Raw genomic sequence first — 230,686 nt, forward strand, 5'->3', positions numbered from 1 at the left:
CGGCGCGGCCGCACGGTCCGAGTCCGCACGCGACTCGGCCCTGACGGGCAGCTTCGGCGCGAACTGGTCGGTGACCTTCGGGTCGCGGAGCACCGCGGCGTGGGCGACCGTCACGTCCGCGACTTCCGTGCCGAGCACGCTCGCGTGGATGCCGTTGACGTAACCGCTGGTGGACTTCGGGTCGTACTTGTACGCGCCGTTCGGGCCCTTGGTCGGGTTGCCCTTGATGTCCGTCGTGACCTGCTCGTTGGTGGTGGCGAGGGCGAGCGGGGCCTGGGTGTAGTCCTCGGGGATGCGGACACCGAGGTTGACCGCCCAGATCGGCGGGATATCGATGATCCGGGCACCCGCCACCGAGATGTAGCCGCGCGCGGCGCCGCCCGTGAAGGCGACGGGCTTGGCGGGCTGCGAGTAGGCGGAGACCGTGATGCCCTCGACGTGCACACCGAACGGCGAGAGCTGCGTGCCGCCCGCCGGGTTGGCGATGTACGGCAGGCCGATGTCGACCGAGGCGCCGCCGGCGTCCGCGTACACCTCACCGCGCGCCGGGATGTCGTGTCCGCCGGAGGTCGACGCCGGGTGGGCGTGGCCCATCGCACGGGAGTAGAGCGCCGAGATCTTGCCGAGGCCGATACCCATCGGGGACAGGTTGACGAGCTCCTTGCCGCCGGCGTGCTGCTTGGGCGCCTGCGGGGTGATCGGGTAGTGGGACTGGAAGAGCTTGGCGTCGAGAATCTTGCCGAGACCCTTCACCCGCACCACCCAGGCGTCGGCCTGCACGCAGTCCTTGGTGTCCACGACGGTTCCCCAGTCGTCGACACCGCCGGGTGCGTGGGCGGCCTGAGCGGGGAGTGTGGCGGTGAGCACCGCGCTCAGGGCGACGCCCGCTGTCAGCAGGGCGCGGGACCCTGAAATGCGCCATGAGGCCATGGCCGACCCTCTCTTTCGGTGATTCTTCCGGGAGGTGGTCCCGGATGGTTCTTCGGGAGCTGAAGGAGGTCCCTCAGCGGTCCCCGAGGAGACCGCTGAGGGGGTGTTCGGGAGGAAAGCGACCGAGAAGATCGGCCACTGATAGTTAGAGACTCGCTACGCAGTGCGATATCCGCATGCCGAAGGGGCCATCCGGGGACGGATCGTCACTGTGCGTCGCCGCCGGGCCCGCGGTGCAGTACCGCCGCATGCCCGACCGTCATGTCGACCGCCTCGGGGAACAGCAGCGTGAGGTGGGCCGTGTTCGCGTAGCCGCTGGTGGACGCCGGCTCGGGCGCGTAGCGGCCGTCCTTGCCCGCCGTGGGGTGGCCCTGTGCGTCGGTGCTGATCTGCTCGTTGAGCGTGACCAGACCCCACGGCGGCAGCTTCTTGTCGGCGGGGATGCGCAGGCTCGTGTTCGGCTTGAGCGGGCCGTCGAACGCGAGCAGTTCACGCCCGAACGACTTCACGCCGCCGCCCTTGACCTCCGTACGGAACTCGGCCGCGCGGTCCGCGTGCCCGACCGCCGTCGTCACCGCGTCCCGCAGTTCGAGTTCCACCGGCAGTCGCTTGGTGTCCACGGGCTTGCCCGCGGCCTTCAGATACGGCAGGCCGAGCTCCACACGGCCGAGCTTGGCCTCGGCGTGCACGGAGCCGTCCTTCATCCACGTACGGGAGGAAAGGCGGTGCAGACTGCCGAACGAGTACGCCTTCCCCAGTTCGACCGGCTTGCCCGCACCTGTCACGGCGGCGGGCGCGTCGGGCAGCGGCGGCAGGTGCGCCTCGGCGAGGCGGGCGTCCCGGTTCCCGCCGCGCACGCGCAGGGCCCAGGCGTCGGCCTGCGCGGGAGTGTCGTCGTCGGCGACCGGGCCCCAGTTGGTGTTGGGCAGCGGGCGCAGCGGCGGCGGGGGCGGGGCATTGCGCGGGGCGGGCGGCTTGAAGAAGCCGAACCCGAGGTCGAGTGCGCCGTGCACGATGTCCGCGACACCGGAGAACGGGTTGTAGGAGTCCGTGGACTTCGGATAGTCCGGCAGCCGCGGCAGCTCCGGAGCCGTGGGCAGCTCGGGCTCGACCACCTCCGGGACCTCCGGCTCTTCGGGCACGGGTTCGGTCCCCTCGCCGATCGGGCGGCCCTCCGGGTCGAGCTCGATCCCGCCGGGCGGCGGGAAAGGAGGCGGCTGCAGACCGTCGGCGTAGGCGCCGGAGGCGAGGCAGGAGAGGGAGAGCGTCAGGGCGAAGGTGGCCGCAACCGCCTTGCGGCGACGGGACGTTCGGGTGCTGAGTGGCATGGTGGACCCCCTGGTCCTGGGGTTGTGTTCCTGGGGTTGTTCCTGCAGTGGCAGTGGCAGTGGCCGAGTACGCACGGAGACGGCCGCCACCGCCGTCGGCGACGGGCGGGCGGCGGCCGGTCTCGGCTGGTGTGGAGGCCTCAGTTCGTGGTGATCTCCGCGAGCTTGGCCATCGGGTCCGTGGGCAGCTTGTGGCTGGACGCGGTGACCATGTCGAGCAGGGTCGGCACCTTGGGCAGCTGCGCCTTGAGGTGGTCCGTCTTGGCCGCGTCGCGGATCACGGCGGCGTGGCCGATCGTCACGTCGGCGACGTTCGGGCCGAGCACGCTGGCGTGGATCGCGTTGACGTAGCCGCTCGTGGCGCGCGGGTCGTACTGGTACGAGCCGTTCTTGCCCTTGGTGGGCACGCCCTTGGCGTCCGTGGTGATCTGCTCGTTGGTCTGCGCGATGATCGGGGCGGCGTCGTCGCCGCCGCCCGGGATGGTCGCGCCGAGGTTCACGGCCCAGATCGGCGGAATCTCGACGATCTTCGTACCGAAGAGCGTGATCTCACCGCTGGCCGCGCCGCCCTGGAACTCCACCGGCCTGCCCGGCAGCGAGCGTGCGTGCACGTCGATCGCGTCGACCCTCACGCCGAGGCCCGACAGGGGCGTACCGCCGAAGGGGTTCTCGACGTAGGGCAGACCGATGTGGACGGAGCCGCCGCCCGCGTTGGCGTACGCGGCGCCCGGGACCGGGAAGGTCGACTTGCTCGACTTGTTCGCCGGCAGCTTGTTGGTGAGGGCCTTGGAGTACAGGGCCGACACCTTGCCGAGGCCGACGCCGCCCGGGGCGAGGTTGACCAGCTCGTTGCCGCCCTCCATCTCCCGGGGGGCCTTCGGGGTGCCCGGCGAAGCCGACTCGAACATCCGGGCGTTGATCAACCGGCCGATGCCCGTGACCCCGATGACCCAGGCGTTCGCCTGGACGCCGTCCTTCGTCTCGACGACCGTGCCCCAGTCGTACGAGGGCTCCTTCTCGTCGGCGTGCGCCGTACCCATGGCGGTGACCGCCACTGTCAGTGCGAGCCCGGCCGCGGTCGCGGCGCGCAGGCCCGTGGTGTGCCATGCAGACATAGCCACCGATTCCTTCCCTACGGATGAAGGTCGACAAATCGACCACTGTCCGTAAGCGCACCATCGCTCAGGGTGACTCGCACGTCATGCGAAGGCATCCGGGTCAGAGCCCGGCGGTCCTGGCCCGCGTCCGCTCAGTCCACGACCGAGCCCCGCTCAGTCCACGACCGAGCCCCGCTCCGTACGTGACCCCGCCCCCGCTCAGTCCACGACCCCGGGCTCGCGCTCCTTCTCGGCAAGCCGGATCACGCACACCGCGATCGCGATCATCAGCGAGGGATCGGCCTCCTCCCGAACGACATCGACGCCGTACGTGTCCCGCACCCGCAGCCACCGCCGCGAGATGTGCGCGAGCATCTCGCCCTCGTACTCGACGACGAACTCGCGGTCGAGGATCTTGCCGCTGACATCCAGCTCGGTGCCGTCGACCAGCTGTACCCGGTAGTGGTTGCGCAGCAGCGAGAACCGCTTCTTCTTGACCGTGGCCAGCGCCTCGCCGCCGCGCTCGATGGTCATCGCGTCCCGCAGGCTGAACATCTTGGCGCGGATGTCGATGAGCACCCGCCCCTCGGGATCCTTGAGCTCGAAGGTCTCCCTGAGCCGCATCGCCTTTCCGTCGACGAAGAAGGCCTTGCGGCCCTGCTCGTCCTCGATCCAGTAGTCGTCACCGATGCCGAGCAGCCGGTCGCGTACGAGATATTTCATGTGCCATCCGTACCCACTGACCGCCTGACGGGCATGCGCCGCCCGGGTGGCCGCGCGCCTCACTCGGCGACCTGAACCTCCACGCGATGCCGGATGTACTCATCCGGATGAGCCCGCGCCGGCGCCACCGCCGCTTCCACCAGGTCGTGCAGCGCCGCCGGACAGGCCGACTTCCGCAGCGGCAGGCCCGACCATTACCAGGCCCGCGCGGCGCCGGCCCGCTCGATATCCGCCGTCGGCAGCGCCATGAACTCCCGCGCGCTCCCACCCGCCTGCTGGTTCCCCTCCGTGTCCACCGGCCGCCCCCTCCGCGTCCGGGCACCCCCCGTACGCGCGTGATCCGATGTTCCTACCAGGGTGGCAAGCTTGAACCATGAACGATGCAGCCCCCGCTCCCCGCCGTGCCCGAGTCCGCGCCCCCGAACTGATCGGCAAGGGCGGCTGGCTGAACACCGGAGGCAAGGAGCTCACCCTTGCCGACCTGCGAGGACGGATCGTCGTCCTCGACTTCTGGACCTTCTGCTGTGTGAACTGCCTGCATGTGCTCGACGAGCTCCGCGAGCTGGAGCGGAAGCATGCGGACACCCTCGTGATCATCGGGGTGCACTCGCCGAAGTTCGTGCACGAGGCGGAGCACGCGGCCGTGGTCGACGCCGTCGAGCGGTACGAGGTGCACCACCCGGTGCTCGACGATCCGGAGCTCGCGACCTGGAAGCAGTACGCGGTGCGGGCCTGGCCGACGCTGGTCGTCATCGACCCCGAGGGCTATGTCGTCGCGCAGCACGCGGGCGAGGGCCATGCGCACGCGATCGGGAAGCTGGTCGAGGAGCTGGAGGCCGAGCACGAGGCGAAGGGGACGCTGCGGCGCGGGGACGGCCCCTATGTGGCGCCCGAGCCCGTCGCCACCGATCTGCGCTTCCCGGGCAAGGCGCTGCTCCTGCCCGGCGGCAATTTCCTGGTCTCGGACTCGACCCGGCACCAGCTGGTGGAGCTCGCGGCGGACGGCGAGACGGTCGTACGGCGGATCGGCAGCGGTGAACGCGGCTTCGGTGCGCGGGAGTTCAGCGAGCCGCAGGGTCTCGCGCTGCTGCCCGACGGGCGGGTGATCGTCGCCGATACGGTCAACCACGCGCTGCGGACGTACGACGTGGAGACGGGCGCCGTAGAGACGGTGGCCGGCACCGGGCGCCAGTGGTGGCAGGGCTCGCCCACCTCGGGCCCGGCGCTCGAAGTGGACCTCTCCTCGCCGTGGGACGTGGCGTGGTTCGACGGGCTCGTCTGGATCGCGATGGCCGGTGTGCACCAGCTGTGGACGTACGACCCTGCGAACGGGACGGTGGAGGTCGCGGCCGGTACGACCAACGAAGGCCTGGTGGACGGCCCCGCGGCCGAGGCCTGGTTCGCGCAGCCCTCCGGGCTCGCGGCCACCGAGGACCGGCTGTGGATCGCGGACTCGGAGACGTCGGCGTTGCGCTGGATCGACCGCGAGCGGGTCGTGCACACGGCCGTCGGCACGGGCCTCTTCGACTTCGGCCACCGCGATGGCGCGGCCGAACAGGCCCTGCTGCAGCACCCGTTGGGCGTCACTGCGCTGCCCGACGGCTCGGTCGCCGTCAGCGACACGTACAACCACGCGCTGCGCCGCTACGACCCGGCGACGGGTGAGGTGACGACGCTGGCGACGGATCTGCGCGAGCCGTCCGACGCCGTGCTCGTCGGCGAGGACATCGTCGTGGTCGAGTCCGCCCGCCACCGCCTGACGCGGCTGCGGCTGCCCGACGAGGCCGTACGCGTGGAGGCGGTCGCGCACCGCACGCAGCGCGCGGCGACGGAAGTCGCCCCGGGCAAGCTGCGGTTGGACGTGGTCTTCCAGGCCCCGACCGGCCAGAAGCTGGACACCCGCTACGGCCCTTCGACCCGCCTCCTCGTCTCCGCGACCCCGCCCGAGCTGCTGCTCTCCGGCGAGGGCGCGGGCACGGACCTGGCCCGCGAGCTGGAGCTGAACCCGGCCGTGACGGAGGGCGTCCTCCACGTCTCGGCCATGGCCGCCTCCTGCGACGACGACCCGGCCAACGAATACCCGGCCTGCCACGTCCACCAACAGGACTGGGGCGTCCCCCTCCGCCTCACCGAGGGCGCAACGGACCGGCTGCCGCTGGTCCTGGCGGGCATGGACGCGTAAGCCCCGTCGCTTCGTCTGGGGGCGCGCTACGGCTCTTGCTCTACGGAGGGGCCGCTCTCCGGCTGGGCACGCCACGGCTCTTGCTCTACGGAGAGGCCGCTCTCCGGCTGGGCCACGCCACCTCCCTACGGAGAGCGCGCTCTTCCGGGGTATCGGGGCGGAGCCCCGTGGTCCGTGGGCGGGCGGACAAGGAGGTTCTGGCTCGCCGCCGGCCCACCGCGGGGCCTCCGCCCCTGCACCCCTGATGCGGGGCCGACTTCCTGCGCCCCCGACGCGGGCCCCGCTCCCCGCGCCCCCGACGAGGGGCCGCCCTCTGTATCCGCGGCGAGGGGGCCGTCCCAGAGGACGGCCCCCTCGCCGCGAGTGCGAGGCCCCGCGGGTGGTGGCCGGGGGCAGAGGTGCTCCTAGCTCAGGGCCACGTCCAGATCCTGCTGCCAGTACGTCACCTTCGGCTCGTAGATGAACAGGTCGTTCACCGCGACCGTGTCCGGCTGGCCGAACTGGACTGTCGAGCCGTCGTTGCCGATCTGCTTGATGAGGTCGACGGAGACGGTCTTGGCGTGGGACTTCGTGCCGTCGTCCGCCTGGTCCGCCGGGCTCGTGTTGAGGCCGGCGTACGCGGAGGCGCCGGGCTTCAGCGTGACGACGGCCTGAGGCTTGGTGTCCTCGCGGCCCTCGGCCGTGCCGTCGAGGTCGGGGGCGAAGCTGACGGTCGGGTAGCCGAGGACCGTGCAGGTGCGCTTGCTCGTGTTGGTGAGCGTGAGCAGCTGGTAGTTGACCGGGCGCGGGGCTGCGGTCACGGTCAGCTTGGTCTCGGCGTTGGTGCAGGGGCCGCTCTTGCCCCCGCCGCCCGTACCCGGCTTGCCGGCGGGCTTGGTCTCGCCCCCGTCCTCGGACGGCGTGGCCTGCTTGTCCGAGCCCTTGTCCGAGCCCTTGGACGAGTCCTTCGAGGACCCTTGCGAGGACCCCTTCGACGAGCTGCTCCCGGACGACTTGCGCCCCGAGCCCGAGTCCGAACAGCCGGTCAGGGCCAGGCCGATGACGGCCGTCCCCGCGATGACGAGCGCGGTGCGCCGACGCAACGTACGCATGAATCAATCCCCCGTGCCGAAGTGCGGTCAGTGGGTACGGAGTTCGTACCGTCCCGCGCTCCAAGACGAGGAATGCCGCGCCTCAGTTCCCTCGGTTCACTCGTAGGTGCCTCACTCGTACGTACGCCGCGTCTGGCTCTCGTCGACCACCGTGGCGCCCGGTGCGATGACCCGCCTGCGCTTGGCCGCCGAGCTGAAGGCCACGACGCCGATGATGCCGACGAGCATCAGGATGATGCCGACGATGTCGAGGTTGACTCCGCGCATCTCCCAGTCGGTTGCGAACGTGAGGATGGCGCCCCCCGCGATCAGCAGGATGCATCCGCCCATGCCCATTGCTTTCGCCTCCCTGTACATGACTGTTCCGGCACCCGAGTACCCGGGGCCGGAACAGCCATGCGAAAGCCGGGAGTTCAGGACTCCGAGCTCAGGAATCCGGGCTCAGGACTCCAGGAACGCCGCGAGCGCGCTCGCGAGCAGATGCGGGTCGTCTGAGCCGCACAGCTCGCGCGCGCTGTGCATCGACAGGATCGCGATGCCGATGTCGACGGTCTTGATGCCGTGCCGCGCCGCTGTGATCGGACCGATCGTGGTGCCGCAGGGCATCGCGTTGTTCGAGACGAAGTGCTGGTACGGAACCCCGGCGCGCTCGCACGCGTCGACGAACACCGCACGGCCCGAACCGTCCGTCGCATAGCGGTTGTTGACGTTGACCTTCAGGATCGGCCCGCCGTTGGCACGCGGGTGGTGCGTCGGGTCGTGGCGCTCGGCGTAGTTCGGGTGGATCGCGTGCCCGGTGTCGGAGGACAGGCAGACCGTCCCGGCGAAAGCGCGGGCCTTGTCCTCGTACGTACCGCCGCGGGCGAACACCGAACGCTCGAGGACCGAGCCGAGCAGCGGACCGTCGGCACCGGTGTCGGACTGGGACCCGTTCTCCTCGTGGTCGAAGGCGGCGAGCACCGGGATGTGGTTCAGGCCGTCCGAGGCCGCGGCGGCGGTGAGCGCGGCCGTCGCGGCGTGCACGGACGCGAGGTTGTCCATCCGCGGTCCCGCGAGCAGCTCCTCGTCGCGGCCGAGGTAGGCGGGCGGCTCGATGGAGTGCACCATCAGGTCCCAGCCGGTCACGTCGCCGGCCGTGATCCCGTTCTCTTCCTCCAGGAAGGAGATCAGATCGCCCTCGTGCGCATCGCCGAGGCCCCAGATGGGCTGCATGTGCTTCTGCTTGTCGAGCTGCAGCCCCTTCTCGTAGATGGAGCGGTCCATGTGGATCGCCAGCTGCGGGATACGGAGCAGCGGCCGGCCGACGTTCACGAGCCGGGTGCTGCCGTCGCGCAGCGAGAGGCGTCCCGCCAGGCCCAGGTCGCGGTCGAGCCAGGAGTTGAGCAGCGGCCCGCCGTAGATCTCGACGGCGACCTGCCGCCAGCCGAACGCACCGGAGTCCGGCAGCGGCTTCACCCGCAGGTTGGGGGAGTCGGTGTGGGCGCCGGCGATACGGAACGGGGTGTGCGGCTCCGCGCCCTTCGGCACGTACCAGGCGATGATCGAGCCACCGCGCAGGACGTACTTGCCGCCGGACGTGCCGTCCCACTGGGCCGCCTCGTCGACCTGCCGGAACCCGGCCTTCTCCAGGCGCTCCGCCGCGCTCGCCACTGCGTGGTACGGAGTGGGGCTCGCGGAGAGAAAGGCGATCAGTTCGTCGGTGTGGCTTCTGTCGAAGCGCGGAGAGCTGCTCATGGCTTCAACCTTAACGACGGTCCCTGTCACGCTCCCGGGGAGCCGAGAGGTCGCTCCAGGCCGCCCATACGGACGATCAGTCCGGCCGGGCACACGGACGGCCCGTCCCGCCGGATACACGGACGGCCCGTCCCGCCGGGCATACGGACGGTCTACCTCCGGGCATACGGACGGCCCGTCCCCCGACCGGGACGGGCCGTCACGTACGTCAGGACGTCAGAGCGCTCAGAAAGCGGCCTCGTCCAGGTCCATCAGGTCGAGCGAGACACCCTCGGCGAGCTTGCGCGCGCCCGTGACGCCCGGCAGGACGTTGGCGGCGAAGAACTTCGCGGCCGCGATCTTGCCCTGGTAGAAGGCCTTGTCCTTGGCGGAGGCGTTCGGCAGCTTCTCGGCGGCCACCGCGGCGGCCTTGAGCAGCAGGTAGCCGACGACCACGTCACCGGAGGCGAGCAGCAGACGGGTCGTGTTGAGACCCACCTTGTAGATCTCGCGCACGTCCTGCTCGGTGGCCGCGAGGTCCGTCAGCATGAGGCCGACGATGGCCTCGAGCTCGACGGCCGCCTTGGCCAGCTGCTCACGGGCGACGGACAGCTCCTCGCCGCCCGTACCGACCGCGAGGAACTTCTTGATCTCCTCGGCGAGCGAGTTCAGGGCGGCGCCCTGGTTGCGGACGATCTTCCGGAAGAAGTAGTCCTGGCCCTGGATCGCGGTCGTGCCCTCGTACAGGGTGTCGATCTTCGCGTCCCGGATGTACTGCTCGATCGGGTACTCCTGCAGATAGCCGGAGCCGCCGAAGGTCTGCAGGGACTGCGCGAGCTGCTCGTACGCCTTCTCCGAGCCGTAGCCCTTCACGATCGGCAGGAGCAGGTCGTTGAGGGCCTCCAGCTGAGCGGTGTCCTCGCCGGCGGCCTCCTTCACCATGATCTCGTCCTGCACGGCGGCCGTGTGGAGCACGAGCGCGCGCATGCCCTCCGCGTACGCCTTCTGCGTCATCAGCGAGCGGCGCACGTCGGGGTGGTGCGTGATGGTGACCTTGGGCGCGGTCTTGTCCATGAACTGCGCGAGGTCGGGGCCCTGGACGCGCTCCTTGGCGTACTCGAGGGCGTTCAGGTAGCCCGTCGACAGCGTGGAGATCGCCTTCGTGCCGACCATCATGCGGGCGAACTCGATGATGCGGAACATCTGGCGGATGCCGTCGTGCTTGTCACCGATGAGCCAGCCGACGGCGGGGTGCTTGTCGCCGAAGGTCATCTCGCAGGTGTTGGAGGCCTTGAGGCCCATCTTGTGCTCGACGTTCGTCGCGTAGACGCCGTTGCGCTCGCCCAGCTCGCCGGTCTCGAAGTCGAAGTGGAACTTCGGCACGAGGAAGAGGGACAGGCCCTTGGTGCCGGGGCCGTGGCCCTCGGGGCGCGCGAGGACGTAGTGGAGGATGTTCTCCTCCATGTCGTGCTCACCGGACGTGATGAAGCGCTTCACGCCCTCGATGTGCCAGGAGCCGTCGGCCTGCTGCACGGCCTTGGTGCGGCCGGCGCCCACGTCCGAGCCCGCGTCCGGCTCGGTGAGGACCATCGTCGAGCCCCAGAGCTTGTCGACGGCGATCTTCGCCCACTTCTTCTGCTCCTCGGTGCCCTCCTCGAAGAGGATCCGGGCGAACGCCGGACCGGAGGAGTACATCCAGATCGCCGGGTTGGCACCCAGGATCAGCTCCGCGTACGACCAGATCAGGGACGGCGGGGCGGTGGTGCCGCCGATCTCCTCGGGCAGGCCCAGACGCCAGTACTCCGAGTCCATGAAGGCCTTGTACGACTTCTTGAAGGAGGCCGGGACCGGGGCCGTGTTGGTCTCCGGGTCGAAGACCGGCGGGTTGCGGTCGGCGTCGGTGAAGGACTCGGCCAGCTCGTTCTCCGCGAGGCGGGTGAGCTCGGCGAGTACGTCCTTGGCGGTCTCGGTGTCCATCTCCGCGAACGGGCCGGTGCCGTACAGCTTGTCGCGCCCGAGCACCTCGAAGAGGTTGAACTCGATGTCGCGGAGATTCGACTTGTAGTGCCCCATGGCGACGGCTCCGTATAAGTCCGGGAGGAGGTGGATCCATCGGATCGCCCGACAGGATCCTCGTATGCGTACCAGCTAGTAGCCACGATGATGCTACCCGTCGGTAATAAGATGCAACCCCAAACCGGCCATCTGTGACACCCGCCATCTGTGACCCAGTACGCTCGACCCCATGTACGGCTACGACCAGAGCCCCGGTGGGCAGCAGCAGTACGCGCCTGGCATGCCCCCGCCGCAGCAGCAGATGCCCGGCGGCTATGGCCAGCAGCCCCCGCTCTACCCCGAGCCGTCCCCGCCCTCGCTCGCCGACGCGGTGCGCGCGTTCACGACCGGCTCGATGGCGGCCGAGGACTTCCAGCAGATCTTCGCGACCTCCAAGGTCTACTGCCCGCGCGGCGACACCCCGGGCTTCCTCGCGCTGCACAACACCCAGCAGCCGGTCATCCCGATGTTCACCTCGCTCAAGGAGCTGCGGCGGTACGCGGGCAAGGAGTCCAAGTACTTCGTCATCACCGGCGCCGAGGTCATCGACCTCCTTCCGACGGGCTACGGCTTCGTGCTCGACATGGAGGGCGAGCACCGCATGGTCTTCGACGCGAAGGCCGTGGAGCAGATGGTCGACTTCGCGATGCGGCGGATGTACGGCTAGAGCGCGGCGTGCGGACGGCCTGGGAGCCCTGGAGGAATTCCTCCGGGGCTCTTCGCGTTCCAGGTGGCAGAAAGTTCGAGATTCAACTACTCTCGGATCAGAAGGAGGTACCGACCATGCCTGCAGTAACCGTCGAGAACCCGCTGACCCTGCCCAAGGTGGCCGCTCCCGCCGACGCGGTGGCCCGCAAGGTCCTTGCCGTACAGACCGCGCCGTCCGGCTTCGAGGGCGAGGGTTTCCCGGTGCGCCGCGCGTTCGCGGGCATCAACTACAAGTACCTCGACCCGTTCATCATGATGGATCAGATGGGCGAGGTGGAGTACGCGCCGGGAGAGCCCAAGGATTCTCTCGGTTAGGGGGGTGCTCCCGCCACCCCTGCGCGTACCTGAGCTCCATTACTACGCCTGCTCCCGCTGAACTGCGGAAACACCCCGCCCACACACCTCGCTGAAGGAGTCGTCATGCCTGCCGTGACGGTTGAGAACCCGCTCGTACTTCCCCGCGTCTCTGCCCCCGCCGGCGCTGCCGCGCGTCGCGTCCTGCACGTGGGCACCGCGCCCACCGGCTTCGAAGGAGAAGGCTTCCCGGTCCGCCGTGCCTTCGCCGGGATCAACTACAAGTACCTCGACCCCTTCATCATGATGGACCAGATGGGCGAGGTGGACTACGAAGCCGGCGAGCCGAAGGGGACCCCTTGGCACCCGCACCGCGGCTTCGAGACGGTCACCTACATCATCGACGGCACCTTCATCCACCGTGACTCCCACGGCGGCGGCGGAACCATCACCAACGGCGACACCCAGTGGATGACGGCGGGCTCGGGCCTCCTGCACATCGAGACGCCGCCCGAGGAACTGGTCATGTCCGGTGGCCTGTTCCACGGCTTGCAGCTGTGGGTCAACCTTCCAGCCGCCGACAAGATGCAGGACCCCCGCTACCAGGACATCCGCGGCGGCAGCGTCAAGCTGCTGACGTCGCCGGACGGCGGCGCGCTCCTGCGCGTCATCGCGGGCGAGCTCGACGGCCACGAGGGCCCCGGCATCACGCACACGCCCATCACGATGATCCACGCCTCGGTAAGCCCCGGCGCCGAGATCACGCTGCCGTGGCGCTCGGACTTCAACGCCCTCGCGTACGGCCTCGCGGGCCAGGGCTTCGCCGGCACGGAGAAGCGGCCCTTCGGCATGGGGCAGACGGTCGTCTTCGGCGACGGCGACTCGGTGACCATCCGTGCCGCCGAGACCCAGGACTCGCGCAGCACCAGCTTCGACGTCGTCCTCCTGGGCGGCCTGCCGATCCGCGAGCCGATGGCCCACTACGGCCCCTTCGTCATGAACAGCCACGCCGAACTGACCCAGGCGTTCGACGACTTCCAGGCGGGGCGGCTCGGGACCATCCCCGCCGACGAGTCCTGACGCTTGCAGCACCGTGGAGAAGAAGCGCCTACCTCCGCGGTGCTGTACAGGCCAACCTGCACCGGCCAACCAGAGAAGAGGGGGCGGTCCAACCCGAACGAGTGATTGCCTGTCTCGGCGGGGGAATGTGAGCTGGTGCCATGCATCGCTGGTCCCCTTTGAACGATCGGCAACGAGTACTCCTGGGTCGCTTGGACGCGGGCGAGGAGCTCGGCGCGCAGGAGCTGAGCGACAGGCGCTCTGCCTACGCGTTGAGGGACCGCGGACTGCTGGCGGTGCGGCGTCGCCAGGGAGTTCTCTCGGCTGAGGTGACCGAGGCCGGGAAGTTCTACCTCAAGCACGGTCACCACCCGGACCACCCAGGGCACACGGCTGAAGACAAGCAGACCACGGTGCCGACCCGTCAGCCGCAGAGTCGCTCTATGAGGGTGGATCGTCCGACCGAGCAGCGGGCTGCGGCGTCCACCCGCGGCACCGACAAGGACGCGAAGAAGTCGCCGAAGGGTCGTGCCTCGTACAGCGACAGGCCGATCCCCGTAGCGCGGAAGGCGAAGGCGACCCAGCTCATCGAGCAACTCGTCGCGGAGCGGCAGGTCATCGTCCACGAACCTGACGAAGCCCAGGTGGTGGAGTGGCGGCGTGTCATCGATTTCGCGAAGCGGCATGGACTCGTGCCGTCCGGCAAGCGCGTCGAGAAGTTCCGGATGTTCAACGGCACCCGGGACCTGCAGATCTCTCTCCTCGACGGCCCTCATCCCAACTCCGGTCGGCAGACACCGGAAGACGGGCCCCAGGTTCCGGTACCGGTTCAGTTGCGCTCGCTGCACCCGGTCGTGGCAGCGCTTCGTGATGACGAGGGTCGGCTCGTGATGCCGGCAGAATCGCGTCGCCGTGCTCTGCGGGTGTTCCAGGGACTTGCCGCTGAAGCCGTACGACGGGGACACAGAGTGGAGGAGCGACCTGTCCCTGATCGCTACCGCAGCCGCGGATACTCTTACAACGGGCGTTATACGCCACCGAGCTATTCGCGCCGCGAGGGCGAACTGGACTTGGTTGTCGACGGTTTCACGTACACCGTCACGATCAAGCAGGAGCACCCACAGGCTGAGGATCCGGAACGCAGCGAGAAGCTGATGCTCGAACTCGGCTACAGCCGTTCCGCTCGCCGGAGGCAGTGGGCCGACCGTAAGCGCTGGGTGCTTGAGGACGTCCTGGGAGCGGTACTCAAGGAAGCTGAGGACCGCGCGGTCGATGATGCGCAGCGGAGGGTAGACGAGGAACGCGCGAAGGAGCAGCGCAAGGCCCGCTGGGAAGAGGCCATGGCAGCGGCGAAACAGCAAGCCGTTCAGGCCCAGCTGGCTCGTGTGCTCGGTGAACAGGCTGCGCAGTGGAGGGAAGTCGTTGTCCTGCGCGAGTACTGCGAGGCGTTGGAAAGCCGCATCGCCGAGGCGGTGGAATCCGAGGTGCCGGAAGTCGCCTCGGCACGGAAGTGGCTGGCCTGGGCACGGAGCCACATAGAAGTGATCGATCCACTGCGCCGGCTTCCTGGGATGCCAACTCCACGTGAGCCAAAGCCCGATGACCTGAAACCGTACCTGACGGGGTGGAGCCCCTATGGGCCGGAGTCCCGCTCAGGCTGGGGGAACTTCTGACATGACCAACCATCCAGCCGGGGGCGACGACAGCCGCGATGCGATCTCTCGCCCGGCTCCCACGCCGGAATTGCGGTCATTGCCTGGGAGGGCAAGGCCGCGCAAGGAAGTCTTGCGCAAGGTCGAGGAGGCCAATGCTGAGCTGCGCGAGCGGCTTCCTTCGGCCTTGTGGCCGCTCATGGTGACGGAGGCGGAACAGTACTACCGGTGGCGAGTCCAGCTGGACTGCGGCTGTGTTGACGAGGTGCTGACACTCGGCGAAGAGCGTTTGCCGAGCGAACGGCAGTGGCGCGGTCCCGAGCACGAGTGGCTGCAGAAGGGGCAGATGGTCTGCGTCCACGATGACGCTCCGCCTGCGCCGTACCGGGACATCGCGGAGTGGGGCGAGCGCAGAGAAGTGACCTTCCCCGCAGACCCGGTGGAGCCCGACGATGGGATGGATCCTCAGACGTGGGCTGTGCTCCGCCATGACGAGCCGCACACCAGCGCGTTCTGGAAGGTAACGCTGGCCTGCGGGCACATCACTGACACCATCGCCCCTGACCTGGGGTGGAAACCCGAGGACGGGCCTCGTCTGTGCAGCGTCAAGCGCGTGGCGGAGATGACCAAGGAGTGGGAGGAGTACTGGGCATCGAACCCGACCGAACAGTCCCCTCGCGAACGGGAACATATGCGGCGGATGCTCTCGCAGCGCTGGCCGACCCCAGAACCCGAGTGCCGTTGCTACACCTGCTGCTTTGTCCACTGGATCGTGGCGTACCAGCGGGTCGGCTGGCTGGTCCCGCGCAAGGCCGCCCCGAAAAGACGGCAATCGCCGAAACCACCGTCCCGCGCTGCCCTCCAGCGCAGACTCCAGCAGGCGGAAGCCGAGGCCGAGCGGCTGCGGAGCCAACTCGCTGATCTTGATCAATAAAGCGCCCGTCAGTTGTACGAGTCCGGACGCCCACCTGCGGGGTACCGATGCCGGGTAACTGCGAGGTTAGCCATTGAAATTGATCAAAAACAGTCTTGGCCCGGGTGAGCGCTGCCTGTAAATAGTGGGGCGAGAGATCGTTTTCATCCGTGATGGGCCGCTCCGGAGGGGGAAACAATGGCGATCAAGGTGTTGCCTGTCTCGGCTTCACAGACCAACCTGCTCGCCTCGGCCGTGTCTTTGGGGGACCGGTACACGAAGACGCTCGGGTTGTTGACGCCTCCGGCCTATCGGAAGGCGGCCGAGGACGGTGGTCTGCTCGTTGCCACGGACGGCGCGGAGCTCGTGGGCTACGCACTCTTCGGTCTGCCGAAGCGCACCCCGCATGTCCGTCTGACCCATCTGTGCGTGGCGGAAGAGCACAGAGGGAAAGGCATCGCCCGTCGCCTGATCGAGGCGATCAAGGAACGTCACGCCCAGCGGTTGGGCATCAAGGCGAAATGCCGACGGGACTACGACCTCAGCGCGATGTGGACGAGCCTGGGCTTCGTACCGCGCGGCGAGATCCTGGGGCGCGGCCGCGACAGAGAGACGCTGGACAGCTGGTGGCTGGATCTGGGGCACGCGGATCTCTTCACCGATGTCGAGAGCGACGCTCTGCTCGTCGTCACCGTGGATCACGGGGTCTTCACCGACCTCCGAGGCAGGTCGGCTGAGACGGACGCCGTGGTGGAGGAGTCACGGACCCTCGAGGCCGGCTGGCTCGCGGACCTTGTCGAACTTGCCTACACGCCACAGCTATTGCGGGACGTCCGGGATGTCATAGACACGGAGGGCCGCCAGCAACAGAGGAATGCTCTGCCCAGTCTGCGCCAGCTCACTCCTGCCCCTGAAGCTGTGGCCCAGCGCCACGACGAGCTGGTGGCGGACGTCGCTCAGAGACTCGCGGCCCTTCGGGACGCACCGGGACTGCGACAGCGGCTGCAGTACGTGGCCGAGACAGCTTGTGCCGGGCTGCAGGTGCTGGCGACACGTGATCCCCTGCTGCACCAACTGGCAGATACTGCCTGGGAGGTGGCCGGCGTGAAGGTCGTACCCCCATCAGTGGTGACCCTGCATGTTGATGAGCTGAGGCAGGCGCAGGTCTACCGGCCGGCAGATCTGCTGGGCACCGAGTTCTCAACCGGCGAGGTCGCCCTTGGCGCCGAAGGGGAACTCATCGCGTTCTTCGACCAGGCCGGCGGAGATGACGGCTCGGCGTTCGCCACCCGTCTCAGGGCCCTGGCCACGGACTCAGTGCTGTGGCGCCGAGAACTGCTCCGAGACGGTGAAGGACGCCCTGTCGCCCTCTACGTCTGGTCAACGGACGGACGGATCCTGACGGTTCCGTTCCTACGCACCGCCTCCCATGTCCTGGAGCAGAGCCTCGCGAGGCAGTTGCTGTTCATGCTCAAGCGGCTTGGTCAGGAACGCGGCGTTCAAGTAGTACGCATCACCGACCCGAGCCCTTCACCTGCGGCACGGGCGGCAGCCGGTGACGACGGCTTCTTCGAGTACGACGGCGGACTTGCCGCACTGCTGGTGGATGTATGCGGCACGACCGACGAGGTGGTGGCTGTCGCCCAAGAGGCGGCAGAAAGAATGGAGTTGGAAGTTCCCCCGCTTACCCCGGGCCTGTCGGCCGAGGTAGCCGCTGTGGCCGAACGCGCCTGGTGGCCGGCAAAGGTCATCGACTCGTTGCTGCCATCCTTCCTGGTGCCGATCGAGCCCCGCTGGTCCGCGGAACTGTTCAACGTCCCGGCGATGCTCCTGCCGCGCAGCGAAGTGCTGGGTATCAGCAGAGAGCACGTCTACTACCGCTCCTCGGGGCACCGCAACGAAAGCGTTCCGGCACGCCTCCTCTGGTACGTCAGCAAGGGCACGTCAGGACCCCAGGGGCAAATGGTCATCGGCAGCTCACGGCTGGACGAGGTGCTCATCGACACACCGGATGCCTTGTTCTCGCAATTCGAACACCTGGGCGTATACGGTCGGGGTGAAGTGCGGGCGGCCGCTGATGCATCAGGGCGGGCCATGGCACTGAGGTTCTCGGACACCGAGATCTTTCCGAGGCCGGTGACGCTGGACCGATTGAACGCTCTGGCCCAGAATCTGGCGCTACCGTTGTCGCTGATGTCGTTGTCGAAGATCAATAACGCGCTGTTCCAGGCGGTCTACGAAGAGGGGCACCGAAAGACGTGAGCGATCTGGAACGCGCGATGCTGCTGTCCGTCCACCCACGCTTCGCGACGGCGATCCTCGCTGGGAGCAAGACGGTGGAGGTCCGCAGGCAGCGAGTCGCCGCTCCACCGGGAACCACGGTGTTCCTCTATGCGACTGCTCCCACGATGGCGATCGTCGGGATGGCCCGGATCGCCTCGGTTCACGTCGCTTCTCCGCGAGAAGTCTGGTCCGCCAGCCGCACCCGCACGGGGATCACTCGACGCGAGTACGACGCCTACATGAGCGGTGCGACGCAGGCCAGCGGAGTCTCCCTTGAGAACCCGGTTACGTTCGACGACCCGGTATCACTTGACGCGTTGCGCGCGGAAGGTACCTTCCACCCACCGCAGAGCTATCGGTACCTGAAGATCGAAGATCTGCCGCAGGTGGCCGAGGCCGCACGGGCTGCCGACCCGGCTGCGCAGAGATCGCTCAGCAGACTTGTGTCGGCGTAGCCATACCGCTGATGGCCTCGGGGAACTTGAAGCGGACCGTACCCGCGGTCGGAGATACTGGATTTTCCGTGACCTCCGCGGCCAGGTTGCAGCGCGACGTGCCGGGGTGATCACGCTCCGGCAATGACGGCGTTGGTGAAGGAGTCTGCCCAGGTGGCGACCGCGACGGAGTATCCGCAGGGATCAGCGAGCAGCACCCCGAACGCGGCGGCCCTTCCACCAGTCCCAGAGCCAGGGCAGGTCGTCAAGGTCCGGGGCTCCACCTGGGCCGTATCCGATATCCAGCAGCAGGGTCTTCCCCGTAGCCCCGCCGACGAGGGCGTGCCCGGTCTGACGCACGTGGTGAGCCTGCAGTCGCTGGACGAGGACCGGCTCGGGCAGGAGCTGACGGTGGTCTGGGAGCTGGAGGTTGGGCACACTGTCGCCCCGAACCAGGGCCTCCCGGAGACCGTGCGCCCGGAGGCGTTCGACGATCCGAATACGCTCGCCGCGTTCGTGGATGCGGTCCGCTGGGGCGCGGTGACCTCGGCGGACGCGAACTCCTATCAGGCTCCGTTTCGCAGCGGTGCGAACGTGGAGGCGTACCAGCTGGTGCCGCTCAGCCGGGCCCTGCAGTCGTCGCGTACGAACCTGCTGCTCGCGGACGACGTCGGTCTGGGCAAGACGATCGAGGCCGGCCTCGTCGTGCAGGAGCTGCTGCTGCGGCACCGGGCGCGGTCCGTGGTCATCGTGTGCCCGCCGAGCCTGTCGTTGAAGTGGCAGGACGAGATGCGGGAGAAGTTCGGCCTCGACTTCGTCATCGTCAACAGCGAGCTGATGGCGAAGGTGCGGCGGAGCCACGGGCTGAACGCCAACCCGTTCCGGCTCTTCCCGCGTGTGATCGTGAGCATGGCGTGGCTGCCGTCGCTGCGGGCGCAGCGTCTGCTGCGGGACGTGCTGGCCGATGTGCGCAGCTCGGGGACAGCCCGGAGGTACGCGTTCGACGTGCTGGTGGTCGACGAGGCGCATCATGTGGCGCCGGCCAGTCCGACGACGGCGCCGGGGCAGCGTGGCTACGCGGTGGACAGCAAGCGGACGACGGCAACGATGAAGCTCGCGGAGGCTTGCGAGCACCGGCTGTTTTTGAGCGCGACGCCGCACAACGGCTACTCGGAGTCGTTCACCGCCCTCCTGGAAATGATCGACGGCCGCCGGTTTACCCGCGGCGCGAGCATCGACGAGAAGGCTCTGAAGGAGGTGATGGTGCGGTGGCTGAAGACCGATCTGCCGGACAAGGGGTTCAAGGCCCGCAAGCTGGGGACCCTCCGGTTCACACCGTCTGAGGAGGAGCAGCAACAGTTCGCGCGGCTGGAGCGGCTGCTGGTCGAGAGCGCCCGAGCGAACGGCAAGGGCTCGGGCGGCGACATCGTCGCGATGCTGTTGAAGAAGCGTTTCCTGTCCAGCCCGTGGTCGTTCGCCCGCACCCTTGAGCTCTACGAGGTCGCGGACGGCGGAGACCGGCAGCTGCGGGTGGAGGACGAGGACGACTACTACACAGAGGTCCTCGGCAGCAGTCAGTCGGACGAGGAGGAGGGTGCGGCCGAGCACCCCGAGTTCACCGCGTTGCGTCACTCCAAGGGCTCGGACCCCCTGGTGACAGCCACAAGGAGTGAGATCGCCTCGCTCATCGAGTGGGGGCGCCGGTACGAGCACAAGCCGGACTCCCGGCTGGAAGAACTGCTGACCTTCCTTGGTGCCGTCTGCCGCCCGGACGGCACCCACTGGACCAACGAACGCGTCGTGGTGTTCACCGAGTACGCGGCCACCCTCGAATGGATCGAACGCATCCTGCGCCAGCGCGGCTACGACGACGTGCTGGAGGTGATCCAGGGCTCAACCCCGCACGAGGAACGGGAGAAGATCCGCGCCCGGTTCACCGAGAGCCCCGACAAGCACCCGGTCCGCGTCCTGCTCGCCACCGACTCCGCCGGCGAGGGCATCGACCTGCAGACTCACTGCCACCGCCTCATCAACTTCGACATCCCCTTCAACCCGTCCCGCCTGGAGCAGCGCATCGGCCGGATCGACCGGTACGGACAGACCAAGAACCCAGAGATCTTCCACTTCGTGCCGGTCTCCGGATCCACGACGTACGAAGCGGACATGAAGTTCATGGGGATCATCGCGACGAAGGTCGGGCAGGCTACCGAGGACCTCGGCAAGGTCAACCAGGTCATCGATGCCGAGGTACAGGAGCACTTCGCTCCCACCCGTACGACCCGTAAGGCCCGGCTGTCCGCGCCGGACGACGGCAACGAGGTAATCACCCGTGTTCTGGCCGGTGGGATGGAGCTGAACCGCCAGCTCACCAAGCTCTCCGAGACGTACGACGAGCGCAAGGCCGCCATGCATCTCACACCCGCCAATGCCCGCCGGGTCGTGGACACCGCGCTCACGCTGACCGCTCAACCCCCGCTTATCGAGATCGGTGACGACCGTACCGACGCGCAGGTCTTCGAGATCCCGAACCTCGGCCGCTCCTGGCAGCCGGCGCTGCGCGGCCTGGACACCCACCTTGAGCCGGGCGTGCCGCGCCCCGTCACCTTCGACGACCAGGCCGCCCAGCAGCGCACCGACCTGGTCCACATCCACCTTGGGCACGCCCTGATGCAGCGCGCCACCCGCACCCTGCGCTCCGCACTGTTCAGCACGGACTCACCGGTGAACCGGGTCACCGCCGTCGTCGCCCCTGACCTGCCCGAGTCCTGTGTCGCCGCCGTCTCCCGGCTCGTCCTGGTCGGGCGCGGCGGACTGCGGCTCCACGAGGAGGTGTTCCTCACCGGCGTCCGTCTGCGCGGTCAGGCACTTGCCGAGGCCAAGGTTGAGCAAGTCCTCGACGAAACCCTCGACTCCGAGGACCTGCTCCTCGCTGACGAGGCGGTACGCGGACACCTCGCCGAGCAGTGGAACGACGATGGCGGTCGGCTGCGCACACGCCTGCTGACCGCGATGGAACGCAAGAGCGCCAGCCGCCAGGAGAAGGTCACCGAAGAACTCACACAGCGCCGGGACTCCGACATCAAGCGCGCCCACGAGATCTTCGACGCCTTCCGGATCAACCTGCGCGAGTCCCGTGACCGCCTGGAGCAGGCCATCCGCGCCGAGGAAGAGCTGTTGTTCACCGACGACCAGCAGAAGCAGCGCCGCCGGGACCTGCACCACATGAACGAGCGCCTCGACAGCCTGGACGACGAGGAGGCACGCGAGATCGCGTCGATCCGGGAGCGCTACAGCGACATCAGGCCCTACGTGTCCGCCGCGGCGGTCGTGTTCGCCCTCACCCCCGCAGACGCGAAGAACGGAATGGTCAAGGCATGAGCCGCCGCTACCCCCCGACTGCCGCAGACCTGCACCGGGCCTGGCTCGAACTCGTCGATGCGGACGGCCCGTTCCTCGCCGTCCCCGCCCTGGAGCGCCTCTACCCGCAGGGCATTCCGCAGCCCGACGCCCGTGCGCTCGACGCCATCAAGGACGCCAAGCCCGCCTTCGAGAAGGCGTGGGAGAACTGGGACGAGCACCCGGGCGACGAAGCCGCCCTCGACCTGTACCGCGAGGTCCGCGACACCTGGGTCGACCTCGTCCTGCGCCAGGGCCTGCGCTGGAACACCTCCTACACCGTGCCGGCGCCGGCCACTGCCGAGATCCGCTCACCCGACTACGCCGTCACCGTGCGCGCCGACGGCGCCCTCATCCACGGCGACGCCGTCGGGGCGCTCGTCCTGGTCACCGACCCCACGGACTCCCTGCGCGACCCGCTCACCGACGGCTGGTCGGCCAGCCCCATCGACCGCATGGAAGAGCTCCTGCGCGCCAGCGATGTCCCCATCGGTGTCGTCACCGACGGCCGCTGGTGGGCCATCGTCAGCGCCCGCCCGCAGACCATGGTCGCCTCCGGCATCGTCGACGCCCAGACCTGGATCGAAGAGCCGCAGACCCGCAACGCCTTCATCGAGCTTCTCCAGCGCCGCCGCCTGGTCGGCGGCAAACAGCAGGACCGGCTGACCGAGCTGTTCGGCGAGTCCGTCACGGCCGCGGAGAAGATCACCGAAGCCCTCGGCACTCAGGTCCGTCGCGCCGTCGAACTCATCGTCCAGGCCCTGTCCGAAGGCGCCCTGGACGCCCGACGTGGAGGTGAGCCTGACCCGCTACCCACGCAGCGCGGCGAGGTGTACGAGGCGGCTGTCACCGTCATGATGCGCGTCGTCTTCCTCCTCTTCGCCGAAGAACGCGGACTGCTGCCGCAAAGTCGCCTCTTCGCGATGGGCTATGGCATCAGCGACGAGTTCGACGTCCTGGACGCGAGAGAGAGGGAAGAGGGCGAACTCTCCCTCGATGCCACTTTCTTGACCTGGCACCGCCTCCTCGCCACCTCCCAGGCCCTCTACCGAGGCGCGAGCTTCGAGGACCTGCGCCTGCCCGAATACGGCGGCTCCCTCTTCGATCCCGCCCGCTTCCCCTTCCTCACCGCCTGCGACTCCCAGGACACGCTGGCCATCACGGTCAGCGACCGCGTCATGCTCGAAGTCCTGCGCGCCGTCCAGTTCGCCAAACTGCCCGGTGGAGACCGCCGGATCTCCTTCCGCGACATCGACGTCGAGCAGATCGGCTACATCTACGAGGGCCTGCTCGGCTACTCCTGCGAACCCGCCGAGGAGATCGTCGTTGGCCTGACCGGCAGCGCAGGGTCCGAACCCGAGATTCCCCTCGCCACCCTCGAGGAGCTCGCCGAGACCAAGCGCACCGAGACCGCGCTGGCAGACGCAATCCTCGCCTGGGTCAAGCAGAACCAGCCGGCCGCGAAGCCATCCAGCAAGGCCGCGCTCACCAAGGCACTGAAGGCGGGCGAGACCCTCGACGACGCCGAGATCGCCCTTCGCGACGTCACCGACGACCCCGAACTCCGCGACCGGCTGCGCCCGTTCATCGGCATCATCCGCCGCGACCTGCGCAACCGGCCACTGGTGGTGGAGCCTGGTGGCGTTCTGCTGGTGGAGACCCCTTCGCGGGCCTCGGCGGGCGCGCACTACACGCCGCGGTCACTGGCGGAGGAGGTCGTACGGTACGCGCTGGAGCCGCTCGTCTACTCCCCCGGACCGCACCAGACCGCTGACCAGGACGCATGGCGGCCGATCGCCTCCGACCAGATCCTCGACCTGCGGATCGCCGACATCGCCTGCGGCTCGGGCGCCTTCCTGGTAGCTGCGGCGCGGTACCTCGCCGACCGGCTCGTCGAGGCGTGGCAGCGCGAGGGCGTGGCGTACGGACGGACGCCGCACGACCTGCTCATCCATGCCATAAGGACCGTCGTCGCGACCTGCCTGTACGGCGCCGATATCAACGGCATGGCCGTCGAGATGTGCAAGCTGTCGCTGTGGCTGGTGTCGCTGGACCCGAAGCTGCCGTTCTCCTTCGTCGACGACAAGGTGCTTCACGGCAACGCCCTGCTTGGTCTGACCGACGTCCGTCAGCTGCGCGACCTGCACATCAACCCTGCCGAGGCCGGCGACCAACTCAGCGTGTTCGGCCTCGACGTGGACGGGATCCTGGACCAAGCGGCCCGCCTACGCCGCCAGCTCGCAACCGAGGTTGACGACAGCGACCCGCAACGCTCAGCAGCTACCAAACGGCGGCAGTGGCGCCGATACCAGGAGCTGACCGCGCAGCTCGCCGACGTCGCGGACGGGGTGATCGCCGCCGGGCTGCGCTGGGGCGGCAAGCCTGGCAAGCAGCTCAAGGCGGCGTATGAGGATCTACGCATCGCGGTGGAGAGCGCGTACCCGGCCGGGGGCGGGGAGGCGGACCGGACAATGCTCGACAGCATCTTGAAAGCCGGGCTCACGCCGACGGTGCCAACAGACTACGACCGATGGAAGCCGCTCCACTGGATTCTTGCGGTCCCAGACGTAGTGGAGCGTGGAGGGTTTGATGCCACCATCGGTAACCCGCCATTCCTCGGCGAGTACAAGGTCCCCAAGGCAATGGGTTCGAACGTCCGATCCTGGCTGGTCGAGATCCTTGCCTTCGGAAGAAAGGGTAAGGCCGATCTTGTCGCCTATTTCTTCCTGAGGGCGATCTCGCTAGTTCAAGATCGGGGCACCCTCGGCCTCATCGCCACAAGCTCTGTCGGGGAAAACCAGACACGCGAAGTCGGCCTGGATCAAATGACGGACAATGGGTTCACGATCGCTCGCGCCATTCAGAGCGAGTCGTGGCCCACTGAAACTGCCGACCTCGAATATGCTGCAGTCTGGGGTACACGTGGCGACATCCCGGCCACAGTTCCACGAATCGCGGATTCTGTCCAAGCGAAGAGAATCTCCGCAACCCTTGAGCCTATGGGGCGTGCGGATGAATACCGTCTCAAGCTGTCCACTAACCGCGGCATCGCTTTCAAGGGTGTCGAGCCTTACGGTGGAGGGTTCGTCGTTTCTCCGGAACAAGCCGAGGAATGGATCGAGGCCAATGAGGAGAATTCGCAGGTACTGAAGCCATACCTGGGCGGAGAAGATCTTAATTCTCGCCCGGAGGGGAGCCCATCCCGGTGGGTTATCGACTTCACTGGCCTTTCCGAGGGTGAATCCCAAGAGTATGTACTGCCCTACGCCCATTTGCTCGAACGTGTGAAGCCAGAGCGGGCTAAGAAGGCCAAGGCGGTGCGAGAGGCGCCCTGGTGGCTGTTCCATCGCTCTCGCCCTGCGTTGCGCACGGCGATCTCCTCATTGAGTGAAATTTTGGTGATCACGCGTGTCAGTAAGACCATGATGCCTCTTCGCATCCCGACCGCCTGGCTGCCGAGTGATGCGACAATCGCTTTCGCTACAGATTCATTCGCGAAGCAGGCCGTACTTTCGTCAAGTCTGCATCAGGTATGGGCAATCAAGTTCGGCTCAGGAATGCGAAACGACCCTCGCTACACCCCGTCCTCGGTGTTCGAAACATTCCCATTTCCGACAGAGAGTGAGCTTTTGGCCGACGTCGGAAGAATGCTAGACATGGAGCGACGGGAAATCATGACGCGTCGCAGTACGGGTTTGACGGATCTCTATAGCCTGGTCAACAATCCCGCTATTCTCGACTCGGCTGATGCGGATGTGGCAAGGCTGCGGGAGATCCATATCGATCTCGACCGGACCGTGGTGGAAGCGTACGGATGGGGTGACATCCCACTTGAGCATGGATTCCACAGCTACCGCCAGATGGAACGCTGGACGGTGAGTCCCGCCGCCCGGGTGGAGATCCTCGACCGCCTCCTCGAAGAGAATCACCGCCGCGCCGCCGCGCAGGGCGCTGTCAGACCCACCGGCGACAATGAGGACACCGAGGACGAGGAGGGCGACGAGTGACCACCCCCCGGCGCGATGGCGCCCAGCCCGCGGTGGGACCCGGAGCTCCCCAGCCCCCGGCCTACCGCCTAGCCCTCGACCCCGACGACCGTTCCTGGACGGCCCGCGAGAACTTGGGCGACATCCTGGAGCGGGAACTCCTCGGCCCGGCCAACGGCCCGGACGAGATCCTCGAAGGCGCCCCCGATTCCGCATACATGATCGGCCGTATCGCCCCTACCCGGCTCACCGCCGGCCAGGACGACCCCGGCGAGGCAGGCTCAGACGACGCCGCGACAGACGTCGGTGATGCCGTGGACGCCTCCGAGAGCCGGGGCGTGCCCGTCACCGCCGTCGACGAGAGCAGTGCGGGGGCGGACGAGGACGAGGTCGAGGATCAGCCGCAGAAGCGCGGGCTGATGATTCCGGCATCGATGGGACTACGGTTCCAAATCCCTGGCGACCTGGATGAGTTCACCGTGACCGCTTCGTGGGGCACGTACGAGGTGATCAAGGAGAAGAAGGGCGAGGCAGGGGAGGTCGCCTCGCACCTGCGGCGCTATCAGCGCACGCCGCATGCCTTCACCATGGCGCTCAAGGTCGCGGATCTGGCGCCGGCCCGCACGACTGAGATCGCTCTGAAAGACAAGGTCATCCTGCGGGTCGATCGGTACGACGATGACGAGCGTGGCTGCCGCCTGATCGAGGTGGCGCTGTGCAACGACCAGGAGACCCCCCGCAAGATCCCGGTCGAGGCGTGGCTGTACCAGACCAAGCTGTTGGTGTCGGCGGGTGGCGCTGAGGCGTTCCTGCCAGTCAACGACGTACTCCTCGATACGCGTGAGGAGTTGGACGACGAGCTGCGCCGACTGCGGCTTCAGTACCGGAACCGGCTGGAGTTCGCCCACGGCCGGACCTGTTCGGTGGACTGGGCGGCATCCGAGGAGCCCCGCAGGGCCACCGAGGTCTGGACGACCTGGCTGCCGGTGAGCGAGACGCCGCAGACGGCCGCCGAGGAGATCGGCGCAGCCCTGCTGGACATGCGCAAGCTCCAAGCAGCATCAACAGATCAGCTGCGCACGGGACTTGAACCGATCGTCGCGGAGTACACCGCCTGGCTGGACGGTGAGGAGCAGCGGGCCAACGAGCTTCCTGCGCATCTGCGGCCCGAGGGACTGGACGCGGTGGCCGAGGCGCGGCGGGTGCAGCGGCAGCTCGCGGATGGTCTGGCGTTCCTACTCGGGGACGAAGAGGCGTTGCGTTGCTTCCGGTTCATGAACCGGGTGATGGCCGATCAGCGTGTGCAGTCGCAGGTCGCGGCACGGCGCGCGGGCAGGCCCGAGGAAGGTATCGACGAAGCCCGTGAGGCGATCCTCGAGGACGCGAAGGAGCGGGCGCACTCGTGGCGTACCTTCCAGCTCGCCTTTGTGCTGATGCAGTTGCCGTTGCTGTCTGATCCGGCTGCCGAGAAGCGGTCCGGGGATCTGGCCAAGGCGCAGCTGCTGTTCTTCCCGACCGGTGGTGGCAAGACAGAGGCGTATCTCGGTCTGGCCGCGTACACGTTCGCGATCCGCCGACGTCAGGGCGTCGTGGATGCCTTCGACGGTCCGCTGGACGGACGGTCCGGGGTGGCCGTGCTCATGCGTTACACACTGCGGCTGCTCACTGCCCAGCAGTTCCAGCGTGCCACCACCCTGGTGTGCGCTGCGGAGCTGGCGCGGCGCGAGGATGTGGCGACGTGGGGGGAGGAGCCGTTCCGGATCGGGCTGTGGGTCGGTACCGATGTGAGCCCGAAGCGGTACGACGAGGCCGCCGAGCAGTTGCAGAAGGCCCATGGGGGCCGTGGCTATCGGCTGACGGTGCTGCAGATTCAGCGCTGCCCGTGGTGCGGTACGCGGGTCGAGGCGCGGGATGTGCGTACGGAGCCCGCGTTGCGCCGGGTGTATGTGTATTGCGGTGACGAGCTGGCCGACTGCCCGTTCGCTGACGGTGGCGAGGTCCCGGACGGGCTGCCGGTGCTCACGGTCGACGAGGAGATCTACCGCCTCGCGCCGGCGTTCGTCATCGCCACCGTGGACAAGTTCGCCCGGCTGGCCCGTGAAGGTGAGGCGGCCTCGCTGTTCGGGCATGTCTCGCGGCGCTGTGAGCGGCACGGCTTCGTGCATCCCGACTATCAGCAGTGCGACATCAAGGACGGCAGTAAGCACCCCAAGAAGGACGGCTGGCCGGCGGCCCCCGTTCATCCGGCGACGCGGCTGCGGCCTCCGGATCTGGTCATCCAGGACGAGCTGCACCTGATCACCGGAGCGCTCGGCACGACGGTGGGCCTGTTCGAGGTGGCCATCGACGTAATGACCGACTGGCGCACGAAGGACGGTCACCCGGTGCGTCCGCTGCTCGTCGCCTCCACGGCGACCGCGCGCAACGCGTCCGACCAGGTGCGGGCACTGTACGGGCGCGACGTCACCATCTTCCCGCCGCAGGTCCTGGACGCTGGGAACACCTTCTTCTCCAAGGAGATCCCGGTCTCCGAGAAGAACCCGGGACGCCGGTACGTCGGGATCAGCACGACCGGGGTGCGCTTGACCACGGCGGAGATCCGCGTTGCCGAGGTTCTCCTGGCCGGCGGGCAACTGCTGATTGACCGCTCCGGCAGCGTGGCCGATCCGTACATGAGCCTGGTCGGCTACTTCAGCGCCACCCGTGAACTCGCGGGCATGGCACGGTACATGAGCGACGACATCCAGACCGCGCTCGCCAAGGGCCGCCCCTGGTCGAAACTGCCCCGCCGCACCGGCACCGACTACGGGTCCCTACACGTCGCCGAGCTGACCTCGCGCGTGGCCAGCGCGGACATCACCGCGACCCTTGACCAGATGGCCATGTCGTTCGACCCCGCCTATGACTCCGCTGCGGGCAAGCGCAACCAGCGTGTACTGCGGGAGGTGAACAAGGCGACGCCACGTGAAGTGAATCCGTACGACGTGGTCCTCGCCACCTCCATGCTCCAGGTGGGTGTTGACGTGACCCGGCTCGGCCTGATGCTCGTGGTCGGGCAGCCGAAGAACACCGCCGAGTACATCCAGGCGTCCTCACGTGTCGGCCGAGACGGAGACCGGCCGGGACTCGTGGTCGCGCTCGGAAACTGGGCACGGCCCCGGGACCTCGCCCACTTCGAGCAGTTCCGCCACTACCACGAGACCTTCTACGCACAGGTCGAGGCGCTGTCCGTTACCCCGTTCTCGGTGACCTCCTTGGAGCGCGGCCTGGACGGTGTCCTGGTCAGCGCGGCCCGCGTCCTGCAGGCCGCGAAGGCCGGCCACGGCCAGGGACTGTCCCCGGAGGACGGGGCGGCCCGCATCGAGGCCGAGCAGCACTTCGCCGGTGAACTCATCGACGCCCTCGTACGCAGGATCAAACGGGCCGGTGACGAGGACGCGGCAGGCCGCGCCCGCCTGCGCCTGGAGAACCGGCTCGACCAATGGGCCAAGCGGCGCAAGCACCTCGTAGAACTGCGGAAGTCCCTCGTGTACGAGAAGGTCCTGGACGACAGCCGGCACGACGCGCTGATGATGAGCGCGGAGAACGCCAAGGCGGGCATCGACACCCGGGACACGCCGCCGTTCATCGTGGCGAACTCGATGCGTGAGGTTCAGCCGGAGATCAACCTGCTGGTGAGCCCGATCAAGGAACGACTGGTGTACCGCGCACCTGACTATGCCCCGAAGTGGCAGATGCCGGAGGAGAGTTCGTGAGCGACGAGACACGCTTCGTCTACGACGTCGCTCACGCCGTTGACCCGCTGGGCGACTTGGAACAGGAGACGGAAAAGGCGGCCAAGCACAACCGCGCCAAGGTCGGCTCCGCCCGCCCTTCCTCCCTGCTCTACACATACGGCCCCGGCGCGATCATGGACTTGCCACAGTTCACGATCATGCCCACCGGCCTGGACGAATGGGACCGCATCTGGCAGCGGCGCGAATCCGCACCCCCACAAATCCACGCCCCACGGCTTCGCGACGTGGTCCGCATGATGCTGCGCTCCCCCGACGTACAACTGCGGCCCTATCCCTGGCAGCCCAAGAAGCACAGCCGGTCCGCCGAAGGCAACGACCTGGGAGTCCCGTCCCGGGTCTTCCCCCAGTGGCTTCGCTGCACGGGCTGCGACATGCTCGGACTGCTCACCCAGTTCGACTACCGCAATACCCACCCGTTCCGCACCGACCTGGCCGTCTTCGAGCACTCCAAGTGCACCGGGCGTACGGGAGCCGGCACACGCAAGGCGATGCGACGCACCGCCATCCCGGCGCGTTATCTGCTCGCCTGCGTTGACGGACACCTGGACGAATTCCCGTACGACCTGTGGGTGCATCGCGGGCGGCCGTGCAGCAAGGCGGAACTCCCTGCCCTGAAGATGGTTGACAGGACCGCAGGCAAGGGCGCCTCGGCCGTCATCCACTGCGCATCCTGCGAGATGCGGCGCCCGATGAACGAGGCCCAGGGCGAGGCCGGCAAGGCGAAGCTGCCCCGGTGCCGCGGACGCCACCCTCACCTGGACGCATTCGAGCCCAAGGGCTGCCGTAACGAAACCAAGTTGATGCTGGTCGGCGCCTCCAACCTGTGGTTCCCGGCCACTCAGTCGATCATCGTCATGCCCGAATCCCAGGAGGAGAAGGCCAGCGACCTGGCCGACCGGGTACGCACCGCACTGGGCGACAAGCTCGCCAAATACCGCGCCAACCTCGACCTGATCAGGGATCTCCTCGGCATGGACGGCGGCGTCGACGTCACCGGCCTGTCCGACCACGATCTGGAGCAAGTCCTTCAGGCAGCCTCCGCACCCACCGACACACCGGATGAGCAGGAAGAGAAGCTCCGCGACTGGGACCCGGTCGACCTCCTCGTCCCGGAATGGCGCTACCTGCTGCGCGACATCGTCGGTACCCGAGTCGAAGACCCTAGGAGCGGGCTCACCCTCGCCACCCGCGATCGGGGCGACAGCCTGAAGCCGGAAATCACCCGGGTCCTCGCGGTCGAACGCCTCCGCAAAGTGAACGCACTGGTTGGCTTCACCCGCATCGACGACATGGACCGCGTCGGCGACCTACCGCAGCGCCTGGCCCCGCTCACACGTACACCGCGACCGGCCTGGACCGTGGCCACCGAGGACCGCGGCGAAGGCATCTTTCTCCAGCTCGACGAGAATGCGGTCGCCGCGTGGGAAATGCGCGTCCTAGACACCAGCCTGTGGAAGTACCACCGCGAGGCACACCGCAGGAACTTCGAGCGCCGCTTCTCCGACACGGCAAGCCAGGTCGACCCTGACACTCGTCTGAAGCCCCCGCGCTACTGGCTCGTCCACACCTTCGCCCACATCCTCATCCGCGAACTCGCCCTCACCTGCGGCTACTCGGCCGCCAGCCTCAGCGAACGCCTCTACGCATGGCCCGCAGCCGAAGGTCGCGACCCCGCGGCCGGCCTGCTCATCTGCACCACCGCCTCCGACAGCGACGGCACCCTCGGCGGCCTCGTACAGCTCAGCGAGCCCTCGCGCCTCCAGCGTGTCGTCGACAGCGCACTGCGCAAGGCCGCGCGCTGCTCCTCCGACCCCATCTGCTCCAAGCGCACCCCACAGGACCCCGAGGACTTCCTCCACGGCGCCGCCTGCCACTGCTGCGTCATGGCCTCGGAGACTTCCTGCGAACGCGCTAATCGCTTTCTCGACCGCCGCTTCCTCCTTGACCTGCCAGGCAGCGCCCTCGGGTTCTTCCGGGCTCATGAGTGACGCGGACGCGCCACGGCAGCTGGGCCAGCTCCTGACGGGAACCGAGGCCAAAGGGGTAGCGGACCGCCTCGCCGACGGCGACACTCTGACAGCCGCGCTCAAAGTCGTCGCTGTCGGCCAGCGAGCAGAGGTTCGGCGGCTACTGGGGGAAGTGGCTCGCGATGCCGGAGCGACGTACCAACAGGTACTGGTCTTGCGGGCGATCGAGGGGGCGCGGGCGCTGCCGACCACGCTCTCCCCGCTGTGGACCATGCCTGGACACCTCGCCCAGAGTGGACCCCTCACGAGCTCAGTCACCCGCCTCGTGGGCAGTGCCCGGCACGCGATCACCTGCTCGACCTTCAACTTCCAGCGCAGCTCGGCGCTCTGGAAGTCACTGAGGGAGGCTGCGCAACGCGATGGTGTTGCCGTCCGCGTCTACATGGACACCCGGGCCGCCGACGGCAGCGGACAACACTGGTCCCCGTCGACCACAGAGGTAGCTGCGCACCTGGCCCCGGCCGAGGTATGGAGGACCAAGGAATTCGATGGCGGCTACGTCCGCAACCACGCCAAGTTCCTTGCCGTCGATCACCACCTCCTCCTGGTGACCAGCGCGAACTTCTCCTGGAGCGCCGAGAACAACAACATCGAATTCGGCGTCCTCATCGACAACCCGAACCTCACCGAAGCGGTCGAGCGCGAGCTCCGGGAAGCGGAGGGAACCGTGTACGAACAGATTTCCGCAGGCGATGGGTCATGATGGCCGTGTGCCGCAGGTGTAAGCACCGCTGGTGGGAGAGCAAGGGGGAGGGTGAGGATGCAGCCGATCGGACTCTATTACCCGTACGTCCACGTACAGAATGACGTCTGGTTGAAGACCGCCGCCCTCTACTGGCCCAAACTCGCCCGCGTGGTCGCCGACGGCTATCCGGTTCGTGACTCCGCGACAGCGACTGCCTTGGGTGATGGGCTCGGTTTCTGGGAGGACCTTGATCCCAAGAGCGCCGCGACCGCTATCAAGGCGCCCTTTCTGTCCGTCATCAGCGAGCACGCGGCGGCTCTCCGGCGTCTGTACGCGATCCGGCCCGAACAACTCCGAGGCGTTGGCAGCGCGGATCCCTCGCTGCGGCGAGGGCACCGCGTCAACCGGTATGCACCCCCACCGGCGCCGGGAGACACGGTCGGACCGAGAAGGGCTACTCGAGCTGCAGAACTGTTCTGGGACGAGGTCTCCCCAGATCTCCGCGAGGCCCTGATCAACGAGGGCCTGGCGCTGAACACCGATCGTCCCGACGCTCGCTCCGGGTACGTGGAGAGCCACTGGATATCCATGGACCCGATGCTGGCCTGGGTCTACAAATGCGCCCTCACGCACGAGATCGCCTCACGCAACCCCCTCCACCCGACGACCGACCAGATTGCCGCACACCAAGCGACCCAAGCCTGGGACCCTGAGCAGATCGCGGCTGTTCTGCTGGGGAGCCAGGCCAGGCCATCCGAAGAGCCGGCGGCCGGACTCCTCGGCCAGCTCGCTGTCCAGACGGTTCTCCCGGACAACATCGCGCAGATCCCAGTTCAGAAGATCGTCGAGCTGCGCAAGCGGCATGACTCCGAGTTCAGCGCCTTCATGGGCGCCGTCTCGCTGGCGGCGAAGGACGTACAGGAAGAACTCGTTGGCATCGAGAGCCCCAAGATCCTTGCGTCCTACCTCGATCACGTACGGCAGGAGCACTTCCAGAAGCCGCTGGATGACCTCAAAGCCGCGATGAAGAGCCTGAAGATCGACACCGCGTTCGGGGCGATGAACGTCCAGACCCAGCTGCCGGCGATCAGCGGGGCGCTAGGCGGACTGGCCATCGACAAGCCGTACGTCACCGCTCTTGGCGTCGCGTACGGACTCCTGGGGATTCGGCACTCCGCGGCGAAACAGCGCGACCAGTTGCTGGCCGACTCTCCTGTCTCGTACCTGCTCAGGGTCGAACAAGGGCTGGAGCCCAGCGGCCTGATTCGCCGAGTGACAGGTGCAAGGCTTCCCGGCGCGCGACGTGGGACTTGAGGCGGCGCGTCGCCTGCGGACGTCCCATCGGCCGCCGGTCCGTTAACTCTTAGCGACGGGCCTCCCTAGCGTGGTTCACAGTACGTACCCTGGCCACAATGCTCCGATCAGCGAGGGGATCTCGACGTGGGTGAGAGCTTGATGCTGGGAGACCGGCTCCGGGTGGCACGTAAGACGCGGGGGCTGTCTGCCGCGCAACTTGCCCAGCGGGTCGCGGTATCCCCCAGCCTGATTCAGAAGCTGGAGTCCGGCGCTCGCAAGGCGACGCCGAGCCTGATATCGGCCCTGGCGCGGGCACTGCACTTCGGCCCAGAGGTGCTGACCGGCCAGCCGTACTACGGGGACCCGGAGGCAGAAGACGGGGTGCACGCTGTCATTCCGGAACTGCGGCGCATCTTGCTGTGCTTCGACACTCCCGACGAGTTGGAGACCCGACCGCGCGCGCTGCCGGTCCTGGCCTCCGAGGTGGACCAGATCGCGGCTCTCCGGCGTGACGCTCGGTACGCGCCGATGGGGCCACTCCTGCCCGCAGTGATCACCGAGCTGACACACGTGGCGCTCGATGCGCGCAACGGCGAGCAGCAGAAGGCGTACTGGCACCTGGCCCGCGCCTACCGCGCCGTCAACAGCCTGGCGCACAAGATGGGGCACCACGACCTGGGCAACACGGCGTTGGAGCGGGTTCGGTGGGCCGCTGATCGATGCGGTGATCCGCTTATGCAGGTGACGGCGGGATACCTGGTGGCAGGTTCGATGTTGCGCCAGGGCGCCACCGGGTCGGCCCGTCGCAAGCTCAAGGGGCTGCGCGGGGAGCTGGAGAGGCTCCAGCCGGAGCACTCGTACTCGGACGATGCGCTGGCGGTCGACGGCGCGCTGCTGCTGAAGCTCGCGGTGGTCTCCTCACGGGAGAACAACCCTGACGGGGCCGAGGAGTTCCTGCGCGAGGCAGATCATGTCGCGCGCATGGCGGGCAACCGGGACAGCCTCGCGTACGAGATGAGCTTCGGGCCGACGAACATCAAGATTCACACGGTGCACGCGCTGATCGACACTGGGGACAGCGAGCAGGCACTGGCCCGGCTCGCCGAATGGGGCCAGGGCGGAGCCGAATGGGCGCCGCCGGCCGCGACGGTAGGCGAGCGATCCAGCCACCACCACATCGATGTCGCCTCCGCGCGCCTGGCGGAGGGTGACCGCGGTGGTGCCTTCGCTGACCTGAAGCGGGCGAGGAAGGTCGCACCGAACCACACCCGTTTCCACCCATCAGTACGCGAAACGGTCGGCTCGTTGGTGCGTATGGATGCGCACCCGTCCGCCGAGCTCTCCGCGTTCGGCACCTGGGCGGGCGTCGCATAGCACAACACGCGTAATTCCGAAGGGAGTTGACGCGAATCGGGTGCGGACAGTTTGTCCGCGCACACCCGCCTACAGAGTGGAATGGTCCTCTCACACCCAGTTGTGAGGGGGCCTTTCCTATGTCGGACGCACTTCCGACCGCGCGGTTGCCGAGGTGGATGCCCATCGGCAGCGAGCCGGAGCTGTGTCCCGCCGGTACGTGGTGGGATGCCGTACGTACGCCCGAGCACGTAGGGCGCCGGGCGGTGGAGCTCATCGAGGAGCAAGGGCTGGCGGTGGGGCCGGTCATTCTCGATGAAGGCGGCCGTGAGCCGCGGATGTACTTCCTGACGCCGGCCGGCACCTCGGCGCGCTGGGAGGAGGCGGAGACGGTCGCGCTGGGGCTGACCTGCCACGTAGTGGTCCCACCGGCGGAGCGTACCGCCAGCCCCGGACTCCACTGGTACCGGCTGCCCGCCAGGCCCCACACGCTGAACCTGCCCGATGGGCTGCACCATGCCCTGATCAAGGCGCGCAGGGAGCGCGAAGGCACCGTGTAGAACTTGCTCCGCGGCCCGGCCCCCCGTCGGCCGCAAGGCCGACTGCGGCGGAGCTGATAAGCGCCGCCCCCGCTCAACTCCCCGCGGGGGCGGTACCCCGCCAGACCCCGGCGGACGCAAGGGGTTGTTCCAGCACATCCAACGCACAGAGATGAGGATCAGCCATGCCTCAAGCCAGGCGAGAGAAGAAGGACCACTTAATCTACGCGGACGTTGTGGACTCCAAGTCCAAGGCGGGCGTGTGGATGGGCGAGCGCGCCTCCTTCCAGGAGAAGCAGGGCCGCATCATCGAGGCCCTCAAGGAGCAGACCGACTGGGTCGAGCTGAAAGACGCGATCATGGTCATCGGCACCGACCCGGCCGGCATCACGGTCATCGTGCCGAACCCGACGCTGCCCGGCGTGATTGTCCTCGCTGACGGCGGCACCCCGGCCACCTCGGCGAAGCTCCAGGCCGCTGCTGAGGAGAAGGTCCGAGCGGTCATGGGCGAGCTCGGTATCGCCGAAGAGGAATCGACGGCCTGACCACCATGGCCGTCCCCCGGATGCTGTGGGGGAAGTACTTCCAGTACGAGCGGGATGGGGAAGCAGTTCTCCTCGACCCGGTCGCGCTGGACAGTGTGTTCATCGACTCCGGCGAGGTCCACGACCTCGCCGGGGTCCCCCCGACCGTGACTCATGAAGCCCTCGCTGGGCTCGGCTTCACCCCTGGCGGCCCTGTGGCCGACCGGCGCGAAGCACTCCGTGACCGTCTTCAACTCCTCGGCCTCGACCGAACCCCCAGCCGCATCAGTGGTCTGCGCGTGGTCCTGACCGACCGCTGCAACATGGCCTGCACCTACTGCTTCGTCGACACGAACTCCGGCAAGCCGGACATGACGAAGGAGGAACTCTCGGAGGGGCTGGAGTTCCTGTTCGAGCAGAACGCCGGGCAGGAAGAGGTGTCGATCCAGTGGTTCGGCGGCGAGCCGACCATCCGCTTCGACCTCATGCGGTACGGCGATCAGCTCGCCGACACCCTCGCTGAGCGCTACGACGTGGCGAGGGTGCGGCGCACCGTCGTCACCAACGGCGCCCGCCTGACCGACGAGGCCCTCGACCACTTCGTCGCGTACGAGTACGGGGTCGGCATCTCCATCGACGGCCCTCCGGGCATCAACTCGGCGAACCGCCTGCTGCTCGGCGGCCAGCCCGCCGACGACCGCATCCGCCGTAACGTCGCCCGGTTCGTCGACGCCGAGGGGCTGCACGTGGGATGCAACCTCACGCCCACGGCCGCGAACATCGGACGCCTCGCCGAGACCGTCCGGTGGATCATCGACGACCTCGGGCTGAAGTTCATCTACGTCAACACGCCCATCCCGACGGCAGGCAGTTGGCAGGTCAACGGCACCGAGCTCGCACGGGAGCTGTACGAGGCCCGCGTGGCCGCGCTGGGGCGAGGCGGGATGCTGTTCTCCGTCCTGGACCGCGCCTTCCAGGCCCTCGACACCCGCCGGCCCATGCTGTTCGACCACATGCAGGGCGACCGCAGCCTGAACGCCGCCCTGCTGCCCGGCAACCGAGTCAGCCTGTGCGACATCAACTTCACCGAGCCGTCGTTCCTGCACACCCTCGACCAACTGCGCGCCGACGTCGGCCTCCTGGCCGGCGTAGCGAAGAAGGTCGCTCCGATCCCCGAGTGCGGGGATTGCCCGGCGCTCGCCATCTGCGGCGGGCCGTCGCGCAACGAGCAGGCCCTCGTCGGCGGCAGCACCCCGGACCCCGAGATGTGCGCGTTCTACACGAGCACCGTGGAGATCGCGGTGTGGGACAACACGGGGGTGCAATGAATACCCACGTCCGCACGGCGCTGATCTCGACGGCCGGGCACTGCAAGGTGGCCTGCGGGTTCTGCTTCCGAGCCGACCGCGCCCACGGCTTCCTCGACACCGCGACCTACACCCGCACCCTGTCGCGGCTCAAGGAGGCCGGCGTCGAGGGCGTCTGCCTGACCGGCGGCGAACCGACCCACCACCCGCAGCTGCGGCAACTTGTACGGCTGGCCCACCAGTTCGGCATGTCGGTGTCGATGGTGACCTCCGCACGCACCGTGGCCGAGGTCATCGCCCTCTCCCAGGTGGCCCATCTGCTGGCCAACGTGACCGTCTCCGCCGACTCGCAGGGCGCCATGCTGCTGGGGCGCACCACCCGCACCGCGGCTTCGGCCGTGGGCACCCTGCGCGCCATCAGCACCGAGACAAAGGTCCTTCACGTCACCTGCTGGGGCCTGAAAGACGAGGAGTGCCAGGACCTGGCCGACCTCGTCTCTGCGGCAGGGGTGGAGGTCCAGTTCAGCCCCGTCGTCCTCGACGAGCGCGCCCTGCGCCGCGAGGGCAAGTCGGTCCAGGACTACCTGGTGCAACACCACCTCGACGCCGATCGCCTCGACCGGTACTTCAGCCTGTCCGACCGGTATCGCGCCTACCTGGGCGAGCTCAAGGCCCTGCAGTTCCCCCCGAATGGGGGTGAGCGGTGGCCATGCCGATCGGCCGCCGCGTACGTATCTGCCGACGGCTCCGTACGCCGGTGCCCCTACGGTCGGGCATCCGTCAGCGTCGACGCTCCCCGTGCCGCGATCAGACACTTTCTGACCGCCCCGGCGCAGGACCGGGTGAGACCGGACTGCGCTGCCATCTGCCGCCCCTCCGCCGCCTGCGAAGACCGCAGTGCTTCATACACTGCGCCAGCGTGAAGCGGCTGGCGGGTACAACCCCCTGGACGACCCATGACGATCACGACGCCCGACGACTTCACCCAGCGGTGGCGGCAGCCGCCGAACTTCCCGCTGGACGTCCGCTTCGACTACACGTTCCTGCCCGCCATCGACGTCCTCGACCACGTCCGTAGAGACGAGGAGGTCCGGTTCACGGTCCTCGGGGACGACGACTGGCAGGTGCGCATGGACCGCACCGCAGCCTTCCGCACCGCACCGATCGAGGAGGTGGTCACCTGGCCGTTCCGGCTAGTGCACTTCAACCTCAGCCGGTTCTACGAAGACCTCCTGGACGGCTTCCAGGAAGAGGTCATGATCCCCTGGCGCACGCATCTGTCCGCCTGGGGCTTCACCTGGCAGCGCCTGGCGCCCATCCTGTTCCTCTCCACCGAGGGTGCCTCCTCGACGTACCACAACGACAACTCGCATGGCTTGGTCTGGCAGGTCCATGGCATCAAGACCTTTCACAGCTACCTGGACCCCGACCAGCACCTGCCGGCCGACGCGGCGGTCCTCGGCGAGACCACCGCCGAGGACCCTCCCGAGCACGACGCGACCGATCGCCAGTCCGTCACCATGCGGCCCGGCGACCAGCTCTGGAGCCACGCGCTGACACCCCACTGGGTCACCACCGAGTCGGCGCTCGCCATGAGCGTCACGCTCTCCCACGGCGCGCTATGTCACCACGGCGCCTTCTCTGAGCGGGAGTTGGCGCTGCGGTCCTACTGGGACAAGAACCCCGCCGAGGCGTGGACACATGACCTGCGCAATGTCCGCTACTGAGACCGCGTCCCACGACACGAGGCACTGGCCCGTGTCGTGGGACGCAGCCCGCGGCCGGTTACGGGGTGAGCCGGTTCGGCCCGCGGAAGAGGAACGTGGCCTCGCGGATCGAGTCCAGGCCGAGCATCACCATCAGCACCCGGCCAAGGCCCATGCCGAGCCCGCCATGCGGCGGGCACCCGAACCGGAAGGCGTTCAGGTAGTCCTGCAGCGGCTCGGTGCTCATGCCCTTCTCGGCGGCCTGCTTCAGCAGCACGTCGTAACGGTGCTCACGCTGCGCGCCGGTGGTGACCTCCAGCCCCTTCCACAGCAGGTCAAAGCTCAAGGTCACGCTCGGGTCGTCGGCCGGCCGCATGTGGTAGAAGGGCCGGATGCCGACCGGGTAGTGCGTGATGAACACGAACTCGTGCCCGGTGGCCTCTTTGATGTGAGCCGAGATGCTCCGCTCACCCTCCGGGTCCAGGTCCTCCTTGACGCCCTCCGGGTCCCAGCCGCCCTTGCGCAGGATCTCGTGCACCTCGGCCATGGTGATGCGGGGGAAGGGCGTCGTGGGTACGGCGACTTCGACGCCGAAGTGCTCGGCGATCGCCTCACCGTGCGCGTCGGCGACCTTGGCGATGGCGTGCGCGAGCATCTGCTCCTCGAACGCCATCACGTCCTCGACGCCGTCGATCCAGGCCAGCTCTACGTCGACGCCCGTGAACTCGGTGGCGTGCCGGGAAGTGAACGACGGCTCGGCACGGAAGACCGGGCCGATCTCGAAGACCTTGTCGATGCCGGCCGCGATCGCCATCTGCTTGTAGAACTGCGGCGACTGCGCCAGGTAGGCGCTGCGGTCGAAGTAGCCCAGCTTGAACACCTCCGCGCCGGACTCCGACGCGGTGCCCATGAGCTTGGGGGTGTGCATCTCCGTGGCGCCCTGCGCGTAGGCGTACTCGCGCATGCCCTGCTCCAGGGTGGTCTGCACGGCGAACATCAGTTGAGTGGCGGGACGGCGGCGAACGTCCAGGAAGCGCCAGTCGAGGCGTTGCTCCAGGCCGGTGTGCTCGTCGATGGGCAGCGGAGTGGCGGCCAGGTTCAGGACCTCGACCTGCTCCGGGACGAGCTCCAGGCCGCCGAGTTTCACCTGGGCGGCGTCGACGATGCGGCCGGTGATGCGGACGGCGGACTCGGTAGTGAGGGCTTCGAGCTGGGCTTCCAGGGGGCCGTCGTCGCGCTTGTGGGTCACCTGCACCATGCCGGTGCTGTCCCGCACGATGACGAACTGCATTTTGCGCTGCAGGCGGAGGGTGTTTACCCACCCGCAGACGGTGACGGTACGGCCAACGTGTTCTCGCAGGTCGGAGACGTGTACGCGGCTGTGGATCATTTCGGTCCTCCGAAGGACGTCGTCATGATCCCTTGGGAGTGCGGGCGAGAAGGGAACTCGCGGTACCACCGCACTTTCGCCGCCAAGAGCTGGCGGCCTCATTCGAGCCCGGTGACGGGGGCCGGCCGGCGGGGCATTGGACCACGGCGTGGTCGTTCCTCCCCGCGCTCGGGAGGGTCTTCGCCTCGGGATGCGAGACCGCCTTCTCAGCTACCGGCGGCTCTCTCGACTCGCGTGATCCGTGGCTACTCGTCTCCGTCTACGCGTTGCCCAGAAGGATACGGACCTCTCGGGCACCGCCGCAATCAAGAACGTGACTGTGATCGGGAGGATCTGTTGTGAGCGTGCTCGTGCGACGGGCGGTAGCCGCCGATGCCGGGGAGCTGGCCCGCCTGCGCCAGCTTTCGCTGACCTGCCCGGCTGTGCCGTGGACCAGGCCGAGGGCAGCACCCGACGGGCCATGGGTCAAGGAGTGCCAGGAGGCCATCGAGGCCATGCTCCGCGACCAGGAAACGGCCGCCGCGTTCGTGGTCGATGCCGAGCCGGGCCGCCTGGCGGCCTGTGCGATGGGGCTTCTCCTGCCCAGGCTTCCGGGCCCCGGTAGCGGCAAGCCGTTCAACGGCGACATCAGCACCGTCGCCACCGATCCGGAGTGCCGCAGGCGCGGCTACGCGCGGGCCGTGGTGACCGCGCTCATGGACTGGATGACCGTAAGCGGCTGCAAGCGCATCAGCCTTGCCTCCAGCCCGGAGGGTGAGCCGCTGTATGCGTCGCTCGGGTTCGCTTACGACGACCCGCGGATGTCCTGGCAGGCTCGTTGATGGCGCGACACGGCCACGGCCACGACCGCAGCCCGCCGCTCGACCAGCACCCGGCTCGCGACGACACGGCGCTACGGCCAGTGGTGGAGGACGCGGCGATGGGCCGGTGGGAGAGCGCTCGGGATCTGCTGGTCGAGACGGGACCGGACTGGGACCGGAGGATCTTCCGCCTCCAGATACTCGCTGAAGCCGGCGCACGTCTCCGGTTCGCCGACACCTGGGCGAAGGCCGAACCGCGCTCGCCACACGCTCTGGCTCTGCTCGCGAACGTGCAGGCCCTGCGCGCGATGATCGCCGGTCGTGAGAGCGGCCGGACGCTTATGGAGGAAGCCTGGGCCACCTGCCACAGCTCGTTGGATCTGTGGCCACAGGACGTGGCTCCGCTCGTCGTCATGCTGGCGCTGCTGCGCACCCATGCCCCCGACCGGGACACGCTCGGCCGTGTGTGGGAGGAGATCCAGCAGCGCGACCCGTGGAACCGCGAAGCGCACCACGAGATCCTCACCTACCTGCTGCCCCGTAACCACGGTGAGCCAGGGGAGGCCGCGTGGTGGGCCGAGGAGCAGGCATCCATCGCGCCCCAGGGCCTGCCGATCGCGGTTCTGCCGCTGGTCATGCTGGCGGAAGCACACCGTGTCCGCCAGGAGCAGGACCAACGAACGTACGGGCTGACGATCCACCCCTGGGTCGAGTGTCCGCAGATCGACCTGGTGCTGGAGCGGTGGTGGCGCTACCGCTCCCCGCGCCCGCACGCCTGCTTGGCCGATGACGCCAACTACCTCGCCCACGCGCTGGCGTTCGCGAACCGGCACCACGAGGCGCTGGAGGTCTTCGACTCCATCGGTCCGTACGCCACGCAAGTCCCGTGGTCCTACTGCGGCCAGGCCAGCGAACTGTTTCTGCGACATCGCGGCTGGGCCTACAGCCCTCCGCGCCGCCGACGCCACTGACCACTTGAACATCCCTCTCACCTGCGAAGGACGGAATCCCTGTGCCTCTCGATGTCTCCCGCGTCTCCGACGAGGAACGCCTCAAGCAGCTCGGCTACCAGCAGACGCTCTCTCGATCGATGTCCGGCCGCGCGAACTTCGGCGTCAGCTTCACGATCATCTCCATCCTGTCCGGCTGCATGACCCTCTACGGCTTCGGCATGAACACCGGCGGGCCTGCGGTCATCATGTGGGGCTGGCTGCTGGTCGGCGTCATGACGCTGTTCGTCGGCCTGTCCATGGCCGAGGTCTGCTCCTCGTATCCCACCAGCGCCGGCCTGTACTTCTGGGCCCACCGCATGGCCCCGCAGCGGTCGGCGGCAGCATGGGCATGGTTCACCGGCTGGTTCAACACCCTGGGGCAGATCGCGGTGACCGCGGGCATCGACTTCGGCGCCGCCACCTTCCTCAACGCCTTACTGGACTTGCAGTTCGGCTACACCGCCACCCCGGGCCACACCATCATCCTGTTCGGGATCATCCTGGCCCTGCACGGTGTGCTGAACACCTTCGGCGTGCGGATCGTCGCCCTCCTCAATGAGGTGTCGATCTGGTGGCACATCCTCGGCGTCTTCGTCATCTGCGGCGCCCTGGTCCTTGCTCCCGACCACCACCAGTCGACCGGCTTCGTGTTCGGCGAGTTCGTCAACAACACCGGCTTCTCGTCCAGCATCTACGTGGTGCTGCTGGGCCTGTTGATGGCGCAGTACACCTTCACCGGCTACGACGCCTCCGCCCACATGACCGAGGAAACCATCGACGCGGCCACCGCCGGCCCCAAGGGCATCGTCCGGTCGATCCTCGTCTCCCTCGCAGCCGGGTTCGTCCTCCTCTTCGGCTTCACCTACGCCATCCAGTCCTACGACGGCGCCCTCGAATCGAGCACCGGGGTGCCCCCGGCGCAGATCCTCATGGACGCCCTCGGCGTGGCGGCCGGCAAGTGGCTGCTCGTGGTCATCATCGTCGCCCAGCTCTTCTGCGGCATGGCGTCCGTGACCGCCAACTCCCGCATGATCTATGCCTTCTCCCGCGACGGCGCGCTGCCCTTCTCCCGCGTGTGGCACAAGCTCAACCCCGCCACCCGCACACCCGCCAACGCCGTCTGGCTCGCAGTGGGCGGCGCCTTCGTCCTCGGGCTGCCGTACTTGTGGAACATCACCGCGTACGCGGCCGTCACCTCGATCGCGACCATCGGCCTCTACATCGCCTACGTCATCCCCACGTTCCTGCGGCTACGCCTGGGGAGCCGGTTCGAGCGCGGCCCCTGGAACCTCGGCTCCTGGTCCACCATCGTCGGCACGATCGCCGTCGCGTGGGTCGCGGTAATCACGGTGCTGTTCATGCTGCCGCAGAGCTCGCCGGTCACCGCGAAGACCTTCAACTATGCGCCCATTGCGGTCGGCGTCGTCATCGCCTTCTGCAGCACCTGGTGGCTCGCCTCGGCCCGCAAGTGGTTCCTCAAGCCCACCCACCCTCGCAACTCGACTGCGGAGCACGCACGCCCGCAGGCAAGGGCTGCTGCCCGGCCGTAAGCGGCGGCACTATCCCCAGGGTGTGGAAACGGCTGAAAGCTGACCGGCCGCACAGGCAAACATGCAGGTCGCTCGACCAAGGGCCCTCCAGGGTGAGGGTCCTGCTGACCGAAACCCTATGGCCTTCGGTGACCATTCGGTGACGTTCTGTCAGTGACGCGTGCTCTCATACGACCTGCAGGGACAGTCCAACGACCTTGGAGCGAGGGGGCGTTCTTCCATGGCGATGCAGATGCCGGTGCACATACCAGGAGCCGGGTGGGGAGGGTTCGATGGTGACGCCGTAGCCTCGCCGCCGGGTTGCCTCCCTTCCGCCGGCCCGGATCCGTCGGGGTGGGCGCGGTGAGCCGCCGTCGCCCGGTGCGTCGGAGGCCCGTCCGTCGCCGTCCGGCCCGCCGTTCCAAGAAGCAGGACGAGCAGATCGCGCTGCTGGTCGGCGCTGTCGTAGCGGTCGCCCTGGTGGTCGCCGCCGTGCAGTGGCTGCTTGCTCATTGGTGGCTCCTCGCCCTTGCGGCCGTGATCGCCTCAGTCACGGGCGGCTTCTGGCTCCAGCAGGTACGGCAGCGGGCGGAGTGGGCACGCGTCCGCGCCCAGGCCCTGCGGATGCGCATCGCCGAGATCGACGCTCTGGATCACCGTGCATTCGAGTTCGCCGTACGGGACTTGATGCGCCGGGACGGCTGCACGGCCGAGCAGATCGGAGGCGCCGGCGACGACGCCTGCGACGTACGGGCCACCGACCCGGCGGGCCGCATCTGGGCCATCCAGTGCAAGCACCGCCGAGACGGGGATCGCGGCTCCGCTGTCGGCGTCGGCGTGCTGCAGCAGGTCAACGGCACCGCCCGACAAGTCCACGGAGCGGACGTTGCGGTCGTCCTCACCAACGGGCGCTTCTCCTCCAAGGCCATCCCCTGGGGCCGGGAGCACCGCATCCACCTCGTCGACCGGCGCGTACTGGGCGAGTGGGCCGCCGGATCACGGCCGCTGTGGGAGCTCCTCGACCGCATCCCACCGCCACGCCGCCCGACGGCACTGTCCTGACCAGAAGGGGGAGTTGGGCCAGTGATCCTGACACTCAACCTGGCGGTCGTGCTGGCCGTGATCATCTACTTCCGCATACGCCGCCGCGTCCAGGCCCGCAGCAGATCCGACCAGTGGCTGACCGTCTTCATCGTGCTGATATTCGGCGTACTGATCGCACCGACCGAATTCGGCCAGGGAATCCTCGACGTCCTGGGCGACGTCGTGAACAACATCTCCGCCTCTGGCAGCCCGTGAGATCCCCGGCAGCCCGGCCACCCGCCCGGCAGGCGGAGCGTGACGTGCGCGGCCACTTACTGGGCATATCTGCCCAGAATTCCACCAGTTCGCCGGGGGCAGACAGCAAAGATCGCGGAACGACTGGTGCACCCGCCGAACGGCATGCCAACGTACGACGCTCTGGACGACGACATACCCCCGAGCCGTGGAGGCGCCCCTGTACCCGCGCAACCCCAGCAATCCCTCCCACTCCGATACCCCGGACCCGGTGTACTGGGTCGTCCCGCGTCATCTGGCCGGCGACGACGGTGCTCTCGCCGAGCGGGTCGGTGACACCCTGGCCGGTCTGGACTGGCGAGTGTGGCCGACCGCGCGTGACACCCTGCTGTACGTCAGCCCGGACGGGCTGTGCGGCGCTGAATGGATTCTCGCGGCTTACCCATTCGAGCTGGGCGGCCTGCCCGTGGCCTGGCAGGTGAGTGCCCGGTCCCACACCGACTCGGTGATGACGCAGTGGAATGCCTACTTCACCGCCGGAGTGCCGCACGAGGCACTCACGGACCTCCTCATGGCGCTCGACGCCCGTATCGCGCCGGACACGGGATTCGACGGGCCGGAGGTCGTGCTCGAAGGGCTGGGCGTCCAGGGCTGGTTCCGCGATGCGGACCAACCTCACACCACCGCCTTCGCCCCCGACTTCTCCGCCACCATCTCCCTGGAGCTGCTGCCACCCCTCATCCGGGACGCCGACCCACGTACCGACCGCCTGGGCTGGCAGGCATGGGCAGAGCCTGGCCTCGATGATCTGCATCTGTGGTGCGCGAGCTTCAGCGCCAGCGCCCCGCACGATCTGGTCGCTGTGTTCGCCTCCTCGCTGGCCTCACCGGTCCCCGTACCGCGCCGCACGCTGCCTGGCGGCGTAGAGGACCGACTCAGCATCATCCGCCGCAGCTGACAACACGCCTCTGTAGAACGGCTGTTGCGCTGCTCGGCGCCGATGTCCCTGTGCTGCCCTTTCCCGTATCTGTCAGATGACTGAGATGGAGTCTTCATGTTCAAACGACGTGCCCGTGCCGACCGTGAGTGGCGTGAGGCCCAGCGTGCCGGCCAGGCGATGCTCGCCATGCACACCGAGTGGCCCGAGCCTCCCGTCCCGGTCTCTGCGCCGGCCCCGGCCACGCCGACAGACGCCGCGGTAGTGCCCGACTTCCTGCCGCCCGACTTCAGGGCGCCGTCGCGCCTGGATGTCTCCGGGCTCATGATGCGCTGGCTGCCGCCGCTCGTGATCGACGGCGAGGTCCGCCAGTGCCCCGAGTGCGGTACGTACCGGGACTGGATCATCTTCAACATGCGCGACGGTGCGGTTTGGCTGCGCTGCCAGGCCGGCCACCACGTCCAGGAGCCGCGTCTGGATTCAGCCTGGTACAACCGCAACTCCGGGCCGGTAGACAGCTACCACCCGAATCTCGAGGACGGGCTGCGCCACCTCGGCCACTGACTCCCGTGAAACCCCACCCCCTTTCTCCTCTGCGTATCGCCGGTGCCTGGAGAGCCAGCCCAGTCAGACCGTCTGATCCGCACCAACTCTGGGGTTTCACATGCGACTTCGCACCATGACCGTCCTCGGCCTGAGCGCCCTGACTCTCCTGGCCCTGGCGGGCTGCTCCGCCGGTAGTGCTCCCGCTCCTGGCCCAGCGTCTTCTTCCCCTGCTGCCGCACGCCAGACGGGCAGCAATGCCCCGACTCAAGAGCCGTTGCCCTCAGCTGTGTTGAGACAGCGGCTCCTGGGCGAGAGTGATCTGGGCGGGGGCTACATCCGCAAGCCGGAGCAGCCCGCCCGGCACAACGACGTCACGGTGACCGGATGCCCCGCGCTAGCCAAGCTCGGTGGCGACGGGGCGGCCGGTGGCAGCCTCGCCTTCCCCCACAGGGCGAAGATGTCCTTCACCTACGCGGGTGGCACAGGCTCGGAGGTGTCCGAGGAGCTCTACAGCGACACCGCGACCAAGCTCTCCGACGGCGTGGACCGGATCTTCGAAGCGATGACCGCCTGCTCGACGTACGACGTGCTAGCAGGCGGCACCCCGATCGTGGTCGCACCGCAGAGGGTGCCCGCCCCGCAGCTGGGCGACGAGCGGTGGAGCCATCTGCTGACCTTCACCGTCAGTGGGCGCACCAGCATCGTCAAACAAACGGCCGTTCGCATCGGGGCGGTAGTTGTGGTGATCTCCGGTACACCGGCACTGGTCGATGCCCATGTGGAGCGGGCGGTGGCCAAGGCCACGGGGCGATGAGGCGGGACCGGTCGGCAGGCGATGGGGTGCGGGGCTACGGGCCGTTGTTCTCGTCATCGTCCGAGATGAGGAAGCCCCGCATCGGCGACAGGGCGTCGCTCAGCACCTCGCCCACCGTGCGTGGCTGATCGGCTGGGTCTGGCTCGGGCACCGTGACGTCGGGCGTGCGCCTGACCAGTACGCCTTGATCCCTGATGACGTCGGTCTTCATGCCGCCGTGGGCGCGCAGGATCGCGGCGATCGTGTGGTGGAGACAGCGGCGGCCATCGCGGTGGAGGAGGACGGCCGGGCCCTCGGGGATCGCCTCGCGCTGTTCGGTTGCTGCGCTCTCGCGCAGGGTGCGGGAGGTGAACCACTCCACGTATACGGCGTCGCCTTCGGCGTCGTTGATGACGATGCCGTGGGCATGAGCCCTCTCGTCGGTATCCGATCCGGGCAGCCCGACACTGGCCAGAATGTGCCGTACTTCCTCGGCCAGGGGTTTGGGCCTTGGGGGCTTGCGGCGCAGGGGCCGGGTCTCGTCGGTCATGCGGTTGGACCCTACCGATCCGCGCTGGCAGCAGGGCCGTGATCCGGTCGAACTACGCCCCAGGGAGCATCGCTGCCGGTTGCTGGCGTGCCATGTGCGACCGGCAGCGATGGCGGAGCGTGGTTGGCTGAAATCTTTCACCTATGGGGTCAAAGGCGCCATAGGCTCCCGTGCTCATGACTCTCGAGATGTGCCCGTTCCATCACGTCGATGACACCTGCGTCCCCATGGCCCGCCTGCTCGAACAGGCAGGGCTCCTCACGTCCCGCCCCCGATGCCCCTGTGTTGGTTTCCGCACCGCCGGCCGAGGGACCCGACGGGGACCTGTTCTCTGTTCCCCCGCGGCGGGTGTCGCAGCGGCAGATCGCCGGCCGCGTCAACCAATGGGGGCGCACGACCATCGACCCCACGGTGCCTGAGCTCGACACGGCCGTCCCCGATGAGCGGTCGCTGCGCTACTCGCTCCAGGCACTGGGCGAGGCCGTACGCGAGCACGGTGGCCTGAACATCCCGTGGATCGAGGTGTCCTTCGCACTCGGCAAAGCCCATAGCGGCGTGGACACCACCCACGTCCTCGGCCGGCATCGCCAAGACGCGGCCACAATGGACCTGAACTGGTACATCGCAGCCCTGCACGTCGAGCGGGCCTACGGCGTGTGGTCGGAGCAGATCCGCGCCACACTCGGCGCGTAGCGGCAGAAGGCGTCCTCCATGACGTTCCTCGGCACCGGTGTGGCCGTGCCTCGAGACGCGGCCACACCGGATGCTGAGGTCGGCGGTCTACACGTCGCCGCCGATGGCTTCTCGCAGGATCTCGACGCTCTCGGGGTCCTTCGGTGCGGAGCGTCGGTACTGAGGGTGGCCAAGGTCCATCTGGAGCGCGGCATGGAGTGGGGCGGGGTATCGCGTGCGGTCTGACCAGGAGAGCGCCTGGTGGCTGAGCCGTGCCGCGGCGACTGCGAGCGTCTCCCGGTCGTAGCCCTCCCGCGTGTGCATGGGGGTGATCTCCCGTGTGGTCATGCTGTACCACGGGGAGTTGAGTTCGTTCTCCTTGCGTTCGTCGGCGTTCTTCGATGCCTTTCCGGGGTCGGCGCGCCAGCGGGTCTTCCACTGTCCGTGGCGCTTCTTGCCGTAGTTGCGGGGCTCGGTGAACAGGAACCAGGGGTGGCCTTCGGGCCGGTCCTCTGGGTAGTACAGGTCGCTGGAGGTCTTCACCGTGATCGTTTTGCCGTTCTTCTGCTTCTCGGTGACGGCAACCAGCCGGGGCATCTCTGCCTGCGCGCAGTTCATGCGGATGATGCTGATCGGGTTCCAGGACTGGGGCAGGCCGCTGGCAGGGAGCCAGAGGCGGGGGTCGTCCGGGTCTTCTCCGAGGCCCTGCTTGTTGTTATGGAGGCCCGGCCATACTCGGCGGCTGGCGTGGCCGTCGATCATCAGGGCGTAGGGCAGGCCGTCGAGTTCGTCGTGGAGCTCTTGGAGGGCAGTGCGGACGTCGTCGCCGGCCAGCGCCCAGCGCTGGATTTCCCCCTCCCCGTCTTGAGTGTGGAGAGGGTAGTTGGCGGCGTGGAAGTTGCTCTGCGCGAGGGTGTAGTGCTCCCACTGCGGGTGGATGTTGCTCCAGCCGATCATGCGCCAGGGGCCGTTGGGGTCGGCGGAGGGGATGATTGCGCTGGCGCAGATGATCCTCTTGGGCTGACCTTTGAATTTGTAGTCCGTGGCCTGCTTGCGGATGTGGATGCCGCAGAACGCGATGCGCGGCAGCGGGTAGGGATCGTCGTCTAGGTAGAGGGCACGCTCAAAGCGGTCGTCCACCACGCCGCAGGAGCGGTAGAGGTCCAGCAGGCCCATGTGGACGCGGTGGTCTTCGAAGGCTTTCGCGGGCTTCTTGACTGTGCTGAAGGTCTTGGTGAACGGGTCGTATTCGCGGCCCACGAGGAATTGAGACGGCACCACGGTCTTGGCGAATTCGCGTACGACTTGGTGCTTGGCGTCGTTCTCCGCGAGGGCGGCCTTCACCTCGGCGGACTTCATGCCCTCGTGTTCCTCACCCCGTACCGGGATTTCCGTTTCGCACCAGGCGGCAAGGAGAACGTCAGGGCCTGCGAACTTGCCGGTGATCTTCTGGGCGTCAGCAGCTCGCTGAGTGCCAGGGCCGTGTTCCAGAAGAGCTTCGGCGTTGCAGAACACGGCTTCGATGCCGTCCGCAAGCGGGTACGTGTCCTCGCCGTCGGGGCCGGGATCGATGTCGTGGGGATCGAGGCCGTACGTGTGAGCAAGCCCGTGGATCATCCGCGTGAGGGTTGCATCCTGATACCACAGGCAGAGGATGCGGAGCTTGTCGTATCCGGCCTCCTTGATGGATCGGCGGATACCCTCCGGGGAGGGCTTGCCGACGAGGTCGACGTACTCGCCATCCTTCTTCTTCTGCCGCTTCTCCTTCTCCTCGGCAGCGGTGGTGGGCTCATGGGCACGTTTGCCGAAGACATTGCCCTTGGACTTGAGGTCGAGCAGGGAGGCCGTGTCTCCGAAGGATCGCTCGACGTGTTCCCTGAGCAGCGAGAGGTGGTAGATGCCGGGGCCGGTGCCGACAGCGAAGGAGTCTGTCTTGGGCATGGTCGGCCTGATCGAGCCCGGTGGCGGCGTCAGGATGTCGATCCTTTTGCCGTTCTCGTCCTTGAGGTTCAGACGGTTGCGTTCATCGGTGACGCGTTCCTCGATGGCGTTGAGCGAGGACCGGTCGGCGTCCATCTTCGCGAGGATTTCCAGCGCGTGCTTGTTCGTCTGCCGCAGGCCGCGCCCGTCCAGGGACACGGACAGGAGGGGCCTGTCTGCGCCCTGGTCCACGAGGACCGTGCTGGCGTGGATCACCGTGTTGTTGACGCGCCGGATGTGGGCGTTCAGATTCAGTACGGGGTTCGGCTCGGCCGTGTAGGTGGCCATCTTCACCGACAGGCGGGACATGGCGTACTGGACCTGGCCTCGAGTGGGGTTCTCGGGACGGGCCTTGTCGGCTTCGCCGAGGTCGACCGGGTGGGCGAGGTTCGCGAAGATCGGGCCGATGGGCTGTTCCCAGGCAATCAGGTCACCGTTGCTGATCGGCCGGTACTGCACAGCAGCCACATTGTCGGAGGGCTTCCAGTCCACGGTCCTGAGTTGAGTCTTCCCGTTCGCGGCCTCGTACGGCTCACGGACGGGCTCGACTGCCCGGTCGAGGAAGGGCTTCGCAGCCAACTTCTTGGCGACGTGCCACTTCACCGCTTCGTAGGCCCAGCCGTCTGGGCTGGCGGGCTTGCCGTCCTCCGACTGCAGGATGTTCTCCGCGAGGCTGCGTTCCTGGGGGGCGACATCGGCGACCAGCCGGGCCAGGGTCGGCTGGTCCATGAAGGGGATCTCATCCAGGGGGACTCGGCGGACGATGCCTTCCAGGTAGGTGAAGACCGTTTTGAGGGTCTCCGGCTCCACGGGGTTGAGCGTCACCATGAAGGCCAGGTACTTGTCCAGGTAGACGTAGCCGTCGGTGATCTGCTGAAGCACGGTGACAGCGATGGAGTAGGGGACCAGGAACGGGTCAGCGTCCTGGACACCTTTGATCCACTTCTTGTTCTGTGCGGCCGTGCTGCCCAACTCCCGCCAGGCCCTGCGGATCGGCGAGTGGTAGTCACCGAAGTCCCAGACCAGAGCAGTCATGCCGTCCAGGAGTTCCGTGGTGCACCGGATCGATGTGGTGTGCGCGGTGAGATCCCGCTGCGTGCTGCTTCGCCCCATGAGCGGGGGTACCTCGTCTCTCGGTCTCTCCTCTTGGGAGAGGAGGGGTGGGGGTCTGTCTCCGCCACAGCAAGGCAGAGGCAGTTATGGGCAGTTCAAAGCGTCTCGCGGTCGAGCCCCGCGTAGGTCAGGAATGCCTGAAGCGCTTGACCGTAGAGCTCGTTCATGATTTCGCGCTGCTCCGGAGTCCAGTCGCGGTAGATCTGCTCGATGATCGAGGCCAGGTCGGAGCTGAACTTCTTGTCGTGGATGGAGTGGTCCACGATGTGGAGGGTCATGTCGGTCTCGCCCCGTCGGGCCCGGCCGGCGAGCTGGATAAGCAGGACGAGCATGCCTGCGACGAGTTCCTTGCGCAGGTCGTGATCCATGTTGGAGAACCGTGCCGGGGAGCGAAGAATCTTGGTGAGTTGCTTCCAGGAGGCTTCGCTCGCTGTGCGCAGGACGGTCAGGGGCTCGTCGCTGCCACCGACGGGAAGGGTGTTGAAGCCGGCAGCGTTGACGCTTGCGTGCAGCCAGTCGGTGTCCTCGATGCTCAGGACAGGCCGGACGCACAGGTAGATGTCGCGGACCGCCGAGCGGGTACCGACGACAATGTTCAGGCCCCGTCCGATAACGGCGAGAGGAGCGATAAGGATCTCCCCGCGGTCAGGGAACTCCTTGAGCTCTTCGCGCACCATCCGGTCCACGTGGGCGGGCAGGTGCTCCTCGTAGTTCTGCTTCTCCGGCTTCTTCACGAGCAGGCAGATCTGGTGGTTCAGTCCGTCAGCCTGCGCCACACCGGAGGCAAGGTAGGCGGCCTGCTCGTAGGAGTTGACTGCGAGGATGACACGGGCCCGCTCCGGTTCCTGCTTCTTCAAGCGGGCCAGGCGCTTGGCGAGTTGCTGTTCGTACAGACCGCGGCCAAGATCGCGCAGTGCGTTGGGCTTCAGCTCCGGCGGGAGTCCCCCGATCCTCATAGCGTCCCCGTTGGCGCCCCGCACCGGCGTGGCGAGCGTAACGATGGATTCCGGACGGGTGTCGGGAAGCCACCAGCGGACCGGGGCGTGGATGTGTTCCTGTACGGCTTGCGGCAGGTAGGCGGTGGCAGACAGCCCCATGACTGGACGCTGCACGCCGGCCGCCAACAGAGCGGTGAGGCCGCCGAGTTCGCTTACGAACGTATGAGGGTCACCGCCGAAGGAGCGTGACAAAAGCTCCGCTTCCTGTTCCTTCTTGTCCATGCCCTTGACCTGGTAGCCGTGGATGGAGCGGCCCAGCATGGCCAGGGGATAGAGCGTGGTGACCGTTCTGCTGCGCATCGTTTCGAGGATCTTGCGGACCGATCCCAGGTCGAGATAGCGCAGGGTCTGTGCCTGCATGCGCAACTCGTCCAGGGCGCCGTCGAGTTCCCGGAGCACAGTGCGGGTGACCAGCAGGTTCACTACGGCGGCCTGCTGATGAGCATCCGGCACGAGCTCGCGCAGGAGTGTGCGCATCGCGTCACGAGTGTCAGTCAGGTGGTCCTGGCCGCGCTGCGCCGTGAGGATCGTCAGGGCAGCTTGGACGGCGTCCCAGTCGGCGCCATCGGGTAGCTCGATGTCCTCATCCGGTTCGGTGCCATACCAGCGGGCGGGCATGATCTCGTCGAGGAAGGTGAACAGCTCGGGTGCAACATCCTCGGCCGCCGTCTGTTCAGGGAACAGGAGCTGCAGGATCTCGCGGTCCCTTGAGCGGGCCAGGCGCCAGCCAGTGTTGTCGCGGCTGGCGCCGTCGGGGCTGTCCGCCTCGTTGCCTGGGTTCATCTTCAGCCCGCTGCCGGAGCACAGCCACAGCAGCAGCATCTCGGCCATGAGTCGGGCGTGGCTGACCGGCGCCGCGAGGGCCATCTCGTGGGCCACGGGGAGGTTCTTGGCATCGGAGTCGATCTCCCGCAGCGCGGTCGTCCGCTTCCGGGAGGCCAGGGTGAGTTCCGAGGTGCAGCTGCCGATGGCGGACGTCTGGAAGGCGTCGATCTCATCGATGATCAACGCGTCGCAGGATCGGAGCGTCATCTCCAGAACGCTCATCCCCCTGGTGCCGCGCGCCTTGCCGCGGAACTCCTGCCCGTCCAGGACGACGCCGATACGCGTGCGGCCTTCCAGCAGGTTGGCGTGGTTGGTAACGATCACAGCCGCGTCGGTGGCGCGGTAGAACTGCTGGAACTTGCCGCACACCGGGGCGAAGGAGCAGGTGAGCCGGGTGGATCCGGTGGCCGCGGAGGTCAGCGAAGTGCAGTTCTCCTCCCCGTACGGATACAGGGTGGGCGGGTCCATCAGCGCCCGCTGCGCGCACCCGGTCGACAGGAGTCCGATGTCGGTCCTGGCGCGCCGGTCCCACTCGTCGATCTGGGTGGAGGCGCCAAGGGCGGCGTAGTCCATGGCCCGCCGGTGCATGCTCGACGGGGACATCAGCGGGGTGCAGTGCGCGGGTGCGGCGAGGCGATTGATCCGGTGCAGATAGGCCAGGTCATTGTTGATGTCCCAGGCCATGTCCAAGGTGGCGCGGACGTCGGTGACGGCGAGGGCGATCCGCCGGTCGTTGAGCGCCGCCCAAGACGCCATGACGCGTACGAGCACCGTCTTACCACTACCCGTGGGAGCGTTGAGGACCTGCAAGTCTCCAGACGTCAGGTCGAGTTCGGTCAACTCGCCATCGGTGGTCTTCATTGCCTTGAAGAAGCGCTTAAGCACGCTGTGCAGGTAGGCGACGCTCTTGTCCTGCCCGCTGAGGGTCTTGGCGACGTCCAGGAGCTGCTCCACGGTCGGCGCGACCCGGTCGCGCTGCGGGCGGGTGTGCACCTGAGGCAGCGCCTCGTGGCCGGGCGCTTCAAGGAAGCCGGGAGTTGCCTGGATATGGATCTCCCTGCTGGTTGTGCCATGCTCCTGGCCCAAGTAGGCGGTCCTTGTCTTGAGCGTGCCCGGCCCCGCGAACGCCTGCGCCTTGGGGCGCTTACCGAAGGTGAAGAACTGCCCCGTGACGCGCTGCGCGTAGCCGAGAAAGTCCCCTCCCATCCGGGGGATCACCGCGTCCGCCAGGTGCGGGTCCCCGGCCGGCAGCCGCAGCGAGCCCCCCGATCTGTCCGCGAGGTCGGGATCGGGGGCCAGGGTGCCGAGAAGCGCGAGGACCGCGGCCCTGAGCTTCCTCGCGTCCGTCCACTCCGGGGCCATCAAGGTCATCACCTGGCGAATCAGGCTCCGCTCGGCCACGGGCAAGCTCGCCCACTGCGACCACGCGTGGGGCTTGCGGTGGGCGAAGAACGTGGCCTCCTCGAAGCCGGCCAGGATGCGGCCCTCATCGTCCTTACGGGGAAAGTAGTGCGCGGCCAGCGCGAGCGCTCCCGCCAGGCCGGCTTCCTGCCCTGTCATCTCCCCGCTCATGCCCGGCCCCCCTTGATCTGCGCGATGACCAACTCCAGGTAGGCCGTCGCGGTCATCGCCGCCTTCATGTTGTGCATGCGGCATACCGCATCGAGCTGAGTTACCTGGTCGTGGCGGTGATCAGGCACCACCAGATAGTCCGCGCCGCCCTTATCACCGCCATCCATGTGGAGCTTGTTGACCAGGTGGTTCGTCCAGGTGTAGTCCTTGAAGTCGGCGGAAAACAACGGCTGTTCACTGTCCTCGCGGGTGACCCACAGGTCGCACTGGTCCCCGTTGGGCCACAGGTGCGATGTCCAGGCAGTTCCCTCCAAGGCCGCCATCGTGGCCCGGTGCAGGGCCAGTTCGGGCAGGCCGGGGATGACGGTGTAGCGCCACACCGGCCGTACAAGCGCCATGTACTCCGCGGCGGGCTTGGCCTGCGGTACGTGCGGCACGGCCCCGGTCCACAGCCGCGCGAATCGGCCGGACGGAACCCGGCATTCGAACGTCGGACTCAGGTCGGGGGCTGACTTCTTCCGAGCGGTCACGACGAACTCGTACGACGCGCCTGTCTCCTCGTGCCAGGGATACAAGCACCGCACCGTGCCCCGGGTGCGTGCGCCCGTGCGGGCGGCCGTAACCTTCATCGGCCACTTGCAGGCAGGGCAGGGCCACCACCAGCCGTTGTACTGCGCGTACTGGGGGATCGGCTTGTAAAAGTCGTTAGCCCGCGACGGCAGCTTGAGCTCCGCGAGACTGCCCGTCGGCACCGTCGGGTTCTCCACCAGCGTGGTGCGGTGCCTCTCGTAAAAGGGGCCCTTGATTGCGCTGAAGACGGCCTCCTGGCTGTACTCGTCATCCAGCTTCGGCTTCGTCACCTGCCCGCTGAACTTGCCGACCTTCTGCGCGGCCCGCATGACGCGCTGGGCTTCGTGCCTGAAGTCGAACCCGTCCTCGGTGGCTACGCCCTCGCTGTCCATGAGCCGTACCCCGGCGAGAGCCTCGCTGTCGATCCAGTCGGGCAGCAGCCCTTCCAGTGATCCGGCCTGGTCGCCGGTGAGCCTGCCCATCAGATCGTCGAACAGGATCAGGTGCCCTGGGCCGCATGCCGCCATCAGGATGCCGTGGGCCTCCATGAGGCGGTCGAGTCGCCTCGGTCCATCCAGTGCCTCGCCGGCCATCGCGTGCTCGCACACGGCGAACGCCTTGACGATTTCCAGCAGCGCGTGAGTCTGCTGAATGTCCGTTGTGTCGTCAGCTTGCTTCACGAGGCCGGACCCTACGGCAGGCCACTGACAATGGGCCCTGGAAACGGGTACGGGTACGAGGGTTCAGGCAGAGCTGTCGTCGATTCCCTCGGTGTTGACGCGGGGATACAGGGCCCGGTAGGCGTCGAGGTGGTCGGTGAGGTGGCGCCGCCCGGAGTCGGTGAGGAACCACCGGTACGGCCCATGGGTCACCCCGTCGGGGTGCCGCAACACGATGAAGCCCCGGCTCGGGGTCCGCCCGTCGGGGCTTTGCCCCACCGCCAAGTAGTGCGGCCCTCGCCCGGCGAGACTGCCGTCCACCCCCTGCTCCCCAGCGCGCGCGACACGAACCACGATCTTCCACAGCCACAGCGACAGCAGCGGCGCAGGCGGCCCTGCTTCACGGGGAACGCCGAGGGCCGCACGGGCCACCGCCCGGCCGCGCCGGGTCATCTCCACCCGGGTGCGAGGCATATCCCCTAGCCCGTCGACGTACACCCGGTCCCGGTACAGGGCGATCAGGCCGCGCCGCTCCAAAGCGGCCACCGAAGACCCCGCTCCTGGGTCGTGCACCCCAGCCCCGCGCAGCCGCTCCTGAATGCGGGTGTAGCCGACTGCAGCAGACGAGGCGGAGAGCGCTAACGTCATGCGCCGCCATTCGGCTGCCGGTCGTTGCTCCGCTCCCGCCAGACGGGCGTTTCGTTGTTCTTCCTCAACCTCCTGGTCCTGGTGGAAGATGCACGTCAGATAGGTGCGTTGCCGGTCGTTGAGGGAACTCCAGGCGGCCATCGAATCCCCAGACGGCTGGCGCGCACGACGGGCAGGAAGCACCGGAAGTGGGTCCTCGGGACGGCTACGGCGCCAGGCATCCATCACCACTCGGTCGGGGACCCGATAAATCTGGGCGAGTATGCGCGCAACCTGACCGAGGGTCTCAGGTGATGCCCACGTCCAGCCGCGCACACGTCTGCCGTGTTCCAGATCACGGAGCTTCTCCGCGCTGAAGTACAGGCTCTGTGCGCCCCGCTTGCGTCGTAGAACTGAGGCGGCTTCTTCCGTGCTCATACCCGCATCGCGACGCAAGTCGGCCAGGGTCTCGGTTCCCGGATCACGCCCTGTCAATTCCTGCGCACCGCATCGCAGCACCTTCAGCAACCGGCCGAAAGCCCGGTCACCCACAGCCCGTGTTCCCGCCTCCCAATGGCGTACGGCCCGCGGAGTGACTCCTACAGACTCGGCTAGCTCTTCCACGCTCATGTCTCTGAACAGTCGCTGGCGTTCCAGGGCCTGAGGACGAAGAGACTGGGCCATGCCAGAAGCAAAACGCAGTGAACAGTTCACTGCAACCGCCCTGGCGCCCGACTTCGGGCGAATAGCTTTGATCATGGAAACGGTCTCGTGAACAAGGTCATCCCCCTGGGACTATCGCGTGCCTTCGGCGCACCTGGCGACCGCCTTGTGCAGGCCGGGGAAGTCGGTCTCCACAGGGGCGAGGGACTGGAGGCTGGACAGCCTGATCGTCTTCTGGCTCGGGCAGCGCTCGTCCAGGACGCGGGTGGGCAGGACATAGAAGGTCCACTGGTCGAGGTCCAGGGGATCGAGGGTCTGCTTGTCCTGGTGGTGCAGCAGGCAGAACACGTACACGTCGGACCGGCGCAGCACGTCGGCCGAGGAGGTGCCGGTCTGTGCGTCCCAGCCGGAAGCCGACGCGATGGAGAACGAGATCTCCGACAGCTGGGACTGCGCCCACGACTGCAGGTACGCAGCCGACTTCACTTCCACACGCCACTGTTCGGGCGTACGGATGTCGACGGTGTCCCATTCCGTACGCGTTCCGGTGGCGGCGCCCAGGGCCATGGCCACGCGGTATTCGGCCAGGACGCCGCGCATGGTGTTGTTGGCCAGGTCGGAGCAGGCCCAGCTCCAGAACTCACTGAGCCTGCCCATGGTTTCGCCCTTGGCCCGTATCGGCTCGCTGCCGCTGCGGCGCGCGATGACCAGCGGACCAAGATCGGCGGTGCTCATACTGTCCTCCTGACGACGACCTGGGGCGCGAGTGATGCTAAGCCTGGCAGCTGCCACTGACAGCGGAGTTGCCCGTGCCTGCCCGCGCCTTGGCAACGAGTGGAAGAACCCGTAGCTCACCATCACCGCCGGCGGTCGCAGCAGCGTCGTCAAGTAGACGGCCATCCGCATCGGGACGGTGGTCGTGGTCGTCGCCAGCGGCCCAGCCCTGGTGGACGCCCCTCTGGGGAGGGCCGTCGGCAAGGCCGATCAGGCAAGCTGAGTCACCCGCCCACAAGGGCAGTTCGTGACGGCCGTCGTCGAGGCGTGTTCCTTTTCGGGACGCACAGCGTGTCCCGAAAAGGGACATGGCTGCCTGGTCCTGTCCGCTCCCTCTACACCAGGGTGGTCAGGTCCTGGGCGAGGGTGCGGGCTTCGGGGGTGAGGCCGTCGAGGATGTCCCGCGTGTAGGGGGTGTCGCCTCGCGCGGCGAGGTCTCGGATGATGGGCCAGCTCTCGGCGATGAGCTGGAGGGCCTGCCGTGCTTGGTGGATGGCGTCTTGCCGCTGGGTGAGGAATTCCTCGGCGCGCTGGTGCGCCTGGTGCCAGGTGATGCCTCCTTGCTCGGCGAGCTGGGCGAGGGGCGGGGCGGTGTCGCCGTCGGCGAGGCGGAGGGCGTCGGCCTCGCGCACAGGATGTTGGAGTCGTTCCTCTTCTTGGCGCTGGTCGAGGGTGGCGATGGCTTCGTCGAGGGTGAGGGCACCTTCGGTGACCTGTTCGGCGAGGTCGGGTGCGTGCTCACGCAGGCGGCCGTGCCGCTCCTGGAGAGTGGCCGAGCGGGCCTTGTTTTCGAGGGCGAGGCTGTGTGCGGCGTCGAGGCCCATCTCGCCAATGCGGACCTTTTCGGCAAGGTGGGGAGCGTGCTCGAGGACGACGTTGGCGGCGGACAGGCGGCTGCGGCTGAGGCCGTGGAGCTTGGCTTGCCGGCGCACGGAGTGTCCCGAAAGTGAACAGGCCATCGCTGTGATCATTGCCTTCTGGCCCTTGGTGATGTGCCGACGGCGCAGGTTGCCGCCGAGGATCACGTGCGCGATGTCGCCGCCCGTGTAGGTGGTGAAGCGGGGTTCGACGCCGGCGATTTCGCAGGCGGCAAGGCGATTGCGGCCGTCGAGAAGGGTGCCGTCGGCGTCGAGGATGATCGGGAGGTACTGGCCCTCGGCCTTGATGGACTCGGCGAGATCACGCAACTCGTCCGGGTCGAGCATCGGGAAGACGTCTGCGGCGGGGTGGATCTTCAAAAGGGGCTCCTTGTCTCGTAGCGGTGGGGATCAGCGGGTGCGGTGAGGCTGGGTGGCAGGGCTGGCTGGTGTGTGGGCCGGCGGGGCGGTCGGGGTGGGTTTTGACTGCTGGTCCGGGCTGCGGGGTGGTGGGGTGATGTAGCCGAGGTGGTGCAGTCGCCAGACGAGGACGTCGCTGGCCGAGTCGGCGCTGCCCAGTTCGCGTTGTGCCGCGGCCTTGGCGAGCAGAGCAGCGGTGTCGTACCCCGCCCGCTCGGCCTGGTCGAGCACCATCACCAAGGAGTTCCAGCCGGGTTCGGCCTGGAGGCGGTCGACGAGGTGGGGGACAGCGGCCCGGACTGCGGCGGCATGACGCCGCCGGGTGAGGGCGGGCAGGCGTTCGCCGTAGACGCGCAGTACGGCCAGCGGTTCGGCTGCGGCGGCCTGGTAGGCAGTGCGCAGGTGGTCGGCGGCCTGCTGAGCGGCCTGGGCCTGCTGAGCGTGCCCGCGGGCGGCGTGCCAGCGGGCAGCGGCGATGACGGCCAGGACTACGACGTCGAGGATCAACGCGGTGGCCGCGCCATCTGGACTACGGCCGGCAGTGGTGCCGGAATGGACGATCTGGCGGGCCGCGCGGCGCAGCGCGTACATCTCCTCGTCACGCGCGCGGATGTGGGATCGGGTGGCTCGCTCGAAGTGCCAGGCGGCTTCGCGCAGTTCGGCGCGGCTGGGCCCGGCGGTGGTCTGGGCGAGCGCATCGAGGACCTCGCCGATGCCGACCAGATGGGCGGCCGCGATGCCCTCGTCGCCAAAGGTGAGGGTGACGCGGGCGGAGTCGGCGGCCTGGGCGGCGGCGTAACGGGCGCGGGCCGGTGCCGAGGCGCCGCCGCGGTCCAGGGCCGTGAGCGGTGCGTCCGTGTCCATGGCGGCGGTGAACCGCTTGCGGATACGGGGCAGGGACAAGTCGGGAGCGAGGGTCGAACCCGCATACCAGACAGGTTCGTTGTCCTTGTTGCGGTCGCCGACGATGGCGACCTTGTAGCCGAGCACGTCGCCGGAGGGGGCGATGCGCTTGTCGATGCGTACGCCTTCGGCGGCGAGCCGGTCGAAGAACTCTGCCTCGTCGGCGACCCCGGCCAGGGCACGGCGGACGTGCTCGCGCAGCAGTTCCTGCGAGGCCGCTTCCTGGCCGAGGCGTTCGGCCTTGTGGCGTGCGGCGCGGGTGGGGCGCTTGGCGGCGGTCCCATCGCCCGGGGTGACCCGGCGCAGGCCGTAGTCGGCCTCGATGCGGCGGGCCTCGGCCTGGGCGCGGCGGGCTTCATTGTGCAGGCGGGGACGGCGACCGTCGTCACGGACCAGGGTGGCGATGATGTGGATGTGGTCATCCGCGTGACGCACGGCCGCCCACCGGCACGCTCGCTCGTCGCCGTCGGGCGCGATACCGGTAGCGGCGACGGTACGGCGGGCAATGGCAGCCCAGTCCTCATCGGACAGGACCGGGTCCTCGGGACTCGCCCGCACCGAGATGTGCCACACGTGCTTCGCCGGGCGCCGGCCCTTCGGGAGAGCGTTGACGGGCTGGTCGAGCAGGCGCTGCAGCTGCTGATAGGTGGCGCCCCGGTCACGGCCGGGGTCTGGGGTGAGCGGGTCGAAAGCGGCGACCAGATGCGGGTCGGTGTGCTCCTCCTTCGTGCCGGGGCCATACAGGTAGCCGATCAGGCCGGCAGCGTCGCTGCCCCGCTCGTGAATGCTGGGGATCACGATCCGGCACCACCCGCCGCGGCGTCGTTGCGGTGGGCGAGCAGGGCGTCGGCGGCATCCTCCATACGGGAAGCCGCACCGGCGACGATCCGGGCGGCAGCATCGAGGTGGGGTACGTCGGCGCCGGAGTTGAGGGCCTTGACCGCCTGGTTGAACAGGCCGTGGATGCGGCCCAGGTGCCGGCGGGCGGCGAAGAGTTCGTCGATGACTTCCCGCTCGGCCGCGATCTCGGCGGCTGTGCGGGTGAGGTCGCGGGCGGCCTTGTCGACGGCGTAAGCGAGGAACGCGGCGTTGCTCATCTCGCACGCCTCGGCGGCGGCAGAGAAGCGGGCGAGCTCAGCGTCGTTCATACGGCAGCTGGGCTGGTGCAGACGCTTGAGGTGCTGGGGCTGACGGGGACGCTGACGCTTGCGCGCGGGCTTCTCGGCAGCCCGCTCCCCTCCCTGCTGCGGTCCGCCCTCGGCCGCAGCCTGCCCGCCCGGCGCCCCCTGGTGCCGGGCATTCCCCGCCCCCTGCGGGGCGGGGACTCCGGGAGCATCGCTCCCGGGACAACTTGCTGGCGTTGAGGCAGGGGTTGTTGGCAATGAACTGGCGTGGGTGGTGGGGGTTTCGTGGTGCGGGTCGGGCATGGGGTTTCCGTTTCAGAGGGTGGTCGGGGAGTGCTGCGCTCCGGGCGGTCAGTGGTGGGGTTCGCCGCTCATGGCTCAGTGGGAATGGCTTTCGAATGGGCGGACGGCCGTCTCGTGCGTCGCCAGTGGAGCCGTAGTCGTTGAGGCTGACGGTGTCCTCCGGGTAGCGGCGGGAAGGTGAATGTGCGTACCGAGTGCAATTCCGGTACGCCCGTTCCGTGTTGGAGTCCGTGCCGTTAGTCGCTGCTGGTGTCGGCGAGACCCGGTGTACTGCTCTCACGCTCGGCTTCCAGCGCGTCGAGGGCCTGCGTGATCCGCTCGTTGGAGGCTTTGCGGTCGAGCTGGTCGAGCTCGGCGCGCATGGCCGTGTGAGTGGCCGATCCGGTGCGGCCTTCGAGATCGCGGGCGATAGCGATCAGCTCGTCGATGGAGGTGTTGGGCGGGCGCCCCGTGCGGCGAGGCTGAGATTGAGGCTTGACCCGTTCCGGAAGGGGGTCAGCTGGTTCCGGCTCCTTGGGCGGGTTCTGTTTCTCCTGCGGTGTGGACTTCTTCCGGCGGCGCTTGGGGGTGGGGACTTCCGGTACGTACTCGCGTGCGGGGTGCGGCCAGTCATGGGAACGCGGTGCCGTACCGGAAGTGGAGTTACCGGAAGTCGGCAGTCCCGATGGTGCGGATGCGGAGTGGTGGTGAGGGCTTGTCTCCCAGGGGAAGGTCAGGTCGGCATCGAGCAGGGCTGCGGCGTTCCGGCGGGCTGCGTATCGGGCCAGGAACTGCTCGCGCTGGTCCGGATCGGTGGCTACCTGGGCCTGGTCCATGGCGTCCGCCAGACGGCGCAGGGCGCGTCGGCCTCGCCGGGTGGTGCGGTATGCCTTGGGCTTCGCGTGGAGGCGCGTGGCCAGGGCGGCGGCCTTGGCCGTGGCGCGTTCGAGGGTGATCTCCTGGGCGTCGCGGCTGCGGTCAGGGATGCCCAGGCACGACAGGAGGCGTTCGCGGACCTCGCGCCCGATGCGGACGGCGAGGCTGTTTGAGGCGGCCTGTGAGATGCGGTGGCGCAGCTCGATGCCCATGGCGAGGTGCCACATCAGGGCGGCGGCGATCGGCCCGAGACTGGCTCGCACGGTGCCGCCAACCGGACCCGATTCGGCGTAGGCGGGGATGATCTGAACCGCGGTGAAGATCCAGACCAGGGTGCCTGGTAGGCCCGGTGTCCGCATGTCGCTGTGGAGGTTCTGCCTCGCCATCAGGGCGGAGGTGAACAGCACGAGCTCGCCGGCGGCGAACATCATGATCCGCTCTTTCACGCCGTACACGCCGAGGTAATGGGAGGCGAACCGCCAGCTGGTGTCGGCGCTGTAGACCGTGCACACGGTCGCGGTGAAGGCGGCCATCCTCAGCGCGAGGGTTCCTCGCCGCCTCTGCGGTTGCCCGGTGCCGCCGCTCCGGCTTCGCAGTGCCAGGTACGTGGCCGTTACCCCGACGGACACGGAGACCAGGGTCGTGAGGATCAGGGACGTGGTGTCCCATGTCGACCAGGGCACTATCAGACGTCACCGCCCCGAAGTCGTTCCTGGCTCGCGCCTGTTGCCCTCGGCTGAGGCACGCGTGCGGTGTGCTCGGCGGCCAGGACGTAGAGGTGGACGGCGCCCACTGGGATGAGGGGTGTGCAGGCCGCCATGACCAGGATGAGGAAGTCGGCCAGCGTCCAAGGGCCTCCGCCCTGCCGATCGGCGAGGGAGTGGAGTACGAAGACGAGGACGGCGCGCACAGCTATAGCGGTGGCCATCAGCCTCCACGCGTACTGCTCGTTGAGGAACGAGGCTGGGCGCAGTCGGACCATGGCGGCGATCGTCAGGGCGATGAACCCGTCGAGGATTGCGAGGAACACGTAGGGCCAAGGAGCGGAGGCATGGGTCGGGGCAGTGAGGTGATGCACGAGGTCGAGGGCGAGCAGGAAGCTCACTGTGGTCAGTACGACGGCCGTGACGCACCCCCGTGAGGCGGTCCAGGATGACGGGGGCGGAGGTGTCGGGGCAGGGGGAAGTGCGGTAGTGGGCATGTGAGGTCCAAAGTTGCCGTTCGGGCATGGGTGTTGGCGCCCAGGGCGGGCGGTGAAGGTGGGGGAAGAGCGAGTGGCCGCTGGTCAGGCGACGGCGCGGACGGTGCCGCGGCGGCGGTCATCGCCGGTGAGCGTGACGCGGTCGGTCATCTCCGCGAGGCGGGAGGCGACGCGGTCGCCGAGTTTGTCGCGCAGGTCGCGGATGGCGAGGTTGGTGGTGATCAGCGTGGGCCGCAGGTGCTCGTAGCGGGCGTTGATCAGCCGGTAGGTGAGTTCCTCGGTCCACTCCGACGCTTTGGCCGCGCCGAGGTCGTCCAGGAGCAGCAGCGGGCACTTCGCCAGGGTCTGGAGCTCGCGTTCGGGGTCGTGGCCCTGGCGGGGCCGGAGGTTGGCGTACATGTCGGCGACGGTGATGGCCTGCCAGCGCAGTCGGACGCCGGCGCCGAGCAGGGCGCGGATCGCGCCGTACGCCTGGAAGGTCTTGCCCGTCCCGGTGGGGCCGGCGATCAGCAGAGACGGGCCTTCCGCGATGCCCGGCGCCCCTCCTGGACCGGGTTTGCCGGCGCGGGCGACTGCATCGACCCAGGCCGTGATCCCGGGGTGTTCAGCGCGGGCCTCGCGGTAGCGGGCGGGGATGCGGGCGGCGGCCAGTTCCAGCGCGGTGACCGCTACGGGCTCCGGTTCGGCGGAGACGGCGGCATCCAGGGAGATACCGCGGCGGGTGAGGATCTGGGACATGCGGTCGGTGATGAGCCGGGGCTCGGCCAAGTCAGAGCTCCTCTTCGTAGGCGGCAGGGTCGATCGGGTTCCTCCAGGGGGTGTGCGGCGAGGGGACCAGAACTGTAGACCCCGATCCCCGGTTGATCTTCCTCGTGGCGTTCATCGCCTCGTGCACCACGCTCGGCAGCGTGCTCGGACTCAGGCCCTTGGCGCGGTGTAGGTCGAGCCCGGCCCGCAGATGCGCGACGTCGATGCCCTCGCCGAGCAGCTTGTTGACCTCACGGCCGAGGTGGCCGAGGAAGTCACGCGGCGGGCGGTGTACGCAGGCAGCGACGTATTCGCCGATCAACTCCCCAGCCGAGACGGTGTCCGGCGCGTGGGCGCTCGCGCCCCCCAACGGGGTAGATCCAAGGTCCATGGTCCTAGGTCCTAGATCCGGGACGTGAACCTTCACCGCATACTCCTGCGCTTGTGGTGAAGCCTCACTGAATCCGCCCTGACCTGCGGTTCTTTCATTCAGTGAGGGCTCCCGTCGATGCCCGGAGTCTTCACTGAACTCTTCCTGCACACTCATGCCGATGCCGTGAGCTCGCTCTGCAGGCCCGGCGGAACGTCCGCCCTCATGGCGCGGGCAGGCCGGGCAGCGGCTGCCGCTGGGCCGGTTGATCTTCTGGTGCCTGGACCAGGTGACGATGTGCAGGTACCGCCTGCCGTCCTCGCCCTCGTACCGGCAGATCAGCCCGGCCCCGTCGAGCTGGTTCAGGTCGTCCTCGACCTCCAGCGCGCCGTGCTCGGGGCGCAGTGACCACAAGGCGCCGGCGATGACGGCAGCTTGGTCACGGAAGCGACCATGGTCGTCCGCCTGGGTGAGCAGGCCGAAGAAGGTCCGCTCCGCGGGGACACTCACCGCAGCGAGTGACTCGGAGATGAAGGCTTCCGGCTTGATGGTGCGTATGCGTGCCAAGGGGCGTGTGTCCTCACTCGGTAGCTGGGGCGTGGCACCCGGGGCTCACCGTCGTTCAGGGGCAGGAGGCAGAGTTGGAGAGGGGGAGGGAAGTGGGGTTCGGCGCAGAGCAGGCCGCGGTCCCCACTCCGTTGTCAGGCGGGTCATCACACAGAGCCACACCCGGCGCGTACAAGTCCAGCCTCTCCTGGGCAGATCTCTGACGGCAGAAGGCCCGGAGCGCATCCTGGCCAACAAGCCAGCCTCAGAACCGAGTTGTTGAAGGTTGGGCCTATGCCGCGAGGCCGAGTGACCATGGCCCGCGCACTGTGGCCACCGGCTTGCAGTACGAGACCCGTCGCCCGTTCTTCGCGGTGAACTCGACGGACTCCACAGAGAGCTCGCACAGCGCCGGACCGTGCACCTTCGCGAGTTCCGCACGGAACGCGTCCACCGTCTCGGCGAAGCGCCACGAGGAGGAACGGAAGCGGAGCATGCCCAGCTCCCGTCCGTCAGCCAGCTGGAAGGGGACGGTCGTGACCGGCTGCGGCCCTTGGCCGAACCTGGCCCGCTCCTTGCGTTGCGCCATGAGCGGTGGGCAGCCACAAGGAGTTCCGGCCCTTCCCGTGGGTGTCAGGAAGACGGTGCCGTCACAGTGATGCGCGAGGCCCCGGGAATCCCACAACTTCATCTCCAGGCCGATGGCTTCCGGCGCGGCGACAACGATCGAAAGCGCGGAACGTTCCGAGACGACTTCCCATCGCTCGACGCCATCGACGGGGCGCGGTTCCGGACTGCCTCCAAAGACGCGTCCGAATTCCTCGGCGGCCGGCCGCGAACCAGTGATCAGACGCCATACAGGCAGAGGCAGCAACTTCGTGCCCACGACGTGGCCGAACTCGACCTCTCCCGCGATGTCGAGGGCCGTTGTGGCTTGCATGCGGGCACGGAGGGGTTCCAGCGCCGACGTGGTGACGGTTCGGGCAGCGCGCATTTTGGGCTCGCTGTGGGTGCGTGATGCGGACAAAGGGCGTCTCCGGACTGCTCGTTGCGGGGCGGTGTGATGCCGCCTTGGACCACCCAGGCTCCGGAGATTCCCCGGTTTCGCTAACCGGGGACTCGGGTGTAATCTCCCGCGAATTTTTGAGCCACCTTCAGCCAAGATGCGCCGTTATAGGGCTACCCCAAGTCAACTGGTGCGTGATCGACGTCACGCCGCTGCGCCTTCAGTAGCGGCCTCACCCAGTTCCTCCACTTCGCCTGCCTCCTGGGCAGGGCGTACGAACTCGATCCGCGTCCGCCGCTCGACCGGCGTCGACTTCCCCGCACCGGCCGCCTTGCTGACCGTGATGCGCCGCACGAACAGCTTCACGAAGTCCCGGCGCTCCTGTGTCGTCGCTGACGCCCACCACGACCCTTCGCTCACGGGATCTACGTCGCCGGCACCGACCGGCAGCCACAGGTGGATCGGCAGCGAGGGCGTCGACGCCTCCTCCAGTTCGGCGAGCCGGGCCTCGGCCCGCTCCATCCGGCCGAGCAGCCGCTCCCGGCGCTCACGGAATCGGCGCCGACCGACCGGATCGTCGTAGTCGCCGGCTTCCTCGCGGTCGTACAGCTCCTCCAATGCCTGCTTGGCATCTGCTCGTTCGGTGATGAGGCTCCGCCGCTCGCCCGCGATCTCCGGCTGCTCGGACTGTGCCGTGTACCGGCGAGCTGCCTCGGCCAGGATGACCGCCGTCTCGGGGTCGTCCTCGGCGGTCTGGATGAGAGCGAAGATCCGCCGGGCAACGTGCGTGTCCAGGGCCTTCATGCTGATGGTGCACTCACCCTCGTGCTGGCCCGGGAGAGCCTTCCTGCGCCGGCACCGGTACGCGCCCTTGTTGGGAGTGGTGGCACGGTGCGATGTCTTCACCGCACCGCACTCGCAGAACAGCAGGTCCATCGCGGACAGCACGGCGTGGCCACGGGAGAGCCCTTTGCCCTGGCCCCGTCCGTCGAGCCACTTCTGCAGTTCGTGCCAGTCGTCAGGTGTGATGATCGGCGGGTATGCCACGACTGGCTGCATGGTCTCGGCGTCCCGGTCGATGCGGTAGCTCTCGATCTGACTCGTCAGCTTGCCGTCCTCACGGCGCCGGTAGATCGGGGTCGCCGCGTAACCGGCTATGCGCGGGTCCCGCAGGATGCGCATGAGGGTCTTCGGATCCCACACGCTGTCCTTGGTCTCCTTGCCGACCGTCTGCCCCTTCGTCGGCACCCCGTCAACGGTCATCTGCGCGCAGATGCCGGTCAGCGAACCGGGGTGTCTGCGGCCACCGCCCGGCCGGTACGGCATGTCCTTGTGAGCCTTGATCGTCTTCCATACGTCCTTGACCACGGCCACCTCCTCGGGCTCGTGCTCCAAGAGCTGGATCACGATGGGCTTGCCCTCGGACGTCGTGCGCGTGACCGGGACCATGCGGAACCCGTAGGGCGGCTTGCCGCCGAGGTATCCGCCCAGAGCCGCCGCTGTCTTCTTCGCGCCGCGCACCGCGTCGCTCTTGTTCTTGCTCTCGCTGTGCGCCGCGTCGAGCCGCAGGATCAGATGGATCAGGTCCATCAGGTTGCCCTTGCGGAACTCGCCCTCGGTGAGGCTCACGATCGTCACGCCGAGGTTGAGCAGCTCCGTGACGATGGGGATGGCGTCGAGAGGGTCCATCCGCGACAGGCGGCTTATGTAGTAGACGAGGATCAGGTTGATCCGGCCCTCGTGGCAGTCCTTGAGCAGCCGGTCGAAGTCCGGGCGGTCGTCCCCCGTGAACGCCGAGATGCCGAGGTCCTCGTATTCGGTGATGCTCACAGCTCCGCGCCGCTTGGCCTCGGCGACGCCGGCCTCCCGCTGCGTGACCGTGCTGACCTCGGACTTGTTGGCCCGCCCCACCGACTGGCGTCCGTACACTCCGGCGTGAATATCCATGCCGGTCACCACCCCTGGCCTGTTCATGGAGGGACTCTAGCCGTTTGGTCCCCCATCTGGTCTAACCCAAGGGCACCCCGTGGCACCCCCACCGCGGCTTCGAGACCGTCACGTATCTGATCGACGGCACCTTCATCCACCAGGACTCCAACGGTGGCGGCGGCACCATTCAGAACGGCGACACCCAGTGGATGACCGCAGGGTCGGGCCTCCTGCACATCGAGGCCCCGCCGGAGGACCTCGTCATGTCCGGCGGTCTCTTCCACGGTCTGCAGCTGTGGGTGAACCTGCCCGCCAAGGACAAGATGATGGACCCCCGCTACCAGGACATCCGCGGCGGTCAGGTCCAGCTGCTCAGCTCCCCCGACGGCGGCGCGCTGCTGCGTGTCATCGCCGGTGAGCTGGACGGGCACGAGGGTCCGGGCATCACGCACACCCCGATCACGATGATCCACGCGACCGTACGGCCGGGTGCCTCGGTGACGCTGCCCTGGCGCTCCGACTTCAACGGTCTCGCGTACGTCCTCGCGGGCCGCGGCACGGTCGGCGAGGAGCGCCGCCCGATCCGCATGGGGCAGACGGCGGTCTTCGGCGACGGCGGTTCGCTGACCGTCCGCGCGGACGAGAAGCAGGACGGGAACACCCCCGACCTCGAGGTCGTGCTGCTCGGCGGACAGCCGATCCGTGAGCCGATGGCGCACTACGGGCCGTTCGTGATGAACACCCAGGCCGAGCTGCAGCAGGCCTTCGAGGACTTCCAGAAGGGCCGGCTCGGCACCGTGCCCGCCGTCCACGGCATGTGAGTTCCCAGGTCGTACGGGGCCCCATAAAGGTCTAGTCCACATCTTGACCTTGTGGAGCGCGATCGCCACCATGATCACTGAAACCCGAACTCGCTTGCGAGTACGGCATGTTCGGCACAGCCGGCGGGGTCGACGTATCGGGTGAGGCGTATCGCGCGATCCGGAAGGCCCCGTATGACCGTCACCCTCGCTCCCCCTTCGCGGCTCTGGACGAGGAACTTCACGCTCTACTTCACGGCCCCGCACCATGGCCGTGCTCGGCGACACGATGCTGCCCGTCGCGACCGCGGTCGCGATGTATGCGCTCGGGTTCTCCGTGACCGAGGTCGGGGGTGTTCCAGCCCGGCCTGACCAGCCTCGTGCCTCAGGTCTCCGACGATCCGCAGAAGGCCAACGGCGTGAGCCGGGTGAGCCAGGGTCTGGCCACCCTGGCCGGGCCCGCCATGGCCGGCACGCTCGTCGCGGTGGTCTCGCCGGCGTCCGTCTTCGCCGTCAACGCCTTCACGTTCGTGGTCAGCGGGCTCTGTCTGGCCGCGCTCCGGCTCCCGCACTTCACACCCGACCGCACCGCGTCCACGCTGCAGAACCTGGTGGCCGGCTGGGTCGAGTTCCGGTCCCGGTCCTGGCTGTGGTCCGTGATCCTCATCTGGTGGGTGCTCGGCGTCTTCGTCTGGGGTCCGATCACCCCGGTCGGCGCCGCCTCGGTGATCGAGGCGCACGGCAAGGCGGCCTTCGGCTGGGTGGAGAGCGCGTTCGGCGCGGGCTGTGTGCTCGGCGGCCTGGTGGCGATCCGGATCAAGCCGGTACGTCCGCTGTACGCGGGCGGCATCGCCATGTGCCTGTTCCCGCTGGTGCCCCTGGCCGCGGGCCTGGTGCCCTCGGTCCCCGTGATGATGCTCGGCTACGGCCTGAGCGGGATCGGCTGGGCGTACTGGGGCGTGCAGTGGGCCACCGCCGTGCAGACCCAGATCCCCCAGGACAAACTCAACCGCGTCGCCGCGTACGAGATCGCGGGATCGATCCTCGCGGTCCCGTTCGGCCAGGCCGTCGCCGGACCGGCCAGTTCACTCGTCGGTGTCCATGAACTCCTGGTCCTGGGCGCCGTGATCAGCCTCGGCTGCGCGCTGGCCCTGCTAGCGGTACGTCCGGTCCGGCAGCTCGCGCTCGACGAGCAGCCCTGAATTCCCCTCGTCAGCCCTCGGCGGCGGCCCGCTCGGCCTCGGCGCGGCGGTACTCGGCGTTGATGCGCTGCGCCTCTTCGAGCTGGTCCTCGAGGATGACGATGCGGCAGGCGGCCTCGACCGGGGTGCCCTGGTCGACGAGCTCGCGGGCGCGTGCGGCGATCCGCAGCTGGTAGCGCGAATAGCGGCGGTGGCCGCCCTCCGAGCGCAGCGGCGTGATCAGGCGTGCCTCTCCGATCGCCCGGAGGAAACCGGGCGTCGTGCCGAGCATCTCGGCGGCCCGGCCCATGGTGTAGGCGGGGTAGTCATCGTCGTCCAGACGATTGCTGAGCGGGGAATCTGCTGTCATGTCACCTCGTTGAACCAGCGCGTCGAGGGGCCCTGGTGCCGTATGGCACCAGGGCCCCGAAGGAAATTCAACACCATCTGTCGGCCCTACTGTGGCGCCGACCTTCTCTTTGCGCTGCCCGGCCCGGGAGCGGGGCGGGCGAACGCGGATCGCGGATGCGTGACCGTGGACCACCTTCCCATCCGGGGTCTTGCGGTACCCGGGCCGGCAACGATCGGGGCCCAGGCGATCCTGATGGCGTCTGCTTCCTCCGTTCTTCCTCGGTACTTCGCCTTCGATTCTTCCGTACGAGAGAAACCTTACTTACGTCACATCGCAATGTCTACTTTGGCGAGAGTAGATTTTTGTCCATGGGGGCAGAAGGATGCCGGTGCCCAGGCATCTGGACGGGCCTCCGGGAACGCAAGTGAGGCCCCGCCGACGGTGTCGGCGGGGCCTCACAAGGTCTGACTGCGTCAGGGAGTCTGCGGCAGCGAGGACTCGGACGTGCCGAAGGACTCGGACGCACCGAAGGACTCGGACGTGCCGAGGGCGGCGGACGCCTCCTCGAGCGGCGTACGGGCCGGCGCGGGCACCTCGACGTCGTCGCGGCAGGTGAAGCCGAGACGCGTCATGGCGCGGGAGACCTCGCCGGCGGAGAAGTCACGGCGGTCCTGCCGCGTGACGACCGCACCCACCTGCTTGAGCGGGTAGTGACGGCGGCCGATGAGCACCGAACCGGCGGTGATCGGCTCGGGCTTGATGCCCTTCATCGACGCGATCACACCGTCTTTGGTGAGGTCGAAGGGGAAACGGGCGATGACGACGCGCATGATGCCTCACAGTTCGGGGAGAGGGGTGCCGCGTGACGGGCTCTAAGTAGAACGGTCCGATGGCGCCGAGCGGAAGCTCTAAGCGGCACCGGAGGCCGGACGCTCCTGGGTACGGCGCTGCGTCGCCGGACGTCCGGTGCGCCGGGCCTGCGCCGGGCGGCTGCGCCGGCCCCGGGACGAGGACGCGGAGCGCTTGGGGCGTTCCGCGGGAGCCGGTGCCGGAATGGTGACCGGGACGCCCGAGGGCGTCTGGGCGCCGGTGATACGGGTCAACTCCGCGTCTCCGGACCGTACTTGAGTGGTCTGCGGCGTGATGCCCGCGTCGGCCATGAGGCGGCTCATCTGGCGGCGCTGGTCGGGCGTCACCAGAGTGACGACACTGCCGGACTCGCCGGCACGGGCCGTACGGCCGCCCCGGTGCAGATAGTCCTTGTGGTCGGTGGGCGGATCGACGTTGACGACGAGGTCGAGGTCGTCGACGTGGATGCCGCGGGCGGCCACGTTGGTCGCCACCAGGACCGTCACCTGCCCGTCCTTGAACTGGGCAAGGGTGCGGTTGCGCTGCGGCTGGGACTTGCCGCCGTGCAGCGCGGCCGCGCGCACTCCGCTGTTGAGGAGGTGCTTGGTCAGCTTGTCGACCGTGTGCTTGGTGTCCAGGAACATGATCACCCGGCCCTCGCGGGCGGCGATCTCGGTCGTCGTGCGGTGCTTGTCGGGACCGGAGACGTGCAGGACGTGGTGCTCCATCGTCGTGACCGCGCCCGCGCTCGGGTCCACGGAGTGGACGACCGGGTCGCTCAGGTACGTACGGACGAGACGGTCCACGTTGCGGTCGAGGGTGGCCGAGAACAGCATCCGCTGACCGTCGGGACGCACCTGGTCGAGCAGCGCGGTGACCTGCGGCATGAAGCCCATGTCGGCCATCTGGTCGGCCTCGTCGAGGACGGTGATGTCGACCTGGTCGAGACGGCAGTCCCCGCGGTCTATGAGGTCCTTGAGCCGGCCCGGGGTCGCGACGACGACCTCGGCACCACCGCGGAGCGCACCGGCCTGCTTGCCGATCGACATGCCGCCGACCACCGTGGCCGTGCGCAGCTTCACGGAGCGTGCGTAGGGCGTGAGCGCGTCGGTGACCTGCTGGGCCAGCTCACGCGTGGGCACGAGGACCAGGGCGAGCGGCTGGCGCGGCTGTGCGCGGCGGCCCGCGGTACGGGCGAGCAGCGCGAGGCCGAAGGCGAGGGTCTTGCCCGAGCCGGTGCGGCCGCGGCCGAGCACGTCACGGCCGGCGATGCCGTTCGGCAGGGTGGCCGCCTGGATCGGGAAGGGCTCGGTGACGCCCTGGGCGCCGAGCGTCGCCAGCATGGGCGCCGGCATGTCCAGGTCGGCGAACGACTCGACCGCGGGCAGCGCGGGAGTGACGGTCACCGGCAGCGCGAACTCCCCCTGGGGGGCGGGCCTGCGGCGTCCGCCGCCGCCACCGCGGTTCGGCGCACCGCCGCGGCGGCCGGAGGAGCCGGACCCGTAGGACCCGGATCCGTAGGAGCTGCCGCCCTTGCTTCCCCCGTAGGAGCCGCGTGAGCGGCCGGAACGTTCATTTGTGCGTGCGCGGTTCATGGGAACCTCCTTGATACGGCACGTACCAAGGAATTCCCGAAGTAAAGCGAACAGCACGGGGAATTGCGAGAACGAGCCTGGGTAAATACGCGAATAACTCCGGTCGACGTGCAATTCACAATGGACCGAAATTCTGGCAGGCGGGCAGATACTGCTGAACCTCGCCTGAAAAAAGCAACGAGCTGGGGCCCGCACGCAAGGTGCGGGCCCCAGCTGTCAACTGCGTGAGCGTCAGGCGGTGACGATGTTCTCCGCCGTCGGGCCCTTCTGGCCCTGAGCGATGTCGAACGACACCTTCTGGCCTTCCTGGAGCTCACGGAAGCCCTGGGCGGCAATGTTCGAGTAGTGGGCGAAGACGTCGGGGCCGCCGCCGTCCTGCTCGATGAAGCCGAAGCCCTTTTCAGCGTTGAACCACTTCACGGTACCAGTAGCCATGTCAATTCTCCTTCGGGGCAGTTCCGTACACCGCACCGTGCGGAATACGTGTCGCCGCGATGATCAACCCGCCGGAAAATGACCGGACATACGAAAGTGCTCCCACCGGCCATGGATAGGCGATGAGGGCACTTGAAGTTTTCGGGAACCACAACTGCAACTGACATCAATGTAGCACGGTGCGAACGGCGCTGCGCGGCAGGAATTTGAATTCCGCCTGTCGTGCCAGAAATCTTCCCGGCGCTTCAGTGCTATATCTGTCGTGGCGATCACAGATATGGGACGGTCGTGAGGGCCGGGTCACTCCTGCGGCCCTTCCGGCGCGCGGGCCGGGGGCTGCGGTGATCGGCTGGCCGTGTGCTCACCCTGCTGCCCGAACCCGCCCGCAAGCTCGGCGCCTGGAGCGTGCTCGCCCTGCTGCTCGCCGCGCTCGCCGCGGTGGGCATCTGGCTGTGCATCCACCTCAAGACGGCCGTCACCCCGGTCATGCTCGCGCTGCTCGGCACCGCGCTGCTCGGCCCGCTGTACCGGCGCCTGCTGCAGATGAAGGTGCAGAAGTCCCTCGCCGCCGGGCTGACCTGTGCGGCCGTGGTCCTGGTGGTCGGCGGCGCCGGATACATCGTCGTCAGTGCCCTGATCGAGACCGGGGACCAGATCATCGCCTCGCTCCGGGAGGCCGCGAAGTCGATCGCGCAGCATCTCGGTGTGGCCGGGGCGACGCTCGACGATCTCGCCAAGAACTCCAAGGACCTGCTCACCAAGTTCGGCAGCACCGCCGCGTCCGGCGTCATCAGCGGGGTGAGCATCCTGGCGGAGATGATCGCGATGGCGGTGCTCGCGCTGCTGCTCGTCTTCTTCTTCCTGCGGGATTCCGACCGCGCGGTGTCCGCGCTGCACTCGTTCGCGCCGCGCGGCCGGGGCGAGGCGCTGGAGACCATGGCGCGGCGGGCCTTCGAGGCCATCGAGGGCTTCATGCGCGGGACCACGCTGATCGCCCTGATCGATGCGCTCTGCATCACGGTCGGGCTGCTGATCCTGCAGGTGCCGGGGGCCGTCGGGCTCGGTGCGCTGGTGTTCGTGGGCGCGTACATCCCGTATCTCGGGGCCTTCATCTCCGGCGCCGTCGCCGTGCTCGTCGCGCTCGCCGACCGCGGGTTCATCATCGGGCTCTGGGCGCTCGGGGTGGTGCTTGCCGTGCAGGTCCTCGAAGGACACGTCCTGCAGCCGATGATCCAGTCGCGGACCGTGCAGATGCATCCGGCGGTCGTGATGCTCGCGATCACGGCGGGCGCCTCGGTCGCCGGCATCCTCGGGATGCTGCTGGCGGTGCCCCTGACGGCCGCGGCGTTCGGGATCTACTCCGAGCTGCGGGTGCAGTACGCGGGCCGGTCGGCTAGAGCTTGACCGCTTCGTACAGCTCGAACCAGATGGACTTGCCCTGACCGCGGGGGTCCACGCCCCAGGCGTCCGCGAGGAGTTCCATCAGGACCAACCCGCGGCCGGATGAAGCGAGTTCGCCGGGGCGGCGCTTGTGCGGGAGGTCGTCGCTGGAGTCGGAGACCTCGACGCGCAGCCGGCGCCGGCCGATCTCGCCGCGGGCCTCGGCGATCAGGAGCGCGTCGTTGTCGGTGTGCACGAGCACGTTGGTGACCATCTCGGAGACCAGGAGCACCGCCGAGTCCACCTGCTCGGGGTCGGCCCAGTCGTGCAGCAGGTCGCGCAGCTGGTGGCGGCATTCGGCGATGCGCTGGGGCTCGGGCTGGGCGACCGAGAGCATGATGCGGCGCACCGGGGGTGCCGGCTCGCCCGCGTCGCAGCCGCAGCCCTGGCCCGGGCGGCAGAGCAGGACGACCGCGATGTCGTCCTCGCGGCGGTCGACCAGCGGGCCCGTGGAGTGGTGCGAGGACGGGCCGATCACGCCCTGGACCAGCGCGTCCGCGAGCTCTTCGAGGTCCTCGCCGCGGTGCTGTTCGAGGATGGGCTGCAGACGCGTGAAGCCGGTGTACATGTCGTGGCCGCCGGTCTCGATGAGGCCGTCGGTGCAGAGCATGAGCAGTTCGCCGGGTTCGAGGGTGATCGAGGTCGTCGGGTAGTCCGCGTCCGGGTCGATGCCGAGCGGCAGGCCGCCCGCGGTGGGCCGGATCATGACCGTGCCGTCGGGGGTGCGCACCAGCGGGTCGGGGTGGCCCGCGCGGGCGATCTCCAGGTGGCCGGTGGCGGGGTCGGCCTCCAGGTACAGGCAGGTCGCGAAGCGCGGGTCCGCGGTGCCGCCGGCGTCGGGGCCGCCCGTGGAGCCGTACGTGATGGAGTCGGTGATCCCGTACAGGAAGCGGGTGGCGCGGGAGAGGACCGCGTCGGGGCGGTGGCCCTCGGACGCGTACGCGCGCAGCGCGATCCGCAGCTGCCCCATCAGGCCCGCCGCCCGTACGTCATGGCCCTGTACGTCGCCGATGACGAGCGCGAACCGGCCGCCCGGCAGCGGGATCATGTCGTACCAGTCGCCGCCGACCTGCAGCCCGCCGCCGGTGGGCACATAGCGCGCGGCGACCGACAGGCCCGGTATCTCGGGGCCGAGCGTCGGCAGCATCGAGCGCTGCAGGCCCTCGGTGAGCTCGCGCTCGGTCTCGGCGGCGCCCGCGCGGGACAGGGCCTGGGCGAGCATCCGGGCGACCGTGGTCAGGACCGAGCGCTCGTCCGGCGTGAAGGAGACGGGGTGCGCGAAGCCCGCCATCCAGGCGCCCATCGTGCGGCCCGAGACGGTCAGCGGCAGGAAGGCCCAGGACTGGCGGTTGAAGCGGCGCGCGAAGGGCCAGGTGGCGGGGTAGCGGGAGGCGTACTCCTCCGGGCTCGACAGATAGATCGCCCGGCCGGTGCGGACCACGTCGGCGGCCGGGTACTGGGCGTCCAGCCTGATGTCGCGGAAGGGCTGCTCGTCGTCCGTCGTATGGCCGTGGTGGCCGATGATCGACAGATGGTCGCCCTGGACGCCGAAGACGGCGAGACCGTTGGGCTCGAAGCCGGGCATCGACAGGCCCGCCGCCACCCGCAGGACCTCGGCGGTCGAACGGGCCTCGGCGAGGGCGCGGCCGGCGTCGAGCAGGAACGCCTCGCGCGACCTGCGCCAGTCGCCGGTCACGGGGGTGCGGGCGGAGGCGCCCGGGGGCGGTTCGGTGACCTCCTGGAGCGTGCCGATCAGCTCGAAGTGGTCCTCGTCCACCAGCGGCTTCGTACGGCTGCGGACCGTGCGGACGTGTCGGCCGTGCTCGTCCATGACGCGCAGCCGGGCCTCCGCGAGGGTGCCTTCGAGCACGGCGAGGTTGACGACGCCGTTGATCTCGTTCCAGTCCGAGGGGTGGAAACGGGAGCGGATCCCTGCCTCCGTCAGAGCGACGGGACCCTCGATCGGGGCCTCGGGGGTGCCGAGGCCGAGCAGGCGTGCGGCCTCGGCGTCGAGGGTCACCACGCCGGAGGCGTTGTCCCAGCGCCACAGGCCGGTGGCGACGGCCTCGAGCACGTCCCCGACCGGGGGCAGGCACGCGGCCGGCTCGTCGGCGGGGTCCGTTCGCATTGACCCAGATTAAGTACGGGGGGCCGAAAGCTGCACGTCGCGGCAGGGCGAGGGGGCGGGCGCCCACGGCCCGAAAAGGCGACGGGGCCCGGCCGGCGCGCCCGGTAACCTTGAGCGCGTTGATTCCCGCCTGTCTCGCGACGAACGACGACGCGAACCCACGAACTGGATGAAGAAAAATGCACCGGTACCGGTCCCATTCCTGCGGCCAGCTCCGCGCCACCGACGTCGGCCAGGACGTCCGGCTCAGCGGCTGGCTGCACAATCGGCGCGACCTCGGCGGCATCCTCTTCATCGATCTGCGCGACCACTACGGCATCACCCAGCTCGTCGCCCGCCCCGGCACCCCCGCGTACGAGGCCCTCGACAAGCAGACCAAGGAATCGGTCGTACGGATCGACGGCAAGGTCGTCTCCCGCGGCGCCGACAACGTGAACCCCGAGCTGCCCACCGGTGAGGTCGAGGTCGAGGTCGCCGAGGTGGAGATCCTCGGTGCGGCCGAGCAGCTCCCGTTCCAGATCAACCAGGACGACGGTGTCGGCGAGGAGCGCCGCCTGGAGTACCGCTTCCTGGACCTGCGCCGCGAGCGCATGCACAAGAACATCATGCTGCGCAGCGCGGTCATCGCCTCGATCCGCTCGAAGATGGTCGCGCTCGGCTTCAACGAGATGGCCACGCCGATCCTGACGGCCACCTCGCCCGAGGGCGCCCGCGACTTCGTGGTGCCGTCCCGTCTGAACCCGGGCAAGTTCTACGCGCTGCCGCAGGCCCCGCAGCAGTTCAAGCAGCTGCTCATGATCTCGGGCTTCGACCGCTACTTCCAGATCGCGCCCTGCTTCCGCGACGAGGACGCCCGCGCGGACCGTTCGCCGGGCGAGTTCTACCAGCTCGACGTCGAGATGAGCTTCGTCGAGCAGGAGGACGTCTTCCAGCCGATCGAGAAGCTGATGACGGAGATCTTCACCGAGTTCGGTGGCGGTCGCGAGGTCACCTCGCCCTTCCCGCGGATCCCGTTCCGCGAGTCGATGCTGAAGTACGGCAACGACAAGCCGGACCTGCGCGCCAAGCTGGAGCTCGTGGACATCACCGATGTCTTCGCGGACTCGGAGTTCAAGGCGTTCGCCGGCAAGCACGTGCGCGCGCTGCCCGTGCCGGACACCGCCGGCCAGACTCGTAAGTTCTTCGACGGTCTCGGTGACTACGCGGTCGAGCAGGGCGCCAAGGGCCTTGCCTGGATCCGCGTCGGCGAGGACGGCTCGTTCCAGGGCCCGATCGCCAAGTTCCTCACCGAGGAGAACAACAAGGTCCTGACCGAGCGTCTGGGTCTGACCGCCGGTCACGCGGTGTTCTTCGGCGCCGGCGAGTTCGACGAGGTCTCGAAGATCATGGGCGCGGTCCGCGTCGAGGCCGCCAAGCGTGCGGGCCACTTCGAGGAGGGCGTGTTCCGGTTCTGCTGGATCGTCGACTTCCCGATGTACGAGAAGGACGAGGAGACCGGCAGGATCGACTTCTCGCACAACCCCTTCTCGATGCCCCAGGGCGGCATGCAGGACCTGGAGGAGAAGGACCCGCTGGACATCCTGGCGTGGCAGTACGACATCGTCTGCAACGGCATCGAGCTGTCCTCCGGCGCCATCCGTAACCACGAGCCCGACATCATGCTCAAGGCCTTCGAGATCGCGGGTTACGACGCGGAGACCGTGGAGCACGAGTTCGCGGGCATGCTGCGTGCTTTCCGCTTCGGCGCCCCGCCGCACGGCGGGATCGCCCCGGGCGTGGACCGCATGGTCATGCTGCTCGCGGACGAGCCCAACATCCGCGAGACGATCGCGTTCCCGCTGAACCAGAACGCGCAGGACCTGATGATGGGCGCCCCGACGGAGCTGGACGAGTCCCGTCTGCGCGAGCTGAACATCGCGCTGCGCAAGCCGGTGGCCAAGAAGGACGCCGCCGAGTAGCCGTATGGACGTGAGGAAGGGCCCGGAACCGCGCTGGTTCCGGGCCCTTCGCCGTGCTGCTGCCTCTGCCGATTGCCGTACGGCTCTCTGCCAGTCCTGGGCCCGCAGGGCGAGGACCTGCGGGTCGGTGGGCGGGTGCGGGTGGGCGGCGCCTGCGGGGGGCTGGATTTCCCCTACCCGCCCCTTCCCGAAACCGGGGCTCAGCCCTGCCCCCTGTGAGGCCCCGCGCCCCAGCCCTCGCCGACCTCGCGCGCTCCGCTGAACTACCCGCCCAGCGAAGCCGAGTAGGAAGCCAGGGCGTACAGCGTGACCGCGCTGATGGCGAGTACGCCGACGATCCACGTGGCGATTCTGCGGCCCCGGGTGCGCCCGGTCTTCGGCGGCCTCGGGGCCTTGGGGGCCTTCGGCGCCTTGCGCTGCTTCGACGCGCGGGGCTCGTGCGTGGGCGTCGGCGGCTCCGCCGCAGACGTCAGGTCCGCGAGGAGACGGCGGCAGGCCGTGGCCAGTTCGGCGGTGCCCGCGGCCAGCGGGACGACCGTCTCCGTACGGGCGGGGGCCGTCGTGCCGCCGTCGAGGATGAGCCCCGCGCGGATACGGACGTCCCCCCGCGTGCCCGCGACCCCGAGGCTGATCCACCGCTGGACGTGCTCCCCGCGGATCACCATCCCCCCGTCGCGCTCGCGGTAGATCGTGTGGTGCTGCCAGAGAACCTTCGCCAGTTCCTTGGCAGCCGGATACAACTGCGCGCTCAAGGCCCCCCCTAGGACGCGAAACGACGCGAACTGCGTATGCGCTGTGTGACGTTGTGTGATGTACATGCCGAGCTTGGAAACGCCGCACTTTAGCAGCGTGCTCCGACAGGGCCGAGCACGCGGACAACCCGTGCCCAACCCGGAGTCACCCCCTCAACTCCGGAGCCACCCCGCCTTCCCGGCAGTCGGCCGCGCGAGGCAACCTGGTCGGGGGGCCAGCCGGTTGCCTCAGTGTGAGAGACCGAAGAGAACGGCGGGACGGCGATGCGCGGGGGGCAGGACGAGGGGGAGGGCGACTTCGAGGCGTTCGTCGACGCCCGTGGTCCCCGCCTGCTCCGGATGGCCTGGCTGCTCACCGGCGACGCCCACCTCGCCGAGGATCTGCTGCAGACGGTGCTCGCCCGTGTCTGGCCCAAGTGGCAGAAGATCGCGGACGATCACCCCGAGGCGTATGTCCGCAAAGCCCTGGTGCATACGCATGCCTCCTGGTGGCGACGGCGCTGGCGCGGCGAGGTGCCGCACGGCGAACTCCCGGACCGGGCGGCCACGTCGGACGCGTACGAGGGCGTGGAGCTGGAGCAGTCGCTCGCCGCGGCCGTACGGGCGCTGCCGGTGCGGCAGCGGGCGGTGGTCGTGCTGCGTTACTTCGAGGACCTGAGCGTCGAGGAGACGGCCGCGACCCTGGGCTGTGCGACCGGCACCGTCAAGAGCCAGTCCGCCAAGGCGCTGCGCACGCTGCGGGCCGTGCTGCCCGAGTACGTGGGGGTGCGCGATGACCGCGGATGACGAGCGCGAGCTGCGTGAACTCCTGGAGCGGACCGTGCCCCGGCTGCCCGCCCCGGCTCTGCGGATGCGCCGGCTGCGGGAACGGGTGGTGCGGCGACGGCGCAGACGTACGGCCGCGGCGGCGGGCTCCTGTGTCGCCGCCGCCGCGGTGCTCGCCGGCACGCTGCTGCCCGATCCGCCGAAGGACACCGGACCCGCCCTCGTACCGCCCGCGGCCTCGGCCTCGCGCGATCTGCTCCGCCACTCCGAACTGGCCGGTCTCACGGTGGAGTTGCCCCGCGGCTGGTACGGCCTGGCGGTTCCGGAGGACCGCGGGAACAAGATGCGGGCCGTGGCCTACGCGGCACCGCAGCCGCTCGGCGGCGGCGGGAGCGCGTGCGCACGGGACGGGATCGGGGTGTGCCCGCCGCTCGACCGACTGCCCGAGTCCGGCGGCGCGTTGCTGATCCTCACCCTGGACCGCACGCCGACGCTCGCCGGCAAGGCCCAGTCGCCGCCGCGCCTCGACGGTACGTCCCTCGACGGGGTGTGCCGCTCGATCGGCGCCTCGCGTCAGTACTACGGCCTGGCCAAGGTGCCCGGACAGCCCGATGCCGCGCTCGCCGCGACGCTGTGCGCGAGTGGCGGGTCCGCCGCGGCGGGGGAGCAGGCGGAGGTGATGCGACGGATGCTCGCCGGCGTCCGTTTCGCCAAGTACGCCTCCCGGCCCCCGACTTCGGCGACCAAGGCACCTGCCGACCGCTGACCTGGCGCCTTGCCGTCTCCCTCCTCCTCTCTTTTCCTCCTCTTCTTTTCCTCCGCCCTCTTCTCTCCCCTCTTCTCTGTCCCCCTTGCCTTCCTTGCCTTCTTCCTTTTCCTCCCTGCTTGCCGAAAGGCCCTTCATGTCTGCCCGTACCCCTCGCTGGGCCGCCGCCGCAACGGCCGTGCTCGCCAGCGGACTTCTGCTCTCCGCCTGCGGCGGCACCACCGCCGAGGACACCTCGCGCAAGACGTCCGGCCTACGGGCGCAGGGCGACCGGTCCGGGCAGCCGGCGCCCAGACCGCAGGCCGAAACCGCCCCGGAGCCCCGCGAGATACCGGGCCTCGGCCCCGAGACCCGCGCACGGATACCCGCTTCGGCCCGCCAGGCGATCGTCGTCACCGGAGACGGACCCGACGAGGGCACCGGCTCGGCCCGGCGCTATCGCCGGGAAGGCGACGGCTGGCTTCCGGTCGGCGAGGCCTGGCCCGCGCACAATGCCGTCAAGGGCTGGACCGACCACCATGTTCAGGGTGATCTCCGGTCTCCCATCGGGGTGTTCGGGCTCACCGACGCGGGAGGCCACGAGCGCGACCCGGGCACGGAACTCCCGTACGACACGGGCCCGGCCTTCGTCGCCCGCGGCACGAACGTGGCGGGCGAGCCGCTCGGCGACGCCTTCGACTATGTCGTCGCCATCAACTACAACCGCAAGCCCGGTACGACCCCGCTCGACTGGACCCGCCCGCTCGGCATGGGCCGCGGCGGCGGCATCTGGTTCCACGTGGACCACGGAGCGCCCACGCAGGGCTGTGTGACGCTGGCGAAGCCGCGGATGCGGGAGCTGCTCACGTGGCTGGACGAGGAGAGCGCGCCGGTGGTGGTGATGGGGGATGCGGCGGCCCTGGCGCGGTGAGGCGACGGTCTCGCTGTGGTGAGGTGACGGTCTCGGCGCGGTGAGGCGACGGTCTCGGTGCGGTGAGGGTTAATCGCGGCCGATCCCGAGAAGACCCGCACCGGAAGGCAGTAGCATCCGGCCCGGGGGTGGTCCGATGAACGTGGTCCTTGCGCTCGCGGCCTTCGGCCGGACGCAGTTCCAGTCGCCGTCGACGCGGTCGGCCGGCCTCTTCGCGCTCGACTTCTCCGAGCAGGAGCTGGGCCGACGGGCCATGCCTGTCTGGCTGTTCGACGCCGAGCCGGTGCAGATTCCGCCGCCGCGCAGGGAGACCCCCGAGCAGTGGGCGGACCGGTGGTTCACACGGGAGTTCCAGGAGCCGGCCGGCCGGGAGATGTTCCGCGGCCGACGCCGACTCGCGCCCGTGCTGCGCGCGGTGCTCGACCTCTGCGCCGCGAGCGAGGACCTGCCCACCGTGGCGCTGGTGTACCTCCCCGAGGATCCGCTGGACGGCCCTGACGTGCTACGAGTGTTGCGCGAGGCGGCGGACCGGCCCGTCTTCTGCGTCTTCCTCACCGAAGCCGACGGGGAACAGCTCGCCGGCCTGCCGCCCCGACAGCCCGGCGCACCCCGGAACTTCACGGTGATCCGCGCCGGCGACTGGTCCTCCGCATGGGCACGGGCCCGCAGAACCCGCACCACCCGCCGCGCGGTCAGCCAGTGGCTGCGGGGTCTGCCCCTGCCGGACGACACGGTGGATCTGTCCGACGCCCCGGCGGAGCCCACGGGTACGCACTGACGTCCGCTCCGGAAGTTGCGCCCCACGGCCTGTTGGGCGGAGCGCTGCCGGGGCCTAAGATCCCGCTGATGCCCGAGTGACGTGTGCGATCAGCCCGTCATGACCGGTGTCGGACCGGGTTCGGGGAGGACCTGGGTGGCCCCCGGGATTCCGGGGCGGGATATCAACAGGGGTGGGACAGACATGGGAGGACTCAGGCGCGGGCGGAGATCCGCGGCGGGGACGGTAGCCGTCGTGGTCGCGGGAGCGGTCGGGCTCGGGCTGCTGCCCGGCACGGCCGGCGCCGTCCAGATGGCGACACCAGGTGACTTCAACGGGGACGGCTACCGCGACCTGGTGCTCGGAGCTCCCTGGATGAACGTATCGGGGCGCGAGTCCGCGGGCGCCGTGATCGTGGTCTACGGCGCGAAGGGCGGGGTCTCGGCCACGAAGCGTGCGGTGATTACGCAGAACTCGCCAGGTGTCCCCGGCGGAAGCGAGGCGAACGACGGCTTCGGCAGCAGCACGGCCGTGGCCGACCTGAATCGCGACGGCTATGCCGACCTCGTGGTCGGGACGCCGTACGAGGATCTGGCGCAGGCCGATGCCGGCATGGTCAGCGTGCTGTGGGGCAGCAGCACGGGACTGAACAGCGGTGCCGAGCTCAAGCAGGTGGCGCCCGGCTCGGGCTTCTTCGGGCTCGATGTGGCCGCGTACGGGGGCAGCACGGCGGCGAACAGCAAGGTGCTCGCCGGCTCTTGGCACGGGACGGCCGAGTACAAGGGGCCTTTCGGTCGTACGGGTACGACCGGGGGTGCGTGGCTCAACAGGGACACCCCGTCGATCGAGAACGTGGCGCTCGGCGACATCGACAAGAACGGTGTCGCGGACCGCGTGCTGTTCTCCAGCCGGATCGGTGACGAGGGCGGCCGGGTGTACGTGAACCACGTGACCGTGGGCGACCCCCGGCTCACCCAAGGTGATGGCCTGGACGGCGCGATCGGCGATGTCAACGGTGACGGGTACGGCGACGTGGTCGTCGGCGACGCCGAGGATCCCAGCGGGGCCGACCGGGGCGCTGTCGGCGGCCGGGTCTCCGTGTGGTTCGGCTCGGCCACGGGCATCGCGCCCGACGCGCAGCCCGTGCACATCAGCCAGGACACCGCGGGTGTGCCCGGTGCGGGCGAGCGGGGCGACAGCTTCGGCGCTTCCGTCGCAGTGGTCGACCTGAACCGTGACGGTGCGGCCGAGATCATCGTCGGATCGCCGTACGAGGCGCTCGGCAGCACCCGGCTGGCAGGCCAGGTCACCGTCATCCCCGGCATGCGCGGCGGCGCACTCGGTACCGGCTCCTATGCCTTCAGCCAGGACTCCGCTTCGGTTCCGGGCGCCTCGGAACTGGAGGACCAGTTCGGCACCACGGTCGGCGCGGGAGACCTGAACGGTGACGGCCGGCCCGAACTGATCGTCAGCGCAAGGGGCGAGAACTCCTACCAGGGTGCTGTCTGGGTGCTCCCCGGCGGCTCGTCCCGGCCCACCGGAACGGGGAGCCGGATGTTCCTGCCGTCGACCCTGGGCATCAAGCAGTCGGACCCGGTGCTGCTGGGCGGTGCGGGACTGCTGAATGTGATCTAGGACTGCTGCACGTGCTCCAGGACGCGGCACACGCGAAAGGGCCCGGAAGTCACCTCGACTTCCGGGCCCTTTCCGTGAGTTGCCGGAACGCTTACGCGCCCTCGCCCCCGAACCGCTCCTTGTACGCCGCCAGGTCCTCGTCCTGGATCTTGGCGAAGAGGACCGGCGGGACCGTGAACGGGGTGCCTGCCGGGACCGAGTTCAGCGCGCGGGCCTCGTCGGCCGAGACCCACGTCGCCGTGTCGTCCGGCAGCGTGAACGCCGCGCGCATCGCCGCCGACGACGCCGGGATGAAGGGCTCCGAGACCACCGAGTAGAGGTGGATCAGGTTCATCGCCGTACGGAGCGTCAGCGCCGCGCCCTCGGGGTTGGTCTTGATCTCCAGCCAGGGGGCCTTCTCCTCCAGGTAGGAGTTGCCCGCCGACCACAGGGCGCGCAGCGCGGCCGCCGCCTTGCGGAACTGGAGGGCCTCCATCTGCTCCTCGTACTCGGCGAGGAGGCGGGAGATCTCCGCGCCCAGCTTCGTCTCGGCCTCGCCCGGCTCGCCGCCCGCGGGGACGTCGTCGCCGAAGCGCTTGCGCGAGAAGGACAGGACGCGGTTGACGAAGTTGCCGAGGGTGTCGGCCAGGTCCTTGTTCACCGTGGCGGTGAAGTGCTCCCAGGTGAAGGAGGAGTCGTCCGACTCGGGGGCGTTGGCGATCAGGAAGTAGCGCCAGTAGTCGGCCGGCAGGATGTCCAGGGCCTGGTCGGTGAAGACGCCGCGCTTCTGCGAGGTGGAGAACTTGCCGCCGTAGTACGTCAGCCAGTTGAAGGCCTTGACGTAGTCGACCATCTTCCACGGCTCGCGCACGCCGAGCTCGGTGGCCGGGAACATCACCGTGTGGAACGGGACGTTGTCCTTGGCCATGAACTCCGTGTAGCGCACGTCGTCGGCCTCGTACCACCACGACTTCCAGTCGCCGCCGGTCGCGTCCGCCCACTCCTTGGTCGCTCCGATGTACTCGATCGGGGCGTCGAACCAGACGTAGAAGACCTTGCCCTCGGCGGCCAGCTCCGGCCAGGTGTCGGCCGGGACCGGGACGCCCCAGTCGAGGTCGCGGGTGATGGCGCGGTCGTGCAGGCCCTCGGTCAGCCACTTGCGGGCGATCGAGGAGGCGAGCTGCGGCCACTCCTCCTCGTGCCGCGCGACCCACTGCTCGACCTCGCCCTGCAGCTTGGACTGCAGGAGGAAGAGGTGCTTGGTCTCGCGGACCTCGAGCTCCGTGGAGCCGGAGATGGCCGAGCGCGGGTTGATCAGGTCGGTCGGGTCGAGGACGCGGGTGCAGTTCTCGCACTGGTCGCCGCGTGCCTTGTCGTAACCGCAGTGCGGGCAGGTGCCCTCGACATAGCGGTCCGGCAGGAAGCGGCCGTCGGCAGGCGAGTACACCTGGCGGATGGCGCGCTCCTCGATGAAGCCGTTCTCCTTGAGCTTGCGCGCGAAGTGCTGCGTGAGCTCGGCGTTCTGCGCCGAGGAGCTGCGGCCGAAGTAGTCGAAGGCGAGCTGGAAGCCGTCGTACACGGCCTTCTGCGCGTCATGCGCCTGGGCGCAGAACTCGGAGACCGGCAGGCCCTGCTCCTTGGCGGCCAGTTCGGCGGGGGTGCCGTGCTCGTCGGTGGCGCAGATGTACAGGACCTCGTGGCCGCGCTGGCGGAGGTACCGGGCGTACACGTCCGCCGGGAGCATGGACCCCACCATGTTGCCCAGGTGCTTGATCCCGTTGATGTACGGAAGGGCGCTGGTGATGAGGTGTCGAGCCATTGCGGGCTGCTCCCGGGTCGCTACGTGCGGTGACGAGCGGGATGATCGCGGCTCGTCACTCTGGAATCCACAAATCGTAGCCGACGGGCAGGGGCCGCCCGCCCGGGATTTTTCCCGGTCGGACGGCCCCTGCTGTGCGGTGCTTCTGCCCTGCTTCGTGCTGCTTCTACGGGCGCCAGGCGGCGAGCAGGCCCTTGTAGAGCTCGGCGTCGGTGAGCTCGTTGGGGACCGGTCCCGCGTGGAAGAAGCCGGTGTTGTCCAGGTCGAGCTTGCGGAGGTAGTCGAAGGCCTTGGAGTCGAGGTCGCCGAAGGCCACGAACTGCCAGAAGATCTTGTGCTCGGCGGCCGCCTTGAGCGCCTCGGTCGCGGCGGTCTTGGACTCCGGGGCGCCGTCCGTCTGGAAGATCACCAGGGCGGGGCGGTCCGGGTCGTCGGCCTTCTCGTGCAGGGCGACGACCTCGGCGATGGCGCGGTCGTAGTTGGTACGGCCCATGCGGCCGAGGCCCGCGTGCAGTTCGTCGATCCGGCCCTCGTGCTCGTCGAGGGTGATCGTGCCGGTGCCGTCGAGCTCGGTGGAGAAGAAGACGACGTCGACGGTGGCGGTCTCGTCGGTGTGGGCGGCGAGGGCGAGGACCTGCTCGGCGAGGTTCTGTGCGGAGCCGTCCTTGAAGTACGGGCGCATCGAGCCGGAGCGGTCGAGGACCAGGTAGACGTCTGCGCGGACGCCCGTGAGCTCCTGCTTCTTGAGCACGGCTCCGGCGGCCTTGTAGGCGGCTGCCAGGCCGGGGGCGCGGGACTTCACCCTGGCGAGGGTGTGCGCGGGCTTGCCGCTCACGGTGAGCGTGAGCTCGAGCTCCGGCTCGGCGGTCGGTGCGAGCTCCGGCTCGGGTGCGGCTGCCGCCGGCTCGGGCTGCGGCTCGGCTGCCGCGGCCGGCTCGGGCTCGGCCTCCGGCTCGGGCTTCGTCTCCTCCACGAGGACGGGGCCCTCTTCCCGTACGGGCTCCGTCTCCTCCACGAGGACGGGTTCGGGCTCCCGTACCGGCTCCGTCTCCTCTACGAGGACGGGTTCGGTCTCCCGTACCGGCTCTGCTTCCGTCGCTGCGGGTGCGACCAAGGCCGAGTCATCTCGGGCCTCCCCCGCAGGTGCGCCGGTACCGGGGGCCGTGCCCACCCGTCCCGCCCCGCGGGACGCCTGCCCACGGCTGGTGGGGTCCGCCTCCGCCTCCGCCTCAAGCGCGACCGTGGGCTCGGGCTCGGGCGTCGTCTCCGTGGACGTCGCAGGCGCCGGGACCCGTTCGCCCAGGGTCGGGTTGTCGAAGGCGGCGGAGACCAGTTCGTCCACCGTGGACGGGGTGGGCTCCTCCGCGGGGGCCGGGACCGAGGCCGCGGCGGGCTCCGGGGTGGCCGCGGGGGCCGGCTCCGAGGCGGCGGGGGCGGACGAGGCGGGCGGTTCCGTCGAAGGCGACGGGATCGTCGGCTCGGGGTCGGAAGCCGTGACCGTCTCCGCGTCCCGCGCCGCAGGCACCGCACGCCCCCGGCCGAACACGTTCCGCAGGCGATCCAGAATGCCCATGTGCGCAACCCTTCAACGTGAGTTGTTCCCGGATGTCCGGGTAATCCGTCACCCCTGGCCAGGGCGGACACGTAAGGTTAGCGGCCACCCTGAGTGATCATGGGCAGGCCCTCGTCGAGCTCACCCGGCCGCCGCGCACCGCCGCTCAACTCCCCGCCATGCAACCGGGGTTCACCTGCCGTTCATGTCACGGCCGCCGCATTGCTGGCAGGCGCCCCTAGCGTCGCGCCAGACAAGCTTTCCGACATCTTGTCGGTCATCCAGCGCGGAGGGGAAACGTGCGCAAACTGCTGCCGCTCATCATGAAGGACGGTTCGCACCCGGGTGGACGGTCGGCCATGACGTGCCGCTTCCGCTGTGGTGACGCCTGCTTCCACGAGGTTCCCAACACCAGTGACAACGAGTACGTCGGCGATGTCATAGCCGGTGCCCTGTCCAGAAGGTCGATGATGCGGGCCGCCGCGGTCGTCACGGTCGCGGGCGCGGCCGGCGCCGCGATCGTCGGCCAGGCCCCGCAGTCCACGGCCGCCACCCCGGCCGCCGCCGCCACGGGCCGTGGCCGCGACAAGGCTGCCCGCGGTCTGCGCTTCACGCCGGTCGCGCCCAACACCGCCGACGCGGTCACGATCCCCGAGGGCTACGCGCAGAACGTGGTCATCAAGTGGGGCGACCCGATCCTGCGCGGCGCCCCGGCCTTCGACCCGGAGAACCAGACCGCGAAGGCCCAGGCCGGCCAGTTCGGCTACAACAACGACTTCCTGGCGCTGCTGCCGTACGGCCACGGCCGTCAGATCCTCGTCTCGAACCACGAGTACACCGACGAGATCCTGATGTTCCGCGACTACGACGCCGAGAACCCGACCCGTGAGCAGGTCGAGATCGCCTGGGCCGCGCACGGTCTCGGTGTCGTCGTGGTCGAGGAGGACCGGAAGACCGGCAAGCTCACGTATGTGCCGCGGCACCACCTCAACCGCCGGATCACCGCCACCACGGAGTTCCGTGTGCAGGGCCCGGCGGCCGGCAGCGACTTTCTGAAGACCTCCGCCGACCCGACCGGCACCAAGGTGCTCGGCACGCTCAACAACTGCGCGGGCGGCGAGACCCCGTGGGGCACGACGCTGCACGGCGAGGAGAACTTCAACCAGTACTTCGCCAACTCCTCGCGCCCGACCGACAAGCGGTACGGCATCGGCACGGGCCCGACCGAGCGCAAGTGGGAGCGTTTCGACAAGCGCTTCGACGTGGCGCAGGAGCCCAACGAGGTGCACCGCCACGGCTACATCGTCGAGCTCGACCCGTACGACCCGGACTCGACCCCGGTCAAGCACACCGCGATCGGCCGCTTCAAGCACGAGGGCGCGACCGTCCGGCTGACCCGCGACGGCCGTCCGGTCGTCTACAGCGGTGACGACGAGCGCTTCGACTACTTCTACAAGTTCGTGAGCTCCAAGAAGATGCGCCGCGGCGGCTCCCGCGCCGACCGCGCGTACAACATGACGCTGCTCGACGAGGGCACGCTGTACGTCGCGAAGCTCACCGGCGACTCCCCGGCGATCGAGATCGACGGCACGGGGAAGCTGCCCTCCGACGGCGAGTTCGACGGCAGCGGCGAGTGGATCCCGCTGGCCACGGCGACCGCGAAGGGTGCGGTCTCGCATGTCGAGGGCATGAGCGCCGAAGAGGTCTTCGTGTTCACGCGCCTGGCCGGTGACAAGGTCGGTGCCACCAAGATGGACCGGCCCGAGGACGTCCAGCCCTCGCCCCGTACGGGCAAGGTCTATGTCGCGCTCACCAACAACTCCAACCGCGGCAAGACCGGTTACGCGGCCGCCGACGAGGCCAATCCGCGCAACAGCAACAAGCACGGTCAGATCCTGGAGCTCACCGAGCGCTGGAACGACCCGACGCAGACGAAGTTCGCCTGGTCGCTCTTCCTCGTGGCGGGCGACCCGAACGACCCGGCGACCTACTTCGCGGGCTTCCCGAAGGACAAGGTCTCGCCGATCTCCTGCCCGGACAACGTGGCCTTCGACGCCCACGGCAACCTGTGGATCTCCACGGACGGCGCCCAGCTCGGGTCGCACGACGGCCTGTTCGGTGTCGCGACGAGCGGTGAGCGGCGCGGTGAGCTCAAGCAGTTCCTGACCGTCCCGAAGGGTGCGGAGACCTGCGGCCCGATCGTCCAGGACCGCCGCGTGCTCGTCGCGGTCCAGCACCCGGGCGAGCTCGACGGTGCGACGGTCGACAACCCGCTGTCGTCCTGGCCCGACGGTCCCGGCACGTACGTCCGGCCTTCGGTGGTCGCGGTGTGGCGCAAGGACGGGTGCGACATCGGGGTCTGAGCCCTTGTGACGCAGACGAGAACGGGGCACCCCTCCTGCCAGGGGGTGCCCCGTTCTCGGCTCAACGGGAGGACGTTCAGCCCTCGTTGCCGCTGCGGCGGCGCAGCAGCATGAAGCCCAGGCCGGCCGCGCCCGCCGCGGCCATGCCGCCGCCGGCCGCGAGCAGTGCGGTGTCCTCGCCGGAAGCGGCGTTCTCCGTACCGGCCTTGACGCCGCCCTTCGGAACGACCTTGCCCTGGTTGTTCTTCTGCTCGGTGGTCTTCTTCTCGTCCTTCTTCGAGCCGCCCTCGGTCCAGCCCTTCATGGTGCCGTCGGGGTTGAGCACGAAGTGGGCGCCGTTGTGCTGGCCGTGTGCGGCCTTGTTGCCGCGCTGCTTGAGGGTGTCCCACTTGATGTACTTGCCGGAGGCGGGGTCCTTGCCCCACATTTCGGCGTCGTAGCCGCCCTTGACCTTGAAGACCTTGGCGTCGAAGCCGGAGCCGCCGAGGTTCTTGTACTCGCGGACGAGCTTGCGCTCGTTGGTGTCCGGCTTCGGCTTGTCGGGCTTGCCGCCCTCGTTGTTCTTGGCCGTCACATCGCCGCTGCCCGTGAGCGTGAAGGTCCAGCCCATGACGTTGTTGGCGCCCGGGACGAGCTTGGCCTGGAGGCTGCCGTTCTTGAACAGGTCGGCGTCGAAGCCCTTGCCGGCCTCCTTGTAGACCTTCGCGCTCCAACCGTCGGGCAGCTTCACAGACTTGACGAACTGGCGGCCCTGCGGCTCGCTCGTGCGCTGGCGGTCCTTGTCGCCCGGCTTCGTCTCGTCCGTCGGCGGCTTCGTCTGGTCGCCCGGCTTGGTCTCGTCGCCCGGCTTGGTGTCGTTGCCGGGCAGGACCTGCTCCTGGCCGGTGCCCGGCGCGGTGGGCGAGTCGGCGAAGGCCGAGTGGGCCGGCACGGCGAGTACGGCGGCCGCGGCGGTGGCGATGGCGGCGGTGCGGAAGGTACGGCGGGTGGCGCGCATGGGATGACTTCCTCGAAGTTGGTGTCCTGTTTGTGCCCCTTTGCGGTGGCGACACCAAGAAAGCTACGGAGGTCATGTTTGGGTAATACGTAGGTAATGTAACGGTTGGGAACAAACCCGGGCACGCCTCTGTAAATGCGCCTCTGACCTGCGCTGATGCCTCGGAGGAGCGCTGCTGATTCCTTGGCGGGCCGCTGCTGATGCCCGGCCGGGTCCGCGCTAGTGCTCCGGAAGCCGCAGCACCGTGCGCGCACCCCCGCCTTCCGCCGCCCCGAACTCGACCTCGATGCCGAGCACCCCGGCCTGCCCCATCACGATCGTCAGGCCCAGGCCGTGCCCCCTGCCCCGCCCCGGGTCGCCGGTGCGGAAGCGCTGCGGGCCCTGCTCCACCAACTCCGGTGGATAGCCGTCCCCTTGGTCGGTCACCTCGATCACCCGGCCGTCCACGGTGAGGGTGACCGGCGGGCGGCCGTGCTTGTGGGAGTTGACGATCAGATTGCTGAGGATGCGGTCGAGGCGGCGCCGGTCGGTCCGCACCGTCACATCCCGTACGACCTCGATCTCCGCGTCCAGACCCGTGCCGCGCACCGCCCACTCGACCAGGGCGCCGAGCGGGTGCTCGGACAGCTCCGCCTTCTCCGCGCCCGCGTCCAGACGGGAGATCTCCAGGAGGTCCTCGGTCAGCCCGCGCAGGGCCTGAAGGCGGTCGTTGATCATCTCCTTGGGGCGGCCCTCGGGAAGGAGTCCGGCCGCCGCGACCATGCCCGTGAGCGGAGTACGCAGCTCGTGGGCCACATCGGCCGTGAACCGCTTCTCCGACTCCAGCCGCCGCTGCAGCGACTCGGCCATGCTGTCCAGGGCGGCCGCCACGTCCCGTACCTCGTCGCGGCCCTTGCCGTGCCCCGCGCTCATCCCCACCCGCGCGTCCAGATCGCCGTCCGTGATCCGGCGCGCGACCGCCGCCGTGGCGCTGAGGCGGCGGCTGATGCGGGCCGCGAGAAAGAGCCCGGCGAGCGTGACCGTGCCCGCGGCGAGCAGGGCCGAGCCGAGGATCGCGGTGTCGATGGTGTCCAGGCGTTCCCGGGTCGCCCCGAACGGCTGCCACACCGCGAGCGCCTTCCCGTCCGCCGGCGCCGCGCTCCACATCACCGGCTCGCCGTCGCGCTCGCCCACGATGGTGCCGCGCCGGCCCTCGGCGGCGAGGTCGCGCAGCCGCTGCGGCAGCCCTGCCGGATCGATGCCGGCGCGGTCGGGCATGGTCGTGCCGTACTCGTACGCGCTGAGGGCGTAGTCCAGCTCGTCGCGGACCTCCTTGCGGACCTCGCCGACGACCTGGCGGGTGACCACGTTGTGCACGAGGACGCCGAGCACCGCCGCGACGGCGCAGCTCACCGCGGTGATCGTGAGGGCGATCCGCCAGCGCAGGCCCATCAGCGGCCGCCCGCCGCGCCGCCGGTCATGTGCCCTCCGTCGGACACGGGCTGCCCTGCCGCTCGGGTGCCCGGCAGGTGTCCAGGCTCAGCTCCTCCAGGAACATCCCGCCGCGCTTCTCGTCCCATACGTAATCCGATACGGAGACATAGGTGGGGTTCGTGGTCGGCTCGCGCACCGCCAGATGGCCCGCCGCGACCTCCACGCCCTCGAGCACCGCGCGCCGCGAGAGCACCCGGGTGACCTGCTGGTCCTTGACGGTGTAGACCCGCAGCTCGCTCATCCGGCCGTCGATGTCCACGGCCGTGATCAGCTCGTCCTTGCCGTCGCCCGTCAGATCGTGCAGGACCGGTTCCCGTACGGGGCACGCGGTGCCCGAGCAGGCCGCCATCTTCCTGGCGGCGACGGGGTGGACCAGACGGGCGCTGCCGCGGTCCTTGCGGGCGTCCTCGGCGACATCGGCCTTGACCACGTCGAGCGGCACGGCCTGGTCCATGTCGCCGGACGGGATCTTGGGCACTCCCGGTACGGGGGTCGGCCGGCCCGCGCTCTGGCCCGGCGTGGGCGGGCTGGGGTGGGTGTCCTCCCACAGCGCGAGCGGGGTGGTGGCGGGCGCGGCGCTCTCCTCGGCGTGCAGTCCCTCCGCGTCGGTGCAGCCGACGGCCAGGAGCGCGGCGCCGAACGTCAGGGCCGCGATGTGCCCGGCCCGGCCGAGGAGGGTCATGGACCCATCCTCGGCAAGGGTCGCCCGCGGGACCCGGTGACGGGGACCGTACGGGTGCGTGGGCGGCGTCGGGGTGGGGCGCGTGGGCGGACCGGGTGGTGGGGACCGGGCGCGGACTGGTGCGGACCTGGTGTGGTGCCTGGCGTCCCGGGTGCGGTGCTCGGTGTCCCGGGTGCGGGTGCGGTCGGGGAGGTGCGGGGAGATGCTGGCGGGACAGGCGTCCGACATGCGTCGTATGCGAGATATGCCGTTCGCGAGGAGGCAGCCATGACCCAGCCCACCGGACCCACCGGCACCGCCGACCCCAAGGGCCCCACGGACACCCACCCGGGGTGGGCCTCCGCGACGGCGGGCGGCCCCGCGCCCGCCGGTGACAAGGACTCCGGCTCCGGGGGCGCCTGGGCCGCCGGCGGCACGATGTTCGCCGGTGTCCTGATGGGAGTGGCCGGCATCGTCGGCGCGCTCCAGGGCATCGCCGCGATCGCCGAGGACGACGTCTACACCCGTATCGGCGACTATGTCTTCTCCTTCGACCTCACCACCTGGGGCTGGATCCACCTCCTGATCGGCATCGTGGTCGCGGTCGTCGGGTTCGGGATCCTCAAGGGCCAGGACTGGGCGCGCGGTGCGGGCATCGGCATCGCGGCGCTGTACGTCGTCGAGTACTTCCTCTTCCTGCCGTACGCGCCCGTCTGGTCCGTGATCGCCATCGCGATGGGCGTGTTCGTGATCTGGGCGCTTGCGACGGATTCGTCCTCGTGAGCGAGGGTTCGGCAACGGTTGCCGGGCCACTCGCGTCCTCATAAGCAGGTTCCGAGGGGGCAACGCGGCGGAAAGGGGCGGGAGTTGGACGCGCAGGCGACCGTGGCGCCAGGGCCCGACCACCCGCCGCTGTGGCGGCGGCTCACGGCCTGGGGCGCGGGCCTCGTCCTCGCGGGCCTGACCGTGATCGCCGGCTGCCGCGCGCTCGACATCGACGCGACCACCCCCGTACCGCAGCTGCTCGCGTTCCTGCCGTGGCTGCTCGTGCCCGGCGCGCTCGCCCTCGGTGCGGCGGCGCTCGCGCGCTGGCGGCTCGGCCTTGTGTGGGCGGTGGCCGTGCTCGCGGTGACGGCCTGGTTCCTGCAGCCGTACGATCCGGCCGGTTCGTCGGTGGCCTCGGCGCGCGCGGACGGGCGCGAGGCGGCCCGGATCACGGTCCTGACCTCCAACGTCCTGTTCGGCAGGGCGACTTCGGAGCTCGTCGACGCGGTCCGCAGGGAGCGGCCCGACCTGGTCTTCGTCCAGGAATGCGATGCGGGATGCCTGGACCTGCTCCGTACGGAGCTCGGCTACCCCCACGAGTCGGCCGTGCCTTCGCCGGGATCGCACGGCTCGGCCATCCTCAGCCGGTATCCGCTGGTGGCCGAGGCGGGGATCGCGTCCCGCCTGGAGATGCCGGGGGCCCTTGCGACGATCGCCGGGCAGAAGGTACGGCTGCAGCTGGCGCATCCCGTGCCGCCGGTGCCGGGGGGTGTGGGGGTCTGGCGGCGCGAGCTCGGGGCGATGCGGGACTGGGTCGTGCGCCGCCGGTCGTCGGCGCCCCTCGTGGTGGCGGGGGACTTCAACGCGTCCCAGGACCATGCGGCGTTCCGGCAGCTCCTCGACGCGGGGCTCCGGGACGCGGCGGCGGTCACGGGGCAGGGCCGTACCCCGTCCTGGCCCGCGACGGTGGCCTCGCCCTTCGGCACGCAGATCGATCACGTCCTGACCTCGCCGTCGCTGGAGCCGCGCGCGGCGCGGTTCCTGGAGCTCGCGGGGACGGACCACCGGGCCCTCGTGGTGGAGCTGGTGCTGTACGCGGGGTGAGCGCCGCTCTGAGAGGTGGGGCGGGGGGTGACACCATGGTCGTATGCCCTCCGTGTCCGACCCCCGAGCCGCCGGTTCCACCTTCTCCCCACCCGAGTGGCTCGTACGGACCGTGGGCACGCTCAAGCCCGCACCGGCCCCCATCCCCTGGCCCGCCGTGGTGCGTGCGGCCGTCGCGATGACGCTGCCGCTGGTGATCGGCCTGGCCACGGATCACGTCGCGTACGGGGCGCTCGCCTCCATGGGCGCGCTGTCGGGCGTCATCGGCGACACCGCGTCCGCGTACCGGATGCGGGTCATCAACATCGCGATCCCCCAGCTCTTCGGCGCCGTCGGCGTGCTGGTCGGGACGCTCGTCTTCGGGCAGGGCTGGCTGGCCGTCGGCGTGCTCACGCTCGTCGCGCTGGTGTCCGGGATGATCTCGACGATCGGCGCCGTGGCCTCCGTATCGGGGCTGCTTCTGCTGCTCAACGCGATCGTCGGGGCCGGCCTTCCGATGCCCGGCCAGTGGTGGCTCGCACCGCTCCTCATGACGGGCGGCGGGCTGCTCGTCCTGCTGCTCGCGCTGCTCGCCTGGCCGCTGCGGCAGGGGCGGGCCGAGCGGACCGAGGTCGCCGGTGCCTACCGGCAGGCCGCCGCGCTGCTCGAGGCGGCGGGCGGCGACCAGGCCGTGTACGAGGACGCGCGCCAGGCCGTCACCCAGTCCCTGAACCAGAGTTACGACCTCGTCCTCGCGCGCCGGACCCGCGACCACGGCCGCAACCAGGACCTCGTCCGCCTCGTGACCCAGCTCAACGCCCTCACGCTGATCGTCGAGGCCGCCCCCGCCGCCCACTTGAGCGGCCGCCCGCTGCCGCCCGAGGTGGCCGCAGCGGTGCGCCGGCTCGCCGACGGGGTCGAGCGCGGGGACCCCGGGCGGGTCGAACTCGGCCTGCCGGAAGCCGAGTCCACCGCGGGCCGCGCCGTCGAGCACGCCGTACGGCACGCGTCGGACGTGATCGCCGACGAGGACCCGCACAACGTCGACGACCACCTCGGCACCCCCGGCGCCCTCACCCAGCGCGCCCGCCGGGCCGCGCGCAACGTCCTGATCTCCGCCGAGTCCTGGCGCTACGGGCTGCGCCTCGCGCTCTGCATCGGTATCGCGCAGGCCCTCGTATCCCTGGTGGAGGTGGAGCGTTCGTACTGGGTGGCGCTCACCATCACCTTCGTGATGAAGCCCGACTTCGGCTCGGTCTTCTCGCGCGCCGTGATGCGCGCGGTGGGCACCGCGGCCGGCCTCCTGATCGCCGCGGCGGTGCTCGCCGAGGTGCCGCGCGGCTGGTGGGACGTGCCGGTCCTGTTCGTGCTCGCGCCGCTCATCCCGGCGCTGACCCCGCGCGGCTACGGCTATCAGACGGCCGCCATCACCCCGGTCATCCTGCTCCTGTCCGACACCATGAACCAGCAGGGCTTCGCCCTCGTCATGCCCCGGCTCTACGACAGCCTCATCGGCTGCGCGATCGCCCTCGTCGCGGGCTATCTGCTGTGGCCCGAGAGCTGGTCGACCCGGATCGGCGACCGGCTCGCGGACGCGGTCGCCGACACGGCCCGCTATGTCGAGATGGCCTTCCTCGATCCGGCCACGCCGGGCGTCCCCGACCCGGCGGCCCGCGCGCGGATGCGGCGCCGCCTCTACCGCGATCTGTCCTCCGTACGCTCGGAGTTCCAGCGCGCCCTCACCGAACCGCCGCCCACCGGGCCCCGGGCCGCCGCGTGGTGGCCGCTGGTCGTCGCGGTCGAACGGGTCGTCGACGCCACCACCGCCGCGCGCGTCCGCATCCGGCACGGGGCACCCCGCCCGGCCCCCGAGGAATCGGCCGAACTCTGCCGTCACCTGGAGGAGTTGGCGGAAGGCCTGCGGGACACGGACACCTTGGAGGCGGTCTGCGTCCACCTCCCGGACGGCGACGACGACAGCGTGCTCGCGCCGCTCCGCCGCGAGATCCAGGCGGCCCGCGCCATCGCCTCACCGCAGACGGCCGACGGGGCGGCGCAGGCCAAGTCGTAGGTTTTCGCGTGGGCCGAGGTTCCGCGTGGGCCGAGGTTCCGCGTGGGCCGAGGTTCCGCGCCACCCGAGCCATGGGCCGGCGCTGCGCCACGTCATAGGCTCCCGGCCATGGCTGAACTCGGACCCGTGCCCTGGCCCCCCGCCCCGATCCGCACCGAACGGCTCGTCCTGCGCGAGTCCGAGGCACGGGACCGTACGGCGTTCATCGACCTGTACGCGTCCCCCGAGGTGCACACGTACCTCGGCGGCGCCCAGCCGCGCGCCGAGCTCGAACGTGCCGTCCCCGCGATACCGGGACGTCGCCCCGGCGCCTTCGTGATCGAACACGACGGGGCGATGATCGGCTCCCTCACCTTCGTCCGGCGGGACGCGGAGCGGCCCGGGCATGTGCGGCCGGACGCCCTGGAGGCCGAGCTCGGCTATCTGCTGCTGCCGCGGGCCTGGGGCCACGGATACGCCGCCGAGGCCTGCGCGGCCGCATTCGCCTGGTGCGCGGGCGCGCTGCCCGGGGAGCCCGTCGTGCTGACCACGCAGACCGCCAACGAACGCTCCCTGCGGCTGGCGCAGAAGCTGGGCTTCGCCGAGGTGGAGCGGTTCGAGGAGTTCGGGGCCGAGCAGTGGTTCGGCGTGCGGTATCCCTAGCCGAGCGGCGAATCCCCAGCCCACCGGCGAAGCCCCAGCCCACCGGCGAAGCCCCAGCCCAGCGCCGAATCCCTAGCCCAGCGCCGAAAGGAACGTCCGCAGCGCCGCGTTGAACTCCTCGGGCTTCTCCAGGTTCGGCATATGGGCCGCGCCCTCCACCACGCACAGCGTCGAATCCGGCAGCGCGGCGTGCATCGCCTCCGCGTCCGCGACCGGCGTGTACTCGTCGTCCCGGCCGACCACGACGAGCGCCGGGCAGGCGACCCGGGTCAACAGGTCCTGGTAGTCAGGCCGTTCGGCCCGGCCCCGCAGCGCAGCCGCCGCGCCCTCGGGGGCGGCGGCGGTCATCATCCGCAGGACGTGCTCGGCGACGGCCGGATCCGCGTGCGGCGCGACCATCTTGTACAGGACGTCCTCGGCGTACGGCTTCATGCCCTCCCGTACGAGACGGTCGGCCATCTCGCGCCGCCACGCCTTGCCCTCCTCGGTCTCCGCCGCGGGGAACGTGTCCGCGAGGACCAGACCCCGGATCCGCGGTCCGAACTGCCGGTAGCAGTCCATGACGATCTGGCCGCCCATGGAGAGCCCGCCGAGCACGAACGAGCCGATGCCGAGGTGGTCCACGAGGGCGCGGACGTCCGCGGCGAAGACGTCGAGCGGGGTCTTGCCCGGGACGACGGAGGACTCCCCGTAGCCGCGCAGGTCGGCCGCGATCACCCGGAAGTCCCTGCGGAACTCCGCCACTTGGGGTGCCCACATCGAGCGGTCGAAGGGGTGACCGTGGACGAGGACCAGGGCGGGCCCGTTGCCCTCGTCGTCGTATGCGATCCGGATGCCGTTGAGCTCTGCGTTCGCCATGCTCAGGAGGCTAGGCCAGCATGCGGCCGCGCCCAACGGGGTATCTCGCGGACCGGACGGGCCGGGCGGCCCGAGGGGTCGGATACCGACCGGGCCAGGGGGTCGGATTCCGACCGACCCGACGGATCAGATCCAGCCACGCCGCGCCGCGATCACCCCGGCCTGGAAGCGGTTCGCCGCACCCAGCTTCTCGTTGAGCGCGCTGATACGGCGCCGCATCGTGCGCACCGACCAGCCGAGCTGCCGTGCGATCGCCTCGTCCTTGAGCCCGGCGACCAGCAGCGTCAGCATCCGGCGGTCGTCCTCCGCGAGGGGATCGTCCGCGGGGGCGTCGAGCGGGGTCGCCGTACGCCAGCACAGCTCCCAGTAGTCGACGAGACCGTCGAGCAGCGCGGAGGGGCGCAGCACCGCGGCGCGCACCTCTCCCGTGAAGTCCAGGGAGAGGGGGAGCAGGGCGAGCCGCCGGTCGGCTATCGCGAGCTTCACGCGCAGCCCGGGCAGCACCCGTGCCTCCTCGCCGCGCGCAATCAACTCGCGGATGTCGCCCAGGACTCCGGGCCACTCCAGGGCCTCGGGTGCATAAACCGCCCGATAGCGGACGCCGCGCGTCAGGGCCGTCGCCTCCACGGGATTCGACGTGGTCAGCGCGTACGGGGGCCGGTCCAGCGTGATGACCTCCTCGCGCGCCTCCTGCTGCAGCCGCACGAACCACCGCCCCAACGCCTCGCTGCCGGTGAGGACTTCCACCTCCTCCGTACCGCCGGACTTGGCCGCGTCGAACAGCCGGGACAATTCGCCCGCCGCCTCCCGAACCGTGTCGAGCTCCGCGGTACGGGAGCGGACGAGGGCCTCGATCGCGGCGCCCGGTTCGATGGCCGCGTAACGGCGCCGGCCGCCCGAAAGCCGTCCCACCAGGCCGAGTTCGCGCAGCCGGTCGAGCGCGCGGGCCGCGCGGTCCGGTGAGCAGCCGAGGGGGTCGGCCAGCTCGGTGGGCGCGGCGGTGTGCCGGACCAGGACCTCGCGGTAAACGCGCTCGTCAAAGGGGTCGACACCCGCTGCGGTCAGCTGCTCACGGGTGGTCTCGGGTGACTCGTGGGACATGCGGGGATCGTGGCCCGTGTGTGCCAGGGACCGCAATGGGCCAGGCCGAATCGTTGTCCGGACCGCTCATCGCCACGTAGGACGAGGGGCTATGGACCGGATACCACCCTCGCGGAGCACGACTCCGCCGGCAGCCTTCGCGGCCGCCCCTCGTCGCGCCGCCCAGCTGCCCACCGGCAGAGCGGTGGCCGCCCTCGTCTCGGCCGCCGTGATCGGCGGACTGCTCGTCGCCTCACCGCAGGCCACCGCCGTCTCGAAGGACGATCCGGACCGCCGGGTCATCGTGACCCTGGACGGCTCGGCCCCGGTGGCCGGAAAGGGCCGCCTGGACTCCGCCGACACGGCGGGTGTGGCGTCGGAGCGCAAGGATCTGAAGGCCGAACAGGGTGCATTCCTGGACCGGTTGGACGAAGCGGGCGTCGATGCCCGTAAGCCGCGCAAGCTCAATCTGCTGCTCAACGCCGTCGCGGTGACCGTGAAGGCCTCCGAGGTCGGCCGGCTCAAGTCGCTGCCGGGCGTCGCGGCCGTCCACGAGGACCGTGTCTTCCGTACGCTCGCCGACGACAGCGTGCCGCACATCAACGCCCCCCAGGTCTGGGAGCGCAGGGCACCCGAGGGCGGCAAGGCCCGCGGCAAGGGCGTCACCGTCGCCGTCATCGACAGCGGGGTCGACTACGGCCACCCGGACCTCGGCGGCGGTATCGGCGAGGGCAAGAAGGTCGTCGGCGGCTACGACTTCGTCAACGGCGACGCCGACCCGATGGACGACAACGGCCACGGCACCCATGTCGCCGGCATCGTCGCCGCGTCGCCCGCGCAGCCGGGCGGTGTCACCGGTGTCGCCCCCGAGGCCTCGCTCACCGCGTACAAGGTGATGAGCGCCGAGGGCTACGGCAGCGAGTCCGACATCATCGCGGGCATCGAGGCCGCGGTGGACCCGGCCAACCCGCACCGCGCCGACGTGATCAACCTGTCCATCGGCTCCTGGGGCGACGGCAGCGACCCGGTGGGCCTGGCCGCCACCGCCGCGTCCAAGTCCGGTGCCGTGGTGGTCGCCGCGGCCGGCAACGACGGCCCCGGCACGGGCACCGTCAGCTCGCCCGGCTCCGCCGACGAGGTCATCGCCGTCGGCGCGTCCATCACCGGCCTGCGGATCCCCGCGGCCGCGTACGCGGGCGGCGGGAAGATCCAGGTCCGGCGCGGCGCGATCTCCGCGAACCCGCCGAAGGACCCGGTGACCACCGAACTCGTCGACGTCGGCGAGGGCCTGCCCGAGGACTGGGAGCGCGTCGGCGACATCCGGGGCAAGGCCGTACGCATCACGATGCCGGTCTCCACGGACGCGGGGGATCTGTCGCAGTACGAGGTCGACCTCGCGCGCGAGGCCGAGAAGCGGGGCGCGGTCGCGGTGTTCGGCGGTTCGCCGGGCGAGGGCGGGGGCGGCGGTATCGGGCTCCCCGGGCCGGGCACGGACGGTCTGGACGCTCAGGGCGCGGGCGGCCTGGACGCTCAAGGCGCGGCGGGCCTGGACGCTCAGGGCGCGGCGGGGCAGGACAGCTCCGTCCCGCTCTCCGCGAACACCGAGGTCAAGGACGCCGGCGGCACCCTCCGTCTCGACTCCCTGGTCCTGATGGCCGTCGACAGCTCCCAGTTCGACGATCTTGGCCGCCGGCTCGCGGCCGGGAAGACGGAGGTCACGGTCACGGGCGTGGACGCCACCGACCGCATCGCCTCCTTCTCCTCGCGCGGCCCGGACGGCACCTTCGAGCTCAAGCCCGATCTGGTGGCGCCCGGTTACGAGATCCGCTCGACCGTGCCCACCAGCAAGATCGAGTCCGGCTACCACCGCCTCTCGGGTACGTCGATGGCCGCCCCGCACGTCGCGGGCGCCGCGGCCCTGCTCCGCCAGCTGCACCCCGAGGACACCCCGGCGCAGATACGCAGCGAACTCACCGGATCCGCCGACGAGTTGGACGAGGCGCCGACCACGGCAGGCGCGGGCCGCCTGGACGTCGAGGCCGCCGCGGACGCCGCCGACCAGGGCCTCACCACCTCGCCCTCGACCCTCGGCCTCGGTCTCGCGGACCTGAGGAGCAGCGAGATCGAGGCCAAGAAGAAGATCACGGTCCACAACGACAGCGGCCGCACCCGCACCGTCAGCCTCGACGCGGACGGCGACGCCGAGGTCTCGCCGCGCACCCTCCGTATCCCCGCGGGTGGCAGCGCGACCGCGACCGTCGAGGTGGAGGCCGAACGGCCCGCCACGGACAAGGAGTTCAGCGGCCACGTCACGGTCACCCCGATCGGCGGCGGGCAGGAGCTGCGCGTCCCGTATCTCCTGGTCGCAAGGACCCTGTTCGTGCAGGCCGGGCCCGACCCGTCCGACGGCAAGTCGGGCGTCGCCGTCTTCACGCCCGTCCCGCTCGCCGAGCCGCCCGTCGTCACGGTGACCCCGCCGCGCGGCCGCCCGTTCACCGCTCGGACCAAGCTACGGACCGGGAACATCTACGAGGTCATGCTGGACGTCGAGCAGCCGGGCGCCTACCTGGTCTCCGCACGCGCGAAGACCGCCGACGGCAAGACCCTGACCGGCAACGCGGACGGCTTCGAGGTCACCCCCGAGGACTCCCGCGACGACCGCTGGTCGGCGGTCGGCCCGGACACCTGGAGCGGCAGCGTGGAGCTCGCGCCCAGCGCGCCCGGCCACGCGGTGCTCAGCGAGTACGGCAAGAAGGGCCTGTGGTCCACCCAGGACTACGGCAAGACCTGGCAGCAGCACACCCGTGTGCCGCTGACCGATGTCGACGGCACGGGCTATGTGGTCGTCGACGCACAGAACGAGAAGCGCTGGTGGTACGCCGCCAACAGCGCCTCGAACTTCCCGCAGACCGGCGCGATCCTGCGTACGGACGACGCGGGCCGCACCTGGCAGCGTCTGACCATCCCGAACGTCGTGATCGACGGCCTGGTCGCCGACGAGGTCACCGGGACCCTGGTGGCGCGCAGCGGCTCCGACCTGCTGATCAGCACGGACGGCGGTGACACCTGGCGGACCGAGCCGGCGGGGGTCTCCGGTGACATCTACGACATGGTGGTCAGCGGCGACAGCCTCTACTTCGCCATGGGCCGGTCGGTCTGGAAGCGCGACGGAATGAACTCCGGCGAACTCGGCGCGGCGCAGCAGGTGTACGTCTCGACGAACTTCCGGACCATGGTGACCCTCGCGGCGGACAGCGGAGTGGTCGTCGGCTACGAGAACGGCAACGGCGTGGTCGGCACGCACGACGGCGGCAGGACCTGGACGACCATGCAGAAGACGGGCCTCGGCTCGTCGGGTCTCGCGGTGTCCGGCGGCGAGGTGTTCATCGGCAACGGCGAGACCACGTTCATCGGCCGCGACCGCGGCCGCACCTGGGAGACCGTCCCCAGTCCCGGCCGCTTCGTGCAGACGGACGCCGACCGCTGGCCGGACGGTTCGCTGACGTTGTCCATCAGCAGCGCCGGCGTCTACCGCACGAAGAACGACGGCCAGGACTACGAGCGCATCGGCGTCCAGGGCGGCACGGTCAACGGCCTTGTCCGCAGCGGCGATCACCTGCTCGCGGCCGGACCCGTCGGCACCCACCGCACCGCGCTGCCCGTCACCGGCACCGACTGGGGCACCACAGGCGGCGAGGGCGCCCGCGGCACGCTGACCAAGCTGCTCCAGGCCTCCGCGTCCGACGACAAGGTCGTCTGGCGGGTCAGCCAGGGGGCGCTGGGCCAGCTCCTGATCGAGCGCAGCACCGACGCGGGCGCCACCTGGGAGACCAGGCGCGTGGACAAGGACAACTCCGTCGCCTTGGCCCTGGGCGTCCATCCGGCCGACCCGGACAGGGTCTACGTCGCCTACGCCAACAACCGCGGCCAGGGCCTGATGGCCACCACCGACGGCGGCGAGCACTGGAAGAACCTGCACCACGACACGTACTTCACGGCCGTGGCCGGCGACCCGCGCGACGCGGACACGCTGTGGCTCGGCGGTCCGGGCGGGCTCTACAAGTCCACCGACGGCGGCGAGACCATCGCCAAGGTCGAGGAAGGCCCTGTCACCGCGATCGAGTTCCACGGCTCGAAGATGCTCGTCGGCGGCGACCGGCTGCTCACGTCCACCGACGGCGGCCGTACCTTCCGCGCGGGCGACACCGGCCGGCTCCCGGTCCGTATCAAGGACTTCGAGCAGATCGGGACCACGCTGTACGCGGCGGCGGGCAGCTACTGGGAGACGGCGCTGCCGCGCGGCGGCCGGGGCGTCCTGCGCTCCACGGACGGCGGCCGCACCTGGCAGAACGTCTCCACGGGCCTGCAGAACCTCGACGTCACCTCCCTGGCGACGGACGGCGAGGACCTGTACGCGGGCACCGAGTACGGGGGTGTGCACCGCCTTGACCTGCCCTGACGGCCAGGTCCGCTGAACGTGCGCCGTACGGAGTCTGTGGGGGCTCCGTACGGCGCACTCCTTTCTTCAGCCGAGCATGATGACCCCTGGAGCCCGCGCTGAAGGAGTTGGGGATGAACGTGTGCCGAGTCTGCAGCGTGGGGGAGGTCTCGCCGTTCCGGCTGGTCAGCGACGGGCGTCGGCTGTGGGTCTGCCACGAGTGCGACGCCGTGTGGTTCGGGGACGCGCTGCCGGTCGGCTCGGCGGACGGCCGTCTCTATCAGTACGTTGAGCGCTATCGGGGTCCGGGAACGCCCACTGACTGGGAGCAGATCGAGCCGGTTGCGGAGTAACTCGGCGCCCGACAAGGCCTTCCGTCTGCGTCGCGAGCACGCAGTGGCCCCCGGAGCCGTAGCGCAGCTCCGGGGGCCCGTACAGCGTGGGCTACTTCTTCGAGTACAACCGCATCGTGATCGGACCGAAGATCAGGAGCAGCAGGCCCGCCCAGCCCAGCGTCCAGACCAGATCGGCCGCCGGCCAGTTGCCGGCCATCAACTCGCGTACGGACGTGGCCAGATGCGTGATCGGGCTGTTGTTCACGAAGGCCTGCAGCCAGCCCGGCATCGTGACCGGGTCGACGAAGATGTTGCTGAGGAAGGTCAGCGGGAACAGGAACATCATGCTGACGCCCATCACCGACTTCTCGCTGCGCAGCATCAGGCCGAACATCGTCCAGATCCAGGAGAACGCGAAGGAGAAGACGATGAGCAGGGCGATACCGGCCACGACACCGACCACGCCGCCGTGCGGACGGAAGCCCATGATCAGGCCGACGACCAGCATCACCAGGGACGCGATCGTGTAGCGCAGGGCGTCGCCGAGCAGGTAGCCCACCATCGGCGCGGGACGCCAGATCGGCAGCGTACGGAAGCGGTCGAAGACGCCCTTCTCGATGTCCGTGTTGACCGCGATCCCCGTGTACATCGTGATCATCACGACGCTCATCACCATGATGCCGGGCAGCAGTTGCTGGATGTACGCGCTCGGCGAGCCCGCGATCGCACCGCCGAAGAGGTACGTGTACATCACGACCATCATGATCGGGAAGGCCGTGACGTCGAAGAGCTGCTCGGGTACGTGCTTGATCTTGAGGATCGCCCGCCACCCGAAGGACAGGGAGGCGGACCACGCACTCGGCCGGGGCGGCCGCTCCTTGGCGATCAGCAACTCGGCCAGGGATTCGGTGGAGACCGGGGCGAGTTCGGCGGATTCGGTGGCGGTGGTGGTCGCGGTGCTCATGCTGCTGCCTCCTCGGCGAGCGCCGGCTCTGCGGCGGTCTCGGGCTTCTTGTCGGTGAGGGCGAGGAAGACCTCGTCCAGGCTCGGCTGCCCGAGCGAGAAGTTGTCCACGGTGATCCCGGCACGGGCCAGTTCGGCCAGGGCGCGCGAGGCCTGCTCGGCCGCCGCCTCACCGTTGCCGGCGCCGCCCACGCGTGCGGTCAGCGCGACCGGGTCGGGCTCCAGGGTCACGGCCGCGTCCAGCGTCAGCTTCAGGAGCTGCTCGGCGTCCGGCCGCTGGTGCGCATCGCGCAGCCGTACGTGCACGGAGCCCGCGCCGACCGACGCCTTGAGCTCGCCCTTCGTGCCCTCCGCGATCACCTTGCCCTTGTCGATCACGGCGATACGGGAGGCCAACTGGTCGGCCTCGTCCAGGTATTGGGTCGTCAGGAGGACCGTCGTGCCCTGGGCGACGACCGCCCGCACGATGTCCCAGACCTGGTTGCGGCTGCGCGGGTCGAGACCGGTGGTCGGCTCGTCGAGGAAGAGCAGGTCGGGGGTGTTGAGGATGGACGCGGCGATGTCGATACGGCGCCGCATGCCACCGGAGTAGTTCTTCACCTGGCGCCCGGCCGCCTCGGTCAGACCGAAGGCTTCCAGAAGCTGTGCGCTGCGCTCGTACGAGGCCTTCTTGTTGTGGCCGAGCAGCCGCGCGAGCAGCACCAGGTTCTCGGTGCCGGTCAGGTCCTCGTCCACCGACGCGTACTGTCCGGTCAGGCTGACCCGGCTGCGCACCGCGTCCGCCTCCCGTACGACGTCGTGGCCGAAGACATGGGCCTCGCCGCCGTCCGGCCGCAGCAGCGTGGCGAGCATCTTGACGGCCGTGGTCTTGCCGGCGCCGTTGGGGCCGAGGACTCCGTAGACGGTGCCGGCCGGGACGGCGAGATCGATGCCGTCGACGGCGCGGTTCTCGCCGAAGGTCTTCACCAGACCCGCGGTCTCGATCGCCAGGCCTCCTGACGATGCTGCTGTCTTCTTGCTCATCTTCCGTTCCTTCCAGGGGACTTGGTGTGGATCGCGCGTCGTTCAGGAGGTGCTTCGGGAGGTGCTTCAGGAGGTGTACGGGCGTTTGGCCCGGGCTTCCCGCAGAGCCAGCCCCCACCACACGAGCTGGTCGAGCAGCACGGTCACGGCCTGCTCCTCCCGGTCTCCGGGAGTCCCCGGGCTTTCCCCGACGAGATGCAGACCGACGGCGTCGCGCAAACTCATCGCATGCAGCTCGGTGAACACGCAGCGCAAGTGTTCGACCGCGTACAGTCCCCGGCTGTCGAAGCCGTAGGCGACATAGCCGACGGGCTTGGCATGCCACTCGTCGTACGCGTAGTCGATGGCCTGCTTGAGCGAGGCGGGGAAGCTGCGGTTGTACTCGGGGGTCACGATCACGAAGCCGTCCGCGCGGGCGATGCGCCCGGTGAAGCGGGCCATCGCCTCGGTCGGCGTCGCGGGGTAACTGGCCGGGAAATCCGGGTAGTCGGCGAGATCGATCACATCGAGCGCCAGATCGTCGCGCTTGGCGGCCCGCTCGGTGAACCAGCGCGCCACCTCGGCGCCGACCCGGCCCTCACGGGTGGACCCGACGATCACGGCCACGTCGAGGGGCGCCTCGGGATCCTCGCGGTGCTGCATGGTCCGGCCTCCTCGTCCGCCCTCGTCCTCGTACGGTCTCCGCTCTCAATCGGAAGGCGCGAGACGAGGCCGGGCAGTCCGCCAGATTGGATCTGGCGGGCCGCCCGGCGAGCCGTCGGGCAGCCACTACAGGCCCCTGACCAGGGGCGCCACCGCTCTCCGGTGGCAGATCCGCCGAATGGGGGTGTTTCCTTGAGAGGGGGATCCCGGAGGGGATGAAGGAGGGCGACCATGCGCACTTCCCCGGCCCTGCGAACACTGGCCGTCTCGGTCCTCGCGGCCGCGGCCCTGACCGTCCCGGCCGCCGGCCCGGCGAACGCGGCCGCTCCGGCCGCCGTCACCGCCGCACCACAGTGGGAGAACGGCCCGATCTGGGGCACCGTCGTCTCCGGCAGCCTGAATCTGCGGGCCGAGCCCAACACCTGGTCCGCGGTGGTCGGCAAGCTGGGCCGCGGGGCGAGCGACCGCATCCAGTGCGGGGTCTACGGCCAGAACGTGAACGGCAACTCGTCCTGGTTCTGGCTCACCGGCGAACGCGCCTGGGCGAGCGGCGCCTACATGTCCACGAGCCGGGGTGTCCCCGACTGCGGCAACTGGCGCCCGTCCTCGAACAATTCCGGCAACTGGAACTCCCACCACCAGAACCACCGCCACGACCACAACAACCCGTGCCGCCACGACGACTGGTGCGACGCGTGCCGCCACGAGTGGCGGTGACATCCCGGAGAGGACATCCTCATGGCACATGCAGCACCCCGGCCCACGGGCCTGGCCACCCGCGGACTCGGCAGCGACGCGGCCGTCAAGCTCACCCCGGTCCTCGCGCTCGTCTACGGCTACTGGGCCGCGGCGATCCAGCGCTCGGGCGGCCCGATCACCGCGGGCAACGTCTGGCTCGGCATCGTCTCCACCGTCGCCTTCGCCGCCGTCTACCTCGCCGTGCTCAAGCTGGCCCCGCGCCTGCCGCGCGAGGCGCGCGCCCTGGCCTGGGGAGCCTTCGCCGGGATCGCCTTCGGCTATCTGTACAGCCTCACCGGCGAGTCCGTCCTGCGCTCGGCCGGCAATGCGGGCCTGTTCGGAGCGGCCGTCGCCTGCGCCGCGTTCTACCGCTTCTACACGACCGAGGACTGAGCGCTGCGGCTGTCCACGGCCGAGGACTGAGCGTTCTGCAGGACGGAGGACCGGGCGCCGCAGCTGTCACAGCGCCCCACGCAGCGCCGCCACCGCCTTCGCCGTCTCCGGGTCGCCCTCGGCAGCTTCGTCGAGGGCGGCCGTCAGCGTCTGCTCGTAGGTGCTGCGCGCCTCGCCGTAGCGCTCCCGGCCCGCTTCGTTGATCACCGTGTAGACCCCGCGCTTGTCGTCGGGGCAGAGATCGCGATACGTGAAGTCGGCCGCGTTCAGCCGTCCCACGAGACGGGTCACGGAGCTCTGGTTGAGGCCGAGCAGGTCCGAGAGCTCCTGCATGCGCAGCTCGCTTCTGGGTGCGGCGGCCAGGTGCCCCAGCGCCCGGTACTCGGAGAGCCCTAGGCCGTGCCGGCGCTGCAGGGCCGCGCCCACGCGGTGTTCCACATGGGCGTGCAGGGTGAGGACCCGGTTCCACATCTGGGCGTCGCCCGCGGTCATGACGGTCTCCTTCCGATCGGCTGTTGACATCAGTTTAGTTGTACATGCATGCTCTCTCTCGTCACAAGAACTTGCACGTACATACATCTACAGCGGGAGAGCGTCATGCCCTGGATCCACCTGCTCATCGCGTCGGTCTTCGAGGTCGTCTTCGCCCTCGGCACGGAAGCCACCCACGGCTTCACGAGGCTCGGCCCGTCCCTGCTGACCGCGGCCGCCGCCGCGGGCGGGATCTTCTTCCTGAGCCTCGCGCTCAAGTCCCTTGACGTGGGCGTCGGTTACACGGTCTGGACCGGCATCGGCTCGGTGGGCACGGTCGTCTTCGCCACCGTGATCTTCGGCGAGGAGCTCAGCGCCCTGAAGGTGCTCGCCTTCGTGCTGATCATCGGCGGCGTGCTCGGACTCAAGCTCGCGGACAAGTTCTCACCCGTGGAGGCCGCCACCCCGGAGACCGCCGAGCCCCAGGCTGCCGAGCGCCGGCCCGCGACGGTCTGACCCGCCCCCTCTCCTCCCCTCACCTCCTCGACTCCCGTAAGGACACAGCATCATGGCCTGGATCTACCTCGCGATCGCCATCGTCTTCGAGATCGCCTTCGCGCTCGGCACCAACGCCACCAAGGGCTTCACGAAGCTCTGGCCCTCCGTCTTCACGCTGCTTGCGGCGGCCGGCGGCATCTACACCCTGAGCCTGGCGCTGCGCACCCTGGACGTGGGCGTCGGCTACACGATCTGGACCGGGATCGGCTCGATCGGCACCGTGCTGTTCGGTGCGCTGCTCTTCAAGGAGAAGATCACGCTGCCCAAGGTGCTCTCGTTCGCCTCGATCATCGCCGGCGCGATCACGCTCAAGCTGGCGGCGGGTGTCTGAGGCCCGGGGGCCCGGTTGTTCAGGCCCGCACCGCCACCGCGTCGATCTCGAACAGCATCTCCGGCAGGGCGAGCGCCGCCACCCCGACCAAGGTCTGGGCGGGCAGGCGCTCGCCCCATGTCGCGCGCAGGTGCTCGAGCAGCACCTGCAGCTTGTCCTGGTCGTGGTCGACGATGTAGGTGCCGATCCGTACGACGTCCTCGAAGCCGAGTCCCGCGGCCTCAAGGGCCGTACGCAGATTGGCGATCGAGCGTCCGACCTGGGCGCCGAAGTCGTCCGAGACGACGGCTCCGGTCTCGTCCGAGGCGTACTGGCCGGCGATGAAGACCTGCCGGCCGGGCGCGGCGGCGATGTGGGTGTAGCCGTAGCCGGTGGGGTCGTGCAGGGCGGACGGGTTCAGGAGCGTACGGCGGTCGGTCGCACGGTCGTCGGGCGCGCGGTGGTCGGTGATGCGGTGGCCGGTCGTGCGGTGGTCGTGCGTCATCGGCGGGTTTCCTTCCGGTGGGCCACCAGGGCGGCGGCGAGGGCGAATACGGCCGCGGCGGCGGGCGCCGCGGTCACGGACAGGGAGTCGACGAGGCGGCCGCCGAGCAGCGCGCCGAGGGAGATGGCCAGGCAGAAGACGGCGACGTTGAGCGAGGTCGCGGCCTCGATGTCGTCGGGTGCGGCGGTCAGGAACCAGGTCTGCAGCGCCACTGACACACCGCCGTACGCGAGTCCCCACGCGAGCAGCAGCAGTCCGCCGGTCACGCCCCCGCCGGGCAGCAGGGCGAGCGCGGTGAGTGCGGCGGTGAGCGCCGAGGAGATGAGCAGGATGCGGCGCGAACCCAGCGCACCGGCAAGGAAGTTGCCCGCCAGGCCGAGCACTCCGTAGCCGAGCAGCAGCCAGCCGACGGTGGCGCCGGAGATGCCGTAGCGCTCGGCGAGTACGGGGCGCACGAAGGTGTACGCGAGGAAGTGGCCCGTGACGAGCAGCGCGGTCAGCGCAAGGCCCGTACGGACGCGGGGGTTGCGGCGCAGCAGTGCGGTCAAGTCGCCGCCGGTCAGGCCCCGTTGGGGTGGCAGCGGAGGCAGGAGCAGGAGCAGCGCCGCCAGGACGAGCAGCGAGAGGACGGCCACCGCGGCGAACGGGAGCCGCCAGCCGCCGAGTTCACCGGCGAGGGTGCCGGCGGGCACCCCGAGAACGGAGGCCGCGGAGACCCCGCCGAAGATCACGGCGGTGGCCCGGCCCACCTGGTGTGCGGGCACGAGGCGCGGCGCGAGCCCGCCCGCGAAGGCCCAGAAGCCGCCGATGCCGATGCCGAGCAGCACCCGCGCCCCCAGTACGTACGCGATATGACCCGCGAGCGCCGAGACCACGTGCGCGACGGCGACCAGCGCGATGAGGACGGCGAGCACGAGCCGCCGGTCCAGCCGCCCGGACACCACGGGGAGCAGCGGTGCGCAGACCGCGGCGACCAGACCGGGGACGGTGACGAGGAGTCCCGTCGTACCGTCCGAGACACCGAGCGAGCTGCCGATCGGGGTGAGCAGGCCGACGGGCAGCAGCTCGGCGGTGATCACAGTGAAGATGCCGAGGGTGACCGCGGCCACCGCGAGCCATCCCCGTACGCCGGAAGCCTTCCGTTGAGCGTGTGCGTCTAACTGGACATTCGACATCCAGAATTTCCCCCTTCGTATGCCCCGCGCAGGTTGGCGCGGAGGCCGCCGCCTCAGCTGTTCTCGAACCAGCGGCGCAGCGTGTCCCGTGCCCCGGGTGCCCGCTTCTCCGCCCGTTTCCGCACGTCGGCGAGCGTGCACGCCGCGAGCTCCCTGCGCCAGGCCAGCTCGGCCTTGGCCATCGACTCGGCGAAGGCGCACGGCAGTTCATGGCCGGTGTGCGGGGTCTCGCCGGGGCCCTGCTTGCGGATCTCCGCGCAGCGGAAGGCCTCGTCGGGCCCCTCGATCGCCGTCACCACATCCATCAGCGTGATCCGCTCCAGCGGGCGCGCGAGACGGAAGCCGCCCTTCGGGCCGGGCGTGGACGTGACGATCCCGGCCCGGGCGAGGGCCTGGAGCTGCTTGTTGAGGTACGCGGTGGGCAGCGCGTGGTACGCCGCGAGGCGCGCGGCCGTGACCGCGCGGTCCTCGCCGATCCAGGCGAGGTTCAGGCAGCTGTGCAGGGCCCACTCCACGCCCTCGTTCATCTTCATATTCTGGATGCTAGATGTCCAGGATTACGTGCGCAAGCGCCTTGCGGCGCGGCACGCTCGTGTAGCCCACCCGTACCACCCGGCTCGCGCCCCGCACCCGGCTCGCCGAGCGTGGGAAGCGTGCACAGGACCCGGAGGCTCATGTCAGCGCTGCTGATCGTGCTCGCCTGTGTCCTGACGCCGCTCGGTGAGCTCTCGACCTGGGCGAAGTACCAGATCGGCGACACCGACAACTACGTGTCCGCGATGGCGCCGCTCGCCTCCGACCCCGATGTGCAGGAGGCGGTCGCGACGGCGGTGGCCGGCGAGATCGGCAAGCACATCGACGCCGGGCCGCTGCAGGGGGCGCTGACCACGTTCGTGCAGGAGGCGGTGGAGTCGTTCACCGGCACGGAGGCCTACCGGACCGCCTGGAACGCGGCGATCCGGGCCGCGCACGAGGCCGTGCAGAACGCCCTGAAGAACGGCGACGACGGCAGTGTCGTGATCGACCTCGCGCCGATCACGCAGGAGGTCAAGGACCAGCTGGTGGCGGACGGGGTGCCGTTCGCGCGGCGGATCCCGGTGCAGCACACCGAGGTCGAGGTCATGAAGTCGAAGGATCTGGTGCAGCTCAGGAAAGGGCTTCACATGTTGCAGGTCGCGGGGATCTGGCTGCCCGTCGCCGCCGTGCTCTGCGCGGTCGCGGGCATCGCTTCGGCCGTACGCAGACGCAAGGCCGTGATCGCCACGGCCCTGGGCATGGCCCTGGCGTCCGCGCTGCTCGGGCTCGGCCTGTGGATCTCACGGCGCCTGACGCTCTCGGACCTGCCGCCCGATGTGTCCAGGGGCGCGACGGGCGCGGTCTTCGACGCACTGACGTCGAGCCTGCGGACGGCGGTGTGGGTGATCGCCGCGGTGGGGGTCGTGGTGGCGGCGGGGACGTATGCGAGCCGGCGGCTCGGCCGGACCGGACCGTCGGGGGAAGTCGGTCCCTGAGGCTGCACCGGCCGAGCGGTCGGGAGGCCGCCCTACAGCCGCCAGCTCGGCGCCGGGCCCGTCGGGAGGTAGGCGCAGGTCGAGCCGGTGCTGATCGTGGCGCGCAGGTGGGCGGCCAGGGCCGGGTGGCGGGGTTCCAGGCGGCGGAGGGTGTCGCGGATGCGGGCCGTGACCGCCTTGCGGGCGCGCTCCGCCTCGTCGCCGAGGCGGCGGGTGCGGCCGCCGAGGCCTGCTGCCCGTCTCAACTCGTCGAGCAGCGCGGCCCGTTCCCGTACGAGAGCGTCCGCGCGCTCCGGGGACGCGGCGCGGTCGATCGCCTCGTCGAGGCGGGCCAGATGGTCCTTGTAGCGGCGCTTGGCCTCGTCGTCGAGGACCGCGTCCCCGCCCATCGACCCGGCCGCCACCACCTCGGCGCCGCCCTCGGGCGCCAGCAGATGCACCGCGGGCACGTCCGTGCCCGGGCGGCTGAGCAGCAGCCGCAGATCGCGCAGGCCCTTGGCGTCCGGCATGGCGACGGTGTGTCCCTCGTACGTGAGCTGCCAGACCGCTCCGTCGAAGCGGAACTCGTAGGCGGAGGGCGCCGGTTCGGGCCGCTCGGCGAGCAAGGGGCGTACGCGCGCGATCACTTGGCGCATGCCGAGCTCGTCCGCGTCGCGGCTCACCCGCTCGGCGAGCGCCGGCGCGGCCGGCAGGCCGCGGGCCGCCATCACCTGTGCGAGCCGGGACCTCGCCTCGAGCGCCCAGGGCCTGGACTGCAGCAGCTCCGCCGAGCGCGCGGCCGCCGTGAAGCCGTCGGCGGCCTCGTCGAAACGGCCGAGCGCCTGGTCGCACAGGGCGATCCAGTGCGTCGCGGGGCCGCTGATGTCCCAGCCGAACATCGACACCATCCACTGCCCGGCGTACGGCAGAAGCGCCTCGCGTGCGCGCTCGCACAGGTCCCGGTCGCCGGAGGCCGCGGCGGCCTGCGCCTGGAGGCGGAGCCGCAGCGGCAGAAAGCCCTGGTCGCTCTCCGCGCCGCGGTCGAGCAGATCGCGGGCGAGGGCGATGGCGGCGGCCAGCTCGGGGTCGAAGGCGGGCCCGGTGGACGGCAGTTCACCGAAGCCGAAGCCGGAGCCGGAGCCGGAGCCGGAGCCGGACCCAGAGCCGGAGTCGGACCGGTCCGCACCACCCACCCGCCCACCCCCACGCATCTCCGCCCGCTCCACCGCAGTGATCCCCGCGACGATCTGCTCGATCCACGGCAGCGGCTTCGGTGCCACGTCATGGCGGCCCTGCAGCAGGGCGAGGGCCCAGCGGTGATGGTCGAGGAGCGGGATCATGTAGTCGCCGCCGTGCCGGTCGCGCTCCGCGAGTCCGGACGCCTCCGCCGTGAACGCCTCGGACTCGGCGAACCGTCCGGAGAGCGCCGTGATGATCGCCTGGTCGACCGCGGCACCGATGTCGAGCCGCGGCAGATCCGCCTGTTCGGCCATGGAGACATACGTCTGGAACTCGGTGAGGCAGCGCGGATCACCCAGCTCCAGGAGCCCCACCCAGGTGAGCGCGCGGGCGAAGTGCTCGCCCTCGACATCGCCCGTGCGCCGGGTCAGGGCGGTCAACTCCTCGACCAGCGCGACCCGTTCGGCCGCCGTGCCCGGACCCCAGATGGCGTGGTGGCGCGCCCACAGGCTGAAGCCGAGCGCGTCGTCGTCCCCGTGCCGCCGCGCGAGCACCGCCGTACGGATGCTCAGCTCCTGGGCCAGCTGCTCCCCCGTGAGCTCGGCGGAACGCCGGCCGCCGAGCGCGGCGTGCGCCTCGCGAAGCAGCTCCTCGGCGGTGCCCTGCCGCAGGGGCGGCAGGGGATGGAAGTGCCCGTGCAGGGAGAGCGCGACCCGCGCCATCAACTCGGCCGAACCGAGCTCCCGGGCCTCCTCCCAGGCCGCCTCGAACTCACGCCGGGCCTCGTGCGGAGCCGAGCCGTGCCGCAGCGAGTCGGCCAGCGCGAGCCGGGTGATCACCTGCACCCCGGGATCGGGCACCTGCGCGGCGCGCTCGACGGCCCGCCGCAGATGCCGCAGCGCCTCGTCGGTGGCGAGCCGCGACCCCGCGTCCTGCGCCGCGTCCCGCAGCAGCCGCACCGCCGTCCCGGCGGGCACCGCATCGCCCGCCGCATACGCGTGCTGCGCGAGCTCGCCCGGCATCACCTGCGCCGCGACCGCGGGCACCTGCTCCCACGCCCGTACGAACGCGGCATGCTGCCGCCGCAGCGCGTCCTCGTCGAGCGCTTCGGTGAGCGTCTCCCGTACGAGATCGTGCACGAACCCGAAGCGGCCGCCGCCGAGCGTCGTGACCAGGCGGGCCGTCACGGCCTGGCCGAGCAGCCGGTCCACATGCGCGGCGGGCGCGCCCGCCACCGCGGCGAGCACCTGCCGGTGGAACTCTCGGCCGAGCACGGCGCCCGTGGTGAGCAGCGCGGACACCGGCTCCGGAAGGAGCGCGAGCCGTCGCCGCACCATCTCGCGCACGCTCGGCGCGATGGAGTCCACGGAGCCGCCGCTCGCCCAAAGCCGGGTGGTCTGCTCGACGAAGAACGGATTGCCGCCGGTGCGCCGGTGCACCTCCGCGACCAGCTCGCCGGACGGCTCGCGTCCCGCCGTACGCGTCATCAGGGCGGCCGTCTCCGCCCGGTCGAACCCGGTCAGCGTCACCGTGGTCGCCTTCGCGACCAGCGGAAGCATCAGCTCCCGCAGGGGATGCCCGGCCGTCTCGACCTCGGCGTCGCGGTAGGTGCCCACGAGGAGCAGCCGCTCGAACCAGGCGTGTCCCGCGGCGAATTCGAGCAGCTTCAAGGTGGCCGGATCGGCCCAGTGCAGATCGTCGAGCACGACCAGCACCGGACGCTCCTGCGATACGGCGACCAGCGCGCTGGTCACGGCGTCGTGCAGCGCGAACGCGTCCGGGTCGTCCCCGGGGCCCGCCGTGGCCCGGGCCCGCACCTCGCCGAGCAGCAGTCCCAGCCCGCCGCCCGCGGCCTCCTCGGCCAGGGCCGCCTCCTCGGGCGTGGCCCAGCGGCGCAGGCCGCGCACGATCTGCACCCACGGCCAGTAGCCCGGCGCGCTGCCCGAGTCCCAGCAGGCGCCGGTCAGGACCAGGGCGCCGAGCTCGCGCGCCTCCTGCGCGGCCTCGGTCACCAGGGTGGTCTTGCCGATCCCGGGCTCGCCCGTGACGAGGAGCAGGCCGCCATGGCTCTCGGCGGCCCGCGTGATCTCCGTACGCAGCACGCGCGCGGGGTGCTCGCGCCCGATCAGTGCGGCGGTCATGTCTCGAACGATAGGCGCACCCACTGACAGTCGGCCTGTCGTTTCCCCGTCCGCCCGCCTCCACGACGTACACAGAGACCATGTGCCACTACTGCGGTTGCCGGGACATTCCGCTGATCAAGGAGTTCATCGCCGAGCACGAGCGCGTCACCGACGCGGCGGGCGACGCGGGCCGCGCGCTCGATCGGGGCGATGCGGAGCGGGCGCGCGAGCTCGTCGGCGTCATGGCGCGGGAGCTCACCGCGCACTGGGCCGGCGAGGAGAACGGCCTGTTCCGCGTGATGCGCGAGGACCCCGAGTACGCGGACTACATCGCCGCCCTCGAACGCGAGCACCGCGAGCTCGCCGCCCTGCTGCCCGCGCTCGACCTGGCCGACCCGGCCGATGTGCGCAAGCTGCGCGAGGCGATCGGCGAACTGCATCTGCATATCGCCAAGGAGGAGGACGGCCTGTTCCCGGCGTCGCTCACGGCGCTTTCGGGGGAGGACTGGAATCTGTCGATGGAGGCGTGGCGTCAGGCGCACCCGGACCGGCCCCATCCCGGGGACTCCGCCCCCTGAGCCGCTCGTCCTCCCGCCCTCTGAACCCTTCGGCCTCCCGCCCCCTGAGCCGCTCGTCCTCCCGCCCTCTGAACCCTTCGGCCTCCCGCCCCCTGAGCCGCTCCGCCTCCGGCGCCCGCAACTCCTCGTACAGCGCCAGCGCCCGGGCCCGGTGCGCGCCCGCCTCGCCCCGTGCGCCGAGCTGTTCGCAGACGGCAGCCAGCCCCGCGTGCGCCCGCGCCCGCTCGTACGCGGGACCGTCGAGGGCCGCGCTGTGGCAGCGCTCGGCCTGGGCGGGCGCACCGGCCGCGAGATGGGTTTCGCCCGCGCCGTTGTGCGCCATCGACCGCAGCGGACGGTTGTACGTGCGGACGGCGAGGTCGAGCGCGGCCCGCTGATGCCGCAGCGCCTCCGCGTACCGCCCGAGGTGCCGGCACACGCTGCCGAGCCGGTTGAGCGCGAGCCCTTCCAGATAGGGGAAACCCGCCTCGCGCGCCAGGGCGACGGCCCGCCGCGCGTATCCCAGCGCTTCGTCGTGCCGCCCGGTGTCCCGGCACAGCGCGGCGAGCCCGAACAGGGTGTGGGCCTGCGCGGGCGGATGGTCAGCGGTCAGCCGCAGCGCCGCGCGCAGCGGTCCCTCGGCCTCGTCGGGCCGCTGCCGGCGGCGAAGCAGCAGGCCGAGATGGAGCAGCGGCCGGTAGGCGAGGACGTCCCGGCCGAGCTCGCGGTAGAGCGCGGCCGAACGCCGCAGCAGCTGCTCGGCCCGCTCGCCGTGTCCGAGATAGCCGTGCACCGCGCCCAAGTTGCCCGCCGACGAGGCGAGGAGCAGCCGTTCGCCGGTGACTTCGTGCAGGGACAGGGCCCGTTCCATGTGCGCCACGCAGTCCTCGTGGCGCTGCAGCCGGTACTCCGCCATCCCGATCGCCCTGAGCGCCGCGCCCTGCCCGGTCACATCGCCGCGCCGGGTGGCGACGTCGAGGGCGCGGTGGTGCAGGCGTAGTCCGTCGTCGTGGTGCAGGCCGAGGTCCAGGTACCAGCACAGGGCGAGGGAGAGCGCGCGGGTGATGCCCTCGGGGCCGTGGTCGGCTGCGGACTCGGCGATACGGATCAGATTGGCGCGCTCGGTGTCCAAGTGGCGCAGCGCGGCTGGGTAGTCGGCCGGTGCACCGTCGGGCCGCCGGTCGGGCAACACCTCCAGCGGATCGATCAGTTGGGCCGCCCACGCCGCCGTCCCCGCCGCGTGCGCGAACAGCCGGGTGCGGGCGGCCTCGCGCTCCCGCGGTGTCTCGGCGCTCTGTGCGAGCTCGGCGGCGTAGGTCCGCAGCAGGTCGTGCATCCGGTAGCGGCCCGCGGCGGGCTCCTCGACGAGGTTCGCCCGCAGCAGCGCGTCGAGCGGCCGCCGGGCGTTGCACCCGGCCAGGGCAGCGGCCGCGGCCGCTCCGATGTCCTCGCCGGGATACAGCCCGAGCAGCCGGAACAGCCGGGCCGCCGCCGGTTCGAGATGGTGGTACGAGGCGGCGAGCGCGGTACGGACCGAGGCGTGCGGATCGCCGGCGTCGAGCAGATCGAGGCGGGCGCGCTCGTCGGTGAGTTCGGCGACGAGCGCGGCGACGGTGCCGGCCGGCTGTGCCCGCAGCCGCTCGGCGGCGATGCGCAGCGCGAGCGGCAACCGGGCGCACAGATCGATGAGTTCGGCGGCGGCCCCGGGTTCGGCCGCGGTGAGTCCGCCGAGCAGCCGCCGCGCCTCCTCGGCGGTGAGCCGGCCGAGGTCGATCCGGTGGGCCCCCTCGCGTACGGAGAGTCCGGCGAGGGTGTCGCGGCTGGTCACGAGGGTGCGGCAGTCCTTGCCGCCGGGCAGCAGGGGCCGTACCTGTTCGGCGCTGCGGGCGTTGTCGAGCAGGACGAGCAGCCGTTTGGGGGCGACGAGCGAACGGAACAGCGCGGCCCGTTCCTCGGTAGCGGCCGGGACCACGGCGCCGTCCACGCCGAGCGCCCGCAGGAACGCGGCGAGCGCGTCACCGGACGGCACCGGCCGCCCCGGCCCGTACCCCCGCAGATCCACGTAGAGCTGGCCGTCGGGGAAACGGTGTGCGGCCCGGTGCCCCCAGGCCACGGCAAGCGCGGTCTTGCCGACTCCGGCGGTTCCGGCGAGGCAGGCGATGAGCGGGGGGTCGTCGCCGACCAGACCGTCGAGGTGGGCCAGTTCCGTGTCGCGGCCGATGAAACCGGCTGGTGGGTGGGGGAGTTGGGCGGGTGCGGGGTGCACATGGCGGCGTGCGGCGGACTCCTGCGGCTCGCCCGCGAGGATCCGGCGCTCGGCCTCCCGCAGCTCCCTGCCGGGTTCGAGGCCGAGCTCGGCCACCAGCACACTCCGCGCACGGCGGTACGCCGCCAGCGCGTCCGCCTGGCGCCCGCTCGCGCCGAGCGCCGTCACCAGGAGCGCCTGCAGCCGTTCCCGCAGCGGATGCCGCCGCGCCAGTTCCGTCAGCTCCGGCACGGCGGAAGCGGACCGGCCGCAGCGCACCTCGGCCTCGTACAACTCCTCGTACGCCACGAGCTGTTGCTCGTCGAGCCGCTGGATTTCCGGGGCGAGTGCGGGCAGCTCGACCCCGAGGAACGGCGTGCCCCGCCACAGCGCCAGCGCTTCCCGCAGCGTCGCGGCCGCCCGCTCGGGGCCGTGCCGGCCGGCCCGCGCCACCAGCGCGGCGAACCGGTCGGCGTCCAACTCCCCTTCCGCTACGTGCAGTACGTAGCCACCGGAGGTGAACTCGAGGCGGCCGGGCGCGTCGAGGGTGGCCCGCAGCCGGTGGATCTGCACCTGGAGCCGGCGCAGCGAGCCGGGCGTGGGCGGTTCGCCCCACAGGGCGTCGAGCAGAGTGCCGGCCGGGACGGGGGTGCCGTGCCGCGCGACGAGCAGCGCGAGCAGACCGCGCCGCAGCGGCCCCGCGGGCTGGTCCGCACCGTCCTCGTCCTTGCGCCAGCGCACCGGCCCCAGAATCGCGAACTGCATCCACTCCCACCCGAGTCCCCCGACCCGGCCCCTTCGGACGGATCGTCGCGGCGCGCTCCGGTCACTCTCCACTCTCTTACATCCCGCGGCGTTCGGATGAAAGCCGTACGTAAGTCACCTTCACCAGGCTTGCGTTCATGACTCAGCAGACCGCGCGTGCCGCGCACTACATGTTCGACTCCGACACCGACCTGGGCGGCCGGCAGCTCGCCCTTCTGGAGGAGCTGCTCGACGAGACGACCTTCCGCTTCCTCGACGGCGTACCGCTCGCGCCCGGGCAGCGGGCCCTCGACCTCGGCGCGGGCGGCGGCTCGGTGACCCGGGGGCTCGCTGCCCGTGTCGGCCCCGACGGCCGCGTGGTGGCGGTGGATCTGGCGACCGACCGGCTCCGGGATCTGCCGCCGGCCGTCGAGGTGCACCGCCACGACGTACGCGACGGGCTGCCGGCCCCGGGCCCGTACCACCTGATCCACGCCCGCCTCCTGCTGATGCATCTGCCGCAACGCCGGGCTCTCGTACGGATGCTGGCGCAGGCACTGGCGCCCGGCGGCCATCTGGTCCTGGGCGAGATGGGCGCCCGCCCGAACCGGGTCCTTGCGGCGCCCCGCGCCGAGGACCGCGCCCTGTTCGAGCGCGTACAGCACGTCGCGCACACCGTCCTGACCCCGGCCCGCGGGGTCTCCTGGGAGTGGGCCCATGAGGCGGACGGTGCGCTGGCGGAGGCGGGCCTGGTGGAGGTGTACAGCGAGGAGTTCTCGCGCACGGGGGAAGGCGGCACCCCGGCGTGCCGCCTCCACCGCAACTACGTACTGCAGGCCACGCCGCTGCTCCTGGCGGAGGGGCTCACGCAGGAGGAGCTCGACCGGTACGGCGAGCTGATGCTGGACCCGGGATTCCGGGCGTGGTTCTACCAGTTCGTGCTGGTACGGGGGCGGAGGGCGGCCTGAAGGGGAGGTGGGCTGCTTGGGGGTGGGGGTTGGGGGCTGGGGCTGGGGGCTGGGGTTGGGGACTGTCGGCTCTGGGGGCGGTCAACTCACCGTAGGGCTGGGCCTCTTCGGCAGACCCTGATGAGGCGGGTGAGCAGGCCTGCTCTGAGGTGACGGGGGGCGGGGGCGGGAGCGGAGGCGGGGATGGGTGCGGGGACAGGGGCAGGGGCGGGGGCAGGGACGGGGGCGGGGCTGGCTGCGGCCTCGGCGTGCAGGGGGGAGGGCGCCGGGGCCGGGGCCGGCGCGGGGTCCGGAGCGCCCGGGTAGGCCTCCCGCACCTCCGGCGCCGGCCGGCGGGGCCGTTGGGGCGGGACGGTGTAGGACTGGGCGCGCATGTAGGCCGACAGGGCGCGATGCGGGTCGATGGGCATGGCGGAACCGCCTTTGCTGCGGAGGTGTTGGGGGTTGGGTCGGGGCGAGGCGGGACTCGGGGCGGAGGGGCGGGACGCGGAAAGGCGAGGGGGAGAGGCGGGACGCGGGACACGGGACGCGAGACACGGCGAGGTCGGACGCGGCGAGGTCGGACGTGCCGATGGGGGGCGTCTCTCAGCAGCGCAGCGCCGTATGGTGTGCCCGCCCGGCAGCAAGATCGGGAAGGGTTACGGGAGTTGAGGACGCGGCGCCCCGGTGCGAGGACCCGGTCTGGGCGGCCGTGACCGGTGCGCCCGTCGCCCGGCGGACGGACCACGGGACGGATGCGCGCGCGGCCCCGGCCGTACGGACCGTCGTGGCCGCCGGCGACTCGGCCGGCACCCGCTCGGACTCGGCCCCGCCGCGCCCCGCGAACTCCGGCGCGGAGGGCGCGGCCGCCTCTGCGGTCTGCTCCACGGAACCCGCCACGGCGGCCGGCTGCGCGCCGCCCACGAACAGCAGCAGCCCCAGGCAGACCGAGACGACGGCTCGCATCGCGAGCCTCTGCCGTCCGTACTGCCCGTACTGCCCGTACAGCCCGTACTGTCCGTGAACTGACATATACACACAGTAATTTCACCCTCACCCTTCGTGCATTCCTTCGTGCGGGTGAGGTTGACCCGACCAGTGGGGCGGCTGAGTCGGGAGCGGCTGCTGGGGCGCGTGGTGGCCGATCCGCCCGTACGACTTCGGATGGTTCGGATGGTTTCGGCGTACGAACCCCGGCAACCCGCTCCCTATGGAACTCACCGCACCGGACAGCACTTTCGCCCTGGCCGCCAGGGGCTATGCCTGGCTGCCCGCCCTGCGCCGACGGGCGCGGCCGGACACACCGGTGCGCACCCGGCTGCTCGGGCGGCCGGTCGTGGTGGTGAGCGGGCCCGAAGCGGTCCGCTGGTTCTACGACGAGCGGCATGTGCTGCGGGCCGGGGCGATCCCCGATCCGGTGCTCGCCACGCTCTTCGGGCAGGGTGCGGTGCATACGCTGGACGGTCCCGAACACCGTTCCCGCAAGGCCCTGTTCACGAAGGTCCTGCACGATCCCGACCACATCGTCGACCTCACGCGGCTCGCCGCCGAGCAGTGGGGCGAGGCCGTGGCGGACTGGTCGCGCGACGGCCGTACGGTGACCCTCTTCGACGAGGCGGCGCGCATCCTGACCCGCGCCGCGAGCACCTGGTGTGGCCTGCCGCCGGAGTCCGGGAAGAGCGCCGACGCCCTCGCCGCCGACCTCATCGCCATGGTCGACGGCTTCGGCACCGCAGGGCCGCTCGCCTGGCGCCGCGCCCGCGCCGCCCGCAAGCGCACCGAGGCGCGCATGGCGGCCCTGATCGAGGACGTCCGCGCGGGCCGCACGAAGGCGCCCGAGGACACCCCGCTGCACGCCGTGGCCCACCACACCGACGAGGACGGCGCCCGGCTGTCCGCGCGGACCGCCGCCGTCGAACTGATCAATCTGCTCCGCCCGACGGCGGCCGTCGCCTGGTTCCTGGCCTTCGCGGCCCACGCCTTGCACCACCGCCCCGAAGTGCGCACCGCCCTACGGGAGTCAGGACCCGAGTACGCGGTGGCCTTCGCCCACGAGGTCCGGCGGTTCTATCCGTTCGTCCCGTTCCTCGGCGGGCACGCGGCCGCCGATCTGCTCTGGCACGGCGAGAGCATCCCGGCCGGGCGCACCGTCCTGCTCGACGTCTTCGGCCAGCTGCACGACCCGGGCCTCTGGGAGCACCCCACCGCCTTCGACCCGACCCGCTTCCTCGGCCGGACCGTCGACCCCGACCTGCTGGTCCCCCAGGGCGGCGCCGACCCGTCCACCGGCCACCGCTGCCCCGGCGAGGACGTGGTGATCGCCCTCCTCAGCACCCTGGCCCCCCGCCTGGCCTCCCTCGACTACGAGGTCCCACCCCAGAACCTCCGCATCTCCCTGCGCCGCATCCCGGCCCACCTCCCCAGCGGCTTCCGTATCCAGGAGATCCACGCCCCCGAGCCCGCCCGGTCCGCCACTGCCTGACTTCGTGGGACTGGCGCGCGGGCAATGAGGACCCCGGTGCCGAGCCCTGCGGCGAGGTCGAGGTGATCACGGGCCGCACGGTCTTCGTCGCGGGTCCGTCCCGCATCCCTCCGCGATCTGCCCCCACTGCCACGAAGCGACAGCCGACTGACCGCCGCTGACCCCCGGTTTCACCTCCGCGTTCGCGCGGGCGCTGGGGGCCAGGGTGCGGGTTCCGCGCGGGAAGTGGTGACGGCACCGGAACCGGGAGTGGTGACGGCACCGGAACGGGGAGGCGCCTCGCGGCAGGGGGCCGGCCCCGCCCGGCCGCCAGGCACCCGTCAGCGCCGCATAAACCCCCGTCAAGGCCGCATCAATGCACGTCAACACCCCGTCAAGGCCACCCTGCCCCGCGTATGGGAGACGTCAACGGAAGCTGTCGAGGGCGGAAACCGCGCTTTCCTCGGAAGGTCCGTTCAATCCCGCACCTCACTCAGGAGCATGCGATGGCCGACGTGGCCTTCGTCGTCACCACACTCGCGGTGTTCGCGCTGGTGGCCCTCATAGCCAAGGGGGTGGCAAAGCTGTGAGCGCCGAAAACGTCGTCGGCCTGATCGTCGCCGCCGCCCTCCTCGGATACCTGGTCCTCGCCCTCATCAAGCCGGAGAGGTTCTAGGTACCGGATATGAGTTCCGCACTCGCCGGCCTGCTCCAGCTGCTCGCGCTCATCGCGGCCCTGGCGCTCGCCTACCGCCCCCTGGGCGACTACATGGCGCGGGTCTACTCCTCGGACAAGCATCTGCGCGTCGAGAAGTGGATCTACAAGGCCATCGGCGCCAACCCCGACGCCGAGATGCGCTGGACGGCGTACCTGCGCGGGGTCCTCGCCTTCTCCGCCGTCGGCGTCCTCTTCCTCTTCGGACTGCAGCGGCTCCAGGGCAGCCTCCCCGGCTCCCTCGGCTTCAAGTCGATCGACCCGGACCAGGCGTTCAACACGGCCGCGTCCTTCGTCTCCAACACCAACTGGCAGTCTTACTACGGCGAACAGGCCATGGGCCACGTCGTACAGACCGGCGGTCTCGCGGTGCAGAACTTCGTCTCGGCGGCCGTGGGGATCGCCGTGGCGGTGGCGCTCGTCCGCGGCTTCGCCCGCTCCCGCACCGGTGAACTGGGCAACTTCTGGGCCGACTTGGTGCGCGGCACGGTCCGCATCCTGATCCCGCTGTCCATCATTGGCGCGATCATCCTGGTCGCCTGCGGAGTGATCCAGAACTTCTCCGGCATCCACGAGGTCGGCCAGTTCATGGGCGGCCACCAGCAGTGGAACGGCGGCGCGGTCGCCTCCCAGGAGGTCATCAAGGAGCTGGGCACCAACGGCGGCGGCTACTTCAACGCCAACTCCGCCCACCCCTTCGAGAACCCCAACGCTTTCTCGAACCTCTTCGAGATCTTCCTCATCCTCCTGATCCCGTTCTCGCTGACCCGCACCTTCGGCAGGATGGTCGGCTCGGTCAAGCAGGGCTACGCGATCCTCGCCACGATGGCCGGCATCTGGCTGGCCTTCATCGGCCTGATGATGTGGACCGAATTCGCGGGCCACGGACCGGCGTTCCAGCTGGCGGGCGGCGCGATGGAGGGCAAGGAGACCCGCTTCGGCATCGCGGGCTCGGCGATCTTCTCGGTGTCGACGACGCTCACTTCCACGGGCGCCGTGAACTCCTTCCACTCCTCCAATACGGGCTTCGGCGGCGGCATCGACATGCTGGGCATGCAGCTCGGCGAGATCGCCCCCGGCGGTGTGGGCTCCGGCCTCTACGGCATGCTGATCATGGCGATCATCGCGGTGTTCATCGCGGGCCTGATGGTCGGCCGCACCCCGGAGTACCTGGGCAAGAAGATCGGCACCCGCGAGATCAAGTTCGCGGCCTGCTACATCCTCGTCACCCCGGCGCTCGTCCTCGGCTTCACCGCCGCCGCGATGGCGCTCTCCACGCCCGCCCACTCGATGACCAACTCGGGCGCCCACGGCTTCTCCGAGATCCTGTACGCCTACACCTCGGCCGGGAACAACAACGGCTCGGCCTTCGCCGGCCTCAACGCGGACACCCAGTGGTTCAACACCACCACCGGACTCGCGATGCTGCTCGGCCGCTTCCTGCCGATGGTGTTCGTCCTCGCGCTGGCCGGTTCGCTGGCCGAGCAGAAGCCGATTCCGGCCTCCGCCGGCACCCTCCGTACCGAAAAGCCGCTCTTCACCGGCCTGTTGATCGGCACGATCCTGATCATCACCGGACTCACCTACTTCCCGGCCCTGGCCCTGGGCCCGCTCGCCGAAGGGCTGGCGTCATGACGCTCCACGACACACTTCCCGCTCGCGCTCCCCAGCAGGACACTCCGCCTCCGGCGAAGGAGTCCGGCAAGGTCGGCGGCGGTCTCTTCGACCCGAAGCAGCTGCTCAAGTCGCTGCCGGACGCGGTGCGCAAGCTGCATCCGCGGGTGATGGTCAAGTCCCCTGTCATGTTCGTGGTGTTGATCGGTTCGCTGGTCACCACCGCGCTCGCGGTGACCAACCCCGGCGACTGGTTCGGCTGGGTCATCACGGTCTGGCTGTGGCTGACCGTGGTCTTCGCCAACCTCGCCGAGGCCGTGGCCGAGGGCCGCGGCAAGGCGCAGGCGGACACCCTGCGCAAGGCGAAGACGGACACGGTGGCCCGGCGCCTCACGGGTACGTCGGAAGAGAGCGTCCCGGGTACGGACCTGCGGATCGGCGACCTCGTCGTCTGCGAGGCGGGCGACATCATCCCCGGCGACGGTGACGTCGTCGAGGGCGTGGCCTCCGTGGACGAATCGGCGATCACCGGTGAATCGGCCCCGGTCATCCGGGAGTCGGGCGGCGACCGCAGCGCGGTCACCGGCGGTACGAAGGTGCTCTCCGACCGCATCGTCATCAAGATCACGACGAAGCCGGGCGAGACTTTCATCGACCGCATGATCAACCTGGTCGAGGGCGCGGCCCGCCAGAAGACCCCCAACGAGATCGCCCTCAACATCCTGCTGGCCTCTCTGACCATCGTCTTCCTGCTCGCCGTCGTCACCCTGAAGCCCTTCGCGATCTACGCGGGCGCCGACAAGCAGACCTCGATGATCGTGCTCACCGCACTCCTGGTCTGCCTGATCCCGACCACGATCGGCGCCCTGCTCTCCGCGATCGGCATCGCGGGCATGGACCGCCTGGTCCAGCGCAATGTCCTGGCCATGTCCGGCCGGGCCGTAGAGGCCGCCGGTGACGTGTCGACCCTGCTCCTGGACAAGACCGGCACCATCACGCTCGGCAACCGCCAGGCCGCCGAGTTCGTGCCGGTACGCGGCACCACCGCCGCCGAGGTCGCGGACGCCGTCCAGCTCTCCTCGCTCGCCGACGAGACCCCCGAGGGCCGCTCCATCGTCGTCCTCGCCAAGGAGAAGTACGGCCTGCGCGAGCGCCACCAGGGCGAGTTGACGGGTGCCGAGTGGGTCCCGTTCACCGCCCAGACCCGGATGTCCGGCGTCGACGTGGACGGCCGCAAGGTCCGCAAGGGCGCCACCGGTTCGGTCATCGCCTGGGTCAACGAACGGGGCGGCACGGTCGCGGACGACGCCTCCGACCTCTCGTACAGGATCAGCGAATCCGGCGGTACGCCCCTCCTCGTCGCGGTCGAAGATGCGGACGGCGCCCGCGTGTTGGGCGTCATCCACCTCAAGGACGTGGTGAAGGAGGGCATGCGGGAGCGCTTCGACGAGCTGCGCCGTATGGGCATCAAGACGGTCATGATCACGGGCGACAACCCGCTGACCGCGAAGGCCATCGCCGAGGAGGCGGGCGTGGACGACTTCCTCGCGGAGGCCACTCCCGAGGACAAGATGGCGCTGATCAAGCGCGAGCAGGCCGGCGGCAAGCTGGTCGCGATGACGGGCGACGGCACGAACGACGCCCCCGCGCTCGCGCAGGCCGATGTCGGCGTGGCCATGAACACCGGTACGTCCGCGGCCAAGGAAGCCGGGAACATGGTCGACCTCGACTCCAACCCGACCAAGCTCATCGAGATCGTGGAGATCGGCAAGCAACTCCTCATCACCCGTGGGTCGTTGACCACCTTCTCCATCGCCAACGACGTGGCGAAGTACTTCGCGATCATCCCCGCGATGTTCGCGGTGGCCTACCCGCAGCTCGACGCGCTCAACATCATGCGGCTGACCTCGCCGGAGTCGGCGATCCTCTCGGCCGTCATCTTCAACGCGCTGATCATCATCGCGCTGGTGCCGCTCGCCCTGAAGGGCGTCCAGTACAAGCCGACCAGCGCCGACAGGATGCTCCGCCGCAACCTCGGCATCTACGGCCTCGGCGGCCTGATCGCCCCCTTCATCGGCATCAAACTGATCGACCTCCTCCTCTCCCTCCTCCCCGGAATCGGTCACTGACCATGAACACCTCTCTCGGAAGCACCGCGCGCCTGCTGGGCGCCGCACTCCGCGCCCTCCTCGTCCTGACCGTCGTCACCGGCGTGCTCTACCCGCTCGCGATCACGGGCGTGGCCCAGGGCCTCTTCTCCCACCAGGCGAACGGCTCCGAGATCAAGGACGCGGACGGCAAGGTCGTCGGCTCCTCGCTGATCGGCCAGACGTACAACCTGCCCCTGAAGAAGGGCGAACAGACCCCGTCCCCCGACCTCAAGTGGTTCCAGCCCCGCCCGTCCAACGGCCTGGGCGCCAACTCGGTCAACACCCAGTACCGGCTGATCCTCTCCGGCGCGACCAACCGCTCGGGCGAGGACGGCGCGGAGCACGACCCGAAGACCGGCAAGGCCTACTGCCCGGCGAAGCCCGCCGAGGGCACGCTGTGCGCCCAGGTCATGGACGCCGAGGCGGCCGTCGTCAAGGACAACTCGGTCCCGGGCTACAAGGTCGACGCCGCACAGATCCCCCCGGACGCGGTCACGTCCTCCGGCTCGGGCCTGGACCCGCACATCTCCCCGGAGTACGCGGAGCTGCAGGTCCACCGGGTGGCCGAGAGGAACGGCATCCCGGTCTCCGAGGTCGAGCACCTGGTCTCGGCCCACACGGAGGGCCGCACCCTGGGCTTCCTGGGCGAGCCGCGGGTGAACGTCCTTGAACTCAATCTGGCACTCAAGGAGTTGACGGGCTGATCAGGTGCGGTGATTCAGCCCCTGCGGCGTTTGAGGAGATCTTTCAGCCCCTGCGGCGTTTGAGCAGATCCGAACGAAGTTCGGATGCCGGGGTCCGGGGCGAAGCCCCGGTTTCGGGAAGGGGCGGGGTGGGGGAAAAGGCCCGCCGCAGGCCACCGGGGCCGCACCCCCACCCGCACCCCCACCCGCTAGGCCGGCCCCTGCACCAGCCGCTGCGTCATCCACTTCATGACCGGCCCGACCGCGAAGAGCACGGTCGACCCATGGGTCCCGAACGGCACCTTGTGCAGGGTGACATCGGGATTCGTGCGCGACCACGTGCGGTGCAGACGGACGGCGTCCTCGTACGGAATCAGCTCGTCGGACGTGCCCTGGAAGAGCAGCACGGGATGGTCGGGGACCGCCCGGCCCGGGTCCGAGGCGGTCAGCCGGGCCCGCCAGTCCGCCCGCTCGAAGAGCCGCCCGCCGGGTGCGGCCTTCGGGGAGACGAGCGTCTGCATCCGGCGGCCTTCCATCGCGTCGAGGATCTCGCCCGAGCAGCTGCTCCGGGTCAGCTTCGCCAGACGCCTGCCCTCCTTGGTGAGCGCCCGGTCCAGACCGAGACCGGGATACGCGGCGTCATGCCCGACCGCCGCCATCATCGCGAACCCCGCGCCGCCCTTGCCGTCGTTGTGCGCGAAGGCCCGCTGCAGGTTCGCCGGCACACCGCCGGCCGCCGTGCCCCGCACCTTCAGCTCGGGCGCGTACGGACGGTGCAGCTCGGCCGCCCAGGCGGCGGCGTGCCCGCCCTGTGAGTAGCCGACGATGCCCACGTCGGACCGCTCGTTGACACCCAACTTCCGCGCCTCGGGCAGCCGTTGGGCCGCACGGGCCGCGTCGAGCACCGCCTGGCCCTCGGAGCGCCCGACGAGGTAGGTGTGATCGCCCGGCGTGCCGAGGCCCTCGTAATCCGTCATCACGAATCCCCAGCCCTTGCGCAGCCCGCGGTCGAAGAGCAGTGAGACGGCGGAAAGGCGTCCCTTCGACGAGGCGCACTTGTCCGCGATGCCGACGGTGCCGGGCGCGAACACGACCAGCGGCCGGGGCCCCTTGCGGCCGTCCTTCGGCACGATCACCGCGCCCGAGACGACATTCGACTTCCCGGTCGCGCCGGTCGAGCGGTAGGTGATCCGCCAGCCCTCGGTCTTCTTCGTCAGGAGCCCCGGCAGCAGCCCGTACGCGGCCGGCTCCGCACTCACCACATCCCCGGGCCGCGCCGCGGGCCGCTCCTGCGCGCTGCCCGCCGGCGCTCCCGCCCCCAGGGCGAGCGCCCCGGCCAGCGCCATCGCCGTATACGTACGGGCCGTACGCGCCCGGGCCGACCCTCTCGTCCGCGTCCCTCTCGTCCGCATCCCGCTCATCCGCATCCCACGCTCCCTCGGTCCTTCGGAGCGCGCGTTCTCCGCGCCGCCTCCGCGCCTCTTCGGCGGCGCTCATCCTGGCGGCAGTGATCGGGCAAACCCGGGCATTGGGAGCGTGTCGTGCGTACTGCGTACCTGAAGGATCTTTCAGGTCGTTTCAGCTTCTCTTCAGCCTCGCCCAGGCACCTTTAGGTCATCGCAACGAACGCACGACAGGCACTAAGAGGCGCCAGCCTCACCACGGAGGATCGGATCCCATGAAGCGCAGCAACATCGTCATCGCCGGCGTCGCGGTCGCCACCCTGGTCGCGGGCGGCAGTGCCTACGCCTTCGCCACGGGCACCGACACGAGCACCGACAGCACGGCCTCCGCCGCGAACGAGGCCCGCGACGACGACCGCCGCTCTTCCGGTACGGCCACGGTCTCGAAGGACTCCGGCACCCCGGCCGCCGCGGCCTCGAAGCTCACCGCCGCCCAGGCGATAGACGCCGCCCTGAAGGCCCAGGCCGGCACCGCGGTCTCCGCCGACCTGGAGGACGACGACTCCGACCGCGACTGGTCCGTCGAGGTCCTCGGCTCGGGCTCCACCTGGTACGAGATCAAGGTCGACTCCAAGACCGGCAAGATCCTCGCCAAGGAGACCGACCGCGACGACGATGACGACGCCCGCGAGGCCCGCGCCGCCCTGAAGGGCTCCTCGGTCTCCGCGAAGCAGGCCGCGGAGATCGCCTCCGCCAAGGGCTTCGTGACCTCGGTCGACCTCGACGGCGACGACGACCGCGGCGCCGAGGCCTGGGACGTGGAGACCACGGACGCCAAGGGCAAGGACAGCGACTGGAACGTGGACCTGAAGACGTCCCGTATCACCGAGGAGCTGGACGACCGCGACGACCGCGACGACCGCGACGACCGCGACGACGCGGACGACCGTGCCGACGACCGCGACGACCGCGACGACGCGGACGACCGTGCCGACGACCGCGACGACCGCGACGACGCGGACGACCGTGCCGACGACCGCGATGACCGCGACGACAAGAACGACGACTGACGCCCACCGCGTCGGGCGGATTCTGCCGGAACGCAGAACACGCTTGCCGGATACCGAGGGGACGCGTCGGGCACGGCCGAGGGGCCGCACGCCTGACCGTCCCCTTTCCCTTGATTCCCTTGATTCCCTTGCCTTTTGCCGTCCGCGAGCCGGACGCCCCGGCTTCCACCCTCCGCGGCCACGCCGCCGATGCCATGCTGGTGTCCTGATCCTTCGAATGCCCCGATCCTTCGTATGCCCCGATCCTTCGAACCGTGCAACGGAACAAGGAGAGCGCGATGAGCGATTCGACGAACGATTCGACGAGCGAAGGGAACGCCCGTACGGGCAAGGTCGTCTGCGACATCACCCTCACCGCCGACGGGTACTCCGCCGGACTCGACCAGACAGAGAAGCGCCCCTTCGGCGAGGACGGCGGCGACGGCACGGGCGACAAGCTGCACGCCTGGATGTTCGACACCCCCGAGGAGAACCAGGACGAGGTCGCGCGGGTGCTCGCCGCGGACGCGTTCATCATGGGGCGCAACATGTTCGGCCCCGTACGCGGCACGTGGGACCGCCCGTGGAACGGCTGGTGGGGCGACAATCCGCCCTTCCACGCCCCGGTGTTCGTCCTCACCCACCACGCCCGCGACCCGCAGCCGATGGACGGCGGCACCACGTACCACTTCGTCACCGAAGGCCTCGCCGCGGCCCTCGACCAGGCCCGCAAGGCGGCGGGCGACGGCGACGTCTGCATCCTGGGCGGCGCGACCACCATCAACCAGTACCTCACCGCCGGCCTGGTCGACGAACTCCGCCTGCACTTCGTCCCGTTCACACTCGGCGCCGGCACGCGCCTGTTCGAGGACGTCCCGCCCCTGAACCTCCAACAACTGGAATCCCGCGCGGCCAGCCTTGTCACGCATGTCACGTATCGCGTGGTGCGGTAGCCCCAACACGGCACAGCGCGGAGACAACGAAGGGGCCCGGGTCAATGACCTGGGCCCTCGTCATGGAGCGGGGGACGAGAAACGAACTCGCGCTCCCAGCCGTGGGAAGCTGCGGCCAGTTCGGGCTTGTTTGGGCATTGGCCTGCGCGAACAGCTTTGCCGCTGCCCCTTGGCTGCCTTCACCGTGGTTCCCCGCTCGATCTGGTGCGCTTGTGGTGCGGCCGTGGACAGCCGGGTCAGAACCTGATGTCACCTCAGCACGCAGACCACGCGCCCATGGTTTTCGATCGGCTGTTGTTGTTCGTCTGGGCGAGGCGCGTGCTGGTTGTCTCCGCACCTGAGGACTGTTCCGTTGTCTCCTTCGAATACGGAGACGACACCTCCGTGTTGGCTACAAGCTCCTTGCTGGCCGATGGAGTCTGACAGCCACCCGTCTGCGCACTCGTAGCCCTGATACGTCCAGTGAACTGGCGTGTACGTGGCGGATGGTGTCCCAGAACTGACGGGTGGATCTTCGTCATGATCGTTCCACCCACTGAGTTGGGCTGTGACCGGCAGGACGACGAAGATCCCTACGGCCAAGAGGCTTGCCAGGGAGTAGGCCACCACCTGAGCGACCCGCCAGGTGCGGCTCTCGGTGAGCCTTCGCACGAGATTGCGCACGGAAGACTTCTAGCGCAGCGAAGGGCTGTGGTGGGCTTTTTCGCCTGCATTGGCTGCAACTCTCAAGAGCCTCAAGAAGGGCTAGACAACAAAGAACCCCCGGGTTGATGACCAGGGGGTTTCACATGGAGCGGGTGACGAGAATCGAACTCGCGCTCTCAGCTTGGGAAGCTCAGGTGATCTAGGCCCGATTTGCGGTCTGACCTGTGGGGGAGCGTGTTGGCGATCTCCAGTCGAGCTGATCGGTTACCCGCTGTTCCCCGTGGCTCCCCGCTCAACCTGGCACGGGTCTGGCACGGCCGACTTCGTCTGAGATCGCTTCAGTGGTCGTCGAACCCCCGGAACGTGCCCGAAGTATCTGCCGCATCGGCGAACTCGGCGAAATCCATGTTGGCAATGCTCAAGTTGGCAGAGATCTCGGGGAACCACTGGACGGGCACGCGGAATGTGCGCCCTGGTTCATCGTAGAGATCGACTGCCAGAAGCGGGTGGGCTGGATCAGTCATGGTGACTGAGTCTGCCAGGAACATGGTGACGACCTGCTCGTCTTCTGCCGCGGAGGTGTTCTCAGTGACAAGGGCCTCGATACGCACGTCGTTGAAGCGGTGATCGCTTACGTACGTAGCGATGGCGTACTCATCGGCAGCGTCGATCGCGGCTTGGACCGTGGCCCAAGCCCCGTCATCACTGAAATCGGTGCGTAGGACCAACGAGGTCAGATCATCCGGGTACGGCAGAGACATGCGAAGGATGCTCTCACCAGGGCCCGCCACTGTGCAGAGCGGGTGGCGTAGCGGCTTTGGGCTGGAGCTGCTTCGGGGCGAGTGATCATGGCCCCGTAAGCTCATCGCGAGTCGGGCAGTCTGTTGACCTGCCCGTTAAAGCACGACGTTGGGGCCATGATCTTCGAGGCTCGCCCCAAAGTGGCTGCGTAAAGCCGTGGAGCCGACCGCCCCAGCCACAGAGGGTGTCTCCTACCTCATGCCCGCGCACGCGAGCGCGCCGCCGGGCGCGGCCAGCCGGGGCGCAGACAGGAGGCAGGCCGCGCCGCACAGGCGGCGCGCGCCCGCGCCGTGCGCGGGCTCTTGATGAAGTAGGGAAACTCTCACCGGGCTAGCGGCTCTTGGGCTCTGCCGAGACCTTCCTCGCTGGGGCACTTGGTCCTTCACCTGCACTTATGTGAACGTGTTGGATTGGCATATGTGTCTTCCCTGAAGTGGCTTGTCTCATATGAGACGGATCGGCACTCTGGGGTCATGTCCAGTCGCCGGAACAAGGCTCGCGGCAAGGCCATGCCGAGGCAGGTGCGTCACAAGGAACCGCAGGCGGCCACGAACGCCCAAAACGTCACCCCCGAGGATGCTCGCGCGGAGGCCGTACGACGTCTCTTGGAGCCTGGGGCGGAACGAGTGCGCCTGGCGGCCGAGTTGGAGCGACTGGACGCCGCTCTGCGCCCTCTCGTTGTCAGCGCGGTGGAGGCTGGTGTGCCGTACCGGCGTATCGCTGAGCTGACGAGCATCTCGCGAGCGACGGTGGCTCGTTGGGGCAAACCTGAAGGCGTGGACACATAGAGAGAGTTGAGCGGGTCGCACCCGGGGCTGGCGGGCGCGACCCAACCGATCCGAAGGGGTTGAAGCCATGTCGAATCGGCTAGGGGCCATTCTGCCCAACACTGTGTGTATGGACTGCGGTGGGAGTGAGCGCGCCATGGATGACGGATCGATCACCGGAGTGCCCGGGGAAGACGTTCCTTGTGGCTGCGCTGTGCCGTGCCCGTGCGAGGGCACTGGTTGGATCACGCTCTGGGGGCCGGACCCCGAGAGCACCGTCGATACTCCGTGCTACTTCGAGCAGGGGCAGCGACAGGCGCAGGCCTACCGAATGTAGATCGAATCCCTCGGTTCTGGCACGGATCTGGCACGCGACGACTGAGCGAAATCGCACAGCAAAAAGGCCCGGGTCGATGACCAGGGCCTGAGCTGTGGAGCGGGTGACGAGAATCGAACTCGCGCTCTCAGCTTGGGAAGCTGATGTTCTACCATTAAACTACACCCGCGTGACGCGCGGTCGGTGACCAGCGAATCGTCGCTCACGATACCTCATCGAAGGCCCCCGGTGCAGAGACCGGGGGCCTTCGGCGTACCCGGGCCGGGGCGGGTGGGGCGGAAGCGGGTGCGGGGCAAAGGAGTTGAGGCGTACCGTTGGAGAGCGGAGTGCCGCGTGGAGCTCCGTCCCTTTCATCCCGTAATGTGAGCTTTCGCCGTCATCGACGTGGGGAAGGGACCCGAGGACTTGATGGAGCGCACCGTCGTCCGCTGTGCCGAGGGGCACGTGTTCAGCACCGTTTCGTTTCCGATGCAGCAGGCCGATCGTCTCGGTCCCGGGCGGTTGATCCGCTGCCCCCGCTGTGCTCGGCTCCGGCATTCCGTGCCGGTCGAACCGGCCAAGCATCACTGACACTGCTCTTCACAGAAACAGCTCCGCACAGCGCGCGGGTGCCGCCGGATTTAGGCGGGCCCGCGCGCTCTGCGTATCCTCGCTACGTGCTTCTCTCAGACAAGGACATCCGGGCCGAGATCGACGCCGGGCGGGTCCGGATCGATCCCTACGACGAATCCATGGTGCAGCCGTCGAGCATCGACGTGCGCCTCGACCGCTACTTCCGGGTGTTCGAGAACCACCGCTACCCGCACATCGACCCCGCCATCGAGCAGGCCGATCTGACGCGGACGGTGGAGCCGGAGGGCGACGAGCCCTTCATCCTGCACCCCGGCGAGTTCGTGCTCGCCTCCACGTACGAGGTCATCACGCTGCCCGACGACCTCGCGAGCCGTCTGGAAGGCAAGTCCAGCCTCGGCCGCCTCGGTCTCGTCACGCACTCCACCGCCGGCTTCATCGACCCGGGCTTCTCCGGGCACGTCACGCTCGAGCTCTCCAACCTCGCGACGCTGCCGATCAAGCTCTGGCCGGGCATGAAGATCGGCCAGCTGTGCATGTTCCGGCTCTCCTCGCCGGCCGAATTCCCGTACGGCAGCGAGCGCTACGGCTCCCGCTACCAGGGGCAGCGCGGCCCGACAGCCTCCCGCTCCTTCCTCAACTTCCACCGCACCCAGGTCTGAGAGCGGAAAAGAACGGCACCATGAGCGACGCAGACGTACGCGAGAACCTGACCTACGACGGCTTCGGCAAGGCGGTGCGCGAGCTCGCGCAGACCATCGCCGACGACGGCTACCGGCCGGACATCGTGCTGAGCATCGCGCGCGGCGGCGTCTTCGTCGCGGGCGGTCTGGCCTACGCCCTCGACTGCAAGAACATCCACCTGGTGAACGTGGAGTTCTACACGGGCGTCGGCACCACCCTGGAGATGCCGGTCATGCTGGCGCCCGTCCCCAGCGCGATCGACTTCACCGACAAGAAGGTCCTCATCACGGACGACGTCGCCGACACCGGCAAGACGCTCAAGCTCGTCCACGACTTCTGCCTGGACACGGTGGCCGAGGTCCGCTCCGCGGTGATCTATGAGAAGTCGCACTCGCTGGTGAAGTGCGAGTACGTGTGGAAGCGCACAGACGACTGGATCAACTTCCCGTGGAGCGTCGAGCCGCCCGTCGTACGGCGTGACGGCCAGGTTCTCGACGCCTAGGGACGTGCCGCGGCTCAGGCCAGCTGCTCGGCCAGGCCGACGATGATGCCCTCCGGGCCGCGGACGTAGCTGAGCAGGTAGCTGTCCCCGAACCGGGCGATTCCGCCGAGGATTTCGGCGCCGTGCGGGCGCAGACGGGCGACGGTCTCCTCGAGGTCGTCGACGGCGAACATGACGCGGTGCGTGCCCAGGATGTTGTGCGGTGGGTTGTGCGGTCCTGCGCTCGCCACCGGGCTGCGGTACCTGCACAGTTCGAGGCGGCTGAGGCCGTCCGGCGTGCGGACCATCGCGATGTCGCAGTGGACGTCGTCGAGGCCGGTGCACTGGTCGGCGACGGGTCCCTTCACCTCCGTCCTGCCCTCGAGTTCCAGACCGAGTTCGAGGAAGAACGCGAGCGCGGCCTCCATGTCCTCGACCACGATGCCGACATTGTCCATCCGCTGAACCGCCATGCCGCTCACTCCTTTCGGGGGTGCGGCCGATGGTACGAGGAAGGGGCCGACTGATCCGGTCAGTCGGCCCCTTCCTCGTACACACGTAACGGCGTACCCGCGGACAACCGCGGTCAGAAAGTGCCCAGCTTGATGATCGAGAGCAGCGCGATCAACTGGATCGCGCTCGCGCCCAGGGCGCGGGGCCAGGGCAGGTCGTGGGACTTCGAGACCATCGTCGTGAGCAGGGCCCCCGCGCCGAGCCACGTGGCCCAGCCGAGGAGTTGGACGAGGGTCGCGTCGCCGCCGAGGAACATCGCGAACACCAGGCGGGGCGCGTCCGTGAGCGACATGATCAGCATCGAGAGGCCGACCGTCGGCTGCCAGGCGCCGTCGCCGCCGAGCTGACGGGCCACCGTGTGCGTCACGACACCGAGCACGAAGGCGCTCAGGACGATCGCGACACCGGTCGTCAGGACGATCGGGACGCTCGTCGCGAGCGTCGCGTTGATCGCGTCCTCGCGGGCGCCGTCGAAGCCGAAGACGGCGAGCAGGCCGTAGACGAACGTGACAAGGAGCGCCGGGACCCACATCGTGTGGTCGCGCATCTGCAGATACGTCTGGTTCGGGCGCAGGATGACGCCGCTGAGCAGCTCCTTCCAGTGCAGCCGCGGGCCGACCGGCGCGGGCGCCGCACCGGCGCGGTAGGTGCCACCCTGGTTGTACGGGTCGTCGCCGACCGTGAAGGCCTGGGTGTGCCCCGGGTTGTTGTGCGCCGCGTACGGGTCGTGCGGCGGCCGCTGCTGGTACGGGTCGCCGAAGTACTCCGGCTCCCCGTGCCCCTGCCCCGGATGACCGCCGGCCTGCGGCCACTGCTGCTGCCCGGGCTGCTGCGGATAACCGCCTGGTCCGCCCGGGTACTGCTGCTGCGGGTACGGGGGCGCGGCGGGCCTGCCGTACGGCTGCTGCTGTCCGTACGGCGGCTGCTGCGGGTTGTGTTGCGGGCGCGGGGACTGGGGACGGTTGCCCCGGTTGCCGCGGCCGATCCTGAATCCAGCCACGTCATCGAACGTACCTGGTTCTGCTGTGCCGGGGGCCGGGCGGACCGGAATGCGGGCCCTTTGCGGCTGAGCTGTGACAACCCCTAGGGGGTCCCTGAGGGGATGGCCGGATTGACGTCCGGCCATCCCCTCGCCGAGACGTCCGGCCACTTCCTCGCAGGACGTCCGGCCGTCCCCCGCCAAGTGCAGTCCCGCGGACGTCAGTTCGCGAGGACGTCGCCGAAGTACGCGAGGCCCGTGGGCCCGCCGACGCTCGCGCTGCCGAAGGTCGTCGAGCCGGTCGCGGTGATCCCGGTCGAGCTCGACTTGAACAGCCAGACGGAGCCCGCCCCGGCATTCTCGCCGCGGGCGGACACGATGAGCTCGGCGCGGCCGTTGCGGTCGGCGTCCGTGAGGTGCACCTCGCTGCCGAAGAAGTCGCGGGCCTCGGCCCCGCCGGGCACGCCCGCCGTGTTCTGCGAGAAGGCCTTGGCGCCGCTGCCCGTCAGACCCGAGGACGAGCCGCGCAGCACGACCACGGAGCCGGCCCCGCGGAGGGAGCCGAGGGCCTCGCTCTCGACGCCGACCGCGATGTCCGCGTAGCCGTCGCCGTTGGTGTCACCCGCGGACAGGCTCCAGCCGAAGCGGTCGCCCGTCTCGGCGGCGCCCGGCACCCCGGCCGTGTCCTGGGTGATACGGACCGGCGTACGCGTGCTGAGGCCGGCGGCCGCTCCGTACGTCACGGTGACCGCGCCGCCCGGGCCGCCGTTCGGGGCCTCGGCGGACTTCTCCAGGAAGTTTCCGGTGACGATGTCGCCGTAGCCGTCCTTGTTCACATCGGCGATCGCCGCGGCGTAGCCGCCCGCCACCTTGGGGCCCGCGACCAGTCCGTTCGCGGAACCCTTGTAGAGCACGCTGCGCGTGGGATACACGTCGCCGCTCGCCTGCTGGCCCATGACCAGAAGGTCGGTGGCCGCGTCGCCGTTCACGTTGCCGGCCACGATCTGGTCGGTGTTGATGCCGGTCTGGTCGAGGGTGTCGATGCCGGTGAGGCCCGCGGCCGTGCCCGTACGGGAGACGGGGCCCTTGAAGATGTTCAGCTCGGGAGCCGCGAGGTTGGCGGCCGCCAGGTCGGTCCTGCCGTCGCCGTCGAAGTCGCCGGTCGCGACGCTCCAGCCCAGCTCGTTGCGGTACTTGGGCAGCGGCGACGCGATGTCGACCGCGCTCTTCAGGCCGGTCGCCCCGCCCCAGACGACGGTCAGGACGCCGGAGTCGCCGGTGGACCCGATCTGTTCGCCGTGCACGCCGACGACGAGGTCCGTGTATCCGTCCCCGTCCAGGTCGCCCGCGGTGAGCCGGTCGCCGAAGTAGTCCCCGGCCTCCGGGATGCCGGGGATGCCGGCGGTGTCCTGGCTGATCCAGGCGCGCTTGGACTTGTCGAGGCCGCTCGCGGTGCCGTACACGACCGCGACGGCACCCGCTCCGGACTTGCCCGCCACCTTGGCGAGCGGGGCGGCGATGGCGAGGTCGCGGTACCCGTCGCCGTTGAAGTCGCCCTGCAGCCCGGAGGGGGCGGCGGAGGCGGGGGAGGCGAGGGACAGCAGGCCACCGGTGAGGGCGGCGCAGAGCAACAGGGCGCGACGGCGCATGCGGGCTCCTGGTCGAAGGGAACGGCGGCCGCACGGGGCGCGGGGTGCTCCGCGGCCCGGCCGTGCGGTCGGTGATCAGGAGACCTGTGACCTGCGGGAAGGGTTGTACGGGTGGGCAGGGTTTCCGCTTGGCGTGATTGGTTGAATACGGGGGTATTTACCCGGTTGCAGGGCAAGATCGGGCTGTCCGTTACATTACGTATGGCTTGCGCGGATATCACCCCCGTAGCGTCGAAGACGTCGAAGTCAGGGAGCAGTCAGTGGGGCCCCGGCCCCTCGGGCAGCCGAGCAGCCAGTCGAGGACAGGACGTCATGCGAGTCATCCGCCGCACTGTGCGCACCGCCGCCGTCACCACCGGCGTGATCGCCGCGTTCGCCGTGCCGGTCACCGCCGCGGTGGCCGCGCCGGGGGCCGCGGGGCACGACGCGGCCCAGGCGTCCGCCGGCTCCGGCTCCGGCTCCGTGTCCGTTGCCGCCTCCGCCTCCTCCACCAAAGGCCATGTCCGCGTCACCATGCCCGACGGCCGGGTCGCGACCCTGGCGCAGGGCGGTGCGCAGGGGCCGCGCGCCGAGATCGCGATGCCGAACGGCACCTTCCTCGGCCGGCTCGACGCCCAGCACCCGAGCGCGCTCAACGACGGCTGGACCTACAAGCTCGTACGCGACGGCCGTACGGACAAGTTCGTCGTGATCGACGGCCGCGGCGGCGGCTGCAGCTGGGTGTACGACTTCAGGGGGCGGCTCGTCGAGAAGTACTCGGTCGACCGGACCGCCAGCACCCAGGCCTCCACGTACAAGACCAAGACCAACGCCGCCACCCCGCTCGGCAGCGTCCAGGCCGGCATGGAGCAGGACGCGCGTCCGGTGAGCGCCCCGCTGGTCGCCGCGGGCGGTGGCATCGCGGCGGCGGGCGCCGCAGGCCTCGGCTTCGCCGTGCTGCGGGGCCGCGGCGGACGCACCGCTGCCTGACGGGCCCCACAAACTGACTGAGGGGCCGGCACGGGGCGGCCCCTCAGTCATTTCACGTCATGTCGGACGGAAGGCCCGACAGGCGGGCCGGACGGCTACTTCACCGGCTCCGGCTCCGGAGCGTCCTCGCTCTCCTCGGACCCGGCCGGGTCCACCGGAGTCTTGACCGAGTCGAGCAGCAGCTGGGCCACGTCCACGACCTGCAGCGACTCCTTCGCCACCCCGCCCGCGGCGGAGCCGCTGTCCGATTCAGCCTTCTTGCCGTTCACGGAGTCCGTGAGCATGACGAGACAGAACGGGCAAGCCGTCGAAATGATGTCCGGATTCAGCGACAGCGCCTCATCCACGCGCTCGGTGTTGATGCGCTTGCCGATCCGCTCCTCCATCCACATCCGCGCGCCGCCGGCGCCGCAGCAGAAGCCGCGCTCCTTGTGGCGGTGCATCTCCTGCTGGCGCAGGCCGGGGACGGCGGACATGATCTCGCGCGGCGGCGTGTAGATCTTGTTGTGCCGGCCCAGGTAGCACGGGTCGTGGTAGGTGATCAGACCCTCGACGGGCGTGACCGGGATCAGCTTGCCCTCGTCGATGAGGTGCTGGAGCAGCTGCGTGTGGTGGATGACCTCGTAGTCGCCGCCGAGCTGCGGGTACTCGTTGCCGATGGTGTTGAGGCAGTGCGGGCAGGTGGCGACGATCTTCTTCGCCGACTTGGGCTTCTTCGACTCGGGCGTGACCTTGCCGTCGTCGTCCATCTCCTCGCCGAACGCCATGTTCAGCGCCATGACGTTCTCCATGCCGAGCTCCTGGAACAGGGGCTCGTTGCCGAGACGCCGGGCGGAGTCACCGGTGCACTTCTCGTCGCCGCCCATGATCGCGAACTTGACGCCCGCCATGTGCAGCAGCTCCGCGAAGGCCTTCGTGGTCTTCTTGGCCCGGTCCTCCAGGGCGCCCGCGCAGCCGACCCAGTACAGGTACTCGACCTCGGTCAGGTCCTCGATGTCCTTGCCGACGACCGGCACCTCGAACTCGACTTCCTTGAGCCATTCCAGGCGCTGCTTCTTGGCCAGACCCCAGGGGTTTCCCTTCTTCTCCAGGTTCTTGAGCATCGTGCCCGCCTCGGACGGGAACGCGGACTCGATCATCACCTGGTAGCGGCGCATGTCGACGATGTGGTCGACGTGCTCGATGTCCACCGGGCACTGCTCCACGCAGGCACCGCAGGTGGTGCATGACCACAGGACGTCCGGGTCGATGACGCCGTTCTCCTCGAGCGTGCCGATCAGCGGACGCTCGGCCTCGGCCAGAGCCGCGGCGGGCACACCGGCCAGCTGCTCCTCGGACGCCTTCTCCTCGCCCTCCATCGTCTTGCCGCCGCCCGCGAGCAGATACGGCGCCTTCGCGTGGGCGTGGTCCCGCAGCGACATGATCAGGAGCTTGGGCGAGAGCGGCTTGCCCGTGTTCCAGGCCGGGCACTGCGACTGGCAGCGGCCGCACTCCGTACAGGTGGAGAAGTCGAGCAGGCCCTTCCAGCTGAACTGCTCGACCTGCGAGACGCCGAAGACGTCGTCGTCACCGGGGTCGGTGAAGTCGATCGGCTTGCCGCCGGAGGTCATCGGCTGCAGCGCGCCCAGGGCGACCTCGCCGGTCGCGTTGCGCTTGAACCAGATGTTCGGGAAGGCGAGGAAGCGGTGCCAGGCCACACCCATGTTGGTGTTCAGGCTCACCGTGATCATCCAGACCATGGTGGTGCCCAGCTTGATCATCGCGGTGAGGTAGACGAGGTTCTGCAGGACGCCGAGGGAAAGCCCCTTGAAGGCCAGGATCAGCGGGTACGACGCGAAGTACGCGGCGTCGTAACTCTCGACGTGATGCAGCGCGCCCTCCAGTCCGCGCAGGACGTAGATGGCGAGACCGATGGTGAGGATGACGTACTCGACGAAGTACGCCTGGCCCATCTTCGAACCCTGGAACCGGGACTTGCGACCCGGCCGGGAGGGCAGGCTGAGCAGCCGGATGACCATCAGGGTGGCGATGCCGAGCACGGTCATCGCGGCGATGAACTCGATGTAGAGCTCGTACGGCAGGAAGCCGCCGATCACCGGCAGCGTCCAGTCGGCCTGGAACAGCTGGCCGTACGCCGTGATGATCGTCGGCGGCAGCGTCAGGAAGCCGATCGCGACGAACCAGTGGGCGAAGCCGACGATGCCCCAGCGGTTCATCCGCGTGTGGCCGAGGAACTCCCGTACCAGCGTCACGCTGCGCTGATACGGATTGTCCTTGCGGACCCCCGCGGGCAGTGGCTGGCCCAGCTTGAAGTAGCGGACGAACTGGCCGATGGCGCGTGCGATGAGCGCGACGCCGATCACGGTCAGTACCAACGACACGATGATCGCGGCGAGTTGCATGAGGGCTCCTCGGGCCTGCGAGGCGGGGAGGGTTCAGTGGAGATTACTAAGCGGTAACTTAACTCGTCCGTCTGAGCGTACCCACTTCTGGCCCGGCAATGTAGCCGGGCTCGCGGTGATCTGCGTCGCTGAGGGTTGCCTTAGGGCGGGTCCGGGAGCTACAGGACCTCGGTCCGCAGCTCCCTTGTCTACAGCACCTCGGCCAGCCCGCGCCCGCACCGGTTGCGGCTGTCGAACACGTACGAGGCCTCGCGCGTCACCAGGTCGTAGTCGAAGCAGTCGTGATCCGTGGCGATCACCACCGCGTCCGCCGCGCGCACCTCCGGCGCGGTCAGCTCCACACAGAGCACCTCGGCCGGCAGCCGCAGCGGCTCGGCGTAGGGCTCGACGGCGCGGACGCGGGCGCCGCGGGCCAGGAGCAGTTCGGCGACGGTGACCGCGGGGGACTCCCGTACGTCTCCGGTGTTCTTCTTGTACGCGAGGCCGAGGATGAGGACATGGGCGCCGGCCAGCGGGCGGCCGATGCCGTCCTCGACACGGCGGACGACCTGCTCCGGCATCCCGTCGTTGATCTCCTGCGCGAGCGAGACGAAGCGGACGTCGTGCTGCAGCCGGCGCCGCACCTCCCAGGACAGATACGAGGGGTCGACCGGCAGGCAGTGCCCGCCGACGCCGGGCCCGGGGTAGAAGGGCATGAACCCGAACGGCTTGGTCGCCGCCGCGTCCACCGCCTCCCAGATGTCCACGCCGAGCGGCCGTGCGCACAGCGCGAGTTCGTTGACCAGGGCGATGTTGACCTGCCGGAAGGTGTTCTCCAGAAGCTTGGTCAGCTCGGCCGTACGGGTGGAGGTGACCGGGACCGTACGCGTCACGATCCGGTCGTAGAAGGCCTCGACGGCCTCCAGGGAGCGCTCGTCGACACCCGAGACGACCTTGGGGGTGTTCTCCAGGCGCCAGCGGGAGTTGCCCGGGTCGATCCGCTCGGGGCTGTAGCCGAGGTGGAAGTCGCGCCCCGCGCGCAGCCCGCTGCCCTCTTCGAGCAGCGGCGCGAGCATGTCCTCGGTGGTGCCGGGATAGCTCGTCGACTCCAGGACGACGGTTGCGCCTGGGCGCAGGTACGGGGCGACGGAGCGGCCCGCGCTCTCGATGTACGAGAGGTCGGGGGCGCCCTCGCGCAGCGGCGTCGGGACCGTGATCACACAGACGTCGAAGCCCTCGGCCGCCTCGGGTTCGTCGCTCACTTCGAGCAGGCCGGAGTCGAGCGCCGCGATCAGCCGCGCCGAGTCGATGTCCTCCACGTACGAGTCACCCGCCGTCAGCTGCTTGACGCGCCGCTGGTCGGTGTCGATGCCCACGACCCGCAGACCGGTCTCCGCGGCGCGCAGTGCGAGCGGCAGGCCGACATAACCGAGACCGATGATCACGACGCGCTCGGACGGAGCGGTTCTCGATTCGGCCGTGCTCTGCGCCATGAGGAGTCCTCAATTCGACTGATTCTGATCGATATCGACCAGGTGTTTCGGTCAGATGCGATGAAGCGGATCGTGTTATTCACCACATATTGGGACATAGCGAACTAGCTTATGGAGCGCTCGAACCCGGTGGGCGCGTGCCGCATCACCCCGATACCGCAACAGAACGGGCGTTTTCCATGAACGGCGACTCCATGACGTATCTGGTCACCGGCGGTGCCGGATTCATCGGTTCGCATCTCACCGAGGCCCTGCTCGCCCGCGGTGACTCCGTCGTCGTGCTCGACGACCTCTCCACGGGGGACCGCGCCAACCTCGCGGCGGTCATGAACCACCCGCGCCTGCGCTTCGTGCGCGGCTCGGTCCTCGACGCCGAACTCGTCGCGGACCTCACCGGCCGCTGCGGTGCCGTGGTCCATCTCGCGGCCGCCGTCGGCGTACGGCTGATCGTCGAGCAGCCGCTGAAGTCCTTCGTCACCAACATCCGCGGCACCGAGAACGTGATCGCCGCGGCCCACCGCCACCACCGCCCGCTCCTTCTCGCCTCCACCTCGGAGATCTACGGCAAGAACGGCGCGGGCCCGGTCGACGAGAACGCCGACCGGATCCTCGGCCAGACCGGCATCGCCCGCTGGTCCTACTCGACCGCGAAGGCCGTCGACGAGATCCTGGCCCTCGCCCACCACCGCGAGTTCGGGCTGCCGGTCGCGGTCGTCCGGCTCTTCAACACCGTCGGACCGCGCCAGTCACCCGCGTACGGCATGGTCATCCCGCGCCTGGTGCGCCAGGCGCTGGCCGGCGAACCCCTGACCGTGCACGGCGACGGCCGCCAGCGCCGCTGCTTCGCGCATGTCGCCGACGTGGTCGACGCGCTCCTGAAGGTGCTCGACCACCCGGGCGCCGTCGGCGGCATCTTCAACGTCGGCACCGGCGAGGAGACCTCCATCGCCGAACTCGCCGCCCGCATCGTCGCCCGCACCCAGAGCCCCTCGCCCGTCGTCCTCGTGCCGTACGAGCAGGTCTACGCGAGCGGCTTCGAGGACATGGAGCGCCGTGTCCCCGACACCACCCGGCTGCGTGAACTCACCGGCTGGGCGCCCCGGTTCGGGCTCGACGAGATCCTCGACTCGACGATCGCGGAGATGCGCCGCCGGGGGACCGACGCCCCGGGAGTCCCGCGCCCGGCCCCCGCGGACCTCGCGTACCTGCCGCGGGCCTGACAGGACTGAAGGCCATGCTCTACACCCTCGTCGCGGCCGTCGCCGCCGTACTCCTGACCGCGCTGCTCACGCGCTTCGTCCGCGTACTCGCCCTGCGCACCGGCCTGTTGGACCGGCCCGGTGCCCGCAAGGCGCACAGCCGTCCGACGCCGCACCTCGGCGGCGTCGCGGTGGCCGCGGGCACCCTCGCGGTGAGCTGCACGGGGTACGCCCCGCTCGGCCCCGGCACGGAACGGCTCCTGTGGGCCGCGTCGGCCCTGGCCCTGCTGGGGCTCGTGGACGATCTGCGGCCGCTCGGCGCGCGGATCCGTCTGGTGGTGGAGACCGTGGCCGCGTTCGTCGTCGTGTACGACACGGAGCTGACGCCGCTCGCGGCGGCCTGCGCGCTGGTGTGGATCGTCTTCGTGACGAACGCCTTCAATCTGCTCGACAACTCCGACGGTGCGATGGGCACGGTCGGCGTGGTCACCGCGCTCGGGCTCGCGCTGTGCGCGGCGGCCGAAGGCCGGTCGGGCCTCGCGCTGGTGCTCACCGTCCTGGCCGCGTCGCTCGGTGGGTTCCTCGGCCACAACTGGCATCCGGCCAAGATCTTCCTCGGCGACTGCGGTTCGCTGTTCACCGGCTTCCTGCTCGCCTCGGCGGCGGTCACGGTGCACACCGGACACGAGACGCTGCCCACCGCGCTCGGCCTGCTGACCCTGACGGTCGTCGTCACCGCCGACACCGCCCTCGTCGTCGTCTCGCGCCGCCGCGCGGGCCGTCCGCTGCTGATGGGCGGCACCGACCACACCGCCCACCGGCTGCGCCGGGTCGGGTTCACGGTGCCGGGGGCCGCGGTGGTGCTCGGCGCGGTGGCGTTCGCGGGCACGCTGACGACGTTCCTGATGCACCGCGGCGTGGCGGGCCCGAGCGCGGCAACTCCCTTGCTGCTCGCGGTGATCGGCGGCCTCTGGGCGCTCCTGAAGGTCCCGGTGTACGGGGCACAGGCGAGGCTCGGCGGCCCGGCGACGCGTACGGCCGCCGCCGGGGGTGCGCGCACCCCTGCCAGGACGTCGGCGCGTCCGGTGCCCACCGGTGCGCTGCGCACGGCGACCGCCGGACGGGGGCGCCCCGTCGGCGGCCCGCGCACGGTGGCCGCCGCCGCGGCCCGCCCGGCCGACGGACCGCGCACCCTTGCGCTGCGCACGAGTACCACCCGTACGCGTCCGGTGCCCGGTACACGGGCGAGCGGCACGCCCGCGGCCGGAACGTTCCTCCCCCCGGGCGGCGGCCGCACCGCCGCGGCGCCGAGTGGCGCTCAGACCTCCGCATCCACGAGCGGCGGCCGCACGCCCGGTGTGCCGAGCAGCGGGCGCGCACCCGGTGTGCCGAGCAGCGGCCGTACGTCCTCGACCCCCGCCGCCGGACGCCCGGTCGCACCCCCGCGCGGCCCCAAGTCCCCCACCCCCACCGGCCGGACGCGACGCGGTCTCGCCGCCCTGACCCGCACCGTCCTCGCCGCGCGCCGCGCGCAGCCGGGCGCGCACCCCACGACGGCCGACCTGGCCCGCGGCTGACATACCGGCGCACCCACGAGCGCCGGACGCGACCGCACGACCCACGGCCCGTCACCACGCGCACACGACCCACGGCCCGTCACCACCCGCCATCCTCGAAGGGGCCCCGCCCATGACCACCCTGCACGCCGGCACCGGCCCGCCGCCGCCCCTGCCCCCGGCGGTGGCCGCCGCCACCGTGCCCTGTGCGGGCGTGCCGATCGCGGCGGTCACGCCGGCCGAGGGCGCGGCCGCGGTCGTCCGGCTCGCGGCCCAGGGAGTGGCCGCCGATGTGCACCTGTGCAACGCGTACACGCTCGCGCTCGCCGACACCGACCCCGCGCTGCACCGGCTCCTCAACGCGGCCGCGCTCAACCTCCCCGACGGACAGGGCGTGGTGTGGGCCAACCGTCTGGTGCATCGCGACCGCACCCTGCCGCGCGCCCGCGTCTACGGCCCCGACCTCTTCCTCGACGTCTTCCGTACGGGCCAGACGGTGGGCCTCACCCACTACCTGCTCGGCTCCACGCGCGAGGTGCTCGACGCCCTGACCGCCGAGCTGAGGGCCCGCTTCCCGCGCGCGCTGATCGTGGGTACCGAGGCCCCGCCCTTCCGCGAGCTCACCGACGGCGAACGGGCCGCGCAGGCCGCCCGTATCGCCGCATCCGGCGCGCAGATCGTCTGGCTCGGCCTCGGCACTCCGAAGCAGGATCACGAGGCCGCCCGCCTCGCCGCACTCCACCCGGCGGTCTACGTCGCGGTCGGCGCGGCCTTCGACTTCGTTTCCGGCAACAAGCCGCAGGCGCCGGCCCTGATGCAACGCACCGGCCTGGAATGGCTGTTCCGCCTGTGCAGCGAGCCGCGGCGGCTGTGGCGGCGCGTCCTGTGGGGCCATCCCCGCTTCCTGCGCGCGGCTTTCCGGGGACCTCGCGCGGGCGCCGCGGCCCCCGGGGCCGCCGCAGTTCCTGGGGCCGCCACACCCCATGCAACCCGCGCACCCCGTACTTCCCCCGCTTCCCGCCCAGCGGAGAAGGGCCCCCGCCCATGACCACGCTCCTGCGCCACTCCCTCCTGCACCGCACCCGCCGCGCCGTCCAGCGCATCGGCATCGACATCTGCCGCTACCCGGGCAGTTGGTCGGGCCCCCAGCTCGTGCAGCTCCTGCGCCGCGCCGAGATCGACACGGTCCTCGACGCCGGCGCGCACGCGGGCGGTTACGGCTCGATGCTGCGGGCCGCCGGTTTCGACGGCCGCATCGTCTCCTTCGAGCCGCTGCCCGGGCCGCGCGCCGAACTCCTCCAGGTCTCGGCCGAGGACGACCGCTGGACGGTGCTCCCGTACGCGCTCGGCGACACCGACGGCACGACCGTCATGAACGTGGCGGGCAACGCGGGAGCGTCCAGCTCGGTCCTGCCGATGCTGCCCCGCCACCGCAGCGCCGCCCCGCACGCCGCGTACACCGGACGGCAGACCGTCGAGGTGCGCCGGCTCGACGGCCTGTGGGAACAGGCCACGGCCCCGGGCGAACGGGTCTTCCTCAAGCTCGACGTCCAGGGCTTTGAAGCCCATGTCCTGCGCGGGCTCGGGGAGTTCACGGACGAGATCGCAGGGCTGCAGATGGAGACCTCGTTCGTGCCGCTGTACGAGGGCGGGCTCCTCTTCGACGAGGCCCTTGCCTACGGGCGCAAGAAGCTCGGCATGACCGTGATGGCCGTCCTGCCGGGCTTCATCGATCCGCACACCGGCCAGATGCTCCAGTGCGACCTCGTGCTGTTCCAGGAGTCGGACTGTCACCAGGACACGGCCGCCGAGCGTGCGGAGGCCCGCGTATGACCACGCGCCGACTGCGGATCGCGCTGGTGCACAGCTTCTACGGGACGGCTGCGCCGAGCGGCGAGAACCATGTGCCCCTCGACCAGGCCGAGGCCCTGCGCCGGGCCGGCCACGAGGTGCACCTGGTGACCGTCGCCACCGACGAGCTGTCCGCGCGGCCGCTGTACCCGGTGCGCTCCGCCCTCACGGTGATCGGCGGCCGCGGCCGCTCACCGCTGGGCCGGCTGCGGGAGCTGCGCCCGGACATCGTCCATGTGCACAACCTCTTCCCCAATTACGGCCGCACCTGGGTGCGCGACTGGCAGGGCCCCCTGGTCTGCACGCTGCACAACTACCGTGCCCTGTGCGCCAACGCGGTCCTCTACCGCGACGGACAGATCTGCACCCGCTGCCCGGACGGCGACCGCTGGGCCGGCCTGCGCGCCGGCTGTTACCGCGACTCGGCCGCCGCGACCCTGCCGCTCGCCTGGGCGGGCCGCAAGGGCCCACTCGGCGACCCGCTGCTCGCCCGCGCCGACCGCGTCATCGTGCTTTCGGAGCTCAGCCGCGCCACGTATGCGCGGGCGGGGCTGCCGGCCGAGCGGATGGCGTTGCTGCCCAACTTCGTGCCCGACCGCAGTGGCGCCCTGCGCGTGCGGCCCGACCGCCGCTGGGTCTGCGTGGGGCGCCTCACGAAGGAGAAGGGCATCCTCGACCTGCTGCGCAAATGGCCCGCCGACGAGCCGCTCGACGTCATCGGCAACGGGCCGCAGGAGGCCGAGTGCCGTGCGGTCGCCGGCCCCCAGGTGCGCCTTCTGGGCGCCCTGCCGCGCGAGCGGGTGCAGGCGCTGCTGCCGCACTACACCGGACTCGTCTTCTCCAGCCGCTGGTTCGAGGGCGCGGTGCCCCAGGTGTACGGCGAGGCGCTGGCCGCCGGAGTGCCGGTCGTCGCGCTCGACGGTTCGTGCGTACCGGGCGCGGTGCGCGCCGAGGGCACCGGGCTCACCGTGTCCTGGGACGAGCCGCTCGACGGGGTGCTGCGGGAAGCGGCGGTCCGGTTCCCGGGGATGCGGGCGCACTGCCGACAGGTCTACGAGGGGTCGTACGCCGAAAGCACCTGGGTCGGTCGCATGGAGCGGCTCTACACGGGGCTCCTCGCCGCGCCCCGGGACATGGAGGTCCTGGTATGAGCGGGCGCCGCGTCGCTCTGGTGCTGCCGTACCTCACGGCGTACCGCATGCCCTTCCTCGACCGGCTGCGGCAGGAACTGGCAGGCAGCAGGATCGAGTTGACGATCGCGCACGGCGCTGCCACCGGCCTCGTCGCCGCACGCAAGGACCAGCTCGCGCTGCCCGGCGCCGTGCCGCTGCGCCAGCGCGTGCTGCGCGCCGCCGGGCGCGAACTGATCTGGCACGGGGGCGTCGGTGCGCTCGCCCGCAGCCACGACGCCCTGATCGTTCCCCAGTCTCTGCACCACCTGCGGGTGTATCCGCTGCTCGCCCGGCGCCCCACGCGCATCGGGCTGTGGGGCCACGGCCACACCCACGTATCGGCGCACGGCAGGCCCGAGCAGTGGGCCAAGGCCCGTCTCACCCGCCGTGCCGACTGGTTCTTCGCCTACACCGAGGCGGGCGGCGCCTACGCCGAGCGCGCGGGGCTGCCCGCAGGACGGGTCACCGTCGTCCAGAACTCCCTGGACACCACGGCCCTGGCCGACGCCCGGGACCGGGTGACCGAGAGCGAGGTGCGGGAACTGCGCGCGCGGCACGGTCTGACGTCCGGACTCACCGGGTTGTACATCGGCGGCCTCGACGCACTCAAGCGCATCGGGTTCCTGCTGTCCGCCGCCGAGCGGATCGCCGAGCAACTCCCAGGATTCCGGCTGCTCGTGGCGGGCGACGGCGCCGAACGCGCCCTCGTGGAGGCCTGCCCGGCCGCCGTCTACGTCGGCACCGCGGACACGGCCGCCAAGGCGCGGCTCGGTGCGGTCGCCGACGCGATGCTCGTGCCGGGCGCGGTGGGCCTGTGCGCAGTGGACTCCTTCGCGCTGCGCACCCCGCTCGTCACCACGCCCTGGGCCTACCACGGTCCTGAGTTCGGCTATCTGGAGCACGGCCGCAACGCGCTCGTCGTCCAGGACGACGCGTACGCGCGGGAAGTGGCCGAACTTCTCTGCAGGCCAAGGGAGTTGGCGCGACTGCGCCGAGCGGGCCGCTGTGACGCCGGGCGCTACACCGTCGAGGCGATGGCACAGCGGTTCGCGCACGGTATCGAAGGGCTGCTCACGCATGGCACTTGAAGCACGGACCAAGAAGATCCTGCGCAGGGCGGGCATCGCCGGAGGGATCCTGGTGCTCGCCCTGGCCGGGCTCGGCGGCCTGCTCTACGCGAAGCTCGACAGCAACATCCGCACCGATGAGGCCACCGAGCGTGCCCTGCGCGCCGACCACGGCTCGCGCCCGAACCGGCCGGCGGGCAAAGCCCGCAACATCCTGCTCCTCGGTACCGACAGCCAGGCCGGCTGGGGCTCCACGCGCGCGGACACCGCGATCCTGCTCCACCTGTCCGCCGACCGCCGCACGGCCTCGATGACGAGCGTCCCGCGCGACCTGATGGTGGACATCCCGAGCTGCCTCACCCCGGAAGGCAACCGCACCGAGGCCGAGTACGCGCAGTTCAACTGGGCGTACGAACGGGCGGGCGCGGCCTGCACGATCCGCACGTTCGAGAAGCTCAGCGGCGTACGCGTCGACCACCATCTGGTCGTCGACTTCTCCGGGTTCATGAAGGTGGTCGACGCGGTCGGCGGCGTCGAGGTCGATGTGGCCGAGCCCATCAGGGAGCCCGAGTACGGCATCACGCTCAAGCCCGGGCGGCAGCTCGTGAAGGGCAAGGACGCGCTGGTCTTCGTACGGACGCGGGTGGGTGTCAGCGACGGCAGCGACCTCCAGCGCATCGAGCGCCAGAAGGACTTCCTGCGCAGCCTGGTCGCGAAGGTCACCGCCACGGGCACCCTGACCAGCCCCACGCGTGTGTACCCGCTGCTCGACGCGGTGACCTCCTCGCTGACCGCCGACGCGGCCATGGACTCACCGGCCGAGCTGTACTCGCTGCTCAAGAGCGTGCGGACACTGCCGGCCAGTGCCCTCCGGGTCGTCACGCTGCCCAGCACCGAGCACCCCGACTACGTCGGCCGCTACGAGATGGTCCCGGACGAGGGCGCCGCGCTGTTCAAGGCCCTGCGCACGGACAAGCCGCTGCCCGCGCACCTGTACAACGCGTACGACAAGGAAGGCCACCGGGAGCGGCCGTACTTCGAGAAGTCCTAGGGCCTGATCCGTCGGACAGACCCTGGGCCCGCGCGGCGCCCGGTGCAGGGCGTCACGGCGTGAGCGCCCATCCTGGGCTGCGGCCTGCGCGGTCGATCACCGGCTGGAAGTCCGCCCAGGTCGCCGCCGGTTTCGGGGACCCCCACACCTGCTGGGACAGCATGCGCAGCGGACGGTACAGGCCGTGGGCGACCTGTTGTTCGTTCTGCTGGCCGGGGATGTCGCACCACACGTGCAGCTTCGCGCCCAGGCTGCGGGAGTGGTGTGCGGGCGCCAGGGTCCGGCCGCCCTCGAACAGATGGGGGTGCCACCGCTCGTAGCCGAAAACGCTGTCGGGCTTGTTGCCGCCCAGGATGTAGTACGTGGGCTTCCAGCTGGCGTTGGTGATCAGGTGACCGTTGTCCACGTGCTGCTGCGGGGGCAGACCGTGCGTGTACCAGACTTCGAGGACCACATTCGGGTCGACCTTGACGACCCCTCCGCCGTGCGCGCCGTCGCTCCATGCGCGAGCCGTCTTCCCGTGCGAACGGACCAGCCGGTTCGCCCAGTTGATGAACGCCAGATACGCGTCCTTCGCATCGGCCCTGGGACCGAAGCGCTTCCGGGCGTACGCGCGGAGATGGGGAAACCTCTCGCCGTTGGCCCCGTACTCATCGGCTCCGATGTGGAAGTAGGGGCCGGGGAAGAGCTTCAGATACTCGGTGTACAGGTCCTTCACGAGGCGGTACGCGGCCGGATTGGTCAGGTCCACGGCACCGCGGCGGGCGTTGCCGTCTTCGTCGGTGAGCCGGAGCTCCTGGTGCGTGTCCAGGATGGCCTCCATATGCCCCGGTGCCTCGATCTCGGGTACCACCGTGATCTTGTATCGGGCTGCGAGCGCGATCAGCTGCCTGATCTCGCTCTTGGTGAGGTGCTCGCTCGATACGACCTCCGGGTGGGAGTCGCTCTCGATACGGAAGCCTTCATTGTCGGTGAGATACAGGTGCAGGTAGTTCAGCTTGAGGTAGGCGAGTTCCTTGATGTGGGCGGCCAGCCAGCGCGGGGTGAAGTACTTGCGGCCGACATCGACCATGAGGCCGCGCTCCGGCTTGAGCGGCCAGTCACGCGCGGTCCCCGCCGAGACGGTGTGCCCTTGGCGCAGCAGCTGGAGGACGGTACGGGTGCCGTAGAACACGCCGGGGTCGGTGCGGGCGGCCACGGTCATGGACCTGCCGACACGGAGTGCGTATCCCTCGCGCCCGAGAGCACGATCGGCGGAGCCGAGGGTGAGGTAGAGGTCGCCGGGCCTCAACGTGTCCGTGGTGCCGGTGACTTCGGCCGGTGCGGAGCCGGTCAGCTCCCGCAGATCGGCGGCGAAGGTGCGCGAGGTGTCGGCCAGCGCCTCGGCGTGTGCCCGGCTGCGCACGATGCGGGTCCGCGTCGGGTCGTAGTGGTACGCGCCTTGGGTGCCGTGCCATTCGCGCAAAGCGGGCACAGCGGATGGGACGGCGTTGCGGCCGCCTGCAGGCCTGGCTTCGGCCGGCGCCGGTTCAGCGGTCGCAGTGCAGAGTACGGCGGCCAAGCTCACGGCACCGATCGCCGCCGCCAGGGTGACCTTCGGACGCGCGGCAGTTGTCGGGTTCATACGTGCTCCGGTTGTCCGGCCCCGGCCAGGCGCAGGGGGGTGGGCTGTGACAAGTGCGGCCACGGACCGCCCCGGGGCGCCGCGACCGGCAGGAACGGCGCGAGCAGATGGCGCAGGAACTGGGTCTCCGTGAGGTGGCGGACGGCCCAGCTTCGGGCGCGGGCCGCCTGGGCGAGCAGCTCCCGCGGGTCTGCCGTCAGCAACTCCCGTACGCGGTCCGCCGCTTCGCGCGGGGTGTCGAGGCGGTGCAGTCCGTCCTCGGGTCCGGGCAGCCAGTCGAGGTCCGCCTCGCGGGAGGTGACGTGCACGCGGCCGGCGCACAGGGCGATGGGCAGGCGGTCGGAGGCGTAGCCGTCGTAGCGCCGGTAGCGGTTCCAGCCGGCCGTGACCAGAGCCCGCCGCATCGCGGTCAGCTGCTCGCCGTATGGCACCGGGCCGCGGGCGTACCGGCCGCGCCAGCTGCGCCCGTACACGGCGAGATCACAGCCGTCCATGCGGTCGAGCAGCCGGACGAGGGCGAGCCGGCCGCGGTCGTCGGGCAGCAGCTCGACCCCCAGGAAGGTGCGCCGCGTGCCGAGGAACGCCACCTCGCGGCCGGCCGGGCCGGGGTCGGCGGTGTCGGCCGCGAACCGCAGCGGGGCCACGTTGGGCGCGTAGTAGGCCGGGGCACCGGTGGCCCGGTGCAGCAGGTCGAGCTGCTCGCCGCCGGCGGCGCTGAAGACCGCGGCGGCCCGCCGCATCCAGTGCAGATTGCTCTCCCGCGGCCGCTTGAGCCACCCGCCCCAGGCGTCGCCCTCCCAGACGACCAGCGGCGGATCGCCGAGCAGGCGCAGCACCTCGTCCACCTGCGGGCGGGTCCACGCGCGTGACTGAGGGCTCTGGACGAGCACCAGGTCGGGGCGCTCCATCGCGGCGACCCCGGCGAGGTCCAGGAGTGTCACGGCCGGGGCCAGATACCGGTGCCGTACGAGGCCTTCGGCGGCGAGTGCGGCGAAGGCGCGGACGAAGGAGTTGTCGGCGCCGTCGTCACGGACGTCGTTGCTGATCTGCAGGACGAGGGGAGGCTCGGCCATGAAGGCTCCTGGGCTGAGGGTTCGAGGTGCGAGGGGGTGGGGTGCGCGGCGTCAGTTCGTCCGGGGCGAGAGCGTGCGTGCTGAGAGCGTGCGTGTTCAGAGCGTGCGGGCGAACCACGACACGTACGCCTGAGCGGTGTCGGTCATCGAGAACTCGGTGCGGACGCGCCTGCTCCCCAACTCGCCGAGCGCCAGCCGGTGTTCAGGATCCTGTGCGAGCCGCAGCATGGCCCCGGCGATCTCGGCGGGCCGGTCGACCCGGACGAGATGCCCGGCCTGCCCGACCACCCACGGCACCGCACCGCTGTTGCGGCCGGCCACCACCGGGATGCCGAGGGCGAGCGCCTCGGCGCAGATCATCGAGAAGGACTCCACGCGTGAGGGGTGCACGAGGACATGCGCCTCGGCGGCGAGGCGTTCGAGCAGCCGCGCGTGCGGGATCGGACCGGCGAACTCCACGCCTTCGGTGAGCTGTTGGTTCTTCGCCCAGGAATGGGCGGCCCCGCCGGTCTCGTGCGCGACCCCGAACATGACGAGCCGCGCCTCGGGCAGCCGCTCCCGTACGAGCGAGAAGGCCCGCAGCGCGGCGGCGGTGTTCTTCCAGCGGCCCCAGCCCTGCGAGGCCGTGGCGAACACCGGGGCGCGGCCCGGTTCGGGCGCCCGCTGGGTGGGGAGTGCGTCGGCGCGTACGGCGTTGGGGATGACCTCGATGGGCCGGCGGACTCCGAGGCAGCGCCTGAAGTGGTCTGCTGTGTAAGGGCTGTTGGCGCTCAGTGCCGTGGCGCGGTGGGCGGCGGGCACGGCCATCGTGTGCCGGGCCCAGCGGTAGCCGCTGCGCATCTCCCACGCGTAGCGCAGCGGGGTGTCGCGGGCCGTCACGCACGTGGGGTGTCCCGAGGCGAGGGCGCCCAGGGCGAACTCGTACGTCCAGTGCGCGCTGACCACGTCGACCCGCTGTTCGCGCAGCGCCGCGGCGAGCCCCTGCCGCTCCGCGCGGAACAGGTCGCGGGCGCGGCCCTGCGCGCGCATCGGCACCACGACGAGCCGCAGCCGCTCACCGGTGAACTCGCTGCGCTCGCGCACCTGGTCGCTGAGGGCGACCACGGTGATGTCGTGGCCCTGCTCCCACCAGGTGCGGGCCAGCCAGCCGGTGGACGGCCCGGGATGGACCGGGGGCAGCGGGGCGTCGAAGGCCTCCCGCAGCGGGTCGAGGTCTACCGGGCCGGTGAGGGCGATGCGCATACGAGCTCCTGCGAGGGGAGGGCGGAGGGGGCCGCGCCGCGGCCCAGGGCGGTACGGACGGCGGGCACCCGCCGCCACCACGGGCGGCAGGCCACGGCGGCGGTGAGCACGGCAGCGGTGGAGAGCAGGGCCTGCGTGAAAGAACCCCCGGGGGCGAGCAGCGTGGCTGTCCGGCCTGCCGCGAACAGGCCGAGTCCCAGGGCGGCGTGCATGAGATGGGCCCGTAGCAGCGGGGCGGCGGGCAGTACGGAGTGCCGGCTCCAGCGCCGCAGCTGCAGGCTGTGTCCGAGCGCGGGGGCGGTGGTGGCCAGGGCCAGGACGGTGAGGCTTCCGGTGAGGGCGGCGAGGGCGATGGCCGCGGCGGTGCCGGCGATCACCGCGGCCTGGGTGACGAGGGAGGCGCGGGGCGCGCGTCGGATCTGGTCGAGGGAGTTGCCCGTGGAGCACAGGAGCGCGCAGGCCGCGCCGAGCGCAAGGGCGGGCAGCAGTGCGGCGGCGGTCTCCCAGCCGGGGCCGAGCAGGATGAGCAGCCAGTCGGGCCCGGTGGCGGCCACGGCACCGAAGCCGAGGAAGCCCACGCCCGACGTCACGCACAGCAGGTCCTGTGCGGCTCGCGCGGGCAGCGTTCCGCCGTCGCGGGCGCGGGCCTCGGCGAGTTCGGGGGACGCGGCCCGCTGCAGCCCTTGCGCGAGCGCGGTGAGCGGGATGCCGGTGGCCAGCGAGGCGCGCGAATACCAGCCGGTGGCGGCGGGCCCGAACAGGGCGGAGGCGCACCACAGGGGTGCGTTGTTGGTGGCCGACTGGACCATGCCGTATCCGGCGAAGAACCCGGACTGGCCGAGGAGTTCGCGTACGGGCACGGCGGGACCGCCGGGCAGCCGGTGCAGCGTGCCGCCCGCCGCCGTCCAGGCGAGGACGAGCAGGGAGGCGGCGGGCGCGGCGGCCGCGAGTCCCCAGGGGGTCCAGCCGGCGAGCAGCAGCCCGAGGGCCGCCGCGCAGCCGGCGACCTGTCCGCCGGTTTCGAGGAGCGCCGCCTGCCGGGCCTGTCCCGCCCGCCGCAGCACGGCGAGCGCTGTCCCGCTCAGGGGCGCCAACAGCAGCTGTACGCCGAGCAGTTGGACCAGACGTACGGTCTCGGCGTCGGCCCACCGTCCCAGCCCGAGCGCCGCCACCTGGACCGCGGCGGTGCTGCCCGCGCCGGTGACCGCGCCGACGGTCAGGGCGCTGCGCACCAGCGGCCGGGTGAGGCGGTCGGCGCGCAGCAGACACGTGGGCAGGCCGGCCGCGGCCACGTAGCCGAAGAGGGAGCCGAGGGTGCAGGCGAGCGCGTAGCGGCCGAAGGAGTCCGGGGCGACGAGCCGGGCGGTCACGGCGGTGTAGCAGAGCAGCACCGCCACCGAGACCGCGGATCCGCCCGTGGACCAGGCGAATCCGCGCGCGACGCGGCGGCTCATACCGGTTCCGGCACCCGGCCGGTCTCGTCCGTCGCCGCGATCGCCGCCCACGGGTCGGCGGGTGGCGGGGGGACGTCGAGATGTGAACTGAACATGTGGCGCAGGGCGTTGAGGTTCGTGAGTCGCTCGCGTACCCAGCGGTGCCCGGCGAGGCCCGCCGTGTGCAGCTCCTCCGGGTCGGCCCGCAGCAGTTCCTTCACCAGGGCGACCGCCTCGGCGGGCGAGTCCGCAAGGTGCAGACCGCACTCGGGACCCGGCAGCCAGGGGGCGTTGAGTGGCCGGGTCGTCACATGCGGGCGGCCGGCGAACAGGCTGATCGGCAGCCGGTTGGAGAAGTACCCGTCCCGGCCTGCGAAATGGTCCCAGTTGGCGCTGATCCGCGCCGTGCGCAGCGCCGTCAGCTGGTCGTCGAACGGAACGGGTCCGAGCGCGCCCGGGCCGCGCCACCCGTTGCCGTACACCCCGAACCGGCAGCCGGGCAGCCGCTGCAGCGAACGGACGAGACGCACCCGCTCCCGCGCCCCGTCGATCCGCTCGAACAGACCGAACCGTACGAAGCAGCTGCCGATGTGCAGGACGTCGTACGCGGCCCCGGACGGATGCGGCACCGGGTCCTCGGTCCACAGCCGCTCGGGCACGGTCTGCGAGATGTAGCGCGGCGGCCGTGCGGTGTGGCGGCCGAGCAGCTTGCCCTGGACGCCGAGACCGACGGTGTACACCGTGTCGGCGTACCTCAGCCATGCGACGAGGGAGGCGGGCAGCGCCTTGCGGCCGCCCCAGGGATCGCCCTCCCACAGCACCACGGTCGGTGCGTCGAGCGCCAGCAGCAGGTCCGCCACGTCCTTGTCGGTCCAGGGGAAGCGGCCGGGCGTCTGCACGAAAACCAGCTCCGGACGGGCCTGTTCGGCCACCCGGCGGATCTCGCGCAGCGCCTCCTCGCGGCCGTCGCGCGCGAGCAGCGCGACGGGCGCGAGCGGTACGTGCGTGAGCAGACCGTCGGCGGCCAGCTCGCGGAAGGCCTTGCCGAAGCTGAGGTGGACCTCGGGGTGGGTGTCGTTGGTGAGGTGCAGCACGGTGGGCGCGGTCATGGCGGGCCTCCCGTCAGACCTGGGGCTGCGGGGCGGGCGCGGCGGCGGGCGTGCGGGCTCCGGGGACCTCCGCGAGCTCGGCGTCCGTCATGATCCGGGCGAGTTCCGGGGTGAGCACGGCGGGCTTCCAGCCAAGATCGCGCTCGGCCTTGGAGGCGTCACCGACGAGATCCGGGACCTCGGACGGCCTCAGGTACCGCTCGTCGAAGCGGACATGGCGCTCCCAGTCGAGGCCGACGTGCGCGAAGCAGAAGGTCAGGAAGTCGCGGACGCTGTAGCTGGTGCCGGTGGCCACCACGTAGTCGTCGGGAGTGTCCGTCTGCAGCATCCGCCACATGGCGTCCACGTACTCGGGCGCATAGCCCCAGTCGCGGCGCGCCTCCAGGTTCCCGAGGTGCAGGTACTGCTGCTCGCCGCGCGCGATCCGGGCCGCGGCCCGCGCGATCTTGCGGGTCACGAAGGTCTCGCCGCGGCGCGGGGACTCGTGGTTGAACAGGATCCCGTTGACCGCGTGGATCCCGTACGCCTCCCGGTAGTTGCGGGTGATCCAGTACGCGTAGACCTTGGCGCAGGCGTACGGGGAGCGCGGGTGGAAGGGCGTCGTCTCCGACTGCGGAGGTGCGGTGATGCCGTACATCTCGGAGCTGGACGCCTGGTAGAAGCGGCAGGGCAGCCCGGTCATCCGGATCGCTTCGAGCAGCCTGGTCGTGCCCAACCCCGTGGTGGTGCCCGTGAATTCGGGCTCGTCGAACGACACCCGTACATGTGACTGGGCGGCCAGGTGGTAGACCTCGTCGGGCTGGATCTGCTCCAGGAGCGTGGTGATCCGCGAGCCGTCCGCGAGGTCGCCGTAGTGGAGCCGCAGACGTGCGTCGGGCTCGTGCGGGTCCTGGTAGAGGTGGTCGATCCGGGTGGTCGAGAAGGTCGAGGAGCGGCGGATCAGGCCGTGCACCGCGTACCCCTTGGACAGCAGCATTTCGGCGAGATACGAGCCGTCCTGACCGGTGATACCGGTGATCAGCGCGATACGGCGGGACATGGTCGCTCCAGGGGCGAAGAGGCGGGGCGGGGGAGGTCGGACCCGGTGGGCGGGTCCTGGCCGGCGGTGGACCGGGGGATGTCGGTGCGCGGGCCGGAGATGCCGGCGTCAGGGCCGGAGGTGTCGGCGTGCGGCCGGGCGACCAGGACGCACCAGATGACGACGACGAAGAGCACGCGGTCGGAGAGGCCGCTGAGGTTGCGCAGCGGCGACTCGGTGGCGCAGGACACGAGGAAGAGCGCGACGAGAGCGACGGACAGGCCCTTGGTGTCGGCGGACGTCCGGCGCGCGTGGAAGGTCATGGTCACCAGGAGCGCCGTCAGTCCGAGGAGACCGAACAGACCGGCGGAACCCATGGTGTGGAGCACCTGGTTGTGGGCCTGGCCGATCCAGGAGTCCTCCGTGCCGAAGAGCTGCAGCCGGTGCGCGGGGTCGAAGAGGTTCGGGCCGTAGCCGAACAGCGGCTCGCGCAGGAACTCCTCCCAGGCCAGCCGCCAGGCGAGCGTGCGTCCGTTGGCCTCGGCGAACTGCGGGTCGGCGACGGTCGCCAGGAGCTGCGCCTGGGTGCCCGGCAGCAGGGCCGTGACGGCGAGGGCCGCGCCGCCGACGGTGAGCACCGCGGCCTTGCGCACCGTGTGCCGAGGGTCGATGTGCAGGAAGACCACCGCGGCCGCGGCCACCCAGGCGGTCCTCGACTGCGTGAGCAGCAGCGTGAACAGGGCGGCCGCCGCGTGCAGCGGCCACATCCCGCGGCGGGCGACCGAGCAGACCTCGAGCAGCAGCGCGGTGGCCGCGAGGGGGCCGAGCGCGTTGGGGTTGCCGGACAGGCCCATCAACTGGCCCCATCCGGTGCCGAGATAGTCCCGTCCGGTGCCGCCGTCGCCGGGCAGCAGGAACGCCCAGTCGTGCGGCATGAGCACGATCGAGAGCAGCGAGCCGTAGACGTAGCAGCGCAGGATGATCCGCAGCTGGCCGAGGAGCTGCGGAAAGGGCTGGTGCGACGTCAGGTAGAGGGTGGCGAACAGCAGCGGGCCGACCAGCGCCATCGCGCCGGTGCGGCCCTGGTTGCTGAGCACCGCCGACACGATCCCGGCCGCCGTGAACAGTGCGGCGGCCAGGGCGACCCGGGCCGAAGGGCCGCTCACGACCAGGTCAGGGGTGTCCAGGGAGCGCAGCCGCAGCCGTCGCATGGTGGGACCGAGCAGCAGCATCATGGCGATCACGAGCACCGCGAGGACCAGGGCCTGCGAGAACAGCAGTGTCGGACCCGAGAGATACGGCTGGTCGCTCTGCCGGTCGGAGCCGTGGCTGATGTGCGGCAGGAACGGCGCGAGCGCGGTGGTGCCGAGCCCGAGGACCCAAAGGAGCAGCCGTCCGTCCAGCTTCACCGGCCCACCCCGGCCCGTACCAGCGTCTTCACATACGGCGACATCATCAGGACCGGCGCCCGGTAGCCCGTGTGCCGCAGGCAGTACCGCCACCAGGCGCGCGGCGGCAGTTCACGCGTGGAGGCGAGCCGGCGCAGCGCCTCGCGCGGGCCGATGCCCGGCTCGCGGGACCCCGTCAGCGGGGGGTTGCGGCGGCAGCGGCCGATGTGGCGCGGGGCGACCACGGCGGGGATGCCGGCCTTGCGGACCCGGAAGCCGTGGTCGTAGTCGCCCATGCCGTGCGGGAAACGCTTGTCGACATCGCCGACCCGGGCGCGTACGGCGCTCGGGATGAGCACCACATTGCCGTTGTACGTGTCGCACGGCTCGGGCCGTCCGGTGGGTTCGACCAGGTCGAGACCGGGGCCGCGGCGGCCCGAGTAGGTGGTGCGCTCCCCGTCGTGCACCGCGCCCACCACGACCGCACCCGGCTCCTGGTGACCGACCGTCAGGAGGTGGGCGAGCGCGTCGTCGTCGAGGACCACGTCGTCGTTGAGCCACAGCTGGTGGGTGAAGGGCGGGCGGTCGGCGCCGCGGCTGTTGCGGCTGGCGATCCGCATCCCGTGCCCCCAGAACACGTCGTCGCCGACGCTCATCAGGGCCACGTCGGGGTGGTGGCGGCGTACCGCTTCGGGGGTGCCGTCGGTGGAGCCTGCGTCGACCAGATGGATCTGCAGTTCGGTGCCGGCCGACAGATCGCACTGCCGCTTCAGGGAGTCGAGCGCCGACAGGGTTGTCGCGCAGCGGTTGTGACTGGTCATCAGAACGGCCACGAGGGGTTGCACCACTTGAGCTCCTCGGGTAGGGCGCTACCGGGAGAATGCCGCATAACTGACTAATCTCATGGTTTGGACATACCGCCACGAGTAGGTCAGGTATCCCGCCCGCGAGCAGGCCGGGGCGCCGCCACGATCCGAAGAGGACGCAGCTTGGAACTCCGTCGCACCGCCCGAGTGCACATCGCCGGTCATCGCGGACTCGTCGGCTCGGCCCTCGTCCGCCACTTCACCGCGCAGGGGTTCACCAACCTGCTCCTGCGCTCGTCGGACGTGACCGATCTGCGGGACCGCGACGCGGTGCGCAGACTGTACGCAGCCGAGCGCCCGCAGGCCGTGGTCCTGGCCGCCGCCCGGGTCGGCGGCATCGCCGCCAACGCCGCGCGGCCGGTCGACTTCCTCTCCGACAACCTGCGGATCCAGCTCAATGTGCTCGACGCGGCACGGGAGTTCGGCGTCCAGCGGCTGCTCTTCCTCGGCTCCAGCTGCATCTATCCCAAGTACGCTCCGCAGCCCATCCCCGAGTCGGCGCTGCTCACCGGCGCCCTGGAACCCACCAACGACGCGTACGCCATCGCCAAGATCGCCGGCATCCTGCACGTACAGGCGATGCGCCGGCAGTACGGACTGCCGTACATCGCCGCGATGCCCACCAACCTCTACGGGCCGAACGACAACCTCGACCCGCGCACCAGCCACGTCCTGCCCGCCATGCTGCAGCGCACCCACGAGGCGCACATCCGCAAGGCCGCGCAGATCACGCACTGGGGCACCGGCACGCCACGGCGCGAGTTCCTGCACGTCGACGATCTGGCGCGGGCCTGCCTGTTCCTCCTGGAGCACTACGACGGGGACGCGCCGGTCAACGTCGGCACCGGTGAGGACGTGGAGCTGCGCGAACTCGCCGAGCTGGTCGCCGAGACGGTCGGCTACCGCGGCACGGTCGCCTGGGACGCGAGCCGTCCCGACGGCACCCCGCGCAAGCTGCTCGACACCTCGGTGATCAACGCGCTCGGCTGGAAGCCCGAGATCTCCCTGCGCGAGGGCGTGCGCCAGACCTACGACTGGCTGCGCGCCCGCGCGTAACCGCTGTCCGCTCCCCCGCTCGTCCCCGTACCGCTGCCCGCTCCCACCCGTACGTCCCCTGCTCCACCCCGTACCCCCCTCGCCCTGCACTCCCCACAGTCAGGAGTACGCCGTGGATCTCCGCGGATTCCTCAAGATCATCGCCAGACGGTGGCCCCTGGCCACCGCCGTCCTGCTGCTCGGCATCGCGGCGGGCTGGACCGTCACCGCCGTCACGACCCCCGTGTACGAGGCCCGCACCCAGCTGTTCGTCGCGACCCACAGCGCCGAGGGGGACACCACCCAGCTCAACCAGGGGCAGAACTTCTCCCAGGCGCGGGTCCAGTCGTACGCGGCCATCGTCGCCACCGACCAGGTCACCGAGCCTGTGGTGCGCGACCTGGACCTCGACACCACGCCGCGCGCCCTGGCCTCGCGGATCACGGCCGAGGCCCCGCTCAACACCGTGCTGATCAACATCCGCGTCGCCGACACCGATCCGCGGCGCGCGGCCGCCGTGGCCGACGAGGTCGCCGAGCGGTTCGCGAAGGTCGTGGAGGAGCTGGAGACCCCGGCCGGTGCGCGGACGGCGCCGGTGCGTCTCGGCATCACCGAGCACGCGGCCGTACCGTCGGTGCCGGTCGCGCCCAACGCGCTGCTCAACCTTGCCGCGGGTCTGCTCGCCGGGGTGCTCGGCGGTATCGCCCTCGTCGTGCTCCTGGAGACCCTCGACACCACGTTCAAGCACCACACCGCGCTCGCCGAACTCACCGGGCTCCCGGTGCTCGGCATCATCCCGTTCGACAAGGAAGCACCCGAGCACCCGCTCGTGAACGCCGTACCCGGCCACTCGCCGCGCGCCGAGGCCTTCCGCAGGCTGCGCACGAACCTGCAGTTCGCGCAGGTCGACGAGCGGCCCAAGGTCCTGGTCGTGTCCAGCTCGATGCCGGGCGAGGGCAAGACCAACACGGCGGCGAACCTCGCCCTTTCGCTGGCCGAGGCGGGGATCAGGACCTGTCTGGTCGACGCCGACCTGCGCCGCCCGTGCGTGGCCCGCACGTTCGGGCTCGTCCAGGACGCGGGCCTGACCACGGTGCTCATCGGCCGCGCCGGGCTCGACGACGTCATGCAGGAGGGCCCGGGCGGCCTCTCCGTCCTGACCAGCGGCGCCGTACCGCCGAACCCGACCGAACTGCTCGCCTCCGCGCGGATGGCCGAGACCCTGAAGGACCTCGCCGGGCGCTACGAGGCGGTTGTGGTGGACACCGCGCCGCTGCTCCCGGTCGCCGACACGGTCGGCCTCGCCCCGCTCGCCCAGGGCGCCCTGCTCGTCGTACGGGCGTCGAAGACCTCCCGCGAGCAGGTCCGCATGGCCACCGAGGCGCTGCGCACGGTGGGGGTGCGCACGCTCGGGACGGTCTTCTCGGTGGTGCCCACGGCGAAGTCCAAGGGCTATGGCACGTACGGGAGTTACGAGCCGAGGTCCGAGGAGAAGGGCCGCCACCGGATGCCGGTGCCGCGCACCAACCGGGCGCGGGAGGGTGTGGCGCTCTCGTATCTCGCGGGGGACAAGTAGCCGGTACGCACGGTGCTGTGACGGACCGTCACAGCACGGCGGTGCCGGTGTGCGCGACGAGATAGACCCCGCACAGCGCGGAGAGGACGGCCGCGGCGGCCAGGACCGCCGCGGCCGTCCGCGTGCGCAGCCGGCTCAGGAGCACGGCGAGCGGAAGGAGCAGGCCGAAGGCCGGCAGCAGGAAGCGCGGCCGGGAGTGGAAGTACCCGTCGCCGCCTAGCACGATGGCCACCAGGACCGTGCTGAAGACGAGCAGCGGCAGCGGCTGGCGCTGCCGGACGCCCACGACGATCAGCGCCACCAGCGCCGCGCCCGCGGTCACCAGGGCGAGCGCGATCTCCGGCCGTCCGGCGGCCAGTTGGTCGGCGACCAGGTGCAGTGACCCGGCGCCGAAGTCGTAGTGCGAGCCCCACGAGCCCTGGATGGCGAAGTACCCGGTGAGTCCGCCGCCGAAGGCCCGGCCCGACCAGAGCACGTAACCCGCCCAGCCGAGCGGGGCGATGAACAGGGCGGCGAGGAGCGGCGCGTACGGACGGCGCCTGTGGAGCAGGGCGGCGAGGGCCGCCACGCAGACGGCCGCCACCACCGCGATACCGGTGGGGCGGGTGAGCCCGGCGGCCACCGCGAGCGCGGCGGCCGCGACCCACTGGCCCCGCAGCACCGCGTACAGACTCCACACCGCGCAGGCCGTGAAGAGCGATTCGGTGTACGCCATGGACTCCACGACCGCGTGCGGCAGTACGCCCCACAGGACGGCGAGCAGGACACCGGTGCGCGGGCCGTGCAGCAGCGTCCCCAGGCGGAACAGGCCGAGTGCGGTGAGCAGCGCGGCGCTCCAGGAGAGCAGCAGCGCGCAGGCCGCGGTGTCGAAGGGGAGCACCAGGTCGGCCGTGCGGACCAGCCAGGGGTAGAGCGGGAAGAACGCCATCGGCTCCTTCGGGTTCGGGTAGGCCGCCACGTCCGCGGCGTACCCGTGCCGGGCGATGGCGAGATACCAGCGGGCGTCGCCGACCTGCGTGAAGGGGGAAAGCAGCGGGCGCCCGCCCGCGAGCGCCCAGCCGGCGAGGGCGATGGCACCGGCGGCGCGCGCGGCGAGATAGGCGAGGACCGCGACGGCCGGTTCCCGCGCCACGGCGAGACCGCCGGTGCGCAGACGTGGGGCGATGTCCGCCAGAGCCATGACTGCCTGCCCTCTTCTTCCTCGCAACTGTCTAATCTGTCCGCATACTTCTCTATTCAGCGTGTTTCTTGGTGTCTATCAGTGTCTAACCGTGTCTATCCGGTGGGTTTCTCAGTGAACGGAGCTCATGTCGTGGTGTCGGTCTTGTTCGTCTGCACGGGAAACGTCCACCGCTCGGTGCTCGCGGAACGTCTGCTCGCCCGGCACGCACCCGGCCTGCGGGTGTCCAGCGCGGGTACGGAAGCGGTGCGCGGCGCGGGCATGGACGCGGCCACGCGCTCGGTCCTCGCCCGCTTCGGCGCCACCGGCCCGGGGTTCGTCTCGCGGCAGCTCACCGAGGAGCTCGTGGCCGGCTCCGACCTTGTGCTCGGTCTCGCCCGCGAACACCGCGAGGCCGCGGTCCGGCTCTGCCCCTCGGCACTGCGGCGCTGCTTCACGCTGCGCGAGTTCGTCCGTCTGACCGGCGCGGTGCAGCCGGAGCCGGGGGCCGGGGCGGTGGCCGCGGCGGCCGCCGCGAGGGGGCGGCTGCCGGTGCCCGCGGCCGGCGCGGATGACATCGCGGATCCCTGGGAACAGGGGTACGACGTGCTGCGCGAGTGCGCCGAGGACATCAATGCGGCGGTGGTGGAGGTCGCGCACCGGCTTTCGCGCCCGGAGTTGCCCGTAAGGACGGGATAAAAGTTGAGTCGGGCCCACTCAGGTCTGTTGCGTTAGCCCGTATGCCATGTCATCCTTGAGCCAGTTCCACTCAAGTCGTATGGAGGATTCGAAATGGCACGTGCGGTCGGCATCGACCTGGGCACGACTAACTCTGTCGTCAGCGTTCTTGAAGGCGGCGAGCCCACCGTCATCACCAACGCCGAGGGCGCCAGGACCACGCCGTCCGTCGTCGCCTTCGCGAAGAACGGTGAGGTTCTCGTAGGCGAGGTCGCCAAGCGGCAGGCCGTCACCAACGTGGACCGGACCATCCGCTCGGTGAAGCGCCACATGGGCACCGACTGGAACATCTCGATCGACGACAAGAAGTTCAACCCGCAGCAGATCAGCGCCTTCGTGCTGCAGAAGCTGAAGCGGGACGCCGAGGCGTACCTGGGTGAGAAGGTCACGGACGCGGTCATCACCGTGCCCGCGTACTTCAACGACTCCGAACGTCAGGCCACCAAGGAGGCCGGCGAGATCGCGGGTCTCAACGTTCTGCGTATCGTCAACGAGCCGACGGCCGCCGCCCTGGCCTACGGTCTCGACAAGGACGACCAGACCATTCTCGTCTTCGACCTCGGTGGCGGCACCTTCGACGTCTCGCTGCTCGAGATCGGCGACGGCGTCGTCGAGGTGAAGGCCACCAACGGTGACAACCACCTCGGTGGTGACGACTGGGACCAGCGCGTCGTCGACTACCTGGTGAAGCAGTTCAACAACGGTCACGGTGTGGACCTCGGCAAGGACAAGATGGCGCTCCAGCGCCTGCGCGAGGCCGCCGAGAAGGCGAAGATCGAGCTCTCGTCCTCGACCGAGACCACGATCAACCTGCCGTACATCACGGCCTCCGCCGAGGGCCCGCTGCACCTGGACGAGAAGCTCACGCGCGCCCAGTTCCAGCAGCTCACGTCCGACCTTCTGGAGCGCTGCAAGACCCCGTTCCACAACGTCATCAAGGACGCCGGCATCCAGCTGTCCGAGATCGACCACGTGGTCCTGGTCGGCGGCTCCACCCGTATGCCCGCCGTCGCCGAGCTCGTCAAGGAGCTGACCGGCGGCAAGGACGCCAACAAGGGTGTGAACCCGGACGAGGTCGTCGCCATCGGCGCCGCCCTGCAGGCCGGTGTGCTCAAGGGTGAGGTCAAGGACGTCCTGCTCCTCGACGTGACCCCGCTGTCGCTTGGTATCGAGACCAAGGGCGGCATCATGACCAAGCTCATCGAGCGCAACACCACGATCCCGACCAAGCGGTCCGAGATCTTCACGACGGCCGAGGACAACCAGCCGTCCGTGCAGATCCAGGTCTACCAGGGCGAGCGCGAGATCGCGGCGTACAACAAGAAGCTCGGGATGTTCGAGCTGACCGGTCTGCCGCCGGCGCCCCGTGGCGTCCCGCAGATCGAGGTCTCCTTCGACATCGACGCCAACGGCATCATGCACGTGACCGCGAAGGACCTCGGCACGGGCAAGGAGCAGAAGATGACCGTCACCGGCGGCTCCTCGCTGCCGAAGGACGAGGTCGACCGCATGCGCCAGGAGGCCGAGCAGTACGCGGACGAGGACCTGCGCCGCAAGGAGGCCGCCGAGTCCCGCAACCAGGGCGAGCAGCTGGTCTACCAGACCGAGAAGTTCCTCAAGGACAACGAGGACAAGGTCCCCGGTGAGGTCAAGACCGAGGTCGAGGAAGCCGTCACCGAGCTGAAGGAGAAGCTCAAGGGCGAGGACACGGCCGAGATCCGCACCGCCACCGAGAAGGTCCAGGTCGTCGCGCAGAAGCTGGGCCAGGCCATGTACGCCGACGCCCAGGCCGCGCAGGCGGCCGGCGGCGCCGACGCCGGTCCGCAGGACCAGGCCAAGGCCGCTGACGACGACGTCGTGGACGCCGAGATCGTCGACGACGAGAAGCCGAAGGACGGTGCCGCGTGACCGAGGAGACCCCCGGGTTCGACGAGCAGAACGAGCCCAGCGACGTCTCCTCCGGCGACACCTCCGAGGCCGCCGAGCCGAAGGCCGCCCCCGCTCCTGAAAAGGAGGGGGCGGCCCCGGCCGGGGACGCGACAGTGGCTCTGACGGCCCAGCTGGACCAGGTCCGTACCGCGCTCGGTGAGCGCACCGCGGACCTCCAGCGGCTGCAGGCCGAGTACCAGAACTACCGCCGCCGTGTGGAGCGGGACCGCATCCAGGTCAAGGAGATCGCCATCGCGAACCTCCTGACCGAGCTGCTCCCGACCCTCGACGACATCGGCCGCGCCCGTGAACACGGCGAGCTGGTGGGCGGGTTCAAGTCGGTGGCCGAATCGCTCGAGACGGTCGCCGCGAAGATGGGCCTGCAGCAGTTCGGCAAGGAGGGCGAGCCCTTCGACCCGACGATCCACGAGGCCCTGATGCACTCCTACGCGCCGGACGTCACCGAGACGACCTGCGTGGCGATCCTGCAGCCCGGGTATCGCATCGGCGAGCGCACCATCCGCCCCGCGCGGGTGGCCGTGGCCGAGCCGCAGCCGGGCGCGCAGACGGTCAAGGAGGCGGACTCCGCGGAGGCCGCCGCCGAGGACGGCAAGGAGAGCGGTGGCCCGGACGAGGGCTGACGCGGACGGATCCATCGGTATACGTGAGGAGGGACGCCGGGGATGAGCACCAAGGACTTCATCGAGAAGGACTACTACAAGGTCCTCGGCGTCCCCAAGGACGCCACCGAGGCCGAGATCAAGAAGGCGTACCGGAAGCTCGCCCGCGAGTTCCACCCGGACGCCAACAAGGGCAATGCCAAGGCGGAGGAGCGCTTCAAGGAGATCTCCGAGGCGAATGACGTCCTCGGCGACCCGAAGAAGCGCAAGGAGTACGACGAGGCGCGCGCCCTGTTCGGCAACGGAGGCTTCCGTGCCGGACCGGGCGCCGGCGGCGGCTCCTTCAACTTCGACCTCGGCGACCTCTTCGGCGGTGGCGGCGGTGGTGCCCAGGGCACCGCGGGCGGCACCTTCGGGGGCGGCCTCGGCGATGTCTTCGGCGGGCTCTTCAACCGCGGCGGCGCCCCGGGCGGCACCCGTACGCAGCCGCGCCGCGGCCAGGACATCGAGTCCGAGGTGACGCTCAGCTTCACCGAGGCCGTGGACGGCGCGACCGTGCCGCTGCGAATGTCCTCGCAGCAGCCCTGCAAGGCCTGTTCGGGCACCGGCGACAAGAACGGCACGCCTCGTGTGTGCCCGACCTGCGTCGGCACCGGACAGGTCTCGCGCGGCGGCGGTGGCGGTTTCTCGCTCACCGACCCGTGTGTGGACTGCAAGGGCCGTGGGCTCATCGCCCAGGACCCCTGCGAGGTCTGCAAGGGCTCGGGCCGCGCCAAGTCCTCGCGCACCATGCAGGTCCGGATCCCGGCGGGCGTCTCCGACGGCCAGCGGATCCGCCTGCGCGGCAAGGGCGCACCCGGTGAACGGGGCGGTCCCGCGGGCGACTTGTACGTGGTCGTGCACGTGGACAAGCACCCGGTCTTCGGGCGCAGGGACGACAACCTCACGGTGACCGTCCCGGTGTCCTTCACGGAGGCCACGCTCGGCGGCGAGATCAGGGTCCCGACCCTGGGCGGTCCGCCGGTCAAGCTCAAGCTGCCCCCGGGCACCCCCAACGGGCGCACCATGCGCGCCCGCGGGAAGGGCGCGGTCCGCAAGGACGGCACCCGCGGCGATCTCCTCGTCACCGTGGAGGTGGCCGTGCCGACCGATCTGACCGACACCGCCCGTGAGGCCCTGGAGGCTTACGCGAAGGCGACTGAGGGCGAGGATCCTCGGGAAGAACTGTTCCAGGCCGCGAAGGGAGCTTGAGATGGACGGCCGTCGACGCAATCCGTACGAACTGACCGATGAGACACCGGTGTACGTGATCTCGGTCGCGGCCCAGCTCTCCGGTCTCCACCCGCAGACCCTGAGGCAGTACGACCGCCTCGGCCTGGTCTCCCCGGACCGCACCGCGGGCCGGGGCCGGCGCTACTCCGCCCGTGACATCGAGCTGCTCCGCCAGGTGCAGGCGCTGTCGCAGGACGAGGGCATCAACCTGGCCGGCATCAAGCGCATCATCGAGCTGGAGAACCAGGTCGCCGCGCTCCAGGCCCGCGTGGCCGAGCTCTCCGCCGCGCTGGAGGGAGCCGCCAGCGCGATGCAGCAACGTGAGGCGGCGGTGCATGCCTCGTACCGCCGCGACCTGGTCCCGTACCAGGACGTCCAGCAGACCTCGGCGCTCGTCGTCTGGCGGCCGAAGAAGCCCACGGACTGAGCGAGTCGTTCCGTACGAGAGCGCCCTTGTTGTTCTGCACGAGAGCCCCTTCCCGGATCCGGGAAGGGGCTCTCGTACGTCCTGCAGGGCGTACGTCCTGCAGGGCCGGTCAGCCGAGCTTGGCGCCCGCGCTGAACCGCTCCCGCAGGTGGGCGTCGATCCGGGCCTTCAGGGCGGCCGGGTCGTCCGTCAGCGCGGCCGGAAGCGTCAGACGCTCCGCACCGCCGGCGTTGAAGTCGAGCTCCGACTCGCGGGCGATCAGGGCGAGTTCCAGCGTGCCCCGCTCGTACTCCGAGGGGAACTTCAGCTCGATCTCCTGCCACCAGTCGACCGCCTGCACGGTCGTGCGCGCACGGCCCGGCTTGACCTCGGCCTCGGTGAGCGTGAACCCGAGCTCCTCCATGGCCCGCAGGACGGCGTCCTGGGCGGGCAGAGCGTGGATCTCGACCGGGTCGAGGTCGCCCTTGTCCACCGACTTGTCGATGGCGAGCTCCGTGCGCAGCGCGCTGTAGGCACCCGGGACCGGGCGGCCGAGCGCGTGCGTCAGCGGCATCTCGAGCGGCAGGTCGAAGGCCACCTTCTCCGTGCGCGTCTCCCCGGCGCGCAGCGTGAACGGGGCCTCGAAGGTGTGCTGGGCAACGGTGTTGAGGTACTTCTCCTCCTGCCCGTCCTTCGCCTCGAAGCGGACGATCAGCTCGACCGTGAACCGCTCGACCTCGACGTCGGCGCCACCGCCGCGCACGGCGACGGTCGCCGTCAGCTGCTCGCCCGGGCGGGCGATGTGGTTGTCGAGAACGGTCTGCACCTCGGGCGCGTTGATGCCGAGCGAGCTGAGCAACTTGCGGAAAGCCATGTGGTGTTACCCCCCAATACGTTGATCAAGTACAGCTTGCCGCACCTTAGACGATCAATCGGTCAGAAGGCGATAGTCAGTTCGACCGTGCTTTGAGATAGCCCGAGTGGGCCACCTGTCCGAGGAACTCGAACCGTGTCTCACCTGCCATGTGTTTCTCGAAGGCCTCTTTGATCCCGGCCCACTTGGGATGCCCGAAGTCGTCGAGGACGACGATCCCGCCGGGCGCGGCGATCCGCTCGGCCCACTCCAGGTCGGCGGCGACCCCCTCGGCGGAGTGGTCGCCGTCCACGACGATCACGCCGTACGCGCGGTCGGATACCTCGGCGCGCACGTCCGCGTCCTGTGAAAACCCTTGCCGGATACGGGCATCGGCGCCCACCAGCCGGAGGTTGGTCCGTACGGCATGCTCGGTCACCGGCGTGCCGGAGGCATCAGCGGCCATCGTCGCCCCAGGCTGCAGCTGACTGCCGGCCAGCGGATCGACGATCGTCAACTCGGGTGTGCGCCCGGTCCGTTGCATCATCCGGCTCAGACCCGCACTGAACATCCCGTACAACGTCCCGATCTCCAGGAAGTCGTCGTTCGGCGGATCGAGCAGCGGCACGGCCGAGAGCTTGCCCACGATGTTCATCGTCCCGCCCGCGATCCGTCCCACGCCCAGTGCCTCAAGGGCGATGAGCAGGCGGAACGCCTGCGCGACGGTCCGCTCGGCGGCCGCCCGCTCGGCCCCCGTCACCTCCGTCAACTCCGTGATGGTCCGGTGGAGATGGGGCGCCGAGGGCAGTCGCGACGCTCCGCGTCCCGTGCCGTCGAAGAACAGCTCGAGCGGCCGCTGCCGGTTCCGCAGCTGCTTCAGCTCCTGCTGGGTCACATCGGCGCGTGCCGACTGGTCGATGATGCGCTTGACCTGGCGCTCCACACGCTGGTCTATGAGCTGGGCGATCGGCCGCAGGGCACGTCTGCCGGCCTTGCTGGTGATGAGAGCTCGCATGGATGTGCGTCCTCACAGGGTTCGGAGATGTGGACCGTAAGTCGTCCCCGACGGGCCCACAACAAACGTGGGCGCCCAGGGAGGGAAAGCGCGGGTGGTGTGTTGATGGCGGAATGGGCGCGTCCGTGCACCCCGCGCCTCGGCGCCGGCGGTGTGGCGCCCGAAGCGCTCGTCGCGGTGACCGCCGGTCCCGTGTACGTGCGGGGTGCCGGTCAATCCGTACGACCCGCCTTGCCCCGCGAGCGCTGTCGGCACAATGATCCGGTGTCACCCGGCGGATGGGTGTCTGGCCGATGGCCGGTGGACGGTTGGTGGAGTGAACCATGGACAGGAGTGACCCTGGACGTGAGGCGCATCGGCATGGGGTCGACGACCTGTGCGAAGCCGCGGAACTCGGCTACGCGGTGGCGCTGCGGGAGGGCCGTGTGCCACGGGAGGTCCTGCACGGCGCGCCCTGCCTCCTGGAGCTGGACCTCCTGCGGCCCGACCCCATGGACGGCGAGTGGCTCCTGCCGGCCAGTCCGGGAACGGTGGTGTCCGGCCTCCTCGCGGATATCGAGGGCGACTTGGCGGCCGTGCAGCAGCGGATGGCCGCACTGGCCAGGACCGTGGACCGCCACCGGAGCCTGGGCGAGGGATCGGCGCAACTGAGCACTCCGCTCCGGGTGATCGAGGGGCTCGACCGGATCCAGGCGGCCATCAACGAAGCGGCGAGTCAGTGCGTCACCGAGCACGTCGGCATGCAGCCGGGCGGCATCCGCACGGAGAAGATGCTCAGGGACGCGCTGCCGCTGGTCCTGGACATGAAGCGGCGCGGTGTCCGGGTGCGCAGCCTGTACACGCATGTCGCCCGGCACGGGCACGGGCTCTACGCGTATCTGGAGCAGGTGGCCTCGGCGGTCGAGGTCAGGACGATCGACGTGGTCGCCGAACGGCTGGTCATCTTCGACAAGTCGGTGGCCTTCGTCCCGGCCGTGGCGGACCGCTCGGTCGCCCTGGAGATCCGCGTACCCGCGCTGGTCGAGTATCTCCTCGGTGTGTTCGACCGCTTCTGGCTGCTCGCGGTCCCGCTCTCCGAGAGCATCGCCGGCCAGTCGGCCGTCCCGGGCATCACCCACCGGGACCACGCCGTGGCCTCCCTGCTCGCGCAAGGCCTGACGGACGCGGAGGTCGCCGACCGCCTCGGGATGAACGTCCGTACGTGCAGGCAGCACATCAAGAAGCTGACGGAGGCGTTCGGGAGCAGCAGCCGGACGCAGTTGGGGGTGCGGATCGCGCAGGCGGGGCTTGATCGGCCGCCGCGGGCCGGAGGGCTCAGTCCTCCTTGAGGAGCCCCGACTCGCATATCAGATAGCCGAGTTGAGCCCGGTTCTTGCTGTCGAGAGTGCTGGCCAGTTTGGCCACATGAATGCGGACCGTGCGCACGTTCATGCCGAGCCGTTCGGCGATCTCGGCGTCGGTGTGGCCTTCGACGAGGAGGCCGGCGATGGTTCTCTGGCGGGAGGTGATGCCGTGCTGTGCACGACCCTCGGCTGCCACCTGAGGGTGCATGGGTGTGGCAAGGCGCCACAGGCGGTCGAACATGGTGGCGAAGAAGGTGATCAGGGCGGGGTGCCGTATTTCGAGGGCGGCCGAGTTGTCCGTGGCTGCCGGAATGTACGCGACGGTGCGGTCGATGACGATGAGCCGCTGCGGTACTTCGTCGAGAGTGCGGACTTCGGCTCGTGGACCGAGCTTCTCGTAGTGGCCCACAACGGCGGGCGCGTGGCGGGTGGTGTGCTGGTAGAGAGTGCGCATGCGGCCGCCCCGAGCGAGCATCTCCTGCTCACGGCGGAGATTTCTGGCCAGGAGTTCTGGGGGGCGAGTCCCGCCTGGTTGGACCGTCAGCAGTTCCTCGGTCGCCTCGGCCATGGACCCGCTGATGGCGTCATCGATCCGGGGCTGTCCGAGCACTGCCGTGATCAAGGGAGGGCTGGGGGGCGAGGAACTGCCAAAGCTGTAGGCCATGAGTGGCTCGAACGTTTCGACCAGGGCCAGTTCGCGCTCGCGTTGCTGCGCGATCGTTCTCGCGATGGTTCGCAGGAGGCGAGGCAAGGCGGCCGTCGGCGAGGTCGGCCGGAGCCGTCCCGTGTCCTCCAGGTCTGGGTACAGGAGACCGAAGTCGATCAGGCAGGGCGTTTGCTCTGCATCCGTATACGGAACCCAGCCTTCGCGGAGGGCTCGCTTGTAGAGCTCCGTTGCTGCTGGGCACAGTTGGTCTGCTCCATGGCCATGGGAAATCACTGATGCTGCTCCAGGATTCCTGACTGGGCGATCAGATAGCCGAGTTGAGCGCGACTTCCGCTGCCCAGGATGGAGGACAGTTTCGCGATATGGCCGCGGCAGGTTCGGACGTTCATGCCCAGGCGGCGGGCAATCGCTTCATCCACGTGCCCTTCGACCAGCAGCTTCGCGATGGAGTGCTGAATCTCCGTGATGCCGTCGAGCGCAGTTTCGTAGGGTGCGGCGGCTTGCAGGGGGACTGCGCGTCCCCAAATGAGCTCGAAGACTTTGATCAGGTAGCGGACCAGTCCGGGGTGGCGTAGTTCCAAGGCGATCTGACGGTCGTCACTGGCCGGGATGAAGGCCACGGTCTCATCGCAGATAATGAGCCGCTCGGCGAGCTCATCGATGGTGCGTATCTCGACCTTGGTGTTGGCTATGCGGTCCACGTAGCCGAGAATCTCGGCGCTGTGCCGGGCGGTGTGCTGGTAGATCGTGCGGACGCGGACGCCGCGTTCCACCAAGGACTTGTCGCGTTCCAGAGCCTTGACCAAGATGTCAGCTCTTCTCCGGCCGCTCGGCTGGACGGTGAGCATCTCGGAACGGCACTCTGCCGTTGCACGGTTCAGCGACCCGTTGATGAGTTCGACGCCCTCAAGAACGGTGATCGCGTGCGTCGGGCCGGTGGCCTGCGCGCTGATCGCCATGAAAGGCGTGAAAACGTCGGTCAGCTCGGTGGCGAGACGCCGGCGCTCGCTGATCTCACGCTCCAGCGGGTGGAGCCGCTGTGCGAGGGCTGTGAAGGGCATCACCGGGCGCAGCCACCGTGAATCATCCGGATCGGGATGGAGAAACCCCAGTTCGACCAGGCACGGGGCGGTCTCCACATCGGCTCGGGAGATGCGGCCCATGCTCAGTGCGGTGCCGTAGAGACGCGATCCGTCATCACACAGTTCAGTCACCGAGTGGTGATGTGTCTCAATTGAGCGGTTTGTGGTCAAAACTCCACCCCCCAGGGTCCTGAACGTGCAGGAACATGATGCATCGCTTCTGTGGCCATGACGTGGCCGAATGAGCCATCTTCGTCTTGGCGGGGGAGAGGAGACTTCAAGTGAGGACGAAGCCAACTATGTTCAAGCGAATGCTTCGCTCGGCGCTTGCCACCGCTTTCTCCGTAGCTGTGGTTACCGGGATTGCGAGCGCTATCGGCAACGATGGTGCGGCCATCCTCTCGGACAGCTACTGGGGGCGCGCTCAGCCGTCCGTAGTCGTTGATGTGCAGGCGGGCGCCTCTGCTGCCAGTGACGACAGCTACTGGGGCTGAGCACCATGACCACACCGCCCGATGATAGGCATTTCCGCCGCGAAATGGCCTCCGCCCAACGTGCAGGCTGGCACTTCATCGACCTCGTCACGGCCATCCCCCGCCCTGGCGACTCGCTGATGGTCACCCTGTTCGGTGAGCCGGTGGTGGTCGTGCGCGACGCGGAGGACGACGACGTCCGGGCCTACCGGTGCTTGCGCCGGCCCCGTGGTGCGCCGCAGCCCGTGCGGTGTGCGGTGCGCTACGGAATGATCTTCGTGAATCTCGATCAGCGCGACCATCAGCTGGTCGAACCAGAACCGATTTCCGCCACCCCCCGCAGTGCCTGACGCGATCCCCCGTCGTCAAACATCGCTCAGGCGCTTCCCCCCGCAGCGGCGTCACCGTGGACCTGAACACGGTGGCGCCGCTGTGCATTTGGCTCCGCCCCGGGTCCCCGGGCGGGTGGGCCTGCGGGGGCTTCGCCCCCTGCACCCCTATGGGGGCTCCGCCCCTCGCTCCTTTTCGCGCCTGAACGGCGCTTGTCCTCAAGCGCCGGACGGGCTGGAGTCGGACGCTCCGTCCAACGCGGCCCAACGCGGCCGCGCACCCGCGGACGCTCAGGCGGGCCCCATCACCCGCGCACACGCGGATACTCAGGCCCGCCCCATCGCCCGCGACAGCACCACCTCGATGAGGACCCGGTCCGGGTTCGGGGCCGGGGTGCGGGTGTAGCGCGTGGCGTAGCGCTCCACCGCGTCCGCTATCTGCGCCGCGTCCGTACGGATGTGCGCGATGCCCTCCAGCGTGGCCCAGCGGCCGCCGTCCACCTGGCACAGGGCCACACGCGCCCCCGCCGCCCCGGCCGCCAGGATGTTGGACACCTTGGTGCTGGACTTGTTCGTGATCACGCGCGCGACCCCGGCGTCCGGGTCGTACGTCGCACCGACCGGCACCACGTGCGGGGTGCCGTCGGGGCGCAGCGTCGTCAGGGTGCACATGTGCCGCTCGCGCCAGAAGCTGAGATAGGCGGCGTCGGGGTGGTGCGGATCGATGGCCATGGACCGGGAACTTAAGCCATGGGCATGTCCCCGCCGGCCGCAGGGGGTCCAGGTCGCGGCCTCCACGCAGGTCCTGCCGGGCCCCGCACGGGCTTCCGCCCACACCTTGAGCGGAATAGACTCAACTTTGTGTACGTTGGATGAGTCAGAGTCCGACACCGGAACGGTCCGACCCGAAACGCAGACGCACGCACCAGGAGGAACCCCACACGTGGACGCCGAGCTGACCAACAGGAGCCGGGACGCGATCAATGCGGCCAGCAGCCGCGCCGTGTCCGCCGGGCACCCCGATCTGACCCCCGCGCACTTGCTGCTCGCACTCCTCGAGGGTCAGGACAACGAGAACATCACCGACCTGCTCGCGGCCGTCGACGCCGACCAGGCCGCCGTACGGTCCGGGGCCGAGCGCGTGCTCGCCTCGCTGCCCAGCGTGACCGGCTCGACCGTCTCGCCGCCGCAGCCCAACCGCGAGATGCTCGCCGTGGTCGCGGAGGCCTCCAAGCAGGCCAAGGACCTCGGCGACGAGTACCTGTCGACCGAGCACCTCCTGATCGGCCTCGCCGACAAGGGCGGCCAGGCCGGCGCCGTACTGTCCAAGGAGGGCGCCACCGCCAAGCGCCTGCTCGACGCTTTTCAGAAGACGAGGGGTGCGCGACGCGTGACCACGGCTGATCCCGAAGGCTCGTACAAGGCACTGGAGAAGTTCGGGACCGACTTCACCGCCGCCGCGCGCGAGGGCAAGCTCGACCCCGTCATCGGCCGGGACCAGGAGATCCGGCGGGTGGTGCAGGTCCTGAGCCGCCGTACCAAGAACAACCCCGTGCTCATCGGCGAGCCCGGCGTCGGCAAGACCGCCGTCGTCGAGGGCCTCGCGCAGCGCATCGTGAAGGGCGACGTCCCGGAGAGCCTCAGGGACAAGCGGCTCGTCTCCCTCGACCTCGGCGCGATGGTCGCGGGCGCCAAGTACCGCGGTGAGTTCGAGGAGCGCCTGAAGACCGTCCTCTCCGAGATCAAGGAGAGCGACGGACAGATCATCACGTTCATCGACGAGCTGCACACCGTCGTCGGCGCGGGCGCCGGCGGCGACTCCGCCATGGACGCGGGCAACATGCTCAAGCCCATGCTCGCCCGCGGCGAGCTGCGCATGGTCGGCGCCACGACCCTCGACGAGTACCGCGAGCGGATCGAGAAGGACCCCGCCCTGGAGCGCCGCTTCCAGCAGGTCCTGGTCGCCGAGCCCTCCGTCGAGGACACCATCGCGATCCTGCGCGGGCTCAAGGGCCGTTACGAGGCCCACCACAAGGTCGTCATCGCCGATGCCGCGCTCGTGGCCGCCGCCACCCTCTCCGACCGCTACATCACCTCCCGCTTCCTGCCGGACAAGGCGATCGACCTCGTCGACGAGGCCGCGTCCCGGCTCCGTATGGAGATCGACTCCTCGCCCGTCGAGATCGACGAACTCCAGCGCGCCGTCGACCGGTTGAAGATGGAGGAGCTCGCGCTCGGCAAGGAGACCGACCCGGCATCGCAGCAGCGCCTGGAGAAGCTGCGCCGCGACCTCGCCGACAAGGAGGAGGAGCTGCGGGGCCTGACCGCGCGCTGGGAGAAGGAGAAGACCTCCCTCAACCGTGTCGGTGAGCTCAAGGAGCAGCTGGACGCCCTGCGCGGCCAGGCCGAACGCGCCCAGCGCGACGGCGACTTCGACACGGCGAGCAAGCTTCTGTACGGGGAGATCCCGGCCCTCGAGCGGGAGCTGGCCGAGGCCTCCGAGGTGGAGCAGGAGGTGTCGCAGGACAAGGACACCATGGTCAAGGAGGAGGTCGGCCCGGACGACATCGCGGACGTGGTCGGCTCCTGGACCGGTATCCCGGCGGGCCGCCTGCTCGAAGGCGAGACGCAGAAGCTGCTGCGCATGGAGCAGGAGCTGGGCAAGCGCCTGATCGGCCAGAGCGAGGCCGTGCAGGCGGTCTCCGACGCCGTCCGCAGGACCCGCGCGGGCATCGCCGACCCCGACCGCCCCACCGGATCGTTCCTGTTCCTGGGCCCGACCGGTGTCGGCAAGACCGAGCTGGCGAAGGCGCTGGCCGACTTCCTCTTCGACGACGAGCGGGCGATGGTCCGTATCGACATGTCGGAGTACGGCGAGAAGCACAGCGTCGCCCGGCTCGTGGGTGCGCCTCCCGGCTACGTCGGATACGAGGAGGGCGGACAGCTGACGGAAGCGGTACGCCGGCGCCCGTACTCCGTCGTGCTGCTCGACGAGGTCGAGAAGGCGCATCCGGAGGTCTTCGACATCCTGCTCCAGGTGCTCGACGACGGGCGCCTGACCGACGGGCAGGGCCGCACGGTCGACTTCCGCAACACGATCCTGATCCTCACCTCGAACCTCGGCAGCCAGTATCTGGTCGAGCCGCTGTCGAGCGAGGAGGAGAAGAAGCAGCAGGTCCTGGAGGCCGTCCGGGCGTCCTTCAAGCCCGAGTTCCTCAACCGGCTCGACGACCTGGTGGTCTTCTCGGCCCTGACGAAGGACGAGCTCGCGCACATCGCCGAGCTGCAGATCGCCCGCCTGGCCAAGCGCCTGGCCGAGCGGCAGCTCACGCTCGACGTCACCCCGGCCGCGCTCGCGTGGCTGGCCGACGAGGGCAACGACCCGGCGTACGGCGCGCGCCCGCTGCGCCGCCTCATCCAGACCGCGGTCGGCGACCGCCTCGCGAAGGAGATCCTCGCGGGGGAGGTCAAGGACGGGGACACGGTGCGGGTGGACGTCGCCGGGGACGGGCTGATCGTGGGACCGGCTGCGTAAAGGGACGGACTCCCCGCGTCCGCCCGCAGCGGAACCCCCGGACCCGCCCCGGGCGGGCCTTTACAAGCCCCGCCCGGCATGGGGGAGGATGGGCCAATCCGTACGAAGGGAAATACACGGTGAGCATCGACCCGTCCTCGATTCCGAATTTCGGGGGCCAGCCCAAGCCCGAGCAGGCCGCAGCAGGACCGGCGGGCGCCGTCGTCCCGGACCAGGACCTCGTCAAGCAGCTTCTGGACCAGATGGAGCTCAAGCACGGTGTGGACGAAGAGGGTGACCTCGTCGCGCCGTGGGAGGAGTTCCGTACGTACTTCATGTTCCGCGGCGAAGGCGACCAGGCCGTCTTCTCCGTGCGTACGTTCTACGACCGGCCGCACCCCATCGAGTCCAAGACGCAGATCCTCGACGCGATCGACGACTGGAACCGCCGCACCCTGTGGCCCAAGGTCTACAGCCACACCCACGAGGACGAGGACGGCACCGCCACCCTCCGCCTCATCGGTGAGGCCCAGACGCTGATCGGCACCGGTGTGCTCCTCGAGCACTTCGTGTCGTCCACGGTCAGCTGGGTCCGCGCCGCGATCGAGTTCGACCGCTGGCTGGTCGAGCACCTCGGCCTGGTCGAGGAAGTCGACTCGGCGGAGAAGCCCGAAGAGGACTGATCCCCGGCGGACTCACAGGGGAATCCGGGCCACGGCCACGAGATACGCCCCATAGCCGAACGAGAGCCCGGCCAGGGCCGCGACCACCACGGTCGCGTGCCAGGGCCGGGTTTTCGCCGTACGGGCCAGAGCGCGCGCGAGCGGGATCAGGAGCGGGAACGCAGGCAGCAGGAAGCGGGCCTTGGACTCGAAGAAGCCCGAGCCGCCGAGCACGATCAAGAGCAGGACTCCGCTGTACGCGAGGAGCGCGAGCGGTGCGCGGTCGGCGATCAGGAGCGCGTAGAGGACCACGGCGGCGGCCACGATGACCAGGGTCATCGGGAACACGAAGCGCTCCCCGTCGAGCAGCATGTGCCGCGTGAACCGCAGGGACGCGAGCCCGAGGTCGAAGCGCGAGCCCCAGCCGTCCTGCACCCCGAAGTACCCGCCGAGCAGATCGCCCTTGCGCCGGCCGACCCACAGGACGTACGCGCACCAGCCGGTGGGCGCGAGCAGCGCCGCGAGCAGAGCGCGCCGGCTGCCCCGTCCCCGTACGGTCGCGAAGGCCGCCACCACGATCACCGCCGCCGCCACCGCGAAGCCGTTGGGGCGCGAGAGCCCCGCGAGCGCGGCCAGGGCGCCCGCCCACAGCCAGCGGCCGGTGAGCAGCGCGTACAGGGACCAGGCCGCGCAGGCCGTGAGCACCGGCTCGGTGTACGCCATCGACAGCACGACCGAGTGCGGCAGCAGTCCCCACAGGAGTACGAGGAGCGTGGCGGTGCGCCGGTCGAACAGGTGCGCGCCGATCGCGAAGATCCCGTACGCGGCGAGGGCGGCGGCGAGCCAGGCCACGAGGAGGCCGGCCGCGCCGCCGCTCACCGGGAGCACCGTGGTGACCGCGCGGATCAGGCCCGGGTAGAGCGGGAAGAAGGCCAGGTCGCTGTGGGTGACCTCGGGGCCGAAGTGCAGGGTGCGGCCGTAGCCGTGGGCCGCGATGGCCTTGTACCAGCGGGCGTCCCACGAGGCGCCGAGCAGCGCGGAGGTGTCCTGGCCGGTGCGCCGGGCGACCGCCGCGAGCACCGCGATTCCGGCGCACCGCGCGGCGGCGAACGCCCCGAGCGCGACGACCGGGGCGGGCAGGCGCGCGACTCGGCCGCTGAGCTGCGGCCAGGCAAGGGTCTGAGTCACATGCGTACGATGCGCTGTTTGTCCCGCCTATTCGGCTACGCGCGCCCGGGGACCCACCAATCCGTTACGTGGACTTCGGCTGTTGTACGGGGAGCTCGGGGGCCGGACGGCTGCCTGCAGCGGCGACAGATGTGACGTGATCCTTACGGTGGGTCCGGAAGGGCTGACGGGGTGGCGGCCGGCGGTGTGGACTCCTGAGCGACCGAATTGTCGATCGTGCGCTGGAGTTGTTGATGAGACCGGTTGTTTCCGTTCGTTCTGCTCGTGCCGTTCGTTCCGTCCTGGTGGTGGCCTCGGGACTGGCCGCCGTCGGTCTCGGTCTGCCCACCGTCGCGTGGGCCGCGACCCCGGACGTCCCCGAGGCGCTGCGGATATCCGACGGCCCGTACGCGGGGTTCCAGCAGTGCGGTGCCCAGACCCCGCCGACGTTCGCCGCCGACAACCAGTTCGGGCCGCTGTTCGCCGCCTCGGTCAGGGGAATCGAGCCGCAGCCGAACCTGGCCGGCACGATCGAGATCGCCCGCCTCGGCGAGCAGCCGCTGCGCACGGTCTCCGTCAACACCGGCCCGAACGGCCACACCTGGGCCGTGCAGCTCCCCGCGGACACGTTCAGCCCGGGCGACTACCAGTGGCGGATCCGCGCCCAGAACGCGGACGGCCCGTCCGCCTGGTCCCCCTGGTGCGGCTTCGACGTCACCGGTCCCGCGACCACGCCCACGGAGTCCACGTACAGCCCCGACGGCGGCAAGCACTGCCTGGACGTGAGCGGCGCGAGCAAGGAGAACGCCGCGCGCGTCCAACTGTGGGACTGCAACGGCTCCTTGGGCCAGATCTGGAAGAGCACACCCGAGGGCACCCTCGTGAACCCGAACTCGGGCAAGTGCCTGGACGTGGCCGGCGGCGGCACGGCGAACGGCACCGGCACGCAGATCTACAGCTGCAACGGCACCGGCGCCCAGCAGTGGCGCTACGACCAGCCCACGGCCGCCGCGTTCAGCAACCCCCAGTCGGGCAAGTGCCTCGACGTCCCCTACGCGGACTTCACCAACGGCGTCCGCGTCCAGATCCACGACTGCAACGGGACCGCCGCCCAGGTGTGGAAGCGCTACTGACGCAGCCTCGGACGCGGCTACTTGCCGGACAGGCCGAGATTGGCACCGTCACGAAGGTCGGGAAAGCCCTGGGCGAGAACGGCGGCCGGCTCCAGGCACGCCTTGCGGGTGGCGGCGTCGGCCGGATTCTCCAAGCAGCCCAGGTCCTCATAGGCGGCGGCAGCCTCCTGGATCTCCTCGGCGACCGACCGCAGGCTGCCGAAGCCGTCCTGGCCCTTGATCTGGCCCAGGGCGAACGAGGCACCATCGGCCGTCGCCTTCGCGGCGTCGGCGCACTCCTGCGTGAACATCGCGGACGATCCGGTGGAGCAGGGGGAAAGGTCACCGGAGCCGAACCGCTTCTCGCCGGCGGAGATCCTCGACTCGACCGCGGACTTGACCTTGTCGGCCGTCGCCGCCTTCTCGGACACCTCGGCCGCGGAGGTGCTCGGCGAAGGGGGCGGTGCCGGATCGGCGTCGCTGCCGGAACCGGTGCAGGCGGAAAGCAGCGCGGCAGCCGCCGCCATGCCGCTGGTCATCAGCCACCGTCTGTGTCGGTTCACGTGTCCCCACCCCTGCGTCGGACGTCGAGCGCGTCACCATAGCCCGCCCCGCCTGTGAGCCCCCTCGGGGGCCCATGGGCGGGGCTTCGGGTGGTTGGGGCAGGTGGAGTCAGAGTCGGCCGAGGCGTTCGACTGCCTCGTGCAGGACGGATTCCTTCTTGCAGAAGGCGAACCTCACCAGCGACCTCCCCGCCTCCTTGTCGTCGTAGAAGACCGAGGTGGGGATGGCGACGACGCCCGCGCGTTCCGGCAGTTGGAGGCAGAAGTCCACGCCGTCCTGGGCGCCGAGCGGGGTGATGTCGGTGGTGATGAAGTACGTGCCCGCCGGGCGGTAGACCTTGAAGCCCGCGTCCTCGAGTCCCGCCGCGAGCAGGTCGCGCTTGGCGCGCAGTTCCTCGCGCAGGGACGCGAAGTACGCGGGCGGCAGGGCGAGGCCCTCGGCGATCGCGTACTGGAAGGGGCCCGAGGCCACATACGTGAGGAACTGCTTGGCCGTGCGGACCGCCGTGACCAGCTCGGGCGTGGCGGTGATCCAGCCGACGCCGTGTTCATACACTCATTCGCATGCCGCGCAACAAGCCCACCAGGGGCTCCTCCAGCACCACGACCGCCGCCGGTGAACCGGCGGCGGTCTACTGCCGAATATCCCAGGCCGATGATGACGACCAGACCGGTGTCGACCGCCAGGAGCGCATCTGCCGGGAGATCGCCGAGCGTCGCGGCCTAGTGATCGACCCCGCCCACGTCTTCGTCGACAACAGCCGCTCGGCGTGGAGCCGCAAGCGGAAGCGTCCCGGCTGGGACGAGCTGCTGAGCGAGGCGCGGGAGCGCCGCTTTCGGCACATCATCGCGTACCACCCGGACCGTCTGATGCGGCAGCCGCGCGACCTGGAGGAGCTGCTCCAGGTCTCTGACGATCACGCGATCACCCTGCACGGGGAGGCGAATCGGCGCGATCTGTCGGACCCGGACGACCGGTTCATCCTGCGTATCGAGGTCGCGCATGCGTGCCGGTCCTCGGACGACACCTCGCGTCGGCTGAAGTCCGCCATGCAGGATCGGGCGAAGGAAGGGAAGCCGCAAGGCGGCGTCCGGCGCTTCGGGTACGCCCCGGGCGGGATGACGATCGTCGAGGAGGAAGCGGAGATCGTCCGGGAGGTGTTCGACCGCTTCCTGAAGGGTGAGGGGCCGGCGCCGATCGCGAAGGATCTCGCTGAGCGGGGTATCAAGACGGCTGGCGGCAAGGCGTGGAACGCCGGCACCGTGCGGGCTCTGCTCGATTCCCGACATGTGGCCGGAATTCGCATGCACCAGGGCGTGGAGGTTGGACCGGGGACGTGGCCCGCCATCATCGACGCGGGGATCTGGGAAGAGGCCAAGGCGCGGCGTGAATACCGGTCGGCCATCCAGCAGGAGGTCCTGAGCAAGCCTCGGCAGCGGTACTACCTGCTGCGGGGCCTAGTGATGTGCGGACGCTGCGGAACGATGATGTCCGGCATGGTCAAGGGGTCGGGGCCGGCGTACGTGTGCAACCGCCGGGGCCGGAACGACGAGAAGAAGTGTGTGCGGTCCATCAGGGCGGAGTCGCTGGAGGAGTTCGTCGCCGACGCCGCGGTCGCGCTCCTCGGCAAGCTTCAGGTCGACGGCAAGCTCGCGAGCAGCAACCTGGCCGAGGGCACCGCCAAGGAGCTGGAAGGCGACCAGCAGCAGCTCGCCGAGCTGAACCAGATGTGGACGGCCAAGGAGATCTCCACGGCGGAGTACCGCAAGATGCGCAAGGAGATCACCGATCGCATCTCGAAGTCTCAACGCAAGGTGGTCGTAAGGCCGTTGGTGCTGCTCGATGGGCTGACAGGGGAGGGGGCTCGTGCGGCTTGGGAGGCCGCAGAGATGACGGAGGAGAGGCGCAACGCGGTGCTGCGGTTCCTGTTCTCCGGAGTGGTCATCGACGAGCCGAAGAAGTACGGCCGGTACATGGACTGGGACCGGATCGCCATCGAGCAGAACCCGCTATAGGCGCAGTGAACGGGTATGGGCAGGGTGCAACATAGCCGATGATCCCCGGTTACCGAAACCGGGGATTCTCCGGAGAGTGGGTCGTGCCGCACGGGGCTGACCTGCCAGTTCGCCGTGTGCGGTGAGCGCTGCCCTGGACGTTGGAGCGTCCGGGGGCCGACGGCGCGTACGACCGACCGCCCATGAGCACCGGCGGCGTTGAGCCTGCCAGTTCGGCGTCGCCAGCGAGGACCCGTGCATGCAGCAGCCGTCCCACGACCTGACCTCTGCCCCCATGTCGAGCCGACCTACCCAGATGACCGCGAGGGAACGGGCACTGACCCGGGTCTGCGAGGGATTCCGTACGACGATCAGCCCGCACAGTGCCGCGCGGCTGGCCGACCTGATGCCCCTCACGACGTACGCGAAGGCGGCATAGCCGCCGCAGAAAGGGGAGCGGCCCCCGGTGTTGGAGCACCGAAGGGCCGGACGACTCCCGGATGACCGCCCGTAAACGATCTGCCTGATGCCAGAGCCTGCCAGCCCTGAACGGCATCAAGTGAGGAGTTCTGTGCCCCAGGGTACGTTCCCGCCTGCCCACGTCGCATCCCCGCAGCCCGACGCCTCGGACGAGCTCGGTTGGACTGTCCCGTCCACGCCGTCGCACGACCGGGAGGCCGAGCAGGCGGTGCTTGGTGCCTGCATGTTCCAGAGCGCGGTCATCGACGGCGTCCGTCAGATCCTGGAGCCGGGGGACTTCTATCAGCCGGCGCACACCACGATCTGGCACGCGTTGCTGGAGCTGCGGAAGCAGAACGCTCCCACCGATCCCATCGCGCTGACCCATCAACTGCGGTCCACGGGTGACCTGACCCGTATCGGCGGCCCCGCGTATCTGCACACACTGGTCGGCGTCGCCGCGGCCGGCAGTGGCGCCGAGTACTACGCCGACATCGTGCGCCACCACGCCGATCTCCGGGCCCTTCAGGCCACGGCGATCCGTGTGCTGCAGGGCGCCACCGCGCCAGGAGCCGACCCCGCGCAGGTTCGTGGCTTCCTGACGGCCTCGCTGAGCGAAGCATCCGACCGAGCCCGGCACAGCTCGGGAGGACGGCTTCACCAGTACGCCAAGGACGGCTGGTCCTTCGTGAACGACGCCCCCACCAGCACCGCGCCGGTGTGGGGCACGCCGGGCAGAGCGGCCTGGGCGTCGGGGGAGAGCCTGATGTTGGTCGGTCCGCCCGGGGTGGGGAAGTCGACGATCGCGCAGCAGATCGTCATGGCCCGGCTCGGCTTGTACGCCCAGGTCCTGGACATGCCCGTCCAGGAAGGCGAGAAGGTCCTCTACATCGCCGCGGACCGGCCGAGCCAGCTCGCCCGCGCCTTCCACCGGATCGTGCACAAGGAAGACCGCGACATCCTGCGGCAGCGCCTGGTGTTCTGGGGCGGCCCGCTGCCCGCCTCGCTCAACAACGAACCCCAGCTCCTCGCCGAGCTGGCCGCCGAGCACAGCGCGGACACTGTCGTGATCGACAGCCTGAAGGACGTGGTCGGCAAGCTCACCGACGACGAGGCGGGACTCGCGTACAACAACGCCCGCCAGCAGCTGCTGCGTAACGGCGTCGAGCTGCTGGAGCTGCACCACCAGCGCAAGCAGGGCCCGGACGTCTCGCGCAACCAGCGCCCGGTCCTGGACCAGGTGTACGGGTCGGCGTGGTTCACCGCGGGCGCCGGCAGCGTCCTCTTCCTGAGCGGAGCGGCGGGCGACCCCGTGGTGCAGCTGCATCACCTCAAGACCATCGACGACGAGATCGGTCCGCTGCCCGTCCTGCACGACCACGCCCGCGGTATGTCGCGCGTCGACACCAGCCTCGACCCGCTCACCCTGCTGCGTCAGGCGGGCAGCCACGGGCTCACCGCCCGCCAACTCGCCACGCAGATCACCGGAGAGGCCAACCCCAGGCCGGCCGACCTGGCGAAGGCCAGACGACGCCTGGAGGCCCTCGCCAAGAGCGGCCATGCGGTGCAGGAGAACGGCGCCGGGGGCGGGGCCGGCGGCGGCCAGGCAACTCGCTGGACGGCCGCCACTCGCCAACTCACCGCCGTCTCCTGACCTTCTCGGCTCCGCGTACGCGCTCCCGTAGGCGCTCCGGTTCGCCGAGAGCGCCTACGTACCGCCTCCACGGCGTACGAGTCGCGCGAAGCCGCAGGTCAAACGCCTACGCCCGGTCGTACGGCGCATCCGCGCCCCAGCGCCTACGCGCGGCCCCCTCCTTGGAGAGGGGGCCGCGTAAGCGCCACTCCGCGACCGCCACCGTCCTCATCACTGATCACTGGAGACCCCTGCATGCCCCTCGCACTGATAGCTGTCCCGGGTAGCACCGAATCGCTTCTCCCTGGTTGGGCCACCTCCCCGACGACCACGGCCGTGCTGCTCGTACTACTCATCGCCCTCGCCGTTGTTGCCGGGTGGATGATCCGGCAACAACGGCGCCAAGCTGACGGCGCCAACCGGCGCCGCACGATCGTTGCCGTGCGGGTGGCTGCTGCGGCCGCGGTCGGCTGTACCGCCTACACCGCGGACACCAGCTGGCGGTTCGCCGGCGACTACCTGGACATGGGCAGCACCGTGGAGCGGGCCTTCATGTTCGCGACGGCCGAGTTCGCCCTGTTCGCACTGGCCTTGATGGCACGCCAGAACCTGAAGAGCCCAATGCAGGCTCCCGGGCTTCCCGGCGTGCTGGTGTGGGTGATCACCGGTGCGCAGATCATCCCGGCGTACGCCGAGTCAGGCCCCGTCGGTGGCACGGTTCGCGCGCTGATCGGTCCGTTCATGGCCGCGATGCTCTGGCACCTGGCCATGGGCATCGAACTCCGCCGTCACGACTCGCAGGCGGCGTCCCGCAGCCTCGTGGCGATCCTCGCGCGGCAGGCACGTGAGCGCCTGCTGGCCCGCCTCGGAATCGCGGACCAAGACGCGGATGCCGCGCGGCTGATCCGGGAGCGAGCCCTGAGCCGGGCGGTCACGTTGATCCTCCGGATCGAGGCGATGCCCGAGAAGAAGCGCGCCGGGAGGAGTGGCCGGCGCGCGGCTCGGCACCTCCACGAAGCACTGGAGCAAGCCGGTGTCGATAGCGATCCTGTCCAGGACGGGCTGTTGCTGCGCAAGCTCGGCACCCGTCAGCAGGCGACTCGGCTCGCCTCGCTCCCACTGCCCGACCGGTGGGAGACGCCGGGTGCCCGAATCCCTCAGTCTCGTGCTGCCGCTGCGAAGCGGGCGGTTCCTGCGCGCCCAACTGCCTTGCGGGATGCGGGCAGTGAAGTCGTACGCCGGGCAGAGCGTCCGGGATCGACTGCCCGACTGGGATCGCCCATGGGCCCTGAACTTCCGCAGGGCGCCGGCGCAGAGCCGGATACGGGCATGCCCGCGGAGGCAGATCCGGGCACGGACTCGGGCCCGAAGCGCCCGGGTCCCAAGCCCGACCTCTCGCGGGACGACCTCATCGCGTACGCGGAACGCATCTTCCGCGAGACGGGGCGCCTCTCGCGTGACTCCCTCAAGGCGGCCGTTCGCGCCGACGACCATCAGGTCGGCACCGACGTGGCCCAGAGCGTCGTCAACGCCGTCAAGGCCGAGCGCCAGGACGCCGCCCGTACAGACCACCCCCACTGATCGCTGAGCCGCCCGGTCGTTGTCCGCACCGCCGAGGTCTATGTGCGACCGCGCGCCGCCTGAATCCACCGCAGAACCCCGAGACCCAAGGAACCTCACCATGCACAACCCACGGCTCCACGACCTCAACGCACCAGCAGATGCTGGTGAAATACCGCCTGCCCCAGCGGGAGCAAGCAATAGCGATGGACCGTCCACAGGTCGGTCCATCGCGGACACCTCCGCCCCAGGGGTGACGGAGGAGCTGCTCCGGCACGAGGGCGCGCCGGAGCAGGAGCGGGTGAGCGCCGGCAAGCTGCCGACCACCCCTGTCGCTGGGGCCAAGCAGCGCACGCCGCATCGTCGTGCGAATCTCGATACGCAACGCGCCAAGAACGTCACCGTGCGCTTCGCCCCGCACGAGAAGCATGACGTCCAATCGGCGGCGGATAGCGAGCGCGTGACGATGGCCCGCTACATCGCGGATGCCACGATGGCCCGCGTCCGCGGTGAGATCACGGTCGCTGCCGAGCGCACGGTGTACGACGACGCCATCGACGAGCTCGCCGCGATGCGGGCGCAGATCGCCCGGATCGGCAACAACGTCAACCAGATTGCCCGCCGCTTGAATGCGGGCGGTGATCCACACCCTGTGGACGGCGCGATCCTCCTGCGGGCGGACGGGTTGCTCGCCACAGCCGACGACACGGTCCGGGCGATCGACGAGGCCGCGTTCCGGGCAGCCGGGCAGAAGGCGGGCAGCCAGGCGTGATCGCGAACATTGTGAAGCCGGGCAACAACACCTACGGCGTGCTCGCCTACCTCTTCGACAAGGGTCAGGCGAACGAGCACACCGACCAGCACATCGTCGGCTCCTGGGACGACTTCGTACCCGACCCCGGCCCGTGGGACAGTCCTGGCCACAGGGAGCGACTCGGCCAGCTCACCAAGGCGCTGGATCTACGGGTCGTGCAGGCCGGCGCCAAGGCACCCGAGGGGCACGTGTGGCACTGCTCGGTGCGCGCCGCCCCCGAGGACCGCATCCTCACCGACGCCGAGTGGGCAACGATCGCCCGCCGGATCCTGAACGCCACGGGCATCGCACCCGACGACGATCCGGACAGCTGCCGATGGGTCGCTGTGCGGCACGCGGACGACCACATCCACATCGTCGCCACCAAAGTCCGCGGCGACCTGCGTCCGGCGCGGAACTGGAACGACTACCACCGCGCCATGACCGAACTCACCTCGATCGAGAAGGACTTCGGCCTCACGCAGGTCCCGCGCGGCCCCGAGGTCGCTGCTGGCACCCCAGCCGCAAAGCGGCCCACTCGCGCCGAGCAGGAGAAGGCCAAGCGCCTCGGCTACGACAAGACGGCGCGCGAACGACTGCGACACACCGTCCGCGCCGCACTCTCCCACGCCCACGACCTGGATGACTTCTTCAACCTGCTCTCCGACGCCGGCCTCCAGGTCGAGACCCGCTCCCTGCCGTCCGGTGACCTCCAGGGCTACAAGGTCGCCCTGCCCGACGACACCACGGACGGGAGGCCGATCTGGTACTCCGGCTCCAAACTCGCCACCGACCTGTCCCTACCCCAGATCAGGCGGCGCCTGGCCGCCGTCGAAGCGCCCGCGGCCCCGGAAGCCTCGCCGGCCGCACAGCGCCCCAGCCCGTGGCACCAGGCCACCGCGGCCGCAGAACGTATACCCCACCATCTCGAGCACGCCGACGACTACGTCGCCCAGGCTCACCTAACGGTCTTCGGGGAACTTCTCTACGCCCTGCCGGCACACGCCCCTACCAACCTCAAGGCCGAACTTCACCGGGCCGCGCTCGCCTTTGAGCACGCCGCCCACACCCGGGCCCGCGTCGACGACCAGCACGCCCGCGCTCTACGCGGCGCGCTGAAGGGCATGCGCTACCAGCCCGCAAACGCCTCCGGACTGGCGATGCTCCTGGACGTCGCCGTCCTCGTCGTCCTCGCCACCCAGCGCCGCAGCGCGCTGCGTCACCACGACCGGCAGGTGGCCGCTGCCCGCGAGGCACTGGTGCATCTCCAAGCCGCGTACGAACAGGTCGCCCCCTCGGCGTTGGCTCACCTCGCCGTGTCTCGGCCGTCCGACGGCGCTGTCCGTCAGTACACCCGCGCACTGCGAGAGGTCCTGCCCACGCACGCCGAACGCATCCTCAACGAGAGTGCCTGGCCGGCACTCACGGCCGCTCTAGCCATCGCCGAAGCCGCGGGCCACGCCCCGGCCGAAGTTCTCCAACAGGCAGCGCAGCAGCGTTCCTTGGGCGACGCAAAGTCCGCATCCGAGGTCCTCGTCTGGCGGATTCAGCGCCTGGGCGAGCGGCACGCTCCGGGCCCCGACGCACGGGCCGCCCAAGCCGCCGGGCGCATACGCCGCACTCCTCAGGCAGCAACAGGGACACCCGTCACCTACCCGCCCAAGTCGCCCCCCGCCGGCCGGTCGCGGTGAACACGGATCCCTCGTCGAAGTGCGCGGAATATAGCCGACGATCCCCGGTTACCGAAACCGGGGATTCTCCGGAGTATTTGGGCCCTAACCCCGACCTCCGGAAGGAACGTCCCTGCATGTCCTCTACCGCACTACGCCCCCGTGTTATCGCGCTCCTCGCCGACGTGGACACCACGCACCCCGCTGGGCCGCAGCAACTCCATCACCTTGACGGCCGTGTGTTCACCGACGCCGAGTACGACCTGGTCGCCGATGCCACCCCCGGCGAGATATCCATCGCGGTCGAGTACCGGTTGCCCGGCGTGTACGAAGGGCTGGGCAACAGCCACAGGGCTGCGAAAGCCAATATCGACCGCTTCATGAAGTACGCGGTCCACGCACCTGACGACTCCGTGGACGCGGTCCTCGACCTCATCACCGACGAGGACTGGGCTGAGGTCGAGCGCCTGTCCGCCCTTCACTGCACCCTGCGCACGCTCGACGAGGACTGAACCCGTGACGCAGCTACCGGCAGCCTGCCGCACCCGTCACCGCGCCTCTACCGCCCGTCGCCCCACGCACGCCCCAGTCGCAGAAACACCCCATAAGGAGAACTTTCATTCCCACCGCCGAACCCTGCCCCAAGATCGTCACCCTGTTGTGTGACGCGGACTTCAAGAAGCGGATGGACACCGGTACCTGGTCCCACCGCGACGGACGCCCCTTCAGCCGCGAGGAGCAGGACGTCGTCTTCACCACCACCCTCGTTGAGTTGGAGGAAGTAGAGGAGCAACTGATTCGCTACCGCGCGTACGTGCAGACGAAGGCCGACGCCCCCGACGCCCTGAACAGCTTCCTGGCCCCGTTCTGGGACCAGCTGCGCGAGAAGACCCTCGGAAATGCCGTCACGCTCATGACCAAGGATGAAGTGGCGGAGTTCAACCGCCTGCTCGCCGCCGTGGACGAACCGATCCGCCCGTTCACGCCATACGCCTTCTGACAGGCGAAGGCGGCAGCACTCTCCACCTCCGGAGACGACGAGGGGGCGGCGGGCCGGAATGACTCCCGGCCCGCCGCCCCCTTTCCGCGCCCTATCGCCGGCGCAGCACCGACCTACGGTCCGTCGGCCTGCGAGACGCCCTGCGCCAGCTGGCCGACCACATCCAGGACCCCTTGGCCGAAGTCGGTCGGAGCGATCAGGAGGCCGAAGACCATCACGATCGCCACGGTCATCCACTGGTCTGAGCGGCTCCGCGCCTGCACGCGACGGCGGATACGGAAGTAGATGATGACGGCGAGCAGGACCGCCAGATTGAACGTCAGGATCATCGAACCAACTCCCCCAGCAGATCAGGACAATGCGGTCGGTCGGCGTGGCGGCGGAATCCGGTCGAGCAGGTCCCACAAGGGGCTGGAGCCCGCTGCCCACTCGCTGAGCAGGCGTCGGTTCACCAGATGGATACGGTGCTGCCAGCCCCAGGGAATTGCCTTGGAGGAGAAGCGGCCGTTGGTCAGGACGACCGCGACGTCAGCGCCGTGCACCTGCCATGCCGTGCCGTTGACCTGCTGAAGTACCCCGACGCCGACGGCCGAGCCGCGCTCGCCGTCGCGCTTGTGCTTGCACTGGATCGCCCACACCCGACCCGCCGGATCAACGGCGCGGACATCACAGGCGTCGTCGCCGGCACCTCCGATGCGCTCCGCCTGGCAGCCGTCGCGGCGCATCAAGTCCCTTACCGCGAACTCGAACGCGCGGTGATCCAGAGCGTCGATCTCGGCGATACGCATCCGCAGCGCCTGCGCTCGTACACGCGCCCACTCCGTCCGCTGCCGCACCTGCTGCGACCACAGCCCGCCCGCACCGGCGGCGAGCACGCCCACCATGACCATCACCCACCAGTGCGCGAGCAGCCACTGCACCGCGGTGGCGACCAGGCTGGTTGTGATGACTGCGGCCACTCCAACGGCCAGCGCCTGGTCCTGCTTGCGGGTACGCCGTGTTGCCCGGCGTCGAGCCGAACGGCGAACGGGACGACGCCGGCTCACCGAAGCGCCTCGATCCGGCACGAGGCGCTCTCCGCGGCGGCACGCCCTCCGCTTCCATACCCGCCGCTACGGCGACCACAGCCCGCGATGATCGCCGTCACCGGTATCCCCATGAGGAAATTCCCCTCCCTGTCACGTGCATTGGCATCCCACGCAGGAGGTATGACAGCACGCGGCACTGACAGGGAGTAGGGGATCGATCACTGATGGCAATGGGTTTTCGGTCAATTGCATTCGCCCGTCGCCACGTTGCCGCCCTGACGACCTGCACGTTTACATTCAGCCCCGATTACCTTCCGCCAATTCGCCGCTCTGCAGCGAAGTCCGGGGTGCGAGCGAAACCGTCGCGTCAGCTGGCCTGGTGCGCTTTATCGACGGCCATCGGCAGGTGGGCATCCACGAGGCTCGGTGCGCCGGAGACGATGACCAGGATGTTGCGGGTGCGGATCGCTGTCTGTTTGACGACGCTGCGCTGCCCGCCGGCGGAGAAGGTGAGCAGCTGGCTCCACTGCTCGTCGCCGATGTCGGGCGCGGCCGACTCCTCGGTGCCCATATCGACGACCGTGCTCCCCGAGGCGACCTGGTACGAGGGGCAGGAGAGCATCGCGTCGAAGACCTTCCCGATGCCCGCGGAGAGCTTCGCCGGGCTGTCGCTGTACAGCTCCTCGTTCACCTCGGAGGTGCTGCCGGTGTAGGTGAAGGATGCCTTCGCCTTGTGGACGAAGTCGAGACCGGAGCCGGTGGCCGTGTCACCGCCGAGCTTCTCCAGTGCCGGGCAGCCGATGACGGTCACGTCGTCGTTGCGGCGAGTGGGCTCGGGCTTGCGGGTGTAGCCCTCGCCCAGGTCACTCTCGTTGAGCAGCCGCTGGTTCAGCTGAGTCGACGACAGCGATACAGACGCCGTGGGTGAGCTGGCGCCCCGGTGTGCAATGGCGGAGGAGTTGGCCGGGTCGGCATGGCTGGTGCAGCCGGTCAGGGCGAGGGTGATGCAGATGCTGCTGAGGCCGACGGCGGTCATGGTGAAACGGCGCATACGTGAAACCCCTTTGGAGATGCGAGACGGATGGTCTGACCGGGTCGGCCCCCCGGGTGCCGACGAACGCAGGGATAGGGGGAAGGGGTTTCGCGCTTTCAGTGGCCGAGGTGGCGCAGGCCGTCTTGGAGGGTGGGGTGGAAGCGGTCGACCGGACCGGAGTTGCGGTTGTACCAGGCGGTGTCCAGCCGGGTCTCCTCCGTCTCGTGGCCGGCCTCGCAGCGCAGCCACACCGAGTCGTCGCGCATGTTGAAGATGATCCAGTTCCGGTACGCACCGCAATGGCAGGCGTGGACTTCGCAGTCGATGACGAGCGGCAGGTCCCAGCGCATCATGAAGCCCGACACGTCCTGGCGGCACGGTGCCCGGAACTCCGGCGGCAAAAAGTCGGGCACCACCGTGGTGTCGGTCGGCACGGCCGGGGCCGGCGCAGCAACCGGGGCGGGAGCCTCGGGCCACTCGGTGTGCATGGCCAGCAGCGCCTGGCCGGCACGCTGGGCTTCACGGAACTCTCGGTCCGCTCGGTTGCGTCGGAACATGCCATCTCCACTCTCTCGTCTGACAAGGGCAACGGGCGCCAGGAGGCCGGCGCCAAGGCCGAATCAGCAATACGCGACGCCGAGGTGTCAGCTACGGCGGATCACGCTCAGCCGGTCCTCCGTGCTCGCGGGCACCCTGCGACGCGGCACGGGAGACGGCGAGGCCAGCGACGAAGCGAACACCGCGACCAAGTCGTGCGGGACGCTGGCGGAGAAACTCGCGCACCACAGGTACGGCTCATCGAGCCCAGGCTGTGCCCAGGCTTGCCAGCCCACCTGGACCGGATGGGGATCGGCGTCCCGGACGAGCGGCGGCGTCAGCTCCAGAGAGATGCCGGCGGAGAAGCCGGGATCGAAGGCCGCGCTACGGGGGCGGTCCGCGTCACGGAACCAGCCCCGGGAGCACAGCTCCTCGAGCACCACATCCGGCCCGTCGAATCCTTCAGCGGGCTCCGCACGGGCATCGAGCGCGAGGAGGAAGTCCGCCAGCACCTCATGCGGCACGTCGGCCGTGAAGTAGGCATTCCACCCGACCATCGCCGAGTCCGTGTGCGACCGCGCACTCACCTGCCATGCCACAGGCAGGTCGCCCAGCTCGAACGGGTAGGAAGCAAGAATCCACTCAGCCCCACACAGTCCGTCCGGGCTGACGTACAGCAGGGTGTCACGCGCGGTCGGCCACATGCGCCAATCCAGCTGGGCCAATGTGTCGCCGACTCGTTCGGCAAGAGCGCCGTCGTTGCCGGCCAGATGACGCGGGGTTACCCAGTAGACCGGGCCCGGAGAGTTGGGGTGGATGGGTCGGTCGGGATAACGCGAGGGCAGGTGCACCTCCAGGTAGTTCAACGCCAACTTGGAGCAGGGCGTTGTACGTTGACATGCGCTGCCGCAGTGATCCAGTCATCCAGGGCTGTTTCCCGTCTGCCGTAGGCGAACTGGCGTCCGTTGCATCGAACCGCTCGTGGCGCTATCGAACCGGGGCCTGCCGAGATCGGCACACCCCCACCCGCAAAGAACCGGCGATCGAAAGACCGCTGTGTCGTAGCCGTAGACAACCCCGCCCCAGTCCGCAACGCTACCTATAGCAGTCGATAGAGACTCCATAGAGTGCTGCAGAGGGTTGTCGTGCGGATCACCATTGAGGGCGCGAGCGAGGAGTTTGAGCGCAAGCTGCTCGACCTGCTCGCCGAGCACCGAGACGAACTGGCCATCTCTGTCGACACCGCATGGGACGTCGACAGGGCGATGCTCTTCCTGAACACGCTCAATGAGGACGCCCGCCTGTTCGTGCGCCTGGTCGTAGATTCCGACGGCCATCGGGAGGCCGCCGTGCTGCGTGAGGTATTCCCGGGCGGACTGCGCGGCCCCACAGTGGCCCTGGCCTATGCCCTCAAGCGCGGTGTCAAGCACGGTTGGTGGCCTGAAGGAACTGAGGCGCCGCTCACCGTGATCTACGGCGGCGGCCCGCGGGACGGATGGCGGCAGGCATCGGCCTACGAGATGTCCGGTGAGCATCTACCCGCCTTCCGTGCCGCCCTCGCCCACTACGACACCACCACACCCCGGCCCACTTGGGACGAGGAGGCACCCTCCGCGTTGGCCGTGCATTCAAGCTGGGCGGCAGACGCTGACGTACCGAGGGTGCTTTACGACGATCCACCGGCTGCAGCCAACCTCCCGCACCGAGGAGCAAGTTGAGCGGGGGTTGCGCGGCTAACCCCTGCCTGTCCCAAGGTCGGCGCGGCCCGTCGCAGCGGCGGGCCCTACCCGCCTAGCAGGAGTGACGCCGCCGTGTACACGCCCTTCGATAAGTTCCTGATCCCGACCGCAGTCGGCCTGAGTGATGCCGCCGTGTTCGCGCTCTTCGATAAGTTCCTGATCCCGACTGCAGTCGGCCTGGTCGTCACCGGTATCGTCGCCACAGTCGGCTGGCTCTATCGGCGCCGCCGGACCACCCTGACGCCTGCCCGTGTGCTGCGTCGTTTCAGCCTGCTGGGCACCACCGGCGCCGACGGCAGCCCTCTGTACTACGAGACCACTCTGGCCCCCGGCAGCGTCATCACTCGCCGGATCGGCAGTCTGTCCCAACGTTTCGAGCTGACCGATGCCCCGATCGGCGACGGTACGTACGCCGCCGAACCCCTCGACCATCTGTAGGACGCGTGTGACCACGAGGTCCTCGGGCTGGGCTTCCTGCCGACGCTGTCACCGCGCGATTGGGTTCGCGGCCACAGCCACACCACAGCGGACAACTGGCGCATGTGCAGGCTGATATGGGGCATGACCTCAGGGTTGACGCTGATGTCAGAGCCGGCCCCTACGATCCTCGCGACTGATGGAGGAGGGGCACCGTGGACATAATCCGTCGCGGAGAACGGGGCAAGCAGAAGACCTGGCAATGGCTCATGGTTCTGACGGCACAAAGGGGCCTGTGTACCTACTGCGGCCGTTCGTCCGCCACGACCATCGACCATGAGGAGCCCATTGCTGATAACGGGGCGGACATCTGGTGGAACTTTGTTCCGGCCTGCGATGATTGCAACCGCTGGAAAAAGGGGCGTAGCGCAAAACTCTGGGTAGCGAACCTTGACCTGCACCACAGGTATCCGAAGGCAGGGTTTGCGACACGGGCAATGCGGCCCGAGGTCTACGTCGGCATCACGAGACGCGTTGCGCGTGTCCAGCGTGAGATAGCGGACATGGACCGCCGTGAGTGGTTCAGGCTCCACTACGGGCGGGAACGGCATCGGAATCGCGCCGAACTCTTCGAAATCCTCGCGCGCTGCAAGAAGGAGCTACGAGGGTACCCGCACCATCCATGGCGCACTCCGCAACTCAGGACATCGCGGGCCTTCTGTAGCCGCTTGATCTGCTGCGGCGATGACTTCCACCCGCAGGCCCGGGACATGGTGGCGTTTCTAGAGCGGGAGGAGTACGACGCCTTCCAACGAGCCGTCTTCAACGAACGCGCCCACCAAGGTGACGTACTCGGTCGGCTTGTCAGGGAATACCTCCGTGCTAGGAAGGACGGGGGTGAGGGTGGCGCTGGTTAGAGGCGCGGACACAGCAGCGCAACAGCCTCAGAAGTTGAGCCCACCGATCATGCCCGTCACACTCGCTACGAACCGATTGATGTCATCGGCGGCGCCCGTACTCGCCAGGAAGAACCCGAAGAGCACAGCGACGACGCCTGGACCGGGCTTCAATGACTTCCCGCGGATCAGCACGACCAGGACCACTCCGAGAAGTAGTACCGCTGAGAAGCTCACCTCCATTGGCTGTCGGCCTCCTTCCTGATCGACACCACAAGGTCTCGGGGCACACGGCGCTGAGGAACCGACTGATCTAATCGAGTAGCCACTTCCTGCTCGATTGCGTTGCACACTTCCGGCCACGGCACCGGAAGCCGGACGGTGGCCGCCCAGTAGCGGTGGAACGCTCTGAGGATGGTGCTGGTCCCGAGTCGTACGAGGGTGTGCGGGATGGTCGCGATCACTCGCCGGGACACGCTGCCCGCGCCCCTCGCCGAGGGCATGATGCCGCTACCTAGCAGGAGTGTTGCCGTTCGGATGGCATCCAGGACGGCAACTGGTGCGGCGTCGGCAAACGAGGCAAAGATCAGCTCCTTCCAGTCCTGCCGCGTACGGGCCCAGGCGAGTCGTTCGAGTCCTGTGCCAAGGTCCAGGGCCATGCGGTCAGGGTTCTCGATGTTCCACAGCAAGACGAGATCGCCGATGGTGAGGTCCAGGTGGTTGAACCTCAGCGTCACGCCTGCGACTTGTCTGCGGCGCCAGACTTCGATGCGCCCGTCTATCTGCATGTGCCGGGCGTGGAAGCCGAGTTGAGATAGGACAGAGAGCCAGTCGTCGAGAGCCTCTGCGTATTCGGTGAAGCTGGCGATGGGCTGGACGCGGGAGACATTGACGAAGGAGGTCAGGAAACCATCGCGCAGGTTTCCGTGCTCGTCGCGGTCTCCCGTGAAGCGGACCACCGGCTGCGGAAGGAAGCCCTGGCGGTAGGTGGCGGCGCGACCATCCTTGAGGAGTGGGTCGAGGGCCTGCACGGCGGAGATCGTCAGCTCTGTTTCGCGGCCCCAGCGCAGTGGCAGGCATTCGTCGCGCATGACGCCTCGGGCCGCGAAGGCCGTGCTGAGGCCATCCAGCAGCGTGCTCCAGGAGAGCGTCGAGCGCGGCGGTCTGTAGGGGGTGCCGTGGTCGCGGTGCTGTATCTGGAAGTCGCGGTTCCCGCCGCTGCTCGTCGCGAACTCCCACTGGGGTCCGAGAATTTGGCGTAACGCGGCGACTGCTTGGTAGGCGTACGAGTGGCTCTCCATCAGAGCGCCGCCAGCGCCGTGAAGTGGCGTACGGGGTCGAAGCGGTTGAAGCCGACCTGCTGTACCTCACCGGGGTCCAGCACCGCCGCCTTCTCGATGGCCTCCGCGAGCGCTCGCGCCGCGCTCTCGTCGTCGACCGACGGATCGGCGATGACGAAGGCTCCCGTACGGTCGCAGAGCGCCGCCTGCGCACAGGTGCCGTCTCGCCAGGTCAGGGCGGCGATGGGGGTCCCGGCGCGTAAGGATTCGCCGAAGACTGCGGCGCCGGCCTCCACGTAGGTCCGGGCGTAGGTGTAGACGAAGGCCGCGCCCTCTGCGACGGCGGCGGTCTTGGCCGCTCCGCCCAGCTCCCCCACCCACTCGACGTGGTCCGACGAGAAGATCCGCTCGTGGCGGCGCACGTACTCCTTGTCGAAGACCGGGCCGACCAGCCGTATGCGCCGACCGAGGATTTGCGCCGCGCGGACCGCGAGGTGGGGTGCCTTGTCCTCATCTATTCGCCCGAGCCATACAAGGTCCCGGCCCTTCAAGGCCGGGGGCTCCGCTTCATCGAGCCCCAGATGAACAGCAAGCTCAGCAACTGGGCGGTGCTTGGCGTATCGCTCGACCATCTCCGGCGAGTAGCAATAGAGGCGAGATCGTCCGCCGTCGAAGGCATCGGGGGTGTGCTGGAACGACGGGTTGTGCTGGAAAGTGGCGACGTCGCAGTCCAGCTCACGCCACGTCCTGACCCACTCCGGGCGCGAGGGGTATTCGTGGCCGACCACGAGGAGGTCGTAACCGGCGTCCTTCAGCTCACGCTCGGCGAGGGAGCCTGGGGTGATGTCCTCCAGGCGGACCGGCTTACGGACCCATTGGTCTTCGAGGTCCCTAAGCCAGCCCGGCCCGATGAGGTGGACGTCGGCACCTGCGGTGCGGGCTCCTTGGGCGACTGCCCAGAGCCACCGTTCGATCCCGCCGTATCCGGCCGGGGGGAATGTGTACGTGCCGGGGAAGTCGCAGACGCCGACGAGCATCTAGTCCTCCGAGGGTGCTCCGTCCGCCTTGATCCGGCGGAAGCCGAGGTACTTCACGAGGGATTCGGGCAGCAGGACCGAGCCGTCGGCCTGCTGGTGCTGCTCTAGGACGGCCGCGAGGGTGCGGCCGATGGGCAGGCCGGAGCCGTTGACCGTGGCGGCCGGGGTGGGCTTGCCGTTCTCGTCGCGGGTGCGGATGCTCGCGCGGCGGCCCTGGAAGGTGCCGAAGTCGGAGACTGAGGAGATCTCGCGGTACGTGGACTGGCTCGGCAGCCAGACCTCCAGGTCGTAGGTGAGCTGGGCGGAGAAGCCGGTGTCGCCGGCCGCGAGGGTGACCACGCGGTAGGCGAGATCGAGTTCCTTCAGGCACGCCTCGGCGTGGCCGACCATCTTCTCCATCTCCGTACGGGCCTGGTCGGCGGCACAGATGCGCACCATCTCGACCTTGGAGAACTGGTGCTGGCGAATCAGGCCGCGGGTGTCCCGTCCGTACGAGCCGGCCTCCGAGCGGAAGCACGGCGTGTGCGCGGTCAGCGCGAGCGGGAGTTCGGCGGGCGGGATGATCTCGTCCGCGTACAGGTTGGTGAGCGGCACCTCGGCGGTGGGGATCAGGAACAGGTCCCGGTCCGCGACGCCCGTCTTGAACAGGTCTTCCTCGAACTTGGGCAGCTGCCCGGTGCCGGTCATCGTCTTGCGGCTGACCAGGAACGGCACCGCGTGCTCGACGTAGCCATGGCGGCGGGTGTGCAGGTCGAGGAAGAGGGACGCGAGCGCCCGCTCGAGCGCGGCGCCGGCGCCGCGCAGGACGCTGAAGCGCGGGCCGGACAGCTTGGTGGCGCGGCCGAAGTCGAGGATGCCCATGCCCTCGCCGAGGTCGACGTGGTCCTTGGGGGTGAAGGAGAAGGCCGGCGGGGTGCCGACCTTGCGCTGCTCGACGGCGAACTCCTCGGAGTCCCCGTCGGGGGCCTCGTCGGCGGGCAGGTTGGGGATGGTGAGCAGCAGCTCGGTCAGCTCCTGCTGGATCTTCTCCTGCTCGGCCTCGGTCTCGCGGATCTGTTCCTTGAGCTTGCGCGCGGTCTCCTTGAGGGTGGCGATGTCTCCGCCGGCCTTCGCGGTCTGCTGGACCTCGGCCGCGATGCGCTTGGACTCGGAGCGCAGCTCGTCAGCGGACTGGATGCTCTTGTTCCGACGGGACTGGAGGGACTCCAGAGAGGAGAGGTCCAGCGAGTAGCCACGGCGGGCCAGGCGGCGGACAGTGTCCTCGCCCATGTCGATCAGAACGCGAGCATCATGCATCAGGGAGTTCCCTCTGTGCGTGCGGGTGATTTACCCGATCGAAGGTAGCAACTTCCGCTTCATGATCCTTACGAGGTTTTCCCAGGGCGGTGTGTGAACGCGCACCGTCGTCCTGTTCCGCGTCGAGGTCGGCGAGCAGGTGCTTTGCGCAGCTCAGCAGCTCCTCGTCGGTGAAGGTGAGCGGCTGTACGTAGGGCGCCTCCGGGAAGAACAGCGGCATCGGCTCGTCCGCGGACCGTTCGCGGTGCCACAGCAGGACGGACACCAGCAGCCCGTGGCACACGATCACTCGCGGACTGGGATGCTCGACGGTGGCTCGTAGTCCAGTAAGCATGCGGCGGATGCCCTCGCGCTGGGACTCGCGTGCGCGCGGAGGCCGGCGCCACCCTCCATGCTCCGTCAGCCAGGCCGCGTACTCCAGGAAGGGACCGCCCTCGAAGTCGCCGTAATCCAGCTCATTCAGCTGCGGGACGATCACCGGATCCGGTTCGGGGACTCCCATCAGCCGCGAGGCGGTCTGGTGAGCGCGGGGGAACTCGCTGCACAGCCAGGTGGACACCTGCCGCAGTGGGAGCAGGTGCCACGCGAGACCGCACGAGGCCAGGCCCTCCTTGCTGAGCGGGATGGGTCGGGTCGGGTCTCCGTTCACCAGGTACTGAGGGCTGCTGTGCGTCTCGCCGTGGCGCAGGATGTACGTGGTCATCGTGACCCCGCACCCTCCGCACCGACCGCCATCAACGTTGCCAGGACCTCCGCGGCGCTCTCCTCGGCCGGGTCGCCGATCTCCGTGTAGTAGAGGAGTCCGTCCAAGGCGATGGCGCGGCACCAGGCCGAGAGCTCCGGGACTGAGATACCCGAGATCCGGGAGGCGATCGCCATCCGCTGGAACGTCGCCTGCCCCAGGTCGTAATGAACGGTCCAGAACGCCCAGTCGTACGCCGCGTCGCCCACCATGGGGTGCGGATCGATGAGCCGGGCCAGCCCTCGCTGATCGAAGATCACGTTCTCTCGGTACAGGTCGGCATGGAGCACCGTCGTGCGGGCTGACGAGGGTCTGAGCGCGTGGGCTTCCGGCAGCGCCTCGCGTACGAGCCAACCTCGTGTCCCGAGGTCGAGCTTCACCGTCCGGTCGACGATGCGCGGCAGCATCGTGCGCTGGAGGAAGTCGTCCAGTCGGGGCAGCATCGTGCGAGCCTGCTTCCGGCCGACGGTGTGCAGGCCGTGGATCACGGCGGCGACCATCTGGACCTCGCGTTCAGGTCTGGCCGTTCCTCCCGGCCGGCCACCCACCAGCTCCATCGCGGCGATCGAGAGGTCGTCGGCGGTCTCAATGACGTCCGCCGTCGGGCCGCCGGCCCACACCCCAAGCGCCGTGATCTCGTCGCGGTAGCGCGTCGGATCAAACCAGGCTTTCAGCAGGACAGGGGTGTCCTGGCGGTCGAGGGCCACGGCGACGACCGACGAGTGGCCCGCGTCGTGATAACTCCGCAGCGCTAGCTTCCACCGCTCGGCGACCGTCGCCAGCAGAGACGGAGCGGCATCGAGCCACTCGCTGGCCGACGGCCCGTAGTGGGCCAACAGCCGTTCGCGTGCTCCCGGCAGTACGCAGCCAAGGGGCGAGGCAGCCATCAACTGAGCACCATCCCGTCCGAGACGAGCTCGTCGGTCAAGGCGGGGAAGGTGTCCAGGGTCTCGGTGACCAGGGCCTGCACCTTGTCGACCTCGACATCTTCGGACGCGAGGCGCACGAGGATCCGCCACGGTTGATCCAGGCGCTGGCCGGTCGTGGAGACCAGGTGGACCTCGGCGTGCTCGCCGGTTTCCTCGTGCAGCCGGGCCGCGAGGCGCTGGGCGGCAATGTTGTAGAGCTTGCCGACGTGGTACACGGGGTTCTTGCCGTTGGCGCCCTCCAGGTTCATCGGGCGCAGCGGCGTGATGAGGCCGTTGACGCGGTTGCCGCGGCCGACGACTCCCTCGTCGCCGGACTCGATCGAGCTGCCGGTGTAGGTGAGGTACAGCTCGTCCTTCTCCGGCACATCACGGGCGTTGAGCCGGAAACTGACCTTGGCACCGGGCAGCCGGAGTACGGCCATGCGGTGGCACTCGGCGAGCACGCTCTCGGTGTTGCGTACGTACTCGGCTCGGCTGGCGACGTAGCGGGACTTCTGCGGAACGCACAGTACGACGTCGGCCTGCTCGCCGTCCCAGTACCCCATGAGCTTGACGTCGGAGCCGCACCAGCAGTGTGCGCGGGTGAAGTCGCTGTCGCCGGAGAAATGGTCCACGAGCTCCCGTACGAACGACTCGAAGGGGTTCTCCGGAGCCCAACCCGTACCCAATGACGTGTCGTTGGAAAGCCGGATCCGCCGCTCGCGCAGGTCCTCGATCGAGCGCGGGTTGAACCAGCGGGTGCGGTCGGGAACACCGTCGCCGGTGAGCACGGCGCCGGGGCTGGAGTTGCTGGTGATGTTGAAGACGATGTCGAGGTGGTCGTTGATCTCGGGGAGCCGCTCGGCGAAGAACGCCCGGACCTCGGCCTCGACGATCTCGGTGACCGGGATGCGCTCCCCACCGCAGCCGGACGCTGCCCTGCCGTTGACCAGCACTCGGACGGGAGCGGTCATGGCCCCGCCGCCGTAGCGGACCTCGCTCGCGCCGCCGAGCAGTGCGAGCTTGTCGAAGTTGTGGTGCAGGACGGCGCCGAAGTGCCGCACCGTGTACCGGCTGTAGGCCCGAGACAAGCGCTCGGCCAGGTGGTCGGCGAGGGTGTCGGGGTGGCCGAGGCCCTTGCGCTCCACGATCGTGGTCGCGTCGGGCCGGCCGGTGCCGGTCTCGATCACCAGGTGGCTGTTGCCGGAGGACGTGCTCGTACGGGGCATGGCGAACTCCATTCCGTAAGCGGGCATTTCGTACGCCGTACGACCCGGTCTGTATGCGGGCCGCGGTGGCTGTTACGGGAAGGAGCGTGCCGCCGATCACGGAGGGGGTCACATAACCGAGGTGATATCACGGCGGTGATACGAGCAGTCGCCGCCGCCGAAAGAGGTTCAGGCAAGCGGGAGTTGGTGCACGGTGCGCCACCGGTAGGCGGCATCCTCGCGTCGTAGTTCGACCAGCTCCACGCGGTCGATCTCGACATGGACGGGAGGTAGCCGGCGCAGCGGGAGGATCGCGTTCCGGACGGGTTGGGCGTCCATGGCGCGGTTGCAGTACGCGATGCCGATATGCGGGCGCAACGACGAGGTCGGCTTGCCCAGCGCGACTCCGGCCTGCGTGCAAGCCTCCGACAGTGAGGCGTGCAGGTCGAGCAGCGGTGTCCAGGGCGCGACGCTGTAGCGGATCGCGCCCCGCGACGCGGTCAACGGCAGCGCTTGCGCCGTGAACGCGTTGAGCTGGCGGGAGCCCGCAGACTCCACCAGGCGGTCCAGCCTCTCGTTAGTGATGTCAGTCGTGAGGCCGACGCGGCCCATGGTCAGGTGCAGACCGTCCTCGGCAATGGCATCGAACCGCAGATCCCTCACGGTCTCCTGGCAGTGGCGGGCCTGGTCGATCAGCGCGGTGGCGTGCTTGAACGTGAGCATCCAGTAGTACGCGCGAGTGGTGGCGCTCCAACCAGGGCGCTCCCAGTGGTTGTTCATGGATGCCACCTCGGCGAACGCAGCCCAGTCATGTGCCGCGATCACAGCGGGATCATCAAGGTCAGGCGGGAGGGCGGGGGGAAATGCGTGGGGATCTGTCACGGCCTGCACCCTCGGCTCCTCCGCTCTCGGTCAGGCGAGTCATCCTGGCAGACGCGGCTACCTCGCGGGCCAACGGTTCCGCCCGCCACACACTCAGGACCTCCCGGTAATCGCGCACGGCCGGGTGGTTGCGCCAGCGCGAGACCTGCGTCTCAAGCTCGCCGGCCCTCTGCACCACGGAACGAATAGGCGGCCCGTTCCGCACGTCCAGGGCACGACGCCCTACAGCCATGGCCTGCTCAACATCGGGCTGTGGGTCGCTGAGCAGAGCGGTAGCGACATCCAGGCTCACGAGTGTCTGAGTCCACGCCGAATCCGACTCCTCGACCAGCGGGGAGATCTGCTCGGCATACGCAAGCACCTCCCCGGTATCCCCGAGCGAGACGTGCGCGGTGGCCGCATTCGCGAGGGTGCGGGCCATGCTGTACGGGGCGAATGCGATGCATGAGGTCAGCCCCGACGGCACCGTCACACGCCCGGTCAGTTCCAGGGCCTTGCCGATCGCCCGACGCGCACCCTGCGCGTTTCCCTGCTTTCCCAGCGCCCGCGCCGCCCCGTTCACCAGGAGTCGAATGGCCTGCGGATCGCGGGGATTCACCGAGATCCCCGCCTCGGCCCATCGCGCAGCTTGCTCAAAACGGCCCGTGTAATAGGCACCCAGCGACCGGGTCCCCAGCGCCCACATCATCAGCTCCTGGTCACCGATCTCTCGCGCGAGCTCATACGTCTCCGTGCAGTACGCCTCCGCCAGCGCCTCACGGCCCGCGTTGACTGCCATGTAGCCCAGCAACCCCGAGGCTTGCGCCGCCAGCCGGAACAGTGCCCGACGCTGCTGCGGTAACTGCCGCCCGTCGAGCCGCTCCTGCACGAAGCCTCGCAGGCGGTTGGCGCGCGGTGCTGAACGATGCGGACCCGCCGCCTCGTAGCTGCCGACGATGTCGTCGACCTCGTGTTCCAGGAGGCTGAGCGTCGTGTCGTCGACGTTGGAGGAGGTGGTGGCGTTCAGCCGCTCGGCGATGGCGAGTGGGCTTTCCCACTCGTACTCCACAAGTGGCTTGACCGGCATGGAGATCTGCGGGGGGCGCGTTTCTGCCCGCGCATTGCTGCGGGACAGAAGCATCGGCAGCACCTCGGTCGGGACCTCAAGGCGTTCGAGCACCGGCATGATCGTGTCGATGTGGCGCAGGCGCCGGGCACCGGACTCGAGCATGGACAGCGTGCTCTGCGTCAGTCCGGTCAGCTCACCTAGATCCTGCTGACGTAGGCCGGTGAGCTCCCGCACTCGGGAGAACAACGCACCGAAGTCCCATCCCGCCAGGGCTGAGCGCACGGTCTCGTCTTGCCATACGGAGTCCGGCAGCCGGCTGGGCGGCGAAGCAAGGGGTGCTTGTGTGCGGGAGCAAGCTGAGCACACCGAATCGGAGTTGTATCTGCTGAGTGGGCATGCGCAGCGCGCGCACCGGCGTACCTGATCAGCCGACATCGTCGCCTCCCTGGGCCCCCTTGCGACATAGATGGAGTCAACCACTCCCGATGTGCCCCAGGCCATACCGCCAGGATGCTGCACGCGGCGCATGGCGCGATCAGGTTGCCTGGACAGTGCCATGTGCATTCCTCTGAGGCCGTGCGGTGCACTGCCCTGAGGGTTTGGCCTGATCCACATTGTGTTTGCAAGGGCATTCGGGTCAGGATGATCCAACCCCGTGGTGCGTGTGTTCCGCATGCGCAGGACGGGATTGCAGGGCTGGTTCGGGCTCTGCCTGTAGACCGAGATCCACGGGGGTGGGTTCGCGTGAAGTTCGACATGGGTGCGTCAGTGCTGTCGAATCTGCGGTCGCAATCGCAGGGTTCGAGCGACGATCTAGGGTCGCTGATCCGTCAGTTGATCGCTGCTGCGCAGCCGCTGGAGGGCCGGTTCAACGGCTCCGGCAAGGCGGCCTTCGACTCCTTCAAGAACAATTCGGACGAGATCACCGCAGCCCTGAACGGCGCGCTGTCGGCGATTCTCGGCGGCCAGACAGGCATGGACTCGGCCTTCGGCACGGGCGACCAGGAGTCGGCGGACAATGCCCGCTCCAACATGGCTGCCGCGAACTTCGACGCCGCCCGCTTCGGCGGCCGCTGACTGACTGGGGGATCTGAATCATGGCTTCGAATGCTGACCGTCGCTCGTACGACGTGGCCGCGTCGTCGGACGCGCAGGGCAACATCCAGGGCGTGATCGCACGTCTGGAGCAGGTGATCACGGACCGGGACCGTGCGGTGAAGGCGGCCATGGCCGACTTCCAGGCCGACGGTGTCTCGGACTCGTATCACGACAAGGAACTGCGCTGGAACCGCGCCTCCAACGAGGTCCGCACCATCATCCAGCTCCTGAAGACCACGCTGGAGAAGAACGACGGCACCGCGCAGCAGACCCTGTCGCGCGCGAAGGCCGCCGTCGACTCCATCGGCTGAACGACCGCGCGCCGCTCGGTGACGGCGCGGGAACGGTTCGCCACGATTGATCGCTCAGGTTCTTGTTCGTACGGGGGTTGTCGATGACGCGCTGGGATATTCGTCCGCAGGGTGTTCAGGGCCAGTTGGAGAAGACCGGTGAGATGGCCGGTGAGGTGGAGAAGGCGCTGACCGCCCTGCTGACGCATCTGCAGGAGGCGGCTCAAGCTGCCGGGACCGCGGTGCTTCCTTCGCAGGCCGAGACGACGGTTCCGGGCAAGCGAGGTCCGGATAACTCGCCGCTCACCCAGAAGGCGATGGGGCCGGTGGCGGCCGGGATCGGTGAGTTCGTGCAGGGGAAGTCGAAGACAGACTTCAAGACCATCGCCGAGCGGATCGAGGCGTCGATGACGGGCGCCGCATTGGCGACCCGCGAGTACGTCGAGGGTGATCTGGAGACCGCGAAGCAGGCCCAGGATGCCGCCCGCACCGTGAACCTGGAGATGCTGCGGGACCTGCGGGGCCGGCAGTGAGTGACAACACCGAGCCGGTCAACCCGAACGAGGTCCCGGTCTTCACCGGCAACTTGGAGGTGCTGGAGGAGAAGGTCACCGCGCTGCGCAAGGACGGCGAGAAGATCTCGGATGCCGCCGGTGACGTGCATGTCACCTTCGGTGGGCTTTCCGCCTTCTACGAGGCTCCCGAGGCGGAGCAGCTGTTTGCGACCACGTTGCCGGTGGTCGGCGCCGCCGACTCGCTGCACCTGGACGTCTCCGACGTCGCCTCCGCGCTCGGCGACTACGCCGACACCGTGCGCCCCCTGAAGAACCGCCTGGAGCAGCTCACGCAGGAGGCCATCGCCTTTCGCGACATGACGATCGCCGATCCGGACTGGCGCGAGGACGGCGACCTGATCGACGAGAACGAGGCCCGGCGCACCGAGATCGGCAAGGTGTGGGGCCAGTTCATGGAGGCCGAGGTCGCGTGCCAGAACGCGATCGTGGCGCTGGTGGGCGGCACCGGGCTGAAGATGAACGGCAAGCCCGGCCAGAAGGGCTACTACGGCTACACCGGTGACGTCCTGTCCCAGGTCGAGGAGCTGCCCTGGGGGAAGCCGGTCGAGGAATCGGTGCCCTGGTACCAGTCCTACGAGCATGTCGGTAACTTCTTCACCGGCTTCGTCATCGACGGCGGCTGGGCCACCATCAAGGGCCTGGGCACCCTGGTCGGTGTGGACGGCTGGGACAAGGCCGGCGAGGCGTGGACCGGCCTGGGCAAACTCGCCACAGGTCTGGCGCTGGTCGCCAACCCGCTGACCGCGGGCGCGTTCCTGCTGACCCCGGACGACAAGCTCCCCTCCTGGGTCCGTGACTCCCGCACCGCGCTCAAGGAGACCGGAAAGGCGATGGTCGCCTGGGACCAGTGGGACACCCAGCCCGGTCGCGCCGCCGGCGCGACTACTTTCAACGTCATCACCACCGTGTTCACCGGTGGCACGGGCGCCGGCCTCTCAGCCGCGGGCAAGGCCGGCCTCGGTGCCAAGGCCGCGGCCATGGCCGGGAAGATCGCCAAGTTCTCCGACCCCGTCTCCCTAACCTTCACCGCCGGCTTCAAGGCCGGTACGAAGGTCAGCGAGCTGATGGCCGGCCTGAAGAACATGGGGTACGGCAAACTCCCGACCGGTGTCATCGAGTTGCCCGAGGGCGCAGTGCATCACGCGGACGGCACCGTCGGTCTTCCCGAGGGAGCGGCCGCCCCCAAGGGCCTCACCCCAGCAGCGGACGGCACCTACCGGGTCCCCAAGGGAGTCGATGCCGTCCCCGTCGGCGCCATCCCTGACCCGCGCGTCAAAGGGGTCTACCTCCGCCCCGACGGCGCGATCATCAACGGCCGAGGCGCCGTCCTCAGCCACCTCGACGAGACACTCCCCGAGCCCGGCAAGAACCGGCTGGGCAACGCCGACGAAGCGAACGTGATCGGCCGCGTGGATGATCACGTACTGGTCGGCGCCGGAGCACGCGCCGAAGCCGGCGCGACCATCCCAGCCCGGGCTGAGGCCGCCATCCCCGACGCCCGCATGGACCTGGAAACCGGTGGTGGTACGCGTGGCGCTGGACCAGGGGGCCCGGCGGATAGCGCCACCGGCGGCGGGACGCGCGGTGTCGGCAGCGGTGGTGCGGACGACCTCGCGCGCGGTTCCTCCGGGGGACACGAACCGCCCGCTGGAGCCAGGCGGGGCGGTTCCGGCGGCGGACTCCTCGACGACCTTGGCCGGCCCGGAGACGATGCTGTGTCCGGGGGCGACGGGTTGGATTCCGCCCCCGAAGGCGGTGCCGACGCCGGAAGTACTCCCTCGCCTGATGAGCCGCGTGGTTACCGTCCTGACGATGAGCCTGACTTCTCTCGTCCCGCACTGCCGCCCGGGAGGTCCGAGGTAACTCTGGGCGACATCCGCAATACGCGCCATTGGGAGGACCGGTGGAGGGGAGGCCAGGACTACTTCCGGGATATCTACGGAGGCAGCCCTGAGCGCCATTACCCGGTACCCGAGAACGATCATCCCCTTTATCCTGTCTCGACGCCGGGCGGAAGGTACGTTGATGTCCCGGTGGACATGCCAGGGGGCCGCACGCTGGGGGTGGAGGTCAAGACGTACCTGAACTACCGAACCATCACCCTGGACAACGGCAGCAACAAGGCCGTCAAGAACGAGGTCCCCCTCAACGCGCACATGAAGCAAGAAATCCACAAGGATCTAGCACTTCGACGCATGGATCCGAAATTCGATCCCCGATGGGTCTTCACTCACGGAGGCCCGTCGCCAGCACTGCGGAAATACTTGACGGACGCCCGCATCATCTTCGTCGAGTACGGGCCGCACCCGAAGAAGAACTAGCGACCGCCACGCACCTGAGAGACGCACAATGCCCCAGCACAACCCGCAAGTTCCACCTGCTGACCTGGCAGAGTGGGCCACGCAAATGCACAGGAACGCCCTCAGCCTCGCAGACATGCTGAGCGTCCCTGAGAGCACCTACACGAGCAATCCGCTCAGCCTGCTGCCGGCACTGCAGAACTACGTGTCTCGCCTTCCGCTGAACCAGTTCGAGCAGTCCGACTGGGCTGCCCTGCACATGGATCTCACTTCATACCTGGCCGACGCGCTCATCCACCTGCACGGTGTGCGTTGGGTGGTCGCCGAGGACCCCTCATCGCCGCGCGGTTACCGCTATGTGATCGAAACGGCCAACTCCGAAGCGAGCGCCAAGCGCGTCGACCCTGCCGACGTCGTGATGGTCGAATTCAGGAACCTGCCCATCGAGGTCGTACGCATGATGGCAAGCGCCGAACTCTCCTTGGGCTTGTCATCCTCGGCTGGCGAAGGCGAGTAACGGACTGCATGAGCGACCTCTTCGAACTCCAGCTTTCCCTGGACCTTCCCAGCGATCTGAGCGACAACGAACTCAGCTCGCTGCGCTGGCATCTGGGCGCCGAGGACCATAAGCCTCTCGCCGATCCGGACGATCCGGACAACTGGCCGCTGCTCTGCTACCGCGGCCCCGCCACACGCATCGGCGGCCTCGTGACCGGTGACCTGCAGCACGGAAGGCGCGGCTGGTCTCTCACAGTCCGCCAGGAAGTCCACCCCGACGGGTTCTCGCTGCTGGACTCCCTGCTGTCCTGGCTCGGCGCCCGGACGACGACCATCGGGACTGTGGGCTCCCTCCGCTTCCTTGAAGACCACGTCCCGGACCTCTTCATCGCCGAAGCGGGATCGATCACACGCGTCGCGCTGATGCAGCAGCAGGCCGAGGCCACCCTGCTGCCCTATGAGTAGGCGCCCGTAGGTCCAGGGGTGGCTGCGCCGACCTTTCTGGGACACCTCTGCTGAGCCGACGTCCCTCCGATGGTCAGGCGATACCGAAGTGACGGCTCACCTCGTCGATCGTGAAGCGGGCGCGGAGCTTGCAGGCCGAGTTCTGGTTGGCGAAGAAGCCCGTGCGCCATAGCGCCTTCGCGCGTGGCACGGAAGCCTCCCACGTGACAGGCACGATCCACTCGCGTCGATCCTCTCCGCCCTCGGCGTCCAACACCTGCACACCGGCCCGGTAGTTGCCTTTGAGGGGGAGCTCGGCCATCTGTTGGTCCTCTCCGCCGACGCTCAGGACCGCCTCTTCAAAGGGCTGTGGCTCGCCGGACACCGTGCCGACGCCCACGTATCCCGTCTTGGGGATGTGGGTGAACACCCGCGCCCCCATGGGGAGGGAGCGCAGCGTGCGGGAGAACCACTCGCCCCCGCCGGCCGAGACGAAGCCGTACTGAAGTGCGTCATCCCAGCTGCGACTCCCGGCTTCCTCGCCGAATGAGACGTACCAGTCCGTGCCGTTCCAGAGCTCTTGCTTCCCACGGGCCTTGGAAGCGGCGGGTGTCGCGGCCGTGTCGGCTTCGTCGATCAGCCAGGTGCGTGCGAGGTAGGAGCGGCCTTCGTCTTCGAAGTGGCGGAAGAACAACACGTTGAGGGGGACCTGGTAGCCCGAGGCCAGGTAGGTCACGATCCGTTCGGTCGCGGCGTCGATCTCGCTCGCGACGACCGTGAGGTGGTGGGTGCTGTTCAGTGCGTCCGGCGGGCTGCCGCCGAAACGAAGCGCGAACGCCTCGTCCAGTTCCTCCGCCAGCCCGCGCCCTCGCGCGTATGCCCCATAGATCTCTCGCACCTGCTCGTTGCTAAGGTCCTGGACCCACGACCCGTAGTCGAGCAGCTGGGCGACGACCTCGCGGGGCGTGCGGTCCCGCTTGAGCTCCAGAACGTGAAGGGCTCCCTCGGCGTCTATGCCGAGCAGGTCAATGAACTTCCCGTGGTCGGTCTGCACCTGGCGACCGATGAGAAGGAGCGTCCTGCCCACGATCTCCGGGTCGGCCTCGATGAGTTCTTCCAGCCGGGCCTCCAGCCGCATCGGTCGCGTAGCCACCCGCACCGGCTTGTCATCGACCCGCCACAACCCGAACTCCAACGGCATCTCGAGCCCCCACTCCATCGGTGCTGGCCACAGGCGACTGCGCGAGCCTCGGCCCCCGCTGCCGGCTTACGGATCCGTACGTTGGCATGCCTTGCCACAGCTGCGGAAGGTCATTTTTGGTATACGAGCACACGCGCCCTTCTATTCGTACGTTGCCTTCCACCGCTTCTGGTGCCGCCGGTCCCCCTGCCCCAGGCCGTTCACCGCAGTGAGCGACAACAGCGAGGCTCCGTCGTTCCACAGCCCGAGGTGATCGCGGTGGACCGCGAGAATGCTGTTCTCCGTGGCGAACTTCGCAGCTGGCCCGCTGAAGTACGTGGTGGCGGCAAAGATCGCGACGTCGGCCTTGAAGTGCACCTTCGAACCAAGCAAGTCTCGGACCTCCCTGCTGGGGATCCTGCTCTTGGGAGCGTACCTCTTGCACTGAATCACCATCCGCCGCCCATCCGGCAGGCATCCCAGCACATCAGCCCCGTTGTCGTGAGACCCTCCGACTCTCTTCACGTCAGTGCACCCGTCACGCCGGCACAGGTCGACGACGAAGTCCTCGAACTCCGTCCCCGTCATTACGTCGACCTCGGCGAGTGTCCGGTGACCGGCCTTCACGGACTCGTCCTGGCGCCACTGTCGATCACTGTCTCGGATTGACCGGTCTGTGCGCCACAACCGCCAACCGCCCAAGGCGGCTCCCCCGAGTATGAGTACGCCCACGAGATGGGGCCAGATCGCTGACCAGAACACCGCCAGCAGGACCACGACCAGCCCCGCAGCCACAGCACCGGCTCTGAGTTGCTGCCGACGCTTCCGCGCAGCCGATCCCCGCCGCCTTCGTCTTGCCGCCATGGCCCACCCCCGGATCTCAGAAGACCAGTGTCGGGGCCTGTGGGGGCAGCCGTAAGGGCGCTGACCAGCCAATGGCCGAGTCGTGTACTCCCGCGGAGGGTTTCGTCCCGTGACGCGAAGGCGCTCGTCTCATGGCGCAACGTGCTGTGCGATTCCGGCGCAGCGTCATCGCTCCCCTGCCGCAGGCTGACCGACAGAGCTTTCAGATCATTGTGGCCGATGAGGTTGTCATGGGCATCGTCCAGGGCGCCCAGCGTCTACGCGATGCTGGCTTCTCCGCCGGCCTCGCCATGCGAGACGGAGGCTCGGCCGACTAAGCCACAGGGAGGCCACCCCCAAGAAGCTCTCTAGAGAACTGTCGCACGCGCCGAAGACGTCCTGTCGCAAATAGTGATCTCCACAAGACCATTCCTCCTACGCTGCTTGGGTGTCGGTCGTCTCGGAGGGGTGGGCATGAGGGCTTTGGAAGATCTCAAGAACCAGGTGCGGTCACAGACCTCCCGCAGATACGTAGAGGAGGCTGTGGCCGCGTACAACGCCGGCGCGTACCGGGCGGCACTCATCTCCACGTGGATCGCGGTGGCAGCGGACATCATCAGCAAGACCCGCCTGATGGCCGAGCAAGGCGGCATTGCACGCCAACTGAGCGACGAACTGGACCAGGCCATCAGCACGGAGAACCGTCGTGACCTCCAGGAGTTCGAGCGCAACTTGATAGTTCAGGCGCACAAAGGATTGGAGCTGATCGGCTCACGCGAAGCCGAGGAACTGCACCGTCTCTACCAGGATCGGCATCTCTGTGCCCACCCTGCCTTCGTGTCAGACGGTGATGACCTCTTTTCTCCCTCCCCTGAACTCGTACGCGCGCACCTGACCACCGCTGTGGACGCTCTCCTGGCGCAGCCTGCGATTACCGGCCGCAGGGCACTTGAGAGGTTTGGGCGGGAGCTGGGGTCCGACTCGTTCCCTGAAGATGATGCGCGGCTCAACGATCATCTGCGTGCCAGCTACATGGATCACGGGACGAAGGCGTTGAAGGAGAACTTGGTCAAGGTCGTCTGCAAGGAGACGCTAAAGCCCGAGGTCCCATTGCGGCAGCGCTGGCGCTGTGCCCGTACGGCGAGGGAACTGCGGAAGATCGCTCCCGGGTTGTTTGACGAGCAGCTTCGCGTCGTCCTGGACCGTGTGCAGAACCACCTCGACGACGCTGGCCTCATGGCCCTGGTTAGCGGCCTGTGCTACGTACCCGGAACTTGGGATGCACTACACGATGGAACGCGGGCGCGCGTTGACGAGCTGCTACGCAAGGCCAAGCCCCAAGATCTCATGGAGACGCACGTACTCTTCTACGGCCCTCTCCCTCCCGCACCTGTCGGGAAGATGCTGCTTGACCGGCTTGAGGACATCACGTCCCCCAACGCCGTACGGGGATACACGGGTCCGCTGGCCAACTACTTCGGGGAGAATCCCGATCCACAGCTGGTCCCGAAGCTGACTGACTTGGCCGCGCAAGCGACCTCATACGAAGGCGGGGCGGCTATCCTTCAAGTCCTCAATGGTGTCGCACACGCGATGACTGACCAACAGATGGCTGCCCTGCTCGAGGTTTGCATGTCCAACGGACAGATATGCGGTTCTGTCCTGGGGAGTAGGCAGATCGATCGAATGCGCTGGCACGGGCCGCAGGGTGAACTATCTGAGGCAGCGTGGGCAAAGTGGGACGCTCCCAGAAACCCTGAAAGGGCTGAAGGCTTGGCCGGCTAAGGGTCTGCAGAGAATTAACTTGCTGGTTCTGAGACTTGACTCCCCAAGTCAGCGCAACACAAGCACGCACGTTGTTCTTCTGCGGGCCCTAACGAGCTCGTGCATGGTTGGCGGTGGCGCGTCGGAGTCCGAGGCCCGATCAGGCAAGCGTCGTGGGCATCCGGTGGTCTCAGTTCTGGTCTCATCCACCTCGTTCAGCACCGTTCACCGAGCCTGCCCACCAGCGAGTCCCAGCAGGTCACGACACCTACGCTCACCGCTGTACCTCAAGACGAAGACTTGGAAGGCGTGTTGGGGCAGATGTCTGACGTGTGCGCGCCTTGCCTCCTCCGCGTCGCTCACACGAACAAGACGAGTACCACGCCGGTGTGGTACTCGTCTTGTCTCAGCTTCCATTCTCCTAGTCGATGTCCAAGGGCCCCGGTTTCTGTGGTTTGTCTGAGTGCTATTCAGACCGCTACTCGGTGGCTCCTCCCTCTGACCGTTCTTCGTCCCCGGACCCTGGCTCCGCATCGATGGCCTCGCGCCGGTACTGCGGGTGGTCGAAGTCCATCTGGCGTGCCGCATGTAGTGGAACCGGGTAGCGGGCGCGGTCGGACCAGAAGAGGGTCTGATGGCACAGCCGTGCGGTCATGGCCGCCAGTGCTGCACGTGCTTCGTCGGACTGTCCCCCGATGGGGAGGATCTCGGTGGCGGTCATGGCGTAGTAGTTTTGCGACATCTCACCTTTTCGGCGCTTCGACCGGTCTTCTGACTGCACCGACTTCTCGGCTTCCCACCGCGTGCGCTTGGACCCCAGTCGGCCGGCGCCGCTGCCGTCGTAGGCGCGCGGCACGTTGCACAGCAGCCACACCGGCGTTCCGAAGTCCCTGGCGACTTCGAAGAGCAGCGTCGAGGTGTCCTTCTCGGCTGGCTCGGCGCCTTCCTTCTTGCCCAGGTGGGTGACGCTGACGGGTTGCGGAACCTCTTCGCCATCCGTGTTGAGGCGGATGATGGCGAATGGGGCGTCCTGACCGAGCCGTGCCCCAGGGAGCTGATACCGGCTACGTTTGCCGTCAGTTCCGGCCTGCCCGAGATGTTCACCGAGACGCACGTTCTGCAAGCCGTCCCACATGCGTCGTGCGGACTGCACGTCCACCGTGACCGTGTAGGGCACGCCGTCCAGCTCGTCAGTGAGGTCACCCAGGGCGCGTTCCACCATGTCGGCGGCGCCGTCCCACTTCTGCCGATAGCTCGTCGTTTCGGCGGAGGGCTCGGGATACGGGTGGGTGTGGAAGGCGTTCTGAGCCGACCGGTAGGGGCGCCACACCGGGGCTGTGGAGCTCCAGCCGAGCAGCGACCATGCCCCCTGCGGCGACGGCGGGGGGATCAGCGCCGTGGCCGTAATGATGATCTTGGGTTCGCCCTTCTCGCCGAATCGTCGGTTCTGCTGTCGCACGTGCACGCCGACATGTGCCAGTCGGTCGACCGGGAATCCGCTCGTGCTTTGAAGGGCGTTCGAGATCCGCTCGTCGGTGATACCGAGCGAGCGGTACAGGTCGAGCAGAGCCATCTGTGCCGGGTGATCCTCGCCGCCCGGCTCGATTACTCCTGCCTTGCCACGGCCCATCAGGTACTGCGACGGGGTGTCGAGACGGGCCAGGACGGCCTTCGTTTGCGGCTTGGCGTCCAGATCAGTGAGGTCGCGAGCATCGATGCCGGGGAAGTCATCGGCGTGCGGAAGTTCGGTCTCACACCACGCGCCGACCAGGACTCCGTCGCGGGACCTGAGCGAGGCGCCAACAGCCGCGAGTGCCTCCGCCCGGTCCCGCCCGCGACCCGGCCGTAGGAAGTCCGGCACGTGATGGAAGACGGCGGTAATGCGGCCCTGGTAGAGGTCGAGCTCGACGCCTTCCTGGGTGTCCAGGCCGACAGGGCTGAGTCCGAACGCGTGGGAGAACGTTTGCAGCATGCGCTGCCGGGTCTCATCTCGGTACCACAGACAGATGATGCGGAGCTTCTTGAAGCTGGCTTCGTCGACCGAGGCACAGAGCGATTCCGCCGACGGGAAGAGGCTGCCACGCGGCCGCAGTGCCTCCTTGCTGCCGGTACGCTCTCGCTCCTCCTTGCGGCGCTTGTACTCCTGTGCCGAGATCTTCTCGGGGTCATTGGGGCGCTGTGGAAGGGTCATCGTGGACTGGCGCATGGTCAGGCGCTGGGCATCATCACCGAAGACGGCGTCTGCGTGGGCACGCAGGAGCCGCAGGTGGTGCATGCCCACTCCGGTACCGATGGGGTGTTGGTAGTTCTTCGCGGGAATGGGCCAGATCTGGCCGGGGTGTTCGGGAGGAAACTGCAACTTCTCCTTGTAGAACCTGGCTCGCTCGCGAACCTCCTGCTCACGCTCCGAACGCTTGGCGATGGACCGCAGAATCGAGTAGTCCATCTCCAGCCGGCCGAGCGTTTGCAAGGTCTGCCGCGGGATCGTCTTCATCCCGCCCCGCCCATTGAGCTTGATCTCCAGCACAGGGCGGCCCTCCCCAGGCTGGACAGCAAGCGCTGTGGAGCTGAAGATCAACGACGACGAGATTCGAGAGACGCGCGAGTCCAAGAGCAGCACAGGGTGCTGCACGTTCGGCAGGGTCTTGAGGCGCACCGCCGTGCGGCACACGGCGTAGCGACCGCCGCTCTCGTTCTCCCAGGGCTCGTCCAGCGCGACCAGGCCGCCGGTGGTATCGGGACGCGTCGTAATTTCGCGACCGTTGGAGAGCTGAAAGGGCACGGCTGCGAGGCGCTCCGCAAACTCCCAACTCACGCTGTTGTAAAGCCAGTTCGGAGCCTCCGGCTGTGCCCCCTTGGCCCCGGCCAGGTGCTCGCTCAGCGCGAATTCTCGCTCAGGGGTCCGCGCGATGCGCAATGCGAGCTCGGGCGGCTGCCGCAGATCGATCATTTCTGCCTGCTCGCCGAGTGCCAACCCGTGCATCAAGGTGAAGGCTTTGCACAGGAGTCCGCTGTCGATCGGCTGTCGGGACACCAAGAACGGTGCCGCGCCTGTCGGCTCGAAATGGACGTACCCGCCTGTGATCACCTGGAGCACGGTCGTGGCGATGCTGTACGGCGCCTGGGCTTCCTCCTTACCGAAACGCTTCCTGCACTGACCGGTGAATGTGGCCCACAGCTTGGCCGTCTCCGTATCCAGCCTGCGTACGTGAACCGTCGCGTTCCCCACCAGAGAGGGAGTACAGCGGTAGGCCAGTGCGTGCAGGTACTTGCCCGGCTCGAGGTTCTGGTCGTTCACTCGTCTCGACTCTTTTCAGTGGGTGAGGGTCGGGTCGATGCCTGCGTAGGAGAGGAAGGCGTTGAGGGCCTCCCCGTACAGGTCGTTCATCTGCCGCTTCACTGCCGGCGGCCACTGCTCGTGGATACGACGCAGGACCGTTTCCAGGTCGGAGCTCCATGTGTCCTCGTGGAAGGCGTAATCGACCAGGTGCAGGACGGCCTCGGTGCCGCCCCGGCGGGCGCGTCCGGCCAGTTGGATCAGATCGACGACGACACCCGCGACGACCTCCTCCTGGAGCGACTTGGGCATGGAGGTGAACTGAGGTGTCGCGCGCAGGATCAGTTCGAGTCGCTGCCACGCGGCGGTGCGCGCGTTTGCCAATACGTCGTCGGGGTTGGCGGCGCCGCCCTCGGGGAGTGCGTGTAGCCCGGCGGCGTTGACGCTGGCGTACATCTCCGAGGGTTCGGCGAGCAGCGCCAGAGGTCGGACGCAAAGGTAGACCGAGCGCACGGCGGAACGGATACCGACGACGATGTTCAGACCGCGGGCGATCAGAGACAGGGGGACGACCAGGACGTTGCCGTACTGGGGGAAGTCCTCGAACTGCTCGGCCGTGAGGCGAGTGGCGATGTTCTCCCGAGGCAGGTCGGAGTCGGGGCTGTGCCGGTCGCCGTCACGGACGGCCACGCAGAGCCCTTTGCGGTAGGTGCCGGCCTGAGCGATGCCTCGGGCCAGCCAGGCACACTGCTGGTAGGAGTTGGCCACGACCAGGACGTGTGCACGGTCCTTGTCCTTGGCCCGCTGCCGCTCCAGCTCCTGATGGATGTACTGGTCGTACAGCTCTGTGCCGAGCTCGATCAAGGCACCCTTCTTGCGGCTGGGGTGCTGACCCGAAATCTTGATCGGCTCGCCGTACATGGGGTGTCCCTCGCCGTACTCGATCCGGTGGCGACGAGCGCGGATCGAACGGGCCTGGGCATCGGTCATCCACCAGCGGACAGGCGCGTGGACGTGCTCGCGTACGGCCTGGGGAAAGTACGCCGTGGCGGACAGCCCCATGACGGGACGCTCAACCCCAGCCAGGGACAGTGAGACCAAACCGCCCAGTTCTGCGGTGAAGGTGTGCGGATCGCCCGCGATGCTCTGTGCGACAAGTTGGGCATCGCTCTCCGGCTTATCCAGGCCGGTTACTCGGTATCCCGTAATGGCGCGCCCTAGCAGGCCAAGCGGGAGGACGGCCGAGACGGCGCTTGGGCTGAGAGTCTCCGCGATCCGCTGCGCCGAGCGAAGCCCCGAGGGGCGGTAGTGCTGCACGGAGGTGCGTAGTTCGGAGAGTGCTTCGTCCAGCTCGCTCATGGTCGCCCGAGTGACGAGCAAGTTGACTGCCTGGGCGCGCTGGTGCGGGTCCTTCACCCGCGACTCCAGCAGCTGGTGCAGGTCGAGCTTCACGGCGGCGAGCAGTTGCTGGCCGCGTGGGGCCACCAGCGCCTCCAGAGCGCGGCGCACCTCGTCCCACCCCACCTCCGTCGGATCGGTCTCCGTGACACGCGGCTGCAGGTAGCGGGCGGGCATGAGGTCCTGGAGGCGTCGAGCAAGGTCGGCTGGAAGATTCAAGTCCCCGGAGGCGGCCAGATCCGGCCAGAGCAGACCGATCAACTGCCGGTCGCGCCCGCGGGCCAGATGCCAACGCAGCCCGGTGCGGCCCGGCATTCGGTTCCCCGCAAGCTCGTCGTCCCTGACGTCCAGGCGCAGAGCATTGCTACACACAGCGAGCAGCAGGAACTCCGCCATCAGCCGCACGTGACCGATCGGCAACTGCAGGTTGGCCTCCGCCGAAATGGGCAGCCGCTTCGCGTCCGTGTCCATCTCCTGCGGGGCCGCGGTCCAGTGCCTTCTGGAGTGCAGCACGACCTCACCGGCACATCGATCCACCGCCCTCGACTGGAACTGGTCGACCTCGTCGACCAGAACGGCGTGGCAGGTGCGCAACGCGAACTCGGCAACGCTGACTCCCTGGACGGGGCGCCCGTCGAGGTTCACGCCGATGCGTAGATTGCCCTGTAGGAAGGCGAAGTGATTCGTCACGACCACGTGCGCTGAGCAGGCTTCGTAGACGGGGGCGAACTTGCCGCAGGTGGGAATCCATGGACAGGCGGACGCGCCCAGGCCCTGTCGGTACAGGGAAAGGCAGGGCTCGCGGCCGGGCGGATAGTCGGCGTTGGACTCCAACAGCGGTCGCTGAGCGCAGCCGTAGGAGAGCGGGTCCACGTCCCGCTCGCCGCTCTCGCCCCACTCTCCGGGCGCCTGCGGGTCCTCGTCGATGAGCCGGGCTAGTTTGTGCGCACGGTCGTGCATGCCTGCAGACGACATCAGGTGCGCACAGCTGGTCTCGTGCTTGATGACACCGAGCCCCTGGAGGGCGCGCAGGTCAGACCGGATCTTGCGGGTGATGGCCAGGCACGCCTTGATGTCGGGCAGCACGATGGCCACCCTGTGGCCCTGCTGAGCGAACCACGCGGCCAGGACACGTACCAAGACGCTCTTGCCCGTTCCGGTCGGCGCGTGAAAGATCTCCAGCCCGCCGGCCGCCATCCGTAGCGCTTCCTGCGGGCTGATGGAGTCGGACGTCTGCAGGACGGCAAACAGACCCTTGAGGACGGCGTGGAGGTAGCGCTTCTCCTCCGGCTCACCACTCTCGATCTGCGCGGCCAGATCGAGCAGATCTTCCGTGGGGATACGGAGGTTGTCCAGCGGGGGCGCGGTGACGGTATGAGGCAGGCGGTCGTGGCCGAACGCCTCGGTGAAGTCGGGATAGGTGGGGATCGTCAGTTGGCCGTGCACCTGGCCGACGCCCTGCACGCTGATCTCCCCTGTCTTCCAGAGTCCAGGGCCGGCGAACTCAGGAGGCGTCGGCCGCGAACTGGGTCGCCGATAGCGGGCGATCTGCCGGTCGACGTACGCCAGCAGGTCACCGCCGACCCGGGGGATAGCCGCTTCGGCGTCGAGCGGGTTTCCACCTGCAGGTTCGAAGGTGAGCAGTTTCTGGGGCTCGCCAGGGTCCTCGTCGGCAAGAGATGCGAGCAGTGCGCGGGCGGCAGGAGTGAAGTTCCGTACGTCACCAAACCTGCCCGGAGCGTTGCGGTATACGTCGACGATGCGCCGACGCTCTTCGCTCGTCAGCTCCGACCACCGATCCCACGCCCGGAATTGCCCAGACAACAGGAAGGCTGCCTTCCGGAAGGGGCCCGCGGGTGCTTCATCCTCGGACGTGTCAGGGAAGTAGTGGGCAGCCAGTGCAAGGGAGGCGCACAGGGCTGTGTGTTCCGCAGAAGGCTCGCTCACGACCAGGTCACCCCCGAGCGCTCACAGACCATCTCGCCAAACGCGGACGCCGCAGCTACCTTCAGCCCGTATCTCGCCCCTACCCCAGACAGCAGGTGCACCTGGCTGGCGCGGTGGTCTGGAACCACCAGCCACTCTGCTCCCCCGCTGTCGCCTTCCTGCGCGTGGATCAGCTGCGCAAGCGCCGTGCCGGAGGTGTAGTCCTTCACGTCGACGCGCAGTTGCTCTTTCTTTCGGGCTCGCTTACGCCCGACGTGCACACAAAGGTCGTAGGCATCCAGAGCGGGCCACAGTTCCACCTTGAGGCCGAGTTCGACCAGCCGGTCCCGCAGCGCCAACTCGGCCAGCCCGGGCACGCAGGTGTAGCGCCACACGCCCCGTACCAGGGCCTTGTGCCCTTCAACGGGTTTCGCCTCCGGTACGTACTCCAGGTCGGGCCAGAGGACAGCTTCCCGCTTGTCCGGAGGTGGTGGGGGCGGTTCTGGCACTAGTTCGGGCGGCACGATCCCGTCGACCGGGCGGAAGCGGTATGTGGCGCCCATCTCCTGGTGCGGCGTGTGCCAGCAAGCGACCACACCGACTTGCCGGCCTGCCTCGCGACGCAGGGCGACGCGCATCGGCCACCGGCACACGGGGCACGCGAACCACCAGCCCCGGTACCTCGAGGCGTAGGGAATGTCTTTGTACAGATCCACGACGAGCGGAGGCAGCCTCAACTCACTCAGCTCGCTCGTCGGGCCCGCCGGGTAGCGGATCAGATCGGCACGTCCGCTCTCGTAGACCTGCTGGGTACCCGCCTTGCACAGTTGGGCGAAAGCCGTTTCCTGTGCGACTTCGTCGTCCAAGTCCTGCCCGCTGAGCAGGCCAACCCCTCGGCCGTTCTTCTGCAGGATGCGGAGCACCAGGCGCTGCTCCGAGGCGATGTCGAAGGCGTCCTCCGTGACGTGTCCGTCGGCATCGACCGCGCGCAGTTCATCAACGTCCCACCCCGGGACGCCTTCAGGTAGGAGCCGGGAAGGGGCACCGCGCACCTGGCGCCGGAAGTCTGCAAAAGACAGCTCTTTGCCGGGACCACGCGCCGCTTGCAGCGCGCCGTGACACTCCATCAAGACCCCGAGTCGGGCGGAGGGGGGCACGCCAGGGGCCGTCATCGCGTCGGCTGCACGTAAAATCGAGCGCGCTACCAGGGACTTCACCCAGAGCTCATCGGCCGACCGAACACCACTGTTCGTCGCGTTGTTCATGAGCCCAGAGGGTAAGAGCTGCCACTGACAATCGTCGTGGCCTCGTACGGAACAGGCGGATTAAGGGGGTTCTTCGGCGAGATTCGGGATGCCTGTGGTATCGACTTGTGGATACCGGCGGCGGTACTCGGTCAAATACTCAGCAGCGTGTCGAATACCGATCGGAGTCAATTTCCACCGGTACCCGATGACGTGGCTCCCATCGGCCGCCGGTACCGGCACCTCGTCGATGAATCCCCGGCTCGGCCGCCCCGCGGACCTGTTCTTGTAGCCGACGCCCAGGTAGAACGGAGCTCGGCCAGAAAGTGCGTCCCGCTCCAGCCCGTCCGGTCCTGCTTCGGCCACCCTGGTCATGACTCCCCACAACCACTCGGACAGCAGCGGCATGTCTGGCTGCTGCTCCGTGTGCTCGCCCAACCCGGCACGGGCGACCGCTCGGCCCAACCTCGTCATCTCGACCCGCACCCTGGTCACTTCGCCAGCTTCATGGTGATGCACCACATCGGTGTTCGTCACCAGGAGTCCTCGACGCGCCAAAGCATGGACGGTCGCGCCAGCTCCAGGGTCGTGAACTCCCCTGCGCCGTAGCCGTTCCTGTAGACGCGTATAACCCACGACATGCGCTGGTGCATCAAGGGCGAGGGGGAGCTTCCGCCACTCTGCGGGGTGGGGCACGGGCAGATGATGGGTGCGGCGCATCCACATCTCGGTCTCCGTCATGCGCTCGTCCCGCAGGACCTCACCGAGATAGACCTGTTGCCGTTCGTTCAACGATTGCCAGGCAGCATTCGCCGAGCCGCTCGAATCCCTCTGGGGCCGGTGCCTAGGCCGTACTGGCGCTGATTCGTCAGGGCGTGTACGCATCCAAGCGTCCACGACTATGCGCGCGGGCACACCATAGATCTTGGCCAGAGCGGCAGGGAGGCGTCCCACCGAGTCGCGGTCGCGCCAATTCCGGCCCAACACAGGCCGCCCCTGTTCCAAGGCCGAGAGCCTCGGAGCCGACAGGCCAAGCTCACGGCCGATGGCCGTCCGGCGCAGCAGCTCCACTGCCCGATCGAGCGTTAGGCCGGCCGCGAACCGCAGATCAACGAGCCTCTCCTCCCCGCGGCGGACTCCGGTGAGCTCCTCCACATCGCAGTGCAGCGCCGTCGCCATCTTCTGCAGGCGCTGCGGGGTCGGCGTGTGTCGCCCCTCCTCGTAGAAGAACACCATGCGCGTCGACACCCCGATGCGCCGCGCAAGTTCAGCCTTGGACAGCCCTGCGCGCTCCCGCAGTGCCGCAAGGCGGGCGGGAGTTATCACACGCACTGGCAGTGGCATATCTCCATAGAACTCCAATGAAGACTTCATGACAATGGGCATACCCATACAGGCACCCGAACGTTCGGTATGGAGTGGGTGGTTCCCCTCAGGCGCTGCGGATGAGGAATGTACGGACCAACACCGGTTAGGTCGAAGGCCATTGCGGACGGCTCACTGCACGCGGCCGTGCGAGCAGGGAGACATAGGCGTATGCAGCCGCCTGAGTGGGTGGGGACCGCAGCCATCCTGATGTGCGCGCCCGACTGGGCCCGCGCCTCGTCCTTCCCGGGAAGGTTTACTGGAGGCTGCGACCTCAGACAACTACCTCGAAGTTGAGGAGGAGGCGCTCGACCTGGACGCCGGGCTTAGATAGCGGCAGCGAGCCAAGCCGCCTGGGCGATCCCTACCTCGTCTCGGAAAGCAGACAGGGTCAGTTGGGATGTGCCGTGGAGGCCGAGGCTGACTTCTCGGCATGGAATGAAAGCCGGCCGAGGATCACGTCGCTCGGCCGGCTTGGGTGATCGATGTGGTGGGCTACCTACTACCGATGGTGCCGCGAGCGAAGTTCTCCAGGATGCGGCTACTCGGAACCTCTGAGAGGGAGACGAGGCGATTCGCAAGCGCCACGGGGATCAAGGCGTTGTCGTACATCGAGCAACGGAGTTCCGAGACGACGGACAGCACGTCGGTGAGGTTGATGTAGTCCTCGAACTTCGGATCTGGCTTGTGTCCACCGAGGGTCGGCACGGTCGCCACGTAGGTGCTCCCATCCCTCGCCTTGAAGATCATCTTTCCGCCCCAGTACGTGGTCTGTCCGTACGTGATCGTTCCACCAGGATCGCCCGGCACGACGTACTTGTAGATGTAGTCGTTGGAAAGCGGCAGTACGAGGCCAGTGAAGTCATCTTCGGCCTCGGCTTCTTCAAGCGCCTTGCCGAGGCTCTTCTCGATGTTCACGGCGTGCTCCACGAAGGAGCCGCTCTTCTCGAGCCCCACAACGTTGAGAAGCGGTAGAACCCTGCTCTGGTCCGATGGATCCCGGTAAGAAGCAAGGAAGTCCGCCAGGTCGCGCAGCGCTTCGGAGAGCGTGAAGACCTGTCCGAAGAGCGCGAGAGGGCCGTCCTTAATGAACAAGAACTCCCGCAACAGGACCGGCTTCATCTCCCACAGTGCATGGATCACATGGACCAAGGCAAGAGTCTCGAGTGCCGAGAGCAGGTAGGAGGTGACCCTGCTGGCGCCCTGCTCGTCGTCCACGAGCTCGTGCATGCGGAGGACGTCGGCAAGGTAGATGGGGCCGCCGCAGTCGGTGCACTCGAAATGAGGTGGCGAGTCTGGGGTGAGCAAGATTTCTTCCCGCTTGCACCCGTTGACGCTCTGGTTGGGGCAGTGGCGGAGTGTACGCCGTGCATCCGCGGAGGTTGTCCAGCGACGGAAAAGCAGCCAGCGCAAGGTGTCATTAAGCGACTTGTCGCCATCGACCGGACGGGCGAGGAACTCGTGGAGCGTCAGGCGAATTGAGTCCTGGAGCCCGAGACCGTTTCGGGAGATGTTCCGCGTTGGAAGGGCAAGCTGGAAGCGCTGGATCTTCTTGAGCTTGGCAAGGTCCTCGGGCGCGATGAAGGTCTCATCGTCGAGCTGCCGTAGGTCGTCCAGTTTGAAGATGAGCGGGCCGAACGCGAAGAAGGTGACGGTGGCTGAGGGAAACTCGTCGCGTACCAACGCCTCGCGGAAACTGCCGTCCACTGCGATCACGTGCTTGATGGTCTGCCCCGACGGCAGGGGCACCCGAGTGAGTAGATCCTTGATGGTCTCTGTGTCTGCAGGCCGTGGAATGGTGCACTGGGCGAGGAGATTCTTGACCTCCTCGGAAGCAATGATGTTGGTGTGCGAGATCTTGCTGGCACGTTCCATCGGCTTGCGGCCGCGCAAACTGGAGTAGGCCATGATCAGACCCCCGCGACCTTGAACGGGTCGACCTGGATCGGCACGATGAACGTGTTCGAGTCGGTCTTGAGTCGGATGAACCCCTTGTCGGTCGTACGCCGCAAGCTCTCCGTGAAGTCCTCGAAGTCGTAGAACTTGTCCAGCTCGCGTAGTTCATCGCGGTTATTCAGGTGCGAGACAAACCAGTTCTGGGTGTTCTTCAGGATGCTGCCGGAGATCGAGCTGACCTCCTGCGTGGCGTAGCACAAACCGAGCCGGAGCTTCTGGCCCTCCTTGGCGATGCGGTTGTAGATCTGTGTGAGGTCCTTGTCGTCCTTACGTGGGAAGAGGTTGTGGGCTTCCTCAAAGTACATCTGGATGAAGTTCGTCTGTTCGTTCTTGATGAACCGGTCCATCGCCTCGCTGAAGATCTTGCGCGAGACGCGGTCGGAGTAAGTCCGCTGGATGTCGGGGTTGCCCTGGGAGAGGTCCAGGATCACGATCTTGCCAGATCGGAGCAGGTTAACGATTTCGGTGTCGAACGGATTAGATATCGTGTCGGTGTGAAGCATCTTGTGCTTCAGGAGCTTGCGAAAGCCTGCCTCGTTGGCGTTGCCACCGGGTTTGGCCTTGCGAGTCAAGAATCGCATGAGCGTCTGAGTGTCCTCGTCCGCCCAGTCGCGCCCCTTCTTCTGGCGCTTCAACGTCTGGAAGGGGCCTTGGGGCTCGTCGTAGTTCTCCCAGGCGGCCGTGAACCACGCAATGGCGTCGTCGAGGGATATCCCCTTGCTCGGGTCGACTCCGTCGAGCCCAGGGATACCACTATTCATAATCACAGCGTTCGATTGGAACCTGATCTGTGCCCCGCCGTTGCCGTAGTCAGCGGCCTTCAAGCACGCCTGGTAGGCGGCCTTCTTGACGCCGTAGCGCGTGCTGGCGGATCGATCGTCTGGGTCGGGCTCGCTCCAGTCGATTGAGCAGAACGCCCGGGTGTACGTGCTCGTGTCCTCGTCGAGCAGTCCGGCCAGCAACGCGTGGCCTTCCGCGATTGAGCGGTGGAAGTTCAGCTTCATGACCTTGAAGCCAGGCTTCTCGAGGACGCTGTAGCGCGTAACGTCGTTCGGGTACTGCTGGAAGATGGCTGTGCCGTCGTCCTGCTGGTTGGCGTTGGCGTACTCGCCGTTGATGTCGAAGATGATCTGGCCAACGGGAAGGATCTCTTGGTCCTTGATCTTTACGCCTGATCCAGAGATCCCGACGGTGGCCTGGATGATCTTCTTGACGGAGTTGGACTTGCCGGTGCGGGTCATGCCGAATAGGGCGGTTCGCTTGCCGAGGAAGTCCAAAGCGGAGACATAGACCGGGACTTCGTCGCCGGTGTGGTGGCGCAGGCTGGAGCTGTAGCGGATCCGACCGATCCGCTCATCCCCCTTGCCGCCAGGTATCCCCTGCTCGCGGAAGTTGACTATGTACTCGAGGACGCTGCCTCGAGGCTTGACGACTCGGTAGTTGTGAGGGGCGTAGAAGTTGTCCAGGTCGCCCGCGAAGCGAGTAGTGCGCGTCTCGTCCCGATAGAAGGTGCCGATTACTCGGCACTCGAGACCCGAAAACTGGAACTCGGAACGGGTGTAGGAGTCGAGCGGAGTGCCGCTGTTGACCCGAGGGGCCTCTTTGTAGTGGTCGACCATAGCCATGACCATGTCATCGTCGGTGGGCAGCTTGGTGGGGCGCAGAACCCGCAGGAGGATGGCCTCGTCGATGCCAGCTTCGCCGGTGTAGAGCGCGAGAAGGAAAGCCCCGGCCGGGACGCCACCGACGCTTTGCTTCCACTTGTCATTGCTCATCAGGCGTAGGCGATCGAAGTCGAGGTAGAAAGGCCGGCCGACGAAGGCATCTTCCTTGCGGCTCTCCGCGAAAAGATCGACGCTGGCGAGCTGCTTGAGCTCCTCGAGCATGGTCATGGTGCGGTTCCCCCTCTTGTGAGGTCCTAGCTGTGCGCTTTCGCGAATGACAGCTTCTGCGTCCAGGACGGCGGGACGACGTCCGGGAGTTTCTGGGGTGTGGGGCTGAGCAGCAGCAACCGGTCGACCTTGGTGGCACGGCCGCTGTTGTTTTTCCAAATACGGCTCACCTTGCGGTCCTGGGGGATCTCGTCGGCGATGATCCCGTGCAGATGCCAGCCCTGGCCTTGTAGCACTTCGTCCCAGACTGCTTGGGCGAGATTGAGATCGTCGTCGCCGCGGCGGACATCCCCGATCACGAAGCACACGTAGCCGTCTTCGGCGACGACCTGCTTGAGGTTCGCCGAGACCGACTCCATGAACTCCAGATATCGGGTGAGCGAGGCCGAGGCCATGAGCCGCTTGTCGACATCGGAGGAGGTCTCGCCCAGGAACCAGAGCCGAACCCAGTTGTACTTGCCGTACTTGATCACCTGTAGGTAGGGCGGGGATGTCACGATCAGCTTTGGGCGTCGCTGGACGAGCCATGGCGGTGCGGTGGTCGTGGCATCGTGCACCCAGCTTCTGCCACCCTCGCGCTTTGCGGTCGGCAGCTCCAGGCGGTCCAGCCGAGTCCTCAACATGGCAAACACATCGACCTCAGGCCGCACGAGCCCGTGCTCCGCGATGTACTTCGCCACGTAACCCGGGGCCATCGCGAACGTGTTAGGCATGCTGATCGAAAAGCCCCGTGGTCCGGACTTGTTGTGGTTGGCGTGGAGCATCCCCAGGATCGTGGCGATCCAGAAGCAGTCGGTGTCGTTCGTCCGGTCCAGCTGTTCCTTGAGCCAAACAAGCTGTCGCAGCGTCTTGTTGCTGTACAGCATGGAGATGTTGGCGGGTTCGTTGGCGATCGACACGGCACGGGGCGAGTACCCGGTCTCGAGATCAGCGAGGCGCTTGAGCAGGGTGCGCTTGCTCGGCACCCGCGTCTTGGCCTGTGAAAGAACCACTGCCAGAGGGTTCGCGTCGCTGCCGTACCCGCGACGGCCCTGAAGAACCGCCTCGAGTGGCACAGTTCCACGGCCGGAGAACGGGTCATAGACGGACTCGCCTGGTTCGGTGAGCCAGTCGATGAAAAAGTGTGCCAACTGAGGCGGGAACATGGCGAAATAACTGCACAGGCTGTGCAGCGGATGGCCCCACCGGCGAGGAGCGGAGCGCCACTGCAGCGGAAGGTCTTGGATTGGGTAGCTCGTGGAAACGCCCATGTCTCTGATCATCTAGTACTGGCGCACCCGCGGGCCAGTACGGCGCCGGGCCTGAGCGAACTTGATGCTAGCTTCCGGGCTCCGTTAGCGCAGAGAGATCGCAAAACCACTCGGCGTTGTCAGCACAGATGTAGGCGAGCCGCAGCTTCCTTCAACACGTCGTCCCGCTTGCAGAGTGCGAAGGCATAAGCACATCTGGCAACGCACTCCCCAGACCCCCGCTGAGGGGGCTGAGGAGCCCCCCAGGCGGACCGGGGGAGGCTGGACATGCTTACGGCGGTATCAGAGACGTTCACGGGCTCAGAGGCCCGCATGGGCCGCGTGGCCGTGCCGTACAAGATCATTGACTTGGACGGGGATCTTGACATCTACGCTCGGAAGAGCGTGTCACGCAAGAGCCGGGAAGATCGTGAACTGAGCGTCAATCAGCAGATCAACGACGGCATCCGTTGGGCCAAACAGAACGGCTACAAGCCCCGGTTCGTCTGGGTGGACAACGGGATCAGCGGCAGCAAGGACGTTCAGCGTCCCGGGTATGACGCCGGAATCCGTGCGCTGGATCTTGGGGAAATCACCTGTCTGTGGTGCTACAAACTCGACAGGTTCAGCCGCAAGGGTGCGCTTGCGGTGCTCACGATCATGGACGCGCTTGAAG

The 230,686-nt window shown here is 69.2% G+C and carries 193 protein-coding genes, 1 tRNA gene and 2 pseudogenes (2 of these 196 running past the window's edge); 100 read left to right on the forward strand and 96 right to left on the reverse strand.

Annotated elements, in window-relative coordinates:
* From H9Y04_RS17200 to H9Y04_RS17215, 4 genes are all read right to left on the reverse strand, one after another.
* Positions 1-930 carry the 5' portion of a hypothetical protein gene (locus H9Y04_RS17200; RefSeq protein WP_187814752.1) on the reverse strand. Its footprint begins 87 nt before the window's first position, so 930 of the gene's 1,017 nt are visible here — the first part of the coding sequence; its start codon is at positions 928-930; its stop codon lies off the left edge, out of view.
* Between the two features lie 206 nt (positions 931-1,136).
* On the reverse strand, positions 1,137-2,258 hold the full coding sequence (locus H9Y04_RS17205) for a hypothetical protein (RefSeq protein ID WP_187814753.1): 1,122 nt from the start codon (positions 2,256-2,258) through the stop codon (positions 1,137-1,139).
* A gap of 140 nt (positions 2,259-2,398) precedes the next feature.
* Entirely contained in the window at positions 2,399-3,373 is a 975-nt protein-coding gene (locus tag H9Y04_RS17210) for a hypothetical protein (protein WP_187814754.1), read from the reverse strand.
* A 201-nt stretch (positions 3,374-3,574) separates the two neighbouring features.
* Positions 3,575-4,078: an LURP-one-related/scramblase family protein gene (locus tag H9Y04_RS17215; RefSeq protein WP_187814755.1), complete on the reverse strand. Its 504-nt coding sequence runs from the start codon at positions 4,076-4,078 to the stop codon at positions 3,575-3,577.
* Positions 4,079-4,451: 373 nt separating this feature from the next.
* On the opposite strand from H9Y04_RS17215, the gene H9Y04_RS17220 reads away from it, so the two are divergent.
* Positions 4,452-6,260, forward strand: a complete 1,809-nt coding sequence (locus tag H9Y04_RS17220; protein ID WP_187814756.1) for an NHL domain-containing thioredoxin family protein — start codon at positions 4,452-4,454, stop codon at positions 6,258-6,260.
* Between the two features lie 404 nt (positions 6,261-6,664).
* Here the strand turns inward: H9Y04_RS17220 and H9Y04_RS17225 are convergent, their stop codons facing one another.
* The 4 genes from H9Y04_RS17225 to H9Y04_RS17240 all read right to left on the reverse strand — a co-directional run bounded on the left by H9Y04_RS17225 (position 6,665) and on the right by H9Y04_RS17240 (position 11,137).
* Complete coding sequence (locus tag H9Y04_RS17225; protein ID WP_187814757.1) at positions 6,665-7,351, reverse strand: DUF4232 domain-containing protein; 687 nt, start codon at positions 7,349-7,351, stop codon at positions 6,665-6,667.
* A gap of 111 nt (positions 7,352-7,462) precedes the next feature.
* Positions 7,463-7,687, reverse strand: a complete 225-nt coding sequence (locus H9Y04_RS17230; protein ID WP_187814758.1) for a DUF6458 family protein — start codon at positions 7,685-7,687, stop codon at positions 7,463-7,465.
* Positions 7,688-7,792: 105 nt separating this feature from the next.
* Positions 7,793-9,085: a M18 family aminopeptidase gene (locus H9Y04_RS17235; protein WP_187814759.1), complete on the reverse strand. Its 1,293-nt coding sequence runs from the start codon at positions 9,083-9,085 to the stop codon at positions 7,793-7,795.
* 225 nt (positions 9,086-9,310) lie between these two features.
* On the reverse strand, positions 9,311-11,137 hold the full coding sequence (locus H9Y04_RS17240) for an acyl-CoA dehydrogenase (protein ID WP_187814760.1): 1,827 nt from the start codon (positions 11,135-11,137) through the stop codon (positions 9,311-9,313).
* A gap of 172 nt (positions 11,138-11,309) precedes the next feature.
* Between H9Y04_RS17240 and H9Y04_RS17245 the strand changes: the two genes are divergently transcribed.
* The 19 genes from H9Y04_RS17245 to H9Y04_RS17335 all read left to right on the forward strand — a co-directional run bounded on the left by H9Y04_RS17245 (position 11,310) and on the right by H9Y04_RS17335 (position 39,099).
* Positions 11,310-11,786 (forward strand): SseB family protein, encoded by a 477-nt coding sequence (locus H9Y04_RS17245; RefSeq protein ID WP_187814761.1) that lies wholly within the window; start codon positions 11,310-11,312, stop codon positions 11,784-11,786.
* 116 nt (positions 11,787-11,902) lie between these two features.
* On the forward strand, positions 11,903-12,142 hold the full coding sequence (locus H9Y04_RS17250) for a cupin domain-containing protein (protein WP_438818116.1): 240 nt from the start codon (positions 11,903-11,905) through the stop codon (positions 12,140-12,142).
* 105 nt (positions 12,143-12,247) lie between these two features.
* Positions 12,248-13,201 (forward strand): pirin family protein, encoded by a 954-nt coding sequence (locus tag H9Y04_RS17255; RefSeq protein ID WP_187814762.1) that lies wholly within the window; start codon positions 12,248-12,250, stop codon positions 13,199-13,201.
* Positions 13,202-13,392: 191 nt separating this feature from the next.
* Complete coding sequence (locus H9Y04_RS17260) at positions 13,393-14,853, forward strand: hypothetical protein (RefSeq protein WP_236070925.1); 1,461 nt, start codon at positions 13,393-13,395, stop codon at positions 14,851-14,853.
* A gap of 1 nt (position 14,854) precedes the next feature.
* Positions 14,855-15,766, forward strand: a complete 912-nt coding sequence (locus tag H9Y04_RS17265; protein ID WP_187814764.1) for a hypothetical protein — start codon at positions 14,855-14,857, stop codon at positions 15,764-15,766.
* Between the two features lie 177 nt (positions 15,767-15,943).
* A complete protein-coding gene (locus H9Y04_RS17270) occupies positions 15,944-18,007 on the forward strand; it encodes a GNAT family N-acetyltransferase (RefSeq protein ID WP_187814765.1) in 2,064 nt (687 codons plus the stop codon).
* Complete coding sequence (locus H9Y04_RS17275; RefSeq protein WP_308801007.1) at positions 18,004-18,483, forward strand: ASCH domain-containing protein; 480 nt, start codon at positions 18,004-18,006, stop codon at positions 18,481-18,483. Before H9Y04_RS17270 ends, H9Y04_RS17275 begins: the two co-directional genes overlap by 4 nt.
* 123 nt (positions 18,484-18,606) lie before the next feature.
* On the forward strand, positions 18,607-21,840 hold the full coding sequence (gene drmD, locus H9Y04_RS17280) for a DISARM system SNF2-like helicase DrmD (RefSeq protein WP_214661299.1): 3,234 nt from the start codon (positions 18,607-18,609) through the stop codon (positions 21,838-21,840).
* The gene (locus tag H9Y04_RS17285) at positions 21,837-25,865 is read left to right on the forward strand and encodes an Eco57I restriction-modification methylase domain-containing protein (RefSeq protein ID WP_187814766.1); all 4,029 of its coding nucleotides are present in this window, start codon (positions 21,837-21,839) and stop codon (positions 25,863-25,865) included. Before drmD ends, H9Y04_RS17285 begins: the two co-directional genes overlap by 4 nt.
* Positions 25,862-29,599 (forward strand): DISARM system helicase DrmA, encoded by a 3,738-nt coding sequence (gene drmA / locus H9Y04_RS17290; RefSeq protein WP_187814767.1) that lies wholly within the window; start codon positions 25,862-25,864, stop codon positions 29,597-29,599. Before H9Y04_RS17285 ends, drmA begins: the two co-directional genes overlap by 4 nt.
* Entirely contained in the window at positions 29,596-31,629 is a 2,034-nt protein-coding gene (drmB, locus tag H9Y04_RS17295) for a DUF1998 domain-containing protein (protein ID WP_187814768.1), read from the forward strand. The genes drmA and drmB overlap by 4 nt, the downstream gene beginning before the upstream one ends.
* Positions 31,622-32,371: a DISARM system phospholipase D-like protein DrmC gene (drmC, locus tag H9Y04_RS17300; RefSeq protein WP_187814769.1), complete on the forward strand. Its 750-nt coding sequence runs from the start codon at positions 31,622-31,624 to the stop codon at positions 32,369-32,371. Before drmB ends, drmC begins: the two co-directional genes overlap by 8 nt.
* A gap of 57 nt (positions 32,372-32,428) precedes the next feature.
* Positions 32,429-33,667, forward strand: coding sequence for a DUF6236 family protein (locus H9Y04_RS17305; protein ID WP_187814770.1), 1,239 nt, complete (start codon positions 32,429-32,431; stop codon positions 33,665-33,667).
* Positions 33,668-33,793: 126 nt separating this feature from the next.
* The gene (locus H9Y04_RS17310; protein WP_187814771.1) at positions 33,794-35,023 is read left to right on the forward strand and encodes a helix-turn-helix domain-containing protein; all 1,230 of its coding nucleotides are present in this window, start codon (positions 33,794-33,796) and stop codon (positions 35,021-35,023) included.
* Positions 35,024-35,181: 158 nt separating this feature from the next.
* The gene (locus H9Y04_RS17315) at positions 35,182-35,562 is read left to right on the forward strand and encodes a hypothetical protein (protein WP_236070927.1); all 381 of its coding nucleotides are present in this window, start codon (positions 35,182-35,184) and stop codon (positions 35,560-35,562) included.
* 164 nt (positions 35,563-35,726) lie between these two features.
* A complete protein-coding gene (locus tag H9Y04_RS17320; protein WP_187814773.1) occupies positions 35,727-36,086 on the forward strand; it encodes a hypothetical protein in 360 nt (119 codons plus the stop codon).
* A 5-nt stretch (positions 36,087-36,091) separates the two neighbouring features.
* Positions 36,092-37,393 carry a radical SAM protein gene (locus H9Y04_RS17325; protein ID WP_187814774.1) on the forward strand — a complete coding sequence of 434 codons (1,302 nt, stop codon included), beginning with the start codon at positions 36,092-36,094 and terminating at the stop codon, positions 37,391-37,393.
* The gene (locus tag H9Y04_RS17330) at positions 37,390-38,295 is read left to right on the forward strand and encodes a radical SAM protein (RefSeq protein WP_187814775.1); all 906 of its coding nucleotides are present in this window, start codon (positions 37,390-37,392) and stop codon (positions 38,293-38,295) included. The genes H9Y04_RS17325 and H9Y04_RS17330 overlap by 4 nt, the downstream gene beginning before the upstream one ends.
* A 33-nt stretch (positions 38,296-38,328) precedes the next feature.
* Positions 38,329-39,099, forward strand: coding sequence for a cupin domain-containing protein (locus tag H9Y04_RS17335; RefSeq protein ID WP_187815139.1), 771 nt, complete (start codon positions 38,329-38,331; stop codon positions 39,097-39,099).
* Positions 39,100-39,157: 58 nt separating this feature from the next.
* Here H9Y04_RS17335 and aspS (H9Y04_RS17340) read toward each other — a convergent pair whose 3' ends face one another.
* On the reverse strand, positions 39,158-40,468 hold the full coding sequence (aspS, locus tag H9Y04_RS17340) for an aspartate--tRNA(Asn) ligase (protein ID WP_187814776.1): 1,311 nt from the start codon (positions 40,466-40,468) through the stop codon (positions 39,158-39,160).
* Positions 40,469-40,806: 338 nt separating this feature from the next.
* On the opposite strand from aspS (H9Y04_RS17340), the gene H9Y04_RS17345 reads away from it, so the two are divergent.
* The 8 genes from H9Y04_RS17345 (at position 40,807) to H9Y04_RS17380 (ending at position 47,364) form a co-directional block, all read left to right on the forward strand.
* On the forward strand, positions 40,807-41,289 hold the full coding sequence (locus H9Y04_RS17345) for a GNAT family N-acetyltransferase (protein ID WP_308801008.1): 483 nt from the start codon (positions 40,807-40,809) through the stop codon (positions 41,287-41,289).
* Positions 41,289-42,239, forward strand: coding sequence for a hypothetical protein (locus H9Y04_RS17350; protein WP_236070929.1), 951 nt, complete (start codon positions 41,289-41,291; stop codon positions 42,237-42,239). The genes H9Y04_RS17345 and H9Y04_RS17350 overlap by 1 nt, the downstream gene beginning before the upstream one ends.
* Before the next feature lie 41 nt (positions 42,240-42,280).
* Positions 42,281-43,810: an amino acid permease gene (locus tag H9Y04_RS17355; RefSeq protein ID WP_308801009.1), complete on the forward strand. Its 1,530-nt coding sequence runs from the start codon at positions 42,281-42,283 to the stop codon at positions 43,808-43,810.
* Between the two features lie 342 nt (positions 43,811-44,152).
* Positions 44,153-44,851, forward strand: coding sequence for a restriction endonuclease (locus tag H9Y04_RS17360; RefSeq protein ID WP_308801010.1), 699 nt, complete (start codon positions 44,153-44,155; stop codon positions 44,849-44,851).
* 21 nt (positions 44,852-44,872) lie between these two features.
* Positions 44,873-45,088, forward strand: a complete 216-nt coding sequence (locus H9Y04_RS17365) for a hypothetical protein (RefSeq protein ID WP_187814777.1) — start codon at positions 44,873-44,875, stop codon at positions 45,086-45,088.
* A 187-nt stretch (positions 45,089-45,275) separates the two neighbouring features.
* Positions 45,276-46,025 carry an SPDY domain-containing protein gene (locus tag H9Y04_RS17370; RefSeq protein ID WP_187814778.1) on the forward strand — a complete coding sequence of 250 codons (750 nt, stop codon included), beginning with the start codon at positions 45,276-45,278 and terminating at the stop codon, positions 46,023-46,025.
* 96 nt (positions 46,026-46,121) lie between these two features.
* Positions 46,122-46,568, forward strand: coding sequence for a hypothetical protein (locus H9Y04_RS17375; protein WP_187814779.1), 447 nt, complete (start codon positions 46,122-46,124; stop codon positions 46,566-46,568).
* A gap of 271 nt (positions 46,569-46,839) precedes the next feature.
* Complete coding sequence (locus H9Y04_RS17380) at positions 46,840-47,364, forward strand: hypothetical protein (RefSeq protein ID WP_306660144.1); 525 nt, start codon at positions 46,840-46,842, stop codon at positions 47,362-47,364.
* A gap of 34 nt (positions 47,365-47,398) precedes the next feature.
* On the opposite strand, the gene H9Y04_RS17385 is transcribed toward H9Y04_RS17380, so the two are convergent.
* Positions 47,399-47,893 carry a hypothetical protein gene (locus H9Y04_RS17385; protein WP_187814781.1) on the reverse strand — a complete coding sequence of 165 codons (495 nt, stop codon included), beginning with the start codon at positions 47,891-47,893 and terminating at the stop codon, positions 47,399-47,401.
* A gap of 282 nt (positions 47,894-48,175) precedes the next feature.
* On the opposite strand from H9Y04_RS17385, the gene H9Y04_RS17390 reads away from it, so the two are divergent.
* Positions 48,176-48,586 carry a hypothetical protein gene (locus tag H9Y04_RS17390; protein ID WP_187814782.1) on the forward strand — a complete coding sequence of 137 codons (411 nt, stop codon included), beginning with the start codon at positions 48,176-48,178 and terminating at the stop codon, positions 48,584-48,586.
* 87 nt (positions 48,587-48,673) lie between these two features.
* On the opposite strand, the gene H9Y04_RS17395 is transcribed toward H9Y04_RS17390, so the two are convergent.
* The 14 genes from H9Y04_RS17395 to H9Y04_RS17460 all read right to left on the reverse strand — a co-directional run bounded on the left by H9Y04_RS17395 (position 48,674) and on the right by H9Y04_RS17460 (position 68,652).
* A complete protein-coding gene (locus H9Y04_RS17395) occupies positions 48,674-51,658 on the reverse strand; it encodes an RNaseH domain-containing protein (RefSeq protein ID WP_187814783.1) in 2,985 nt (994 codons plus the stop codon).
* 95 nt (positions 51,659-51,753) lie between these two features.
* Positions 51,754-55,053, reverse strand: coding sequence for a hypothetical protein (locus H9Y04_RS17400; protein ID WP_187814784.1), 3,300 nt, complete (start codon positions 55,051-55,053; stop codon positions 51,754-51,756).
* Positions 55,050-56,303, reverse strand: a complete 1,254-nt coding sequence (locus tag H9Y04_RS17405) for a restriction endonuclease-related protein (protein ID WP_308801012.1) — start codon at positions 56,301-56,303, stop codon at positions 55,050-55,052. Before H9Y04_RS17405 ends, H9Y04_RS17400 begins: the two co-directional genes overlap by 4 nt.
* 63 nt (positions 56,304-56,366) lie before the next feature.
* The gene (locus H9Y04_RS17410) at positions 56,367-57,593 is read right to left on the reverse strand and encodes a helix-turn-helix domain-containing protein (protein WP_187815103.1); all 1,227 of its coding nucleotides are present in this window, start codon (positions 57,591-57,593) and stop codon (positions 56,367-56,369) included.
* Between the two features lie 111 nt (positions 57,594-57,704).
* A complete protein-coding gene (locus H9Y04_RS17415) occupies positions 57,705-58,307 on the reverse strand; it encodes a hypothetical protein (protein ID WP_187814785.1) in 603 nt (200 codons plus the stop codon).
* Between the two features lie 374 nt (positions 58,308-58,681).
* Positions 58,682-59,584 (reverse strand): ParB N-terminal domain-containing protein, encoded by a 903-nt coding sequence (locus tag H9Y04_RS17420; RefSeq protein ID WP_187814786.1) that lies wholly within the window; start codon positions 59,582-59,584, stop codon positions 58,682-58,684.
* A gap of 30 nt (positions 59,585-59,614) precedes the next feature.
* Positions 59,615-61,324 (reverse strand): relaxase/mobilization nuclease domain-containing protein, encoded by a 1,710-nt coding sequence (locus tag H9Y04_RS17425; RefSeq protein WP_187814787.1) that lies wholly within the window; start codon positions 61,322-61,324, stop codon positions 59,615-59,617.
* Entirely contained in the window at positions 61,321-61,674 is a 354-nt protein-coding gene (locus H9Y04_RS17430) for a plasmid mobilization relaxosome protein MobC (protein ID WP_187814788.1), read from the reverse strand. The genes H9Y04_RS17425 and H9Y04_RS17430 overlap by 4 nt, the downstream gene beginning before the upstream one ends.
* A 515-nt stretch (positions 61,675-62,189) precedes the next feature.
* Positions 62,190-63,341 (reverse strand): hypothetical protein, encoded by a 1,152-nt coding sequence (locus tag H9Y04_RS17435; RefSeq protein ID WP_236070930.1) that lies wholly within the window; start codon positions 63,339-63,341, stop codon positions 62,190-62,192.
* Between the two features lie 152 nt (positions 63,342-63,493).
* Complete coding sequence (locus tag H9Y04_RS17440) at positions 63,494-63,913, reverse strand: hypothetical protein (RefSeq protein WP_187814789.1); 420 nt, start codon at positions 63,911-63,913, stop codon at positions 63,494-63,496.
* A gap of 180 nt (positions 63,914-64,093) precedes the next feature.
* Positions 64,094-64,747 (reverse strand): ATP-binding protein, encoded by a 654-nt coding sequence (locus H9Y04_RS17445; RefSeq protein ID WP_187815105.1) that lies wholly within the window; start codon positions 64,745-64,747, stop codon positions 64,094-64,096.
* Positions 64,748-64,778: 31 nt separating this feature from the next.
* Complete coding sequence (locus tag H9Y04_RS17450) at positions 64,779-65,693, reverse strand: hypothetical protein (RefSeq protein ID WP_187814790.1); 915 nt, start codon at positions 65,691-65,693, stop codon at positions 64,779-64,781.
* Positions 65,694-65,964: 271 nt separating this feature from the next.
* On the reverse strand, positions 65,965-66,666 hold the full coding sequence (locus H9Y04_RS46765; RefSeq protein WP_306660145.1) for a recombination directionality factor: 702 nt from the start codon (positions 66,664-66,666) through the stop codon (positions 65,965-65,967).
* A 216-nt stretch (positions 66,667-66,882) separates the two neighbouring features.
* Complete coding sequence (locus H9Y04_RS17460) at positions 66,883-68,652, reverse strand: recombinase family protein (protein ID WP_236070933.1); 1,770 nt, start codon at positions 68,650-68,652, stop codon at positions 66,883-66,885.
* A 38-nt stretch (positions 68,653-68,690) separates the two neighbouring features.
* Here H9Y04_RS17460 and H9Y04_RS17465 point away from each other — a divergent pair.
* Both H9Y04_RS17465 and H9Y04_RS17470 read left to right on the forward strand, forming a co-directional pair.
* Positions 68,691-69,428: pseudogene (locus tag H9Y04_RS17465) on the forward strand (pirin family protein); the annotation flags it as partial.
* Positions 69,429-69,760: 332 nt separating this feature from the next.
* Positions 69,761-70,609, forward strand: coding sequence for an MFS transporter (locus tag H9Y04_RS17470; protein ID WP_214661300.1), 849 nt, complete (start codon positions 69,761-69,763; stop codon positions 70,607-70,609).
* A gap of 10 nt (positions 70,610-70,619) precedes the next feature.
* On the opposite strand, the gene H9Y04_RS17475 is transcribed toward H9Y04_RS17470, so the two are convergent.
* From H9Y04_RS17475 to H9Y04_RS17490, 4 genes are all read right to left on the reverse strand, one after another.
* Positions 70,620-70,958 (reverse strand): helix-turn-helix domain-containing protein, encoded by a 339-nt coding sequence (locus H9Y04_RS17475; RefSeq protein WP_187814792.1) that lies wholly within the window; start codon positions 70,956-70,958, stop codon positions 70,620-70,622.
* 455 nt (positions 70,959-71,413) lie between these two features.
* The gene (locus H9Y04_RS17480; RefSeq protein ID WP_187814793.1) at positions 71,414-71,770 is read right to left on the reverse strand and encodes an SCO5918 family protein; all 357 of its coding nucleotides are present in this window, start codon (positions 71,768-71,770) and stop codon (positions 71,414-71,416) included.
* A 78-nt stretch (positions 71,771-71,848) separates the two neighbouring features.
* Positions 71,849-73,384, reverse strand: coding sequence for a DEAD/DEAH box helicase (locus H9Y04_RS17485; RefSeq protein ID WP_187814794.1), 1,536 nt, complete (start codon positions 73,382-73,384; stop codon positions 71,849-71,851).
* A 231-nt stretch (positions 73,385-73,615) separates the two neighbouring features.
* A complete protein-coding gene (locus tag H9Y04_RS17490; RefSeq protein WP_020113641.1) occupies positions 73,616-73,819 on the reverse strand; it encodes a cold-shock protein in 204 nt (67 codons plus the stop codon).
* 357 nt (positions 73,820-74,176) lie between these two features.
* On the opposite strand from H9Y04_RS17490, the gene H9Y04_RS17495 reads away from it, so the two are divergent.
* Positions 74,177-75,223 carry an AI-2E family transporter gene (locus H9Y04_RS17495; protein WP_187814795.1) on the forward strand — a complete coding sequence of 349 codons (1,047 nt, stop codon included), beginning with the start codon at positions 74,177-74,179 and terminating at the stop codon, positions 75,221-75,223.
* On the opposite strand, the gene H9Y04_RS17500 is transcribed toward H9Y04_RS17495, so the two are convergent.
* Entirely contained in the window at positions 75,213-77,387 is a 2,175-nt protein-coding gene (locus H9Y04_RS17500; protein WP_187814796.1) for an ATP-binding SpoIIE family protein phosphatase, read from the reverse strand. The genes H9Y04_RS17495 and H9Y04_RS17500 overlap by 11 nt on opposite strands.
* A 179-nt stretch (positions 77,388-77,566) precedes the next feature.
* Between H9Y04_RS17500 and aspS (H9Y04_RS17505) the strand changes: the two genes are divergently transcribed.
* Positions 77,567-79,345 carry an aspartate--tRNA ligase gene (gene aspS, locus H9Y04_RS17505; RefSeq protein ID WP_187814797.1) on the forward strand — a complete coding sequence of 593 codons (1,779 nt, stop codon included), beginning with the start codon at positions 77,567-77,569 and terminating at the stop codon, positions 79,343-79,345.
* Positions 79,346-79,608: 263 nt separating this feature from the next.
* On the opposite strand, the gene H9Y04_RS17510 is transcribed toward aspS (H9Y04_RS17505), so the two are convergent.
* Positions 79,609-80,097: a hypothetical protein gene (locus H9Y04_RS17510; RefSeq protein ID WP_236070935.1), complete on the reverse strand. Its 489-nt coding sequence runs from the start codon at positions 80,095-80,097 to the stop codon at positions 79,609-79,611.
* 264 nt (positions 80,098-80,361) lie between these two features.
* Between H9Y04_RS17510 and H9Y04_RS17515 the strand changes: the two genes are divergently transcribed.
* The 5 genes from H9Y04_RS17515 (at position 80,362) to H9Y04_RS17535 (ending at position 84,930) form a co-directional block, all read left to right on the forward strand.
* On the forward strand, positions 80,362-80,883 hold the full coding sequence (locus H9Y04_RS17515; RefSeq protein WP_187814798.1) for a SigE family RNA polymerase sigma factor: 522 nt from the start codon (positions 80,362-80,364) through the stop codon (positions 80,881-80,883).
* Positions 80,870-81,628: a hypothetical protein gene (locus tag H9Y04_RS17520; protein WP_187814799.1), complete on the forward strand. Its 759-nt coding sequence runs from the start codon at positions 80,870-80,872 to the stop codon at positions 81,626-81,628. Before H9Y04_RS17515 ends, H9Y04_RS17520 begins: the two co-directional genes overlap by 14 nt.
* A 136-nt stretch (positions 81,629-81,764) precedes the next feature.
* A complete protein-coding gene (locus tag H9Y04_RS17525) occupies positions 81,765-82,538 on the forward strand; it encodes a L,D-transpeptidase family protein (protein ID WP_187814800.1) in 774 nt (257 codons plus the stop codon).
* 136 nt (positions 82,539-82,674) lie between these two features.
* Entirely contained in the window at positions 82,675-83,316 is a 642-nt protein-coding gene (locus H9Y04_RS17530; protein WP_187814801.1) for a vWA domain-containing protein, read from the forward strand.
* 234 nt (positions 83,317-83,550) lie between these two features.
* Positions 83,551-84,930, forward strand: a complete 1,380-nt coding sequence (locus H9Y04_RS17535; RefSeq protein WP_308801013.1) for an FG-GAP-like repeat-containing protein — start codon at positions 83,551-83,553, stop codon at positions 84,928-84,930.
* 91 nt (positions 84,931-85,021) lie between these two features.
* On the opposite strand, the gene metG is transcribed toward H9Y04_RS17535, so the two are convergent.
* Together metG and H9Y04_RS17545 are read right to left on the reverse strand one after the other, a co-directional pair.
* The gene (gene metG, locus H9Y04_RS17540; RefSeq protein ID WP_187814803.1) at positions 85,022-86,728 is read right to left on the reverse strand and encodes a methionine--tRNA ligase; all 1,707 of its coding nucleotides are present in this window, start codon (positions 86,726-86,728) and stop codon (positions 85,022-85,024) included.
* A 166-nt stretch (positions 86,729-86,894) separates the two neighbouring features.
* A complete protein-coding gene (locus H9Y04_RS17545; protein WP_187814804.1) occupies positions 86,895-88,301 on the reverse strand; it encodes a VWA domain-containing protein in 1,407 nt (468 codons plus the stop codon).
* A 278-nt stretch (positions 88,302-88,579) separates the two neighbouring features.
* Between H9Y04_RS17545 and H9Y04_RS17550 the strand changes: the two genes are divergently transcribed.
* The gene (locus H9Y04_RS17550) at positions 88,580-90,643 is read left to right on the forward strand and encodes a PhoX family protein (RefSeq protein WP_187814805.1); all 2,064 of its coding nucleotides are present in this window, start codon (positions 88,580-88,582) and stop codon (positions 90,641-90,643) included.
* 76 nt (positions 90,644-90,719) lie between these two features.
* Here the strand turns inward: H9Y04_RS17550 and H9Y04_RS17555 are convergent, their stop codons facing one another.
* From H9Y04_RS17555 to H9Y04_RS17565, 3 genes are all read right to left on the reverse strand, one after another.
* Entirely contained in the window at positions 90,720-91,640 is a 921-nt protein-coding gene (locus tag H9Y04_RS17555) for a hypothetical protein (RefSeq protein WP_187814806.1), read from the reverse strand.
* 219 nt (positions 91,641-91,859) lie between these two features.
* On the reverse strand, positions 91,860-93,071 hold the full coding sequence (locus H9Y04_RS17560) for a sensor histidine kinase (protein WP_187814807.1): 1,212 nt from the start codon (positions 93,069-93,071) through the stop codon (positions 91,860-91,862).
* 25 nt (positions 93,072-93,096) lie between these two features.
* Complete coding sequence (locus H9Y04_RS17565) at positions 93,097-93,795, reverse strand: hypothetical protein (RefSeq protein ID WP_236070937.1); 699 nt, start codon at positions 93,793-93,795, stop codon at positions 93,097-93,099.
* Positions 93,796-94,212: 417 nt separating this feature from the next.
* Between H9Y04_RS17565 and H9Y04_RS17570 the strand changes: the two genes are divergently transcribed.
* From H9Y04_RS17570 to H9Y04_RS17585, 4 genes are all read left to right on the forward strand, one after another.
* The gene (locus H9Y04_RS17570) at positions 94,213-94,557 is read left to right on the forward strand and encodes a DUF7144 family membrane protein (RefSeq protein ID WP_236071018.1); all 345 of its coding nucleotides are present in this window, start codon (positions 94,213-94,215) and stop codon (positions 94,555-94,557) included.
* An 84-nt stretch (positions 94,558-94,641) separates the two neighbouring features.
* Positions 94,642-95,643, forward strand: coding sequence for an endonuclease/exonuclease/phosphatase family protein (locus tag H9Y04_RS17575; RefSeq protein ID WP_187814809.1), 1,002 nt, complete (start codon positions 94,642-94,644; stop codon positions 95,641-95,643).
* A gap of 43 nt (positions 95,644-95,686) precedes the next feature.
* Positions 95,687-97,693 carry an FUSC family protein gene (locus H9Y04_RS17580; protein WP_187814810.1) on the forward strand — a complete coding sequence of 669 codons (2,007 nt, stop codon included), beginning with the start codon at positions 95,687-95,689 and terminating at the stop codon, positions 97,691-97,693.
* 108 nt (positions 97,694-97,801) lie between these two features.
* The gene (locus tag H9Y04_RS17585; protein ID WP_187814811.1) at positions 97,802-98,335 is read left to right on the forward strand and encodes a GNAT family N-acetyltransferase; all 534 of its coding nucleotides are present in this window, start codon (positions 97,802-97,804) and stop codon (positions 98,333-98,335) included.
* A gap of 72 nt (positions 98,336-98,407) precedes the next feature.
* On the opposite strand, the gene H9Y04_RS17590 is transcribed toward H9Y04_RS17585, so the two are convergent.
* Both H9Y04_RS17590 and H9Y04_RS17595 read right to left on the reverse strand, forming a co-directional pair.
* Complete coding sequence (locus H9Y04_RS17590) at positions 98,408-99,193, reverse strand: alpha/beta fold hydrolase (RefSeq protein ID WP_187814812.1); 786 nt, start codon at positions 99,191-99,193, stop codon at positions 98,408-98,410.
* Between the two features lie 126 nt (positions 99,194-99,319).
* Positions 99,320-100,294: a helix-turn-helix transcriptional regulator gene (locus H9Y04_RS17595; protein WP_187814813.1), complete on the reverse strand. Its 975-nt coding sequence runs from the start codon at positions 100,292-100,294 to the stop codon at positions 99,320-99,322.
* Positions 100,295-100,385: 91 nt separating this feature from the next.
* Here H9Y04_RS17595 and H9Y04_RS17600 point away from each other — a divergent pair, with 91 nt between their 5' ends.
* Together H9Y04_RS17600 and H9Y04_RS17605 are read left to right on the forward strand one after the other, a co-directional pair.
* Complete coding sequence (locus H9Y04_RS17600; protein ID WP_187814814.1) at positions 100,386-104,732, forward strand: S8 family serine peptidase; 4,347 nt, start codon at positions 100,386-100,388, stop codon at positions 104,730-104,732.
* A 113-nt stretch (positions 104,733-104,845) separates the two neighbouring features.
* Complete coding sequence (locus H9Y04_RS17605) at positions 104,846-105,064, forward strand: hypothetical protein (RefSeq protein ID WP_187814815.1); 219 nt, start codon at positions 104,846-104,848, stop codon at positions 105,062-105,064.
* 91 nt (positions 105,065-105,155) lie between these two features.
* Here H9Y04_RS17605 and H9Y04_RS17610 read toward each other — a convergent pair whose 3' ends face one another.
* From H9Y04_RS17610 to H9Y04_RS17620, 3 genes are all read right to left on the reverse strand, one after another.
* The gene (locus H9Y04_RS17610; RefSeq protein WP_187814816.1) at positions 105,156-106,010 is read right to left on the reverse strand and encodes an ABC transporter permease; all 855 of its coding nucleotides are present in this window, start codon (positions 106,008-106,010) and stop codon (positions 105,156-105,158) included.
* Positions 106,007-107,032, reverse strand: a complete 1,026-nt coding sequence (locus H9Y04_RS17615) for an ATP-binding cassette domain-containing protein (protein ID WP_187814817.1) — start codon at positions 107,030-107,032, stop codon at positions 106,007-106,009. Before H9Y04_RS17615 ends, H9Y04_RS17610 begins: the two co-directional genes overlap by 4 nt.
* A 66-nt stretch (positions 107,033-107,098) precedes the next feature.
* Positions 107,099-107,674, reverse strand: coding sequence for an NADPH-dependent FMN reductase (locus tag H9Y04_RS17620; RefSeq protein ID WP_187814818.1), 576 nt, complete (start codon positions 107,672-107,674; stop codon positions 107,099-107,101).
* 231 nt (positions 107,675-107,905) lie between these two features.
* On the opposite strand from H9Y04_RS17620, the gene H9Y04_RS17625 reads away from it, so the two are divergent.
* Both H9Y04_RS17625 and H9Y04_RS17630 read left to right on the forward strand, forming a co-directional pair.
* Positions 107,906-108,391, forward strand: a complete 486-nt coding sequence (locus tag H9Y04_RS17625) for an SH3 domain-containing protein (protein WP_187814819.1) — start codon at positions 107,906-107,908, stop codon at positions 108,389-108,391.
* Positions 108,392-108,412: 21 nt separating this feature from the next.
* Positions 108,413-108,805, forward strand: coding sequence for a hypothetical protein (locus H9Y04_RS17630; RefSeq protein ID WP_236070943.1), 393 nt, complete (start codon positions 108,413-108,415; stop codon positions 108,803-108,805).
* A gap of 66 nt (positions 108,806-108,871) precedes the next feature.
* Here H9Y04_RS17630 and H9Y04_RS17635 read toward each other — a convergent pair whose 3' ends face one another.
* Positions 108,872-109,297, reverse strand: coding sequence for a MarR family winged helix-turn-helix transcriptional regulator (locus H9Y04_RS17635; protein WP_187814820.1), 426 nt, complete (start codon positions 109,295-109,297; stop codon positions 108,872-108,874).
* A gap of 105 nt (positions 109,298-109,402) precedes the next feature.
* Here H9Y04_RS17635 and H9Y04_RS17640 point away from each other — a divergent pair, with 105 nt between their 5' ends.
* Complete coding sequence (locus H9Y04_RS17640) at positions 109,403-109,792, forward strand: DMT family transporter (RefSeq protein WP_187814821.1); 390 nt, start codon at positions 109,403-109,405, stop codon at positions 109,790-109,792.
* A gap of 52 nt (positions 109,793-109,844) precedes the next feature.
* Positions 109,845-110,165, forward strand: a complete 321-nt coding sequence (locus tag H9Y04_RS17645) for a DMT family transporter (protein WP_187814822.1) — start codon at positions 109,845-109,847, stop codon at positions 110,163-110,165.
* A 19-nt stretch (positions 110,166-110,184) separates the two neighbouring features.
* Here H9Y04_RS17645 and H9Y04_RS17650 read toward each other — a convergent pair whose 3' ends face one another.
* From H9Y04_RS17650 to H9Y04_RS17660, 3 genes are all read right to left on the reverse strand, one after another.
* Positions 110,185-110,649 carry a RidA family protein gene (locus tag H9Y04_RS17650; protein WP_187814823.1) on the reverse strand — a complete coding sequence of 155 codons (465 nt, stop codon included), beginning with the start codon at positions 110,647-110,649 and terminating at the stop codon, positions 110,185-110,187.
* On the reverse strand, positions 110,646-111,758 hold the full coding sequence (locus H9Y04_RS17655; RefSeq protein ID WP_308801014.1) for an MFS transporter: 1,113 nt from the start codon (positions 111,756-111,758) through the stop codon (positions 110,646-110,648). The genes H9Y04_RS17650 and H9Y04_RS17655 overlap by 4 nt, the downstream gene beginning before the upstream one ends.
* Positions 111,759-111,877: 119 nt before the next feature.
* Entirely contained in the window at positions 111,878-112,351 is a 474-nt protein-coding gene (locus H9Y04_RS17660; protein WP_187815110.1) for an RrF2 family transcriptional regulator, read from the reverse strand.
* 147 nt (positions 112,352-112,498) lie between these two features.
* Here H9Y04_RS17660 and H9Y04_RS17665 point away from each other — a divergent pair, with 147 nt between their 5' ends.
* Positions 112,499-113,335 (forward strand): hypothetical protein, encoded by an 837-nt coding sequence (locus tag H9Y04_RS17665; RefSeq protein WP_187814825.1) that lies wholly within the window; start codon positions 112,499-112,501, stop codon positions 113,333-113,335.
* Positions 113,336-113,367: 32 nt separating this feature from the next.
* Here the strand turns inward: H9Y04_RS17665 and H9Y04_RS17670 are convergent, their stop codons facing one another.
* Positions 113,368-116,634, reverse strand: coding sequence for an ATP-binding protein (locus H9Y04_RS17670; protein ID WP_187814826.1), 3,267 nt, complete (start codon positions 116,632-116,634; stop codon positions 113,368-113,370).
* 80 nt (positions 116,635-116,714) lie between these two features.
* Here H9Y04_RS17670 and H9Y04_RS17675 point away from each other — a divergent pair, with 80 nt between their 5' ends.
* The gene (locus H9Y04_RS17675; protein ID WP_187814827.1) at positions 116,715-117,194 is read left to right on the forward strand and encodes a hemerythrin domain-containing protein; all 480 of its coding nucleotides are present in this window, start codon (positions 116,715-116,717) and stop codon (positions 117,192-117,194) included.
* On the opposite strand, the gene H9Y04_RS17680 is transcribed toward H9Y04_RS17675, so the two are convergent.
* Positions 117,100-120,183 (reverse strand): AfsR/SARP family transcriptional regulator, encoded by a 3,084-nt coding sequence (locus H9Y04_RS17680; RefSeq protein ID WP_187814828.1) that lies wholly within the window; start codon positions 120,181-120,183, stop codon positions 117,100-117,102. The two genes, H9Y04_RS17675 and H9Y04_RS17680, sit on opposite strands and share 95 nt — an antisense overlap.
* Before the next feature lie 137 nt (positions 120,184-120,320).
* On the opposite strand from H9Y04_RS17680, the gene H9Y04_RS17685 reads away from it, so the two are divergent.
* On the forward strand, positions 120,321-121,130 hold the full coding sequence (locus tag H9Y04_RS17685; RefSeq protein ID WP_187814829.1) for a class I SAM-dependent methyltransferase: 810 nt from the start codon (positions 120,321-120,323) through the stop codon (positions 121,128-121,130).
* Positions 121,131-121,715: 585 nt separating this feature from the next.
* On the opposite strand, the gene H9Y04_RS17690 is transcribed toward H9Y04_RS17685, so the two are convergent.
* Positions 121,716-122,141 (reverse strand): hypothetical protein, encoded by a 426-nt coding sequence (locus H9Y04_RS17690; RefSeq protein WP_187814830.1) that lies wholly within the window; start codon positions 122,139-122,141, stop codon positions 121,716-121,718.
* A 178-nt stretch (positions 122,142-122,319) separates the two neighbouring features.
* On the opposite strand from H9Y04_RS17690, the gene H9Y04_RS17695 reads away from it, so the two are divergent.
* The 5 genes from H9Y04_RS17695 to H9Y04_RS17715 all read left to right on the forward strand — a co-directional run bounded on the left by H9Y04_RS17695 (position 122,320) and on the right by H9Y04_RS17715 (position 128,753).
* Positions 122,320-123,591 (forward strand): cytochrome P450, encoded by a 1,272-nt coding sequence (locus H9Y04_RS17695; RefSeq protein ID WP_187814831.1) that lies wholly within the window; start codon positions 122,320-122,322, stop codon positions 123,589-123,591.
* A gap of 565 nt (positions 123,592-124,156) precedes the next feature.
* Complete coding sequence (gene kdpF, locus H9Y04_RS17700) at positions 124,157-124,246, forward strand: K(+)-transporting ATPase subunit F (RefSeq protein WP_187814832.1); 90 nt, start codon at positions 124,157-124,159, stop codon at positions 124,244-124,246.
* A gap of 9 nt (positions 124,247-124,255) precedes the next feature.
* Entirely contained in the window at positions 124,256-125,920 is a 1,665-nt protein-coding gene (kdpA, locus tag H9Y04_RS17705) for a potassium-transporting ATPase subunit KdpA (RefSeq protein WP_187814833.1), read from the forward strand.
* A complete protein-coding gene (gene kdpB / locus H9Y04_RS17710; protein WP_187814834.1) occupies positions 125,917-128,028 on the forward strand; it encodes a potassium-transporting ATPase subunit KdpB in 2,112 nt (703 codons plus the stop codon). The genes kdpA and kdpB overlap by 4 nt, the downstream gene beginning before the upstream one ends.
* Before the next feature lie 2 nt (positions 128,029-128,030).
* Positions 128,031-128,753 (forward strand): potassium-transporting ATPase subunit C, encoded by a 723-nt coding sequence (locus H9Y04_RS17715; RefSeq protein ID WP_187814835.1) that lies wholly within the window; start codon positions 128,031-128,033, stop codon positions 128,751-128,753.
* Positions 128,754-128,941: 188 nt separating this feature from the next.
* On the opposite strand, the gene H9Y04_RS17720 is transcribed toward H9Y04_RS17715, so the two are convergent.
* The gene (locus H9Y04_RS17720) at positions 128,942-130,153 is read right to left on the reverse strand and encodes a lipase family protein (RefSeq protein ID WP_236070947.1); all 1,212 of its coding nucleotides are present in this window, start codon (positions 130,151-130,153) and stop codon (positions 128,942-128,944) included.
* Positions 130,154-130,410: 257 nt separating this feature from the next.
* Between H9Y04_RS17720 and H9Y04_RS17725 the strand changes: the two genes are divergently transcribed.
* Both H9Y04_RS17725 and H9Y04_RS17730 read left to right on the forward strand, forming a co-directional pair.
* Positions 130,411-131,205, forward strand: coding sequence for a PepSY domain-containing protein (locus H9Y04_RS17725; RefSeq protein ID WP_187814836.1), 795 nt, complete (start codon positions 130,411-130,413; stop codon positions 131,203-131,205).
* Positions 131,206-131,483: 278 nt separating this feature from the next.
* Complete coding sequence (locus H9Y04_RS17730; RefSeq protein WP_187814837.1) at positions 131,484-132,137, forward strand: dihydrofolate reductase family protein; 654 nt, start codon at positions 131,484-131,486, stop codon at positions 132,135-132,137.
* Between the two features lie 249 nt (positions 132,138-132,386).
* On the opposite strand, the gene H9Y04_RS48950 is transcribed toward H9Y04_RS17730, so the two are convergent.
* From H9Y04_RS48950 to H9Y04_RS17740, 3 genes are all read right to left on the reverse strand, one after another.
* Positions 132,387-132,800, reverse strand: a complete 414-nt coding sequence (locus tag H9Y04_RS48950) for a DUF3761 domain-containing protein (RefSeq protein ID WP_498067164.1) — start codon at positions 132,798-132,800, stop codon at positions 132,387-132,389.
* Positions 132,801-133,120: 320 nt separating this feature from the next.
* On the reverse strand, positions 133,121-133,543 hold the full coding sequence (locus tag H9Y04_RS17735; protein WP_187814838.1) for a DUF6924 domain-containing protein: 423 nt from the start codon (positions 133,541-133,543) through the stop codon (positions 133,121-133,123).
* A gap of 1,239 nt (positions 133,544-134,782) precedes the next feature.
* Positions 134,783-134,856, reverse strand: a tRNA-Gly gene (locus H9Y04_RS17740).
* A gap of 487 nt (positions 134,857-135,343) precedes the next feature.
* Here H9Y04_RS17740 and dcd point away from each other — a divergent pair.
* Together dcd and H9Y04_RS17750 are read left to right on the forward strand one after the other, a co-directional pair.
* Positions 135,344-135,919, forward strand: coding sequence for a dCTP deaminase (gene dcd, locus H9Y04_RS17745; protein WP_187814839.1), 576 nt, complete (start codon positions 135,344-135,346; stop codon positions 135,917-135,919).
* Between the two features lie 20 nt (positions 135,920-135,939).
* Positions 135,940-136,443, forward strand: a complete 504-nt coding sequence (locus H9Y04_RS17750; protein ID WP_187814840.1) for a phosphoribosyltransferase — start codon at positions 135,940-135,942, stop codon at positions 136,441-136,443.
* 14 nt (positions 136,444-136,457) lie between these two features.
* Here H9Y04_RS17750 and H9Y04_RS17755 read toward each other — a convergent pair whose 3' ends face one another.
* The 3 genes from H9Y04_RS17755 to H9Y04_RS17765 form a co-directional block, all read right to left on the reverse strand.
* Entirely contained in the window at positions 136,458-136,895 is a 438-nt protein-coding gene (locus H9Y04_RS17755) for a VOC family protein (RefSeq protein ID WP_187814841.1), read from the reverse strand.
* A 113-nt stretch (positions 136,896-137,008) separates the two neighbouring features.
* On the reverse strand, positions 137,009-137,935 hold the full coding sequence (locus tag H9Y04_RS17760; protein WP_187814842.1) for a Yip1 family protein: 927 nt from the start codon (positions 137,933-137,935) through the stop codon (positions 137,009-137,011).
* A gap of 200 nt (positions 137,936-138,135) precedes the next feature.
* The gene (locus tag H9Y04_RS17765; protein WP_187814843.1) at positions 138,136-139,563 is read right to left on the reverse strand and encodes an FG-GAP-like repeat-containing protein; all 1,428 of its coding nucleotides are present in this window, start codon (positions 139,561-139,563) and stop codon (positions 138,136-138,138) included.
* A gap of 312 nt (positions 139,564-139,875) precedes the next feature.
* On the opposite strand from H9Y04_RS17765, the gene H9Y04_RS17770 reads away from it, so the two are divergent.
* Positions 139,876-140,532: a hypothetical protein gene (locus tag H9Y04_RS17770; protein WP_187814844.1), complete on the forward strand. Its 657-nt coding sequence runs from the start codon at positions 139,876-139,878 to the stop codon at positions 140,530-140,532.
* 95 nt (positions 140,533-140,627) lie between these two features.
* Here the strand turns inward: H9Y04_RS17770 and H9Y04_RS17775 are convergent, their stop codons facing one another.
* Both H9Y04_RS17775 and H9Y04_RS17780 read right to left on the reverse strand, forming a co-directional pair.
* Positions 140,628-142,934, reverse strand: coding sequence for a (Fe-S)-binding protein (locus H9Y04_RS17775; protein WP_187814845.1), 2,307 nt, complete (start codon positions 142,932-142,934; stop codon positions 140,628-140,630).
* A 188-nt stretch (positions 142,935-143,122) separates the two neighbouring features.
* Positions 143,123-144,406, reverse strand: coding sequence for a nucleotide sugar dehydrogenase (locus H9Y04_RS17780; RefSeq protein WP_187814846.1), 1,284 nt, complete (start codon positions 144,404-144,406; stop codon positions 143,123-143,125).
* Positions 144,407-144,585: 179 nt separating this feature from the next.
* Between H9Y04_RS17780 and H9Y04_RS17785 the strand changes: the two genes are divergently transcribed.
* The 7 genes from H9Y04_RS17785 (at position 144,586) to H9Y04_RS17815 (ending at position 152,302) form a co-directional block, all read left to right on the forward strand.
* The gene (locus tag H9Y04_RS17785) at positions 144,586-145,626 is read left to right on the forward strand and encodes an NAD-dependent epimerase/dehydratase family protein (RefSeq protein ID WP_236070948.1); all 1,041 of its coding nucleotides are present in this window, start codon (positions 144,586-144,588) and stop codon (positions 145,624-145,626) included.
* A 14-nt stretch (positions 145,627-145,640) separates the two neighbouring features.
* The gene (locus H9Y04_RS17790) at positions 145,641-147,182 is read left to right on the forward strand and encodes an MraY family glycosyltransferase (RefSeq protein WP_187814847.1); all 1,542 of its coding nucleotides are present in this window, start codon (positions 145,641-145,643) and stop codon (positions 147,180-147,182) included.
* Positions 147,183-147,294: 112 nt separating this feature from the next.
* Positions 147,295-148,209, forward strand: a complete 915-nt coding sequence (locus tag H9Y04_RS17795) for a WecB/TagA/CpsF family glycosyltransferase (RefSeq protein ID WP_187814848.1) — start codon at positions 147,295-147,297, stop codon at positions 148,207-148,209.
* Positions 148,206-148,994, forward strand: a complete 789-nt coding sequence (locus H9Y04_RS17800) for an FkbM family methyltransferase (protein ID WP_187814849.1) — start codon at positions 148,206-148,208, stop codon at positions 148,992-148,994. The genes H9Y04_RS17795 and H9Y04_RS17800 overlap by 4 nt, the downstream gene beginning before the upstream one ends.
* On the forward strand, positions 148,991-150,163 hold the full coding sequence (locus tag H9Y04_RS17805) for a glycosyltransferase family 4 protein (protein WP_187814850.1): 1,173 nt from the start codon (positions 148,991-148,993) through the stop codon (positions 150,161-150,163). Before H9Y04_RS17800 ends, H9Y04_RS17805 begins: the two co-directional genes overlap by 4 nt.
* Complete coding sequence (locus H9Y04_RS17810; RefSeq protein ID WP_187814851.1) at positions 150,160-151,272, forward strand: glycosyltransferase family 4 protein; 1,113 nt, start codon at positions 150,160-150,162, stop codon at positions 151,270-151,272. Before H9Y04_RS17805 ends, H9Y04_RS17810 begins: the two co-directional genes overlap by 4 nt.
* Positions 151,262-152,302 carry an LCP family protein gene (locus H9Y04_RS17815; RefSeq protein WP_187814852.1) on the forward strand — a complete coding sequence of 347 codons (1,041 nt, stop codon included), beginning with the start codon at positions 151,262-151,264 and terminating at the stop codon, positions 152,300-152,302. The genes H9Y04_RS17810 and H9Y04_RS17815 overlap by 11 nt, the downstream gene beginning before the upstream one ends.
* Positions 152,303-152,354: 52 nt before the next feature.
* Here H9Y04_RS17815 and H9Y04_RS17820 read toward each other — a convergent pair whose 3' ends face one another.
* The 8 genes from H9Y04_RS17820 to H9Y04_RS17855 form a co-directional block, all read right to left on the reverse strand.
* Positions 152,355-153,926, reverse strand: a complete 1,572-nt coding sequence (locus tag H9Y04_RS17820) for a beta-N-acetylhexosaminidase (protein WP_268980479.1) — start codon at positions 153,924-153,926, stop codon at positions 152,355-152,357.
* Complete coding sequence (locus H9Y04_RS17825; RefSeq protein ID WP_187814854.1) at positions 153,923-154,999, reverse strand: glycosyltransferase family protein; 1,077 nt, start codon at positions 154,997-154,999, stop codon at positions 153,923-153,925. The genes H9Y04_RS17820 and H9Y04_RS17825 overlap by 4 nt, the downstream gene beginning before the upstream one ends.
* Positions 155,000-155,095: 96 nt before the next feature.
* Complete coding sequence (locus H9Y04_RS17830) at positions 155,096-156,241, reverse strand: glycosyltransferase family 4 protein (RefSeq protein ID WP_187814855.1); 1,146 nt, start codon at positions 156,239-156,241, stop codon at positions 155,096-155,098.
* Positions 156,214-157,695 carry a lipopolysaccharide biosynthesis protein gene (locus H9Y04_RS17835; protein ID WP_187814856.1) on the reverse strand — a complete coding sequence of 494 codons (1,482 nt, stop codon included), beginning with the start codon at positions 157,693-157,695 and terminating at the stop codon, positions 156,214-156,216. The genes H9Y04_RS17830 and H9Y04_RS17835 overlap by 28 nt, the downstream gene beginning before the upstream one ends.
* Complete coding sequence (locus H9Y04_RS17840) at positions 157,692-158,783, reverse strand: glycosyltransferase family protein (protein WP_187814857.1); 1,092 nt, start codon at positions 158,781-158,783, stop codon at positions 157,692-157,694. Before H9Y04_RS17840 ends, H9Y04_RS17835 begins: the two co-directional genes overlap by 4 nt.
* 13 nt (positions 158,784-158,796) lie before the next feature.
* Complete coding sequence (gene gmd, locus H9Y04_RS17845) at positions 158,797-159,822, reverse strand: GDP-mannose 4,6-dehydratase (RefSeq protein ID WP_187814858.1); 1,026 nt, start codon at positions 159,820-159,822, stop codon at positions 158,797-158,799.
* A complete protein-coding gene (locus H9Y04_RS17850; protein WP_187814859.1) occupies positions 159,801-161,210 on the reverse strand; it encodes an O-antigen ligase family protein in 1,410 nt (469 codons plus the stop codon). Before H9Y04_RS17850 ends, gmd begins: the two co-directional genes overlap by 22 nt.
* Positions 161,207-162,010 (reverse strand): glycosyltransferase family 2 protein, encoded by an 804-nt coding sequence (locus tag H9Y04_RS17855; RefSeq protein WP_187815113.1) that lies wholly within the window; start codon positions 162,008-162,010, stop codon positions 161,207-161,209. Before H9Y04_RS17855 ends, H9Y04_RS17850 begins: the two co-directional genes overlap by 4 nt.
* A gap of 168 nt (positions 162,011-162,178) precedes the next feature.
* On the opposite strand from H9Y04_RS17855, the gene H9Y04_RS17860 reads away from it, so the two are divergent.
* Together H9Y04_RS17860 and H9Y04_RS17865 are read left to right on the forward strand one after the other, a co-directional pair.
* On the forward strand, positions 162,179-163,111 hold the full coding sequence (locus H9Y04_RS17860; RefSeq protein ID WP_187814860.1) for a GDP-L-fucose synthase family protein: 933 nt from the start codon (positions 162,179-162,181) through the stop codon (positions 163,109-163,111).
* Positions 163,112-163,223: 112 nt separating this feature from the next.
* Positions 163,224-164,666 (forward strand): tyrosine-protein kinase domain-containing protein, encoded by a 1,443-nt coding sequence (locus H9Y04_RS17865; protein ID WP_187814861.1) that lies wholly within the window; start codon positions 163,224-163,226, stop codon positions 164,664-164,666.
* Positions 164,667-164,694: 28 nt separating this feature from the next.
* Here H9Y04_RS17865 and H9Y04_RS17870 read toward each other — a convergent pair whose 3' ends face one another.
* Positions 164,695-165,846 (reverse strand): putative hexosyltransferase, encoded by a 1,152-nt coding sequence (locus tag H9Y04_RS17870; RefSeq protein ID WP_187814862.1) that lies wholly within the window; start codon positions 165,844-165,846, stop codon positions 164,695-164,697.
* A gap of 132 nt (positions 165,847-165,978) precedes the next feature.
* Here H9Y04_RS17870 and H9Y04_RS17875 point away from each other — a divergent pair, with 132 nt between their 5' ends.
* From H9Y04_RS17875 to H9Y04_RS17895, 5 genes are all read left to right on the forward strand, one after another.
* On the forward strand, positions 165,979-166,524 hold the full coding sequence (locus tag H9Y04_RS17875; protein ID WP_187814863.1) for an arsenate reductase/protein-tyrosine-phosphatase family protein: 546 nt from the start codon (positions 165,979-165,981) through the stop codon (positions 166,522-166,524).
* Between the two features lie 93 nt (positions 166,525-166,617).
* Complete coding sequence (gene dnaK, locus H9Y04_RS17880) at positions 166,618-168,471, forward strand: molecular chaperone DnaK (RefSeq protein ID WP_187814864.1); 1,854 nt, start codon at positions 166,618-166,620, stop codon at positions 168,469-168,471.
* The gene (gene grpE, locus H9Y04_RS17885) at positions 168,468-169,133 is read left to right on the forward strand and encodes a nucleotide exchange factor GrpE (RefSeq protein ID WP_187814865.1); all 666 of its coding nucleotides are present in this window, start codon (positions 168,468-168,470) and stop codon (positions 169,131-169,133) included. Before dnaK ends, grpE begins: the two co-directional genes overlap by 4 nt.
* Positions 169,134-169,175: 42 nt before the next feature.
* Entirely contained in the window at positions 169,176-170,363 is a 1,188-nt protein-coding gene (gene dnaJ, locus H9Y04_RS17890; protein WP_187814866.1) for a molecular chaperone DnaJ, read from the forward strand.
* A 1-nt stretch (position 170,364) separates the two neighbouring features.
* Positions 170,365-170,811 (forward strand): heat shock protein transcriptional repressor HspR, encoded by a 447-nt coding sequence (locus H9Y04_RS17895; protein WP_187814867.1) that lies wholly within the window; start codon positions 170,365-170,367, stop codon positions 170,809-170,811.
* A gap of 109 nt (positions 170,812-170,920) precedes the next feature.
* Here the strand turns inward: H9Y04_RS17895 and H9Y04_RS17900 are convergent, their stop codons facing one another.
* Positions 170,921-171,664, reverse strand: coding sequence for a sporulation protein (locus H9Y04_RS17900; protein ID WP_187814868.1), 744 nt, complete (start codon positions 171,662-171,664; stop codon positions 170,921-170,923).
* A 76-nt stretch (positions 171,665-171,740) separates the two neighbouring features.
* Positions 171,741-172,658, reverse strand: coding sequence for a class I SAM-dependent methyltransferase (locus tag H9Y04_RS17905; protein WP_187814869.1), 918 nt, complete (start codon positions 172,656-172,658; stop codon positions 171,741-171,743).
* A gap of 323 nt (positions 172,659-172,981) precedes the next feature.
* On the opposite strand from H9Y04_RS17905, the gene H9Y04_RS17910 reads away from it, so the two are divergent.
* Positions 172,982-173,986: a winged helix-turn-helix transcriptional regulator gene (locus tag H9Y04_RS17910; RefSeq protein WP_187814870.1), complete on the forward strand. Its 1,005-nt coding sequence runs from the start codon at positions 172,982-172,984 to the stop codon at positions 173,984-173,986.
* Here H9Y04_RS17910 and H9Y04_RS47740 read toward each other — a convergent pair.
* Both H9Y04_RS47740 and H9Y04_RS17920 read right to left on the reverse strand, forming a co-directional pair.
* Positions 173,973-174,569, reverse strand: coding sequence for a helix-turn-helix transcriptional regulator (locus tag H9Y04_RS47740; protein ID WP_306660146.1), 597 nt, complete (start codon positions 174,567-174,569; stop codon positions 173,973-173,975). The genes H9Y04_RS17910 and H9Y04_RS47740 overlap by 14 nt on opposite strands.
* A 368-nt stretch (positions 174,570-174,937) precedes the next feature.
* Positions 174,938-175,882, reverse strand: a complete 945-nt coding sequence (locus H9Y04_RS17920) for a helix-turn-helix transcriptional regulator (RefSeq protein WP_438818117.1) — start codon at positions 175,880-175,882, stop codon at positions 174,938-174,940.
* A gap of 367 nt (positions 175,883-176,249) precedes the next feature.
* Between H9Y04_RS17920 and H9Y04_RS17925 the strand changes: the two genes are divergently transcribed.
* Positions 176,250-176,573, forward strand: coding sequence for a Rieske (2Fe-2S) protein (locus tag H9Y04_RS17925; RefSeq protein WP_187814873.1), 324 nt, complete (start codon positions 176,250-176,252; stop codon positions 176,571-176,573).
* Between the two features lie 306 nt (positions 176,574-176,879).
* On the opposite strand, the gene H9Y04_RS17930 is transcribed toward H9Y04_RS17925, so the two are convergent.
* Complete coding sequence (locus tag H9Y04_RS17930) at positions 176,880-177,284, reverse strand: pyridoxamine 5'-phosphate oxidase family protein (protein ID WP_187814874.1); 405 nt, start codon at positions 177,282-177,284, stop codon at positions 176,880-176,882.
* 211 nt (positions 177,285-177,495) lie between these two features.
* Here H9Y04_RS17930 and clpB point away from each other — a divergent pair, with 211 nt between their 5' ends.
* Positions 177,496-180,087, forward strand: a complete 2,592-nt coding sequence (clpB, locus tag H9Y04_RS17935) for an ATP-dependent chaperone ClpB (RefSeq protein ID WP_187814875.1) — start codon at positions 177,496-177,498, stop codon at positions 180,085-180,087.
* 119 nt (positions 180,088-180,206) lie between these two features.
* Positions 180,207-180,749, forward strand: a complete 543-nt coding sequence (locus H9Y04_RS17940; protein WP_187814876.1) for a type III secretion system chaperone family protein — start codon at positions 180,207-180,209, stop codon at positions 180,747-180,749.
* Positions 180,750-180,761: 12 nt separating this feature from the next.
* Here the strand turns inward: H9Y04_RS17940 and H9Y04_RS17945 are convergent, their stop codons facing one another.
* Positions 180,762-181,916 (reverse strand): glycosyltransferase family 39 protein, encoded by a 1,155-nt coding sequence (locus H9Y04_RS17945; protein ID WP_187814877.1) that lies wholly within the window; start codon positions 181,914-181,916, stop codon positions 180,762-180,764.
* A gap of 287 nt (positions 181,917-182,203) precedes the next feature.
* On the opposite strand from H9Y04_RS17945, the gene H9Y04_RS17950 reads away from it, so the two are divergent.
* A complete protein-coding gene (locus tag H9Y04_RS17950; RefSeq protein WP_187814878.1) occupies positions 182,204-183,028 on the forward strand; it encodes an RICIN domain-containing protein in 825 nt (274 codons plus the stop codon).
* Positions 183,029-183,045: 17 nt separating this feature from the next.
* Here H9Y04_RS17950 and H9Y04_RS17955 read toward each other — a convergent pair whose 3' ends face one another.
* Entirely contained in the window at positions 183,046-183,570 is a 525-nt protein-coding gene (locus H9Y04_RS17955) for a hypothetical protein (RefSeq protein ID WP_187814879.1), read from the reverse strand.
* A gap of 109 nt (positions 183,571-183,679) precedes the next feature.
* A pseudogene (locus H9Y04_RS17960) lies at positions 183,680-184,111 on the reverse strand (aminotransferase class I/II-fold pyridoxal phosphate-dependent enzyme); the annotation flags it as partial.
* Between the two features lie 23 nt (positions 184,112-184,134).
* On the opposite strand from H9Y04_RS17960, the gene H9Y04_RS17965 reads away from it, so the two are divergent.
* The 8 genes from H9Y04_RS17965 to H9Y04_RS17995 all read left to right on the forward strand — a co-directional run bounded on the left by H9Y04_RS17965 (position 184,135) and on the right by H9Y04_RS17995 (position 192,680).
* A complete protein-coding gene (locus tag H9Y04_RS17965) occupies positions 184,135-185,586 on the forward strand; it encodes a recombinase family protein (RefSeq protein WP_187814881.1) in 1,452 nt (483 codons plus the stop codon).
* Positions 185,587-185,824: 238 nt separating this feature from the next.
* Positions 185,825-186,004, forward strand: a complete 180-nt coding sequence (locus H9Y04_RS46160; RefSeq protein WP_214661301.1) for a hypothetical protein — start codon at positions 185,825-185,827, stop codon at positions 186,002-186,004.
* A gap of 87 nt (positions 186,005-186,091) precedes the next feature.
* Positions 186,092-187,678: a DnaB-like helicase N-terminal domain-containing protein gene (locus tag H9Y04_RS17970; protein ID WP_187814882.1), complete on the forward strand. Its 1,587-nt coding sequence runs from the start codon at positions 186,092-186,094 to the stop codon at positions 187,676-187,678.
* Between the two features lie 315 nt (positions 187,679-187,993).
* On the forward strand, positions 187,994-189,238 hold the full coding sequence (locus H9Y04_RS17975; RefSeq protein ID WP_308801016.1) for a hypothetical protein: 1,245 nt from the start codon (positions 187,994-187,996) through the stop codon (positions 189,236-189,238).
* 232 nt (positions 189,239-189,470) lie between these two features.
* Positions 189,471-189,989 carry a plasmid mobilization protein gene (locus H9Y04_RS17980; RefSeq protein WP_308801017.1) on the forward strand — a complete coding sequence of 173 codons (519 nt, stop codon included), beginning with the start codon at positions 189,471-189,473 and terminating at the stop codon, positions 189,987-189,989.
* A complete protein-coding gene (locus H9Y04_RS17985) occupies positions 189,986-191,701 on the forward strand; it encodes a relaxase/mobilization nuclease domain-containing protein (RefSeq protein ID WP_187814885.1) in 1,716 nt (571 codons plus the stop codon). Before H9Y04_RS17980 ends, H9Y04_RS17985 begins: the two co-directional genes overlap by 4 nt.
* A gap of 116 nt (positions 191,702-191,817) precedes the next feature.
* Entirely contained in the window at positions 191,818-192,192 is a 375-nt protein-coding gene (locus tag H9Y04_RS17990; protein WP_187814886.1) for a hypothetical protein, read from the forward strand.
* A 146-nt stretch (positions 192,193-192,338) separates the two neighbouring features.
* Positions 192,339-192,680: a hypothetical protein gene (locus H9Y04_RS17995; protein ID WP_236070951.1), complete on the forward strand. Its 342-nt coding sequence runs from the start codon at positions 192,339-192,341 to the stop codon at positions 192,678-192,680.
* Between the two features lie 113 nt (positions 192,681-192,793).
* Here H9Y04_RS17995 and H9Y04_RS18000 read toward each other — a convergent pair whose 3' ends face one another.
* The 5 genes from H9Y04_RS18000 to H9Y04_RS18020 all read right to left on the reverse strand — a co-directional run bounded on the left by H9Y04_RS18000 (position 192,794) and on the right by H9Y04_RS18020 (position 196,135).
* Entirely contained in the window at positions 192,794-193,009 is a 216-nt protein-coding gene (locus H9Y04_RS18000; RefSeq protein WP_187814887.1) for a hypothetical protein, read from the reverse strand.
* Positions 193,010-193,030: 21 nt separating this feature from the next.
* Positions 193,031-193,639: a restriction endonuclease gene (locus tag H9Y04_RS18005; RefSeq protein ID WP_308801018.1), complete on the reverse strand. Its 609-nt coding sequence runs from the start codon at positions 193,637-193,639 to the stop codon at positions 193,031-193,033.
* 436 nt (positions 193,640-194,075) lie between these two features.
* Entirely contained in the window at positions 194,076-194,759 is a 684-nt protein-coding gene (locus H9Y04_RS18010; RefSeq protein ID WP_187814889.1) for a hypothetical protein, read from the reverse strand.
* 98 nt (positions 194,760-194,857) lie between these two features.
* A complete protein-coding gene (locus H9Y04_RS18015; RefSeq protein WP_187814890.1) occupies positions 194,858-195,298 on the reverse strand; it encodes a hypothetical protein in 441 nt (146 codons plus the stop codon).
* 87 nt (positions 195,299-195,385) lie between these two features.
* On the reverse strand, positions 195,386-196,135 hold the full coding sequence (locus H9Y04_RS18020; RefSeq protein ID WP_236071035.1) for an SPDY domain-containing protein: 750 nt from the start codon (positions 196,133-196,135) through the stop codon (positions 195,386-195,388).
* A 270-nt stretch (positions 196,136-196,405) separates the two neighbouring features.
* Between H9Y04_RS18020 and H9Y04_RS18025 the strand changes: the two genes are divergently transcribed.
* The 3 genes from H9Y04_RS18025 to H9Y04_RS18035 all read left to right on the forward strand — a co-directional run bounded on the left by H9Y04_RS18025 (position 196,406) and on the right by H9Y04_RS18035 (position 198,351).
* Positions 196,406-196,996, forward strand: a complete 591-nt coding sequence (locus H9Y04_RS18025; RefSeq protein WP_214661302.1) for a hypothetical protein — start codon at positions 196,406-196,408, stop codon at positions 196,994-196,996.
* A 93-nt stretch (positions 196,997-197,089) separates the two neighbouring features.
* Positions 197,090-197,455 (forward strand): hypothetical protein, encoded by a 366-nt coding sequence (locus H9Y04_RS18030; RefSeq protein WP_308801019.1) that lies wholly within the window; start codon positions 197,090-197,092, stop codon positions 197,453-197,455.
* Positions 197,456-197,649: 194 nt separating this feature from the next.
* Complete coding sequence (locus tag H9Y04_RS18035) at positions 197,650-198,351, forward strand: HNH endonuclease (protein WP_214661303.1); 702 nt, start codon at positions 197,650-197,652, stop codon at positions 198,349-198,351.
* Between the two features lie 27 nt (positions 198,352-198,378).
* Here the strand turns inward: H9Y04_RS18035 and H9Y04_RS18040 are convergent, their stop codons facing one another.
* The 9 genes from H9Y04_RS18040 to H9Y04_RS18080 all read right to left on the reverse strand — a co-directional run bounded on the left by H9Y04_RS18040 (position 198,379) and on the right by H9Y04_RS18080 (position 207,013).
* Positions 198,379-198,573: a hypothetical protein gene (locus tag H9Y04_RS18040; RefSeq protein WP_187814891.1), complete on the reverse strand. Its 195-nt coding sequence runs from the start codon at positions 198,571-198,573 to the stop codon at positions 198,379-198,381.
* Positions 198,564-199,631 carry a hypothetical protein gene (locus tag H9Y04_RS18045; RefSeq protein ID WP_187814892.1) on the reverse strand — a complete coding sequence of 356 codons (1,068 nt, stop codon included), beginning with the start codon at positions 199,629-199,631 and terminating at the stop codon, positions 198,564-198,566. The genes H9Y04_RS18040 and H9Y04_RS18045 overlap by 10 nt, the downstream gene beginning before the upstream one ends.
* Positions 199,631-200,647, reverse strand: a complete 1,017-nt coding sequence (locus H9Y04_RS18050; RefSeq protein WP_187814893.1) for a glycosyltransferase family protein — start codon at positions 200,645-200,647, stop codon at positions 199,631-199,633. Before H9Y04_RS18050 ends, H9Y04_RS18045 begins: the two co-directional genes overlap by 1 nt.
* Positions 200,648-201,943 carry a serine--tRNA ligase gene (serS, locus tag H9Y04_RS18055; RefSeq protein ID WP_187814894.1) on the reverse strand — a complete coding sequence of 432 codons (1,296 nt, stop codon included), beginning with the start codon at positions 201,941-201,943 and terminating at the stop codon, positions 200,648-200,650.
* Positions 201,936-202,646: a histidine phosphatase family protein gene (locus H9Y04_RS18060; protein ID WP_187814895.1), complete on the reverse strand. Its 711-nt coding sequence runs from the start codon at positions 202,644-202,646 to the stop codon at positions 201,936-201,938. The genes serS and H9Y04_RS18060 overlap by 8 nt, the downstream gene beginning before the upstream one ends.
* A complete protein-coding gene (locus tag H9Y04_RS18065; RefSeq protein ID WP_187814896.1) occupies positions 202,643-203,572 on the reverse strand; it encodes a phosphotransferase in 930 nt (309 codons plus the stop codon). The genes H9Y04_RS18060 and H9Y04_RS18065 overlap by 4 nt, the downstream gene beginning before the upstream one ends.
* Positions 203,572-204,849: a methionine adenosyltransferase gene (locus tag H9Y04_RS18070; protein WP_236070952.1), complete on the reverse strand. Its 1,278-nt coding sequence runs from the start codon at positions 204,847-204,849 to the stop codon at positions 203,572-203,574. The genes H9Y04_RS18065 and H9Y04_RS18070 overlap by 1 nt, the downstream gene beginning before the upstream one ends.
* A 141-nt stretch (positions 204,850-204,990) precedes the next feature.
* Positions 204,991-205,581, reverse strand: a complete 591-nt coding sequence (locus H9Y04_RS18075; RefSeq protein WP_236070953.1) for a 2'-5' RNA ligase family protein — start codon at positions 205,579-205,581, stop codon at positions 204,991-204,993.
* Positions 205,582-205,642: 61 nt separating this feature from the next.
* Entirely contained in the window at positions 205,643-207,013 is a 1,371-nt protein-coding gene (locus H9Y04_RS18080; RefSeq protein ID WP_187814898.1) for a helix-turn-helix domain-containing protein, read from the reverse strand.
* Between the two features lie 462 nt (positions 207,014-207,475).
* Between H9Y04_RS18080 and H9Y04_RS18085 the strand changes: the two genes are divergently transcribed.
* The 6 genes from H9Y04_RS18085 to H9Y04_RS18110 all read left to right on the forward strand — a co-directional run bounded on the left by H9Y04_RS18085 (position 207,476) and on the right by H9Y04_RS18110 (position 211,957).
* Positions 207,476-207,808 carry a hypothetical protein gene (locus tag H9Y04_RS18085; RefSeq protein ID WP_187814899.1) on the forward strand — a complete coding sequence of 111 codons (333 nt, stop codon included), beginning with the start codon at positions 207,476-207,478 and terminating at the stop codon, positions 207,806-207,808.
* A gap of 20 nt (positions 207,809-207,828) precedes the next feature.
* Positions 207,829-208,140 carry a pore-forming ESAT-6 family protein gene (locus H9Y04_RS18090; RefSeq protein ID WP_187814900.1) on the forward strand — a complete coding sequence of 104 codons (312 nt, stop codon included), beginning with the start codon at positions 207,829-207,831 and terminating at the stop codon, positions 208,138-208,140.
* A gap of 83 nt (positions 208,141-208,223) precedes the next feature.
* Positions 208,224-208,652: a DUF6507 family protein gene (locus H9Y04_RS18095; protein ID WP_187814901.1), complete on the forward strand. Its 429-nt coding sequence runs from the start codon at positions 208,224-208,226 to the stop codon at positions 208,650-208,652.
* Positions 208,653-208,705: 53 nt separating this feature from the next.
* Positions 208,706-211,015: a hypothetical protein gene (locus tag H9Y04_RS18100; protein ID WP_187814902.1), complete on the forward strand. Its 2,310-nt coding sequence runs from the start codon at positions 208,706-208,708 to the stop codon at positions 211,013-211,015.
* Positions 211,016-211,130: 115 nt separating this feature from the next.
* A complete protein-coding gene (locus H9Y04_RS18105) occupies positions 211,131-211,511 on the forward strand; it encodes a hypothetical protein (protein WP_236070955.1) in 381 nt (126 codons plus the stop codon).
* 8 nt (positions 211,512-211,519) lie between these two features.
* Complete coding sequence (locus tag H9Y04_RS18110; RefSeq protein ID WP_187814903.1) at positions 211,520-211,957, forward strand: hypothetical protein; 438 nt, start codon at positions 211,520-211,522, stop codon at positions 211,955-211,957.
* A gap of 73 nt (positions 211,958-212,030) precedes the next feature.
* On the opposite strand, the gene H9Y04_RS18115 is transcribed toward H9Y04_RS18110, so the two are convergent.
* Entirely contained in the window at positions 212,031-213,137 is a 1,107-nt protein-coding gene (locus H9Y04_RS18115; protein WP_187814904.1) for an endonuclease NucS domain-containing protein, read from the reverse strand.
* Positions 213,138-213,278: 141 nt separating this feature from the next.
* A complete protein-coding gene (locus tag H9Y04_RS47745) occupies positions 213,279-213,743 on the reverse strand; it encodes a restriction endonuclease (RefSeq protein WP_308801021.1) in 465 nt (154 codons plus the stop codon).
* A gap of 690 nt (positions 213,744-214,433) precedes the next feature.
* Here H9Y04_RS47745 and H9Y04_RS18125 point away from each other — a divergent pair.
* Complete coding sequence (locus H9Y04_RS18125) at positions 214,434-215,744, forward strand: hypothetical protein (protein ID WP_187814906.1); 1,311 nt, start codon at positions 214,434-214,436, stop codon at positions 215,742-215,744.
* A gap of 457 nt (positions 215,745-216,201) precedes the next feature.
* Here H9Y04_RS18125 and H9Y04_RS18130 read toward each other — a convergent pair whose 3' ends face one another.
* The 7 genes from H9Y04_RS18130 to H9Y04_RS18160 form a co-directional block, all read right to left on the reverse strand.
* Complete coding sequence (locus tag H9Y04_RS18130) at positions 216,202-219,021, reverse strand: RNaseH domain-containing protein (RefSeq protein WP_187814907.1); 2,820 nt, start codon at positions 219,019-219,021, stop codon at positions 216,202-216,204.
* A gap of 15 nt (positions 219,022-219,036) precedes the next feature.
* Positions 219,037-222,222 (reverse strand): hypothetical protein, encoded by a 3,186-nt coding sequence (locus H9Y04_RS18135; protein WP_236070956.1) that lies wholly within the window; start codon positions 222,220-222,222, stop codon positions 219,037-219,039.
* Positions 222,223-222,341: 119 nt separating this feature from the next.
* Positions 222,342-223,589, reverse strand: coding sequence for a restriction endonuclease-related protein (locus H9Y04_RS18140; RefSeq protein WP_187814908.1), 1,248 nt, complete (start codon positions 223,587-223,589; stop codon positions 222,342-222,344).
* Between the two features lie 60 nt (positions 223,590-223,649).
* Positions 223,650-224,942, reverse strand: a complete 1,293-nt coding sequence (locus tag H9Y04_RS18145) for a helix-turn-helix domain-containing protein (protein WP_187814909.1) — start codon at positions 224,940-224,942, stop codon at positions 223,650-223,652.
* 486 nt (positions 224,943-225,428) lie between these two features.
* Entirely contained in the window at positions 225,429-226,841 is a 1,413-nt protein-coding gene (locus H9Y04_RS18150; protein WP_187814910.1) for a DNA double-strand break repair nuclease NurA, read from the reverse strand.
* 2 nt (positions 226,842-226,843) lie between these two features.
* Positions 226,844-228,781, reverse strand: a complete 1,938-nt coding sequence (locus H9Y04_RS18155) for an ATP-binding protein (RefSeq protein ID WP_214661304.1) — start codon at positions 228,779-228,781, stop codon at positions 226,844-226,846.
* A gap of 26 nt (positions 228,782-228,807) precedes the next feature.
* Positions 228,808-230,031 (reverse strand): DNA methyltransferase, encoded by a 1,224-nt coding sequence (locus H9Y04_RS18160; RefSeq protein ID WP_187814911.1) that lies wholly within the window; start codon positions 230,029-230,031, stop codon positions 228,808-228,810.
* 267 nt (positions 230,032-230,298) lie between these two features.
* Here H9Y04_RS18160 and H9Y04_RS18165 point away from each other — a divergent pair, with 267 nt between their 5' ends.
* A protein-coding gene (locus H9Y04_RS18165; protein WP_187814912.1) for a recombinase family protein crosses the window boundary here: on the forward strand, positions 230,299-230,686 show its 5' end (the start). 1,274 nt of this gene lie beyond the right edge of the window; 388 of the gene's 1,662 nt are visible here — the first part of the coding sequence; its start codon is at positions 230,299-230,301; its stop codon lies beyond the right edge, outside the window.

The organism is Streptomyces polyasparticus (assembly GCF_014493765.1).
GTDB classification, from domain to species: Bacteria; Actinomycetota; Actinomycetes; order Streptomycetales; family Streptomycetaceae; genus Streptomyces; species Streptomyces polyasparticus.

Coding starts and splice junctions, on each gene's coding strand:
- H9Y04_RS17205 (WP_187814753.1), bottom strand. CDS start 2,258: ATGCCACTCAGCACCCGAACGTCCCGTCGCCGCAAGGCGGTTGCGGCC.
- H9Y04_RS17210 (WP_187814754.1), bottom strand. CDS start 3,373: ATGTCTGCATGGCACACCACGGGCCTGCGCGCCGCGACCGCGGCCGGG.
- H9Y04_RS17215 (WP_187814755.1), bottom strand. CDS start 4,078: ATGAAATATCTCGTACGCGACCGGCTGCTCGGCATCGGTGACGACTAC.
- H9Y04_RS17220 (WP_187814756.1), top strand. CDS start 4,452: ATGAACGATGCAGCCCCCGCTCCCCGCCGTGCCCGAGTCCGCGCCCCC.
- H9Y04_RS17225 (WP_187814757.1), bottom strand. CDS start 7,351: ATGCGTACGTTGCGTCGGCGCACCGCGCTCGTCATCGCGGGGACGGCC.
- H9Y04_RS17230 (WP_187814758.1), bottom strand. CDS start 7,687: ATGGGCATGGGCGGATGCATCCTGCTGATCGCGGGGGGCGCCATCCTC.
- H9Y04_RS17235 (WP_187814759.1), bottom strand. CDS start 9,085: ATGAGCAGCTCTCCGCGCTTCGACAGAAGCCACACCGACGAACTGATC.
- H9Y04_RS17240 (WP_187814760.1), bottom strand. CDS start 11,137: ATGGGGCACTACAAGTCGAATCTCCGCGACATCGAGTTCAACCTCTTC.
- H9Y04_RS17245 (WP_187814761.1), top strand. CDS start 11,310: ATGTACGGCTACGACCAGAGCCCCGGTGGGCAGCAGCAGTACGCGCCT.
- H9Y04_RS17250 (WP_438818116.1), top strand. CDS start 11,903: ATGCCTGCAGTAACCGTCGAGAACCCGCTGACCCTGCCCAAGGTGGCC.
- H9Y04_RS17255 (WP_187814762.1), top strand. CDS start 12,248: ATGCCTGCCGTGACGGTTGAGAACCCGCTCGTACTTCCCCGCGTCTCT.
- H9Y04_RS17265 (WP_187814764.1), top strand. CDS start 14,855: ATGACCAACCATCCAGCCGGGGGCGACGACAGCCGCGATGCGATCTCT.
- H9Y04_RS17270 (WP_187814765.1), top strand. CDS start 15,944: ATGGCGATCAAGGTGTTGCCTGTCTCGGCTTCACAGACCAACCTGCTC.
- drmD (WP_214661299.1), top strand. CDS start 18,607: ATGACGGCGTTGGTGAAGGAGTCTGCCCAGGTGGCGACCGCGACGGAG.
- H9Y04_RS17285 (WP_187814766.1), top strand. CDS start 21,837: ATGAGCCGCCGCTACCCCCCGACTGCCGCAGACCTGCACCGGGCCTGG.
- drmC (WP_187814769.1), top strand. CDS start 31,622: ATGAGTGACGCGGACGCGCCACGGCAGCTGGGCCAGCTCCTGACGGGA.
- H9Y04_RS17305 (WP_187814770.1), top strand. CDS start 32,429: ATGCAGCCGATCGGACTCTATTACCCGTACGTCCACGTACAGAATGAC.
- H9Y04_RS17315 (WP_236070927.1), top strand. CDS start 35,182: ATGCCCATCGGCAGCGAGCCGGAGCTGTGTCCCGCCGGTACGTGGTGG.
- H9Y04_RS17320 (WP_187814773.1), top strand. CDS start 35,727: ATGCCTCAAGCCAGGCGAGAGAAGAAGGACCACTTAATCTACGCGGAC.
- H9Y04_RS17325 (WP_187814774.1), top strand. CDS start 36,092: ATGGCCGTCCCCCGGATGCTGTGGGGGAAGTACTTCCAGTACGAGCGG.
- H9Y04_RS17330 (WP_187814775.1), top strand. CDS start 37,390: ATGAATACCCACGTCCGCACGGCGCTGATCTCGACGGCCGGGCACTGC.
- H9Y04_RS17335 (WP_187815139.1), top strand. CDS start 38,329: ATGACGATCACGACGCCCGACGACTTCACCCAGCGGTGGCGGCAGCCG.
- aspS (WP_187814776.1), bottom strand. CDS start 40,468: ATGATCCACAGCCGCGTACACGTCTCCGACCTGCGAGAACACGTTGGC.
- H9Y04_RS17350 (WP_236070929.1), top strand. CDS start 41,289: ATGGCGCGACACGGCCACGGCCACGACCGCAGCCCGCCGCTCGACCAG.
- H9Y04_RS17375 (WP_187814779.1), top strand. CDS start 46,122: ATGTTCAAACGACGTGCCCGTGCCGACCGTGAGTGGCGTGAGGCCCAG.
- H9Y04_RS17385 (WP_187814781.1), bottom strand. CDS start 47,893: ATGACCGACGAGACCCGGCCCCTGCGCCGCAAGCCCCCAAGGCCCAAA.
- H9Y04_RS17395 (WP_187814783.1), bottom strand. CDS start 51,658: ATGGGGCGAAGCAGCACGCAGCGGGATCTCACCGCGCACACCACATCG.
- H9Y04_RS17400 (WP_187814784.1), bottom strand. CDS start 55,053: ATGAGCGGGGAGATGACAGGGCAGGAAGCCGGCCTGGCGGGAGCGCTC.
- H9Y04_RS17410 (WP_187815103.1), bottom strand. CDS start 57,593: ATGGCCCAGTCTCTTCGTCCTCAGGCCCTGGAACGCCAGCGACTGTTC.
- H9Y04_RS17415 (WP_187814785.1), bottom strand. CDS start 58,307: ATGAGCACCGCCGATCTTGGTCCGCTGGTCATCGCGCGCCGCAGCGGC.
- H9Y04_RS17430 (WP_187814788.1), bottom strand. CDS start 61,674: ATGAACGACGCTGAGCTCGCCCGCTTCTCTGCCGCCGCCGAGGCGTGC.
- H9Y04_RS17435 (WP_236070930.1), bottom strand. CDS start 63,341: ATGGCCGCCTTCACCGCGACCGTGTGCACGGTCTACAGCGCCGACACC.
- H9Y04_RS17445 (WP_187815105.1), bottom strand. CDS start 64,747: ATGTCCCAGATCCTCACCCGCCGCGGTATCTCCCTGGATGCCGCCGTC.
- H9Y04_RS46765 (WP_306660145.1), bottom strand. CDS start 66,666: ATGCGCGCTGCCCGAACCGTCACCACGTCGGCGCTGGAACCCCTCCGT.
- H9Y04_RS17460 (WP_236070933.1), bottom strand. CDS start 68,652: ATGAACAGGCCAGGGGTGGTGACCGGCATGGATATTCACGCCGGAGTG.
- H9Y04_RS17475 (WP_187814792.1), bottom strand. CDS start 70,958: ATGACAGCAGATTCCCCGCTCAGCAATCGTCTGGACGACGATGACTAC.
- H9Y04_RS17480 (WP_187814793.1), bottom strand. CDS start 71,770: ATGCGCGTCGTCATCGCCCGTTTCCCCTTCGACCTCACCAAAGACGGT.
- H9Y04_RS17485 (WP_187814794.1), bottom strand. CDS start 73,384: ATGAACCGCGCACGCACAAATGAACGTTCCGGCCGCTCACGCGGCTCC.
- H9Y04_RS17490 (WP_020113641.1), bottom strand. CDS start 73,819: ATGGCTACTGGTACCGTGAAGTGGTTCAACGCTGAAAAGGGCTTCGGC.
- H9Y04_RS17500 (WP_187814796.1), bottom strand. CDS start 77,387: ATGCGAACGGACCCCGCCGACGAGCCGGCCGCGTGCCTGCCCCCGGTC.
- aspS (WP_187814797.1), top strand. CDS start 77,567: ATGCACCGGTACCGGTCCCATTCCTGCGGCCAGCTCCGCGCCACCGAC.
- H9Y04_RS17515 (WP_187814798.1), top strand. CDS start 80,362: ATGCGCGGGGGGCAGGACGAGGGGGAGGGCGACTTCGAGGCGTTCGTC.
- H9Y04_RS17520 (WP_187814799.1), top strand. CDS start 80,870: ATGACCGCGGATGACGAGCGCGAGCTGCGTGAACTCCTGGAGCGGACC.
- H9Y04_RS17525 (WP_187814800.1), top strand. CDS start 81,765: ATGTCTGCCCGTACCCCTCGCTGGGCCGCCGCCGCAACGGCCGTGCTC.
- H9Y04_RS17530 (WP_187814801.1), top strand. CDS start 82,675: ATGAACGTGGTCCTTGCGCTCGCGGCCTTCGGCCGGACGCAGTTCCAG.
- metG (WP_187814803.1), bottom strand. CDS start 86,728: ATGGCTCGACACCTCATCACCAGCGCCCTTCCGTACATCAACGGGATC.
- H9Y04_RS17545 (WP_187814804.1), bottom strand. CDS start 88,301: ATGGGCATTCTGGATCGCCTGCGGAACGTGTTCGGCCGGGGGCGTGCG.
- H9Y04_RS17555 (WP_187814806.1), bottom strand. CDS start 91,640: ATGCGCGCCACCCGCCGTACCTTCCGCACCGCCGCCATCGCCACCGCC.
- H9Y04_RS17560 (WP_187814807.1), bottom strand. CDS start 93,071: ATGGGCCTGCGCTGGCGGATCGCCCTCACGATCACCGCGGTGAGCTGC.
- H9Y04_RS17565 (WP_236070937.1), bottom strand. CDS start 93,795: ATGACCCTCCTCGGCCGGGCCGGGCACATCGCGGCCCTGACGTTCGGC.
- H9Y04_RS17570 (WP_236071018.1), top strand. CDS start 94,213: ATGTTCGCCGGTGTCCTGATGGGAGTGGCCGGCATCGTCGGCGCGCTC.
- H9Y04_RS17580 (WP_187814810.1), top strand. CDS start 95,687: ATGCCCTCCGTGTCCGACCCCCGAGCCGCCGGTTCCACCTTCTCCCCA.
- H9Y04_RS17585 (WP_187814811.1), top strand. CDS start 97,802: ATGGCTGAACTCGGACCCGTGCCCTGGCCCCCCGCCCCGATCCGCACC.
- H9Y04_RS17590 (WP_187814812.1), bottom strand. CDS start 99,193: ATGGCGAACGCAGAGCTCAACGGCATCCGGATCGCATACGACGACGAG.
- H9Y04_RS17595 (WP_187814813.1), bottom strand. CDS start 100,294: ATGTCCCACGAGTCACCCGAGACCACCCGTGAGCAGCTGACCGCAGCG.
- H9Y04_RS17600 (WP_187814814.1), top strand. CDS start 100,386: ATGGACCGGATACCACCCTCGCGGAGCACGACTCCGCCGGCAGCCTTC.
- H9Y04_RS17605 (WP_187814815.1), top strand. CDS start 104,846: ATGAACGTGTGCCGAGTCTGCAGCGTGGGGGAGGTCTCGCCGTTCCGG.
- H9Y04_RS17610 (WP_187814816.1), bottom strand. CDS start 106,010: ATGAGCACCGCGACCACCACCGCCACCGAATCCGCCGAACTCGCCCCG.
- H9Y04_RS17615 (WP_187814817.1), bottom strand. CDS start 107,032: ATGAGCAAGAAGACAGCAGCATCGTCAGGAGGCCTGGCGATCGAGACC.
- H9Y04_RS17620 (WP_187814818.1), bottom strand. CDS start 107,674: ATGCAGCACCGCGAGGATCCCGAGGCGCCCCTCGACGTGGCCGTGATC.
- H9Y04_RS17625 (WP_187814819.1), top strand. CDS start 107,906: ATGCGCACTTCCCCGGCCCTGCGAACACTGGCCGTCTCGGTCCTCGCG.
- H9Y04_RS17630 (WP_236070943.1), top strand. CDS start 108,413: ATGGCACATGCAGCACCCCGGCCCACGGGCCTGGCCACCCGCGGACTC.
- H9Y04_RS17635 (WP_187814820.1), bottom strand. CDS start 109,297: ATGACCGCGGGCGACGCCCAGATGTGGAACCGGGTCCTCACCCTGCAC.
- H9Y04_RS17640 (WP_187814821.1), top strand. CDS start 109,403: ATGCCCTGGATCCACCTGCTCATCGCGTCGGTCTTCGAGGTCGTCTTC.
- H9Y04_RS17645 (WP_187814822.1), top strand. CDS start 109,845: ATGGCCTGGATCTACCTCGCGATCGCCATCGTCTTCGAGATCGCCTTC.
- H9Y04_RS17650 (WP_187814823.1), bottom strand. CDS start 110,649: ATGACGCACGACCACCGCACGACCGGCCACCGCATCACCGACCACCGC.
- H9Y04_RS17660 (WP_187815110.1), bottom strand. CDS start 112,351: ATGAACGAGGGCGTGGAGTGGGCCCTGCACAGCTGCCTGAACCTCGCC.
- H9Y04_RS17665 (WP_187814825.1), top strand. CDS start 112,499: ATGTCAGCGCTGCTGATCGTGCTCGCCTGTGTCCTGACGCCGCTCGGT.
- H9Y04_RS17670 (WP_187814826.1), bottom strand. CDS start 116,634: ATGACCGCCGCACTGATCGGGCGCGAGCACCCCGCGCGCGTGCTGCGT.
- H9Y04_RS17675 (WP_187814827.1), top strand. CDS start 116,715: ATGTGCCACTACTGCGGTTGCCGGGACATTCCGCTGATCAAGGAGTTC.
- H9Y04_RS17680 (WP_187814828.1), bottom strand. CDS start 120,183: ATGCAGTTCGCGATTCTGGGGCCGGTGCGCTGGCGCAAGGACGAGGAC.
- H9Y04_RS17685 (WP_187814829.1), top strand. CDS start 120,321: ATGACTCAGCAGACCGCGCGTGCCGCGCACTACATGTTCGACTCCGAC.
- H9Y04_RS17690 (WP_187814830.1), bottom strand. CDS start 122,141: ATGTCAGTTCACGGACAGTACGGGCTGTACGGGCAGTACGGGCAGTAC.
- H9Y04_RS17695 (WP_187814831.1), top strand. CDS start 122,320: ATGGAACTCACCGCACCGGACAGCACTTTCGCCCTGGCCGCCAGGGGC.
- kdpA (WP_187814833.1), top strand. CDS start 124,256: ATGAGTTCCGCACTCGCCGGCCTGCTCCAGCTGCTCGCGCTCATCGCG.
- kdpB (WP_187814834.1), top strand. CDS start 125,917: ATGACGCTCCACGACACACTTCCCGCTCGCGCTCCCCAGCAGGACACT.
- H9Y04_RS17715 (WP_187814835.1), top strand. CDS start 128,031: ATGAACACCTCTCTCGGAAGCACCGCGCGCCTGCTGGGCGCCGCACTC.
- H9Y04_RS17720 (WP_236070947.1), bottom strand. CDS start 130,153: ATGAGCGGGATGCGGACGAGAGGGACGCGGACGAGAGGGTCGGCCCGG.
- H9Y04_RS17725 (WP_187814836.1), top strand. CDS start 130,411: ATGAAGCGCAGCAACATCGTCATCGCCGGCGTCGCGGTCGCCACCCTG.
- H9Y04_RS17730 (WP_187814837.1), top strand. CDS start 131,484: ATGAGCGATTCGACGAACGATTCGACGAGCGAAGGGAACGCCCGTACG.
- H9Y04_RS17735 (WP_187814838.1), bottom strand. CDS start 133,543: ATGTCTCTGCCGTACCCGGATGATCTGACCTCGTTGGTCCTACGCACC.
- H9Y04_RS17750 (WP_187814840.1), top strand. CDS start 135,940: ATGAGCGACGCAGACGTACGCGAGAACCTGACCTACGACGGCTTCGGC.
- H9Y04_RS17755 (WP_187814841.1), bottom strand. CDS start 136,895: ATGGCGGTTCAGCGGATGGACAATGTCGGCATCGTGGTCGAGGACATG.
- H9Y04_RS17765 (WP_187814843.1), bottom strand. CDS start 139,563: ATGCGCCGTCGCGCCCTGTTGCTCTGCGCCGCCCTCACCGGTGGCCTG.
- H9Y04_RS17770 (WP_187814844.1), top strand. CDS start 139,876: ATGCGAGTCATCCGCCGCACTGTGCGCACCGCCGCCGTCACCACCGGC.
- H9Y04_RS17775 (WP_187814845.1), bottom strand. CDS start 142,934: ATGCAACTCGCCGCGATCATCGTGTCGTTGGTACTGACCGTGATCGGC.
- H9Y04_RS17780 (WP_187814846.1), bottom strand. CDS start 144,406: ATGGCGCAGAGCACGGCCGAATCGAGAACCGCTCCGTCCGAGCGCGTC.
- H9Y04_RS17785 (WP_236070948.1), top strand. CDS start 144,586: ATGAACGGCGACTCCATGACGTATCTGGTCACCGGCGGTGCCGGATTC.
- H9Y04_RS17790 (WP_187814847.1), top strand. CDS start 145,641: ATGCTCTACACCCTCGTCGCGGCCGTCGCCGCCGTACTCCTGACCGCG.
- H9Y04_RS17795 (WP_187814848.1), top strand. CDS start 147,295: ATGACCACCCTGCACGCCGGCACCGGCCCGCCGCCGCCCCTGCCCCCG.
- H9Y04_RS17800 (WP_187814849.1), top strand. CDS start 148,206: ATGACCACGCTCCTGCGCCACTCCCTCCTGCACCGCACCCGCCGCGCC.
- H9Y04_RS17805 (WP_187814850.1), top strand. CDS start 148,991: ATGACCACGCGCCGACTGCGGATCGCGCTGGTGCACAGCTTCTACGGG.
- H9Y04_RS17810 (WP_187814851.1), top strand. CDS start 150,160: ATGAGCGGGCGCCGCGTCGCTCTGGTGCTGCCGTACCTCACGGCGTAC.
- H9Y04_RS17815 (WP_187814852.1), top strand. CDS start 151,262: ATGGCACTTGAAGCACGGACCAAGAAGATCCTGCGCAGGGCGGGCATC.
- H9Y04_RS17820 (WP_268980479.1), bottom strand. CDS start 153,926: ATGAACCCGACAACTGCCGCGCGTCCGAAGGTCACCCTGGCGGCGGCG.
- H9Y04_RS17825 (WP_187814854.1), bottom strand. CDS start 154,999: ATGGCCGAGCCTCCCCTCGTCCTGCAGATCAGCAACGACGTCCGTGAC.
- H9Y04_RS17830 (WP_187814855.1), bottom strand. CDS start 156,241: ATGCGCATCGCCCTCACCGGCCCGGTAGACCTCGACCCGCTGCGGGAG.
- H9Y04_RS17835 (WP_187814856.1), bottom strand. CDS start 157,695: ATGAGCCGCCGCGTCGCGCGCGGATTCGCCTGGTCCACGGGCGGATCC.
- H9Y04_RS17840 (WP_187814857.1), bottom strand. CDS start 158,783: ATGACCGCGCCCACCGTGCTGCACCTCACCAACGACACCCACCCCGAG.
- gmd (WP_187814858.1), bottom strand. CDS start 159,822: ATGTCCCGCCGTATCGCGCTGATCACCGGTATCACCGGTCAGGACGGC.
- H9Y04_RS17855 (WP_187815113.1), bottom strand. CDS start 162,010: ATGACCAGTCACAACCGCTGCGCGACAACCCTGTCGGCGCTCGACTCC.
- H9Y04_RS17870 (WP_187814862.1), bottom strand. CDS start 165,846: ATGGCTCTGGCGGACATCGCCCCACGTCTGCGCACCGGCGGTCTCGCC.
- dnaK (WP_187814864.1), top strand. CDS start 166,618: ATGGCACGTGCGGTCGGCATCGACCTGGGCACGACTAACTCTGTCGTC.
- dnaJ (WP_187814866.1), top strand. CDS start 169,176: ATGAGCACCAAGGACTTCATCGAGAAGGACTACTACAAGGTCCTCGGC.
- H9Y04_RS17895 (WP_187814867.1), top strand. CDS start 170,365: ATGGACGGCCGTCGACGCAATCCGTACGAACTGACCGATGAGACACCG.
- H9Y04_RS17900 (WP_187814868.1), bottom strand. CDS start 171,664: ATGGCTTTCCGCAAGTTGCTCAGCTCGCTCGGCATCAACGCGCCCGAG.
- H9Y04_RS17905 (WP_187814869.1), bottom strand. CDS start 172,658: ATGCGAGCTCTCATCACCAGCAAGGCCGGCAGACGTGCCCTGCGGCCG.
- H9Y04_RS17910 (WP_187814870.1), top strand. CDS start 172,982: ATGGACAGGAGTGACCCTGGACGTGAGGCGCATCGGCATGGGGTCGAC.
- H9Y04_RS47740 (WP_306660146.1), bottom strand. CDS start 174,569: ATGGCCGAGGCGACCGAGGAACTGCTGACGGTCCAACCAGGCGGGACT.
- H9Y04_RS17925 (WP_187814873.1), top strand. CDS start 176,250: ATGACCACACCGCCCGATGATAGGCATTTCCGCCGCGAAATGGCCTCC.
- H9Y04_RS17930 (WP_187814874.1), bottom strand. CDS start 177,284: ATGGCCATCGATCCGCACCACCCCGACGCCGCCTATCTCAGCTTCTGG.
- H9Y04_RS17965 (WP_187814881.1), top strand. CDS start 184,135: ATGCCGCGCAACAAGCCCACCAGGGGCTCCTCCAGCACCACGACCGCC.
- H9Y04_RS46160 (WP_214661301.1), top strand. CDS start 185,825: ATGCAGCAGCCGTCCCACGACCTGACCTCTGCCCCCATGTCGAGCCGA.
- H9Y04_RS17970 (WP_187814882.1), top strand. CDS start 186,092: ATGCCAGAGCCTGCCAGCCCTGAACGGCATCAAGTGAGGAGTTCTGTG.
- H9Y04_RS17990 (WP_187814886.1), top strand. CDS start 191,818: ATGTCCTCTACCGCACTACGCCCCCGTGTTATCGCGCTCCTCGCCGAC.
- H9Y04_RS18000 (WP_187814887.1), bottom strand. CDS start 193,009: ATGATCCTGACGTTCAATCTGGCGGTCCTGCTCGCCGTCATCATCTAC.
- H9Y04_RS18010 (WP_187814889.1), bottom strand. CDS start 194,759: ATGCGCCGTTTCACCATGACCGCCGTCGGCCTCAGCAGCATCTGCATC.
- H9Y04_RS18015 (WP_187814890.1), bottom strand. CDS start 195,298: ATGTTCCGACGCAACCGAGCGGACCGAGAGTTCCGTGAAGCCCAGCGT.
- H9Y04_RS18040 (WP_187814891.1), bottom strand. CDS start 198,573: ATGGAGGTGAGCTTCTCAGCGGTACTACTTCTCGGAGTGGTCCTGGTC.
- H9Y04_RS18045 (WP_187814892.1), bottom strand. CDS start 199,631: ATGGAGAGCCACTCGTACGCCTACCAAGCAGTCGCCGCGTTACGCCAA.
- H9Y04_RS18050 (WP_187814893.1), bottom strand. CDS start 200,647: ATGCTCGTCGGCGTCTGCGACTTCCCCGGCACGTACACATTCCCCCCG.
- serS (WP_187814894.1), bottom strand. CDS start 201,943: ATGCATGATGCTCGCGTTCTGATCGACATGGGCGAGGACACTGTCCGC.
- H9Y04_RS18060 (WP_187814895.1), bottom strand. CDS start 202,646: ATGACCACGTACATCCTGCGCCACGGCGAGACGCACAGCAGCCCTCAG.
- H9Y04_RS18065 (WP_187814896.1), bottom strand. CDS start 203,572: ATGGCTGCCTCGCCCCTTGGCTGCGTACTGCCGGGAGCACGCGAACGG.
- H9Y04_RS18070 (WP_236070952.1), bottom strand. CDS start 204,849: ATGCCCGCTTACGGAATGGAGTTCGCCATGCCCCGTACGAGCACGTCC.
- H9Y04_RS18075 (WP_236070953.1), bottom strand. CDS start 205,581: ATGAACAACCACTGGGAGCGCCCTGGTTGGAGCGCCACCACTCGCGCG.
- H9Y04_RS18090 (WP_187814900.1), top strand. CDS start 207,829: ATGGCTTCGAATGCTGACCGTCGCTCGTACGACGTGGCCGCGTCGTCG.
- H9Y04_RS18095 (WP_187814901.1), top strand. CDS start 208,224: ATGACGCGCTGGGATATTCGTCCGCAGGGTGTTCAGGGCCAGTTGGAG.
- H9Y04_RS18105 (WP_236070955.1), top strand. CDS start 211,131: ATGCTGAGCGTCCCTGAGAGCACCTACACGAGCAATCCGCTCAGCCTG.
- H9Y04_RS18110 (WP_187814903.1), top strand. CDS start 211,520: ATGAGCGACCTCTTCGAACTCCAGCTTTCCCTGGACCTTCCCAGCGAT.
- H9Y04_RS18115 (WP_187814904.1), bottom strand. CDS start 213,137: ATGCCGTTGGAGTTCGGGTTGTGGCGGGTCGATGACAAGCCGGTGCGG.
- H9Y04_RS18125 (WP_187814906.1), top strand. CDS start 214,434: ATGAGGGCTTTGGAAGATCTCAAGAACCAGGTGCGGTCACAGACCTCC.
- H9Y04_RS18140 (WP_187814908.1), bottom strand. CDS start 223,589: ATGAACAACGCGACGAACAGTGGTGTTCGGTCGGCCGATGAGCTCTGG.
- H9Y04_RS18145 (WP_187814909.1), bottom strand. CDS start 224,942: ATGAAGTCTTCATTGGAGTTCTATGGAGATATGCCACTGCCAGTGCGT.
- H9Y04_RS18150 (WP_187814910.1), bottom strand. CDS start 226,841: ATGGCCTACTCCAGTTTGCGCGGCCGCAAGCCGATGGAACGTGCCAGC.
- H9Y04_RS18155 (WP_214661304.1), bottom strand. CDS start 228,781: ATGACCATGCTCGAGGAGCTCAAGCAGCTCGCCAGCGTCGATCTTTTC.
- H9Y04_RS18160 (WP_187814911.1), bottom strand. CDS start 230,031: ATGGGCGTTTCCACGAGCTACCCAATCCAAGACCTTCCGCTGCAGTGG.